At 54.3% G+C, this 229,560-nt stretch carries 213 protein-coding genes, 4 tRNA genes and 1 pseudogene (2 of these 218 running past the window's edge); 134 read left to right on the forward strand and 84 right to left on the reverse strand.

Annotation, left to right across the window (positions count from 1 at the left end; translation table 11 throughout):
- Positions 1-687, forward strand: partial view of a thiamine pyrophosphate-dependent enzyme gene (locus ACSC94_RS01720; RefSeq protein WP_435641349.1) — the 3' end only. 966 nt of this gene lie to the left of the window's left edge; the window shows 687 of its 1,653 coding nt (coding positions 967-1,653); its start codon lies off the left edge, out of view; the stop codon is at positions 685-687.
- Positions 688-779: 92 nt separating this feature from the next.
- Here ACSC94_RS01720 and ACSC94_RS01725 read toward each other — a convergent pair whose 3' ends face one another.
- Entirely contained in the window at positions 780-1,085 is a 306-nt protein-coding gene (locus ACSC94_RS01725) for a 4a-hydroxytetrahydrobiopterin dehydratase (RefSeq protein WP_435641350.1), read from the reverse strand.
- 71 nt (positions 1,086-1,156) lie between these two features.
- On the opposite strand from ACSC94_RS01725, the gene ACSC94_RS01730 reads away from it, so the two are divergent.
- The gene (locus tag ACSC94_RS01730) at positions 1,157-1,588 is read left to right on the forward strand and encodes a metallopeptidase family protein (RefSeq protein WP_435641351.1); all 432 of its coding nucleotides are present in this window, start codon (positions 1,157-1,159) and stop codon (positions 1,586-1,588) included.
- A gap of 166 nt (positions 1,589-1,754) precedes the next feature.
- Here the strand turns inward: ACSC94_RS01730 and htpG are convergent, their stop codons facing one another.
- Positions 1,755-3,668 (reverse strand): molecular chaperone HtpG, encoded by a 1,914-nt coding sequence (gene htpG / locus ACSC94_RS01735; RefSeq protein ID WP_435641352.1) that lies wholly within the window; start codon positions 3,666-3,668, stop codon positions 1,755-1,757.
- Between the two features lie 105 nt (positions 3,669-3,773).
- Entirely contained in the window at positions 3,774-4,403 is a 630-nt protein-coding gene (gene pdxH / locus ACSC94_RS01740) for a pyridoxamine 5'-phosphate oxidase (RefSeq protein ID WP_435641353.1), read from the reverse strand.
- A 117-nt stretch (positions 4,404-4,520) separates the two neighbouring features.
- Here pdxH and ACSC94_RS01745 point away from each other — a divergent pair, with 117 nt between their 5' ends.
- Entirely contained in the window at positions 4,521-4,991 is a 471-nt protein-coding gene (locus tag ACSC94_RS01745) for an RT0821/Lpp0805 family surface protein (protein WP_435641354.1), read from the forward strand.
- A gap of 47 nt (positions 4,992-5,038) precedes the next feature.
- On the opposite strand, the gene ACSC94_RS01750 is transcribed toward ACSC94_RS01745, so the two are convergent.
- Entirely contained in the window at positions 5,039-6,598 is a 1,560-nt protein-coding gene (locus tag ACSC94_RS01750; RefSeq protein ID WP_435641355.1) for a hypothetical protein, read from the reverse strand.
- A 225-nt stretch (positions 6,599-6,823) separates the two neighbouring features.
- On the opposite strand from ACSC94_RS01750, the gene fabI reads away from it, so the two are divergent.
- The 3 genes from fabI (at position 6,824) to sppA (ending at position 10,758) form a co-directional block, all read left to right on the forward strand.
- Positions 6,824-7,669, forward strand: a complete 846-nt coding sequence (gene fabI, locus ACSC94_RS01755) for an enoyl-ACP reductase FabI (RefSeq protein ID WP_435641356.1) — start codon at positions 6,824-6,826, stop codon at positions 7,667-7,669.
- 88 nt (positions 7,670-7,757) lie between these two features.
- Positions 7,758-8,828, forward strand: a complete 1,071-nt coding sequence (aroC, locus tag ACSC94_RS01760) for a chorismate synthase (RefSeq protein ID WP_435641357.1) — start codon at positions 7,758-7,760, stop codon at positions 8,826-8,828.
- A 28-nt stretch (positions 8,829-8,856) separates the two neighbouring features.
- Positions 8,857-10,758, forward strand: coding sequence for a signal peptide peptidase SppA (gene sppA / locus ACSC94_RS01765; protein ID WP_435641358.1), 1,902 nt, complete (start codon positions 8,857-8,859; stop codon positions 10,756-10,758).
- Here the strand turns inward: sppA and ACSC94_RS01770 are convergent, their stop codons facing one another.
- From ACSC94_RS01770 to ACSC94_RS01785, 4 genes are all read right to left on the reverse strand, one after another.
- Positions 10,759-11,448 carry an HAD family hydrolase gene (locus ACSC94_RS01770; protein ID WP_435641359.1) on the reverse strand — a complete coding sequence of 230 codons (690 nt, stop codon included), beginning with the start codon at positions 11,446-11,448 and terminating at the stop codon, positions 10,759-10,761.
- Entirely contained in the window at positions 11,448-13,373 is a 1,926-nt protein-coding gene (gene dxs, locus ACSC94_RS01775) for a 1-deoxy-D-xylulose-5-phosphate synthase (protein ID WP_435642137.1), read from the reverse strand. Before dxs ends, ACSC94_RS01770 begins: the two co-directional genes overlap by 1 nt.
- A 149-nt stretch (positions 13,374-13,522) precedes the next feature.
- The gene (locus ACSC94_RS01780) at positions 13,523-14,437 is read right to left on the reverse strand and encodes a polyprenyl synthetase family protein (RefSeq protein WP_435641360.1); all 915 of its coding nucleotides are present in this window, start codon (positions 14,435-14,437) and stop codon (positions 13,523-13,525) included.
- 41 nt (positions 14,438-14,478) lie between these two features.
- Positions 14,479-14,709, reverse strand: a complete 231-nt coding sequence (locus tag ACSC94_RS01785) for an exodeoxyribonuclease VII small subunit (protein ID WP_435641361.1) — start codon at positions 14,707-14,709, stop codon at positions 14,479-14,481.
- Positions 14,710-14,899: 190 nt separating this feature from the next.
- On the opposite strand from ACSC94_RS01785, the gene ACSC94_RS01790 reads away from it, so the two are divergent.
- The gene (locus ACSC94_RS01790; RefSeq protein ID WP_435641362.1) at positions 14,900-15,070 is read left to right on the forward strand and encodes a hypothetical protein; all 171 of its coding nucleotides are present in this window, start codon (positions 14,900-14,902) and stop codon (positions 15,068-15,070) included.
- 108 nt (positions 15,071-15,178) lie between these two features.
- Here the strand turns inward: ACSC94_RS01790 and ACSC94_RS01795 are convergent, their stop codons facing one another.
- Complete coding sequence (locus tag ACSC94_RS01795) at positions 15,179-16,108, reverse strand: histone deacetylase family protein (RefSeq protein WP_435641363.1); 930 nt, start codon at positions 16,106-16,108, stop codon at positions 15,179-15,181.
- 64 nt (positions 16,109-16,172) lie between these two features.
- On the opposite strand from ACSC94_RS01795, the gene ACSC94_RS01800 reads away from it, so the two are divergent.
- A complete protein-coding gene (locus tag ACSC94_RS01800; RefSeq protein WP_435641364.1) occupies positions 16,173-17,447 on the forward strand; it encodes an AGE family epimerase/isomerase in 1,275 nt (424 codons plus the stop codon).
- Positions 17,448-17,481: 34 nt separating this feature from the next.
- Here the strand turns inward: ACSC94_RS01800 and ACSC94_RS01805 are convergent, their stop codons facing one another.
- On the reverse strand, positions 17,482-18,357 hold the full coding sequence (locus ACSC94_RS01805) for a hypothetical protein (RefSeq protein WP_435641365.1): 876 nt from the start codon (positions 18,355-18,357) through the stop codon (positions 17,482-17,484).
- Between the two features lie 165 nt (positions 18,358-18,522).
- Between ACSC94_RS01805 and ispH the strand changes: the two genes are divergently transcribed.
- Positions 18,523-19,494 carry a 4-hydroxy-3-methylbut-2-enyl diphosphate reductase gene (gene ispH, locus ACSC94_RS01810; protein WP_435641366.1) on the forward strand — a complete coding sequence of 324 codons (972 nt, stop codon included), beginning with the start codon at positions 18,523-18,525 and terminating at the stop codon, positions 19,492-19,494.
- On the opposite strand, the gene ACSC94_RS01815 is transcribed toward ispH, so the two are convergent.
- Positions 19,463-20,554: a hypothetical protein gene (locus ACSC94_RS01815; RefSeq protein WP_435641367.1), complete on the reverse strand. Its 1,092-nt coding sequence runs from the start codon at positions 20,552-20,554 to the stop codon at positions 19,463-19,465. The two genes, ispH and ACSC94_RS01815, sit on opposite strands and share 32 nt — an antisense overlap.
- A 203-nt stretch (positions 20,555-20,757) precedes the next feature.
- On the opposite strand from ACSC94_RS01815, the gene ACSC94_RS01820 reads away from it, so the two are divergent.
- The 3 genes from ACSC94_RS01820 to ACSC94_RS01830 all read left to right on the forward strand — a co-directional run bounded on the left by ACSC94_RS01820 (position 20,758) and on the right by ACSC94_RS01830 (position 22,878).
- The gene (locus tag ACSC94_RS01820; protein ID WP_435641368.1) at positions 20,758-21,720 is read left to right on the forward strand and encodes a homoserine kinase; all 963 of its coding nucleotides are present in this window, start codon (positions 20,758-20,760) and stop codon (positions 21,718-21,720) included.
- Positions 21,717-22,154, forward strand: coding sequence for a ribonuclease HI (rnhA, locus tag ACSC94_RS01825; RefSeq protein ID WP_015467103.1), 438 nt, complete (start codon positions 21,717-21,719; stop codon positions 22,152-22,154). Before ACSC94_RS01820 ends, rnhA begins: the two co-directional genes overlap by 4 nt.
- Before the next feature lie 223 nt (positions 22,155-22,377).
- On the forward strand, positions 22,378-22,878 hold the full coding sequence (locus tag ACSC94_RS01830; RefSeq protein ID WP_435641369.1) for a hypothetical protein: 501 nt from the start codon (positions 22,378-22,380) through the stop codon (positions 22,876-22,878).
- An 89-nt stretch (positions 22,879-22,967) separates the two neighbouring features.
- On the opposite strand, the gene ACSC94_RS01835 is transcribed toward ACSC94_RS01830, so the two are convergent.
- From ACSC94_RS01835 to ACSC94_RS01850, 4 genes are all read right to left on the reverse strand, one after another.
- Entirely contained in the window at positions 22,968-25,025 is a 2,058-nt protein-coding gene (locus ACSC94_RS01835) for a transglycosylase domain-containing protein (RefSeq protein ID WP_435641370.1), read from the reverse strand.
- Positions 25,026-25,113: 88 nt separating this feature from the next.
- Entirely contained in the window at positions 25,114-25,647 is a 534-nt protein-coding gene (locus ACSC94_RS01840; protein WP_435641371.1) for a GNAT family N-acetyltransferase, read from the reverse strand.
- Positions 25,648-25,651: 4 nt separating this feature from the next.
- On the reverse strand, positions 25,652-27,085 hold the full coding sequence (mgtE, locus tag ACSC94_RS01845; RefSeq protein ID WP_435641372.1) for a magnesium transporter: 1,434 nt from the start codon (positions 27,083-27,085) through the stop codon (positions 25,652-25,654).
- 31 nt (positions 27,086-27,116) lie between these two features.
- Positions 27,117-29,429 carry an NADP-dependent malic enzyme gene (locus ACSC94_RS01850; protein ID WP_435642138.1) on the reverse strand — a complete coding sequence of 771 codons (2,313 nt, stop codon included), beginning with the start codon at positions 29,427-29,429 and terminating at the stop codon, positions 27,117-27,119.
- A 273-nt stretch (positions 29,430-29,702) separates the two neighbouring features.
- Here ACSC94_RS01850 and ACSC94_RS01855 point away from each other — a divergent pair, with 273 nt between their 5' ends.
- Both ACSC94_RS01855 and ACSC94_RS01860 read left to right on the forward strand, forming a co-directional pair.
- Positions 29,703-30,071, forward strand: a complete 369-nt coding sequence (locus ACSC94_RS01855) for a hypothetical protein (protein ID WP_435641373.1) — start codon at positions 29,703-29,705, stop codon at positions 30,069-30,071.
- 81 nt (positions 30,072-30,152) lie between these two features.
- A complete protein-coding gene (locus ACSC94_RS01860) occupies positions 30,153-30,605 on the forward strand; it encodes a hypothetical protein (protein ID WP_435641374.1) in 453 nt (150 codons plus the stop codon).
- Positions 30,606-30,608: 3 nt separating this feature from the next.
- Here the strand turns inward: ACSC94_RS01860 and ACSC94_RS01865 are convergent, their stop codons facing one another.
- Together ACSC94_RS01865 and ACSC94_RS01870 are read right to left on the reverse strand one after the other, a co-directional pair.
- Positions 30,609-31,082 carry a hypothetical protein gene (locus ACSC94_RS01865; protein ID WP_435641375.1) on the reverse strand — a complete coding sequence of 158 codons (474 nt, stop codon included), beginning with the start codon at positions 31,080-31,082 and terminating at the stop codon, positions 30,609-30,611.
- A gap of 29 nt (positions 31,083-31,111) precedes the next feature.
- Positions 31,112-31,198 (reverse strand) — tRNA-Leu (locus ACSC94_RS01870).
- A 149-nt stretch (positions 31,199-31,347) separates the two neighbouring features.
- Between ACSC94_RS01870 and lipB the strand changes: the two genes are divergently transcribed.
- Positions 31,348-32,001, forward strand: coding sequence for a lipoyl(octanoyl) transferase LipB (gene lipB / locus ACSC94_RS01875; protein WP_435641376.1), 654 nt, complete (start codon positions 31,348-31,350; stop codon positions 31,999-32,001).
- Positions 32,002-32,108: 107 nt separating this feature from the next.
- On the opposite strand, the pseudogene ACSC94_RS01880 reads toward lipB, so the two are convergent.
- The 3 genes and pseudogenes from ACSC94_RS01880 to ACSC94_RS01890 form a co-directional block, all read right to left on the reverse strand.
- Positions 32,109-32,858, reverse strand: a pseudogene (locus tag ACSC94_RS01880) (N-formylglutamate amidohydrolase); the annotation flags it as partial.
- A gap of 31 nt (positions 32,859-32,889) precedes the next feature.
- Positions 32,890-33,819 carry an N-formylglutamate amidohydrolase gene (locus ACSC94_RS01885; protein WP_435641377.1) on the reverse strand — a complete coding sequence of 310 codons (930 nt, stop codon included), beginning with the start codon at positions 33,817-33,819 and terminating at the stop codon, positions 32,890-32,892.
- Positions 33,816-34,391, reverse strand: coding sequence for a hypothetical protein (locus ACSC94_RS01890; RefSeq protein ID WP_435641378.1), 576 nt, complete (start codon positions 34,389-34,391; stop codon positions 33,816-33,818). The genes ACSC94_RS01885 and ACSC94_RS01890 overlap by 4 nt, the downstream gene beginning before the upstream one ends.
- Positions 34,392-34,620: 229 nt before the next feature.
- Here ACSC94_RS01890 and serS point away from each other — a divergent pair, with 229 nt between their 5' ends.
- From serS to ACSC94_RS01925, 7 genes are all read left to right on the forward strand, one after another.
- Positions 34,621-35,928: a serine--tRNA ligase gene (serS, locus tag ACSC94_RS01895; protein ID WP_435641379.1), complete on the forward strand. Its 1,308-nt coding sequence runs from the start codon at positions 34,621-34,623 to the stop codon at positions 35,926-35,928.
- Positions 35,929-36,099: 171 nt separating this feature from the next.
- A complete protein-coding gene (locus ACSC94_RS01900; RefSeq protein WP_435641380.1) occupies positions 36,100-36,786 on the forward strand; it encodes a protein-L-isoaspartate(D-aspartate) O-methyltransferase in 687 nt (228 codons plus the stop codon).
- Entirely contained in the window at positions 36,755-37,861 is a 1,107-nt protein-coding gene (locus tag ACSC94_RS01905) for a peptidoglycan DD-metalloendopeptidase family protein (protein ID WP_435641381.1), read from the forward strand. Before ACSC94_RS01900 ends, ACSC94_RS01905 begins: the two co-directional genes overlap by 32 nt.
- The gene (locus tag ACSC94_RS01910; RefSeq protein WP_435641382.1) at positions 37,861-38,916 is read left to right on the forward strand and encodes a DUF3592 domain-containing protein; all 1,056 of its coding nucleotides are present in this window, start codon (positions 37,861-37,863) and stop codon (positions 38,914-38,916) included. The genes ACSC94_RS01905 and ACSC94_RS01910 overlap by 1 nt, the downstream gene beginning before the upstream one ends.
- 110 nt (positions 38,917-39,026) lie before the next feature.
- A complete protein-coding gene (locus ACSC94_RS01915) occupies positions 39,027-40,331 on the forward strand; it encodes a hypothetical protein (RefSeq protein ID WP_435641383.1) in 1,305 nt (434 codons plus the stop codon).
- Between the two features lie 42 nt (positions 40,332-40,373).
- The gene (locus ACSC94_RS01920; protein ID WP_435641384.1) at positions 40,374-41,585 is read left to right on the forward strand and encodes a hypothetical protein; all 1,212 of its coding nucleotides are present in this window, start codon (positions 40,374-40,376) and stop codon (positions 41,583-41,585) included.
- A gap of 2 nt (positions 41,586-41,587) precedes the next feature.
- Positions 41,588-42,880, forward strand: coding sequence for a hypothetical protein (locus ACSC94_RS01925; protein WP_435641385.1), 1,293 nt, complete (start codon positions 41,588-41,590; stop codon positions 42,878-42,880).
- A 93-nt stretch (positions 42,881-42,973) separates the two neighbouring features.
- Here the strand turns inward: ACSC94_RS01925 and ACSC94_RS01930 are convergent, their stop codons facing one another.
- Positions 42,974-43,621 (reverse strand): hypothetical protein, encoded by a 648-nt coding sequence (locus ACSC94_RS01930; protein WP_435641386.1) that lies wholly within the window; start codon positions 43,619-43,621, stop codon positions 42,974-42,976.
- 181 nt (positions 43,622-43,802) lie between these two features.
- Here ACSC94_RS01930 and ACSC94_RS01935 point away from each other — a divergent pair, with 181 nt between their 5' ends.
- The 6 genes from ACSC94_RS01935 (at position 43,803) to ACSC94_RS01960 (ending at position 49,521) form a co-directional block, all read left to right on the forward strand.
- Positions 43,803-45,257 carry a hypothetical protein gene (locus ACSC94_RS01935; RefSeq protein ID WP_435641387.1) on the forward strand — a complete coding sequence of 485 codons (1,455 nt, stop codon included), beginning with the start codon at positions 43,803-43,805 and terminating at the stop codon, positions 45,255-45,257.
- 144 nt (positions 45,258-45,401) lie between these two features.
- Positions 45,402-45,755, forward strand: coding sequence for a preprotein translocase subunit YajC (yajC, locus tag ACSC94_RS01940; RefSeq protein WP_435641388.1), 354 nt, complete (start codon positions 45,402-45,404; stop codon positions 45,753-45,755).
- A 28-nt stretch (positions 45,756-45,783) separates the two neighbouring features.
- Positions 45,784-47,358 (forward strand): protein translocase subunit SecD, encoded by a 1,575-nt coding sequence (secD, locus tag ACSC94_RS01945; RefSeq protein WP_435641389.1) that lies wholly within the window; start codon positions 45,784-45,786, stop codon positions 47,356-47,358.
- A 25-nt stretch (positions 47,359-47,383) separates the two neighbouring features.
- Positions 47,384-48,340 carry a protein translocase subunit SecF gene (secF, locus tag ACSC94_RS01950; protein ID WP_435641390.1) on the forward strand — a complete coding sequence of 319 codons (957 nt, stop codon included), beginning with the start codon at positions 47,384-47,386 and terminating at the stop codon, positions 48,338-48,340.
- Positions 48,341-48,346: 6 nt separating this feature from the next.
- Complete coding sequence (locus ACSC94_RS01955; protein WP_435641391.1) at positions 48,347-48,715, forward strand: Mth938-like domain-containing protein; 369 nt, start codon at positions 48,347-48,349, stop codon at positions 48,713-48,715.
- Between the two features lie 26 nt (positions 48,716-48,741).
- A complete protein-coding gene (locus ACSC94_RS01960; RefSeq protein WP_435641392.1) occupies positions 48,742-49,521 on the forward strand; it encodes a TerC family protein in 780 nt (259 codons plus the stop codon).
- Positions 49,522-49,588: 67 nt separating this feature from the next.
- On the opposite strand, the gene ACSC94_RS01965 is transcribed toward ACSC94_RS01960, so the two are convergent.
- Positions 49,589-50,470: a metallophosphoesterase family protein gene (locus tag ACSC94_RS01965; protein WP_435641393.1), complete on the reverse strand. Its 882-nt coding sequence runs from the start codon at positions 50,468-50,470 to the stop codon at positions 49,589-49,591.
- Positions 50,471-50,544: 74 nt separating this feature from the next.
- A complete protein-coding gene (locus ACSC94_RS01970) occupies positions 50,545-51,171 on the reverse strand; it encodes a superoxide dismutase (protein WP_435641394.1) in 627 nt (208 codons plus the stop codon).
- 87 nt (positions 51,172-51,258) lie between these two features.
- Here ACSC94_RS01970 and ACSC94_RS01975 point away from each other — a divergent pair, with 87 nt between their 5' ends.
- Both ACSC94_RS01975 and ACSC94_RS01980 read left to right on the forward strand, forming a co-directional pair.
- Complete coding sequence (locus ACSC94_RS01975) at positions 51,259-52,077, forward strand: phytoene/squalene synthase family protein (protein ID WP_435641395.1); 819 nt, start codon at positions 51,259-51,261, stop codon at positions 52,075-52,077.
- A 57-nt stretch (positions 52,078-52,134) separates the two neighbouring features.
- Positions 52,135-52,419: a hypothetical protein gene (locus ACSC94_RS01980; RefSeq protein ID WP_435641396.1), complete on the forward strand. Its 285-nt coding sequence runs from the start codon at positions 52,135-52,137 to the stop codon at positions 52,417-52,419.
- 10 nt (positions 52,420-52,429) lie between these two features.
- Here ACSC94_RS01980 and ACSC94_RS01985 read toward each other — a convergent pair whose 3' ends face one another.
- The 7 genes from ACSC94_RS01985 to ACSC94_RS02015 form a co-directional block, all read right to left on the reverse strand.
- The gene (locus tag ACSC94_RS01985; protein ID WP_435641397.1) at positions 52,430-54,013 is read right to left on the reverse strand and encodes a hypothetical protein; all 1,584 of its coding nucleotides are present in this window, start codon (positions 54,011-54,013) and stop codon (positions 52,430-52,432) included.
- A gap of 140 nt (positions 54,014-54,153) precedes the next feature.
- Positions 54,154-54,816 carry an esterase/lipase family protein gene (locus tag ACSC94_RS01990; protein ID WP_435641398.1) on the reverse strand — a complete coding sequence of 221 codons (663 nt, stop codon included), beginning with the start codon at positions 54,814-54,816 and terminating at the stop codon, positions 54,154-54,156.
- A complete protein-coding gene (locus tag ACSC94_RS01995) occupies positions 54,813-56,300 on the reverse strand; it encodes a thioredoxin-like domain-containing protein (protein WP_435641399.1) in 1,488 nt (495 codons plus the stop codon). Before ACSC94_RS01995 ends, ACSC94_RS01990 begins: the two co-directional genes overlap by 4 nt.
- 122 nt (positions 56,301-56,422) lie before the next feature.
- Positions 56,423-57,793 carry a methylenetetrahydrofolate--tRNA-(uracil(54)-C(5))-methyltransferase (FADH(2)-oxidizing) TrmFO gene (gene trmFO, locus ACSC94_RS02000; protein ID WP_435641400.1) on the reverse strand — a complete coding sequence of 457 codons (1,371 nt, stop codon included), beginning with the start codon at positions 57,791-57,793 and terminating at the stop codon, positions 56,423-56,425.
- 8 nt (positions 57,794-57,801) lie between these two features.
- Positions 57,802-58,455 carry a GNAT family N-acetyltransferase gene (locus ACSC94_RS02005; protein ID WP_435641401.1) on the reverse strand — a complete coding sequence of 218 codons (654 nt, stop codon included), beginning with the start codon at positions 58,453-58,455 and terminating at the stop codon, positions 57,802-57,804.
- A gap of 108 nt (positions 58,456-58,563) precedes the next feature.
- Positions 58,564-59,382, reverse strand: coding sequence for a BPL-N domain-containing protein (locus tag ACSC94_RS02010; RefSeq protein WP_435641402.1), 819 nt, complete (start codon positions 59,380-59,382; stop codon positions 58,564-58,566).
- A 156-nt stretch (positions 59,383-59,538) separates the two neighbouring features.
- On the reverse strand, positions 59,539-60,831 hold the full coding sequence (locus ACSC94_RS02015) for a Y-family DNA polymerase (protein ID WP_435641403.1): 1,293 nt from the start codon (positions 60,829-60,831) through the stop codon (positions 59,539-59,541).
- Positions 60,832-60,943: 112 nt separating this feature from the next.
- Here ACSC94_RS02015 and ACSC94_RS02020 point away from each other — a divergent pair, with 112 nt between their 5' ends.
- Both ACSC94_RS02020 and ACSC94_RS02025 read left to right on the forward strand, forming a co-directional pair.
- Entirely contained in the window at positions 60,944-61,789 is an 846-nt protein-coding gene (locus tag ACSC94_RS02020; protein WP_435641404.1) for a 23S rRNA (adenine(2030)-N(6))-methyltransferase RlmJ, read from the forward strand.
- Entirely contained in the window at positions 61,786-62,271 is a 486-nt protein-coding gene (locus ACSC94_RS02025; protein ID WP_435641405.1) for a DUF533 domain-containing protein, read from the forward strand. Before ACSC94_RS02020 ends, ACSC94_RS02025 begins: the two co-directional genes overlap by 4 nt.
- Before the next feature lie 44 nt (positions 62,272-62,315).
- Here ACSC94_RS02025 and ACSC94_RS02030 read toward each other — a convergent pair whose 3' ends face one another.
- The 3 genes from ACSC94_RS02030 to ACSC94_RS02040 form a co-directional block, all read right to left on the reverse strand.
- Positions 62,316-62,879 (reverse strand): hypothetical protein, encoded by a 564-nt coding sequence (locus ACSC94_RS02030; RefSeq protein WP_435641406.1) that lies wholly within the window; start codon positions 62,877-62,879, stop codon positions 62,316-62,318.
- Between the two features lie 165 nt (positions 62,880-63,044).
- Complete coding sequence (locus ACSC94_RS02035; RefSeq protein ID WP_435641407.1) at positions 63,045-64,829, reverse strand: AMP-binding protein; 1,785 nt, start codon at positions 64,827-64,829, stop codon at positions 63,045-63,047.
- A 127-nt stretch (positions 64,830-64,956) separates the two neighbouring features.
- A complete protein-coding gene (locus tag ACSC94_RS02040) occupies positions 64,957-67,146 on the reverse strand; it encodes an ATP-binding protein (RefSeq protein WP_435641408.1) in 2,190 nt (729 codons plus the stop codon).
- Between the two features lie 168 nt (positions 67,147-67,314).
- Here ACSC94_RS02040 and ACSC94_RS02045 point away from each other — a divergent pair, with 168 nt between their 5' ends.
- The 4 genes from ACSC94_RS02045 (at position 67,315) to ACSC94_RS02060 (ending at position 70,717) form a co-directional block, all read left to right on the forward strand.
- The gene (locus ACSC94_RS02045; RefSeq protein WP_435641409.1) at positions 67,315-68,487 is read left to right on the forward strand and encodes an acetyl-CoA C-acyltransferase; all 1,173 of its coding nucleotides are present in this window, start codon (positions 67,315-67,317) and stop codon (positions 68,485-68,487) included.
- An 88-nt stretch (positions 68,488-68,575) separates the two neighbouring features.
- Positions 68,576-68,746, forward strand: coding sequence for a DUF1328 domain-containing protein (locus ACSC94_RS02050; RefSeq protein WP_014102415.1), 171 nt, complete (start codon positions 68,576-68,578; stop codon positions 68,744-68,746).
- Positions 68,747-68,825: 79 nt separating this feature from the next.
- Positions 68,826-69,965 carry an acyl-CoA dehydrogenase family protein gene (locus ACSC94_RS02055; RefSeq protein WP_435641410.1) on the forward strand — a complete coding sequence of 380 codons (1,140 nt, stop codon included), beginning with the start codon at positions 68,826-68,828 and terminating at the stop codon, positions 69,963-69,965.
- Positions 69,965-70,717 carry an SDR family NAD(P)-dependent oxidoreductase gene (locus tag ACSC94_RS02060; protein WP_435641411.1) on the forward strand — a complete coding sequence of 251 codons (753 nt, stop codon included), beginning with the start codon at positions 69,965-69,967 and terminating at the stop codon, positions 70,715-70,717. The genes ACSC94_RS02055 and ACSC94_RS02060 overlap by 1 nt, the downstream gene beginning before the upstream one ends.
- Positions 70,718-70,771: 54 nt before the next feature.
- On the opposite strand, the gene ACSC94_RS02065 is transcribed toward ACSC94_RS02060, so the two are convergent.
- From ACSC94_RS02065 to ACSC94_RS02075, 3 genes are read right to left on the reverse strand one after another with little or no spacing between them, the layout of a single operon-like run.
- Positions 70,772-71,239, reverse strand: a complete 468-nt coding sequence (locus tag ACSC94_RS02065) for a hypothetical protein (protein WP_435641412.1) — start codon at positions 71,237-71,239, stop codon at positions 70,772-70,774.
- Between the two features lie 20 nt (positions 71,240-71,259).
- Positions 71,260-71,694 (reverse strand): hypothetical protein, encoded by a 435-nt coding sequence (locus ACSC94_RS02070; RefSeq protein WP_435641413.1) that lies wholly within the window; start codon positions 71,692-71,694, stop codon positions 71,260-71,262.
- 39 nt (positions 71,695-71,733) lie between these two features.
- Complete coding sequence (locus tag ACSC94_RS02075; protein WP_435641414.1) at positions 71,734-72,192, reverse strand: hypothetical protein; 459 nt, start codon at positions 72,190-72,192, stop codon at positions 71,734-71,736.
- Between the two features lie 151 nt (positions 72,193-72,343).
- On the opposite strand from ACSC94_RS02075, the gene prpB reads away from it, so the two are divergent.
- A complete protein-coding gene (gene prpB / locus ACSC94_RS02080) occupies positions 72,344-73,207 on the forward strand; it encodes a methylisocitrate lyase (RefSeq protein WP_435641415.1) in 864 nt (287 codons plus the stop codon).
- Positions 73,208-73,588: a hypothetical protein gene (locus ACSC94_RS02085; protein WP_435641416.1), complete on the forward strand. Its 381-nt coding sequence runs from the start codon at positions 73,208-73,210 to the stop codon at positions 73,586-73,588.
- Positions 73,589-73,621: 33 nt separating this feature from the next.
- Here the strand turns inward: ACSC94_RS02085 and ACSC94_RS02090 are convergent, their stop codons facing one another.
- On the reverse strand, positions 73,622-74,128 hold the full coding sequence (locus ACSC94_RS02090; protein ID WP_435641417.1) for a hypothetical protein: 507 nt from the start codon (positions 74,126-74,128) through the stop codon (positions 73,622-73,624).
- A gap of 172 nt (positions 74,129-74,300) precedes the next feature.
- Between ACSC94_RS02090 and prpC the strand changes: the two genes are divergently transcribed.
- From prpC to ACSC94_RS02110, 4 genes are read left to right on the forward strand one after another with little or no spacing between them, the layout of a single operon-like run.
- On the forward strand, positions 74,301-75,437 hold the full coding sequence (gene prpC, locus ACSC94_RS02095; protein WP_435641418.1) for a bifunctional 2-methylcitrate synthase/citrate synthase: 1,137 nt from the start codon (positions 74,301-74,303) through the stop codon (positions 75,435-75,437).
- A gap of 22 nt (positions 75,438-75,459) precedes the next feature.
- Positions 75,460-76,083, forward strand: coding sequence for a MarC family protein (locus tag ACSC94_RS02100; RefSeq protein ID WP_435641419.1), 624 nt, complete (start codon positions 75,460-75,462; stop codon positions 76,081-76,083).
- 23 nt (positions 76,084-76,106) lie between these two features.
- The gene (locus tag ACSC94_RS02105) at positions 76,107-77,525 is read left to right on the forward strand and encodes a bifunctional 2-methylcitrate dehydratase/aconitate hydratase (protein WP_435641420.1); all 1,419 of its coding nucleotides are present in this window, start codon (positions 76,107-76,109) and stop codon (positions 77,523-77,525) included.
- Positions 77,525-78,289 carry a hypothetical protein gene (locus ACSC94_RS02110; RefSeq protein WP_435641421.1) on the forward strand — a complete coding sequence of 255 codons (765 nt, stop codon included), beginning with the start codon at positions 77,525-77,527 and terminating at the stop codon, positions 78,287-78,289. The genes ACSC94_RS02105 and ACSC94_RS02110 overlap by 1 nt, the downstream gene beginning before the upstream one ends.
- Before the next feature lie 10 nt (positions 78,290-78,299).
- Here the strand turns inward: ACSC94_RS02110 and ACSC94_RS02115 are convergent, their stop codons facing one another.
- Positions 78,300-79,007, reverse strand: coding sequence for an MBL fold metallo-hydrolase (locus tag ACSC94_RS02115; protein ID WP_435641422.1), 708 nt, complete (start codon positions 79,005-79,007; stop codon positions 78,300-78,302).
- 247 nt (positions 79,008-79,254) lie between these two features.
- Here ACSC94_RS02115 and ACSC94_RS02120 point away from each other — a divergent pair, with 247 nt between their 5' ends.
- Positions 79,255-80,178 carry a glycerophosphodiester phosphodiesterase gene (locus tag ACSC94_RS02120; RefSeq protein WP_435641423.1) on the forward strand — a complete coding sequence of 308 codons (924 nt, stop codon included), beginning with the start codon at positions 79,255-79,257 and terminating at the stop codon, positions 80,176-80,178.
- Between the two features lie 3 nt (positions 80,179-80,181).
- Here ACSC94_RS02120 and ACSC94_RS02125 read toward each other — a convergent pair whose 3' ends face one another.
- Positions 80,182-80,838: a CPBP family intramembrane glutamic endopeptidase gene (locus ACSC94_RS02125; protein ID WP_435641424.1), complete on the reverse strand. Its 657-nt coding sequence runs from the start codon at positions 80,836-80,838 to the stop codon at positions 80,182-80,184.
- Positions 80,838-81,401, reverse strand: a complete 564-nt coding sequence (locus tag ACSC94_RS02130) for a DUF4402 domain-containing protein (protein WP_435641425.1) — start codon at positions 81,399-81,401, stop codon at positions 80,838-80,840. Before ACSC94_RS02130 ends, ACSC94_RS02125 begins: the two co-directional genes overlap by 1 nt.
- Positions 81,402-81,596: 195 nt before the next feature.
- On the opposite strand from ACSC94_RS02130, the gene ACSC94_RS02135 reads away from it, so the two are divergent.
- Positions 81,597-81,881 (forward strand): hypothetical protein, encoded by a 285-nt coding sequence (locus ACSC94_RS02135; protein WP_014102434.1) that lies wholly within the window; start codon positions 81,597-81,599, stop codon positions 81,879-81,881.
- Positions 81,882-81,919: 38 nt separating this feature from the next.
- Here ACSC94_RS02135 and ACSC94_RS02140 read toward each other — a convergent pair whose 3' ends face one another.
- The 5 genes from ACSC94_RS02140 to ACSC94_RS02160 all read right to left on the reverse strand — a co-directional run bounded on the left by ACSC94_RS02140 (position 81,920) and on the right by ACSC94_RS02160 (position 88,002).
- On the reverse strand, positions 81,920-83,041 hold the full coding sequence (locus ACSC94_RS02140; RefSeq protein WP_435641426.1) for a beta-ketoacyl-ACP synthase III: 1,122 nt from the start codon (positions 83,039-83,041) through the stop codon (positions 81,920-81,922).
- An 89-nt stretch (positions 83,042-83,130) separates the two neighbouring features.
- Positions 83,131-83,592 (reverse strand): EndoU domain-containing protein, encoded by a 462-nt coding sequence (locus tag ACSC94_RS02145; protein WP_435641427.1) that lies wholly within the window; start codon positions 83,590-83,592, stop codon positions 83,131-83,133.
- Positions 83,593-83,599: 7 nt separating this feature from the next.
- A complete protein-coding gene (locus tag ACSC94_RS02150; protein ID WP_435641428.1) occupies positions 83,600-85,855 on the reverse strand; it encodes an acyl-CoA dehydrogenase in 2,256 nt (751 codons plus the stop codon).
- A gap of 183 nt (positions 85,856-86,038) precedes the next feature.
- Positions 86,039-87,016: a hypothetical protein gene (locus ACSC94_RS02155; RefSeq protein ID WP_435641429.1), complete on the reverse strand. Its 978-nt coding sequence runs from the start codon at positions 87,014-87,016 to the stop codon at positions 86,039-86,041.
- A gap of 5 nt (positions 87,017-87,021) precedes the next feature.
- Complete coding sequence (locus ACSC94_RS02160) at positions 87,022-88,002, reverse strand: DUF6782 family putative metallopeptidase (RefSeq protein WP_435641430.1); 981 nt, start codon at positions 88,000-88,002, stop codon at positions 87,022-87,024.
- Positions 88,003-88,192: 190 nt separating this feature from the next.
- Between ACSC94_RS02160 and ACSC94_RS02165 the strand changes: the two genes are divergently transcribed.
- The 6 genes from ACSC94_RS02165 to ACSC94_RS02190 all read left to right on the forward strand — a co-directional run bounded on the left by ACSC94_RS02165 (position 88,193) and on the right by ACSC94_RS02190 (position 95,957).
- Complete coding sequence (locus ACSC94_RS02165) at positions 88,193-89,800, forward strand: carboxyl transferase domain-containing protein (RefSeq protein WP_435641431.1); 1,608 nt, start codon at positions 88,193-88,195, stop codon at positions 89,798-89,800.
- 131 nt (positions 89,801-89,931) lie between these two features.
- Complete coding sequence (locus tag ACSC94_RS02170; protein WP_435641432.1) at positions 89,932-90,738, forward strand: enoyl-CoA hydratase/isomerase family protein; 807 nt, start codon at positions 89,932-89,934, stop codon at positions 90,736-90,738.
- A gap of 23 nt (positions 90,739-90,761) precedes the next feature.
- On the forward strand, positions 90,762-91,619 hold the full coding sequence (locus ACSC94_RS02175) for a hypothetical protein (RefSeq protein ID WP_435641433.1): 858 nt from the start codon (positions 90,762-90,764) through the stop codon (positions 91,617-91,619).
- A gap of 104 nt (positions 91,620-91,723) precedes the next feature.
- Complete coding sequence (locus ACSC94_RS02180) at positions 91,724-93,661, forward strand: acetyl-CoA carboxylase biotin carboxylase subunit (protein ID WP_435641434.1); 1,938 nt, start codon at positions 91,724-91,726, stop codon at positions 93,659-93,661.
- A gap of 109 nt (positions 93,662-93,770) precedes the next feature.
- Positions 93,771-94,670, forward strand: a complete 900-nt coding sequence (locus ACSC94_RS02185; RefSeq protein WP_435641435.1) for a hydroxymethylglutaryl-CoA lyase — start codon at positions 93,771-93,773, stop codon at positions 94,668-94,670.
- A 105-nt stretch (positions 94,671-94,775) separates the two neighbouring features.
- A complete protein-coding gene (locus ACSC94_RS02190) occupies positions 94,776-95,957 on the forward strand; it encodes an isovaleryl-CoA dehydrogenase (protein WP_435641436.1) in 1,182 nt (393 codons plus the stop codon).
- 38 nt (positions 95,958-95,995) lie between these two features.
- Here ACSC94_RS02190 and ACSC94_RS02195 read toward each other — a convergent pair whose 3' ends face one another.
- Together ACSC94_RS02195 and ACSC94_RS02200 are read right to left on the reverse strand one after the other, a co-directional pair.
- Positions 95,996-96,346, reverse strand: a complete 351-nt coding sequence (locus ACSC94_RS02195; RefSeq protein ID WP_435641437.1) for an ArsC family reductase — start codon at positions 96,344-96,346, stop codon at positions 95,996-95,998.
- 7 nt (positions 96,347-96,353) lie between these two features.
- Positions 96,354-96,602, reverse strand: coding sequence for a hypothetical protein (locus ACSC94_RS02200; protein WP_435641438.1), 249 nt, complete (start codon positions 96,600-96,602; stop codon positions 96,354-96,356).
- 185 nt (positions 96,603-96,787) lie between these two features.
- Between ACSC94_RS02200 and ACSC94_RS02205 the strand changes: the two genes are divergently transcribed.
- From ACSC94_RS02205 to ACSC94_RS02215, 3 genes are all read left to right on the forward strand, one after another.
- The gene (locus ACSC94_RS02205) at positions 96,788-100,255 is read left to right on the forward strand and encodes an indolepyruvate ferredoxin oxidoreductase family protein (protein ID WP_435641439.1); all 3,468 of its coding nucleotides are present in this window, start codon (positions 96,788-96,790) and stop codon (positions 100,253-100,255) included.
- Positions 100,256-100,389: 134 nt separating this feature from the next.
- Entirely contained in the window at positions 100,390-102,123 is a 1,734-nt protein-coding gene (locus tag ACSC94_RS02210) for an SbmA/BacA-like family transporter (protein WP_435641440.1), read from the forward strand.
- Position 102,124: 1 nt separating this feature from the next.
- The gene (locus ACSC94_RS02215) at positions 102,125-103,534 is read left to right on the forward strand and encodes an ATP-binding cassette domain-containing protein (RefSeq protein WP_435641441.1); all 1,410 of its coding nucleotides are present in this window, start codon (positions 102,125-102,127) and stop codon (positions 103,532-103,534) included.
- Here ACSC94_RS02215 and ACSC94_RS02220 read toward each other — a convergent pair.
- Positions 103,512-103,943, reverse strand: a complete 432-nt coding sequence (locus ACSC94_RS02220) for a PaaI family thioesterase (RefSeq protein ID WP_435641442.1) — start codon at positions 103,941-103,943, stop codon at positions 103,512-103,514. The genes ACSC94_RS02215 and ACSC94_RS02220 overlap by 23 nt on opposite strands.
- A gap of 66 nt (positions 103,944-104,009) precedes the next feature.
- Here ACSC94_RS02220 and ACSC94_RS02225 point away from each other — a divergent pair, with 66 nt between their 5' ends.
- The 4 genes from ACSC94_RS02225 to ACSC94_RS02240 all read left to right on the forward strand — a co-directional run bounded on the left by ACSC94_RS02225 (position 104,010) and on the right by ACSC94_RS02240 (position 111,695).
- Complete coding sequence (locus tag ACSC94_RS02225) at positions 104,010-104,825, forward strand: SAM-dependent methyltransferase (RefSeq protein WP_435641443.1); 816 nt, start codon at positions 104,010-104,012, stop codon at positions 104,823-104,825.
- Between the two features lie 30 nt (positions 104,826-104,855).
- Entirely contained in the window at positions 104,856-106,718 is a 1,863-nt protein-coding gene (locus ACSC94_RS02230; RefSeq protein ID WP_435641444.1) for an ABC-F family ATP-binding cassette domain-containing protein, read from the forward strand.
- Positions 106,719-107,012: 294 nt separating this feature from the next.
- Positions 107,013-107,426: an HU family DNA-binding protein gene (locus tag ACSC94_RS02235; protein WP_435641445.1), complete on the forward strand. Its 414-nt coding sequence runs from the start codon at positions 107,013-107,015 to the stop codon at positions 107,424-107,426.
- Positions 107,427-107,630: 204 nt separating this feature from the next.
- Positions 107,631-111,695, forward strand: coding sequence for a CHASE domain-containing protein (locus tag ACSC94_RS02240; RefSeq protein ID WP_435641446.1), 4,065 nt, complete (start codon positions 107,631-107,633; stop codon positions 111,693-111,695).
- A gap of 55 nt (positions 111,696-111,750) precedes the next feature.
- Here the strand turns inward: ACSC94_RS02240 and ACSC94_RS02245 are convergent, their stop codons facing one another.
- The 14 genes from ACSC94_RS02245 to ACSC94_RS02310 form a co-directional block, all read right to left on the reverse strand.
- Positions 111,751-113,871 (reverse strand): hypothetical protein, encoded by a 2,121-nt coding sequence (locus ACSC94_RS02245; protein WP_435641447.1) that lies wholly within the window; start codon positions 113,869-113,871, stop codon positions 111,751-111,753.
- Positions 113,872-113,986: 115 nt separating this feature from the next.
- Positions 113,987-114,940: a type II secretion system protein gene (locus tag ACSC94_RS02250; RefSeq protein WP_435641448.1), complete on the reverse strand. Its 954-nt coding sequence runs from the start codon at positions 114,938-114,940 to the stop codon at positions 113,987-113,989.
- 12 nt (positions 114,941-114,952) lie between these two features.
- Complete coding sequence (locus ACSC94_RS02255) at positions 114,953-115,966, reverse strand: type II secretion system protein (protein WP_435641449.1); 1,014 nt, start codon at positions 115,964-115,966, stop codon at positions 114,953-114,955.
- A gap of 37 nt (positions 115,967-116,003) precedes the next feature.
- A complete protein-coding gene (locus tag ACSC94_RS02260; RefSeq protein ID WP_435641450.1) occupies positions 116,004-117,338 on the reverse strand; it encodes a type II secretion system protein in 1,335 nt (444 codons plus the stop codon).
- 129 nt (positions 117,339-117,467) lie between these two features.
- Positions 117,468-118,157 (reverse strand): hypothetical protein, encoded by a 690-nt coding sequence (locus tag ACSC94_RS02265; RefSeq protein WP_435641451.1) that lies wholly within the window; start codon positions 118,155-118,157, stop codon positions 117,468-117,470.
- A gap of 103 nt (positions 118,158-118,260) precedes the next feature.
- Positions 118,261-120,087 (reverse strand): DNA helicase RecQ, encoded by a 1,827-nt coding sequence (gene recQ, locus ACSC94_RS02270; RefSeq protein WP_435641452.1) that lies wholly within the window; start codon positions 120,085-120,087, stop codon positions 118,261-118,263.
- 80 nt (positions 120,088-120,167) lie between these two features.
- Positions 120,168-120,258, reverse strand: a tRNA-Ser gene (locus ACSC94_RS02275).
- A 205-nt stretch (positions 120,259-120,463) separates the two neighbouring features.
- Positions 120,464-120,667: a hypothetical protein gene (locus ACSC94_RS02280; protein ID WP_435641453.1), complete on the reverse strand. Its 204-nt coding sequence runs from the start codon at positions 120,665-120,667 to the stop codon at positions 120,464-120,466.
- A 207-nt stretch (positions 120,668-120,874) separates the two neighbouring features.
- Positions 120,875-121,810: a PLP-dependent cysteine synthase family protein gene (locus ACSC94_RS02285; protein WP_435642139.1), complete on the reverse strand. Its 936-nt coding sequence runs from the start codon at positions 121,808-121,810 to the stop codon at positions 120,875-120,877.
- A gap of 7 nt (positions 121,811-121,817) precedes the next feature.
- On the reverse strand, positions 121,818-124,574 hold the full coding sequence (mutS, locus tag ACSC94_RS02290) for a DNA mismatch repair protein MutS (RefSeq protein WP_435641454.1): 2,757 nt from the start codon (positions 124,572-124,574) through the stop codon (positions 121,818-121,820).
- Between the two features lie 4 nt (positions 124,575-124,578).
- The gene (gene dut, locus ACSC94_RS02295; protein ID WP_435641455.1) at positions 124,579-125,076 is read right to left on the reverse strand and encodes a dUTP diphosphatase; all 498 of its coding nucleotides are present in this window, start codon (positions 125,074-125,076) and stop codon (positions 124,579-124,581) included.
- A gap of 358 nt (positions 125,077-125,434) precedes the next feature.
- On the reverse strand, positions 125,435-125,926 hold the full coding sequence (locus ACSC94_RS02300; RefSeq protein WP_435641456.1) for a colicin transporter: 492 nt from the start codon (positions 125,924-125,926) through the stop codon (positions 125,435-125,437).
- Positions 125,927-126,113: 187 nt separating this feature from the next.
- Positions 126,114-126,893 (reverse strand): bifunctional demethylmenaquinone methyltransferase/2-methoxy-6-polyprenyl-1,4-benzoquinol methylase UbiE, encoded by a 780-nt coding sequence (gene ubiE / locus ACSC94_RS02305; RefSeq protein ID WP_435641457.1) that lies wholly within the window; start codon positions 126,891-126,893, stop codon positions 126,114-126,116.
- Positions 126,894-126,899: 6 nt separating this feature from the next.
- Entirely contained in the window at positions 126,900-127,439 is a 540-nt protein-coding gene (locus ACSC94_RS02310) for a hypothetical protein (RefSeq protein ID WP_435641458.1), read from the reverse strand.
- 157 nt (positions 127,440-127,596) lie between these two features.
- Between ACSC94_RS02310 and murJ the strand changes: the two genes are divergently transcribed.
- From murJ to ACSC94_RS02355, 9 genes are all read left to right on the forward strand, one after another.
- On the forward strand, positions 127,597-129,192 hold the full coding sequence (gene murJ, locus ACSC94_RS02315; protein ID WP_435641459.1) for a murein biosynthesis integral membrane protein MurJ: 1,596 nt from the start codon (positions 127,597-127,599) through the stop codon (positions 129,190-129,192).
- Positions 129,189-130,196, forward strand: coding sequence for a tryptophan--tRNA ligase (gene trpS, locus ACSC94_RS02320; RefSeq protein ID WP_435641460.1), 1,008 nt, complete (start codon positions 129,189-129,191; stop codon positions 130,194-130,196). Before murJ ends, trpS begins: the two co-directional genes overlap by 4 nt.
- 84 nt (positions 130,197-130,280) lie before the next feature.
- Entirely contained in the window at positions 130,281-131,114 is an 834-nt protein-coding gene (locus tag ACSC94_RS02325; RefSeq protein ID WP_435641461.1) for a hypothetical protein, read from the forward strand.
- Positions 131,111-131,473 (forward strand): hypothetical protein, encoded by a 363-nt coding sequence (locus ACSC94_RS02330; RefSeq protein ID WP_435641462.1) that lies wholly within the window; start codon positions 131,111-131,113, stop codon positions 131,471-131,473. Before ACSC94_RS02325 ends, ACSC94_RS02330 begins: the two co-directional genes overlap by 4 nt.
- Before the next feature lie 121 nt (positions 131,474-131,594).
- Positions 131,595-132,251: a hypothetical protein gene (locus tag ACSC94_RS02335; protein WP_435641463.1), complete on the forward strand. Its 657-nt coding sequence runs from the start codon at positions 131,595-131,597 to the stop codon at positions 132,249-132,251.
- 92 nt (positions 132,252-132,343) lie between these two features.
- Positions 132,344-133,255 (forward strand): sulfite exporter TauE/SafE family protein, encoded by a 912-nt coding sequence (locus ACSC94_RS02340; RefSeq protein WP_435641464.1) that lies wholly within the window; start codon positions 132,344-132,346, stop codon positions 133,253-133,255.
- Positions 133,252-134,007: a TIGR02186 family protein gene (locus tag ACSC94_RS02345; RefSeq protein WP_435641465.1), complete on the forward strand. Its 756-nt coding sequence runs from the start codon at positions 133,252-133,254 to the stop codon at positions 134,005-134,007. The genes ACSC94_RS02340 and ACSC94_RS02345 overlap by 4 nt, the downstream gene beginning before the upstream one ends.
- 63 nt (positions 134,008-134,070) lie before the next feature.
- Positions 134,071-134,637, forward strand: coding sequence for a universal stress protein (locus tag ACSC94_RS02350; protein ID WP_435641466.1), 567 nt, complete (start codon positions 134,071-134,073; stop codon positions 134,635-134,637).
- 23 nt (positions 134,638-134,660) lie between these two features.
- The gene (locus ACSC94_RS02355) at positions 134,661-135,230 is read left to right on the forward strand and encodes a NifU family protein (RefSeq protein ID WP_435641467.1); all 570 of its coding nucleotides are present in this window, start codon (positions 134,661-134,663) and stop codon (positions 135,228-135,230) included.
- 3 nt (positions 135,231-135,233) lie between these two features.
- Here ACSC94_RS02355 and ACSC94_RS02360 read toward each other — a convergent pair whose 3' ends face one another.
- Positions 135,234-136,415 (reverse strand): polysaccharide deacetylase family protein, encoded by a 1,182-nt coding sequence (locus ACSC94_RS02360; protein WP_435641468.1) that lies wholly within the window; start codon positions 136,413-136,415, stop codon positions 135,234-135,236.
- 218 nt (positions 136,416-136,633) lie between these two features.
- Here ACSC94_RS02360 and ACSC94_RS02365 point away from each other — a divergent pair, with 218 nt between their 5' ends.
- The 3 genes from ACSC94_RS02365 to ACSC94_RS02375 all read left to right on the forward strand — a co-directional run bounded on the left by ACSC94_RS02365 (position 136,634) and on the right by ACSC94_RS02375 (position 138,472).
- Positions 136,634-137,236, forward strand: a complete 603-nt coding sequence (locus tag ACSC94_RS02365) for a malonic semialdehyde reductase (protein ID WP_435641469.1) — start codon at positions 136,634-136,636, stop codon at positions 137,234-137,236.
- Entirely contained in the window at positions 137,229-137,945 is a 717-nt protein-coding gene (gene tsaB, locus ACSC94_RS02370) for a tRNA (adenosine(37)-N6)-threonylcarbamoyltransferase complex dimerization subunit type 1 TsaB (RefSeq protein ID WP_435641470.1), read from the forward strand. Before ACSC94_RS02365 ends, tsaB begins: the two co-directional genes overlap by 8 nt.
- Before the next feature lie 116 nt (positions 137,946-138,061).
- Positions 138,062-138,472 carry a MucR family transcriptional regulator gene (locus ACSC94_RS02375; protein ID WP_015467262.1) on the forward strand — a complete coding sequence of 137 codons (411 nt, stop codon included), beginning with the start codon at positions 138,062-138,064 and terminating at the stop codon, positions 138,470-138,472.
- Positions 138,473-138,578: 106 nt separating this feature from the next.
- On the opposite strand, the gene proC is transcribed toward ACSC94_RS02375, so the two are convergent.
- The 3 genes from proC to ACSC94_RS02390 are packed head-to-tail and all read right to left on the reverse strand — an operon-like array spanning position 138,579 to position 140,268.
- Entirely contained in the window at positions 138,579-139,418 is an 840-nt protein-coding gene (gene proC / locus ACSC94_RS02380; protein WP_435641471.1) for a pyrroline-5-carboxylate reductase, read from the reverse strand.
- A 20-nt stretch (positions 139,419-139,438) separates the two neighbouring features.
- Positions 139,439-139,939, reverse strand: a complete 501-nt coding sequence (locus tag ACSC94_RS02385) for a YbjN domain-containing protein (RefSeq protein ID WP_435641472.1) — start codon at positions 139,937-139,939, stop codon at positions 139,439-139,441.
- A gap of 11 nt (positions 139,940-139,950) precedes the next feature.
- A complete protein-coding gene (locus tag ACSC94_RS02390; protein WP_435641473.1) occupies positions 139,951-140,268 on the reverse strand; it encodes an accessory factor UbiK family protein in 318 nt (105 codons plus the stop codon).
- A 234-nt stretch (positions 140,269-140,502) separates the two neighbouring features.
- Here ACSC94_RS02390 and rfaD point away from each other — a divergent pair, with 234 nt between their 5' ends.
- The 9 genes from rfaD to add all read left to right on the forward strand — a co-directional run bounded on the left by rfaD (position 140,503) and on the right by add (position 149,053).
- Positions 140,503-141,492, forward strand: a complete 990-nt coding sequence (gene rfaD / locus ACSC94_RS02395) for an ADP-glyceromanno-heptose 6-epimerase (RefSeq protein WP_435641474.1) — start codon at positions 140,503-140,505, stop codon at positions 141,490-141,492.
- Between the two features lie 15 nt (positions 141,493-141,507).
- A complete protein-coding gene (lgt, locus tag ACSC94_RS02400; protein WP_435641475.1) occupies positions 141,508-142,311 on the forward strand; it encodes a prolipoprotein diacylglyceryl transferase in 804 nt (267 codons plus the stop codon).
- Positions 142,304-143,407, forward strand: a complete 1,104-nt coding sequence (locus ACSC94_RS02405; RefSeq protein WP_435641476.1) for a class I SAM-dependent methyltransferase — start codon at positions 142,304-142,306, stop codon at positions 143,405-143,407. Before lgt ends, ACSC94_RS02405 begins: the two co-directional genes overlap by 8 nt.
- Positions 143,404-144,207, forward strand: coding sequence for a peptidoglycan editing factor PgeF (gene pgeF, locus ACSC94_RS02410; RefSeq protein ID WP_435641477.1), 804 nt, complete (start codon positions 143,404-143,406; stop codon positions 144,205-144,207). The genes ACSC94_RS02405 and pgeF overlap by 4 nt, the downstream gene beginning before the upstream one ends.
- 82 nt (positions 144,208-144,289) lie before the next feature.
- The gene (locus tag ACSC94_RS02415; RefSeq protein ID WP_435641478.1) at positions 144,290-145,228 is read left to right on the forward strand and encodes a ribose-phosphate pyrophosphokinase; all 939 of its coding nucleotides are present in this window, start codon (positions 144,290-144,292) and stop codon (positions 145,226-145,228) included.
- A 278-nt stretch (positions 145,229-145,506) separates the two neighbouring features.
- Positions 145,507-146,145, forward strand: a complete 639-nt coding sequence (locus tag ACSC94_RS02420) for a 50S ribosomal protein L25/general stress protein Ctc (RefSeq protein WP_435641479.1) — start codon at positions 145,507-145,509, stop codon at positions 146,143-146,145.
- Positions 146,146-146,266: 121 nt separating this feature from the next.
- Positions 146,267-146,857, forward strand: coding sequence for an aminoacyl-tRNA hydrolase (pth, locus tag ACSC94_RS02425; protein WP_435641480.1), 591 nt, complete (start codon positions 146,267-146,269; stop codon positions 146,855-146,857).
- Between the two features lie 12 nt (positions 146,858-146,869).
- On the forward strand, positions 146,870-147,976 hold the full coding sequence (gene ychF / locus ACSC94_RS02430) for a redox-regulated ATPase YchF (protein WP_435641481.1): 1,107 nt from the start codon (positions 146,870-146,872) through the stop codon (positions 147,974-147,976).
- A gap of 21 nt (positions 147,977-147,997) precedes the next feature.
- Positions 147,998-149,053, forward strand: a complete 1,056-nt coding sequence (add, locus tag ACSC94_RS02435) for an adenosine deaminase (RefSeq protein ID WP_435641482.1) — start codon at positions 147,998-148,000, stop codon at positions 149,051-149,053.
- A 63-nt stretch (positions 149,054-149,116) separates the two neighbouring features.
- On the opposite strand, the gene ACSC94_RS02440 is transcribed toward add, so the two are convergent.
- Positions 149,117-150,022, reverse strand: coding sequence for a branched-chain amino acid aminotransferase (locus tag ACSC94_RS02440; protein WP_435641483.1), 906 nt, complete (start codon positions 150,020-150,022; stop codon positions 149,117-149,119).
- A 115-nt stretch (positions 150,023-150,137) separates the two neighbouring features.
- Here ACSC94_RS02440 and ACSC94_RS02445 point away from each other — a divergent pair, with 115 nt between their 5' ends.
- Together ACSC94_RS02445 and ACSC94_RS02450 are read left to right on the forward strand one after the other, a co-directional pair.
- A complete protein-coding gene (locus ACSC94_RS02445; protein ID WP_435641484.1) occupies positions 150,138-150,854 on the forward strand; it encodes a response regulator in 717 nt (238 codons plus the stop codon).
- The gene (locus ACSC94_RS02450) at positions 150,851-152,176 is read left to right on the forward strand and encodes an ATP-binding protein (protein ID WP_435641485.1); all 1,326 of its coding nucleotides are present in this window, start codon (positions 150,851-150,853) and stop codon (positions 152,174-152,176) included. Before ACSC94_RS02445 ends, ACSC94_RS02450 begins: the two co-directional genes overlap by 4 nt.
- 96 nt (positions 152,177-152,272) lie before the next feature.
- Here ACSC94_RS02450 and ACSC94_RS02455 read toward each other — a convergent pair whose 3' ends face one another.
- The gene (locus ACSC94_RS02455) at positions 152,273-152,632 is read right to left on the reverse strand and encodes a tRNA-binding protein (RefSeq protein WP_435641486.1); all 360 of its coding nucleotides are present in this window, start codon (positions 152,630-152,632) and stop codon (positions 152,273-152,275) included.
- 72 nt (positions 152,633-152,704) lie between these two features.
- A complete protein-coding gene (locus ACSC94_RS02460; RefSeq protein WP_435641487.1) occupies positions 152,705-153,166 on the reverse strand; it encodes a phasin family protein in 462 nt (153 codons plus the stop codon).
- A gap of 239 nt (positions 153,167-153,405) precedes the next feature.
- Here ACSC94_RS02460 and ACSC94_RS02465 point away from each other — a divergent pair, with 239 nt between their 5' ends.
- Entirely contained in the window at positions 153,406-155,982 is a 2,577-nt protein-coding gene (locus tag ACSC94_RS02465) for a PAS domain S-box protein (RefSeq protein ID WP_435641488.1), read from the forward strand.
- Here ACSC94_RS02465 and ACSC94_RS02470 read toward each other — a convergent pair.
- A complete protein-coding gene (locus ACSC94_RS02470; RefSeq protein ID WP_435641489.1) occupies positions 155,968-156,624 on the reverse strand; it encodes a regulatory protein RecX in 657 nt (218 codons plus the stop codon). The two genes, ACSC94_RS02465 and ACSC94_RS02470, sit on opposite strands and share 15 nt — an antisense overlap.
- Before the next feature lie 85 nt (positions 156,625-156,709).
- On the opposite strand from ACSC94_RS02470, the gene ACSC94_RS02475 reads away from it, so the two are divergent.
- Positions 156,710-157,639: an Hsp33 family molecular chaperone HslO gene (locus ACSC94_RS02475; protein WP_435641490.1), complete on the forward strand. Its 930-nt coding sequence runs from the start codon at positions 156,710-156,712 to the stop codon at positions 157,637-157,639.
- A gap of 10 nt (positions 157,640-157,649) precedes the next feature.
- Positions 157,650-158,357, forward strand: a complete 708-nt coding sequence (locus tag ACSC94_RS02480; protein ID WP_435641491.1) for a hypothetical protein — start codon at positions 157,650-157,652, stop codon at positions 158,355-158,357.
- Positions 158,358-158,401: 44 nt separating this feature from the next.
- Here the strand turns inward: ACSC94_RS02480 and ACSC94_RS02485 are convergent, their stop codons facing one another.
- Together ACSC94_RS02485 and ACSC94_RS02490 are read right to left on the reverse strand one after the other, a co-directional pair.
- The gene (locus ACSC94_RS02485) at positions 158,402-159,856 is read right to left on the reverse strand and encodes a TrkH family potassium uptake protein (protein WP_435641492.1); all 1,455 of its coding nucleotides are present in this window, start codon (positions 159,854-159,856) and stop codon (positions 158,402-158,404) included.
- A gap of 115 nt (positions 159,857-159,971) precedes the next feature.
- Entirely contained in the window at positions 159,972-160,880 is a 909-nt protein-coding gene (locus ACSC94_RS02490) for an OmpA family protein (protein ID WP_435641493.1), read from the reverse strand.
- A gap of 210 nt (positions 160,881-161,090) precedes the next feature.
- Here ACSC94_RS02490 and ACSC94_RS02495 point away from each other — a divergent pair.
- From ACSC94_RS02495 to ACSC94_RS02520, 6 genes are all read left to right on the forward strand, one after another.
- A tRNA-Gly gene (locus tag ACSC94_RS02495) sits at positions 161,091-161,166 on the forward strand.
- A 285-nt stretch (positions 161,167-161,451) separates the two neighbouring features.
- Positions 161,452-162,021, forward strand: a complete 570-nt coding sequence (locus ACSC94_RS02500; RefSeq protein ID WP_435641494.1) for a DJ-1/PfpI family protein — start codon at positions 161,452-161,454, stop codon at positions 162,019-162,021.
- A gap of 85 nt (positions 162,022-162,106) precedes the next feature.
- Positions 162,107-163,232 (forward strand): peptide chain release factor 2 gene (prfB, locus tag ACSC94_RS02505; RefSeq protein ID WP_435641495.1). Its coding sequence is split into 2 segments (ribosomal slippage): positions 162,107-162,172 and positions 162,174-163,232, totalling 1,125 coding nucleotides; the frame shifts between segments, so codons are not numbered across the junction.
- Complete coding sequence (locus tag ACSC94_RS02510) at positions 163,153-164,586, forward strand: TcpQ domain-containing protein (protein WP_435641496.1); 1,434 nt, start codon at positions 163,153-163,155, stop codon at positions 164,584-164,586. The genes prfB and ACSC94_RS02510 overlap by 80 nt, the downstream gene beginning before the upstream one ends.
- Positions 164,587-164,763: 177 nt before the next feature.
- Positions 164,764-167,892 (forward strand): ATP-binding protein, encoded by a 3,129-nt coding sequence (locus tag ACSC94_RS02515; RefSeq protein WP_435641497.1) that lies wholly within the window; start codon positions 164,764-164,766, stop codon positions 167,890-167,892.
- Between the two features lie 251 nt (positions 167,893-168,143).
- Positions 168,144-169,949: an EAL domain-containing protein gene (locus tag ACSC94_RS02520; protein WP_435641498.1), complete on the forward strand. Its 1,806-nt coding sequence runs from the start codon at positions 168,144-168,146 to the stop codon at positions 169,947-169,949.
- 54 nt (positions 169,950-170,003) lie between these two features.
- Here the strand turns inward: ACSC94_RS02520 and phaR are convergent, their stop codons facing one another.
- Positions 170,004-170,558 carry a polyhydroxyalkanoate synthesis repressor PhaR gene (gene phaR / locus ACSC94_RS02525; protein ID WP_435641499.1) on the reverse strand — a complete coding sequence of 185 codons (555 nt, stop codon included), beginning with the start codon at positions 170,556-170,558 and terminating at the stop codon, positions 170,004-170,006.
- Between the two features lie 114 nt (positions 170,559-170,672).
- On the opposite strand from phaR, the gene ACSC94_RS02530 reads away from it, so the two are divergent.
- From ACSC94_RS02530 to ACSC94_RS02550, 5 genes are all read left to right on the forward strand, one after another.
- Positions 170,673-171,818, forward strand: coding sequence for an alpha/beta fold hydrolase (locus ACSC94_RS02530; protein WP_435641500.1), 1,146 nt, complete (start codon positions 170,673-170,675; stop codon positions 171,816-171,818).
- A gap of 121 nt (positions 171,819-171,939) precedes the next feature.
- Positions 171,940-173,151, forward strand: coding sequence for an acetyl-CoA C-acetyltransferase (locus tag ACSC94_RS02535; protein WP_435642140.1), 1,212 nt, complete (start codon positions 171,940-171,942; stop codon positions 173,149-173,151).
- 15 nt (positions 173,152-173,166) lie between these two features.
- Positions 173,167-173,892, forward strand: a complete 726-nt coding sequence (gene phbB, locus ACSC94_RS02540; protein WP_435641501.1) for an acetoacetyl-CoA reductase — start codon at positions 173,167-173,169, stop codon at positions 173,890-173,892.
- A 23-nt stretch (positions 173,893-173,915) separates the two neighbouring features.
- Positions 173,916-174,458 carry a Crp/Fnr family transcriptional regulator gene (locus tag ACSC94_RS02545; protein WP_435641502.1) on the forward strand — a complete coding sequence of 181 codons (543 nt, stop codon included), beginning with the start codon at positions 173,916-173,918 and terminating at the stop codon, positions 174,456-174,458.
- 121 nt (positions 174,459-174,579) lie between these two features.
- Positions 174,580-178,194, forward strand: a complete 3,615-nt coding sequence (locus tag ACSC94_RS02550; RefSeq protein WP_435641503.1) for an AsmA family protein — start codon at positions 174,580-174,582, stop codon at positions 178,192-178,194.
- Between the two features lie 97 nt (positions 178,195-178,291).
- Here the strand turns inward: ACSC94_RS02550 and ACSC94_RS02555 are convergent, their stop codons facing one another.
- The 3 genes from ACSC94_RS02555 to ACSC94_RS02565 form a co-directional block, all read right to left on the reverse strand.
- Complete coding sequence (locus ACSC94_RS02555; protein WP_435641504.1) at positions 178,292-178,501, reverse strand: ribbon-helix-helix domain-containing protein; 210 nt, start codon at positions 178,499-178,501, stop codon at positions 178,292-178,294.
- Positions 178,502-178,511: 10 nt separating this feature from the next.
- Positions 178,512-179,912 (reverse strand): class II fumarate hydratase, encoded by a 1,401-nt coding sequence (fumC, locus tag ACSC94_RS02560; protein ID WP_435641505.1) that lies wholly within the window; start codon positions 179,910-179,912, stop codon positions 178,512-178,514.
- Positions 179,913-180,058: 146 nt separating this feature from the next.
- Entirely contained in the window at positions 180,059-180,259 is a 201-nt protein-coding gene (locus tag ACSC94_RS02565; RefSeq protein ID WP_435641506.1) for a YdcH family protein, read from the reverse strand.
- A 181-nt stretch (positions 180,260-180,440) separates the two neighbouring features.
- On the opposite strand from ACSC94_RS02565, the gene ACSC94_RS02570 reads away from it, so the two are divergent.
- The 6 genes from ACSC94_RS02570 to parC all read left to right on the forward strand — a co-directional run bounded on the left by ACSC94_RS02570 (position 180,441) and on the right by parC (position 187,986).
- Positions 180,441-181,520 (forward strand): ATP-dependent 6-phosphofructokinase, encoded by a 1,080-nt coding sequence (locus ACSC94_RS02570; protein ID WP_435641507.1) that lies wholly within the window; start codon positions 180,441-180,443, stop codon positions 181,518-181,520.
- A 6-nt stretch (positions 181,521-181,526) separates the two neighbouring features.
- Entirely contained in the window at positions 181,527-182,057 is a 531-nt protein-coding gene (locus tag ACSC94_RS02575) for a PH domain-containing protein (protein ID WP_435641508.1), read from the forward strand.
- 197 nt (positions 182,058-182,254) lie between these two features.
- Positions 182,255-184,024 (forward strand): L,D-transpeptidase family protein, encoded by a 1,770-nt coding sequence (locus ACSC94_RS02580; RefSeq protein ID WP_435641509.1) that lies wholly within the window; start codon positions 182,255-182,257, stop codon positions 184,022-184,024.
- Between the two features lie 148 nt (positions 184,025-184,172).
- The gene (locus tag ACSC94_RS02585) at positions 184,173-184,760 is read left to right on the forward strand and encodes a YcbK family protein (RefSeq protein WP_435641510.1); all 588 of its coding nucleotides are present in this window, start codon (positions 184,173-184,175) and stop codon (positions 184,758-184,760) included.
- A 62-nt stretch (positions 184,761-184,822) separates the two neighbouring features.
- Positions 184,823-185,572, forward strand: a complete 750-nt coding sequence (recO, locus tag ACSC94_RS02590) for a DNA repair protein RecO (RefSeq protein ID WP_435641511.1) — start codon at positions 184,823-184,825, stop codon at positions 185,570-185,572.
- Between the two features lie 146 nt (positions 185,573-185,718).
- The gene (gene parC, locus ACSC94_RS02595) at positions 185,719-187,986 is read left to right on the forward strand and encodes a DNA topoisomerase IV subunit A (RefSeq protein WP_435641512.1); all 2,268 of its coding nucleotides are present in this window, start codon (positions 185,719-185,721) and stop codon (positions 187,984-187,986) included.
- 153 nt (positions 187,987-188,139) lie between these two features.
- Here the strand turns inward: parC and motB are convergent, their stop codons facing one another.
- From motB to ACSC94_RS02610, 3 genes are read right to left on the reverse strand one after another with little or no spacing between them, the layout of a single operon-like run.
- Positions 188,140-189,186, reverse strand: coding sequence for a flagellar motor protein MotB (gene motB, locus ACSC94_RS02600; protein ID WP_435641513.1), 1,047 nt, complete (start codon positions 189,184-189,186; stop codon positions 188,140-188,142).
- 23 nt (positions 189,187-189,209) lie between these two features.
- Positions 189,210-190,076: a flagellar motor stator protein MotA gene (gene motA, locus ACSC94_RS02605; RefSeq protein WP_435641514.1), complete on the reverse strand. Its 867-nt coding sequence runs from the start codon at positions 190,074-190,076 to the stop codon at positions 189,210-189,212.
- A gap of 56 nt (positions 190,077-190,132) precedes the next feature.
- Positions 190,133-191,779, reverse strand: a complete 1,647-nt coding sequence (locus tag ACSC94_RS02610; protein ID WP_435641515.1) for an EAL domain-containing protein — start codon at positions 191,777-191,779, stop codon at positions 190,133-190,135.
- A gap of 242 nt (positions 191,780-192,021) precedes the next feature.
- Here ACSC94_RS02610 and ACSC94_RS02615 point away from each other — a divergent pair, with 242 nt between their 5' ends.
- The 5 genes from ACSC94_RS02615 to ACSC94_RS02635 all read left to right on the forward strand — a co-directional run bounded on the left by ACSC94_RS02615 (position 192,022) and on the right by ACSC94_RS02635 (position 197,092).
- Positions 192,022-193,128 (forward strand): enoyl-CoA hydratase/isomerase family protein, encoded by a 1,107-nt coding sequence (locus ACSC94_RS02615; protein ID WP_435641516.1) that lies wholly within the window; start codon positions 192,022-192,024, stop codon positions 193,126-193,128.
- Between the two features lie 224 nt (positions 193,129-193,352).
- Complete coding sequence (locus tag ACSC94_RS02620) at positions 193,353-193,829, forward strand: MarR family winged helix-turn-helix transcriptional regulator (RefSeq protein WP_435641517.1); 477 nt, start codon at positions 193,353-193,355, stop codon at positions 193,827-193,829.
- A 29-nt stretch (positions 193,830-193,858) separates the two neighbouring features.
- Entirely contained in the window at positions 193,859-194,389 is a 531-nt protein-coding gene (locus ACSC94_RS02625; protein WP_435641518.1) for a hypothetical protein, read from the forward strand.
- A gap of 13 nt (positions 194,390-194,402) precedes the next feature.
- Positions 194,403-196,427: a hypothetical protein gene (locus ACSC94_RS02630; RefSeq protein ID WP_435641519.1), complete on the forward strand. Its 2,025-nt coding sequence runs from the start codon at positions 194,403-194,405 to the stop codon at positions 196,425-196,427.
- The gene (locus ACSC94_RS02635) at positions 196,427-197,092 is read left to right on the forward strand and encodes a DNA methyltransferase (protein ID WP_435641520.1); all 666 of its coding nucleotides are present in this window, start codon (positions 196,427-196,429) and stop codon (positions 197,090-197,092) included. Before ACSC94_RS02630 ends, ACSC94_RS02635 begins: the two co-directional genes overlap by 1 nt.
- A 6-nt stretch (positions 197,093-197,098) precedes the next feature.
- Here the strand turns inward: ACSC94_RS02635 and ACSC94_RS02640 are convergent, their stop codons facing one another.
- Both ACSC94_RS02640 and ACSC94_RS02645 read right to left on the reverse strand, forming a co-directional pair.
- Entirely contained in the window at positions 197,099-197,917 is an 819-nt protein-coding gene (locus ACSC94_RS02640) for an enhanced serine sensitivity protein SseB C-terminal domain-containing protein (protein WP_435641521.1), read from the reverse strand.
- A gap of 12 nt (positions 197,918-197,929) precedes the next feature.
- The gene (locus tag ACSC94_RS02645; RefSeq protein WP_435641522.1) at positions 197,930-199,135 is read right to left on the reverse strand and encodes an acyl-CoA dehydrogenase; all 1,206 of its coding nucleotides are present in this window, start codon (positions 199,133-199,135) and stop codon (positions 197,930-197,932) included.
- Between the two features lie 69 nt (positions 199,136-199,204).
- Between ACSC94_RS02645 and ACSC94_RS02650 the strand changes: the two genes are divergently transcribed.
- The 5 genes from ACSC94_RS02650 (at position 199,205) to ACSC94_RS02670 (ending at position 202,330) form a co-directional block, all read left to right on the forward strand.
- Positions 199,205-199,411, forward strand: a complete 207-nt coding sequence (locus ACSC94_RS02650; RefSeq protein WP_014102539.1) for a DUF6898 family protein — start codon at positions 199,205-199,207, stop codon at positions 199,409-199,411.
- Between the two features lie 69 nt (positions 199,412-199,480).
- A complete protein-coding gene (gene rpiB / locus ACSC94_RS02655) occupies positions 199,481-199,921 on the forward strand; it encodes a ribose 5-phosphate isomerase B (protein ID WP_435641523.1) in 441 nt (146 codons plus the stop codon).
- Between the two features lie 98 nt (positions 199,922-200,019).
- A complete protein-coding gene (gene glyA / locus ACSC94_RS02660) occupies positions 200,020-201,312 on the forward strand; it encodes a serine hydroxymethyltransferase (RefSeq protein WP_435641524.1) in 1,293 nt (430 codons plus the stop codon).
- A 20-nt stretch (positions 201,313-201,332) separates the two neighbouring features.
- Positions 201,333-201,812, forward strand: coding sequence for a transcriptional regulator NrdR (nrdR, locus tag ACSC94_RS02665; RefSeq protein ID WP_435641525.1), 480 nt, complete (start codon positions 201,333-201,335; stop codon positions 201,810-201,812).
- A 44-nt stretch (positions 201,813-201,856) separates the two neighbouring features.
- Entirely contained in the window at positions 201,857-202,330 is a 474-nt protein-coding gene (locus ACSC94_RS02670) for a transcription antitermination protein NusB (protein WP_435641526.1), read from the forward strand.
- On the opposite strand, the gene ACSC94_RS02675 is transcribed toward ACSC94_RS02670, so the two are convergent.
- The gene (locus ACSC94_RS02675) at positions 202,314-203,366 is read right to left on the reverse strand and encodes a dTDP-glucose 4,6-dehydratase (protein WP_435641527.1); all 1,053 of its coding nucleotides are present in this window, start codon (positions 203,364-203,366) and stop codon (positions 202,314-202,316) included. The genes ACSC94_RS02670 and ACSC94_RS02675 overlap by 17 nt on opposite strands.
- Before the next feature lie 333 nt (positions 203,367-203,699).
- Here ACSC94_RS02675 and ACSC94_RS02680 point away from each other — a divergent pair, with 333 nt between their 5' ends.
- The 3 genes from ACSC94_RS02680 (at position 203,700) to ACSC94_RS02690 (ending at position 208,123) form a co-directional block, all read left to right on the forward strand.
- The gene (locus ACSC94_RS02680) at positions 203,700-204,185 is read left to right on the forward strand and encodes a flagellar basal body-associated FliL family protein (protein ID WP_435641528.1); all 486 of its coding nucleotides are present in this window, start codon (positions 203,700-203,702) and stop codon (positions 204,183-204,185) included.
- A 231-nt stretch (positions 204,186-204,416) separates the two neighbouring features.
- Positions 204,417-206,519, forward strand: coding sequence for a sodium-translocating pyrophosphatase (locus ACSC94_RS02685; RefSeq protein ID WP_435641529.1), 2,103 nt, complete (start codon positions 204,417-204,419; stop codon positions 206,517-206,519).
- Positions 206,520-206,719: 200 nt separating this feature from the next.
- Entirely contained in the window at positions 206,720-208,123 is a 1,404-nt protein-coding gene (locus ACSC94_RS02690) for a class I SAM-dependent RNA methyltransferase (protein ID WP_435641530.1), read from the forward strand.
- Between the two features lie 112 nt (positions 208,124-208,235).
- Here the strand turns inward: ACSC94_RS02690 and ACSC94_RS02695 are convergent, their stop codons facing one another.
- A complete protein-coding gene (locus tag ACSC94_RS02695; RefSeq protein WP_435641531.1) occupies positions 208,236-208,721 on the reverse strand; it encodes an outer membrane protein assembly factor BamE in 486 nt (161 codons plus the stop codon).
- A 74-nt stretch (positions 208,722-208,795) separates the two neighbouring features.
- Here ACSC94_RS02695 and ACSC94_RS02700 point away from each other — a divergent pair, with 74 nt between their 5' ends.
- From ACSC94_RS02700 to ACSC94_RS02735, 8 genes are all read left to right on the forward strand, one after another.
- Complete coding sequence (locus tag ACSC94_RS02700; RefSeq protein WP_435641532.1) at positions 208,796-209,392, forward strand: ubiquinol-cytochrome C chaperone family protein; 597 nt, start codon at positions 208,796-208,798, stop codon at positions 209,390-209,392.
- A gap of 26 nt (positions 209,393-209,418) precedes the next feature.
- On the forward strand, positions 209,419-210,048 hold the full coding sequence (locus tag ACSC94_RS02705; RefSeq protein WP_435641533.1) for a YceD family protein: 630 nt from the start codon (positions 209,419-209,421) through the stop codon (positions 210,046-210,048).
- 188 nt (positions 210,049-210,236) lie between these two features.
- Complete coding sequence (gene rpmF / locus ACSC94_RS02710) at positions 210,237-210,416, forward strand: 50S ribosomal protein L32 (protein ID WP_435641534.1); 180 nt, start codon at positions 210,237-210,239, stop codon at positions 210,414-210,416.
- A gap of 128 nt (positions 210,417-210,544) precedes the next feature.
- On the forward strand, positions 210,545-211,603 hold the full coding sequence (plsX, locus tag ACSC94_RS02715) for a phosphate acyltransferase PlsX (protein WP_435641535.1): 1,059 nt from the start codon (positions 210,545-210,547) through the stop codon (positions 211,601-211,603).
- A gap of 14 nt (positions 211,604-211,617) precedes the next feature.
- Entirely contained in the window at positions 211,618-212,595 is a 978-nt protein-coding gene (locus ACSC94_RS02720; RefSeq protein ID WP_435641536.1) for a beta-ketoacyl-ACP synthase III, read from the forward strand.
- Positions 212,596-212,809: 214 nt separating this feature from the next.
- Positions 212,810-213,106 (forward strand): integration host factor subunit alpha, encoded by a 297-nt coding sequence (locus ACSC94_RS02725; RefSeq protein ID WP_435641537.1) that lies wholly within the window; start codon positions 212,810-212,812, stop codon positions 213,104-213,106.
- Positions 213,107-213,161: 55 nt separating this feature from the next.
- Positions 213,162-213,809, forward strand: coding sequence for a MerR family transcriptional regulator (locus tag ACSC94_RS02730; protein ID WP_435641538.1), 648 nt, complete (start codon positions 213,162-213,164; stop codon positions 213,807-213,809).
- Positions 213,810-213,892: 83 nt separating this feature from the next.
- Positions 213,893-213,969 (forward strand) — tRNA-Pro (locus ACSC94_RS02735).
- A gap of 152 nt (positions 213,970-214,121) precedes the next feature.
- Here the strand turns inward: ACSC94_RS02735 and ACSC94_RS02740 are convergent.
- A complete protein-coding gene (locus ACSC94_RS02740) occupies positions 214,122-215,231 on the reverse strand; it encodes an NAD(P)/FAD-dependent oxidoreductase (protein ID WP_435641539.1) in 1,110 nt (369 codons plus the stop codon).
- A 208-nt stretch (positions 215,232-215,439) separates the two neighbouring features.
- Between ACSC94_RS02740 and ACSC94_RS02745 the strand changes: the two genes are divergently transcribed.
- From ACSC94_RS02745 to ACSC94_RS02805, 13 genes are all read left to right on the forward strand, one after another.
- Positions 215,440-216,081: a MarR family transcriptional regulator gene (locus ACSC94_RS02745; RefSeq protein ID WP_435641540.1), complete on the forward strand. Its 642-nt coding sequence runs from the start codon at positions 215,440-215,442 to the stop codon at positions 216,079-216,081.
- Positions 216,078-216,581, forward strand: a complete 504-nt coding sequence (gene nusG / locus ACSC94_RS02750) for a transcription termination/antitermination protein NusG (RefSeq protein ID WP_435641541.1) — start codon at positions 216,078-216,080, stop codon at positions 216,579-216,581. Before ACSC94_RS02745 ends, nusG begins: the two co-directional genes overlap by 4 nt.
- A gap of 95 nt (positions 216,582-216,676) precedes the next feature.
- On the forward strand, positions 216,677-217,651 hold the full coding sequence (locus ACSC94_RS02755) for an NAD-dependent epimerase/dehydratase family protein (RefSeq protein WP_435641542.1): 975 nt from the start codon (positions 216,677-216,679) through the stop codon (positions 217,649-217,651).
- A gap of 5 nt (positions 217,652-217,656) precedes the next feature.
- The gene (locus tag ACSC94_RS02760) at positions 217,657-218,808 is read left to right on the forward strand and encodes a DegT/DnrJ/EryC1/StrS family aminotransferase (protein ID WP_435641543.1); all 1,152 of its coding nucleotides are present in this window, start codon (positions 217,657-217,659) and stop codon (positions 218,806-218,808) included.
- Position 218,809: 1 nt separating this feature from the next.
- Positions 218,810-220,696: an asparagine synthase (glutamine-hydrolyzing) gene (asnB, locus tag ACSC94_RS02765; RefSeq protein WP_435641544.1), complete on the forward strand. Its 1,887-nt coding sequence runs from the start codon at positions 218,810-218,812 to the stop codon at positions 220,694-220,696.
- Entirely contained in the window at positions 220,693-221,673 is a 981-nt protein-coding gene (locus ACSC94_RS02770; RefSeq protein WP_435641545.1) for a class I SAM-dependent methyltransferase, read from the forward strand. Before asnB ends, ACSC94_RS02770 begins: the two co-directional genes overlap by 4 nt.
- Positions 221,674-221,675: 2 nt before the next feature.
- Positions 221,676-222,629: a methionyl-tRNA formyltransferase gene (locus tag ACSC94_RS02775; RefSeq protein ID WP_435641546.1), complete on the forward strand. Its 954-nt coding sequence runs from the start codon at positions 221,676-221,678 to the stop codon at positions 222,627-222,629.
- A gap of 20 nt (positions 222,630-222,649) precedes the next feature.
- Positions 222,650-223,912 (forward strand): glycosyltransferase, encoded by a 1,263-nt coding sequence (locus ACSC94_RS02780; RefSeq protein WP_435641547.1) that lies wholly within the window; start codon positions 222,650-222,652, stop codon positions 223,910-223,912.
- A gap of 105 nt (positions 223,913-224,017) precedes the next feature.
- Positions 224,018-225,151: a hypothetical protein gene (locus tag ACSC94_RS02785; RefSeq protein ID WP_435641548.1), complete on the forward strand. Its 1,134-nt coding sequence runs from the start codon at positions 224,018-224,020 to the stop codon at positions 225,149-225,151.
- A 13-nt stretch (positions 225,152-225,164) separates the two neighbouring features.
- Positions 225,165-225,962 (forward strand): class I SAM-dependent methyltransferase, encoded by a 798-nt coding sequence (locus tag ACSC94_RS02790; RefSeq protein WP_435641549.1) that lies wholly within the window; start codon positions 225,165-225,167, stop codon positions 225,960-225,962.
- Position 225,963: 1 nt separating this feature from the next.
- Complete coding sequence (locus ACSC94_RS02795; RefSeq protein WP_435641550.1) at positions 225,964-227,439, forward strand: lipopolysaccharide biosynthesis protein; 1,476 nt, start codon at positions 225,964-225,966, stop codon at positions 227,437-227,439.
- On the forward strand, positions 227,436-228,383 hold the full coding sequence (locus ACSC94_RS02800; protein ID WP_435641551.1) for a transglutaminase domain-containing protein: 948 nt from the start codon (positions 227,436-227,438) through the stop codon (positions 228,381-228,383). The genes ACSC94_RS02795 and ACSC94_RS02800 overlap by 4 nt, the downstream gene beginning before the upstream one ends.
- On the forward strand, positions 228,373-229,560 hold the 5' portion of the coding sequence (locus tag ACSC94_RS02805; protein ID WP_435641552.1) for a hypothetical protein. Its footprint extends 24 nt past the window's final position; the window shows 1,188 of its 1,212 coding nt (coding positions 1-1,188); the start codon lies at positions 228,373-228,375; its stop codon lies off the right edge, out of view. The genes ACSC94_RS02800 and ACSC94_RS02805 overlap by 11 nt, the downstream gene beginning before the upstream one ends.

A 229,560-nucleotide genomic window follows, 5' to 3' on the forward strand; every position in this document is an offset into this window, starting at 1 on the left:
ATGATTCCGGCGGCCAGTGCCTTGGCCGGTATTGCGTTTAATCTGGGTGGACGTGAACGGGCCGGGTGGAAAGATGACGCCCGCGCCGATTTCACGGCGTGGACGGATATTGATCTGGCCAATCGTCCCACGTTCGACGGGCCGGATATGACGGCGATTTTTTCGTACCTGCGTGATGTGTTGCCCGATGATGCGGTGGTGACAACGGACGCCGGGAATTTTAGCGGCTGGGCGCAACGCTATTTGCGCTATCGTCGCCCGGGTCGTTTGCTGGCACCGCTGAGTGGTGCGATGGGGTATGCCGTGCCATCTGCGGTTGGTGCATCTATTCATCATCCGGACCGCGTGGTTCTGGGGCTGTGCGGGGATGGTGGGTTTATGATGACGGGGCAGGAACTGGCCACCGCTATTCATCATGGGGCCCATCCGGTGATTATGATTTGTAATAACGGCATGTATGGCACCATTCGCATGCACCAGGAACGCAAATACCCAGGCCGTGTCAGCGCCACAACATTGACCAACCCGGATTTCGTTGCGCTGGCGCAGGCCTATGGTGCGTTCACCGCACGGGTCAGCAACACGGAAGAGTTTGCGGGCGTATGGGAACAAGCCGTGAATGCGGGCCGCGTGGCGGTTATTGAAATCGCCATGGACCCGCGGCAATTAACGACGAATGCGGTTTAGAAAAATTTGCGTCACCCCGGCGAAAGCCGGGGTCTTCGTCCATTATGGCTGGAAGATCCCGGCTTTCGCCGGGATGACGGTGGTTGGTGGATTTAGGTATTCAGCGTTTTCGCATAACCATTCATGGCCGTCGCCATTTTGATGTCCAGCGCGGTGACACCGCCTGCATCATGGGTGTTTAACGTCACATCCACGCGGTTCCACACGTTGAACCATTCGGGGTGGTGATTCATTTTTTCGGCCAGAAGTGCGCAGCGGGCCATAAACCCCCATGCTTCGTTGAAATCGGCAAAGCGGAAGGATTTGTGCAGGGCATCCTTGTCCGTTGCCAGAACCCAGCCGTCCAACCCCTGTAATTCGGCTGAAACAGCGTCGCGTGTCATTTTCGTTTGGGCCATTGTTCTTTTCCCCGGAATGGTTAAACTAGCGTTCGTCAAAGTCATCACGGTTTTTCAATGGGGTCAAGGTCATGGACCGGAAGCAGATTATTATGAGTTTTTCCGTTCCGCCCTCCACGGATGATCTGGGGGTCATGGCACGCGAAGTGCTGGACACCGTTCCGGAGGAGCTGGTCGGGTTCTGTGAGGACATGGGAATCGTGGTTGAAGAGTTCCCGGATTCTGTGGTGGAGCAGGAACTGGAACTGGAAGACCCGTATGAACTTCTGGTCCTGTATCGCAGCGGTGCGGAAATTTCGCCCGGCGTGACGAAGAAAAGCACAGACGAAGAAGACACCATGATCGTCTATCGCCGCGCCCTGTTGGATCTGTGGTGCGAAACGGGCGACGATCTGGCCGCGTTGCTGCGTCAGGCGATCATCGAAGAGATTGGCCAGAACTTCGATTTCTCGGAAGAGGAAGTGGAAGACATGGTGGGGCGCCATTATCAGGGTATGCTGTAGGGTTTTTAAAAACTACAGATGGACACGGATAAACACGGATCATTGCGGTCCGTGTTTTTTGTTGTTATCCCCCGTCACATTCTTCGTCACCCCGGCGCAGGCCGGGGTCTTCATCCCTTAAGGCTGGAAGATCCCGGCCTGCGCCGGGATGACGGATGAGGGGCGATTACGCCGCCAACCCGCGCTCCATAAACCGCGCCATGCGGCGGGCGAAGTTGGCGGGGTCGGGGATGGGTTCGCCTTGGATAATGCGGGCCTGATCCAGCAATAAATGGGCCGCATCGTGCAAATCCGGGCTGTCGGTTCCGGCGTTCTGGGCCAATGTGCTGAGGCGTTGGATCAGCGGGTGATCTTCGTTCACTTCCAGAATGCGTTTGGATTGCGCGTCATATTTCTGGTGAATTTTCAGGACGCGTTCCATGTGCATGTCCACATCGCCTTCGGCTGCGACCAGACAGACGGGGGAATCCGTCAGGCGTGATGAAATCCGCACATCACCCACTTCGTCTTTCAGCAGGTCTTTGAGCGAGGCGAGCAGCGGTGTCGTGTCCCGATGTTCGGATTCCGGTTTTTTATCGTCCGCGGTGTTCTGTTTTTCGAATTTTGATAGGTCGATAGACCCCTTGGTCACCGATTTAAACGGCTTGCCATCAAAATCATGGATTTGCTGCAGCCAGAAATCGTCGATCGTATCGGTCATCAACAACACTTCGATGCCGCGGGCCTTGAAGCCCTCGATCTGCGGGCTGTTTTTGAGCATCTCCAGATTTTCTCCGGTGATGTAATAGATGGAATCCTGTCCATCCTTCATCCGCGATACATAATCGGACAGGGAGGTCAGCGTATCCTCCTGATGGGTGGAGAAGAACCGCGCGATTTTGAACAAGCCTTCGCGGTGTTCAACGGCGTCATAGAGCCCTTCCTTCAAAACCGGGCCGAATTGACCCCAGAAGGTTTTGAACGCCGCCGGATCATCTTCGGACAATTTGTTCAAGTCTGACAAAACACGCTTGGCCACGCCGCTGCGGATCTTGGCGATGACCGGGTTCATTTGCAGCATTTCACGGCTGATGTTCAGCGGCAAATCTTCGCTGTCGATCACGCCGCGCACGAACCGCATCCACGGATACATCAACCCATCCATCGTGTCGCTGATAAAGACGCGTTTGACGTACAGGCGCACGGCTGTTTTACGGCCCGGGTCATACATATCCCACGGACGCAGTGTAGGAATGTAAAGCAGGGCGGTATATTCAATTTTCCCTTCCGCGCGCCAGTGGCTGGTCAGGACGGGTTCATCCAGCCCGTGGCTGATATGGCGGTAAAATTCTTCGTATTGTTCGGTGGTGATGTCCTGCTTCGACCGCATCCACAGGGCGGAGCCCGCATTGACGGGTTTTTCGTCAATTTCCGTTTTAGCCGGATCGGACAGGTAAACGGGCACGCTGATATGATCGGACCAGATTTGAATAACCTGTTTCAATTTTTCATCGATCAGGAAATCGCTGGCATCGTCATTGACGTGCAGGATGATCAATGTGCCGCGCCCGCTGGATAATTTTTTGGCTTCGTCTGCCGTCGCTTCGCGAACGGTGAAGCCCGTGCGGCCATCGGATTCCCAATGGTGGGTTTCGGATGTTCCGGCGCGGCGGCTGATCACCTCGACCTTATGCGCGACCATGAAGCTGGCGTAGAAGCCAACGCCAAACTGGCCGATTAAGGACAGGCGGTCCTGCTCTTCGCCTGCGCTGGATTTAATTTGTTCCATCATGGCGCGGGTGCCGGATTTTGCGATGGTGCCCAGATTGTCGATCATGTCCTGCCGCGACATACCGATGCCGTTATCTTGGACATGCAGGCAGCGATACCCCGTATCCTTGAACACGTTGATCTTGAAAACCGTATCGCCGCTGGCCAATGACGGGTCGCGAATGGATTCATACCGCAGGCGATCACACGCATCCGCTGCGTTGGACACCAGTTCGCGCAGGAACACATCGCGGTTGGAATACAGCGCATGGGCCACGATATCCAGCAAGCGGGATACATCGGCGCCAAAATTCATTGTTTCGTTTGTCATCTTTTACTTTGCCTCTTTGTCTATCGTCATCCCGGCGTAGGCCGGGATCTTTTTCCGTTATGGCCAGAAGATCCCGGCCTACGCCGGGATGACGGCTTGATGGGGTTACGGATACAGCATGGACCGGGTCCAGCCCCAGTTCCCATTGGCACAATCGCGCGTATAAACCACGCGGTGATGCATGCGGTGGGGGCCGTCCTGCCAAAATTCAATGCGGGTCGGAATGATCCGGTATCCGCCCCAATGTGCGGGGCGCGGAATATCCGTTGTTCCGTCATACAATTCTTCCAGCGTTTTCACCCGCGTTTCCAGCGCGCTGTAATGATCCAGCGGGCGCGATTGGTCGGATGCGGCGGCGGCCAATTGGCTTTCGCGCGATCGGCTGCGGAAATAATCGTCGGATTCGGCATCGCTGACGCGCTCCACCCGGCCTTCGGCCCGGATCTGGCGGCGCAGTGATTTCCAGTGAATGCAAAATCCCGCAACCGGGTGAGCGGTCAGGGCGTCGCCCTTGCGGCTCTGTCCATTGGTATAGAACACGAAGCCGTGTTCGTCGTAATCTTTCAACAACACCATCCGCACCGAAGGCATACCATCACCGTCCACGGTGGCCAGCGCCATCGCGTTCGGGTCGTTTGGTTCGCTCGCTTCGGCCTGTGCCATCCAGTTGGAAAACAGGACAAATGGATCGGCGGGGGCCTGATTGGCGTTTTCCAGATTATCAAATGTGTCCATATTTTGTGCAACCACCCCAAACAGGGTCTTTTTTTTGCTTCATTTAACACATAGAGTCACATCATAAATAGGGGGCTGTGGCTCCAAGTTCAATCAGGAAAAGGACTTGAGAACGATATGAAGAACATGATTTTGACACTGATGGCGGTTGCGGCTCTCGGTTTGGCCGGTTGCCAGACCACGGGCGGTCAGAAACAAACCTGGGGCACGGGCCTCGGCGCGTTGGCTGGCGGTCTGGCTGGTTCTCAAGTGGGCAGCGGTTCCGGCCGTTTGTGGGCCACGGGGGCTGGCGTTTTGCTCGGCGGTCTGCTGGGCAGCGAAATCGGTGCATCGCTGGACAAGGCCGACATGGCCTATGCCCAACAGGCACAAAACAGCGCAATGACCTCCAAGGTTGGTGAAACGATCAACTGGAACAACCCGCAATCGGGCAATTCCGGTACGTACACCGCAACCCGCGATGGTTACAGCGACAGCAACCGTTACTGCCGCGAATACCAACAAACCATCAATGTTGGTGGCCGCAAGGAAACCGGTTATGGCACGGCGTGCCAAAAACCGAACGGCGATTGGGAAATCATCAACTAATTTCTCCGCATGGAATTTTAAAAGGCCGCTCGGAAGGGCGGCCTTTTTTATTGGGTGGTCGTCGTGTCGTCATCCGGCCATTGCGCGGGCGGTGGTGTTTGCGGCGGGCGGGCGGAGGATGATCCACCACCAAGACCGGGCGCGCGCGGTGTCACGGCTGGTGTTGTCGGCGTGCGCGGTGCCATGGATGGGGTCGGGCGAGCCTCGGCCGGGATGATATTCAAATCATTGGCGGCCTGAAGTTTTCGAACATAGGCGGGGTCTTTCATCGTCATGGCAACCGCGCTGGAAACGCTGGCCAGAGCTGGGGTGTCTTCGCAAAAATCCAGAATATCGCTGAAGGTGACGATTTGTCCCTGACGATATTTTTCCATGATGTTTTCGCCAATGGTGCGTAATGATTCCCATGTTGTTTTATGGCGGGTGCCTTCGAATTCGCGGCGGGCGGCCTCGTCCGGTGTTTTGCTGCCATTGGCCAAGGCGGCCTCAAACGCGCGGCCTGCGGCTTGCAGGGCGGCGGCGCACCACCCGGCGATGTGACCGTCAATCAATCCTTCATTCTGGCGGTTGGCGGCTTCGCGGAACGCTGTGCTGTTGCGTGATCCCATGCCAATCTCGATGACGTCGTGGATGACCCGGTCGACCATGCGTTCGTGCAAACGCTGGCTGTATTTATCCTCGGCAAACGGGCTGTGAATATCGTGAATGGCGTGGATGGACGCGGGCTGAATATGCGTCAATTCCGACACCAGAAAGCCTGTGGCGCGAATGAACGTATCGTAGCTGGTGTTCACAGCGGCGGACAGGATGATGTCGCGGGGTTCACCGCGCCAGGCCATATCCTGCGCGGGTTGGCAGAAATAAATCCATTGGTTCAGCGACACGCCGTCATAGGTCAGGCCGATTTGTTCGGCAATTTTCATGGCCGTGTCGATTTGTTTTTTACGCGCCGGGGGGCGGCGCATCATTTCGGCATAGGCGTATTCGGTCGCTTCCATCGCCAGCGGGAAGGGATATTGTTCTGGCGTGGCACCGGGGCGGCGTTGCAAGGCGGCCATGGCGCGGTCATGCGCCAGTTGTTCAATGGCGTCTTTATCGCCATTGATGCGTCCCATGATGCCGCTGAACACATCGGCGCGCATACATGTGGCGGGATTGTTTGTATCATTCGCATCGGGCAGCAAAATGCCGCCACGGAAATCCGTTTCATAATCGGGGTTGTTGCGCAAATCCGTCATGCGCAGCGCAAACCAGGCCAGATGCCAGGCCAGCGCCCGCGCGGCGTGGGCGTTATCGACTTCATCCATATTAAAGGTGACCAACGCCAGAATATTGTCCTGACTGGCCAGCCCGCCGAACAGATTTTCACGCCATACGCCCAGACCAAGGAAGGACGAGCGTTCATCGTCCTGTCCGGTTTTCAGCATGCGGATCGCGGCCTCCCCGGCGGGGTGGGTCAGCAGTTCCTGCGATGCGCTGCTCAGCGCCTCCAGCCTTTGGCCGTTACGGTGGGCCAGAAAAGTCAGGTGAATCGTACGGTCGTGGTCACGCACCTGGCGCGCCACGCTATGGCAGATTTGTTCGACGAGGTCACTCGGGATGGCCATGGTTAAATTCCGTAATCCCCTCAAAAGACTGGCAAATTACAGCCTTAACCTATCATTCCGGGGTTAATGAAACCTCAAGGGCGGGGAACAGGGGCCTAAAAAGGGCAGAAACCGACGCTATACGGGTGGGTGAAGGGGGCTTAAACCACTGGACGAGGCTACATATTTGTGTAGGATGCGGAGGAACCCAATTAGCAATTTACGTAATATAATCAGGCGGATCAGATGTCCAATTTTATGCAAGGCAAACGCGGACTGATCATGGGTGTGGCCAATGACCGGTCCATCGCATGGGGCATTGCACAAGAAGTCGCGCGTCAGGGTGCGGAACTCGCATTCACCTATCAAGGGGACGCGTTGGAAAAGCGCGTGCGCCCGCTGGCTGACTCTGTCGGGTCCAAACTGGTTTTGCCGTGCGATGTAACGGATGATGCGGCGCTGGATGCCACGTTCGATGCGCTGAAACAAGAATGGGGCAGCATTGATTTCGTCGTTCACGCCGTTGCGTTTTCTGACAAAAATGAACTGGACGGTTTATATATGAACACCACGCGCGCGAATTTCCAGCGCACGATGGATATTTCCGTTTACTCCTTTACCGCTGTGGCACAACGCGCCGCCGCCATGATGAACGCAGGCGGCAGCCTGCTGACCCTGTCTTATTACGGGGCGGAACGTGTGATGCCGCATTATAACGTGATGGGTGTGGCCAAGGCCGCGCTGGAATCATCCGTCCGGTATCTGGCCGCTGATCTGGGCCCGCGTGACATTCGTGTGAATGCCATTTCCGCCGGACCGATCAAGACACTGGCCGCTAGCGGCATCGGTGATTTCCGTTTCATCCTGAAATGGAATGAGCTGAACGCGCCGTTGCGCCGGAACGTAACGATCGAAGATGTGGGCCGTTCGGGCCTGTTCCTGCTGTCCGATCTGGGCAGCGGTGTGACCGGGGAAATCATGTATGTCGATTCCGGTTACAACATTATCGGTATGGCCGGGGTGGATAACGCCGCCGGAACCGCCGAATTACTGCAATCCATCGCCCAGAAGGGTGAAGAAAAGGCCGCATAATCGTCTTTTTGACCTGTTGATTCAAAACGCCGCGTGGATGACAATAGACGTCGTCCCGCGGCGTTAATTTTTTGTGGTTTAAGCAGGCATGTCAGGCAATCGGTTCGGAACATTATTCCAATATCAAAGCTGGGGTGAAAGCCACGGGCCGGCCATCGGGTGCGTTGTGGACGGCGTACCGCCGCGCATTGAATTGAGCGAAGCGGACATTCAACCCTTCCTCGATCGCCGCAAGCCGGGCCAATCAAAATTCACCACGCAGCGTCAGGAAGCGGACGAAGTTAAAATCCTCTCCGGCGTGTTCGAGGGGCAGACAACCGGAACGCCGCTTTCCCTGATCATCGAAAACAATGATGCCAAGTCGAAAGATTATACGGACATCAAAGACAAATTCCGCCCCGGCCATGCCGATTTCACATACCAGAAAAAATACGGCATTCGCGATTATCGTGGCGGTGGTCGGTCATCGGCGCGTGAAACGGCGATGCGTGTTGCGGCGGGGGCGATCGCCCGCAAAATTTTACCGGGCGTGACCATTCGCGCCGCCGTGGTGCAGGTGGGGCCGCATAAAATCAATCGCGACAATTGGAATTGGGACATTCTGCACGACAATCCGTTTTTTACAGTGGATGCGGATATCGTTCCGGTGTGGGAAGAGTTTCTGGATGTCCGCCGCAAGGCCGGGTCCAGCGTTGGGGCCATTGTTGAAGTGGTCGCCAGTGGCGTTCCCGCCGGTCTGGGCGCGCCCGTGTATGACAAGCTGGACGCCGATCTGGCCAAGGCATTGATGTCGATCAACGCGGTGAAGGGCGTTGAAATTGGCGCTGGGTTCGATTGCGTCACATTGGGCGGCGAAGAAAATGCCGACGACATTCGCATTGGTGCAGACGGCAACCCAATCTTCCTGTCCAATCATGCGGGCGGCATTCTGGGTGGTATATCGACCGGGCAGGATGTTGTGGCTCGCGTTGCGTTTAAGCCGACCAGCTCGATTTTAACGCCAAAACAAACCATCGACGTGCATGGGAACGAAACCGATATCGTCACCAAGGGGCGGCATGATCCATGTGTGGGTCTGCGCGGTGCGCCGGTGGTCGAGGCCATGGTGGCCTGCGTTCTGGCCGATCATTGGCTGCGCCACAAGGCCCAAAACCTATAAGCCTTCTTTTTAAATCAGGAACAAAACCATGATCCGCAAACAACCGTTATTTTCCCGCGCCGTACCACAGGCAACAGTCACGCCCAAACGGCGGTCTTTTCTGGGGCGCGTCTGGGGTGGCATGGGCCGTGCGTTGCGCAAGACCTGCACCGTTATTGGTGCGTTGATCCTGTTTTCGGCCTTTGTGAATATTCTGGTGTTTTCCTTTGCGCACGAGGAAAAGAAAATCGTTCTGCCGGAACAATTTATCCTCAGCCTGACGTTGGATGAAGGTTTGAGTGAAGATGAAAACCCGACCGGCGGTTTAATTCCGCGCAGCCTGTTGCCGGAGCCGATGGATACCTACGCCATGATTGACGCCATTGAGCGTTCGGTCAATGACAAGCGGGTCAAGGCGCTGGCGGTATCGATTGATGGCGGCGGGTTCCCGATGCCAGCGGTGCAGGAATTGCGCGGTGCGATTGCAAAATTCCGGGCCAGCGGTCGCCCGACCATCGTGTTCAGTCCGTCTTTCGCGGATGCTTCGGCGAATTTTACGGCCTATTATCTGGCCTCTGCTTTTGATGAAATCTGGATGCAGCCGGTCGGGATGATTTTTCTGACAGGCATTGATACAGAATCCCCCTACATCCGCAGTGCCTTGGAAAAAATTGGCGTGAAGGGGGCGTATTTCCAGCGCAAGGAATATAAAAACGCGTTCGAAGGTGTGACATCGGATTCGATGAGCGAGGCGAGTGCGGAAATGAATGCCTCGATGCTGGCCGATATTATGGACCAGTTGCTGGACGATGTGGCCGCCGACCGCAAGATGACACGTGATGATGTTATGGCCGCCATTGATCTGGGCGTGTTGACGGATGAAGAATCCGTGTCCAAAGGGTTTGTGGATCATCTCGGTTTCGGGGACGAGGCCATGAAGGCCTTGCGTAAAAAACTCAACACCGAAGACGAAAAATCCATGCCCTCCGTCGTTTTGGAAGATTACCGCGATGCGCGCGGGCATGAATATTTACAGGCCTTGATGGCTAAAAAACCGGGTGAGAAGGACAAGAAACACCCGTCCGTGGCCTTGGTCAATGTATCCGACATGATTGTGCCGGGAACGGGTGAATCCGGTGGGTTGTTCAGCGACAAAATCGCTGGGGCCGAAGATATTTCCGCCGCCATCCGTAAGGCGGCGAAGGATGAGAACATCGCGGCCATCGTTCTGCGCATCAACAGCCCCGGCGGTTCACCGTCCGCATCCGAAACCATTCGTCATGCAACATCATATGCCCGTGAAAAGGGCAAGCCCGTGATCGTGTCGATGGGCAGTGTTGCCGGGTCCGGTGGATATTGGATAGCAACCGATGCCAGCCATATCTTCGCCATGCCCACCACTATGACCGGGTCCATCGGTGTCATTGCTGGGAAATTTGACTTAAGCGGTTTGTGGACGAAGCTGGGCGTGAATTGGGACGGCGTATCGGTTGGCGAAAATGCCGATATGTGGTCGTTTAATAAGGGCTTCGATGAATCTGGAACCGAACGCATGAACGCCATGACCGATCGGATCTATGCCACGTTTATCAAACGTGTGGCCGAGGGACGCAACATGACGCCGGAACAGGTGGAGGACGTGGCCCGTGGCCGCGTCTGGACCGGACGCCAAGCCCATAAAATCGGGTTGGTGGATTCGCTGGGCGGTCTGAATGATGCGCTGGATTACGCGGCCAAGGATATTGGCGCGGGGACACGCCACGATGTGCGGATTGTCCGGCTGCCGGAAAATTCTGGCCCATTATATGACCTGATGAAGCAATTGGGGATTGAGGCCCGCATGCCGGATTCCATCAATGCCATGATGAAAACATGGAATGATTTGACTGCGACATCAACGATGCCGGGTGGCGTGGCCGTGTATGATGCGGGATTAAATCGCTGGAAATGATTATTTGAACATCTGTTCCAGCCGGACATGCAAATCCGGCCAGGCCATGATGATGTGATCGACGCCGATATTATGTTCCAGAATGGACATGGCGGCGTTCAGGTTATAGGCAAAGGGCAAAATGGGGCAGGGTAGATAATCACGTGCGGCCAGTGCGGCCAGAACATCTTTACGCCGATCACCGAAATACCAGATCACGTCATTGGCATCCGGTTTGCGGGGCAATTGCTCAATCGCCTGCAAAATCGGGTCCGGGTATGGTTTGGACCGGCGGATATCTTCGCGGAACACGGTCACGTCGTAATAATGTTCCAGATCGAACGTCTTTAAAATGTCGTGGCCGTATCCCTTGCCCAACCCGTTGCTGATCAAACCGATCGGGATGTGATTGGATTTCAGCAGGTTGAGAATGTCGTAAATGCCGGGGCATGGTTCGACGATTTCGTCCACTTCCTTGCGGCGGATTTTGTGGATGGCGCGGTGGACCAGTAATTTTTTCCGCTTCCCATCCTGAAACCCGACCAGCGGAGGCGCATTGATTTTACGTTTGGCCACGCGCGAAAAGAACGCCGCAATTTTATGCGCACCATCGTCCATCCGCTCCAGCACGCCGAGCAGGGCCGGGTTCAAATGGCGCACCGTGGTGCCATCCATATCAAACAGGACAATGGTGGGTTTTTTTAAGCTCATTATTTTAACGCTTCAATCGTACGGATGATCTGCTGCGCATTCAAACCGGCTTCGTCATATTGCTTTTCGGGGCTGTCCTGATCCTGGAACAAATCCGGCAAATGCATGGTTTTCACGCGGCAGCGCCCATCCAGCAATCCGGCATCATTCATGTATTCCAGCGTGTAGGACCCAAACCCGCCAATCGATCCTTCTTCAATCGTGATCAACTTACCGTGATGGTTGGCCAGTTGCGTGATCAAATCGGTGTCCAGCGGTTTGGCGAACCGAGCGTCAGCCACCGTGACGCTGATGCCTTTTGCGGCCAGCATGTCCGCGGCCTTCAAGGATTCGGCCAGACGTGTGCCGTATGACAGGATGGCGACATCGGTTCCTTCACGCACAATGCGGCCCTTGCCGATTTCAAGAACGGTGCCACGGGCGGGCAGGTCGAGGCCCATGCCTTCACCGCGCGGATAACGCAGGCCAATCGGCCCCACATCATATGCGGCCATGGTGGCCACCATATGCATCAATTCCACTTCATCACCAGCGGCCATCAACACCATATTGGGCAGGCAGCCGAGATACGCCACATCAAACGCGCCCGCATGGGTGGACCCATCGGCACCGACAAGGCCCGCACGGTCCATGGCAAAGCGCACGGGCAGATTTTGAATGCACACATCATGCACAACCTGATCGTATGCGCGTTGCAGGAAGGTGGAATAAATGGTGCAGAATGGTTTTAATCCTTCCGTCGCCATACCGGCGGCGAAGGTGACGGCGTGTTGTTCGGCAATGCCAACATCAAACATGCGATCCGGGAATTCACGTTCGAATAAATCCAATCCCGTTCCAGATGGCATCGCGCCCGTAATGGCTACGATACGGGAATCGTTGCGGGCCTCTTCGATCAGGCTCTGGGCGAAGACTTTGGTATAAGCAGGGGCGGATGGTTTTGATTTATGCTGCGTTCCCGTGACAACATCGAATTTCACAACGCCGTGCATTTTGTCGGCGGAGGACTCGGCGGGGGCATAGCCCTTGCCCTTTTTCGTGATGGCGTGGATCAACACCGGGCCATCATGCGCGCCATCGCGCAGATTGCGCAGGATGGGCAGCAATTGGTCGAGATTATGGCCGTCGACCGGGCCGATATAGTAAAAGCCCATTTCTTCAAACAACGATCCGGTGCCCATGGCGGTGCGCGCGGATTCTTCGGCGCGTTTGACGGCGTGGCGAAGAGGCGGCGGAAGTATTTCGGTGACCTTCTTACCCGTTTCACGCGCCTGCATATAACGCTTGGATGATACAAGACGGGTCAAATGTTTGCTCAGGGCGCCAACGGGCGGGGCAATCGACATGTCGTTGTCGTTCAGGATGACGATTAAACGGCTTTTCGCATCACCCGCGTTGTTCATGGCTTCATACGCCATGCCTGCGGTCATGGACCCATCACCAATCACGCAAATCACATGATTGTCTTTGCCCAGTTGGTCCCGCGCCACGGCCATGCCAAGGCCAGCGGAGATCGAGGTCGAGCTGTGCGCCGCGCCGAACGGATCATATTCGGATTCGGACCGTTTGGTGAAACCAGACAGCCCACCGCCCTGACGCAGCGTGCGAATACGGTCGCGCCGCCCGGTCAGGATTTTATGCGGATAGCATTGGTGCCCAACGTCCCAGATCAAACGGTCATCTGGCGTGTTGAATACTGCGTGGATGGCCACGGTTAATTCCACAACGCCCAATCCCGCACCCAGATGGCCGCCCGTGTGGGATACGGCATCAATCATCTCGCCGCGCACTTCCTCGGCCAGTTGTTTCAACTGGTCGTCGGTGAAATCGCGTAGATCATCGGGCACGACAACGTTGTTCAGCAATGTATTGCTGGAATTATCCCCGAGCCCCCGCGTGTCATTCCCGCGAAGGTGGGAATCCATAGGATCCTGCGGTGCGTGCGTGTTGTTAGAGTGTGTCATACAAGTTGGTCCATATCAGTTATATATAAAACCGCGTCATACCGGCGCAGGCCGGTATCCATGGGGTGGACCGTATGGACCCCGGCCTGCGCCGGGGTGACGGGGTACAATTACGCCCGGCGTTGCAGGACGTAGTCAGCCAGTTCTTTCAGCGTATCGGCACGGCCATTTTCGAAAATGTGCAAATGGCGTTTGGATTGTTCCACCAGCATCTGGGCGCGGGCGCGGGCTTGGTCTTTACCCATCGTGGAAACGAAGGTCGATTTACCGGCTTGTGCGTCCTTGCCCGTATCCTTGCCCATGGCTTCCGGGCTGGATTCAACGTCCAGAATATCGTCCGTCACTTGGAAGGCGAGGCCGAGGTCATAGGCGTAGTTGCACAGCGCTTTACGCATCGGTTCGCTGGCTTTACCCAGAACGGCACCGGCTTCGCAGGCAAATGCCATCAGCTTGCCAGTTTTCATCCGTTGCAGGCGGCTGATCGTGCCCAGGTCGAATTCCTGTTTCTCACCAATCAAGTCCAGCATCTGGCCGCCGCACAGACCGTGCGGGCCAGAGGCCTTGGCCAGCAGATTGACCAGCTCAACACGAACGCGCGGATCTTCGTGCGTTTCAACATCGCTCAAAACTTCAAACGCCAGCGTCAGCAAAGCATCACCAGCCAGAATGGCGGTGGCTTCGTCATAAGCCTTGTGCGTCGATGGTTTGCCACGGCGCAAATCGGCGTTGTCCATGGCTGGCAAATCGTCATGCACCAGAGAGTAGGCGTGAACGAATTCAACGGCGGCGGCGGCGCGGCGGGCGCGGGCCATATCAACACCGAACAATTTCGCCGATTGCATCAGCATGAACGGGCGCAAACGTTTACCGCCGTTCAACGTGCCGTAACGCATGGCTTCGAACAGCGGGGCTTCCGGCAGGTCGGATTCAGGCAGCAGCCGCAGAACCGTTTTGTTTACGGCTTCGGATACTTCATTCATCTGTTCCTGAAGTCCGGGGGCGGCGTCGCGTGGTGATGGGGCCATCTGAATTTACTCCTGTGTCAAAGCTTTGAGCGGTGTTGGGCTTACAGTTCGTGCGCGCTGGCGGCGGGTTTGCCGTCGGCGCCCAGTGTGATTTTTTCGATCTTCGATTGCGCTTCGCGCAGCTTCTTTTCGCAATGCTGCTTCAGGGCGACGCCACGTTCATAGGCGGTGATGGAATCTTCCAGCGGGGCCTTGCCCGTTTCCAGATCACGGACAATGCCTTCCAGCGCGCTCAAGGCTTCTTCGAAGCTCAGACTTTCAACCGAAGTCATGGTTACCCTTTTGTTTTCGTATGGATTTTGCGCGTGGAGTGTAGGCCAGAGCCCCCGATTCCTCAAGGCTTAAGCATGAAAACGGCGCGTTTGAGGGTTGATATCTTTGCAGGGCTGAATGGGGTCATCCTATGGCACAATAAAGATAGACATAATAACGAATAATCGACGCATTAGGGAGGCTAAGTCCATGGAATCACAACAAAACACAACAGATCGCAACCGCCGTGATCCGCTGAAAGAGCTGGATTTTCTGGCCCTGAGCGTACGCAACGGGCGCAAGAGCCAGCATGTTCATGATGTGAACCTGATCATGGCGCAACGCCCCCGGACCCGGTCCCAGAACCATAAAACGATTTAAATCAATATCTTAACCATCCCAAACACGTCATCCCGGCGAAAGCCGGGATCTTTTTCCGTTATGGCGGGAAGACCCCGGCCTTCGCCGGGGTGACGCAGGCGGATAGACTTAAAGATCGGCCAGGGCCAGCAGATGGGCTCTGGCCGCTGTTTTCAGGGCGTCGAGGTTATATCCGCCCTCCATCACCGCAATAACCCGTCCATTGCAAAGCCGGTCCGCCGCATCGCACAGATCGCGGGTGATCCAGCCATAGTCCGAATCCAGCAACATCATCCCACCCAACGGGTCGTCGCGGTGGGCATCAAACCCGGCGGAGATCAGGATGAGGTCGGGCTTGTAGGATTCCAGCGCGGGAATCACCGTGCCCGTCATGGCCGTGCGATATTCATGCGTTCCGGACCCGGCCTGTAACGGCACATTGATAACGCGGTCGGGCGTCTGGTCGGCGGCATCGCCGCGTCCATCGGGGAACAGGCTGTCCTGATGCATTGAAATAAACAAAACATTGTCATGCTTGCGCGCCATCACTTCGCTGCCGTTGCCGTGATGCACGTCGAAATCAATAATGGCAACGCGTTTCGCGCCGTGTTGTTGGGCTTCCAGCGCGGCGAGAAAGATGTTGTTGAACAGACAGAACCCCATCGCATGCGTGGGTTCCGCGTGGTGCCCCGGTGGGCGGGCGGCACAGAATGCACGGCGCGTGGTGCCATTCATCACATCGCGCGCGGCGGTGCAGGCCGCACCCGCCGCTTCAAACGCGGCATCGATGGACGCGGGGGAGATGACGGTATCGGCATCCAGATGCACCAGCCCACGATCAGGAATCGCATCCTCAACCCGCATGACATAGGATTCGGGGTGGGCGCGGGTGATTTGTTTAAAACTGGCCGGATCGGCGTTGATCTGCGGCATGGCATCAAACGGGGATTCTGTCAGCAGATCGAAAATCGCCTGTAACCGTTCAATCCGTTCCGGGTGGTCGGGGCCGGTGTTATGGCGCAATCCGGCTTGGGCTTTGTATATGGTCAAATTGTGCATTTTCGGTCTATCATCCCCATCAGTGATGGGAATTGTACAGAACCCGGAGCAGGGGACAAGAGCCATGAATTACAGCACACACACGACCGTGGATTTTCTGGCGCAAACCTTGCTGCAACGCTGGGTGCCGAAATGGTACGGCGCCTTTTGCGATCCCAACAATGGCGGGTTTTATGAACGGCTGGGTGATCAATTTGTACCGCGCATGGGGCAACCGCGCCGTCTGCTGACCCATTGCCGTCAACTGGCCATGTATGCGCATGCGTCGGCCCACACGCGCGGGGCGTTTAAACCCGATTTGAAAAAACATTTCGATCATATGCTGGCGACGTTCTATGTCCCGGAAACGGGCGGGTGGCGGTTCAGCGTTGATGATGATGGCCACCCGGTTGATGGGACGTATGATCTGTATGCGTTGTCATTCGTTATATTTTCCATGGCGCATTATTACGCGGCCACGCATGATGATCGTGCGCATACCCACGCGCTTGATCTGCTGAAATTTATCGAAACGCATTTCGTCATGCCCGGGTTGCCCGGCTATGTCGAAGCGATTGATGAACAGTTAAAACCCATTCCGCGCCAGCGCCGCCAAAACCCGCATATGCATTTGTTGGAGGCGTGCTTATTTGCTGAAGACACATGGGGCGACCGCGGTTTTGCCGTGATGGCGGATCGCATGGTCGATTTGTTCCATCATTATTTTTACATTCGCGATTTTGGGCAATTGTGTGAATTTTTCACCGACACGTTGAAGCCTGATCCTCAAGATGGAAACAAGGTTGAACCCGGCCATTATTGTGAATGGGTGTGGTTGTTGAAAAAACACGCCTATCTGCGCGGTTATGATTCCATGCACGATGATCTGTGTGCCGAACTGCTCAGTTGGGCCAACGCCCATGGGTGGGATTACGTGCATGGCGGCATTTATGATGTGTTATCGCCCGATGGCGAAGTGCTGACCGACAGCAAACGGCTGTGGCCGTTTACCGAGGCGCTGAAGGCCAATGCCCTGATGCTGGATGTCGTGCCGGAGATTGATAAAACACCGTTGAAAAACCGTATGGCCAAGATGGTCAGCGTTTTCCGCGAACATTATATGAGCGAGCGTGGGTTCTGGGTTGAATGGCTGCACCGCGATTTGAGCGCGGCGGTGGATTATATGCCGGGCACAACGCCGTATCATGTGTATTTCGGCATCATGGAAACATACGCCGTTATGCATGCGCGTGGGCGCAGCGTGTCGTGGCGGGCGGGCATCCTGCTGGGGCTGTATACGATTCGGCGGCAATTATCCGGTGCGGTGCGCGGTGTGAAGGCAAAAATAAAGGCCGGGTAAAACCCGGCCTTTTTATTCGTTCTGAATTCAACGCTTACTCCGCGTATTCCTTCGGCGTCAATGTCACCGGGGCATCGCTGTTGTCATTCGCGGCCGGGCCGGAGGTTTTGTAGCTCATGAATGTCGGCGGTTCGATCGCAGCCGGAGCGGTTTCACCAGCAGCCGGTTCCACGTTCGCAACGGCATCAGCCGACGGCGGCAAGGTGCGGTTATAGGACAATTCCTGCGGGCTCAGTTGGAAGCCAACCAGAACGCGGTACGATCCGGTATCGGCCCCAACGGGCATCACCTGACGAATGGATTCGCTTTGGCTGATTTTGTCCGTGGTTTTGTCATACGACAAAGTGGCAGCAAAGATTTCCTTGGCCAGAATGGAGCCTTGTGCGTTTGTCACCGCAACGAAGTAGGGATAGGAGAAGCTCGGCTTTTCACTGTTCGTGCCACGGCCCTTTGCGCCCAGTGACCCGTTAAAGCCCACTTCCATATCCATCACCATGCCTTTTTCATCGGTGGTGCAGCTATGGCTGACGATGTTCATGGCAACGGAGGATACGTCCTGACCAGCTTTCGGCATGTCCGGGTTTGTAAACTGGTGCAGTTGTTTCAGGTCGGTGACCAGTTGAACGTGCGGGCATCCACCAATCGTTCCGGCAACCGGAACGGATGCATCACCACCGGCGGCGGGCATGATGGCGGCGGCGTTCGCGGCATCGGCCACGGCCGGGTCGGTCGCGAACGGGTTCAGATCGTCCAGATCAATGCTGGCGATTTTGGTCGACAGGTCGGACACGCCGGTCACGACGGTATCGCTGACCGTATTGGCGGCGGTTTCCATGGTTTCGCAAGCGCTTAAACCCAGGGCGGCGGTGGTGGCCAGCAGAAGGACAAATGTCCGGGCATTGAATGTCATGGTGGGATCTCCCCGATCTATTTTTGATAACCTGTCCCTTGTACGAAATTGGGGGCCATTCGGGCAAGAAATGAATGGGGCTTTCCCGGGATTATTCAGGGTTTTCCCCGGGAATGACCATAGAATGAATGGACAAAATCGGCCCCATTTCCTATATAAACCCTTATGACCCAGACAGAATCCGCAGAAAAGCGCCCCCTTACCATCCTTTTGGCCGCCCCCCGGGGGTTTTGTGCCGGGGTGGACCGGGCCATCCAGATCGTTGAACGCGCGCTGACCAAATACGGCGCGCCGGTCTATGTCCGCCATGAAATCGTCCATAACAAATTCGTGGTCGATAATCTGCGGGCCAAGGGCGCGGTGTTTGTCGAAGAGCTGGACGAAATCCCCGATGACGGACAGCCGGTCATCTTCTCCGCCCACGGCGTGCCGAAACAGGTTCCGGCGGATGCCGCCGCGCGTGAAATGTTTTATATCGACGCGACATGCCCGCTGGTCAGCAAGGTTCACCGCGAAGCCGAACGTCATTTCAAAAACGGCCGCCAGTTGATTTTGATTGGCCACCGCGGCCACCCGGAAGTGATCGGCACGATGGGGCAATTGCCGTGCGGCGCGGTCGTTCTGGTGGAAACGCTGGATGATGTGACGACGTTGCAGGTGCGCGATGAAAATAATCTGGCGTACTGCACGCAAACGACATTGTCGGTGGACGATACGGCGGACATCGTTGCCGCGTTGAAAGAACGCTTCCCGACGATTGAAGGCCCGCACAAGGAAGATATCTGCTACGCCACCACCAACCGTCAGGGCGCGGTGAAGGCGATTGCCACGCGCGCCGATGCGTTGATCGTGATTGGCGCACCCAATTCATCCAATTCCAACCGTCTGGTCGAAGTTGGCGCGAATGGCGGATGCAAAAAATCCATGCTGGTCCAACGCGCCGCCGATATTGATTGGGCATGGGTGGATGATGATATTCATACGCTGGGCCTGACCGCCGGGGCCTCCGCACCGGAGGTTTTGGTTGAGGAAGTGATCGCTGCGGCCAAACAACGTTTTGACGTGACGGTCGAAGAAGTCACCATCACACAGGAAAATGTGGTGTTTAAGGTGCCGGGGATTTTGGCGGCGGAGTAATCATGCCGCGATATCCGGCAAACCCGGTATAGGTCCGCGCCAGAAATTGCTCCCGGCTCAATCCGATGGATTCCAGCGCTTCGCGCAATGTGGGCAGGCTGCGGTCATCGACGATCCCCAGATCCATATTCAAATCGCGCAAAGCCACTTTATTGTCCGAAGACAGGCGGCTGGGGCGGGCAAAATCCTGCGCGCATTGCATTTGATTTTTTCGGGCAAACGGATTGGGGCCAAAACTATGGCCGATGGCCAGAATATCATCCGCGTCCATTCGCACGAAAACGATATTGTGCCCGTCATTTTTCACGCGGGCTTCAATAATCCGTTTGTAATTATCCAAGGCCAGCGTGTGGTAATGATCGCCGAACGTGATCGCGGGTTCGCCATTGTCTGGTGTATGAACGAAGAAGTTGCGATTCATAACCGTTTTTGCCGCCTGATGCAGTGTGGCGAAGATATTCCCGTATGTCAGGCGGGTGGATGCAAACATGCTGACATTCATCGGGTCTGGCCGTGATGTGTGAAAGACGCTGGCATCATGCATGGCCAGCAGACTGTTCATCCAGGCCTGCTTCACATAGGCGTCCTGTTCACACCGTTCCTGTGCCGTCACCCAATCGCGCGGGCACAGGATGATGCGGGTCATCGGGTTATATGGGCTGGCGTGCAGGGCGGGGGCGGAGGCCTTTTGCAAAGCATGCAGGCCTTCGTGAATATGGGCGCTGAATAACAGTTGCGAATTGGTGCGGGCACTGGGGCCATAGGCGATATGGTTGTTAAACCCCGTTGTCATCGGATTTGGTGGGTAGATGAATGATTGGTAGGCTGCCATGCAGGATAAATCCTGCACCGGAATATGCGCGCATGCAGTCCGCGTCATGCGGCGCAGGAAATCCAGCCCGACCGCGCCCAGATAGGGATCGTTCAGCCGTGCAATATTGATGCGAACGGAATCGAGTGCAGTGGTCAGTGCGGCTGCTTCAGCAACTTTATCCCAAGCGGATGAAAGCGATTGTGGCGAAGGCGGCGCGGAGTTTTGGTCACGCGACGATTCTTGCATGATAGTCCCTGTATCGTTGTTTTTATATTTGCGGTGATTGTAGGGGGCCGTTTTCGCTCTGGCAAGCCCGTGGCCAGTGAATACGGGCAAGGGACTGAAACTCTTGTATATTAATTTTTATTGCGTTGAATTGTTGCGTTGAAACAATTGGAAAATGATATGCTTTCCCACGTTTATGATTCACATTTTTTGAAAAAACCATCATGGCCGTTTACACAAAAATCGACATTGCAGATGCCAGCGAATTACTCAGCCACTATGAACTGGGTGATGTAACGAAGCTGGAGGGGATTGAGCAGGGGGTGGAAAACACCAACTATCACCTGCACACAACCGCTGGGCATTACATCCTGACCCTGTTTGAAAAACGTGTTGATCCGGTCAATTTGCCGTTCTTTTTCGCATGGACGGATTATCTGGCGACCAAAGGCATTACGTGCCCGCATATCGTGCGTGATGCCGATGGCGCGATGATCCGCAATGTGCGCGGCCGCCCGGCGGCGATTATTTCATTTCTGGATGGCGAGGCCCTGCCGCACGGAAAGATCAATCCCGCTGCGTGTGGCGAGGTCGGGGCTTTGCTGGGCAAGATGCACAAGTTGGGCCAGAAGTTTGATCAAACCCGCGACAATTCAATGGGCCTGCCCGCGTGGAAAGATCTGGCGGCGCGCACGGCGGGGCGGGCGGATGATGTGGAACGGGGGCTGGCCCATTTCATCTCCACCGAAATTTTCCAGTTGGAAAAGGAATGGCCGGGCGCGGATGATCTGCCGCGCGGGACGGTCCATGCCGATTTGTTCCCGGATAATGTGTTCTTTAAACGCGGAACATTGTCGGGGGTAATTGATTTCTATTTCTCCTGCACGGATTTCTTCGTCTACGACCTGATGCTGACCGCCAATGCGTGGTGCTTTGACTCGCGCCAGCATTTACTGGCCTCGCGTTGGGATGCGTTTATTGCCGGGTATGAAAGCGCCCGCAAATTGACCAAAGCGGAAAAGGCGTATATGCAATTCTTTGGCCGGGCGGCTGCGTTGCGGATTATGCTGACGCGGCTGAACGATTTCCTGTTCCATCCGCATGATGCGATTGTGACGCCGAAAGACCCGGTTGAGTATTTAAACATCCTGCGCTGGCACCAAAACCACGATATCGCCGAAAAATGAGTACATCGCCCTCTAAAAAAGTTGAAATCTACACCGATGGCGCGTGCAGCGGGAATCCCGGGCCCGGCGGCTGGGGCGCTATTCTGCGTTGGAATGGACATGAAAAAGAAATGTCCGGGGCCGAGGCCGATACCACCAACAACCGCATGGAAATGATGGCGGCGATTGCCGCGCTGGAAACGCTGAAACGCGGCGTCGTTGTTGACCTGTATACCGACAGTGAATATTTAAAGCGCGGCGTCACTGAATGGATGGCGGGGTGGAAGGCCAAAGGCTGGCCCGCCCGCATTAAAAATCAGGATTTGTGGAAACGGCTGGATTCCGTTTTGCAAAACCATGATGTGAAGTTTCACTGGGTACGCGGCCATTCCGGCCACCCGGAAAATGAACGGTGTGATGAACTGGCGCGCAACGCGATCAAAACACTGCGATAACGAATCGATTCTCTGCTCTCAAACATCGTTTTGAATGCGCCCCTTGTGGATAACTCGGTTATCCACAACGAAGACGCCTGATTCTGGCAAGAAACCGCTCCGCTTAAGCTTCCATTAAAGTTTGCAGCCGAATGTGGAGGTAACAGCGCAGTACACGAAGCCGCACGCAACGGAAAATTTAAAAAAGCGGCACGTGATATCGATCAGAGGAAGGAGCGCACTTATGACGACAGACATCAGAATGATGACGACGAACACGCCCAACCCGTTCATGCAAAATCAGGCCCGGGCCAATGACCGGATTGCTTTGCCAATCCCGCCCGCGCCGCATATCGGTATCGCACCGGAAGACAAACCGGATACGCGCTTTGAAATGGAAATTTATGCGCGCTTCATGCGCCATCTGCGCGATGTACCGAACAGCCGGATGGATATTAAAATTCTGGCTGCGATCGGGTTCACCGCCGACATGATGGATGTGGGTGATGCCATGGTCGCCAAAACGCTGGTGGATATGGGATTGCGCGCGCCGCGCCGGGCGTTCCCGCATTCCTTCCTGGAATTTTCTGACCGGACCCAGCAACGCAGCGCGTGGGACCATACATCCAGCACACCGGACAGCATTATCGAATTGCAAACGCACTGGAACAACATCGGCGAAGACCGTTTCGCCAGCGCATCCCGCACGGATTTCGCAACGGTGAATGAATTCTTCCCGACATAAAGTTCCACGGGTTCCTCCCCAAGGAAAAATCCCCCGGTCTGTTCGGCCGGGGGATTTTCTATTCTGAATTTTCTATTCTGGGGGCGAGATTAATCGTTAAACGACCAATCGCTTTTGCGGCCTTCTTCATCGGCGCGGGTGTCCTTGTACGTGGACCCGCTGAAAATTCCGGTGCGCGGTTGGTCGTTTGTGGCCGGGGCCGACAACAGGTTGCTGATCAAATCACCAAAGGCACCATCCTGATTTTGTTCCGCATCAGGGTCGAATTCCGTGACCGGAGCGGGGGACAGCGACGACATAAATCCGCCACCGCCACGGGCGTTATAGGCCCCCATAATGGTTTCACGCCAGATCCGTGCCGGGTACGACCCACCCGTTACACGCTTCATAGAGGAATTGTCATCATTCCCAACCCAGACGCCGGCGATATAGGTGTCGGTGAAACCGATAAACCACGCATCGCGGAAATCCTGGGACGTGCCGGTTTTACCAGCCGCCGGGTATGGCACCTTTGCGCCCTGACCCGTGCCGAATTCCAGCACGCCGGTCATCATACCCGCCAGTTCCTGAGTCAGGCGCGGGTCAACAACCGAACGGCCCCGCACAATACGGTTGGAACGTTCGTAAATCAGGCGGCCATCCTTATCGCGAACGCGGCGAATGGCATAGGGCTGCACCAGCGAGCCCTGATTGCCGATGGTGGCATAGGCGGACACCATCTGAATGAGCGGAATGCCCGCGCTGCCCAGCGACAGGCTGAGGTCACGGTTCAGTGGTGCCTCGATCCCCAGACGGCGGGCCATATCAATCACCGAATCCACGCCAAAATGCTTGGTCAATTGATAGGCGATGGTGTTGAGGGAATAGGCCAAAGCCGCATAAAGCGGAATTTCACCGTAATATTCGCCCTTAAAATTGGTTGGGCGGTATTTGCCCGTGCGGATCGGTTCATCCACCACGATGGAATTGCGGTTCATGCCATTTTCCAGCGCGGTCAGATAGACGATCGGCTTAAACGACGATCCCGGCTGGCGGTATGATTGCACGGCGCGGTTAAACTGGCTCAAGCCATAATCGGTGCCACCCACCATGGCCAGAACAGCACCGGAATAATCCATCACGACGATCGCGCCTTGGGATACTTTCTTTTCCGCGGCTTCATCGTTGCGCAGGGCCTTGGTCAGGGCTTCTTCTGCGGCGCGTTGAACGCCGGAATCCAGCGTTGTGTCGACGATCAAATCGGTGTTGGGTGTACCGATCATATCGGCCAGATCGCTCATCACCCAATCGCTGTAATACCGCACGATGTCGCCGCCCGTGGGCTTGCGCAACGGGGCTGGGGCTTGTTCGGTGGCGCCTTTGCTTTCGGAATCGCTCAAATACCCGGCATCGCGCATGGCCATAATGACCGTGTCGGCGCGTTCGCGGGCCAGCGACGGATTGCTGTGCGGGGAATATTTCGACGGGGCTTTTAACAATCCGGCAATGGTTGCGCATTCACGCAAATTCATTTCACGGGCGGATTTGTTGAAATAGGTCTGGGCCGCGGCTTCAACCCCGAACGTACCGGCGCCAAGGTAAACACGGTTCAGATACGCGCTGAGGATTTCGTCCTTGGTCAGCTTCTGCTCCAGCCACACGGCCAGCATCGCTTCCTGAATTTTACGTTTGTATGTGCGTTCGCGCGACAGGAACAGGTTTTTGGCCAATTGTTGTGTGATGGTCGATCCACCCTGTACAACGCGGCCTGCTGTAATGTTGCGGGCGGTGGCGCGTAACATGCCGATCGGGTCGATACCGAAGTGGTAATAGAAGCGGCGGTCTTCGATGGCCAGAACGGCGTTGATCAAATTGGGCGGTAATTCCGCCACGGTGACGTTGACGCCCTTCAACTCGCCATAACGGGCGACCATTTCGCCACGGTCATCACGAATGGTGATGGCGGCCTTGCGTTCAAAATCCGGCTTGTCGATCAGTTTCGGCAATTCCGCGCCATACCACGCAATCACCAGCGACAGTGCAATAAAGCCCCACAGTCCCGCGACAAGGCACCAACGGAAGGCACGACGGATCAAGCCCTCCTGCGGGCGGGATTTCCGGGTGCGTTTACGCGCGGTGCTTTTCTGCGATGTCTTCTTTTTGGCCATGGCGGCGTGATACGGTCTTTTCAATGTTTCAGCAAGAAATATAGGCCCAACATGCCCAAAATAGGGCGAAAAGGGGGCTTTTGTCGGATTATGAGCAATCCATCCAGTAGCGGCGGCGGGCCGGGAACTGGTTGGTGGCGGCGGTTTCTTCCTCAAACGTGCAACCGGCCCCCTCAATAATCTCAATCGCCGCCACGTTATCGGGCGACACGGTGATCAGGGCTTTTTCCAGTCCCAGATAATTGGCATAGGGGCGCGACTTGGTCAGGATTTTCTTGCCATACCCTTTGCCCCGCATCGATGGGCGGATGGCGAAATAAATATTGCCGCCCCATTTTTCCAGATGCCAGTTCAGGCGGTGGCGAATTTTTACGGTGCCCAGATACTGGTCGTCCTTCACAAACCACAGCACCGTTTCTGGCACAGGTTCGGCCCAATCCTGCAGAGGCTGGTGTTCAACACCGCGTTCTGTGCGCAACATTTTGGTGAAGCCATCAAAATCGGCCCGCAGGCTGAGCATGTCGTAATATTTCAAACGGCCTTCCGCATGAAATTCGGACAACGCCTCAAGGTAGCTGTCTTTATATTCGATATCAGGGCGGACGAGATGAGAAGCGGTCATGGTTCTACAGTAAGAAAATCGTTGCAAGACCGAGGAAGGCGAAGAAGCCCACAATATCGGTCATGGTGGTTAAGAAAACAGCCGAAGCCACAGCCGGGTCGGCCCCCAGCTTGTTCAGTACAATCGGAATACCCGCACCAAACAATCCGGCATTGATCAGGTTGATGATCAACGCCATGCCGATCACAACGCCCAGCATCGGGTTGCTGAACGCAAATCCGGCGACGCAGCCGATCAGGATGGCAAAGATGCATCCATTGATCGCGCCGACCAGAACTTCTTTTATAACAATCCGGCGTTCGTTGATGGATGACAATTCGCGTGTGGCCAAGGCGCGCACGGCGACGGTCAAGGCCTGCGTTCCCGCATTCCCGCCCATGGATGCCACAATCGGCATCAACGCGGCCAATGCCACAAGCTGTTCAATCGTATTGCTGAACAGCGAAATAACGGCGGCGGCGGAAAAGGCCGTGAACAAATTCACAAACAACCACGGAAACCGCGCCCGCGTGGTACCGCGAATGTTGCTGTACAAATCGTCCTGGCCCACACCACCGAGTTTCAGGAAGTCTTCCTGCGCTTCTTCGTCGATAACGTCCACGATGTCGTCAACGGTGACCACACCGATCAAGCGGCCCGATTCATCAACAACCGGGGCGGAGGTCAGGTTTTCACGGCGGAACAACTGGGCCACTTCTTCCTGGTCCATCGTGGCCGGGATCGGGTGGATGTCTTCCAGTTTTAAGTCTTCCAGCTTTTCCGATCGTTTGGACCGGACAACGCGGTTCAGCGGAATAATGCCGACAACGTGATAGGCCGGATCAATGACGAACAAGTCAAAAAATTCGTCCGGTAATTCTTCGGTCGCGGCGCGCAGGTAGTCGATGGTTTTACCAATCGTCCAGAATTGCGGCACAGCCACAAATTCCCGCTGCATCAGACGGCCAGCGGATTCTTCCGGGAAGTTCAAACCCTCTTCCAGCGTGATCCGGGTTTTGGCGGACAGGAAGCGAATGACCTCGTGCTGGAAATCATCCGGCAGGTCGATGATCAAATCCAGCGCATCGTCACTGTCCATCTCGGAAATCAGGGCGGCAACCTGCCGCGCCGGCATTTCCGTCAGAACCTTGCGGCGCAGACCGCTATCCAGTTCCGAGAACACATACGGATCGAGCAAATCGCCATGGGTCTGGAGAAGGGTCTGGCGATCCTCGTCCTCAACCTTTTCGATCAGTTCGGCAATGTCCGCTTCGCTCAGGTCGGCCAGCTCGCGCGAGACGATGTCTTCTTCGCCGTTGCGCAGGGCCTCGACAATCGCCTGAATGTAACGATCGGTCAGACCGAAAACAACGTCATCCCCTTCATCCTCGGGCGCGATTTGCGCGCCGAGGCTGTCGGTGCCGTTTTTTTCGATCAAATCCCGATCGTCATTATCCATGGGCAGTCCCTTTGCGGGTTACGCGTTTTGCTTATACGGCGGCGGCCTTTTTCGGTGCGTCGGTGCTGCATTCGGTTTCATACACTTGCGCGCTGACGGTGGCCAATGCGGTCATGTTGATGATACCGCGCGGTGTCACCGACGGGGTCAGAATATGGGCCGGCATCGCCAGACCCAGCAGGATTGGACCAATCGAAATGCCTTCGCCCAGAATACGCAGCATGTTGAAGCTGATATTCGCGGAATCGATATTCGGCATCACGAACATGTTGGCCACACCGCTCAGCGTGGAGTTTGGCATGCTGACGGCGCGAATGGCTTCGGACAAAGCAGAGTCCGCATGCATCTCACCATCAATTTCCAGTTCCGGCGCACGGTTGCGAATGTCGGCCAATGCGGCGCGCATACGGCAGGCCGTGTCCGAGTTACCCGTTCCAAAATTGGAATGGGACAACATGGCGATTTTCGGTTTGATACCAAAGCGGGACACTTCTTCCGCGGCCAGAATGGTCATTTCCGACAATTGCGCCACGCTCGGGTTCGGGTTCACCTGTGTATCGCAGATGAAGAACGTCCCGCGCGGCAGGATCAGCGCGTTCAGCGCCGCCGCCGTTTCCACACCGGGGCGCAGGCCGATAATGTCGACCACGTCTTTCAGGTGGCTTTGATATTGGCCAACCGTGCCACAAATCATGGCATCGGCTTCGCCTTTGCGCACCATCAACGCACCGATAACGGTGAAATTGGTGCGCAGAACGGTCCGGGCCACCGCCGGGGTGACACCACGGCGTTCCATGATCTGGTGGTATGACGACCAGTAATCGCGGTAACGCGGATCATATTCCGGATCGATCAGCTCAAAATCCTTGCCCATTTTCATGCGCAGGCCCAGACGCTTCAGGCGGGTTTCCACCACGTCCTTACGACCGATCAGGATGGGGGATGCCAGATGTTCGTCCACAACCGTTTGCACGGCGCGCAGGACGCGTTCTTCCTCACCCTCGGCATAGACAATGCGTTTCGGGTGGGCTTTGGCGCGGCTGAACAACGGGCGCATCGCCATGCTGGTGCGATAGGTGTAGCTGTTCAGTTTTTCACTGTACGCGGCCCAATCGGTAATCGGGCGGGCGGCCACACCGCTTTCAATCGCGGCCTTGGCCACGGCAACGGGCAGGGTGGTGATCAAACGCGGATCAAACGGTTTCGGGATCAGATATTCCGGTCCAAATTCCAGATGTTCATCCGGATAGACGGCGGCCACTTCTGCCGTGACTTCTTTACGGGCCAGTTCGGCGATGGCGTTCACGCACGCCAGTTTCATTTCTTCGTTAATGGCCGTTGCGCCAACATCCAGCGCGCCACGGAACAGGAACGGGAAGCACAGAACGTTGTTCACCTGGTTGGTGTAGTCGGACCGCCCGGTGCAGATAATGGCATCCGGTTTTGCTTCGCGGGCTTCTTCCGGCATGATTTCCGGTGTCGGGTTGGCCAGCGCCATGATCAGCGGGGCCTTGCCCATTTTCTTGACCATTTCACCCGTCAACGCACCGGCGGCGGACAGGCCGAGGAAAATATCGGCCCCTTCCAGCGCTTCATCCAGCGTGCGGCTGTTGGTGTCGGACGCGAATTGTTCCTTGTACGGGTCCATCTGTTCGGCGCGGCCCTTGTACACAACGCCTTTGCGGTCGCAGACGATAATGTTCTTTTTCGGCAGGCCGGCATTGACCAGCAAATTCAGGCACGCCAGCGCCGCAGCACCCGCGCCGTTGGCCACCAGACGGATGTCTTCGAACTTGCGATCTTTCAGGTGCAGCCAGTTTTTAATGGCCGCGGTCACGATGATGGCGGTGCCGTGTTGGTCATCGTGGAAGACGGGAATGTTCATGCGTTCTTTCAAACGCTTTTCAACTTCGAAACATTCCGGCGCTTTGATGTCTTCCAGATTGATGCCGCCGAAGGACGGTTCCAGCGCGGCGATAATTTCAACCAACTTGTCCGGATCTTTTTCATCGACTTCGATATCAATGGCGTCGATGTTGGCGAATTTTTTGAACAGGACGGCTTTGCCCTCCATCACCGGCTTGGACGCCAGCGCGCCAATATCGCCCAAACCCAGAACGGCGGTGCCGTTTGAAATCACGGCGACCAGATTGCCGCGGCTGGTGTAATCCAGCGCCTTCAACGGGTCCTTTTCAATTTCCAGACACGGCACAGCCACGCCGGGCGAATAGGCCAGCGCCAAATCCCGTTGTGTCGCCAGCGGTGTGGTCGGGGTGATGGAAATTTTCCCCGGCGTCGGCAGGCGGTGATATTCAAGGGCGGCGTCGTGCAGCGTGTCTTTCATCATACTTCTCTGGCTGGTGTTTTTGGACATAACCCCGGCGGCCATCGTGTTTTTGTCTGGCGGGCGGGGGATTCTCAAAATGTGCCCCAACTGACCAGAATTTCAGGGCTTTTTCAAGGCCGCAGGCGGTGTCGGGGCGTGTTCTCCCTACGGGGCACGGGTGCGCTTTTTGCATAAGTGCGTGGATTGTGGCAAGGAATTGTTGGCATAAAAATGTTGCAGGTGCTAAACACCCCCCAAGTTCACGCCAGACCCAGCCCAGAGTGTATGGATATGACCCAAAAATCAGTGACTTTTGATTATTACGATAAGCGTCAGCTGAGCGATGTGACCGTTCTGACCCGTTTGCCGGACATCTTCCTGCTGGCGACCAGCCGCGATGACGGGGCCGTGTTTACGGCCCGCAAGGACCAGTTTTCCTTTGAAATATCCCGGGATTCGTTCCTGCGTTTGGCCGATCAGAAGGTTTTCCCACCCGTTTTGCTGCAAGCTTTTGCAAAAATTGACGAGCGGATGACTGCCTATGACGCACGCTGCTGCGAACGGTCCGAGCCTTGCCGCCCGTCTTTGGCGCGTCTGGAAGACGATGTCGAAGGGTTCGATGGCCTGAAAATCAGCATGCGGCGTTTGCGTCAGGGATAAGTTTCCCTGATTTGACAGTTCCGCCCCAATCGTTCTAGCCTTCGCCCTCAATTTATAAAAAGGGGCGGAGGCTTTTATATTATGGCCGGAAAAACAGTTTCAGTTGATTTTAAGGACGGAAATAAAAAATATGACCGCGTGCGCGATGCACGCGATATCGCCGCCGAAGAATCTTTAGCACAGACTTTTTATAAGGCGGCCAATCAGGTTCGGGGCGCAAAATTTGCGACCACAGAATCCGGTTTCACGTTCGAGGCCACACGCGAAGGGTTCGTGACTCTGATTGAACAGGGCCATATTCCTGAATCTGTGGCGGCGGCTTTTACCAAGGCGGATGCCATCATGGCCGAAGTAGACCGGGAACGGTGCGGGTTCTGGGCGCGGTTGTCCGATACGTTCCGTTATCAATCATTGATGAATGCAGGGTACCCCATCCAGCTTTGCCCGCAACATGCGCAGGGGTTGGATTTGTCCGATCAGGCCAAGGTGAATGTGACCGTGAAACGGTATGGTCTGGCCAAGGCACCGAAATAAGGGTTAGGGCTTCAGTGGCAGGTTGGTAGTTTTGGCCATGAAGGCGACAAAAGCCGCGTCTTCGCGCAACATCAACCGGGGCAGGGCGGCGCGGAAATTAGGGCGGTCGCACCAGATTTCAATGTAATCCAGCCATGAGTTCCACATGCGGCGATAGCTGGGGGTGGTTTCCCCCTGCAACAAAATGAACGCCCGTTCAAACAGGCTGACCAGCATTTCATACAGGATCAACTGGCGGCGGGCGGCCTCGGCATCGTCCAGCGGGGTGTCGTGCTGGTCCAGTTCGGGGTGTTCGAACAGTTTTTCCTGAATGTTGGAATAATGATCCATGAGCTTGTCATAAATCTCTTCCTGCTCGGATTCCCGTTCCTTATGTTCCTGAATAATAAAGATGACGATGGCCATTGGAATACCGACCACGGTTGCGACGTAGCTCAATAATTCCATGGTGGTCAGGAAAGACAGGGATTCCAGCATGCTGGCAAGGCCTAAAAAAATTTAGAAAATGGTGCGGCCGAGAAGACTCGAACTTCCACGGGGGTTAGCCCACAGCGACCTCAACGCTGCGCGTCTACCAATTCCGCCACGGCCGCACGCCGAAAAGATTTGAGGTAGAGTGGTTTGTGATTATCAGAAGCGCGGGGGCTGCGCAAGTGGGCGCTCTTTAGTCCCCTCTCCCATGGGGAGAGGGTTAGGGTGAGGGGGGATTGAAACGCGCCGCGTTTCCCCCTATTTTCCCCCTATGGAAATCAAAACCAGTGCCGATTTTGTCGCATACCCCGATGCCCTCCGTTTTATGGAGGACCGCGTCGCGGACATCCATGCGGGGACGGCGGGGGATATGGTGTGGCTGCTGGAACACCCGGCCCTGTACACGGCGGGGACCAGCGCCAAGGCGTCCGATTTGCTGGATGCGCGCTTCCCGGTTTTTGATGCCGGGCGGGGTGGGGAATACACCTATCACGGCCCCGGCCAGCGTGTCGGGTATGTGATGCTCGATTTAAAGAAGCGCCAGCAAGTGCCTGACTTGAAAAAATATATCTGGCAGCTTGAGGAATGGGTGATCCGCGCGATCGCGACGTTTGGTGTGAAGGGTGAGCGGCGCGAAGGACGTGTCGGCATCTGGGTTATCACGCCAACGGGTGAATCAAAAATCGCGGCGATCGGTGTGCGCATCCGCCACTGGATCACCTATCACGGTGTATCGATTAATGTTGATCCTGATTTATCGCACTTCACCGGCATCGTGCCGTGTGGCATTCGCGATTACGGCGTGACGTCCTTAAAGGCGCTGACCGGGGCCGATGTGCCCATGGAAGCGTTGGACAAAGCATTGCTGGACGCGTGGGACAGTGTTTTTTCCCTCAACGATTCCGGCATAAATTCCGCCGCGTGATTGAGTGCGTAATCGTGCAGGGCGGATGAGAAGCCCGTCATAACGGACTGAAGTCTTTCCATTTTTTCTGTATCAATTTCCAGCGTGACCGGGTTCATATACTGATCCCGCACCACTTCAATCTGGATGCAATGCACGCCCTCATCCGGTGTGGCAAACTGTTGCAACAGATTGGCCCCGGAGAAGGGATCGTTGCGCGATGTTTTGTATCCGGCTTGCTCAAAATAGGCGGCGGCAAAATCGATCAGGGCCGGGCTGCACGCCGCGCCGTGTAAATCACCCAGAACAATATCAACATCGTGAAGGTGGGTTTCCTCCGGCTTGAACCGGCGGCGCATGGAATGCATGTCGCAATACAGGGCAAAGCCATGTTCATCGCGGGCATGGTCCAGCATTTTTTGCAGGGTTTCGTAATATGGGCGGTAATACGAAACGATGCGGTTTTGAACTTCCGCGCTGTCGGGGCGCAGATTTTCGTTGAAAATATTCACCATGCCCTTGTGTGGGTGGCGGACATATTCGGCAAACAGCCCGAACCCTTCTTGAACATAGGGGGTCAATTTATAGGGCAGGGTCCAGGAATCCCGTAAAACAGCGGGATTCAGCTCGTCCTCCGACCGGTTGAGGTCGATGCAGGCGCGGTGGATCAACATTTCCAGAACGGGACTGCCCGTGGCTGGAATGCCCGCCAGGAATTGTTCAACGTGAAGGTCGGAAAGGTGAGGAAAATCAGATGGTTCGCAGATGTAATCGAAGTGCAATGGGACAACCGTGCCGCTGTGCGGTGTATCGAACACAATGGGCGAGCGGCGGGTGCCGTTCGGAACATCGTGGATGATAAGAGGTTGATTCACCATTGAAAAAATACCCGTTTACAGAAACATCATACTAATCTGCGGCCAGGTTGACAAGGTGGTGTTCCGCATAATTCGTGGAAAATGTAACCAGCTTGTCGATATCGTCCTTTAACGCATTGTAATTCTTGTTTCTTTTGTTTTTGACCTCGTCCCAGTACAGGGCCTTGTTAATCTCAATCTGGATGGAGTGGCGGCCACGGGCCGGGTCGGCATAACGGCGGACCAGTTCCACACCCTTGTACGGGTTGTTCACACTGACTTTGTAGCCCAGATCTCTTAAGAAATCCCTTAAGGCGTGGGTGAAGCCAATATCGCAACTGGTCCCGTCACGGTCGCCCAGAACGAAATCCGGTTGGGCCGGAAACACTGGCGGCACGGTCGGGGCGGCGGGGAACGGCCCCCGCGCGGGCAAAGTCATCGCCGCAGCCGAGGGCATGGAGTGGCAGTTAATATGCCAAACCTGCCCATAGCGATAATGCGCATCGTCGATCAGATGTTTCAGGCACGCATGATAGGGCTGGTAATAATGATGGATGCGATGCTGGATCGCGCGGACCGACAGCTGCTTGTCATAGACCGGCATGCCCGGGCGCACCAGCCGCCGGATCAGCCCGATCCCGGCATAAGACCGCATGCTGGGCCGCAGCGGCCCCGGCCATTTTTCCGAGAGCAAGTCGACATCAATATCATCCTCCGCCCGGTTGGTGTCGATATAGCACCGGGGGAACAGGGCGCATAATAATGTGCCGCCAGCATCCGGAACGGAGTCGAACAGATGATCGACGTCGTTATCTTCCGCCCGTTGCAGCATGTCGAAGTCACAGGCGTAACCGAAATCATCCGGGTAATCCCGCCCGCTGTGCGGTGAATCGAAAATCACCGGAACTTCGCCCGCGCGCGGTTGGGTCACGTGGTACAGGCGGTCGCGGTGCAGGGGTGGGGGCAAGTGATCTATCGTCATTTTGGTGCGCGCCCGATACGTTGGCGGATGGACTTCATCCATGATGTGAGGCCGTTGGCCGGGCCATCACGGTGAATGGCGTGGGCAGATTTCACAACGCCAGCGGCGAAGGCGGCCTGTGCCGCGCGAAACCGTTCTCCGATTTCGGCGGGGGATTGGGCGCTGGGGTCAATGGCGCGGATATGGCCATCAAACGCCATCGCGGTTTCAAAAATGGTCGATCCGGCGGAATCATAGGCGGCGGCAACATCGTTTTGCGCCATGCGGTCTTCCGCCGTGACCCGGGGGATGAGCGAGCTGTGATTCATCTTCACGGCATCCCAATCCACGGTTCTGTCTGCGAGCGCCAGTTTCAAGGCCGTCCATTGCAGGTCGAGCGGGGAGCCCAGCATCTCAACCCGGCAGGTGGCGACGGTCTGCTCGCCCTTCATAAATTCCACCGGGATCTGGATGGTGGTGCCCTTGCCGGACGATATGTTCCTGTAAAAATTCCAGAATCCTTCATCCACATTGGGGATCGTGTGACCCAACTGGCTGGCGGCAGTGCTGAATTTCTTGTTCAGAGTGGGCATAGGGTTTGTATAAATCCGTGTTGGCTCTCAATTCTCGTCATACCGGCGAAGGCCGGTATCCATACAATCCATCCGATGGACCCCGGCCTTCGCCGGGGTGACGGGTGGGGTGGTGGGGGTATTTTCGTGTATCCCATCCCCCCTTTACCATTCGGGGGCAAGTTATTATAAGTATTACAGATTTTATCTTAAACCATGCCGCTTGCAAAAGCCTTAACCGGAGCCGGATATGCACGATCTTCGCGCCATCAGGGAAAACCCTGAAATATTTGACAAAAACTGGGCCCGTCGGGGTCTGGCGCCGCAAACCTCCGCCATTTTGGCTCTGGATGAACAGCGCCGCGCCCTGCAAACCCAGATGCAGGAGCTGCAAAACCGTCGCAATGTGGCATCCAAGGAAATCGGCCAGATTAAAGCCAAGGGCGGCGACGCCAGCGCCCTGATGGACGAAGTGGCCGCGATTAAAGAAAAAGCCCCGGCGTTGGAAGCTGAAGAAGCCGCGTTGGCTGAAAAGCTGAACGGCATTCTCTCCAGCCTGCCCAACATTCTGGACGCCGACGTTCCGGTGGGGCCGGATGAAAACTTCAACAAGGAAGTGCGCATCGAAGGCACGCCGAAAACCCAAAGCGGCCCCGACCATGTCGCCATTGGCGAAGGTTTGGGGATGATGGATTTTGAAACGGCGGCCAAAATGTCGGGCGCGCGTTTCGTGTTGATGCATTCCGGTCTGGCCCAGATGGAACGGGCGCTGGCGCAATTCATGTTGGACACCCACACCCGCGAACATGGCTACACCGAAGTATCGCCGCCGTTGCTGGTGCGTGATAATGCCGTGTATGGCACCAACCAGTTGCCGAAATTTGCCGAAGATCTGTTCCGCACCACCACGGATCACTGGCTGATCCCGACGGCGGAAGTGTCGCTGACCAACATGGCGGCGGACATGATTATGGATGCGGAATCCCTGCCGTTGCGCGTGACCGCCTTTACCCCATGTTTCCGGTCCGAAGCCGGGGCGGCGGGTAAAGACACCAAGGGCATGATCCGCCAGCACCAGTTCTATAAAGTGGAAATGGTCACCATCACCACGCCGGATCAATCGGCGGCGGAACATGAACGCATGACCAATTGCGCGGAAAATATCCTGCGCAAACTGGAATTGCCGTTCCGCACGATTATCCTGTGCGAAGGGGACACCGGGTTTGGTGCGCGCCGCACCTATGACCTCGAAGTCTGGCTGCCGGGGCAGGGGAAATACCGCGAAATTTCCAGTTGCTCGAACTGTGGTGACTTCCAGGCCCGCCGGATGAAGGCCCGTATGCGCCGTCGTGGGGGCAAGGATGTCGAATTCGTCCACACCCTGAACGGGTCGGGTCTGGCCGTGGGCCGGGCGCTGATCGCCGTTTTGGAAAATTACTACGATCCGGCCGATGGTGGCGTGTTTGTCCCGACCGTTTTGAAACCCTATATGGGCGGTTTGGACAAGATTATGCCGCTGGATGCCAACGCCCGCGTGTTACAGGCCGCGGCGGGGTAGGGTTTCCCGTCTTCTTTATATCCAATGATTGTCATCCCGGCGAAAGCCGGGATCTTTTTCCATTATGGCTGGAAGACCCCGGCTTTCGCCGGGGTGACGTCTTATTAAGGGTGATGGTCGCCATATTCCCCGTTGTCCCCCGGCCCATGTGTGTTTAGAATCGCCGGTGTTATGAACACACCCGCCCCGAAGATCATCCGCCTGATTATGGCCCTGCGCAGTGCAGGCATCACCGACACGGCCGTCCTGAGCGCCATGGAGCGGATTCCGCGCGAGATTTTTATTCCGCGCGCGATGCAGGATCAGGCCTATGAAGACATCGCCCTGCCCATCGGGCGCGGCCAGACGATCAGCCAGCCTTTCATCGTCGCCTATATGACGCAGGCGCTGGAGCTGAACGACCGGATGAAGGTGCTGGAAATTGGCACCGGGTCGGGGTATCAGGCGTGCATCCTCTCCAAACTCGTCCGCCGGGTTTACACAATTGAGCGGCACAAGCCCTTGCTGGAACATGCCGAGAAAATTTTCGAACATTTGAAAATCCGCAATATCACGGCGATTGCCGGGGACGGGATGAAGGGCTGGCCGCAACAAGCCCCGTTCGACCGCATCATTGTCACCGCCGCCGCACAGGATTCCCCGCCGCAGGCGTTGCTGGAACAGCTCTCCATCGGCGGTATCATGATTGTGCCCGTCGGGCGCACGGGCAATCAGGTTTTGAAACGGTATAAGCGCGAAGGCGATGATACATTCGCCATCAAGGATTTGTTGCCTGTTCGCTTCGTTCCGCTTCTGCCCGATCTGGCCCGCTACAGCGAAAACGCCGATGACCCGGTTGAAAACGATGACGGCGCGTAAATGGGTTTGCATTATTGCGGGGCTGTTGATGGTGTCGGGATGTGGGTCGGCACCGTACGATGTTCACACCTATAAATTCGGTCAACATGGCGGTGCGGGCAGTTCCGGCGCGCATGTGGTGGCCGCAGGCGATAGTGTCTATGCGTTGGCCGAGCGTTACCGGTTGGATATGCGCGATATTATCACCGTTAATAATCTGAATGCGCCGTATAATCTGGAACCGGGGCAGCATTTGCTGTTGCCGCCGCCGCGCGAATATAAAGTGCGCGCTGGGGATAGTCTTTATACCGTGTCACGTTTGTTCGGGGTCAGCATTACCGACATTGCGCGCTTGAACAATTTGAATGCGCCTTACAATGTGACGGCGGGATCGACATTGCGCGTTCCGGTGACCGCGGTGAAGGAAACCGTGGCACGCCAGCATGTGGCGATGCAGGGTACGGCCAGCGCCGATACAATCGAGCGCGAAACATTGGCCCCGCCACCGATCAGCCACCCGACGCGCCCCGGCGCGGTCACCGCCGAAGTGTTGGCCCCCCCGCCATCGTCATCGCCCCCGTCATCAACGGTGTCATCGAAACCTGTGGCAACGGCTTCGGCCTCCATTCCTGCGCCGGATGTGCGTCCGGCGAACCAGGCTTCGCCAAAATTGGCCGCGAAAATCCCGGAAACCGTGCCGCCGCGCGCATCGTCCAAATTCCTGCGCCCGGTGGAGGGCAAGGTTATTTCGTCTTACGGGGCGAAGGCGGGCGGCCTGCATAATGATGGCATCAACATTAAGGCCGCCAAGGGCACGCCCGTAAAAGCCGCCGAAAATGGTGTGGTTGTGTATGCCAGCAATGAGATGAAGGGCTATGGCAACATGGTTTTGATCCGCCACGCGGATCGGTGGATGAGCGCCTATTCCCACATGGATGCCATTTCCATCAAACGCGGTGATACGGTTAAACGCGGACAGGCGATTGGCACGGTGGGCATGACGGGATCGGTGGATTCACCGCAGCTGCATTTTGAAATTCGCCGCGGGGTTCAGGCGTTGAACCCGGAAGCCTATCTGGACGGACGGAAATCATAATGAACGGTATGATCGGCCTGATGGCGGCGGTCCAGCAAGTGGGATGGTTGGTCGCGGGGCTGTTTTTCTGGTTTATCGCGTTTGTGATGATCCTCAGCCATATCCATGATCGCCGGACCAAAACCACCTATGCCGGGAATATCGCCGCCTTGCGCGTGCGTGGTGACATGGCGAAAGGCAAAGCGGTTTATTACCCCATTGTGTCATACACCAACGATGCGGGCGAAGTGGTCGAAGCGGAAACGCGCCATGGGTCGTCGGGACTGGCTGGAAAACTGCCGGGGCGGCCCGTGCGTGTGATGCCGGATGCGCATGATCCGCGCGTGGCCACGATCCGCGATGGATCGGGGGTTTTTCTGGCCTTGGTTTTATGGATGATTGGGGCGCTGCCGATTGCGATTGGTGTTTCGCAACATCCGGTGACACCCTATACAATCACAGTGTTTGTTGCATTTGGCGCGTGGGCCGTGTGGCGGGTTACGCGCATGATCCGCCCGCGCCACGAATGGCAAAGCCGTGATGAATTTCGCCGCCGCAAGGCCGGCGAATTACTGGCCAAACGCGCGCAATGCGCACGGATCAATCGTGATGAGGCGATGGCGCAGTTAAAGGCTACGGATGATCTGGCTTTTCGTTTCGTTCCGCTCAGCCTTTTTGTGGCCTTGATTTTTATCGGTGTGGCCGGATGGGTTGGCTATGACACGGGCGCGTTGTTGCGCAATCGTGCCTATGCCGAGGGACGCATCGTCGCGCTCGACCGCCCAACGGGATCGGATTCATATTATCCGGTGGTGGAATATCGCACCCATGATGATGTGCAGGTGCGGTTTACGGACAAGGCGGGCAGCAACGCGCCGGGCGTGTCGATCGGACAGCGTGTCGATGTCATCTACGATGCGCGCGCGCCTGAACACGCCATGATGGGGGCCGGTTTTTCTGCGGCCTGGATCGTTGTGCTGGCCTCTGGCCTTGTCGGGCTGGCGGTGCTGGCGGCGGCGGTGCGGACCTTTTTCGGGGTTCTGGGGCGCCGCCGTGGTGGGCATGAAATAACATAAGCAATTGATTTAATTTATTTTTTATTGATTTGCGGGCCCTATAAATATCTTGTCACATTCCATAATATTGCGCTACTGTGTCCCTCTTCATAAAGGGACGCGCGGGACGCATGAAAATACTGGGCATCAGCTTCGGGTTTAACAAACGCAACAAGGCGGCAGACGCCTTGCCTGCGCCCGAGTCTAATAATGCATCGACAGATTTGATCGCGCGTTTTCAGCATGCCGTTTATGGCGTGACGTGCCGCACGGTGGCGTATCCCGGTCTTGTCGCTGGGGAATTGTTTTATTATCGCGCGCTGGCTGTCACAACGACGCTGGATCAATGGCAGATTCAAAAAATTACCGAACGTGCGGTACAGGTTGAATCAGATGCAAAGCCCGTCGCGACGCCGAACAGAAAAATTGAAGTTGTAAAGGAAGGGCTGGGGTTTTTCGACGCGCTGACCTATTTCGCGCGCATTGAAAAAACCGCGGACAAAGACCCCATTGGCCCAACGCGTAAAGAATTGGGCAATGATCATTACGAAGCCTTTGGTCTTCTGCACGATATCATTCCCGATATTCACGGCATGCCGCACCCCACCATTGGCGGGCATCCGGTTTTGGGTGGTGTATATGCGGATTGCGCGACAGCGGCGTTGGATGATGCACGGGGGCAGGTGGAATTGAAGGCCGTTCTGGCCCCCAAAACGCGCATGGATGTTCGCGGCAATATGCTCAATATGGGGCTGAAATTAAGCGAATTTCTGGTTCAATCCAAAAAGGAATCGGATTTGCGCCGCGCGGCCCAGCTTATGAAGATGTGGGTCGAATTATGCGAAGATATTTGGAGCACAGATGATTTTCGCATGAACGAAAAGAAAGGTGGGAATTCCTCTCACTACGTATACGAACATAAAGCCTATCTGCATGGCGTTGACGTTAAATGTTACAGCTATACCAGCGGGTATGAATATCGCGCCAGAAGCATTTTCAATAGTTGTGAAAAAGCATGGCAAGATATGAAGACGTTGAGCGCCGCGGAAAGTGCCGCCGTTATAGATTACCTGCGTGAAGCGGCCTACATCGCCATGGTACAGGATGCGGCCTATATCCTGCTTTCCATCAGAGATCCAAAGGATGATTCCGAACGCGGGGCAAAGATTATTCGTTCAATTCGGGATGATGCCATGCGGCTTCAGGCGGAAGCGAAGGGCGAACATCTGTCCACGGGCAGTAAGGCCGCTCAGGATTATAAGCTGCATTTTATGAGCGATGTTGAAAATTGGACCATGCTGAAGGCCTTGCCGGATCATCTGGTCTCGACGGCGGACACCATGCAAAGACTGGCGGATCAGGCGGCGGAGATGAGCCATAAGGTTCTGGTCGAAGCGAAGGCGCAGTATGTCAGAAAGTTCGATGTGGACCGGTAAAAATGTGCGCGTTCGTATTGTGATATTTGAGGTTTTAAATTGATGAAATGGTTATCAAAGCAGGGCGATAATTCCAACGCCAAGGGTGAAAAGACCTTGCGTGAACAGCTATTGGAAAATTTCAATCGTGCGAAATTTGGCGCGACGTTCCGCACGTTGGCCTTCCCGACCCAGATTGAATGTGAAAGCCAATATTACCGCGCAACGGCAACGACCCAGATGCTGGATCGGTGGATGGTGCAGCGTGTGGTGGACAGTCCGATTTTGCTGGATCCATCCCATCTTCCCGTGGCAACGGCAAATATCAAGCCGACAATCGTGAAAGAAGGACTGAACTTTTTCGAGGCGATTGAATATCTGGCGCGGTTCGAGGTTGCAAGTGGTGCTGATCCCGTTGGCGCATCACGGGATGATCTGGGCGCGGAACATTATGAAACATTTGCGATGCGGCATGACATTTTATTCGATGCATCGGGCATGCCCCAGCCGACGGTGAATGGGCAAATTGTAACCGATAATGCCTATACCAAACAGGCGCTTGAAAAATTCAAATCCGTTCAGGATCAAAAGGGGATTTTACCGGATCAGGGCAGTGTCTGGCTGTGCGAAATGTTCAAGCAGAAAAGCCGTATTGAACCGCTGCTTATGGTTTATTTGCGCAACAATAAAATTATGCTGGATGGTCCTGCGATTATCAGCGCCATACGGCCGGTCACAGACCTTTTTGATGATATGTGGCGTAAGAAGTCCGCCCATGTATGGATCGACCCGGAGTGCCGGGATAAGCCGCTTCTGAGGCTGGCGCAACATTTTGAAGGTCTGGTCACGCGTGAGCATATGGCCGACCGGGTCAAAACATTGTTTTCCAAAATACGAAAAGATGTGAAGTATCCAACTCTGTCGCAAGCAGCAAAAGAGTTTGTTGATGGTTTCTTGGATGAATTAGAGGCAATCGCCCTGACACAGGACGCTGTCTATCTGACGCACAGAACGGGGTTGCGTGATAACGAAAAAAATAACTGGATTTTGAAATCCATCCGGAACCGGTATCTGCAATTGCAGGGCGGTGGTCTTTCGGCGCGGTTCAATCCGCTTTCATCGGCACGTAAAGAATTTGACGATATTGTTCGGAACGCCATTTTCCTGGACCACGTTCCGCCGCACATAACACGCTATGTACGTGGGATTGAAAATGGACGTAAATTGGCGATGGAAACCATAGCGCGCATACAGAACATAAGCGGCAGGTATTAAGGATGAAATGGGATTTTTTAAAAGGTTCACGGTGGCCCCGATTACTTCGTTCTGATCCGCAGGAAGGGCAGAAAGCATTGCCGGCACCGCGGTTCGATACATCAACGTTGCGCAATGTTTTTACCGGCGCGGCGTATGGGCGTAAATTTCGTTCGGCGCTTTATACCAATACCAATATGCCCGAGGGGAATACCGAATTTTTGCGGGCCGTGGCCGATGCGCCGGATGTGTGGCGTATTGTACGGGAAGTAACAAATTCAAATGGCGTCGAATCGCGAATTGTTGCGGAAAATGTTTCGTTTAATGAGGCTGTCGAAAAAGTGACCGCCTATGAAATGACAGCGCTGAATATGAGTTTGCTGCCACTGGAGGACGAATCCTATGATGCGGATCGAGACGGCGTTGAGTTTTTCTGCCGCCGTGAGGGATATGTCATTGATAAAGACGGGTATGTCCATAAAACAGATGATGGTGATTTGATTACGCCGGGGCGCTTCGATCCGGAAACAATGCGTAAAATGAAATCCTTTGTCGGGGATGTGCGTGAAGGGCGTGTGGTTCTGCGCAATATCTGGAGAGATGGTGCGTTGTCTGATTTTCTGCGCCGTGACAAAGATGGTCGGGATTGGGCGCGGGCGCAAGTGCAGGTCAACGTTCTTAAATATTTGGCCCGGTGTTTGTTTAACGCACGTACAGCGCTGTATCTGGAGCGTATGACTTTAAACAAGGGTGAGCGCGAAAGCATTGGCAGTGTCAAATTGTTTAAACGCGCCACGGCGTTTATGAGCTTTACATGGAAGGACGATTTCATCGAGCAGGGCGTAAAGAAGAGTAAGGATAAAAAATTGTCGGTATGTGGTCACTTTATGAGTGATGGCGTAGAAATCGTCGACGGAATTCGCAGCGATCATCCACTTGTCAAGCGGGCGGCGAAATTGACCCGTGACATTTATATTTTTGATCTGGTACGTCGGTGCAAGGATAGGGTTCGTGCGAACGGCAACAATGTGCACAATGTCGATCTGTCGGCGTGGATGGGGCGTATTCGAGATATGATGCATTCGAATGGTCAGAGCAGTGAGGATATTAAGCGTGTGCAGGGGTGTGCGCTTGATCCGGCGCCGATCACGAAGCTGCCTTATGAATTTGAACATGAGTTCAATGAACTTGTGGCGTTGCATGCGGCGCTTTCAAATAATGCGGAAAAAAATTTGGGGATGGATATTGAAGATCTGGGGCCGTACCAGACAAACAGGATGATGCCACCGAGAAAGCCCAGAACGCCATCGTTTTGACGAACCATCGCGGTTAAAATGGTCATTATCCCATCGGACATACAAAAAACGGCGACCCATTGCTGGATCGCCGTTTTTTGTATGCGGATTGAATTAAGCCGGTTGCGCCGTCGGTGCGCCCGGGCCTTTTTTCAGCGAGGCCAGATTGGTCAGCGGTTTGGCGTTGTCCGGGTTGGCCAGCCATGTGGCGTGAACCATGTGGGTGCCATCCTGAATGACGACGCCTTCGGCATTGTTGCCGCTGATGCGATCGCGCAGGGATTTTACGGCGGCTTCGCCGGTGGCTTTCAATTCACCCAATTGCGGTTGGACTTTGGCGAATGTGTTGGCCAAGGTGGCGGCCATTTGAGCCTTGCCAAGCAGGCCGCCTTTAACGGCGCCCAGGAAGCTGATCGCCAGGGCCGGGGCTTCGTCCTTCAGGGTCTTGCCCACGGTTTTCAGGCTTTCAACGGCGGCACTCTTATTAATGGTGAGGCCGTTGATGCCATCCCGTTTCAGGGCGGTGAGCATTTCAACAAGGGAGACGGACTCCTTGGCCGGGGTCCATTCCGGTTGGTTCAGCATGCGATACAGGCACAAAGACTGATCCAGTTTACGAATTTTGGTTTGGTCCAGATTGGTGGAGGTGAGCAGGGCGCTATAGACCTTGCGCAGGTCAGTCAGAGATCCCGCAACATGGTAATCCTGCCCCCCTTCGCTACCGCCGACAGCCAGAACATGGGTTGGTTTTGTGGTCATCATATTCTCCAAAATTTCGTTTAAATTCAATGTGTTGTTATTTTGTAGCCTGAGTGTAGCCAAAAGGCTGGAAAAAAGAAAGTAATTTTTCATAAAAAAGCTTGCGCCTATCTTTGCTGTGAGGCTATAAGTTTCCGTAACATTTATATGGCATAAGCCAAAAACCATAAGAGGGACCAAAAAGATGGCACCGAATAAAACAACGACGGGTATTCAAGTTGAAGTTCTGCAAGGTGAAGACGGGACGCGCTTCTATAAAGACATTCCCGATTACCGGACAGCCGATGAAGACACGCGTGCCCTTATGGATGCCATGATTGACGGTGTGGATTGGCGCGATTTGAATACCATCATTGGTTTCGGCAAAGAAGCCAAAGAAGGCGTGTTGCAGGTTTCCCGATCGATCAACGAACGCGTAATGGCCGATAACAGCTTTATCGCCGAAATGCGCGAATGCGCCGATGCTGTTTCCGGATTGGATATGGGTTCGCTGACCCAACGTCTGGACGATCTGGCCAAGGGCGGTTTTGATATCGTAAAAAATAACAAAGCCGAAGTTGGTACCGGTTTGGCGCTTGCCATGTTCGTGAATCCGATTGTTGGTCTGCTGGCCGGGTTGGGCATGAAAGGTGCGCGCGTTGGCAAAGAAAAATATGATCAAGTGAAAGGCAAAGTGCGCGGCGAAATGGATCATTCCAAAGAAGCCGAAGCCGCCCGTGATGATCTGCGCAAGGCGATCCTGACCACGCGTGCGCTGGTGGACAAGCTGGAAACAGCGAAGGACAAAATTCCGAGTTATATTAACGAAGTGAACGCCATGGGTGGTGCGCGGACCAAGGCTTATGGTGCGCTGACACTGGCCATTGGTGCGGGCCAAGAACTTCAACGCCGCTTCTACGAAGAAATTCTGCCGGAACAGCAAGAAGGCGGCGCGATTAGCATGGAGGAATTGCAACAGCTACAGATGGCGGGCGATGTTATGGCCCGTACCGTTGAAGGTTTGCTGGGATCCCGTGCAAACAGCTTGCAAAACATCGTAACGCTGTCGGAATCTTTGAAAATGTACACGCAAATGTACGTGAAGATTGAAGAACACCTGACATCATCTGTTGGTGAGTGGGAAGGTCAAATTGCCCACGGGAACCTGATGGTTGATCGTATCGAGCTTCAGGCTGTCATTACCGCAGCGGATAAGAAGAGCGCCGATCTGGCAGACAAGAGCGAAAAACTGCACGAAACATCCCGCATCATGCACCAGAAGAGCATGGAGCAGGGCACATTCCACATGGCCCAGATTGCGGCATCGACGGAACGTCTGGCATTGCGTCTGTCCACGGACATGAAAGCACTGACGGACAACAGCCGGAACCAGATCGCCGCACAACAGCGTCTGGAACAGGCAACGCAGAAATTGGCAACGACCTTCCAGGCCAATGCCGAAAAACGCGCTCAATTGCTGCAAGGGCCTTCGGTCAGCGACAAATTGTCCCTGCAATTCGAAGGCAGCGCCGGAAACGACAATACGCCGCACGTTGCAGAAGAGGCCCAAGTTATTGAGCCAGTTGCGACCACGGGTACTGGCACCAAGAAACCCCGTGCTGCACGCGCCGCAAAACCGGCCGGTGATCAGCCGAAATAAGGCCCGAAATCTGGCTTAACGGCCTTATTTCACAGGAAAATTATGAACAAGCCCGCCAATCGCTTGCGTTTGGCGGGCTTGTGGCTATAGTCCGGGGACGATTCCACACATCTTTGTTACGAAAAATACGAGGGTTTTTGCGCCATGTTTATCTCTATCGCACACGCATCGGCTGATGCCGCCGCCGCAACCGGTTCCACGGGCGGGATGCTGACATCCAACCTGCTGATGATCTTGTTGATGGTTGTCATGTTCTATCTGTTGCTGATCCGTCCGCAACAGCGCCGTTTTAAAGAACACCGCGACATGCTGGACGCGCTGAAAAAGGGCGACAAGGTTCTGACCGCTGGTGGCTTGATTGGTGCGGTTGATTCCATCGACACCACGAATGGTGAAGTGGTTGTCGATCTGGGCAATGGTTTGAAGGTGACGGCTCTGCGCTCCACCATTCAAACCCGTATCGACCCGAAAGCGGCCAACGATACCGTTAAGAAGTAATATCTAAGGTCCAAAGAAGGGCGACCCCATGATTTATATTGAGACCTGGAAAAAGGTTCTGATCGTTCTGGTCTGTGTTCTGTCGCTGATCTACAGCGCGCCGAACCTACTGGATCAGGCCACGCGCGAAAAGATGGCCCAGACGATGCCGGGCTTCGTTCCGCACAAGGCGGTCAATCTGGGGCTTGATCTGCAAGGCGGGTCGCACCTTCTGCTCAAAGTTGAGTTGGGCGATGTTCTGACACAACGGGCCGATACGCTGGCCCAATCCCTGCGCCCGGAATTGCGGGAACAGAAAATTGGCTATACCCGGATTGCGCCGGTTCCAAACGGTGTGCGGGTTTCCCTGCGCGCCGATGCCGATGTGGACAAAGTGAAGTCCATTATGCGCAAACTGGATTCCGACCTGACCGTTCTGGTCAGTGAAGATGGCAAGACGGTTGAGGGGACGTTGAGCGAAGACGCGATGAAAAAAATCGCCGATGCAACGCTGGGCCAATCTATCGAAATCGTACGCCGCCGGGTGGATGAATCCGGGACCCGCGAACCGGTGATCGCGCGTCAGGGCGATGACCGTATCGTCCTGCAATTGCCGGGTGTGGATGACCCGCAACGGATTAAAGAAATTTTGGGTAAAACCGCCAAGCTGTCCTTCCACATGGTGGATACGGGTTCGTCCGGGACATCGTTGGCCGAAGGGGGCGGAACACGCACTCTGCCGTCCGCCGACATGCCGGGCGTTGATATCACGATTTTCCGTCAGCCGATCTTGACGGGCGATATGCTGACCAACGCACAGCCGTCGTTCCAGCAACAAGGCCCGGCGGTCAGCTTTAACCTCAACTCCGTTGGCGCGCGCCGTTTCTGCGACGTGACCAGCAAACAGGAAAATATTGGCCAGCCTTTCGCCATCGTTCTGGATGACGTGGTTATTTCCGCCCCGTCCATTCGTGAACCGATTTGCGGTGGTGCGGCCCAGATTTCGGGCAGCTTTACCGTAGAAGAAACGAACGATCTGGCCTTGCTGCTCCGTGCCGGTGCCTTGCCCGCGCCGCTGAGCGTGATGGAAGAGCGCACCGTTGGACCGTCTTTGGGCGCGGATTCGGTTGAGGCCGGTAAAACGGCGTGCCTGATGGCGTTGCTGTTCGTAATTATTCTGTCCATGACCGTGTATGGGTTGTTTGGCGTGTTTGCGTCGGTGGCTTTGCTGCTGAACATGGTCATGATCATGGCGATCATGTCGGTGTTGCAGGCGACGCTGACGTTGCCCGGTATTGCCGGTATCGTCCTGACCATCGGTCTGGCGGTGGATGCCAACGTGCTGGTGTTCGAACGGATGAAGGAAGAATTGCGATCCGGGCGCAGCATTAACTCCGCGCTGGATACGGCCTATCGCCGCGCCTTGACGACGATTACCGACTCCAACCTGACATCGTTGATTGCGGCTTTGGTTCTGTTCTCCTTTGGCACCGGGCCGATCAAGGGCTTTGCTGTGACCATGACCATCGGCATTATCACGTCGTATTTCTGTTCGCTGGCGTTGACGCGGGCGATGATTGTGACGTGGTTGCACCGCGTTAAACCCAAATCCATCCCGGTTTAAGATAGGCCGGAGAGGGCAGGACATTATGATTATCAAGCTGATCCAGCTGGTTCCCGACAACCTGAAGATCGATTTCTTCGGTCACCGTTTCTACGCCTTTATGATGAGTTTGATCATCATCGGCGGATCGATCCTGTGTCTGGCGACCAAGGGGCTGAATTTCGGTATCGATTTTACCGGCGGTACGGTCCTTGAAATTCAGGTCCAGACGGACCCGGACCTGGCCGCGATGCGTGAAGATCTGAACGCTCTGGGCTTGGGTGATATTTCCATTCAGGAATTTGGTGATGCCAAATCCCTGATGATCCGCCTGCCACAACAAGAAGGTGGTTCGGCAGAACAACAAGGCGCCATTCAAAAGGTGCAGGACACGCTGAACGCCGAATTTGGCGAAGGGCAGGTTGATTTCCGCCGCACCGAATTTGTGGGGCCGCAGGTTGGTAAAGAACTGAAACGGGATGGTTTGATCGCCATGATCGTCGCCATTCTGGGCATCATGGGCTACATCTGGGTCCGGTTTGAATGGCAATACGGGGTTGGCTCTTTGCTGGCCTTGATCCACGACGTCATGGGTATTCTGGGGTTGTTCTCGCTGACGCAGATGCATTTTGACCTGTCGACGTTGGCGGCCATTCTGCTGGTGGCGGGGTATTCGATTAACGAAACCGTGATCATTTTTGACCGTATCCGCGAAACGATGCGGAAATTCAAAAAGATGCCGATGCCGGACATTATCAACTACTCCATTAACTCCACATTGCCGCGGACGGTGATGACCTCCGGTTCGACCATTCTGGCGATTTCGGCGTTGTGGTTGTTTGGTGGCGAAGTGATCCGCAGCTTTACGTCCGCCTTGTTCTTCGGGATTTTGATTGGTACGCACTCGTCCTACTTCGTGTCGGCGCAATCTTTGTTCTATCTGAAACTGCGCCCGAATCCGAATGATGCGGGCAACGGCAACAGCGAAGAAGTGGCCGCATAATCCATCATGGATGTCACACCGCTCGTTCCCTCTGGGGCCCAGATTATCCAAGCCTATGCGGATGGAACATTCCGCATATCGGGCATGGCGCATGACGGCGCGGTGATCGTATTTCCAGACCAGACGGTGAACTGGACCGTAACGGCAGAGATGGGCGTGGATGATTTCGCGCCCCTTCTGGCCCGGGCGGGGGATTTGGATGTCGTGCTGCTGGGGCTGGGCGCGACGGTCGCAAACCCGCCGTTTGAATTGCGCCGCGCGTTAAAAGACCGTGGTCTGGCGATTGATTTTATGGATACGGGTGCGGCATGCCGCACATATAATGTTCTGATGGCGGAGGGGCGGCGCGTGGCTGCTGCCCTTTTGCCGGTTTAACTCCTAGCCAATTTGAGGGATAAAAAATGGCTGATCCGACTATGATGGCAAGCTTGGCAACCGACATGACCATTGTTGACATGTTGATGAGTCCGGCCGTGTGGCTGAGCTTTGCAACGCTGGCGTTGCTGGAAGTTGTTCTGGGCATCGACAATATTATCTTCCTGTCGATTATCACCGATAAATTGCCAAAACATCAGCAACCCTTGGCCCGAAAGATCGGGCTGGGGCTGGCCTTGCTCATGCGTATTGTTCTGTTGTCCATGGTGGCGTGGATTGCGACGTTGACGACTCCGGTGTTCAGCGTGGGCGATCATACGGTGTCGTGGCGCGATCTGATCATGCTGGGTGGTGGTTTGTTCCTGCTGTGGAAAGGCACGGGCGAAATTCACCATTCCATGGAAGGCCATGATGAAGGCACAAGCGGCAAGAAATCCGCCGTATTTGGCTGGGTTATTGTTCAGATTGCTATTCTCGATCTGGTCTTCTCGCTGGACTCTGTTATTACCGCCGTTGGTATGGCCGAACATTTGCCAGTGATGATTGCCGCCGTTGTGTTCGCGATTGCTGTTATGCTGTTCGCCGCCGAGCCGGTCAGCAAATTCGTGCATGATCACCCGACGATCAAAATGCTGGCCCTCAGCTTCATTCTGCTGGTGGGTGTTGTGCTGATTGCCGATGGTCTGCACCTGCATATTCCGAAGGGGTATCTGTACTTCGCCATCGCGTTCTCGTTGGGTGTTGAAACGCTCAACCTGCTGTCGGCCAAACGCCGGGCGCGCAAGAATGCGGAAGCTGCACACTAAGGCGCAGGATCATGAAAAGAAAAATGCCCGGTTATGCCGGGCATTTTTTATTGTTCGTTCTCTGACCTTATGGCCCGGGCGGGGTGTTTGTATTGGTCGCCCGTGACAACAGGAAGCTGGGCTGGCGGATGCCATATCCGGTGATGCGGATGGATGTATCGTCAACGGTGACCAGCGAAAACGCCCCGATCGCGCGGCCCAGAATCGGATGGCGCTGCACCAGCGATTGCTGGGTAATATAATGGATACCGTTGATTTCGTGGTGCTGGTTGCGGTGGCGGTGCCCGGCCATGCAAAGGATGACCTTGCCACTGTCTTCCATCAATTTACGAATATCTTTGCCCTCGCGATAAAATGCGGGGAAGTAGTTGGTTAGGTTATTTGCAATATACTCATCATCCGCGGCAGAGTTATCCAGCGGGACGTGGGAAAAGACGATGCAGGGTTTGGTCGCGCGGGCGAGGGCATCACGGAACCAGTCAACATGGCTGGCCCAGGCGGATAAATACCCGTCGCCATCGCGCCCGTTCACATTCGGGCTCCACAAAATCAAATTATAATCGCCCACATCAGCCAGTTGCGATTCCGGGGAATAGCCCAGAATGGCGGCGTTATCCGCGCGCGACAGGTTTTTCAAATCGTGGTTGCCGTTAATGGAATAATGCGTGCCCGCGCGTTGGTTGAAATGCTGGGTCAGTTGAGTCAGGTAGCGAGCATCATCTGCCGGGGTCTTGAGAATGACCCGGTCCCCCATATCAACAGAAAAATCGACCCCGTTCCCGTTCGCGACTTTGACAAACCGGTCCATGAGCTTCGGGGCTCTGGAGCCTTTCTTATTATTAATGTCAAAGCCGTAATGAATATCGGTCACGACTGCAAAACGTAACGCCATGAAGGGGTTATAGCAGATTCGCCGGGAGGCCTCCCACAAAAATCGGAAGCGGGCCATCCCGTTGAATTGTCATGGAAAAAGGGCCGTTCGCATTGGCAAACGGCCCCTTAAATCCTTTTGTGCGCTGCGAATTATGCGGCGATTTTCAGCGGGCCTTTTTCAAACAACTGGCCGACATAGTCCCAGTTGATCAGGCTGTCGACAAACGCTTCCAGATATTTCTGGCGGGCGTTGCGATAGTCGATGTAATAGGAATGTTCCCACACATCGCAACCCAAAATCGGCGTCTTGCCAAAGACCAGCGGGTTTTCACCGTTGGCGGTTTTGGTGATTTCCAGTTTGCCCGTCGCATTGTCAACGGCCAGCCAGCACCAGCCGGACCCGAATTGCGTCATGCCCGCCTGAATGAAGTTGCCACGGAATGTGTCAAAACCACCCAGATCGGATGTGATTTGTGCATCCAGTTTCCCGGGGATGGATTTTCCGCCACCGTTCTTTTTCATCCAGTTCCAGAAATGGATGTGGTTGTAATGCTGGCCCAGTTGGTTGAACAACCCGGCTTTGGATTTGTCTTTGAACGCGGCGACCATCGCTTCTTCCAGCGACAGATTTTCTAGACCGGATCCGGCCAGCAGCTCATTGCCCTTGTCCACATAGGCTTTGTGGTGTTTATCGTGGTGGAACTCCAGCGTTTCACTCGACATAAAGGGTTGGAGTGAATCATACGCATAGGGAAGTTCGGGAAGGATGAGAGCCATGCTATTCTCCTGATCGCAATTATGGTTATAATCTCTTGCGGTATTAGACCGCTGACCAAGATACATCGCTGACGGGTTTTGACAACAGTGAAAACAAGTAAAGATTCATTAGGGTATGCAGGCGATCTGGTGCGGGATCAGGACCCGGACCGCTTTATGATAACCCTGTTTTTTGACGGGGATGTCCGCGCCGATTTGTGGACGCTGTATGCCTTTCACCATGAAATCGCCAAAACGCGCGAAGTGGTTACCGACACGCATATCGGTCTGATCCGTCTGCAATGGTGGCGTGATGCGATTGCGGCGATCTATGACGGCGGGGCCGTGCCGCATCACCCGATTACAGAACCACTGGCCGATTTGATCAAGCGTCGTGGGTTGAACCGCGAATGGTTTGATGCGGTCATCTATGCCCGTGAATTTGATTTGGAAGATGTTCTGCCCGGTAATTTACCCGGCTTGATCAATTACGCCGATTTCACACAAACACCGTTGATGCGTCTGGCGTTGCAAATTACGGGTGATGATGTTGATGCGCCCGATGTTGCGCCTGTGGCGATTGGCTGGGCGTTGTCCGGTTTGATCCGTGCCGTGCCATTTCATGCGGGGCAATCGCGGTGTTTTGTGCCGGGGGATTTGCTGAACCGGGCGGGGCTGTCGACCGACGCGTTGTATGCCGGGCGCGATCTGGACAAACTGTCCGGCGTTATTGCCACCGTGCGGGATCAGGCCCAAAGCATGATCCAAAATCTGTCAGGCCGTAGCCGTCTGGTGCGCCTGTATCATGCCATGGCATTGTCCGATCTGGCCCGTGTGGCCAAGGCGCAGGATAATGTTTTCAGGGAAAAATTGGCCCATCGCGGTCCTTTTTTCCCGCTTTTGCTGTGGCGCACGGCCCGAAAGTAACCGTTTGGAAAGACCCCAACCCGTATAATAAAGACGGGTAGAGAAAAGGGGTTTCTTATGGCGTTACCGCCGATTATTTCCAACTTGCCGATCTTCAAGTTCTTCCGCGCGGAAGGGCCAGCGCAACCACAGCAACAATCCCAAACCACAAAGACGGGCGGCGCTCCATTGCCGCGTGATGTGGTCGAAGTGTCGGATGCCGCGCTGGACAAGCTCAATCAGTCGCAAGATAAAATCCGCAACGAAGCGCAGGCGCGTGACACGGCTGAAAATGTGCGCGACGATCTGGCCGAGAACGAGGACGTGGCCCTCGGTCTGGATGAAGAGCGTCTGAGCGCTTAAATCTTAAATCTTATAACGGATTGTTCGTGGTGCTCGGCGCGGTCGGGCCCAGAATGTGCATCTGTTCGATGGCTTCCTGACGCAATGCCGGATCGCTTGGCAGTGTATCCGACATTGTGGGCATGGGCGCGGGCATCGGTGCGGGGGTTGGCATCGGGGCCGATGGTATCGCGCTCTTTGCGTTATCTTCGATTTTTTCCATCGCATCCGCATCCGGTTTCAACACGATCGGCGGTGGGTTGTGCGGGTCGGCCGGGCGCACGGGTTCCGGCACGACGGGCGCATCCGCAACGGGGGCGGGGCCTTCCGTCGGTGCGGCGGTTGGTGCCGGAGCTGCCGTTGCATTTTGGGCCGGCGTTTCAGTTGATGTCGGTGCAGGCGTTGCGTCGGTGGCCTGTTCCGTTTGTTCTTTAACGGGCTCTTCCGCCTGACCCAATGTCGGGTCGGCGATGGTTTCCGCTTTTTCTTCTACTGCGTCCTCTGTGGGGGCCGCCACGTTCGTTGCGGGCGCATTCAGGGCGTCTTCCGCACTGACCTCGGCGGGAGCTGCCGCGGATGGGGCCGCAGAGGATTCTACGGGCACAGCGTCCTGTGCGGGCGCTGTAGGTGTTTGCGCAATTGCGCCAACGCTCAATTCTGCGGCCGGGGCTCCGGCTGCGGTTTTGCGTGAAACGGCGGCGTCTTTGCGTTCTTGTTGAATCGCGTGCTGGTCCACCATCTGGTTGCGGTGTTCGGCTTGAATGCGTTTCATGGCGTTGCGTTTGCCATACGGGCCGGTTTGTTCCAGCTCAACAAAAATGCCCGGATTGGCGATGAAGAAATCGCGATAATCGGCGCGTTGCGTTTCAATGCGCGGGCGCCATGCGGCGACCAGATCCTCGGCATTGCCGTTCATCCGCGTGCGTGTTTGCGCCATGGTCAGGGCTTCCGTTGTCCACGGGCGGCCACGTTCGGGGATGGAGTTGGCGTTGCGGATGAATGTGCCTTCGCCTTCGCGCAGGATGATGCGGCCGCGATGGGTTTCAATCGTCAATTCGCCCTTGGGCACGTAAATGCCGTACAAATCATCAACCATGCCGGCCCAGACATCGGTGCCACGGACGCTAACTTTGCCGTACCCGGTCACCAATGTGACATCCGGGCGTTCGGCATCGGCCACTTGTCCCGGCTGGAAATGGAACGGGCCAATGGGGAAGCGGAACCGTGCGAAGCTTTGTTTGGAATCCAGATCGTTGAAATTGAAATTATCAATGCTCATTTCCGCTTCGGCACCGATGGCGGTGCGGCTGCCATCGATGAAGGCGATCATGGCGCGGCTGTCTTTGCCGGTTGCAATCACATCGTGAATGGAAATGGGCGCGCCGACGGTCAATTGTTCCGCCTTTGCATTGGCACCGCCGCGCATGATCATCGCGGACCCGTCAATCGCAACAACCGTGCCGATAGAGGGCAGGGTGTGCGCACTTTCCTCGCTCGCCGCAGAGGCGGGGGCGGATGATGGTCCATCTTGTGCCATGGCGGGCAGGGCGAGAACCGTCAAGGCCATGGCCGAGGTAACAACGCTGCTCAACAAAATGTGACGATAGTGGGTCATTTCAAAACTCTTTGTCTGGGCGTAAAGCGCCCTGTTTCCGGGTCTGGCGTAGTATCGGTTTGGATTTTGGCGGATTTACGGCCCGATCTCAATGGAAACGGGCCGTTTTTACAAGGTTTTCCGCAGTATTGGCGGGTTTATCAGTGTAATTTGGGGAAATGACCGTCCTGCAGGAAGGACAGGATGCCCCGGCGGGCCGCCGGATTGTTCATGATAAAGGCGTGGGCGGCGGGCACGGTCATGTGATCGGCCATGCCGGGCATCTTGGTGCTTTCCACCGTGACCAGCCCGTCATTGGGACCGACGGAGGCCGGGCCGAACATCGACATCACGGCGCTGGTCCCCGCGATGATGCCCAATTCAAAATCAACCGGGTGATCGCCATAAGGCGCGCGGGAGTCCGTTGTCAATTCCTGTCCGGCGGGGCCGAAGAACGATTTATAGAACCAGATGTCTTTCAACAGATCGGCGACTTCGCTGCCTTTGTTCGGTGGGCCCATCATCACAACGCGGCCCAGATTGGGCGGGCGGTGCCGTTCGATATAGGCACGCGCCACCAACCCACCCATGGAATGCGTGACAAAATGAATTTTATCAAACGCATTGAACGCATCGTGGTGGACCAGTTTTTTATGAATCTCCGCCGTCAGCCGATCAATCGTTTTGTCGGTGGACGGATAAGACAGGTTCAGGACCGGGTATCCCGCTTCTTCAATAAACTCGGCCAATCCGGACATGATGATCCGGGGTTGGGCGATGCCGTGCATCAGGACGACGAGTTGTTTTTCAGTATGGGCGATCATTTTTTCTGCGGTTCGGTTATGTCCAAAACGCGATGGTCGCCCGTTGCGGGGTCAAATACAACAATGCGATGGTTGTTCGTATCGGCAATCCACAATTTCCCGTCAATTGCGGCCACATCACCCGGTTCGTTCAGGGTGATGCCTTTCAAATCCACGGTAGCAAGCTGGCCCCCTTGCAGGTCATAGGTGCGCAGGGCGTTGTTATAGGTGTCGGCCAGAACGATCTGGTTGTTCAGCACCGTCAAACCCTGTGCATGTTGCAGGCGGGCATCCGGATACAGCCCATCGACCAAGCCAAAATCAAACAACCCCGTACCGACCAATGTTTGAACAAGGTTGTTTTCCACGCGGCGCAGGGCGGAACTTTCGGCATCGACGAAGTACAGCGCGGTACCCGTATTTTTCAAACCGCTGGGTTGGGCCAATGTGGCATTCAGGGCGGGGCCATCATCCACCGCTTCGGCACCGCTGCCGACCATCACTTGAATCGTGTGGGCGGCGGGGTCATAACGCCAAAGCTGATGCACGCCCGCCATGGCCATGGCAACCGACCCATCGGGCAACGCTTCGACATCCCATGGGGAGGCCAATTCTGTGGTCATCGCCTTTTTGGCTTTAAAGGGCGGTGCAAATGTGCGCTTCCCGTTTCCGGCCAGTGTTAGAACGGCGCCGCTATCCAGATTTGCAACGCGCAGCATGTGGTTATCGGTATCCGCGATATACAAATTGCGCCCGATCAGAGTCATGCCGCGCGGGTGATTGAATTTCGCCATGACGAATGACCCGTCACGGTGTCCGGATTCACCCGACCCGATGGTCATTTTAACGGCCCCCGTGCGGTCCAGAACCAGAATGCGGTTATGACCGGAATCGGCCACGAAAATCATATCGCCTGCCTCTTCAATCCGTGCGGGGAAAGACAGTGTGGATGTTTTGACACGCGCCGGAACCAGCGTGGATATGTCGGTGAAGGGCGGCGTGATATTGGCCGTCGCCGTGGACACCGCGGCATCAATAGCGGCGCGATGGCCTTCGCCGGACCAGCGCGCCACTTCGCGCCCATCCGGGCCAATCAGAACTTGCGTCGGCCAGGCGCGGACGCCAAAGCTTTTCCAGATGGCGTAATCGGAATCATTGATGACCGGGTGGTTTAAGCCAAAGCGTTGCGCGGCGGCCAGAATGCGTTCATTGCCTTTTTCGCCTTCGAACTTTGCCGAATGCACACCGATGACCAGAAGCTTTTCACCGTGTTTGCGTTCCAGAAAATCCAGATCGGGAACAATTTGTATGCAGTTGATGCAGCCATAGGTCCAGAAATCGAGGAGGATGGCGCGGCCCTGTAAATCCTGCATCGTGATGGGGCGTGTAATGTTCAACCAACCACCCGCACCACCGGGCAGCAGGCGATCATAGGCGGTATCCTGTGCCTGAGCGGGCAGGATAAAGAGGATCGACAAAAACAAGGCAAACAGGATCGTGCGCATTATTCGCTCCGTTGTATCATTAAAAAAATAAAACCTTATTCGTCATACCGGCGCAGGCCGGTATCCACGGGATGGCTGGCATGGACCCCGGCCTTCGCCGGGGTGACGGGATGTTTACGCAGTTACGCAGCCTGACGCTGTTGCTGGACCAGCCATTGATCCAGATCGCGCAACGCACGGGATGTCAGGGCCCGTTTTTTATCCCCGCCACGGACCGGACGGCCACGGCCATCGGTTTCATCCGCCGGGGGGAACAGGCCGAAATTCACGTTCATCGGCTGAAATGTTTCGGCATTCGCGCCGCCGGTGATGTGGCTGAGGATTGCGCCCATGGCCGTTGTTTGTGGCGGAGCGATCAGAGATTGGCCCAGCCGTTCGGCGGCGGCAAACCGCCCGGCCATAATGCCGACCGATGCGCTTTCAACGTATCCTTCGCATCCCGTAATCTGCCCGGCGAAGCGTAAACGCGGCATGGCCTTCATGCGCAATTGGCCGTCCAGCAATTTGGGGGAATTGATGAATGTGTTCCGGTGTAAGCCGCCAAGGCGGGCAAACACGGCATCTTCCAGCCCCGGGATCATTTTCAACACGCGCGTTTGTTCGGCGTATTTCATTTTGGTCTGGAACCCGACCATATTGTACAGCGTGCCGAGCGCGTTATCCTGCCGCAACTGAACAACGGCGTAGGGACGTTCGCTGGTGTGCGGGCTGGTCAGGCCGACGGGTTTCATCGGGCCGAAACGCAATGTTTCCGGGCCGCGCGATGCCATCACTTCGATGGGCATGCACCCTTCGAAATACGGCGTGTTGGCTTCCCATTCCTTGAATTCGGTTTTTTCGGATTCCAGCAACGCGTCAATGAAAGCGTAATACTGATCCTTGTTCATGGCGCAGTTGATATAGTCTTTTCCCGTACCCGCCGGGCCTTCTTTATCATAGCGGGACTGGAACCACGCGGCATCCATGTTGATGCTGTCTTTATAGACGATCGGTGCAATGGCGTCGAAGAACGCCAATTCGTTTTCACCGCCCAGCTTTTTAATCGCATCGGCCAGCGCCGGGGATGTCAGGGGCCCGGTGGCAATAATAACGCTGTCCCATTCTTCCGGGGGCAGGCCGGCCACTTCGCCACGTTCAATCGTGACCAGCGGATGGTCGTGCAGGGCCTTGGTCACGGAATCCGAAAACGCATCGCGGTCAACGGCCAGCGCACCGCCCGCAGGCACGGCGTGTTTGTCGCCCATTTGCATGATCAGTGAATTGCATTTGCGCATTTCCGCATGCAGCAAGCCGACGGCGTTTTGTTCCGCATCATCCGACCGGAAGGAATTGGAGCAGACAAGCTCCGCCAGCCCTTCGGTCTTGTGTGCATCGGTGGGACGCACCGGGCGCATTTCGTGGAGAATAACGGGCACGCCAGCCTGCGCGATTTGCCATGTGGCTTCGCTTCCGGCCAGACCGCCGCCAATAACATGAATGGGTTTTACGGTCATTGGTTTGATTACGAATCTTTGTACAGGTCGATGTTTTTGGAATAGTAGCTGCCCGAACGGTAGAAACCGTTGCGCTGGTACAGGCGTTCGGCATCTTCGGCGCCGATATCGGTGTCCAGTTCCAGCAATTTGCAACCTTCTTCCATCGCGCGGCTTTCGGCGAATTTGATCAGTTGCGCGCCGTAACCCTGACCGCGGTGGCTTTCCTCGACCACGACGTGTTCGATATAGGTGACAAAGCCGTCATGGATATTGTGGTTCGGCATAATGCCGATCACGCCAACAACTTCGCCGCCAATCTGCGCCACGAACATCCGGTATCCGGTCGCACGGGCCACGAACACGCGGCGGGCATAGGTTTGCATGTCCAGATGCGGGAACAGTTGATGAATAATCGGATAGGCGCGGTGGTAATCGGCATCCGAACGGGCTTCGCGCACAACCATGCGCGGGTTTTTGCCGGTGGCTTTTTTCTTCGCGGCCTTCGCCGCCGCGTTGCGTTGGGCGGATGTCGTTTTTTTCGCAGGGGCCAAAGGCTGTTTGCCCTTGCGGGTCAGCGTTGACGTCTTTGCCTTTTTCGGCGCGGCTTTCTTGGCGGCGGCCTTTGGGGCTGCGGTTTTTTTAGCGGGAGCGGCTTTGCGTTTTGTCGGAGTTTTCGACATGAGACACCGTTTCTTTTCTGGCTTCATCAGTGATGTGAATGATGGCCGCAACTTTAGCACAACAGTGCTATTGCGGCAATATTGTCATAATAACATAGTTTCAAGCCTTCACGCGGCAATGCTGGTTTTCTGCGGGGTTAACGCCCGCTTCATCATGCTATCCCACACCATTTTGCGCGACAATTCGCCCTTGATCAGCGTGTCGATAATTTTCCACCGGCGGTTAAAGGACGGGTTGGCGTGGTTGTACAAGGCGCGGCTGAGTGTCGTGGCCCCATGCTCCAGATGCGGACTGCATAAAATCGCATGTCCTTTGCCCACGCTGCATTCAATAATCGCGGCGGGGCTTCCGGGCAGGGAAGTGTAGCGCGCCAGAATTTTTGTGCCCGGTGCATCCTCGGCCCCGACGAAAACCGGGCCGCCATTGTAATGCACGGTCGCGGGCATATTCCCCATATCGTCCAGCCATTCAATTTGTGCGGCATGGTTCCATGATTTGGTGATGTCGCGGTCTTCGATAAAATCCATCACCGGGCCGACGGCAGTGCCGAGGAAGAAATTGAGTTCGCGTGGGCCCATGATGGCGTGGCCTTCGATTCCTTCGGCCCATTTGATGTCGCGGCTGGCGTAATACGCACCAGCGCACAGGCCGAGATAGGCTCCGCCTTCCTCCACATAATGGCGCAAGATTTTATTGCCCGCGCCGTTCAGCTTTTCACAATTATAAAGGTCGGCCCCGCCCGGCATGATGAACAGATTGACGGACTTGTTCAAAATGCCCGTCTGCAAATCCCCGGCATCGCACGTTGTTACCGCGAACGGGCCATAGGCGTCACGCAAGGCGCGGTGCAATTGCGCATTGTTGTGAACGTAATCTTCGTACACCAGAATACGGGGTGTTGTGGTCATGGTTTGTCTTTCGATCATCTTTATTTTCCGTCACCCCGGCGCAAGCCGGGGTCTTCGTTCCTTATGGCTGGAAGATCCCGGCCTGCGCCGGGATGACGAATTATGTTTTAGAATATGGGGATTTTTGCAGGATTTATCGTGTGTGGGCAAATGAAAAGGCACGATTCCTTGCCCTTATTCGCTGAATTCCGCCAGATCCGGCACACGAGAGAAGGCGATTTTTGTGCCGACAAATCCGGCCTGCGTTTTTGGGGACACACCCAGCCGCAGCGATTCCGCGCCGTATTTCGTGTTGATCTTGTCCATCACGGTGGACAAGGCGTCATCCTTTGCCGTTTGTTTGCGTACAGTCGCGGATGCGGAATCAAAAAGATCGTCGGTGATTTCCCCGTCACGGCACAGTTTATAAAGGGACACCGAAACCTTACGCATCTGTGTCGCCTTCGTTTCATCCATCATCGCGTCCCACATATCATCAAACGCGCGCAGGAAGGAAAAATTATCCTGCGCTGGCGGCAATCGCGCCTCGGCGGCCCAGCGTGTTTCCATGCGCGTGGCGGGATCAATGATACGGGTGGAAAAATTTAATCGCGCGGCGAAAAATCCCTCTCGCCGCAACCGGGTGGCGGCTTTGATCAGCAATCGGCGGGCCACTTCGCGCGCGGCATCGGGGCGGCGCAGGGCGGGGTCCAGAATACGGCTGTGGCCAAAGACGGATCGATCCGTTTCCGTATCGGGCACATCGTAACCGCGCAAATTATACCAGAACCGTTCACCCGCAACGCTGCCCCAGATGCGGCGGGCGTGTTTCGGCGAGGTGTTCCACAGGCTTTCAACACTTGTAACACCGGCCTTTTTCAACCGTTCATTCATGGCCACATTAATACCGGGCAGATCGGTCAGTTTCAGCGCAAACAGGTTTTCCGCCATCGTTTCGGGTTCCAGAATGACAAGGCCGTCCGGTTTTTTCATGTCGGTGGCAACCTTGGCCAGAAAACTGTTCGGGGCCACGCCAACGGAACATTTGATCTGTGTGCCGACATTGTCGCGCAATCCAGTTTTTATCCGTTGTGCCAGTGCGGTGACGGATTCCACATTGCGCTTGTTCGGGGGCAGGCGGCTGGACAATTCATCAATCGACCAGATTTTATTGATCGGCGTATGGCGAATAACTTCGTCCAGAATTTTGTTGTGGTAAATCACATATTGATCATGCCGCGCGGGAACGCAGACCAATTTGGGGCACAGGCGTTTGGCGTCACGAATAATGGTCCCGGTTTTGACGCCGTACAGTTTCGCCTCGTACGAGGCGGCGATGGCACAGGTGTGATCGGTCATCATCGGCACCACGGCCACGGGCCGTCCGCGCAGGGCGGGGTTCAGCTCTTGCTCGACGCTGGCAAAGTAACTGTTCAGATCGAGGAACAGCCATTGCAAACCGGATTGTTCGGGCGGGGTGAAGTTCATGATGGTACACGCATGCTTTAGGATTATATGCCTGCATTATAGGGGTAAATAAGAACAATTCAAGAACAAATATTCCCCGCTGTAAAATGCTGAATATGCTAAACAAAGAATCATGAATTACCGTCATATCTACCACGCCGGAAACTTCGCAGACGTCATCAAGCACATCGTGCTGATGCGCGTGCTGGATTATCTGAAACAAAAAGACAAAGCGTTTTTCGTTCTGGATACCCATGCGGGAATTGGCATTTACGATCTGGACGCCGATCAGGCCCGCCGCACGGCCGAGGCCGATGACGGCATTGTGCGTGTCATGGCGCATGCCGATACCGCACCGGATGCGGTGCGCGCCTATGTCGATCTGGTGCGCGGGTTTAACCGGGGGGATGAATGGCGGACCTATCCGGGGTCGCCCGCGATTACGCACAGCCTGATCCGCGACCAAGACCGCATGGTGGTCAACGAACTGCATCCCGATGATGTCGTGACGTTGGAACATCATATGGGGCGTGACGACCGGGTGCGGGTGGAGCATATGGACGCGTATCAGGTGATGAAGGCCATGTTGCCGCCGCCGGAACGCCGCGGCATGGTTCTGGTCGATCCGCCGTTTGAAGTCACCGATGAATTTTCCCGTATGACCAAGGCTCTGATCGATGCCCATAAACGCTGGGCCACCGGGGTGTATGCATTCTGGTACCCGATTAAGGACCCGCGCGTGATTGCGCGGTGGCACAATGACCTGGCCGATACGGGCATTCCCAAGATTATGGCCGTGGATTTCATGACCCGCCCGGCCAGCGACGCCACCCGCCTGAACGGCAGTGGGCTGGTTCTGATGAATGCGCCATGGACGTTGGAATCGGAATTGAATACAATCTTGCCGTGGCTGGTTTCCACCCTGACCAAGGGCGCGGGATCGTTCACCATCAAACATCTGACGGGGGAATCATCATGACGGACCAAACGCAGCAGGAAATGTCGGACAGCCTGTTCCACATGTGGCGCGCCATTTTCGCCATGGCCCACGCCGATTCCGTCGTGACGAACGAAGAACGCGCATTCATGTATAAAATTTTGACGGAAGAACCGCTCTCCGCCATGCAGCGCGCGCAGTTGGAACGCGATATTTCCGCGCCGCAATCCATTCCGGATATGTTTGCAAGAATTACCGACCCCGATGACCGCAGCCAGTTTTTCTATTTCGCGCGTATGCTGGTCTGGACCGATGGTGATTTCGGCGCGCAGGAACAAAAAATCCTGCTGGAACTGAACAAGGCCCACGTCAAAATGACGAACATGGATTCCTTCACGGGTGATATGGCGTTTGAACTGGATGAAGAAGATAAAATGAACATCCTGTTCGACCACACATCCGTGGAAGAGGGAGCGCAGGGCGGATTGCTCGGCGCGTTCTATCGTCGGTTCAGGAAGAAATGACACCTATGTGGGTGTCATCCCCGCACAAGGCGGGGGTGACATTATCAGGGGAACGCCCGCACGCCGTCATGCCGTGTATAGGCAATGGTGGCCGGTGGTTCGTTCAGCGGGTTGCCGGGATAGGCGGACCCATCAAATTTCAACGCCACTTGTCGTGCCGGTTCCCATGATTGTCCGCGCACCTCAATCACAATATCGCGCCAGCCATTATTCTGTGTTTCCGCGACCAGAACGGGGCCGCGAATGGGCATGATATTGCTGACCGGCGTGAAGGATTCATTGTCGGCCTTCATCACGATCATGCTGCATCCGGAAATGCTGCACCAATAATTGTGCGGGCCCTTCATCATCACCAGCGCATCACGGCGGCCATCATGGTCCAGATCGACGCGCAGGAAATCATATTGGCTGAAAGCCGGGCCGCGGCCGGATTTGATCATGCTGGCGATGGATTGTTCCAACGCTTTGTCACTGGGGTCTTTGGGGGCCGAAAAATCTGGCATCGGCGTCAGCGGCCCATCCGGGAGGGCGGCCATCTCGGGTGATGACGAACATCCCGCCAGAGACAGGGCCAACGCCGTAACGATAATGGGAATGAATGCGCGCAAATGAAGAGACCTTGCGAAAAGAGCGGCGGGACGCAGTATCCCCGCTGCCCCGAATCTGATCACCGGGGACGAGCGGGGTTTGATGCGCAATTGTCTAAGGCTACGCCCGGTTTGGCAAGGATTCGGCCCCAAATTCCATGATTGGGGTGTGGACAAAATGGGGAGTTAGGCCGGGCTTGGCGGGGATGGGGGCTGCGTGGCTGTCTTTTTCGCCTCTTCATCCTCCAGCTTTTTCCAATCCGGCTTGCCAACGACGGTTTTGGGCAATTCTTCGGTGCGGGTTTCGAAATGCCGCGGAATTTCCAAGGCGTGCAATTTGTCGGCCAGGAAGGTGCGCCATTGTTCGGCGGTGGGGGTGTCGGTGGCGTCGTCCTTGTAACGGACAAAAGCTTTGACGGATTCTTTCACCGTGCCCTTGTTCACGCCGATCACAACACATTCCGCAACGGATGGATGGGTGTACATCGCCTGTTCCACCATGTTCGGATAAACCTTGAACCCGTTGATGGCCAGCATGCGTTTCAGGCGGTCGGTGATAAACATATAACCATGATCATCGATATGGCCGATATCACCGGTGCGGAAGAACCCATCCCGCGTCATCGTCTTGCGTGTTTCGTCCGGTTTGTTCCAATAGCCATGCATAACCTGCGGGCCGCGAATGCAAATCTCCCCCGTGGCTCCGGTGGGCAATGATACATCCGGGTTTTCTGGATCAACGATTTTGATTTCCGTGCGTGGCATCGCTTGGCCGACGCTGGCCGGTTGATCTTCGCCACAGGGCGGATGGCTGGTGGCCACGGGGCTGGTTTCCGACAACCCATATCCCTGATACACGCCGCAGCCAGTGGCCTTTTCAAAAGCGGCCTTCACATCGGGTGGCAGGGCGGCCCCGCCGGAAATAACGGCCCGGATGCTTTTGAGATTGTAGTGCGCCAGATCCTTGTGCGCGACGATGCCCTGTAACATACGGGGCACGGCGGGGAACACGGTGGGGCGGTGTTTGTGAATGGCCTCCAACGTGGCGGTCATGTCACGCGGGTTGGGCAGGATGATAATTTCCGACCCCGTTGCCATGGCATTGATCAAGCCAACAGTCAGCCCAAAGATATGGAAGAACGGAATGCTGACCAAGAACTTTTCGCGACCCATTTGGATCAGGGCCGGGTCATGGGCCCGGTCCGGGCGCGCGCCAAACATTTCTTCGATCTGTTTCACGTTGGCGGCAATATTGAAGTGAGAGAGCATCGCACCTTTGGGCGTGCCGGTGGTCCCGCCCGTATATTGCAGCAAGGCGATATCGTTTGGATGAATGTTCACCGGGAACGGTTTGACGCCGTATAACCCCAAATCGCTGAATGTGCGTGTGTCTGTGCTGCTGCGGTCGGGGTGAAAGACGTCTTTGCGTTTAAACAGGCGGAACAAGATGGATTTAAATGTCGGCAGCATATCCGCCATGGGGCAGACGATCAGCTTTTTCAATGATCCGTCTTTGATCAAATCCGGCGCGCTGTTCTTTGCATCGCCATATTGTTTTAAATCCAGCGCCACCATAACCTCGGTGCAACTGTCCGCGATTTGTTTGCGCAATTCATCGGCGGTGTAAAGCGGGCTGAAATTCACGATCGTGGCGCCCAGTTTCAGCGCCGCAAACATCATCACCGGGTAAAAAGGTGTGTTCGGCATATACAATCCGACACGGGTGCATTTGCTGACGCCTTGGCGCTGCAATCCCGCTGCCGTGCGGTCAACCATCTGGCCGAACTCACGATAGGTGATATGCTTGCCCATAAAATTGATAAAGGGGCGGTCCGGATAGCGGTGCAGGGCCCGGTCCAGCGCGTCCACCAGTGTGATGCGGGGAATGGCCATGTCCCATTCGACGCCCGGCGCATAATGTTCAGATGGCGGAGCAAGGCTCCGCTTGGTGCGAGAATTCTTCTCTGTCATAACGATCCCTGTATGTTCAATCCGCTCTTTTAAGGCCAGGCGGTGTGGAATCTGCATAACAGTCTGATTTTATGCTGTAAACCCGTGTGCGATGTTGCAGGTGCACAGCGCGACGGGCGGTTCCGCCCTAGTAACCTGCGGCATGCGGGCGCGTCATATAGGCCTGGAAGGCGGAAATGCTTTCATTGAACAGAGTCAGCAGCCTGTGGATAACGTCGATGGGGGGCTGAATGCCGCGGTCCGGATCGGATTGTTCGTCCAAGAGCTGGCGGCAATATTGGGCCAGACGGCTTAATCCAAAATTCCCCGCCACGCCAGTCATGGAATGCAGGTCACCGCGCGGAATGGACCCGTACTCCTCCAGCGTTGTTAAAATACGTTCGGCATCCATGATGAAATCGTGGAACAGTTTTAAAAGTTGGTCTTCGCCGATATAGCTTGAAAATTGTTCAACCTGATCCGCGTTGAGCAGGGGGATGGGAACCAGATCGTTGGCGATAACGGAAGGGGTAACAAACGGATCGTTCACCCCCAGCCCCAATACAGAATCAATCGTGTTGTAAAGTTTCAGGGCATCAACGGGCTTGACCAGACATTCATCCATTCCGGCCTCAAGGCAGGCCTTTATTTCGTCGGGCAAAGCGTGTGCGGTTAAAGCAACGATGGGCAGGTCAAGGGCAGAAATTCCCAAATCTTCGCGAATGACGGTGGTTGCTTCAATACCGCTCATGCCCGGCATTTGAATGTCCATCAGGATCATATCGTATTGTTTGGACTTCACGGCCTCAACGGCGGCATATCCATTATCGACGATATCAAAGCTGTATCCGCCTTTCCGGAGCTGGGCGGACACCAGAGCCTGATTCATCGGAATATCCTCAGCGATAAGGATATGGGCTTTTTCAACGTTCTGGGCGAGTAAGGAATCCATTTCGTGGTCGTTGCTGGCCGGGATAATGCCATCGGCGACCAGTGTAGGCAGCGTGACTGTAAATGTCGTGCCCCTGCCATCTTCGCTGCTCACTGCGATTTTCCCATCCATCTGGGTCATCAGGTTGAGTGCGATACTCAACCCCAGACCGGTCCCGCCGAAATTGCGCGTGATGGATGTGTCGGCTTGTTCGAAGGCTTCGAAAATAATTTTTAATTTATCTTCGGCAATGCCAATCCCGGTGTCTGTCACCGAAATGGTCAGCATTTCGTTTTGCTCGTTGATCGGGCTGGAATGCAAAGCCAAACGGACGGAGCCAGATTGCGTGAATTTCAAGGCGTTGGACAAAAGGTTCATAACGACCTGACGCAAACGCAATTCATCGTTGATGATATATTCCGGAACGTTCGGTCCAATGACCATTTGCAGTTCCAAATTTTTGCGGTCTGCATCCGGCTGGACCAGATCGATGCAACTTTCCATCAGGCTGCGGATATTGAATGTGTGTTTAACAATCTTCATTTTCCCAGCCTCGATCTTTGAAAAATCGAGGATGTCATCAACCAGAAGGATCATGGAGGACACGGCGGAATGAATTTGTTTCAGGTAGTAATCCTGAGTGTCGTCCAGCTTGGTTTTGCGTAATAGCTCGCTGAACCCAAACACGCCGTTGATCGGGGTGCGGATTTCGTGGCTCATCTTCGCCAGAAACAGGGATTTGGCTTTGGTCGCTTCTTCCGCGCGCTTTTCGCTGGCGGCCAGATCGTCCACCAGTTCATGGCGACGCAGATCCTGCAACATGATCAGGCCAAAGACGAAGGTCCAGAACGCCGTGGTCATATACAGGGCCTGAATGACACCAGAGCCGATGATTTCCGTGGCCGAAAAGGGCATCAGGAAAAAGACAGACAGCGTGATAACCGGCGATAATATAGAGAAAAATAGAATGTTCAAAACACCGATGCGCTGATTATTTTGATCCAGCCACGCGCGATAGGCCAGCCCGCACCCAACGGAAATCCACATCCCCATAATGGCCGTCGGAACGCCCAGCCCGCCGAAATAGGCGCGGGTGGCCGAGGTGATCAGTGCGGCAATTGCCGCTGGAATAGGGCCAACAAAAAAGGCGCATATAGCCAGAATGGCGTTGCGCGCATCCAGAACCACTTCACTTGAATAACGAACCGCCATGGCAATCATCAATGATGCCAAACACCCAAAAACGATGCCCACAATAATTTTGCGGCGTGCTGTGTTCTGTGAACGTGACCAATCCTCGGCCAAGCCAAACAAAGCAAAAATCCCGACCGTAATCAGGAAATGCTCAGCAATCGTTTGGAGCGAGGTCACGCTGTCCGTTGGGAAAAGAATGGTTTTATGGTGCATCTGAATACGCTTGATTTATGTCTTGGGCTGAAAATCAGGGCATATTACCCCCCTTTGGGGGCGGGGCGAGTCTTTATTTTCCATTTTCCCGGCTTTTTTCCAATGGCTGGACAGGCGTGCTTTCTGGCACTAAAGAATCTAAAGTCTATAAAAACAGGGAGTTATATTATGTCCTCTCACACACATGACCCGATTGTTATCGTTGGCATGGCCCGCACCCCGATGGGTGGGTTTCAGGGTGATTTTGCCAATCTGACCGCCCCGGAATTGGGCGCGGCCGCCATTCGTGCGGCATTGCAACGATCCGGCGTGGCGGGTGTGGATGAGGTTATCATGGGCAATGTCCTGTCCGCCGGACAGGGGCAGGCCCCGGCGCGGCAGGCATCGATCGGTGCCGGCATTCCCAATTCTGTGGGCTGTACCACCATCAATAAAATGTGTGGATCGGGGTTGAAGGCCGTCATGCTGGCGCATGATTTGATCACCGCCGGAGCCAATGATGTGATGATTGCGGGTGGTATGGAAAGCATGACCAATGCGCCATACCTGTTGCCAAAGGCACGCGGTGGGTATCGCATGGGGCATGGTCAGGTGATAGACCATATGTTTTTGGACGGTCTGGAAGATGCGTATGACCGCGGTAAGTTGATGGGTGTATTCGCGGAGCTGTGTGCCGGTGAATATAAATTCACACGCGAAGCACAGGATGCCTTCGCCATTGAATCACTGGCCCGTGCGCAGAAAGCCGATTTCGTGGCGGAGATTGTTCCCGTAACGGTCAAGGCTGGCAAAGAAGAAAAAATTATCTCCATCGACGAACAGCCGGGCAAAGCCCGCCCGGATAAAATTCCGGGGCTGAAACCTGCGTTCAAACCGGATGGCACCGTAACGGCGGCGAATGCCAGCTCTATTTCCGATGGTGCGGCGGCGCTTGTGTTGATGCGCCGAAGCGCAGCGGAGAAAGGCGGTCATAAAATTCTGGCCACCATCACGGGGCATTCGACCTTCGCCCATGAACCGTCATGGTTCACCACGGCGCCAGTGGGGGCGTTGAAAAAACTGTCCGACAAAACCGGATGGGCGATGAAGGATGTCGATCTGTTCGAAATCAATGAAGCCTTCGCCGTTGTGACCATGGCCGCGATGAAGGATCTGGATCTGCAGCATGACAAGGTCAATGTCCATGGCGGGGCGTGTGCCCTTGGCCACCCGATTGGTGCATCCGGTGCGCGCGTGCTGGTCACGTTGATCGCGGCGCTGGAAAAATACGACCTGAAACGCGGTATGGCGACCTTGTGCATCGGTGGCGGTGAAGCCGTGGCTGTCGCCGTAGAGCGTTGAACGACAAGAGAGAAATCTAAGGGTGTTTTGGCGGAGCATTCGCCTTATCTTTAGTATGGACGCTGAAAACAAGCGAAGGAGGATCTCCATGCTTCAATATGCTGTCCTTTTTCTCATTCTGGCGCTGATCGCGGGCTTTTTTGGGTTTAGTGGTGTTGCGACCGTGTCGGTGGGGTTTGCAAAAATCCTGTTTCTCCTCTTTGTCGTGCTGTTTATTGCTTCGGCTGTGTTCGGCTTTATTCGTCGTCCACATGCCTGAGGTGGATAACCACAATTTTTTGCACGACAGCATGGGATGACGCTTTCGTACCGGGCTGACAGCCTGTACGATTGCGCCCATGTTGACCGAAGAGCAAAAATCTATCCGTGATATGGTGCGGGATCTGGCCCGGGACAAAATTGCCCCGAGCGCGCGCATGCGTGACCAGTTTGCCATGTTTCCCCGTGAACAATTAGACGCCATGGCCGAACTTGGCTTGCTGGGCATGCTGATCCCCGACGAATGGGGTGGGGCCGATGCGGGCGTTCTGAATTTCTGTCTGGCGATTGAGGAAATCGCCGCCGCCGATGGGGCATTGTCCACCATTATGTCGGTGCATTCGTCACCGTCTTCGACCTGTATCCTGAAATACGGCAATGATGCGCAGAAGGAACGGTTTTTAAAACCGTTGGCGCAAGGGAAATGGATTGGCGGATTTGCCCTGACCGAACCCGGTGCGGGGTCGGATGCCTCCGCCATGACCACGCGCGCGTACCGTGATGGTGATGATTATATTATCAACGGCGCAAAACAGTTTATTACATCGGGTAAAAATGGCGATGTGATTATCGTCTTTGCCGTGACGGACCCCGATGCCGGGAAAAAGGGCATGTCCGCCTTTATCGTGCCCACCGATACACCGGGGTATAACGTCACGCGGATCGAAGAAAAAATGGGGCAGCATGCGTCTGATACCTGCGCCCTGAATTTCGATGATATGCGCATTTCCGCCGCCAACCGTCTGGGTGAAGAGGGGCAGGGCTACGCGATTGCGCTGGCCAATCTGGAAGGCGGACGTCTGGGCATTGCCTCTCAATCTCTCGGCATGGCACGGGCGGCGTATGAATCGGCATTGTTCTATGCGAAGGACCGCAAAAGCTTTGGTAAATCCCTGATGGATCATCAGGCGGTGGCGTTCAAACTGGCCGATATGGCGACGCAGATCGAGGCCGCGCGATTGATGATTCATAACGCCGCGCGGATGAAGGATGCGGGATTGCCCTGCACGCGGGAAGCCTGCATGGCGAAATTGTTCGCCTCGGAAATGGCGGAGAAGGTTGTGCATGACGCCATTCAAATTCATGGTGGCTATGGATATCTGGCCGATTTTCCGGTGGAACGTATTTACCGCGATGTTCGCGTGACCACAATTTACGAAGGAACCAGCGATATTCAACGCATGGTGATCGCCCGCGAAATCGCGAAGGAGAGTGCATAATGGATATTCAAAATCAAACCGTCATCATCACCGGCGGCGGGTCCGGCATGGGCGCCGAAACGGCGCGTGTCTTTGCCAAGGCCGGAGCCAAAGTGGTGTTGTGGGACATGAATCTGCCCGCCGCAGAGGCTGTGGCGAAAGACATTGGCGGCGTGGCCGTGCAATGCGATGTAACCAATGAAGACAGCGTGAAGGCCGCGATTGAAAAATCGGGAAGTCCCCGTGTTCTCATCAACTGCGCGGGCATCTTGCTGGGCAAACGGATCGTCGGGCGTGATGGCCCGGCGGATCTGGATCATTTTATGAAGGTGGTCAACGTCAATCTGGTCGGCACCTATAACACCATGCGATTGGTTGCCGGGGTGATGACGGGGCTGGAGCCTGTGAATGATGATGGCGAGCGCGGCGTGATTATCAACGCCGCCTCCATCGCCGCATTCGAAGGCCAGATGGGGCAGGTGGCGTATAGCGCGTCCAAGGGCGGCATCGTTGGCATGACACTGCCCGCCGCACGCGATCTGGGCAAACTGGGCGTGCGCGTTATGGCGATTGCGCCGGGCGCGGTGCAAACCCCGATGATCGGCACCATATCGCAGGAGTTACAGGATTCCATCGCAGCGAATATTCCGTTCCCATCCCGTATGGCGAAACCGGATGAATTTGCCAAGCTGGCACTGCATATCGTGGATAACGCTTACCTGAACGGATCGGTGATCCGGCTGGACGGGGCATCGCGGTTGGCGGCGAAATAGGATAATAAAAACCCGGCGCACTGGCCGGGTTTTTTATTTTATTATCTGGTGTGTTTATTGCGGGCCATTCATGTCGTTGTGCGCGGTTTCGCGCTTTTTCTTATAGCTTGTGTAAGCAAGGCTTCCGGCCCCGGTAAGAGCGAAGAGGGCGACCAGGCCGCATAGGCGGGTAATAATTAAAGCCTTTCCGCTCATTTCAACCTGGCTTGTCCACGCTTTCTCGGCGCATTGCGCAATTGATGGGTCTTGTGGATCTACCAAAATACGAACGGGGTCCGCTACTGTTTCTTTGCCATCGTAATACCACTCCAACTGCCTGTCGGTCTCACGGCTTACGCAATGTTTCTGATAGTGGGTGTGCACTTCGTCCTTCGACATGGCGTTCATGCGCGCGTCGTCGACTGAAAGCGTGTTGTGAACGCTGATAAATCCAGTGCCGGCCACGCCAACGGCTGCCGTCATAAGAAGGCCGGTTACAATATTGAAGGCCATTTTTGTTTTTTTGTTATTTGTATCGGTCATCTGATTTATCCATTTAACGATTACGTTGGTTTCGGCTCATTCTTTTTGCGGTTGCCCAGAGCCAAATAACCAAATCCTGCGCCCAAGACAAGGCTGGCGAGGCCAACGGATATGTTGGAGTGGTGAGCAGCTTTTGCGATGTGAAGGCTGACACTGTGCATTTTTTGTGGGCAGGATTTGACGGATTCTGAATCCGGATTTGCTGTGATGGTTACCGTGTGTGGGCCATCTGCGCCCATGGTTTTTACAACTGTTTCGAATATCTTTTTGGCTTCGCGCTGTATGCACATGTCCGCATAACGTGTTTTGATATCGTTATCGGGGAGGGCGCCCAAATCGTCTAGATTTTTTCTGCTGTCTGAAATAATCGAAGGCGTTGCGGCGGCCATAAACAGGAAGCTGATGCTAATCACGCCCATGAGAATGCGGCTTTTGTTATCAAGATCGTCGGTCATTTTTCTATTTCCCCTTGGGGATTAAATAGTTTCAAAAAATTACGGCTTCGGTGCGTCCAGTCGGCGGGAGCGCCAAACCAATCCGCCAACGGCATAAAGCCCAACCATGCCCCCAAACAAGACCATAGATTTGTTGATGCTCATGGCTGTTGCAGCGGATTTTATGGATTTCGCATGCTCGGATTCAGTGCAATTTTTAACCGCAGTGGAATGTGGGTGGATGGGAACGGTGAAATTTTCGTCACGGTTCTGATCGCCTGCTTTTAATGTATAGGCTTGTTCCCACACGATGTTAAAGGCATGGCGGCGAACGCACAGGTCTTTATGCGCGGTGTGCGCTTGTTCGGGCGTCATGGATTTCAAGGCGGTGTGGGTTGCATCCCGCTCGCCGATCATCGCGCCGTTATAGGCGGCAACAGCCGCGCCAAAAACCAGGGCCAGACCGAGGGCTTTATTGCTGCGCAAATACCAAGGGAGTTTGGGTGTTTTGCTTGTCATTGTGAACCGTCCCATTTTTGATAATTTTGCGGAGAATAGGCCTCCTTTCATAATCTGTCAAAAAGTGAGGGGCGGGGGCATTTTGGGCTGGTGTTTACTTTCAAAACACCTATTCTTTCAATGAATTAGCCGTATGTGTAGGAGCATTGCCATGACCCCATCCCACGCCTTTAAATCCGCCATTGCTGCCGAAAAGCCGCTGCAGATCGTTGGTGCGATCAATGCCTATGCGGCCCTGCTGGCGCGGGAGGCGGGGTTTAAGGCGCTCTATCTGTCCGGTGCGGGCGTGGCGAATGCGTCGTTCGGCCTGCCCGATCTGGCGGTCACGACATTGAATGATGTGGTGGAAGATGCGCGTCGCATTACGGGGCGTGTTGATCTGCCGTTGCTGGTCGATATTGATACCGGGTGGGGCGGGGCGTTTAATATCGCGCGCACCGTGCGTGAATTTGAACGCGCTGGCGTTGCCTGTGTGCATATTGAGGATCAAGTCGCGCAAAAACGCTGCGGCCACCGTCCGGGCAAGGAGTTGGTTGATAAGTTCGAGATGGGCGACCGGGTGAAGGCCGCCGTGGATGCGCGGTCTGACCTGTTGATCATGGCGCGCACCGATGCGCTGGCGGGTGAGGGGCTGGACGGCGTCATTGAACGTTGCGTTCATTACGTTGAATGCGGGGCCGACATGATTTTTGCCGAGGCGATGACCGATCTGTCACATTATAAGAAAATCAAAGACGCGGTGAAGGTTCCTGTGCTGGCCAACCTGACCGAATTTGGCAAAACAGAATATTACACCACGGCCCAAATGGCCGACGCGGGTGTGGATATGACGCTGTATCCGCTCAGCGCCTTCCGTGCCATGTCGCGCGCGGCGGAAATGGTTTATGCCACCATTCGCCAGGACGGCACACAGAAAGACGCTGTTCCATCCATGCAAACGCGTGAGGAATTGTACAAGGTTCTTGATTACTACGCGTATGAACAGAAACTGGATGCATTATTCGGGAAGAAATAAATGAAGAAAATTATTTTTGCGGCGTTGTTGAGTGTTGGTTTTTCGGGTGCGGCCCATGCCGCGACCTGCATGACGGGCGATCCGTTCCCGTTTAAAACCCAATACGCGCTGGATGAATGCCCGGCGGATATTCAGGCCTTGCTCAACCGCATGAATGCCTGCGCCCATTTCGCGGGGGAAGAGGCATATGATGCCAACCGCAAGGCGCAGATTGACGCGGCGATGACCGAAAACCAATGTGAAAAATTGGGATGTGATTTCCAAAAAGTTTTTGAAACACATGAAGGTGACATTGTTTATACGGGCGTCATGTTCGAATATGCCCGCGTGGTGTATGGCAGTGATGAGGCCGTTCCGGAATGTACGGACGAAATAAAGTAAAGAGAAACCCCGGTTTGACCGGGGTTTTGTTTATTACGGCTGCGGAGCATTCTGCTGCTGAGCTTTCACACGGATCTTGGCAACATTCAAGGCCATGCGGGCATCGACCAAAGCGTCGTGAATGGTTGCCTGTACATCATGCGGTGCCGGGCGGGCGGATGCGTTACAGGCCGCGTTCGTGTCCTCAAACATTTTGATATACGCCTCGGCCTGTTTCAGCAGGTGCATGTTTTTTGGGGTCAGGTCAAACGGTTCGTTCAGCCAGTTGATAATCCCTTCGGTCATGCGAATGGTTGTGTATTTTTCGCACGGGTAAACAACAATCGTCGGCGGTTCATTCGGCGTTGCCGATGGTTCGGTATATTCAACCATGCCGCTGTCTTTATAGATGGCCAACGTGCCCGGGCGGCCCACATCGGCCATGTTGAAAACGCGCGGTGCTTGTGGGGTGGGGGCGATTTCAATCTGTGGCGCGCTCGATTGAATGGCGCAGCCGGAAAAAATCAGGGATAGGGTCAGAAGGGCGGCTTTGTTTTTCATGGTTTCTAGGAACTCTCACACTGTTCGGATGCGGGGACCATAGTTGACATAAGCGTTAAGCGCAACCCGTCCCGAAAACCCGTTGAAAAGCCTGAAGTTTTTGTGCGGTGAACAAAGACTTTCCCCGGCCCACCTGCTACAGAATCGGGGTGCTAACAGTGAGGATAAAAAGATGACAAACGCAGCCGTAAAACCCGTTGTAAAAAAGACCGGCGGTCTGGCCGGGGTCGTGGCCGGGGAAACGAAAATTTCTGCCGCTGGTGGGGCGCATACGCTCGAATATCGCGGCTATTCCATTTATGAACTGGCCGAACATGCAGAGTTTGAAGAGGTTGCGTATCTTCTGGTTTACGGTGAATTGCCGAACGCCAAACAATTGGCGGATTACAAGGTCCGTTTGAAATCCTTCCGCGATGTGCCGCAAGCGTTGAAAAACGTTTTGGAACATATTCCGGCCAACGCGCACCCGATGGATGTGATGCGCACGGCGACGTCTTTCCTCGGCAATATCGAGATGGAAGATGCCAGCCGCGATCAATACCATGTCACCGACCGTCTGCTGGGTATTTACCCGGCGGTGCTGTGCTACTGGTGGCACTTTGCCCAGAATGGCAAGCGCATTGAGTGCAACAGTGCGGGCGAGGGCATTGCCGACCATTTCCTGATGTTGCTGCATGGCCGGGCACCATCCGCCCTGCATCACAAGGCGATGAACGTATCGTTGATCCTGTATGCGGAACATGAATTTAACGCGTCCACCTTCACCGCGCGCATTATCACATCGACCAAGTCGGACATTTATTCGGCGGTCACCGGGGCCATCGGGGCCTTGCGCGGCCCGTTGCATGGTGGCGCGAACGAAGCGGCCATGGAATTGATCGAAAAATTCGACAGCGCCGAGGCCGCTACCGCAGGCGTCAAACAAATGATGGCGAACAAAGACCTGATCATGGGCTTTGGCCACCGTGTCTATACCGAAGCCGACCCGCGCAACGTTGTCATTAAATCATGGGCGAAGAAACTGGCCGATGATGCGGGCAACACAACTTTGTACCCGGTCTCCGAAGCCATCGAAAAATTGATGTGGGATGAAAAACATCTGTTCCCGAACCTCGATTTCTATTCGGCATCGTCCTATCACTTTATGGGTGTGCCAACCCCGATGTTCACGCCGATTTTCGTGATGTCCCGCGTGTCCGGTTGGGCCGCGCATATCATGGAACAACGCGCCAATAACAAACTGATCCGCCCGTCCGCCGATTACACCGGTCCGACGACGCGGAATTTTGTTCCCGTGAACCAGCGTTAACCCGGAAAGAAACCGCGTCATCATGTCACCCGATCTTTTCCTGTCGGCCTTTGTCAGTATGTTCGTTGTGGTCGACCCGTTCGGCACGGCGGCGGTGTTTGCCGCGTTGACGAACAAGCTGGACAAGGCGATGCAGAAAAAGATCGCGGTGAAGGCGGTGGTGATCGCGGCCATTATCCTGACCACGTTCAGTGTGGTGGGGGAACCGCTCTTGCGGCACATGTCCATTTCGCTGCCCGCGTTCCGGGTGGCGGGGGGGATTTTGCTGTTCGTCACGGCGTTCCGCATGATCATGGGCTTCCACGACCCGGACCAATTAAATTCCGAAAAATCCGCGTATAAGGACCGCAGCGATATCGCCGTCTTCCCGCTGGCCATTCCGTTATTGTCGGGGCCGGGGTGCATCACCGCCATCGTCATGTTCGCGACATCGTCCAAAAACATGGTCGATTACGCCACGGTGATGACGGCCACGGCGTGCGTGATGCTGATTGCGCTGGCGTGTTTGTTCTTCGCCGGGTTTTTGGGGCGCATGTTCGGCCCCACGGGCTATGGCATCGTCACCCGTGTCATGGGCATTTTGCTGGCCGCCATGTCGATCCAGTTCCTGTCTGATGGGTTCCATCAGCTTTTTAATATTCAATAAAAACCTTACCGGGAGTAACCACAATGTCCGCCAACGTCGATTTGAACAACCGCCCCGCACCGGATACCGTCCTGACCGATATCGCCGATTATGTGACGGGGTATCAGGTAAACAGTGACGAAGCGTATCAAACCGCGCGCTACTGCCTGATGGACACGTTGGCGTGCGGTATTTTGGCGCTGAAATTCCCGGCCTGCACGAAAATGCTGGGCCCGGTTGTGCCGGGTACGGTTGTGCCGAACGCCGTGCGCGTGCCGGGCACGCCTCATGCGCTGGACCCGGTGAAGGCCGCGTTTGACATTGGGTGCATGGTGCGGTGGTTGGATTTCAACGACACGTGGCTGGCGGCGGAATGGGGCCACCCGTCTGACAACCTCGGCGCCATCCTGTCTATCGCGCAATATATGCCGAACATGAAAATGCGCGATGTTTTAACCGCAATGATCAAGGCGCATGAAATTCAGGGCTGCCTCGCGCTCGAAAACTCTTTCAACCGCGTTGGGCTGGATCACGTCGTGCTAGTCAAGGTCGCGTCAACGGCGGTCGCCACGCAAATGCTGGGTGGGTCGTATGACCAGATTGTCGATGCGCTGTCCCATGCTTGGGTTGATGGGCAAGCCTTGCGTACCTATCGTCACGCGCCGAACGCCGGCCCGCGTAAAAGCTGGGCCGCCGGCGATGCCACATCCCGCGCCGTGCGTCTGGCCATGATCGTCGTGCAACAGGGGCAAATTGGCTACCCCGGCGTGCTGACCGCATCGAAATGGGGTTTCTATGACGTGCTGTTCAAGGGCAATGAATTCAAATTCCAACGCCCCTACGGCTCATACGTGATGGAACAGATTTTGTTCAAAATCTCCTTCCCCGCCGAATTCCACAGCCAGACCGCGGTCGAAGCCGCCGTTCAATTGCATGCCGAAGTGAAAGACCGCCTGAACGATATCGAAAAAATCGTCCTGACCACGCACGAAGCCGCCATCCGCATCATTTCCAAAACCGGCCCGCTGCACAACCCGGCGGACCGCGACCATTGCCTGCAATATATGGTCGCCGTGCCGCTGATCAAAGGCAATCTGGTCGCCGAGGATTACGAGGACGACGTCGCCGCCGACCCCCGCATTCAAATGCTGCGCGATAAAATGGAAGTGGTCGAAGATAAGCGCTACAGCGTCGATTACCACGATCCGGATAAACGCAGCATCGCCAACGCGGTCCAAATCTTCTTCAAGGACGGCACATCCACCGCCAAAATCGAAATCGAATACCCCATCGGCCACCGCCGCCGCAGGGCCGAGGGCATGCCGGTTCTGGAAGCCAAGTTCGAAGCGGCGATTAAGGCGCATTACAGTGCCGATCAAGCCGCGAAGGTGATTGGGTTGTTCAAGGATTCCAAGGCGCTGGATGAGATGAGTGTGAAGGAATTTGTGGAGGCTTGGGTTTAATGGTTGTTTTTTCGGAAGCGTATACTCTTGTCGGAAATAAAGTTTCTGAGTGCTTTCCTGATGTGCTAATGCAGCTAGTTTTAAACTTTCCCGCTTGGTTATCATCTCTCTCTTCTTCGTTCACTTGGCCAATTGTCGCCTTTGTAGGCTTGTTAATTCTGAAGAGTCCATTGTCATCTTTTATTGGGCGACTAAGCGCGGAGTATGAACCTGCAACAGGAAAAATTATTATTACGCAGCGCGCGCCAGGGAATATCAGTGGAAATTTTACTGTCTTAGATGGTGTGCTTTCGCAGCCATCTGGTGGTGCCATATCTATTGAAACGCTATTGTCTGAGCATGCATATCTGAATGCAAAATATCAAAAACTTTCCCCTGATTTGGATAGATTGTTTCAAGAAAGTAATGTCTTAGTCGCTGATAAAGAGAAATGGCTTAAGGCTTGGGCTATAGAGCGTTTCATTATGTGGCAGATGGAGATTGTTTATAAGGAGGTATATGGGAGTCAGATAAAATTTTTACTTGCTGTGTCAAATGTGCCAGATGGATATTCGAGGGAATATATTGAAAAAAGCTATTACTCCTTGGCCAAAAAAGAGTTCACGAAGTTTTATGATAATGTTTCCTTTGAGCAGTGGTTGTCTTATCTATTTAGGCTTGGACTTGTGCGTCCAGACGGTGATCGCGTCTCTATAACGGATGATGGGAAAGAGTTTGTGAATTATCTAGTAAGAAATGGCTATTACTTAGACAAAGTACTTTAAGTAATATAAATCATAGATTTATAGATGTTTCGTCTATGCCAACAACGATCCTCGGTCCATGTTTTGCGGTGACGTCCTGCTCAAACTTTTTATTTTGTGCCGCACCCAACATCGGCAAATGCACCAGATAAACAGTTACATTCGGCAATGACGGCAACAGCGCTTCAATCTGCGCCCATGTTGTGTGTTCGCGGTTGATCTCCACATCAATCTTGTTGCAATCGTGGATCAAGATGTCGCCATCGCGCAGATGGTCGTAAATCGCCTGCACCGGTTCGGTGTCGGCGGAGTAGACGAGGCGGCGGTTGGGGCCGTCGGTGGTCAGGCCGAAGCACGGGGTGGGGCCGTGATTGACCGGGAAATAGGTCAGGGTGATCGACCCGGCGGTGAGGGTGCCGCCCGCATCGTTTAATTCATGAAATTCAAACGGGAACATGTGCGGGTGTTGGGGCAGTTTCACGGCGTTCAATAATGCGCGCACGGCGCGGATGGTGGGCGCGTTGCCGTAGAAATGCAGGGGGTGGGTGCGGCGGTTGTCGGCCCGGTACAGGCACCCCTTGACCCAGCTTTGATGGATGAAATTGGGCAGGGCGGCGATATGGTCGATATGTTCATGGGTCAGGAAGACGTGGCCGAGGTCTTCAAAGGCGAGGCCGGCGGCGGTTAAGCGCTGGACGCACACGCCGTTACAGTCGATGAGCAGGCCATCGCGCGCCATATCCATTGTTTCTGGGGGGCCGTTTTCCAAAAAAAGTGAGGTATTATGGCGGGTTAACGTGTTGACGGACCCCCCGGTTCCCAGCAAATGACACTTCATATATGGCCCCCTGATTTGACCTTGGTCTGGCTTTTTACGGGTTATAGCAGAAGAATCTTGCGGACTGGGTCAAAAACAGCTAAAAAAACGCACCTCAAATTAACATAATAATTCAGCTCCACGAAGGGGCCTCTGGGTAGAGTTTGGGATGACGATCAAAATCATTGGTCACCGTGGGAATGGTCGCACGACCGAAACCCCGTTTGCCGAGGGCAAAGCCCCACAACAGACTCTGCTGTCCTTTGTTCAGGCCATTGAAAATGGTGCCGACGGGGTGGAATTTGACGTGTTCCTGACCCGTGACCAGATCCCCGTTGTGATTGATAAGGACATGGTGTTCGGCCACGTTATTTCCGAAATGGATTGTGCCGATGTGCAGCGCATTCCTCTGCCCATGGGGCAATATATTCCGACATTGGAAGAAACCTTGATCCTGCTCTCCGGGATGAACGCAACCCGGGCCGAAACCGATGATCTTTTCATCAATATCGAATTGAAGGGCCCGAACGTCGTCAGGCCGACGATGAGTGTTGTTGAGAGTGTCGCCAATCATTACGGTTTAAAGAAAAACACAATTTATTACAGCGCAACCGATCGCCAGAAACTGAGCGATGTGCGGATGCGCGATGCGTATGCCAATATTCAGCCCACCATCCTGACCATGGAATTGTTCGCACCGGAAAAAGTACATCAGCCCGGATATTACGTCAGCCCGCGCACGGCGTATAACAAGGCGGCGTTGGGGGATTTAAGCCAATATATTCGCGATATGGATTGTTGTGCCATCGATGTGCCCACCACGGATATTCGCCCGCAATTGATCGATGTGGCGAATGATCTGGGTGTTGGGTTTTGCACACACCCGTCCGGCCCACGGCGTTATGTGGATCATGGAAAAACGTATAATGCGTTGACCATGTTGTATAATTATGCGGAAAGAAGCGGGTGGTCCGTCGCGTTTAAGGTTGATGATATTGCGGCGGGGCGGATTGTTGTCAATGCGGCGTCCAGCCAGAGCAAAGCCCCGGTTCCGATGTTGGAACGTGCCATGGGCACGGCGTTTTATAAATAATCCTTACGGCGTTCCCCACGCGGCACCGCTGTAGAAGAAAATTCCCAATCCCACGGTAAAAATCAAACATCCATACAACGCATGTTCAATGCAGGCGAGCCACAGCGATTGGTGTTTCGCGTAATCGCGCGCGAATAAATATCCGCCAATCATCGTCATGGCCAATGCGACCCAATTCAGGAACAGGACGTGCATAAAGCCAAAGGCCAAGGCACTGGCCGCGATAAACATACGGCCCCGGCCAAACAATGGCGCATAACGATTATACAGGAAGGTGCGGTAAATCATTTCCTGGGGCCAGACGGAGAGCAGGGGGTAAAACACCATGATCTTGACCCACAATGATGAGCGTTCCAGTGGCAGGGACAAAAATTGATCCGGCATAAACGCCCATGTCATCCCCGCAATGATCGGTGCGAACAGGGCGAAACGCATCAGCACCGGGCGCAAGCCGGCACGCAGCCCGGAATCGTTGCGGTCCATGCCGTGATGTTCGCGCACATAAAGATAGGTGAGAATGGAGCCAACCCACAGCAGGGTCAACATCAGCCCCCGGTCCTTGATCGCCAGAACCAAAAGCGGCATACCGCCGAACAGGGCGGCAAATTCAAAGGCCAGATAATATTTGGAAGATAAAAGCGAACGCAGCCGGGCCATCATTACAGATAAATGACGGACACCGTAAACGTGCCGGAATAAGACCCCGCCGCTTGCCCGGCATTCACATTCAACGTGGCCCCAATGGGGACCAGCAATGTGGCGTTGGTCATGTTTACGGTTTCAATGGCACCGCCGGCATTGGTGTTGATTTGAAAATTATCAACCTGCATCGTGTTGGCGCCGCTGAACACGGTCACGGTCGGGTCGGTCACGGAAATCACAACGCTGGACCCGACATCGCCGAAAATGCGGATGTTGGCCTCGGACGGGGCAGGTGTGGCCACTTGTGTTACGCCGGTATAGGTTCCGGTGCCCGCGGTGTTAATCGCAACACTGCCCGCGCCACCGGACACGGCGAACGCACCGAAGTTCAAATTCTGCGGCGAGGTCAGGGCCAATGTGCTGGGCATAATCATCGCTTGCGCCTGCAACACGCCCGTGGCGGCATGGGCCGGAACGGGGCCGACGGACCCACCGCCACCCAAAACCATCAACGCCGCACCCATCGCAGTAATGCGGGCGGCGTTTGTTGTTGTGGTTGTTGTTTTCGTGCGGTGGTTCATTGTGGTGTCTGGCTCCTGCATCCGATTGTAACACGCGACTGGGTTGTGGCAACAAACCCTATTGTAAAACAGGGGGCTGAATGAAGTGTTGTGGCGTTCTGTAAACTGCGCCTGCAAGGCTTTGTTTTTATTTGAAATGCTGTAGAATCGACGCGGGTTTTCAAAATTTCTTCATCCACAACCAAGGGGATAACAATGGACGACAATCAAAAAGGGGCCAATTGCCCGATGGGGTTTTGCGCCAATTTGCCGCTGCACCAGAAAATGATGGTGATTACGGGCGGTCTGTTTTTGCTGTTTATGTTGCTGGCGGAACTGATCTGGGATGGGTTGGCCATTCTGAACGTCGTTCTGGCCGCGGGCATGATTTTTGGCGGTCTGACCGGGAATTGCCCGTTGACGCGCATGGTTGAAAAACATTGCTGTGCCAAAAGCTGTTCAACCGGCACGTCATGCAGCACTGAGAAAAAAGAAGACTAAATAAAAAACCCGGCGAAATGGCCGGGTTTTTTTTATGCTTAGACTTTGCGCAGGATGACGGAGCCCATCGAATATCCGGCCCCGAAGGAGCAGAGGATGCCCTGATCGCCGGACTTCATGTCTTCGTGGTGTTTGTGGAAGGCAATGACCGATCCGGCGGAGCTGGTGTTGGCGTATTCATCCAGAATAACCGGCGCTTCGCCCGCAACCGGATCACGGCCCAGTACTTTTTTGCCGATCAATTCGTTCATGTGCAAATTCGCCTGGTGCAGCCACAGACGTTTCAAATCATCGGCGCGGATCTGGTGTTCCTGCATGTGGTCCAAAATCATGTCGGCCACCATGGGGATGACTTCTTTGAAAACCTTGCGGCCTTCCTGCACGAACAATTTGTCCTTCGCGCCGATCCCGTCCGGGGCGGCCCGGTTCAGGAAGCCAAAGTTGTTGCGGATGTTGTTGGAAAATTTCGTGCGCAGGCGTGTGCCGACGATTTCGAACGCGTGGGGGCTGTTCGCGGCGTCTTTGCGTTCCAGCAACGTCGCGGTGGCAACATCACCGAAAATGAAATGGCTGTCGCGGTCGCGGAAGTTCAAATGGCCGGAGCAAATTTCCGGGTTCACCACCAGAATGGCGCGGGCGTTTCCGGCGCGGATCATATCGGCGGCGGCCTGAATACCAAACGTGGCGGAGGAACAGGCGACGTTCATATCAAACCCAAACCCGTCAATGCCCAGAGCGTCCTGTACCTCAATCGCCATGGCGGGGTATGGGCGTTGCATGTTGGAACAGGCGACCAGAACGGCATCGACATCTTTCGGTTCACGGCCCGCGCGTTGCAATGCTTCGCGTGCGGCGGTCACGGCCATTTCGGCCAGAACGGAAATTTGTTCATTCGGGCGTTCCGGAATATTCGGCGTCATGCGCTTCGGGTCCAGAATGCCGGCCTTGTCCATCACGTGGCGGGTTTGAATGCCCGATGCCTTCACAATAAATTCCGTGCCGGAATATTGCATCGCCGGGATCGCGCCGGATTCGATGTCGGCGGCGTGTTCGGCGTTGAACAAATCAACCCATGCGTTGAACGCGGTGACCAGTTCATCGTTGCTGATGGTCTGGGGCGGGGTGAACAATCCGGTTCCGCTGATGACGATGGCGGTCATAATCTTTTATCTCTCAAACTGTTTTGGAACGCGGCAGTCTAGCCAAAGAACGGCCCGGATCAAGGAAAAAACACCGTTTTTGGCCGTTATTACGGGCTGTTATCGTTGGCGGAACGGCGCGGGCACGGGTTTCTGCGGGTGTTCAGGGGGTAGGCGGTAATCACGTCATCCCCGTCCCGGTCCAGAACGACCCGAACCTTTACCCCGCGGACGGTGTTTTCCCCGACATGGTAGCCGTTATCCTCTTTCCGCCAGTATTGGTTGTCATTGGCGGCCATGGTGCGGACGGTGCCGATCACATCATCGGCGGACCAGTCGGATGGAAATTCCGATTTGCATGGAACGTTGGCACCGTGCAAATGCCCGCCGCCATAATCGTCGCCGTACAGAATATGTTGAATGGCGGGTTCGCTGATGCGGATGTCATCACGCATCAAACGTTGATTGGCCACGTGCGGCGGGTCGAACGCCGTGTTGACGATGCCGACGACAAACCACGCCATCGCGACCAAGGTCGGAATCACGGCCATGATTGCGGTCTTGCGTTTCATGCGCGGCTTATCCGTTACGAATGTCCGGTGATTTCACACGGTGCATGGCGGGACCGGTCAGGGTTTTGTCGAAATAATCGACCTGAACGATATCATCGCGCGCGTCCTTCATCCGGCGGAGCAGGGCGGCGGTGCTGGCGTCAATCACGCCTTTTTCCAGACCTTCATCCACCATCTTGGCGTAATCTTCGGTCTGGGACACGATGCCTTTCTTCGCGGCTTTGAACAAGGTTACTTCGTGCGGATGGGCTTGATGCGCCAGTTTGAACGTGTATTCCAGACGGGCGATATAATCGCTGCCCGTCGTCGGAACATAGGTGTTCCACGTTAAATTATCGCGGGCCTCGCCCGGTCTGGACAGAGCCTCGGCAATTTTCGCATCCAGCTCGTGGCTCGGTTTACGGGTCAATCGGCCAAACGGGAAGACCAGCGGTTTCAGCAACAGGCCGACCAGTTTATTCGGGTGGTTTTCAATGACTTCGTGCAAAGCATTTTCCGCCTTGTGAATGCAATGCGCGGCGGCCCATTGCATAAAGGCTTTGTCGCTGTCCTTGCGTCCTTCCAACGTCCAACGGCGCAGGACGTTCGAGGCCAGATACAAATTGCTGAGCGCATCACCCAGCAGGGCCGATGTGCGTTCCTTGCGCATCAACGCCGCTTGCAATGTCAGCATGGTGATGTTGGCGGTGAAAGAAAATGCCGCGGCTAGCCGGTTAATCTGGCGATAGAATTTTGCATCCGGTCCGGATTGCGGAGCGTGGGACAAAGCCCCGCCCGTCAATCCCATAAAGAACGACCGCGCCGCATTGTTGAAAATATTACCCAGATGTTTGAACAACAATTTCCCGGCTGCATCGGCATCATCATTCTGGGCGGCACGAATTTCATCCAGCGTGTAGGGATGGGCCAAAAACGCGCCCTGACCAAAGATCATCAGGGACCGGGTCATGATATTGGCCCCTTCGACCGTAATGCCGACGGGCACGCCTTGGTACAATCCGCCCACCGGGTTGTTTGGTCCTTCGACCACGCCCTTGCCGCCGTGAATGTCCATGGCGTCAATCGCCACCCGACGTCCGGCTTCGGTGGCGTGGTATTTCAAAATGGCGGAAGCCACGGCGGGGCGGGCCTGCGTTCCGGCTGCGTGGGCCAGATCCAGATCCTGCAACGGCAATGTGCGCGCCGCATCAATCATATAGGTCAGGCCGCCAATGCGCCCCAACGCTTCCTGCACGCCTTCCATGCCGGACAGCGGTGTGCCGAATTGCTGGCGAATAAAGCTGTACGCCCCCGTTGCGCGCGCGGCGAAGCGGGACATGCCGCCAGCGGATGCCGGGAGGGAGATAGAACGACCAATCGACAAACAATCGACCAGCATGTTCCAACCCTTGCCCGCGTATTCCGGGCCGCCGATAATGGATTCAACCGGAACCACCACATCTTCACCCCAATGCGGGCCGTTCTGGAACGGCGAACCCATCGGGCGGTGGCGATTGCCACGGGTCAGGCCCTTGGCATCGGCGGGGATGAGGGCGAGGGTAATGCCGATATCCTCCTGATCACCCAGCAGGTGATCAGGATCGCGCAGGCGGAAGGCCAGACCGAACAAGGTCGCCACCGGGGCCAGCGTGATATAGCGTTTTTCCCAATTCAGGCGGATGTACAGTTTATCATCTTCACCTTTGAATACGACGCCTTCATCCTTCAAATTGGTGGCGTCTGATCCGGCTTGCGGGCTGGTCAGGGCGAAACACGGCACTTCGCGGCCATCGGCCAGACGCGGCAGATATTGATCCTTCTGCGCCTTCGTCCCGTATTGCATCAGCAATTCACCGGGGCCGAGAGAGTTCGGAACCATCGCGGTCGCCGCCACGGTCGCGCTGCGCGATGCGATTTTGGATACGATGGTGGCATGCGCGTAAGCCGAGAAGCCCAGCCCGCCATATTCCTTCGGAATAATCATGCCGAAGAATTTTTTGCCCTTCAGGTAATCCCACACTTCGGGGGAGAGGTCTTTCAGCTCATCCCGGATTTTCCAGTCATCAATCAGGCGGCAAAGCTCTTCGGTTTCGTTGTCGAGGAAAGATTGTTCCTCCGCCGTCAAGGTCGGGGCGGGCGTGTTCAGTAAACCGGTCCAATCGGGGCGTCCGGCGAAAATGGATTGTTCAAACCCAACCGTGCCGGATTCCAGCGCCGCACGTTGCGTGGGCGAGATGCTGCCGTTGACTTTTTTGAACTGCGCGAGGGCGAATTTGCCGAACATGAATCCCGAACTCCTGCCTGTGTTTTTTATGGTTGGAAGTGAGTTTAGGGTGCGGTGCAGGGGCGTCAATCACAACACACTGTTTTTATGGCAAAATGGGGATTGTTTTGGCGGGCGCGTGCCGAATTTTATATTGCAATGCAATATAAATGAGCATTTTACGAGGCGGTGTGAATTTCGTCCTCAGGCACCGGGTTTCGGGCTTTTGGCTGGCAAATATTCTTTGGCGATGTCCTGGTACTTGCGAAAAATTTGTTCGTAGCTCTGCACGTCTTTGTTGGTTCGGGCTTCGGTGCGTTTCATGATCCAGTTATCAAACGACGCTGCGTCCATCTTTGCTATGCTTGGGTGAACTTTTCCGCTTTGAATATCCGTGGTGAAAAACTGTTGGAACAGGGCATGGCGTTGCGGAACGGGCATCGTTGCGAAATATTGCTTATAAACTTTCACAGGATCGGCTTTGCCGGTCAGGACTTCCTTTGTGGCAACCAAGGAAGGGCGCAGGTAAATCCCCGCAATGTTCGCATTGCGTTTGAAATAATCCGAATAGCGTGCCGGGATTTCGGCAAAGCATCCCTCATAAGCCTGTTTAAAAACATTGCGTTGATGGAGCGGGGTGGCGGCGTATTCATAGGCCGTTTTATCGCCATAACCAACATAGGATTCTTGCTTTTCAATCAAGTTTTGTCCCGTTAAATCTGTGTAACTGGCATTAAAAATCGCTGTTTTCGCGCAGGCATCCACTTCGGATAGATGCAGCGCGTTATAGCGATATATTGGTGATAAAACGCGTTTGTCCAACTGCAATTGCGTTTCCTGAAAGTGGTGAACCAGTTCATGGACAGTGACCAGCAGCACCGCGCTGTTTTTCTGCGCAGATTTTACACTTAATATGCCGTCATCATAGAGGCCGCTTTTTCCATCGCCGCCTTCTGTGATCCAGCGAAATTTTGCGCCTGTTCTGGCCGCGTTTTGGTAAAGCGCTTCACCATCCGGTGTTTTGCGCATGGCTTCAATGGTGGCTTTTGCTCGGGCATCGCCGTGTGTCGGAATGTCGGCAAAGCTGATTTCCGGGCTGTATTGAATATCATCGGCATGGGCTGCGCCCATAAAGACGCTGCACAAAAACGGAATGGCAAAGGTGCGGAGTTTCTTGTTCATTTTTATCATCCTTGCGGGGTCGGTTGCGGTTGTTTGTTGCGCGCTTCTTCATAACGGCGCTGGACGGATTTGATGGCTTTGGCGATGTTTGTTTTTGGTAAATCTGTGGCCCAATCACGCAGGGCTTGGTCGCTCAATGTTGCTGCCCCGCGAACACTTGGGGCGTCATCGGCGACGGATGTTTTGAAATAAGCGCGATAAATCGGGCCGGTTTCGTGGTGGGGAATGCGGCCTTCGGCGGTGCCGGCAAATTCTGCTTTGAACACAGTTTTGGCGTGGCTTGTATTATATTTCTTACTGCTGTTGATGGATTCCATACACGGTGCATAGGCATCACGCATCGCATCGCGTGTGGCCGGATCTTTCTGTGCGTAATTCATCGCAATCGACCCGCCATACAGCCCCAAAACCGCAGACGGGGTTTTCATGGTGTGACCCGTGGCATCTTTAAAATCGGCGGAGAAATGTGCGGCATAGGCACAGGCATCAACTTCACGCAGACGCTTGACGGCGTATTGGTCCAGCGGTTCCAGCCGCGCGATATCGGCATTCATGGTGGTGTGTTGCCAATGGTGGCGCGTTTCATGCGCGATGGTCAGCAATGTGATATCGTCGGAAAAACCGGGCTTCGCGCTCATCAGGCTCTTGCTATACGACCCCATGGCTGTTCCCGGCCCACCCCAGATGAATTGCAATTTCGTGCGGGCGGCAAATTGAAACAGGCGCTCGCCTTCCGGCGATGTGCGCAATTTGGCGATCAGGTATTTGATCCGTCCATCCCCCTTGGTGGGCAGGTCGGCAAAGGCGAGGGCTGTACCGCGATTTTCTTCGCCGCGATGGGGTTGGGAAAAATGGTGATAAGCCATGGCCGCCGTCAGCACGGCGGGAACCCCGGCAACACACACCAAGACCGCAGCCCAGCCCGCCGCGCCATTTTGGGCCCGGTTTTTGGTGTCTGGGTGCTTTTTCGTGTGTTTTTTGCTCATTTTTTATTTTTATTTCAGTGCATTAGGTTCGCATCTCTGGCGAATGGCAAGAGTGTACACCCAGTCTCGTGATTATGTCAAACAATGCTGTTCTCCAATCTTCTGGCCCCAATCTTCTAGCCCTTGTCTGGGGCGGGGGATGCCCTTAATCTGACGGCAAAATTTAAGGATACAAGGGAAGGATTAAACGATGACCCGCCTGAACAGCGCCATCAGCGCCGAAAGCCCGGACTACATCAAAAACCGCGACGCCATGCTGGCTCTGGTCGCCGATCTGCGCGCGAAAATCGCCGTGATCGAACAGGGCGGCGGGGACAAGGCGCGTGACCGCCATACCTCCCGCGGCAAACTCCTCCCCCGTGACCGGATCAGCCGTTTGCTGGACCCGGGTTCCCCGTTCCTCGAACTCTCGCAAATGGCCGCCTATAAAGTGTATGCGGATGACGTTCCCGCCGCCGGGATCATCACCGGCATTGGCCGTGTGGCCGGGCAGGAATGCGTGATCGTTTGTAACGATGCGACGGTGAAGGGCGGAACCTATTACCCCCTGACCGTGAAAAAACACATTCGCGCGCAGGAAGTGGCGGAACAGAACAATCTGCCCTGCATCTATCTGGTGGATAGCGGCGGCGCGAACCTGCCCAATCAAGACGAAGTCTTCCCCGACCGCGACCATTTTGGCCGCATCTTCTATAACCAGGCCAACATGTCAGCCAAGGGCATTCCGCAAATTGCCGTGGTCATGGGTTCCTGCACCGCTGGCGGCGCGTATGTGCCCGCCATGTCGGATGAAAGCGTGATCGTGAAGGAGCAGGGGACAATTTTCCTCGCCGGTCCGCCATTGGTGAAGGCCGCAACGGGCGAAGATGTCACCGCCGAAGATTTGGGTGGCGGCGATGTTCACACCCGCGTGTCCGGCGTGGCCGACCATCTGGCCGACAGTGATGACCACGCGCTGGATATCGCGCGCAAGATCGTCAGCCACTTGAACCGCCGCAAAGGCGGCGCGGTGCGGATGCAGGAGCCGAAGGAACCATTATTCCCGGCGGACGATATTTACGGCGTCATCCCGCCCGATTTGAAAACGCCATACGATGTACGCGAAGTCATTGCCCGCATCGTGGACAACAGCGAATTTGATGAATTCAAAAAACGCTATGGCACCACGCTGGTCACGGGCTTTGCCCATATTTACGGCATGCCGGTCGGCATTGTCGCGAATAACGGCGTGTTGTTTTCCGAATCCGCATTAAAGGGCGCGCATTTTATCGAACTGTGCAACCAACGCGGCATTCCGCTCGTCTTCCTGCAAAACATCACCGGATTTATGGTGGGGCAGAAATATGAAAGCGGTGGCATTGCCAAGGATGGCGCGAAAATGGTGACCGCCGTGTCCTGCGCCCGCGTACCGAAATTCACCGTCATTATCGGTGGATCGTTCGGGGCGGGGAACTATGGCATGTGCGGCCGCGCGTTTAACCCGCGTTTCATGTGGATGTGGCCCAACGCCCGCATTTCCGTGATGGGCGGGGAGCAAGCGGCGGGCGTTTTGGCCACCGTCAAACGCGCCGCGATGGAACGTGACGGCAATACGTGGAGCGCCGAAGACGAAGCCGCCTTTAAAAAACCCGTCATCGAACAATACGAAACCGAAGGCCACCCCTATTACGCCAGCGCGCGTTTGTGGGATGACGGCGTCATCGACCCGGCGGACACCCGCCGCATTCTGGGTCTGGCCATTTCAGCCAGTTTGAATGCCCCGATTGAGGAAACGAAATACGGCGTATTCCGGATGTAATCTCTCACTCTCCATTGTCATTCCCGCGAAAGCGGGAATCCAGAAGACCGGGACAGATCGCGCCCCATGACTCTGGATCCCGGGTCAAGCCCGGGATGACAATGAAAAAGTATTTGAATAAAGGACCAAACATGCTGAACGAAAACCAACCCGGAATTGACAATGTGTTGCTGGACATCCGCGACGGTGTGGCGACCATTACGCTGAACCGCCCGGATGTGCATAACGCATTCGACGAACACGTGATTGCCGCCTTGCATGGCAAGCTGGATGCGCTGGCGTTGGAGCGGGATTTACGGGTGATCGTTCTGCGCGGCGCGGGCAAGAATTTTTCCGCCGGGGCCGACCTCGTCTGGATGATGAAGGCCGCAAATTATACGCAGGAACAAAATAAATCCGATGCCCTCGCACTGGCTGGCATGCTGAACAAACTTTATTCCATGCCGCAAACCACCATCGCCTGCGTCCATGGTGCGGCCATGGGTGGCGGGTTTGGGCTGGTCGCATGTTGCGACATCGTTCTGGCCACCGAACGCGCCAGCTTTGCGCTCTCGGAAGTCAAAATCGGCCTGATCCCCGCCACCATTGGCCCCTATGTGATGAAGGCGATTGGCGAACGCCACATGCGCCGCTTCGCCCAAACGGGCGAACGCTTCGGCGCAGGTCTAGCGCACCAAATCGGTCTGGTGCATGAAGTTCTGCACGATGATGCCGCTCTGGCCGATCGCCTGAACGAAATTCTCGACGGCCTCGCCACCAACGGCCCCGACGCCGTGCGCGAAGCCAAAGCCCTGTGCAACGAACTCTCCGGCCGCCCCATCGACTTCGCCCTGCAAGACCATACCGCCACCCGCATCGCCGAAATTCGTGCAGGTGGGGAGGCAAAGGAGGGGTTGAGTGCGTTTTTGGAAAAGCGGAAGCCGGGGTGGGTGAAGTAGGTATAAATTTTTAGGGATTCGCTATGGAAGATTATTCTTTTACAATTAAGTACGATGATGGAAAGAAAGATAAGCATGAGATTGATGCTTATGTTCTCGCCGATGCAATTAAAGGATTTGCTGATTTTTCAGTTTCGCTGATGCAGTCTAGTGGTTCTGCGTCATCCACAAGAAGTGTTGTAACGGAAATACGACCAGGCTGTGTGGAGGTCGAGTTTCTTATTAGATCTGCATTTGCCATCGGTGAGATGGGTTTTTCTGCTTTAGGATATATGAGCACATTTCAGTCAGTGATAGAGCTGTTTAGAGGGCTTGCAGGGAGGCCGCCTAAAAGTGTTGAGAGCACAGGCGATGGCAATGTTGTTGTGCAGACGAATAACGGAAATATTACGATAAATCAAAATACTTATAATCTTGTGATGGCTTCCCCGAATATGGGAGAAGCCTGCAATAAGTTTATAAGGCAGCCTTTAAAGGCTGGATTGGAGCAAGTAAGTATCGCTTCTGGTGAAAACAAAATATCCTCAATTGAAAAAGCTGAAGCAGATAGTTTTCAAAAGCTCGACCTTAAAGATCACCTGCACGAGTACGATTCTACGGTATGGCTAAGAATTGTTAGGCCCGTGCTCGATGGATCTTCTAAGTGGACATTTGATAATGGTAGCGGAGCTCCTCTTCCTGCAGACATTAAAGATGCCGCCTTTTTGACGGACGTAAAGAATGGGGTTCATAGATTTGGGAATGGTGATTATCTTTATGTTGAGATGAAGTCCGTTCAGAGGCGTGTAGGTAGAAAATTATCTTCTGAAAATAGTATTCAGAAAGTTATTAAAATTGAACAAGGGGCAGGGGATCAGTTAACGTTGTCTAATAGCGTGTGATCGTCTTATGAAAACACGCACCGCAACATTTCCCTCCCTTTGCCCATACCCCTGAATTTGCTACTGTCCCTGACCGCATTTTACTCAAAAAGGCTGGGGCGTAGATGTTTAAGAAAATCCTGATTGCGAACCGGGGCGAAATTGCCTGTCGCGTGATTGAAACGGCACGGCGGATGGGGATTGCCACGGTCGCGGTCTATTCCGATGCTGATGCCCGCGCGCGCCATGTGCGTATGGCGGATGAAGCGGTGCGGATCGGTCCGGCGGCCAGCCGGGAATCTTACCTGCGCGGTGACATTATTATACAGGCGGCGCTGGATACCGGGGCGCAGGCCATTCACCCGGGCTACGGGTTCCTGTCCGAAAATACCGATTTTGCCGATGCGTGCGCGAAAGCGGGCATCGTGTTCATTGGCCCGTCCGCCACGGCCATCACCGCCATGGGGTTAAAGGACCGGGCGAAGGAAATCATGTCCAAGGCCGGTGTGCCCATCGTGCCCGGTTACATGGGGGCGAAGCAGGATTCTGCGACCCTGAAAGCCGAAGCGGCGAAGGTTGGCTACCCTGTGTTGATCAAGGCCGTCGCCGGGGGCGGGGGCAAGGGCATGCGTCTGGTCGAAGACGCAAAGGATTTTGACGAACATTTAAACGCCTGCAAACGCGAGGCCGCCGCATCGTTCAACAACGATCATGTGATGATTGAAAAATACATCACCCGCCCACGCCATGTGGAGGTGCAGGTGTTTGGTGATAGCCACGGCAATGCCGTGTATCTGTTCGAACGCGATTGTTCCCTGCAGCGCCGCCACCAGAAAGTGGTGGAGGAAGCTCCGGCTCCGGGATTGAGCCAAGCCGTGCGTGAAAAATTGGGTGATGCCGCGGTGAAGGCCGTGAAAGCCTTGGGCTACACCAACGCAGGCACCATTGAGTTTATCATGGATTCCAAAACCCATGAATTTTTCTTCATGGAAATGAACACGCGCCTGCAAGTGGAACACCCGGTCACGGAAATGATCACGGGCCTCGATCTGGTCGAATGGCAATTGCGCGTGGCGCATGGTGAGGCTTTGCCGCTGCGTCAGGATCAATTGTCCATCAATGGGCATGCGTTTGAAGTGCGGATTTATGCCGAAGATCCGGCGGAAAATTTTCTGCCGCAAATTGGGCGTTTAACCGCTCTGTCCGCGCCGTTTGGCGTGCGGATGGATACGGGGGTTGAGGCGGGTGATGCCGTGTCCATCCATTATGACCCGATGGTGTCGAAATTGATCGTGCATGGGGCCAACCGTACGGAAGCCTTGCAAAAACTCTCCTCCGCTCTGGCCGGAACGGTTATTGCCGGGCTGGTCACGAACCAGGAATTTTTGGGCAATATCGCCCGCCACCCGGCCTTTATCGCGGGCGATGTGGATACGGGCTTTATCGCCCGGTTTAATGATGATTTGTTGCCCGAAAATTACGGTGTGGCCGATCTGCACGATCTGGCGATTGCATCCGTGTATATCCTGTCCGGTGCCATGAATGTTATTCAAGGGGATGATATTTGGGATGTGGCTGATAGCTGGCGCATGAATGGCGTGCTGACCCGGACGTTGGATTTCGTGAATCGTGGTGGCCATAAAAAAGTGTCCGTCACCTGCGCGGGCCGTGATTTTGATGTCAGCGTGGATGGGAAATCCGTGCGCGTGTCACGCGATGCGCTGAACCATGCGAAAATTGCCGTTGATGGCAACGATCTGACATTGCTCCGCGATGGCCGCGTTATCCGCCTGCATCTGTATACACCGGGTGCGGATGGTGAAGGCGAAGCGGGCGAAGGCCGCATCATCGCGCCGATGCCGGGTAAGATTATCGACGTCATGGTGAAAAAGGGCGCATCGGTGGACAAGGATCAACCATTGTTGATCATGGAAGCGATGAAAATGCAAATGACCATCCGCGCGGCGTTTGCCGGAACGGTTGAGGAATTACCCGTGATTGCCGGACAGCAGGTGAGCGACGGAGCCTTGCTGATCGCCATTGAGCAGAAGGAAGCGGCATAATGCTCATCCTCTCAACCGTCATACCGGCGCCAAGAATCAATGGGGCCGGTATCCATGGGGTGGATCGTATGGACCCCGGCCTTCGCCGGGGTGACGGGGAGGGTGTGCTGTGAATTTTCCTTCCCGCGTAAAAATTGTCGAAGTCGGCCCCCGCGATGGTTTGCAGAATGAAAAGCAAACTGTGCCGACGGATGTAAAAATAGAACTGATCCGCCGTCTGGGTGGTGCGGGTTTAAGTGTGATTGAATCTGGTGCGTTCGTGTCCCCGAAATGGGTGCCGCAAATGGCTGACACTGCCGCTGTCATGGCGGGCATTGATCGCCGTGCGGGCGTGACTTACCCGGTTCTGGTTCCCAATGAAAAGGGGATGGAGGGGGCGATTGCCGCAGGTGTGGATGAAATCGCCGTTTTCGCCGCCGCGTCCGAATCCTTCAGTCAGAAAAATATCAATTGTTCGATTGCCGAAAGCTTTGAACGTTTCGCCCCCGTCATTGCGATGGCGCAGGCGAAAAATATCCGCGTGCGCGGCTATGTGTCCTGCGTTGCCGGATGCCCGTATGAAGGCGCTATTGCGCCGCATGCGGTGGCGGATGTGTCCGCTAAATTACTGGATATGGGTGCTTACGAAATTTCGTTGGGTGATACGATTGGCGTGGGTACGCCCATTGTGACCGCCACCATGTTGCGTGCCGTGGTGGAACGGGTGCCGGTTGAAAAACTGGCCCTGCATTGCCACAACACCTATGGCCAAGCGCTGGCGAATATTTATACCGGCCTTGAAATGGGTGTGGCCGTGTTTGATTCATCGGTGGGCGGTCTGGGTGGTTGCCCCTATGCCAAGGGCGCATCCGGCAACGTTGCCACCGAAGATGTTTTGTATATGTTGAACGGAATGGGCATTGAAGCCGGGGTTGATATAAACGCGGTCGTGGACACGGCGTGGTTTATTTCCAACCATCTGGGTCGCAAGCCGGATTCCAAAGTTGCCAATGCCATGCGGCCATCCTAACCGCCGTCATTCCGGCGAAAGCCGGAATCTTCTAGCCATAAGGGGCGAAGATCCCGGCCTGCGCCGGGATGACGATGTAAGTGAACGATTGTAAAGGAGAGTGAAATGATCCCGTACCCGACACTGAAATTCGGTCATGCCGAAGAAATCGAAATGCTGCGCGAGGAAGTGTATAAATTCGCGCAGAAGGAACTGGCCCCGCGTGCCGCCGAAATCGACCATAAAAACGAATTTCCCAATGATATGTGGAAAAAATTTGGTGATCTCGGGGTACTTGGCATTACCGCGTCGGAAGAATTTGGTGGGGCCGATATGGGCTATCTGGCCCACGTGATTGCGATGGAGGAAATTTCCCGCGCATCGGCGTCTGTGGCGTTGTCCTACGGCGCACACTCAAACCTGTGTGTGAACCAGATCAACCGCAATGGGAATAAAGCCCAGCGTGAAAAATACCTGCCGAAACTGATTTCCGGCGATCATGTTGGGGCGCTGGCCATGTCCGAACCGGGGGCTGGGTCGGATGTTGTGTCCATGAAACTGCGCGCGGATAAAAAGGGCGATCGTTACGTTCTGAACGGCAACAAAATGTGGATCACCAACGGACCCGACGCGGACACGCTGGTTGTCTACGCCAAAACTGACATGGATGCGGGATCACGCGGCATTACCGCTTTTATCATTGAAAAGGGTATGAAGGGCTTCACCACGGCGCAGAAGCTGGACAAGCTGGGCATGCGCGGGTCCAACACCTGTGAATTGGTGTTTCAGGACTGCGAAGTGCCGGAAGAAAATGTTCTGGGCGAGGTGGGTAAGGGCGTAAAGGTCCTGATGTCCGGTCTGGATTACGAACGCGTTGTTCTGTCCGGTGGTCCGCTGGGCATTATGCAGGCCTGCATGGATGTGGTTGTGCCGTATCTGCACGAACGCAAACAATTCGGCCAATCCATTGGTGAGTTTCAGTTGATGCAGGGCAAAGTGGCCGATATGTACACGACCTTGTCGGCGCAACGGGCCTATGTTTACGCCGTTGCCGCCGCGTGTGACCGGGGCGAAACCACGCGCAAGGACGCCGCCGGATGCATTCTGGCCAGTGCCGAAGCCGCAACGCAAATGGCGTTGCAGGCGATTCAATGTCTGGGTGGTAACGGGTACATCAACGAATATCCGACGGGCCGTTTGCTGCGCGATGCGAAATTGTATGAAATCGGCGCGGGCACATCGGAAATTCGCCGCATGTTAATCGGCCGCGAATTGTTCGAAGAAACCGGCAACCGCCGCGCCGCGTAAATCATAAAAAAACCCCGCCAGTTCGGCGGGGTTTTTTCTTATTTGAAAAGTTTCTGGTAATCGTCGGGGGTGAACCCCAGTTGGATTGTTTTTCCCTTTACCAACAGAGGGCGTTTGATCAGGCTGGGGTTATCAAGAGCGGCTTTAATGGCGGATTTCTCGTTCATGCCGTCCTTCACATCATCCGGCAAAGCGCGCCATGACGTGCCCTTGCGGTTGATGACATTATCCCACCCATGTTCGGCGATGGCGGATTTCAGGATGTCGGAATCCGCGCCTTCTTTCTTATAATCGTGGAAGTCATAGGCGATTTTATGCGCGTCCAGCCACACAAACGCTTTCTTCATCGTGTCGCAATTTTTAATGCCATAGATTTTAACGGCGGCCATTGTGCGCTTAACCGATCTGGAAATCCGGGGTGATGCGGATTTTGCCATCGGCGCCGGTTTCAACATTCACATTCACACGGTTCGGGTTGTGCATCTGGTCGTGCATGCGGCCTTCCCATTTCACGCGCAGGGTCAGGCCGTTTTGTGCGGCCACATCCTGCATGTTGGTCAGAACGTCATCCATATCGCATGTCATGCGTTGCGGATTTTTCAGGGTTTGGCCTGCGAATTGTCCAAAAATTTTGCTTAAATCCATAATCTTGCTCCTGTCAAAGAATAGGGGTGCAGGTTACATGAGGGAAACAGCGCATCACAAGCGCAATTCACCCTTCATGCACCGCACCAATTCGACGGTGTTGCCCTAGAAAACCAAGGCTGTCTGCTGTAGTTTATGGGCCATCAAGCAAGAATCTTCTGAATAACCATAATGCCGGGGACGATATGGCACAGGCACTGCGCAAGGTTTCACTGAAAGATAAATACGAGCTGCATGAAGGTGTGGCGTACATGTCCGGGCTGCAGGCCTTGGCGCGTATTCCGCTGATCCAGCGGCAACGTGATATCGCGGCGGGCTTGAATACGGCGGGGTTCATCTCTGGCTATCGCGGATCGCCGCTGGGTGGGTATGACCGTGAACTGGTGCGGGCGCAAAAATATCTCGATCCGCTGAACGTGAAATTCGTTCCGGGCGTGAACGAAGATCTGGCCGCCACCGCCGTGTGGGGCACACAACAAGTCAATTTGATGCCGGGCGCGAAGGTCGACGGTGTCTTTGGTATCTGGTACGGCAAGGCCCCGGGTGTAGACCGCAGTGGCGACGTGATGCGTCACGCCAGCGCCAACGGCACTGCGCCCAAGGGCGGCGTTCTGGCCATCTTCGGCGACGACCACGCATGTAAATCATCCACACTGGCGTGCCAGTCGGATCATGCGCTGTACGCCATGCAAATTCCGCAACTGTATCCGGCGAATATTCAGGAATTTGTTGAATATGGCCTGCTGGGCATTGCCATGTCGCGCTATTCCGGGTGCTGGACGGCGATGAAGGTGACATCGGAAACGGTGGAAACATCGGGCACGGTGGATCTGGCGGGTGAAAACCGCGAAATTCTCTATCCGGATGAAACGGAATTCCAAATGCCAGCGGGCGGGGTGCATATCCGCCTGAACGACACGCCGCGCGAAATTGATTTCCGCCTGCAAAACTACAAACTGTTTGCGTGCCACGCCTTTGCGCGCAAGAACAAGATCGACCGCGTGATCTGGGATAGCCCGAAACCGCGTTTCGGCATCATCACCTCCGGCAAATCCTATGCCGATGTGCGTCAGGCGTTGCAGGATCTGGGCATTACCGAAGAGATCGCGCAACAAATTGGCCTGCGCGTGTACAAGGTCGGCATGACCTGGCCGCTGGAGCCAATCGGGATTCAAAATTTCGTCGAAGGGTTGGAAGAAATCCTGATCGTCGAAGAAAAACGCGAATTTATCGAATATCAGTTGAAGCAGCAGGTTTACAACTGGGAAGCAGGCCGCCGCCCGCCGGTGATCGTTGGGAAATATGATGAAAAGGGCGAGCGTTTGCTGCCCCTGCATAACGATCAATCGGTTGGTCTGGTCGCGCGCGTGATTGCGCAGCGGATCGAGCGGTTTTACCGCACCGACCGGATTAACGACGCCCTGAAATTCTACGAAGGGTACGAGGCGAAAGAGCAGGGCTATGTGCCGCCATCGCTGCGCCGTCCGTGGTATTGCTCGGGCTGCCCGCACAACACATCGACGAAAGTGCCGGATGGTTCGTTCGCCATGGTGGGCATCGGTTGCCACTACATGGTGCAATGGATGGACCGCAATTCCGCCCTGTGCACGCAAATGGGTGGTGAAGGGGTGCCATGGATTGGGTCATCACCGTTCAGTGAAACCAAACACATCTTTGCCAACCTTGGCGATGGAACATATTTCCATTCCGGGTCGCTGGCCATTCGTGCGTCGGTCGCGGCGAAGGTGAATATTACGTACAAAATTTTGTACAACGATGCGGTCGCCATGACCGGTGGACAACATGTGGACGGCGATCTGCCCGTCTGGCGCGTCGCGCAACAGGTGATGTCCGAAGGTGTGGTCAAGGCCTGGATTTTGACCGAGGATATGGGGCGGTATAAAGACCGTTCGCAAATTCCGGCGGGCGTTCCGGTGATGGGCCGTGAATGGTTGCCGAAAATCATGCAGGAATGCCGCGAAACACCCGGCACCACCATTATTATTTACGATCAAACCTGCGCCGCCGAAAAACGTCGCCGCCGCAAACGCGGCCAATACCCGGACCCGGCGAAGCGCGTGGTGATTAACCAATCCGTGTGCGAAGGCTGTGGTGATTGTTCTGTTCAATCCAACTGCATTGCCGTGCAACCGTTGGAAACCGAATATGGCCGCAAACGCCAGATCAACCAGTCCATGTGCAACAAGGACTTTTCCTGTCTGAAAGGCTTCTGCCCGTCCTTCGTAACGATTGAGGGCGGAGAGCTGCGTAAAAATGCCCCGGCCAAGGCGGATGATGTGTTTTCATCCATCCCGATGCCGAACGTTCCGCAAATGACGAGCGCCTATAACATCCTTGTCCCCGGTGTTGGTGGCACGGGCGTTCTGACCGTTGGGGCCTTGCTGGGCATGGCCGCACATTTGGAAGGCAAATGCAGCGCCATTCTGGATTCCACCGGGCTGGCACAAAAGGGCGGCGAGGTGTTGAGCCACGTTCGTCTGGCGCCGGAGCAAGACATGCTCCATAACGGCCACATTATCGCGGGCGGCACCGATTTGTTGCTGGCGTGCGATATTGTTTCCGCCGTGGGCAAGGCCGCGCACGAAACATTGAACGCCGATAAAACCATTGCCGTTGCCAACATCGACAACACTCCGGTTGCGGCCTTCGTTCTTGATAACCAGATGGATTTCAAAAACGACGATATCCGTGCGGAATTGGTTGCCGCAACGAAAACCCAATATTTCGTTGATGCGACATTGACCACGGGTGTTTTGTTGGGCGACGAAATGGGCACCAACGTGTTTATGATGGGCTATGCCTGGCAGAAGGGCTTGATCCCGGTCAGCTTCGAGGCCATCGATCGCGCCATCGAACTGAACGGCGTGTCGATTGACGATAACCGCAAGGCGTTCGCCTTCGGCCGTCTGGCCGCCCATAACCCCGCCTTGATGGATGAAATGGTGGCCGCCGCGCGTGGCCCGCTGGGTGAGGAGGGGATTTCCACCGCACTTGATGAGATCATCACCAAACGCGTGGGCTACCTGACCGATTATCAGGATGCCGCCTATGCCAACCGTTACCTGAATGCGGTGAAGCGTTTCGATGCGTGGCCGGATTTGAAAGAAGCGGTGGCAAAGAATTACCACAAGCTGCTGGCATACAAAGACGAGTATGAAGTGGCTCGCCTGTACACCAATGGTGACTTCATCAAGTCGGTGCAGGCGCAGTTTACCGGCAACTATAAACTGACCTTCAACCTCGCTCCGCCGATCATGGAACAAACCGACCCGGCGACGGGCCGTCCGAAAAAACGTACCTTTGGTCCGTGGATGATGGGGGCCTTGCGCCTGCTGGCGAAGTTCAAGGGCCTGCGCGGCACGGCCTTCGATCCGTTTGGCCGCTTGAAGGACCGCAAGGAAGAACGTGCGCTGATCGCCGAATATGAAGCGATGATGGATGCTGTTCTGACCGCCGTGAACTCCAACAATGCCGCCCTGTGCCGCGATATTCTGGCCCTGCCGGATATGGTGCGTGGCTATGGCCCGGTGAAGGATGGCAACATCAAGACTTTCCGCGGTCAAAAGGCCGTTCTGCTGACCCGCCTGCGCGGTGGGGCCGGGGCAAAGCCGGAAACCCGCGCGGCAGCGTAGTATTGTTTACATAATCAAAACCCCTTCCCATGTTGTTGTGCAATATGGGAAGGGTTTTTTATTGACAGAAAACGGCCTGGGTCCTCTTATACCTCCCTTAATCATAAAAAGAATTGAACAGGGAATTTATAGGTATGTCTGGCCGCCTTCGCCGTCTGCGCGATCTATTCAAACTTGAATCTGCCAACACCGGATGGGATTGCCCCGTCATTACGCCGGAAATTTCGGCCCAGAAGCGCAAAGAGCTTCTGGAGGCCACAATGCTGGAAACACCGCGCAGTGCTACGCGGACCATTCTGGGTGTTTTGTCACCGTATTGGGTTAAGGCAGGCAAGATTGAACGCGGTATTGCGACAGGTCTGCTGGCGACATCGCTGTTTATGACATGGTATTCCGTCCAGATGACCGTGGAATTCGGTGAATGGAGTGGCGGTCTGACCAACACAGTCCAGCATTTGTCGCAGTCGGTAAAAACCGCGCGCCCTGAATTGATTGCCAAATCGCTTGATCAATATCCGGCCCTGAAAACGGCAATGAATGAACATCCAATCCTGAACGAAGCCATTCACGTTTATCCCGACCTGACCGCTTTTCTGAATAATAAAAAATTCGCCGACGTCATAAAACACGACGCCGCCCTGCAAGAAGTTTTGAACAAGAACTCTTCGCTGGAGGAGTTGGTGACGGCATTGCCCGGCGTTGAAAAAGCCATCACACAAAGCCCCGAATTGATGGGGCAGGTCAGTGCGATGAAAACGCATTTGACCAAAAATTTAATGGAGCTGCCGGAAACGCAAGAGCATTTGAATACGCTCAAAAGCCTGAGCGGGAGCGGATTTATTGATGCGTGGGGAAAAGCCGCGAAAGCCACCTATACCGGGACCACCCATGTCCTGAAAAACGGGTGGAGCGACAGCGATGCCCAGTTGAAGGACATGAAGGGTTCGCTGCGCGATGCGTGGTACAACAAGGATCTGGCGACCATTGCGCTGAAATTCACGGCCATGGCCATTATTTCGTACAAGGCCGCGCAATATTTCGCCCTGCGCTGGCGGCTGTGGTCCACGGGGTACTACACCAACCGCTGGACAACATCATCGGCCTATATGCGCATGAAAAACCTGTTCAATAACATTGATAACCCGGCGCAGCGGATTGAGCAGGACCCGGCAAAATTCACGGCGGGTGCGGTGTCATTGATGACGGGCGTGACCAGCGCGGGGATTACGCTTGGCGCATTTTCCAGCCAGTTATTGGCGATGGGGCCATTGTTTGGTGTGACGGGCGGTTTCTTCTGGCTTGGCGCGGTCTATGCTGCGGCTTTGACGGCGCTGACGATGAAGGCTGGGTACAGACTGCCATCCATTCAACGGGCGCAACAACGCCGTGATGCGGATTTGCGCGCCGTTCTGGATAAAATTCACAGCAATGCCGATGTCGTCGCACAGAACAAAACAGAATCGGTTGAGCGTGAATTGGTCAATCGCCGCCTGACCCCGGTGATGAAGAACTCGGTGCGTGAAATCGGGACACAGGTCAAACTGATTTTGGTGGATGCCACGGCCGGGAACCTGTCGATTCCCATTCCATGGATTGTTGGGGCCTTTGGTGTGGCGGCGGGCACGGCGTCCATGGGAACCGTATCGATGATCAACTATGCCTTTAACCGCGTGACATCGGCGATGAGCTTCGTTGTCAATCGCTTCGAACAATTATCGCAGATGAAAGCCACGGCGGATCGTATCTATATGTTCGATCGCGCGGTGCAGGCGGCGCATTACATCGATGCGGAAAAGAAAGCGGCGGCCAAGCGTGTCATTGTGCCAAAAGATATGCCCGCCATGAAAATTTCCGGACCGGAGGCATAAAATGGCCAAAGCATTTGATGAATTTTACAAAAGCACCGGACCGATTGCGCACAATGATGTGCCCTTCATCGTCGTGACCGAAAGTCAGGATGATTGCCCGGATATTCGGGCGTATGATCTGACCGTCCGCACACCGGGCGATAACCCGCGCGTTTTGTTACAGGGCGTAAACCTGCATTTCAAACCCGGCGACCGCGTTATTTTCACCGGCGAATCGGGCAGCGGCAAAACCACCGCCGTCAAAGCCCTGATGAACAGTTGGGATTACGGGCAGGGGTTGGTGGTGATGCCGCGCAACGTGAAAACCATGTTGTTTTCCCAAGCGGCCTATGCACCCAATGCCAATCTTCGCACCATCCTGAACATGGCGACCGAGGGCAATGAAAAATTCACGGACCGCGAACTGCGCCATGCTTTGCAAACAGTTGGTTTGAACAAGCTGGTTGAACAGATTCCCGGTCAACAGATTGAAATCCTGATTGATGAGATGACGGATCATCTCAAAAACACGTCCTATCTAAAAAAGGATGTCGGTCAAGTTGCTGTTGATTTTGTTCAGCGTCGTATTCCTGAATTATTTTCATCAGTACAATCTGTTCCGGATAAACAGCGGAATTATTTGTGTCAATCTCTGCGGGCTCTTGTGCCTGAAGGCGACTTTGACAATGTATTCCATCGCGTGGTTGATGCGATGGATAACGCATTGATGGCGCCGCTGCAAAAACGTCTGGCCTTGTTTGCGGCGGATATTGCCACCCGGAAGCGCGGAAAGATTTATGCCTATACGCCCGCAAAAATTAAATATTTTGCGTGGTCGTTGCGCCGTTCCCTGAATAAAGCAGTCAAATCCTATATGGCGAATGATGATACGGATGATGCGTTCCGTGAAATTCGCCTGAATGAATATCAGGCCCGGCGTGTTGTTGACACAATCGTCAATCACACCCGCGATGAAATGATGCGACAGGCTTCATCCGGCCCGATGCATCAAGTATTTAACGCCGCCAGCTGGCCCCTCAGTCTGGCCGCGGTGCGTATGAAAGCGCGCAGTGCGGTAAATGAGATTGTACAAGCTGTTACCTTCTTCATGGAAAAGCAGGTGATGACGGGGGATACCATGTCCCTGTCCGGTGGTGAACGGCAAAAGTTGATGATCGCTATTGCCACCCTGCACCAGCCGGACATTCTGTTTCTGGATGAAATTACGGCGGCACTCGACAAGGAAACGGGGGCGGCCTTGTACAAAGATATGCTGGATCATTTGCCCAAACACACAATTGTGCTGAGCATCGCGCATAACACGCATATTATGCCGTATCACAATCTGCATGCGCATCTGGAAAATCAGGGCATTACCGTGCGGCGTATTGCGCAACAGGCCCCGGGCGTTACGCCGACCCCTTCGGTGTAACGGCGCAGGTCAATTCGCTTTTCGCAATCAACTTGTCGGCATCCGAGCGGATTTCGATATCCCAGACATGTTTGGTGCGGCCCAGATGCACGGGGCGGCACGTGGCGGTGACGAAACCGTCCTTCACCGGGCGCAAATGGTTGCAGGTGATGGCGGAACCGACCGCATAATGCGTATCCGCATCAATGCACATCAATGACGCAATGCTGCCCGCCGTTTCGGCCAGAACGCACGACGCACCACCATGCAGGATTCCATGGATCTGGTGCGTGCGATGATCGACCGGCATACGCAACTTGATAAAATCCGTCCCAACCTCGCCAATTTCAATGCCCAAACGATCGAGAATATTATCGTGTGTATTGAAATTGCGAATATCTTCAATGGAATAGGGTTTGAACCAGATCATTGCTGTACGTCTCCTCGGTTGTGTGTAGAATCGTACAGGGTATGCGTAAAGTCAACGGGGACATCCATGACATCTGAATCTGCGATTAAAGCGTATTACGAACGGGCCGACCTTCTGGATTTGATTGACGCAGGTTTAAAAGAGGCGGGTGTGGACCCGTTACGCCCCGGGCCCGATGATTTATCCCCCTTCGATGAATTTCATATTGGCGGTAAACGTGCCACGGCGGATTTTATCAACCGGCTGGGTTTTCACGCCGGCATGACCGTTCTGGATATCGGCAGTGGTCTGGGTGGTCCGGCGCGGTATGTCGCGCATGAAACCGGGGCCAACGTGGTTGGGATTGATCTGTCCCCCGAATATTGCGCGGTGGCCACCGAATTATCCCGCCGCATGGGGATGGGGTCGCGGACGCAATTTCGCGTCGGCAATGCCGAAGCGCTGGACTTTGCCGATGCCAGCTTCAACGGGGCCTATACCATCCATACCGGTATGAACATTCTGGACAAGACGGAATTGTACAAGGCCGTTCACGACCTGCTGAAGCCGGGGGCCATGTTTGGTGTTTATGATGTGCTGGCCGGGCCGGCGGGTAAACCTCCGGCGTTTCCGATGCCATGGGCGGGGACGGGCGAAACCAGCCATCTGGTCACGCCGCCGGATATGGAGATGATGCTGACCTTCTGTGGCTTCGAACTTGTGGCCAAGGTGGACCAGTCGGCACAGGCTCTGGCCTCATTCGAGGCGGCAGCCAAAATCGGTGATCGGCCCAGCCTGGCGCGGGTGATGGGCCCCGAATTCGCACAATCTTTGCAAAATCTGGCCGCATCCGTGAAAAACGGAGCCCTTGCCCCGTGGATTTTTGTCGCCCGCCGTGTATAAAGACCCCTGTTAATAACAGGGTACGGTATTGTGGTTGCACGACTTCTCTTAAGCGTTCAGGACGCCTGCGTCAGCTTTGGTGACAAAAAGCTGTTCGAAAATCTGTCCTTTAATATTACCGAGGGCGATAAAATCTGCCTGGTCGGGAAGAACGGTGCGGGCAAGACCACCCTGATGAATATCATCACGGGCACGCGTGATCTGGATGACGGCACGCGGTGGCAGTTGCAGGGCATGACCATCGGTTATCTGCAACAAGACATTACCCCGACCAAGGGGCAGAGCGTTTACGACTTCGTCTTCTCTCAATTTTCGACCGAAGAACAAATCGAAGCAAATGCGTACAAGGTCGATATGGTTCTGCACCCGCTGGGCCTCGATCCGCTGGCGAAGATGGATAAATTATCCGGCGGTCAATTGCGCCGTGCCGCCATGGCCCGTGCGTTGGTCGAGGAACCGGATATTCTGCTGCTGGACGAACCCACCAACCACCTTGATCTGGATGTGATCGAATGGCTGGAGGGGATGGTGCGGGGCTATCACGGAGCGGTCGTGTGTATCAGCCACGACAAAGCCTTTCTGAATACCATTTCCGATAAAGTGTTCTGGCTGGATCGCGGGGCGCTAAAGGTCTGCCCCTTTGGCTTCAGCCGTTTTGATGAATGGTCCACCATGATCTTGGATCAGGAAGCCCGCACCCTGCACAACCGTGAAAAAGCGTTGTTACAGGAATTGGAATGGGCCAGCCGCGGTGTGAAGGCGCGGCGTAAGCGAAACCAACGGCGATTGGAGTTGGTCAAGAGCGAGCGCGATAAGTTCTTTCAGGATAAAGGTGAATTTTTGCGCATGATGGCGAAAATCGAAATTTCGCCGATTGAAACGGAAGTTTCATCAAAAATCGTTGCGGAGTTCTTTAAGGTCAAAAAAGGTTTCAATGATGATGGGCGCGAAGTTCCCATTCTCGATCAATTTTCCCTGCGGATCATGCGTGGCGACCGGATTGGTATTTTGGGGCGTAACGGATCGGGGAAAACGACGTTCCTGCGGCTGTTGACCGGGGAACTGGAGCCCGATGCGGGCAAGGTCAAGATGTCGCGCGAAATTGAATTTTCTTATTTCGACCAAACGCGCCGTGATCTGGTGCCGGAATGGTCGTTGTGGAAAACGTTGGCGCCGGATGGTGGTGATCATGTGAATGTGCGCGGCAAGGCGCGCCACGTTTGCGGTTATCTGAAAGATTTCATGTTCGACCCGTCCATGGCATTGCAGCCCGTATCAACATTGTCGGGCGGGCAGAAAAACCGCCTGATGCTGGCCCGCGTTCTGGCTGACCCGAAAAGCTTCCTGATCCTCGACGAACCCACCAACGATCTGGATATGGATACGTTGGATATGTTGGAAGAAACGCTGGCGGAATATCAGGGTACATTGATTATCGTCAGCCACGACCGCGATTTTCTCGACCAAACCGTCACCAAAATTCTGGCGTTCGAGGGCGATGGGAAGATCGAAGGCTATATTGGTGGTTATTCCGATTATCTGGTCGCGCGCGCCGAGCGCAAGGCCCGTATGGGTGAGGGGGCGGAGGCCGCCAAGCGCGCGGATAAAAAAGAGAGTGGGACACCGCAAGCTGTAGAGGCGGAAGCCACAGCCGCAAAAGCGCGCATGTCTTATAAGTTGCAATATGAACTCGACAACCTGCCCAAAAAAATCGCGGCGCTGGAGACGGAAATTGATGAGTTGCAGGATCGCTTGGCGGACCCTGACCTCTATCAACGCGATCCCGGTGCATTTGAAAACATGTCGCGGCGATTGCCCTTGGCACAGGCGGATTTGGACCATGCGGAAACGCGCTGGCTCGAGCTGGAGGCTATGAGAGCCGAATCGGTCTGATTCTCCCGAATCGCGCGAAAGCCTGATTCTACGGGGTTTGGAGCGCTTCGGTGGGGTGTGCATCTGGCGCGGGCCTTTAAAAACAAGGTGTTTTTGCCTGTTTTTGAGGGAAAAATGTGCAAAACAGCGTAAAGACAGGGTTTTCGTGCATTTTTTCTATCGACAAAAACCCCCAATCTGGCATTTATCAATGAAAGGTTTTCTGGTGTGATTCTGTTTTACGGGGCCGCGAACGGTCACGGGACAGGATGTGTCAGAAGCATATTTCAACAACGATGGAAGAGAGTCCGACAAATGGCTGCTAAAACCGCTGCTAAAACCGCCGCTAAAGCTCCTGCTAAAGCCGCTGCCAAAGCTCCTGCTAAAGCCGCTGCAAAAGCACCTGCTGCTGCTGCCGCTAAAACCGCTACGGCGAAAACCACTGCTCCGACCGTAACGCTGAAACAAATCGGCGCTGAACTGGCCGAAAAGCATGAAATGACCAAGAAGCAAGTTAACTTGCTGATGGACGATCTGGTGGCCCTGCTGGTTAAAAACCTGAAAAAAGGCAACCGCGTTCGTATGGCTGGTCTGGGCATTCTGCAAGTTCGCAAACGCGCAGCTCGCATGGGTCGTAACCCGGCCACCGGCGAAACCATCAAAATCCCGGCGAAAAAGAAAATTGCTTTCCGCGCTGCTAAAGAACTGAAAGAAGCCGTAGGCAAATAATTTTTGAACTGGCTTTAAAGCTGGTTTGAATAGCAAAGCCCGTTCCGGACATGTTCGGAACGGGCTTTTGTATGCGTGGATAAAGCGCTGAAAATAAACATTTTTATTTGTTTCTTTGGGCGTTTAAGGCTTTTATGGCCTACAGGCTTATAATTCTTATAGTGCATAACGTTTCATATTTTTGGTGTTTCCGTGCAGGGCCTTTTGAACACAGACATGTTGACGATTGGGCGCATATGCCTGCTGGCGCTGACCTATTATGTGGTCGGGCGCTTGGGTTTGTTGTTGGCCATTCCACCGGGTTACGCGACCGTGTTCTGGCCTGCATCCGGCATCGCATTGGCCGTGGTGTATCGTTACGGTTTTGCGATGGCGCCGGGGGTTTTTCTGGGCGCGGCCATTCTCAATCTCTCCATCTGGATTTCCCAAACACCGGATGAACAATTTGCCCGCTTGTTGACCAACTCATTGTCCATTGGATTCGGATCAATGTTGCAGGCGGCGGTTGGGGCGTTCATTCTTTACCGTGTTATTGGTGAACGCAGTCGCTTGGAGCAACTCAACCACATTGTAAAATTTGTTGCTTATGCCGGTGTTGTTGTTTGCTTGGTATCATCGACATGGTGCGTAGGGACGTTCTATCTTACGGGGACGGTGGCTCTCGAAAACATCCCGTTCGTATGGTGGACGTGGTATGCGGGCGACCTTCTGGGCATGGTTGTTTTTGCGCCTATTGTAACCTTGATGCTGGCACCGAACACGGAAATGCGACGCAAGGTTTTTGTGGCGGTGCCCATGGTGCTGCTCTTCACCATGGTGATGGTTTTCTTCGTGGGTGTTCGCAATTGGGACGATAGGCGTATCCAGGCGGAATTCAAGCATGATGCGCAACTCATGAAAACCGATCTGGAAACACAGATCCATGATTACATGCAAGAGCTTCAGGGGCTGCAAAGTCTGTTTGATGCATCCGATGCGGTGGATCGCCGGGAGTTCGAGGTTTTTACCCGCAATGCCTTTAAGCGAAACCCCGGCATTCTGGCCATGGATTGGATGCCGCGGGTTCTTGATTCCGAGCGGGATGCGTTTGAAACATTACACCAACGGGAATATCCGGGATTCTTTATCAAAGCTCCGGTTGATTCCGGCGCGTGGGAGCGATCCCCTCGACGGGACGAATACTACCCCATTGAATTTATCGAGCCGGATTCATTCAACAGCTATATTGGCTACGACTTAAGCTCGAATGAAGGGCGTTATGCGGCATTCGTTCGCGCCAGAGATAGCGGCGAGGCCGTTATCACGTCGCGCATTAAATTATTGCCGGATGAGGAGGCGGATCAGTATGGCTTCCTTTTGGTTCTTCCTGTTTATAAGCAAGGCGCGCTGACTTCAAACGTTGAACAAAGGCGGGATGCGCTTTTGGGCTTTGTTGCGGGTGGGTACAGATTTTCTGACACTGTTGTGCCCGTATTTAATCCATGGAAAGCGCAAGGCATGGAAATCCATCTGGTTACAAAGGAATCAGATATTGAAGAAAGCCTCTACATTTCTTATGACTCGCGCGATTACGGCCCAACGGGACAAGATCGAATAGCTTATACAGAAGAAATGCAGCTTGATGTCTTTGGGAAACGTTGGGTTTTAAAGGTTTATAAGTCGCAGAATTACATTATGGCTCACGTGAATTGGGCCATCTGGATTGCATTGGCTGTGGGGGTTTTCTTTTCAGCGTTGTGCGGCATATTCCTGTTGTTCATCACCGGCTATGCGTCGGGTATTGAAAAAATTGTGACCCGGCGCACCGAGGAATTGCGTATGCAGCGCCAGTTCCTTGAGCTGGCCATGGCCGCAACACAGGATGGCGTATGGGATTGGGATGAAAACCAACGGACTTTGTGGTTATCCCCCCGATGGAAAGCGATGCTTGGTTATCGCGACGATGAAATTGAAAATTCAATGAAGGGGGCCGAAAGCGTAATTCATCCGGAAGATTTGTATGAATGGCGCAAGCGTATGGCCGATTATATTACGGGCCGGACATCCGAATTCGTGGGCATCTTCCGCTTCTTCCACAAAAGCGGCCATATTCAGTATGTTCTGAGCCGTGCCATCGCTGAACGGGACCCGACAGGGCGTGTGATCCGCATTGTGGGGGCGCACACGGACGTAACAGAGATTGAACAGGCCAACCGCAACCTGAAAAAAGCGCGAGACGAAGCGGATAGCGCCAACCGTGCAAAAAGCGATTTCCTGGCAAACATGAGCCACGAAATCCGTACGCCAATGAACGGTATCATTGGTATGACGCATTTGCTGCTGGAAACGAAGCTGGATTCACGCCAACGTCATTATGCGCAAACGGTGGGGCAATCGGCCGAGTCCTTGCTGCAGATCATCAACGACATTCTGGACTTCTCAAAAATCGAAGCGGGGAAAATGGAATTGGAAAATATTCCGTTCGATTTCCAGCTTCTGTGCGAAGACGTATCCGAAATGATGTTTGTGCGGACGCAGGAGAAGGGGATCGAGTTCCTGTTGTCATGGGACCCGGATTGCCCGCAATTCATGTTCGGCGATCCGGTGCGTATACGCCAGATTTTGTTCAATCTGTGTGGCAATGCCATCAAATTCACGGACGAAGGGTACGTGCTTGTGAAGGTTAAGCACCTGGGGACGCGCGATGGCCACACCGACCTGCGAATTTCCGTGGTTGATACCGGCATCGGTATTGCCAAGGAAAAGCAGGCTCTCGTCTTCAATAAATTTGACCAGGCCGATGGGTCAACAACGCGTCGTTATGGCGGTACAGGGCTTGGGCTGACGATCAGCAAGCAATTGGCCGAATTGATGGGCGGGCATATTTCCCTGACCAGTGAACCGGGTGTGGGGTCGACTTTCTCGGTTCATCTGACCATGTCCGTTGCGCCACGTCCGAAATCCTATGCCCGCGCGCCCGAATTGGAAGATTTTGACGGAACGGGTATTCGTGCTCTGATTATTGATGACAACATAATGTCGTGCGAAATTTTCGACACATATTTGTCATCTATCGGTATGGATGTGGAAACCGAAAACAACCCCTACAACGTTCTCGGTAAAATGGAGAAGGCGGTTGATGAGGGGCGGCCATATAGTTTCCTGATCGTCGATTACGCAATGCCCGGTATGGATGGCATTTCCCTGTGTTCGCTCATAGCCCAAAACAAGAAAATTCAGGGCGCCGTTGCGATTATGGCGACCTCACAACCAGGCCGAACCGATGTTGAGCGGATGCAGCGGGCGGGGATTAAGGGGTATTTGAGCAAACCTGTTCGCCCGTCGGAACTCATATCCGTAATCGCAACATTGTGGAAAGCCCAAAAGGCCGGCGAAGATATGGGGCTGGTGACCCGGTTCACATTGGATGAACAATGGGCGGGCCGTGTTCATGGGGCAGGGGACCTGTATTTCAAAGACACCCGCATTCTGGTTGTTGAGGACAATCAGGTGAACCAGGAAGTCATGGTGGCGATGCTGGATCACTACGGCATTCGTTCCGCCGTTGTCGATAATGGGCGTGACGCCGTGCGGGTTATCCGCGAAGAAAGCTTTGATCTCGTCTTCATGGATTGCCAAATGCCAATTATGGACGGGTACGAAGCAACCCGGACCGTGCGCAAAGAAAAAGGCGGGCAGGATATCAAAATCATCGCCATGACCGCCAATGCGATGAAAGGCGATCGTGAAAAATGCATTGCCGCCGGTATGGATGATTATTTGTCCAAGCCCGTGGTGGAAAAAGACCTTGATACCATTCTGGCGACATGGATTGCCGTTGAGAAAAGAATTCCACGTCAGGATGATGGGGATACGCATGGCGATGACGCTTCTGCGGTGTTGTCGGGTGCAGATGTCGGGGGTGGTATTCTGGATATGGAAGCCATCCGTAAATTGCAATTCATCAGCCGGGAAAAATTCCCGCAAATCGTGACCATGTTCCTGAACAATGCTGACCGCATTATCGGGGAAATTAAAACGGAAGTTGATGCCGCGATGGCGCATGCCGGGGGTGGGAATGGCCATTTTGATACCATCGCCCATCTGGCCCACTCCCTGAAATCCAGTGTCGGGCAGTTGGGGGCCATGGGTCTGTATGATCAAGTGGTCGAGATTGAGACGCTGGCCAAAGCCCGTAAGCGTGATGATCTGTTGGAACGCATGCCATCCGTCCAGAGCGGGTTTGGCGAAGTGCGCCAGGCTTTGGAAGAGTTGCTGGATAAAGCTTGATTGAACGCATAAAAAAAGCCCGGCTCATTGCCGGGCTTTTTGTAATTATGATCTCTTACAGCGTATCTTCACGATAGAAGAACAGGGCTTGCTCTCGGCATTGGTAGACCGTCCGTTTACCGCCGCCTACGCTGTACGTAAAGCTGCCTTGCGGGACAATGGTCTGGCCAGATTTACAGGTCGAGCCTAAGCTGCTGTCACTGCATGAGATACCATCCAACGGACCGCATCCTTTCAAGTTCGCAGGGTCAGAGCAATAGGAGTTGGTCAAACCAGCTTTCAGCGCTGTTTTAAAGTTGCTCGAGTCCGACGCCAAGTTAACAACCACGCCCTTCACTCCATACGAACGAATGAAATTCGAATAGAAGGCACTGGGTGATGGCACACCTGGGAAGTAGAACTCCGTCGCCAGAACGATCAGATTTGCATTTGCCGCTTTCAATTGCGCAGCCAGTGTTGCCGGAGCAACGTGATGGTGCGAGATCGCGTCCGTGGCCAGCACGATATTCAACGGTCGGCTGGTTTGGCCCGTAAAGTCGGTCAGTGTCCGGGAAATGGCGTAGTATTGAGATTCCTCCCAGTCACCACCGTTCCACGCACTCCATGAACCAATTTCGTTCAGGATCGCGGCTTTGGATGTCGAAACATCATGCAGATTCAGCTCTCGTCTATACGACCAGTCTCCTGGCGTACAACCCATACAGGACGGGAAGTCCGTGTAGCTGGTCAAGCCAACCTGCCATCCTCTGAAGTCAGGATCGTTCAGAACAGCCGTCATGTTGTTTTTCAGGTTCGGAAGGTCGTCCCAGTACGAACCGGACAAATCCTGTACCAATACCATGGCCCCCTCGGTCGACATGGCGTTACATGTCTCCATGGTTGCCTTCGCACTGGCCATACAGTTCGGGGATTTCCCGCCTTCGCCCGTTGCTTTACAGGTCCAGGACCAGGAGCCCGCGCCAGACGCACTTCTGGATGCTGTGCCGAATTTGCACAGACCAGCGGTATTCACTTGGCTTGCATCTGTAAAGGTTCTGCCGTTGGCCGGACCGCACTGGCCGTCAATGACCATGTTGGCGGAACACATCGTATCCGGGGCGGCGCCAATCGGATCACTTTGGCAACGCCAGTTAAAGGTCTTTTTGTCTGCCGACAATGTAACTGCGGTCGGTGTACCAACATAGCAACGGCCATAGCTGAGCGCGTTGATGGTGGCGACATCAGGGTAGTACCCATTTTGAGCCGCGCCGCAATAACCGGGAGCCGGGGGCATTTTTGCCGGGCGCGGTTGACAGAACGACAAGTTGACGGGGTAACAAGCACTTTCAACAGTTGAAAGGACCGTCGGTTTATTCTGGATAAACCCATCCCAGTCAGCAAAGCTTTCCGGCGGGCCTGCCGGCATCATCAGGTCACGGCTGTCCCCTTTATCGCGAGAGATGTATTTCAAGCGATTAGAGTCCGTGATTGCGCCACGATCAACATATTCAAGAAATGCTGACGTATCGCTTTTAATGCGGAACATATCGTCGTTCGGGCCGGACGGATCCGGATTAACGCCGATAATGCCAGACGTTGTTGAATTATCGAACACGCAATGCTGCTTAACAGCCTTTCCAGATGTTCCGGTCAGGCCCTTAATCGCCGTGCCCGTACATTTCGTGTAAATTTGCGGATTAACCAGATCAGCCGTCAGGGGCTGTGCCGGAATTGGGTAGGTTACTTTGTAAATGGCTTGCCCACCACGCGTATCAATCTGCGTATAGCTTGGTGTATAACCAGCGCTGCGGACGCGGGCCAAGAGGGCGCTCAGGTCTGTGGCGTGAACTTCGGGATACGTATATTCATACGCGTCATAGCAATTACCGACCATTGAGCTTGGAATAACATTCCATTGCCCATCACCGCGGCATTCGACCTTGGCGCGAACCGTTCCTTTGCGCTCCTCATTCGGGGGCGCGGTCAAATCGATTGACGATCCAAGACGGGAGTAAACATCGACAGTCACTGTCGCGCTTTCTTCCGCTTTTGGTGTGAAGACATAGCTCTTTTTGTCTTCAGTATATGTTTTGACTGGCGACTGGTCCGCAAATGCGGGAGCGGACAAACCAAAGCCTGTCAGAAAACACCCGGCAACCAGAAAAGAAAACGCGATATTTTTTTGTATAGTACCCATCACACAACGTCTCCCGCTGACGTTAAAAACACTTGATTTGGTGAAAAATTGCGCCAAATCACCTCTATATTAGCATTGAAATATTTACTATTTTGTTAAGGAATGCAGGGGTGGGTTAGTCTTCTGGATAGAAGAAAACTGAGGCCCGGACACGGTTTCCGGTGATCTCTTCCTCGGCTTTAACCACGTTCTTGCTGTTAATATTGTCGGCTTTGACCTGGTTTGAAGCGTTAATTTCGACGGCCTTATCGGTGGCATCGACCAAAATTTCCCCCGCAACGTGCAGTTTTTCTTCGGGTCGGGTGATGCCAATGCCAACATTGGCGTCATTTTTATTGGCAATCGCCATACCGGCCCCCGTCGGGGCGGCAACCCAGACGCTGGTTTCTTTCGCATACAGGCTATAGACGACTTTATCGTCATAATGATTGGCCGTCGTCGCGTCGGTCATCGTGGCATAGGGAACGTCCCGGAACAGGTCATCGCCATCACAATTTTCAACATCGGCTGCCGCGCCTGTGCAGGCACTGGAAAATGCTGCGGACAGCAGCATGCGCGCCCCTTTTCCATCTGGCCCATGATTGACCAGCACGAAGGGGGCCGTTCTTTCTTGCCCATTCGGGCCAACGATACGTATGGCCGCGGCATTGGTCATGCCGCCTGTTTGGGTCAAAGAGGCGGTGACGGCATAGGTCATTTTACGGTCGAAATAATCCGCCGCCAGATGGAAGGGTAAATCCAAGGCGAATACAGGGACCATGCCTTGCACAATCCCGGCCGCTGCCGGACATCCCGCCAGGTTTTCTTTGCCAAAATCATTGTCGGTTGGTGTTAATAACGGGTTCGCCGGGCATGGCATACGATTGTTTTTCTCGGCAAACAGGGCCAGCGCAGAAACAATGCGTTCCCGTGTTTTCTGCTCTTCTCGAACGGCCAGATCATTTTTATAACTTTGATAGACATGCAGGCTGCCGCTGATCAAAAGGCCAATAATCATCATCGAGATGGCCATCTCGATCAGGGTAAATCCAGACTGCGCTGAATGACATTTTTTGTGCTGTCGATTCATTGTTGTCATGTCCTAATTACAATCCGCGATGTCGATATTGTAACAAAATCGCGTGGCTTTAATGGCTGTTCCTGCGCTCATTTCGGATTCGGCATTGATGTCTTGTGTGACATCGATGCTTTGGGCGTTCAACTTTGCGTTTTTCTCAATATCAATCGTTCCGGTTGTTGTGATATTTCCGGATGCGCCGGCACCGGCGGCTTCGACGTTGAAGTCGCCGCCATGAACGGATAATTTTGCCGCGGGGTTGTCGGTGCCAATTCCAATATTTCCTGTGTTACGGCTGATGATGTTAATGCCGCTGGCGCCGCCATCTGCTGGGGCGATGGCCCACAATGTCGTTTCCTTCTGGACCAGGCTGTAAATCAGCATGTCGTCAAAATGGTTGGCATTGTTCACATTGGCCATGGGGCTGTATGGGCGCGCGTTGAAGGTTGCGTCGCCATCACAATTTTCTGAATCTGCGGCGGACCCGCATGCGACGTTAACGGCTGTGCCGGATGTGCGGTATGAACCCTTCATATCTGGTCCATGGCCAACAATGATAAAAGGTAGATTTTTCGTGGTCAGTGTGGTTGTAACCTTGCCATCGTTGTCCAGCGCAAAGCCTTGCAGGGCGATGGCGGGCATTGTGCTGTTGAACGTTGTGCGGTCCGTCATTCCGGCCGTTACAACATAGGTCAGTTTGTTGCCGTATTCATCTTCAACCATGTCGAACGGGAGGTTGAGGTCCACAACGGGCAGGGCTCCGGTGACGAATGTACCCGTATTGCATGTGGCCGGCGCCCGTCCAAATCCCGTTGTATTGGGGGTTTGTGTCAGGCTGGCCGGGCAGGGGTAGCGGTTATTCTGTTGCAAATATGTGGCCAGTGCCGTGGTTATCTTTTCCTGAACAATGCGCTCTTGCGTTCTTTCATGTTCAACGCGGTATATTTTATACGCCTGTATCAACGCGCTGGCGATCAGGCCGATAACGGCCATGCCAATCGCAATCTCGATCAGTGAAAATCCAGACTGGTTCGACATTTGTCTTTGTGGTTTGTGTATCATTGTCCGCATTTCATTAATTTCCACAACCCGCAACAAGCGATGGTGAGTAGCAATAGGCCGGGGCCGTTGCAATGCCATCCTTGCTGACATCATCTTCAACGATAATGTCTTTCCCTGCATTGATGCTCAGTGTTGCATTGACTTCTGCTGGTTCCGATAATGTTGTGGCGCCTTCGGCTTTGATGTTGCCATCAACGGCGACACTTCCGGCAAAAACGCTGAGCTTTGCATCTGTGCTGGCGACCCATGCGCCCGGCGTTCCAATAACCATGGATTGATCATCATCCGCATCCAAAACGACGTTACGTTGCGTTCCCGTTCCGGAAGACCAGCGCCACGAATCTTTTTCACGTTGATAGCCATTGAGGGAAAATTCAATGCGATCGTCAAAATGGTTGGCGTCTGTACCGTTGCCCATACCCGCGAAAGGCATTGCACGAAAGGTTGCGTTGTTGTTGCAATTTTCAACGTCCAGAGCGCCTCCGCTACAGGCCGTGCCAATCGCACCGCTTTGATCCATATAGGCTCCCTTCATATCCGGGCCGTGGCTGACCAAAACGAAGTGAACAGGGGCGGACGTGGCGTCATTTCCGTTCCGGTTGATAACCCGGATATTCCCCGCTGGTTCCGTTGGGTTCAAGCGCGTTGCATCCCGTGTAACGGCATAGGTCAGCTTTGTCGTGTAAATATCCTTGGCAAAATTCTCGGTCACGCACTTGCGGCTGGTTTCCGTTGCGTTTTGCATGTTCATGGTGTTGGCGGTTCCATCGCTTGTATCTTGGTCAAAATCGCTGTAATCGGCGTATTTTCCAACCTGATCAAAGAAAATCTGTTGCACGCTGTTCAGTTTGTTTTGGAAGACCTGTTTCAAATTGTCGTCCATATCATCAACGTTCATTCGTTGCGTTGAATCAACGCACCCCATGGCGAGGTTGAGGGCGCGGACCGGGACGGCGCCGATCATGACAGTGCCGCCACCATAACCACTGGCGGCGACAATCCCACCAGAAGCATTGCAGTTGCCGGCGGCATCAATATTGGGTTCGCCATAATTGACATTGCCCGGGCGTAATGTGGGGTCCGCCGGACAGGGGTAAAAGCCGTAAATCCGTTGATATTCTGCGATGCCGAGCAGGACGGTGTCGAAAATGCCGTTCATGCGGGCGCTTTTGATCTGCCCATCCTGATTCATGAGATTGAAGATCGCGCCCATGATCAGGCTGGTGATCAGTGTGACGATCACCATTTCCAGCAATGTAAAGCCGCTTTCAGGGTGCGTTGAAACGCGCTCCCGGGTGCGGGGGCGGTCTAAAGACGGCAGAAAATGGAAAAAATTCTTTATTCTCATCACACTAAACCCTACGCAGACACCTGAATTTTAGCGGACGAGGGTTAATTTTATATAAAGGATTGCGGGCAGGCATAGGAAACGGGGCCGTTTGCGCGGCCCCGTTTGGTTATTCACATCATCGTGTGTCTATTTCTGAATATATGGGGCGGCTGTGGTTAAGACGCGGCGAACCTTGGACAAATCGAAATGGTCGTCGGTGCGAACCCCGGTTTCCATGTCGATCCATGTGGTGTGGCCGTTGGCAACTTTCTGAATCATATCAATATTGTTTTGGACGTTGTCCGGGTTCATGCCCCCGGCGTAACCACAGAAATGACCCGCCAAAGGCGCATCCCAGCTATCAGGGCTGATCCCGCGTCCGGCGGATTCATCAAACAAAACGGCGTGGTTCGGCACATCCGCCAAAAGGGGTAAGAGGCCAGCCTTGTCCTTAGTATATTGAATGATGAATTGGTGTTGTGGGTTTTCGCGCACACGGGCCACCAATTGGGCCGGGTCGTATTTTCCCTCAACATCGCCAAATTTCAAATTGAGCTGGATGCGCTTAAATCCAGACATCAGGTCTAGAATGTCCCGCTCACCATTGATGAACCCCAAAAATCCGCCATCGCATAAATGCATAGCCGTATTTTTTGCATGATTTTGTTTCGAGAAGCTGTGAATCCAATTGGTGGTTGGGAACCGCAATTGCCCTGCGCGTGCCGGCAACAACAAAATGGCCCATTCAACGAATGGAAATTCTGCGGCCAGTGTGTTCATATCCTGAACATCGACTTCGTCATCCGCGCCTGTAATAGAACAATATTGAAGCTTCATTAAATGGGGCCTTTCCGGCGATTGTATATTCAGGCGCTCAGCCTAGAGTGTTGAGGCAGTGTATGACAAGGGGGCTTGCGCCGTTGTCATAATTTATTGAGGGTTAGCTAGCCTGCCGGATCACATCCAGAAAAGCCGGGGCGTATTTATCCAACTTGGATTGCCCCACACCCGGAATCTGCGCCATGGAGTCCATGTAAATCGGGCGGCGCGTGGCCATGGCGATCAGGGTTTTATCGTGGAAGATGACATAGGGCGGCAAATTAGCCTCTCGCGCGATGGACAGGCGCAGGGCCTTCAACGATTCAAACAACGCCCGGTCCGCATCGTTTTCCAACTCCGCCAACGCACTTCCGGCCTCGCGGCTTTTGCTCTGGCGGTTTTCCTTCTCGCGCGGCAGGCGCAGTTGCAGTGTGGCCTTGTCTTTCAGGAACTGCATTCCATCCGTGGTCATTTTCAACCCGCCATGGCCCTCCAAATCGACGAAGATCAGATTGGCGGCCACCATCTGGCGGATAAAGCTTTCCCATGTGCGGCGATCAAGGTCGGTGCCGATGCCCCATGTGCTGAGCTGATCATGGCTGTGCTTGTCGGTCTGCGGCGTTGGCGTGGCGGTCAGCACGTCAATAATATGCTTGCCACCAAACATATTCCCCGTGCGGTGAACGCAGGACAAAATTTTCTGCGCCGGAATGGTGCCGTCAATGCTTTGCTGCGGCGACAGGCAGGAATCGCAATTGCCGCACGGCGTGCCTTCATCCCCAAAATATTGCAGCAGGATCTGGCGACGGCAATGCGCGGCTTCACAATAGCCGAGCAGGGCGGTCAATTTGTGATGTTCAACACGCTTTTGTTCGTCGGGTGCGTCGGAATTGGTAATCATCTGGCGGCGCAGGGCGACATCCTGCAACCCGTACAGCATCATAGCCGTGGCGGGCAGCCCATCGCGTCCGGCGCGGCCCGTTTCCTGATAATAGGCCTCAATATTCGCGGGCAAGTCCAGATGCGCCACAAACCGCACGTCGGGTTTGTTGATCCCCATGCCGAACGCGATGGTGGCGACAATAATAACGCCTTCTTCTTTCAAAAACCGATTTTGGTGGTTGGAACGTGTTCGCGCATCCAACCCGGCGTGATAGGGCAGGGCCGTGTATCCCTGATCCAGCAACCATTGCGCCGTTTCATCCACCTTGCGGCGGGACAGGCAATAAATAATGCCACTTTCCCCGCGTGGCCGATTTTGCAGGAAGGCCAGCAATTGTTTTTTGGGCGTATCTTTCACCGCCACATCATACCGGATGTTCGGGCGGTCAAACCCGGCCACAAAAATTTCATCCAGTTTCAGTTGCGCCATAATATCGCGGCGCGTCGGCGCATCCGCTGTAGCGGTCACGGCAATGCACGGCACATGCGGGTATCGGTCGCGCAAGGCGGACAACATGCGATATTCGGGCCGGAAATCATGCCCCCACTGCGACACGCAATGCGCCTCATCAATCGCGATCAGGGCAATGTCGATATGGTCCAGAATGTTCAGGATCGCATCCGTCACCAACCGTTCCGGCGCGATGTAAACCAGATCCAGTTGCCCATTCTGCATGGCGGACAACGCCTCCTGCATCTCCTGCCAGCTCAACGACGAATTCAACGCCGCCGCCCGAATACCCAATTCGCGCAACGCGCTCACCTGATCCTGCATCAACGCGATCAATGGCGATACCACAATGCCCACACCGGGGCGGCACAGGGCCGGGATCTGATAACACAGTGATTTCCCCGCACCCGTCGGCATCAAGGTGCAACAACTCCCCCCCGCCATCACATGCTCAATCACCGCCTGCTGATGCCCGCGGAATGAATCATAACCAAACACGGTTTTGAGGACTGTGTCGGGAGAGGGGCAATGTGACTGATGCGCAGGATTTGACATGGCTCTTTTGTAGCACGATGGGCGCGCTAAGTGACAGGCGCGCACCAGATTCCTGAGCAGAAAAAGGGGGATTGTTTCAATGGCGGAGAGGGGGGGATTCGAACCCCCGATAGGTTATGCACCTATAACGGTTTTCGAGACCGCCGCATTCAACCACTCTGCCACCTCTCCGTGTCTTAAGATGTGTGGTTTTTACGGACGGGGATTTATAGGCGATTGGGGCGGGTTTGGCAACAGGGGATCGGGGGGCAAAGGGGCTTTAAAAGCAAGGTGTTAGAGCGCGGTGGACCACGTGCGGGTGGGGCGGGGGCTTAGAAAAAGGCCCCGGTGTGCGTCCGGGGCCTTGTTTCGGGAATGATATGTCTTGATTTTGCCCTTAGCGGGTCGGTTCTTTGCAAACCGTATTGGACGACATTTCATTCGCTTTTGGATATTTCTTTTCACAAGTCTTGTTGGCTGTGTCATGGGCCGTTTCATAGTAATTGGTCCATGTGTTCTGTGGACGGGCACTGCCGCACGCGGCAAGGCCGAAGGCACACAGAACGGTCATACACAGAATAGCGCTCGTACGAACTGACATAACAGGAGCTCCTTTGTCTGAAGTGGTATGAGTACTCTTAGGTACTGAAGAAACACGTATCTTTAGTATAAGCAGAGTCCACCCCTGGAATGGTTAACGCACGGGAGGTCCTAGGGTTTCTGCGGTTTTTACAAATGAAAATGGGTGCGCCTGTGTTCAGGAAGCGCACCCAAATCGCTATTCAGGATTTTTCTAAAATTGTAGGGGTTAGGCCCCGGTGTCTTGATACATCAGGGACAGATATTTTTCCCCGCGATCACACAGGAATGTCAGGACGGTTTTTATGGATGGGTCACGGCGTTTGATTTCACGTGCGGCCCAATAATTGGCACCGCTGCTGGGGCCGACGAACTGGCCCATTTCACGGGCCATTTTGTGGGCTTCGTCAATTGCGATGTGGCTGTCGACGTTGATCACATCGGTGATTTCGTGACGATGGCGATCATAAATGGTGGGAACAAATCCATCGGAAATGCCCTCAATCTTGTGATCACCAACGATGCAGCAGCCGAGTGTCTGGCTCTCCGTCGGTTCCATCGCGAACACTTTGATGTCCGGGTTGTGCCATTGGCGCAAAGCCTGTGCCACGCCGATCAACGTGCCGCCCGTTCCCACGCCCTGAACGACGGCATCAATTTTGACGCCCGCCGGAATTTGCGCGATCACTTCGCGGCCCAGCCATTCGCGGTTTTCTTCGACGTTCCATTCATTGTCGAATTGCGCCGGGCAATAGAAACCCGGCTGCTTGCCGATACGAATGGCTTCATCCCGCGCTTCGTTTACCTGAAAATGGCCGACCAGTTTGATGTCTGCGCCGAAACCGCGCGAAATCTGCACGCGTTCGTTGCTGTATCCGTCGGGCATGACGACAATCATTTTGTAGCCCTTGGCGGCCGCAATCATGGATAATGCGTTTCCGGTGTTGCCGCTGGTGGCTTCCACAATCGTGTCGCCGGGTTTCAGCAATCCTTCGGCCTCAGCCTTTTCAATCATGAACTTGGCCATGCGGGCTTTGATCGAACCGGACGGATTGAAATATTCGGCCTTGGCATAAATGCCATCGCCCAGATCCAGCAACGGCGTATTGCCGACGCAATCCAAAACGGATTTCGCCGGACACGGAATGGTGAAATGGTCGGACATGGTTGGGTTACTTTTCGCTTGTGCCTGTTGCATCATCAATCTCCGCCTTCAAACTGTACAGAAGGTCCAAAGCCTCCCGCGGGGTCAGGACGTCAGGATTGATGGCTTTCAGTCGTTCTTCAAGCACTGAATGTGCTGCGTTTGCGAAAGGCTGGGCCTTTTGCGGCAGGGCGGCACTGAACAACGGCAATTCGTCGGCCAGTTTGTGCAGATTGCCGGATTGTTCGCCGCTTTCCAGCTTGTCCAACACCGCTTGCGCCCGGGCAATCACCGCCGGGGGCAGGCCCGCCAGACGGGCCACATGGATACCGTATGACCGGTCCGCCGCACCCGCGCCAACGGAATGCAGGAAGATAATGTCACTCTTCCATTCCTTGACCTGCATCGAATGACAGGACAGGGACGGCAAGCGTGATTGCAAGGATGTGAGTTCGTGATAGTGCGTGGCGAACAAAGAGCGGCACTGGCTGACCTCATGCAAATGCTCAACGCACGCCCAGGCGATGGACAAGCCGTCAAACGTCGCCGTACCGCGCCCGATTTCATCGAGGATGACCAGCGATTTGTTCGTCGCCTGATTCAAAATGGCGGCGGTTTCAACCATTTCCACCATGAAGGTGGAGCGGCCACGCGCCAGATCATCTGACGCGCCCACACGGCTGAATAACCGATCAACCAAACCGATATGCGCGGATTTCGCCGGAACGAACGATCCCATCTGCGCCATAATGGTGATCAGCGCGTTTTGACGCAGGAATGTCGATTTACCCGCCATGTTCGGACCGGTCAGCAGCCACAGGCGTTGCGCATCCGACAAATCGCAATCATTGGGCACGAAATCCCCGCCACCATCACGGCGCAGGACGGATTCCACAACCGGGTGCCGCCCGCCGGAGATAACGAAGGCGGTGGTGCCATCAATCATCGGGCGGGTGTAATTTTGTTCCAGCGCCAAATGCGCCAGCGCCGTCGTCACATCAATGGCGGCCAGTGCGCGGGCCATGGTGCCAATGGTCTGCGACGTGGCGGCCACGTCATCCACCATCTGGCGGAACAATTCCAGTTCGATGCCGAGGGCTTTGTCGGCGGCGGAGGAAATGTCCCGTTCCAGTTCGGCCAGTTCCGGCGTGGTAAACCGCACGGCATTTGCCATGGTCTGGCGGTGGATATACGGGTTGGCTTCGCTGTTCTGCTCCCCCTTGTGGATCAGCATGGGGTCGGCGCGTTTCGCGGGCACTTCGATAAAATAGCCCAGCACGTTGTTATAGGTGATTTTCAGCGCATCAATGCCTGTATGCGCCTGATATTTCGCCTGCAACTGCGCCATGACCTTCTTGGCGTCATCGCGCATGGTGCGCAGATGGTCCAGCTTGTCGCTGTATCCCGCGCGGATAAATCCGCCATCTCGCTCCAACGCGGGCAGGTCATCTTTCAACGCCGCGCTCAAACGGTCGAGCAAGGCTTGCGTCGCCGGGGCCGATTGCAAATCCGCCGTGATGGGGGACAGGGGCGCAATATTGGCGGCCAGCAAAACGCCGCGCATATCTTCGCCCGCGCGCAACCCGTCGCGGATCATGCCCAGATCGCGCGGCCCGCCACGCCCGACGGTCAGGCGGGACAGTGCCCGTTCCATATCCGGCGTTGATTTCAACCGGGCGCGGATATCGTTGCGCAAATGTGTTGCGGAAACCAGCGCATCCACCTGATCCAGACGTTGGGCAACGCCCGCCACATCGCGTAACGGTGCGGACAGGCGCGCCTGTAGTGCACGCGCGCCGGGCCCGGTGATGGTGCGGTCGATAGTGGCCAGCAATGATCCCTTGCGGTCGCCGTTCATCGTGCGGGTGATTTCCAGCGAACGGCGCGTGGCGGCATCAATTTCCATCACCGCGCCGGACGCCAATTGCCGGGGCGGGTTCAAATGGGGGATTTTGCCCTTCTGCGTGCGGTCGATGTAATCAATCAATGCACCCGCCGCGGCAATTTCCGCGCGGGAAAAGGCGCCAAAGGATTCCAGCGTGCCGACGCCAAACATGGATTCCATGCGGCGCTGCGCGTTCTGGCTGTCGAACAGGCTGGCGGATTGGATGGTCAGGGCCGGGCGCACCCCGGCGAAGGTTTCGAACAATGCTTCTTTCTGGGTCAGCTTGTCGCTGGTCAGGATTTCGCTGGCCCCCACGCGTTCAAACGCGGCGGCGATGTCGGCTTCGGCCACGGGCTGGACCCAGAAATCCCCGGTGGAAATTTCCAGCCACGCAAACCCGTATTGTCCGCCAGCCTCGGCCAGTGCGGACAGGTAATTGCTTTCCCGGGAATCCAGCAAATGGTCCTCGGTAATGGTTCCTTGTGTGACCACGCGGATGACGTCGCGGTTGACCAGCGCCTTGGACCCGGCGCGGCGCTTGGCTTCTTCCGGAGTTTCGGTCTGCTCACAAATCGCAACCTTGTACCCGGCGCGGATCAGGCGGGCCATGTAGGCTTCGTATGAATGGTACGGCACCCCGCACATGGGGATTTCCGCGCCATTGGTTTTGCCGCGCTTGGTCAGGGTGATGTCCAGCGTTTCCGATGCCTTGATCGCATCGTCAAAGAACATTTCGTAAAAATCGCCCATCCGGTAAAACAGCAGACAATCCGGGTATTGCGCCTTTAGCCCCAGATACTGGGTCATCATTGGTGTGTGGCCTTCGGCCACGGGCGTGTGCCCTTCGGCCGAGAAGGTGTCGGTCGTTTGATCGTCTGTCTTTTGGGCGGCGTTTTGCATGGGTCTATTTCGTTCCAGTTGATCCGAACCCGCCCGCGCCGCGGGTGGTTTCGTCCAGGCTGGCCACTTCCGCCCATGTCACGGTGGCGTGACGGGCGATGACCATCTGGGCGATGCGCATGCCGCGTTCGATCACGAACGGGGTCTGGCTATGGTTAATCAGGATGGCTTTAATCTCGCCGCGATAGTCGGCATCAATGGTGCCCGGGCTGTTCAAAACGGTGACGCCGTTTTTGGCGGCCAGTCCGGAGCGGGGGCGCACCTGCGCCTCGAACCCGGCGGGCAGGGCGATGGCCAGTCCGGTGGCAACCATGGCGGTCTGGCCCGGGGCCAGAGTCAGCGGCGCATCAATCGCGGCACACAGATCCATGCCCGCGGATTGTTCGGTGGCGTAAGACGGCAAAGGCAGGTCCGCCGCATGGGGCAGGCGGGTGATGGATACGCCGACGCGATCCAGTTGGTTGCCAATGGTGTCTGCGCGCAATTCTGCCTGTGCGGTCATGGTCTTAAATCCTGATCTTCATCATGTGGGTTGATGTGGATTTTATAGCAGAAAAGGGCAAAAAACCCGACCCGCGCGACAGGGTTTTGCCGGAGTCATGCACAGCTTTTCCCTCCCCCTGTCATCCCCGCGAAAGCGGGGATCCAGAGCCATTGAGGGGGAGCCTATCCCGGTCTTCTGGATTCCCGCTTTCGCGGGAATGACAACAAAGGGTGGGTGGGTTGAATATTCATTCTGTATCAATGTCTTGCGCGACTGCGCTGTGGTGGCGGCTAAAACAATAAACCCCGCCATTTCTGACGGGGTTTATTTGAATTCGAGCTTCAACAATCAATCACATCATATTGATGCAAAAGGATTAGTGAGCGTGACCTTCCGTCACTGCTTCTTTCGCGGCATCCGTTGCTTCTTCTTTTACAGCTTCGGTGGCTTCGGTTGCAGCTTTGTCGGCTTCAGCAGCAGCTTTCGCAGCTTCGTCAGCGGCGGCTTCAGCTTTGTCAGCAGCGTCCGTCGCAACGTCGGCAGCTTCTTCGGTTTTCGCAGCAGCGTCGGTGGCTACAGCGGCAGCCCCTTCGGTCTGAGCAGCGGCTTCGGTTGCAACGTCAGCAGCAACAGCGGCATCAGCAGCCGTGGACGCAGCAGCGTCCGCAGCGGTTTCAGCAACAGCAGCTTCAGCAGCAGCCTCAACAGCGTGGTCAACAGCAGCCGCAGCGGCGTCTTCACCAGCAGCCGGTTCGATCGCAACAACGCCGGAAGCGTCGCCCATGTAGTTGTTGTAAACGAATTGAATGCCGAACAGGCCAGCAACCAGAACAACAACAGCAGGCAGAATGTTTTTAATGATTTTCATTGGGTGACTCCTCACAAGGAACGTTTTGTTGTGTTTTAAATTTCAGGACAGGGCGCTACCGCCATATCCATAATTTCGGTAACCCGCAGAAAATACTGCAAATTGAGTGGAAAATGCAATATTTATGAACGGGTTATCCCCGGATCCGACGCGGCAAAATGCAAAAATGGCGGAAGACCGCCGTTTTTTAGTATTTCCAGCCCTCATGAATGGCGGCAATGCCAAAGCTGAGGTTGGTATGGCGGGCGCGGTCAAACCCGGCGGCGCGCATCCGGGCCTCTAACTCCCGTTGCGGCGGGAATTTGCGGATGGATTCGACCAGATATTGGTAACTGTCCCGGTCCTTGGCCACGATTTCCCCGATTTTGGGAATGACGCTGTAGGAATAAGCGTCATACATCCGGCGCAACATCGGCTCGGTCACGCGGCTGAATTCCATGCAGTAAAACCGCCCACCGGGTTTCAAAACGCGGTACGCATCGGCCAGAGCGCGGTCAATATGCGTCACGTTGCGCAGGCCAAAGGCGATCGTATAGACATCGACGCTTTCATCGGGCAAGGGCAGGCATTCGGCGTTGCCCGTGACCCAATCAAAATCATCCATCCATCCGCGATTGATGGCGCGGTCGCGACCGACGCGCAGCATTTCCGGGTTAATATCGCAAACGGTGATGGCGGTATCCGGTCCGGCCTTGGCGCGAATGCGGAACGCGATATCGCCCGTGCCGCCCGCAACATCCAGAAACACCTGATCGGACCGGGGGCGGATCATGCGGACCAGACGGTCTTTCCACAAACGGTGAACGCCCGCCGACATAAAATCATTCATCACGTCGTAACTGTCCGCCACCGATGCAAAAACATCATGGACCAGCCCGGTTTTTTCCTCCGGGCTGACATGGCGTTCGCCGAACCATTCGCGTTCCGGGTTTTTCTCGTTCTGCGGTTTTGGTTTGGCTTTGGTCATTCCGGGTTACTTTACAATTTTCAGATGGTTGGGCCGTGCGACTTTGACCTCGTCCGGCATATACTGGAACAAGTTGTGCCAGTGCGTGCCAGCTTTTTCCAGCAATTTGATAAAATCCGTTGCCGTTGGGCCGGTGTAGCAAGAGTGCGGGTTGGCCCAGTCTTCGCGGTTGAAGTTAAAGTCAAAGCAGAGTTCAGACGTTTTATACGATTCAAAAAACCGCATACGAAGCATATGCACGGCAAAATGCAGTCTGGTTTTCGGCTCATACGTAATGCCATCCACCCGGAATGTGATGGGGGACGGCAGGACGGATTGGTCCGTGAGTTGCATTTCCTTGCGCTGGAACATCGGCTCACGCGTGTTCAGCAGATAGCGCATATAAGATGCGGCTTGCTCCGGCGTGCGGGGCGAAATTTTAATTTCAGCATGTGTTTCCGTGTCGATGGTCAGGGACGCGGTGCTGGTGTTCAGGGTGCGGTTCTGTGCCACGTGTTGGAACAGCGCGCGCAAATGGTTGTCCGGTGTCGTAAAGCCATCAATCATGGCGGTTGTTTCCTGCTCAAGTTCTTATAATTTATGCAAAATCTCTAACCTCCGGCTTTCCCAAAGGCAAGGGGTATATCTATATAACGGTGTGCAGGCGCGTAAAGCCTTTGTTTTTCCCTTTCTTTTCCTTAAAACCCGCGCCATTCTGCGGCCCATGAAACTGATTAAGGCCATGGCGACGGTTGGGGGGCTGACGGGATTATCCCGTCTGGTCGGGTTTGTACGCGACCTGATGACGGCGTTCTTCCTCGGGGCCGGGCCGCTGGCTGATGCGTTTTTTGTGGCCCTGAAACTGCCAAACTTCTTCCGCCATGTGACGGCGGAGGGGGCATTCAGTGTCTCTTTCGTCCCGCTTTATTCCGAGGCGCTGGAAAAAGATGGCGAAGACGCCGCCAACCGTTTCGCGGGTCAGGCCTTTTCCTTCATGCTGGCGGCGCTGTCGGTTTTCACTGTTTTGATCATGGCGGCGATGCCGTGGGTCATTTATCTGATCGCCCCCGGGTTCACGGCTGGGTCGGAACAATATGATCTGGCGGTTGAACTCTCCCGCATTACGTTCCCGTATCTGTTGCTGATGTCTTTGGCGGCTTTGGTTGGCGGTATGCTGAACGCGCACCATAAATTCGGTCCGTTTGCCGCCGCATCCATCTTCTTCAATTTGTGCCAGATCGTGGCGATGCTGCTGGCCGATCGGTTTTTCCAGACCGTTGGTCATGCCTTGTCATGGGGTGTTTGCATATCGGGTGTCGTTCAACTGGTGTGGATGTGGTATTTCCTGCGCCGGAATAAGATCCGCCTGCATATCCAGCGCCCGCGCATGACGCCAGAATTGAAACAGCTTTTCCGTCTGATGGGCCCGGGGGTTCTGGGGGCGGGGATTGTGCATATCAATCTGTTCGCGGACATTATCATCGCGTCGTTTCTGGCCACGGGGGCGATTTCGGCATTGTATTATGCCGATCGATTGTTCCAGTTGCCGCTGGGCATTGTCGGGATTGCCGTGGGCACGGCGTTGTTGCCGATGTTGACCCGGGCGCTGACCGCGAACAATACGACCGAAGCCAAAGACTTGTTCAATCGGTCTTTGGAATATTGCCTGTTCTTTACCTTGCCGGCGGCGGTGGCGTTGATCGTTATTACGGATGACATTATCCGCGTCCTGTTCGAACGCGGAGCGTTCGGGCCGGAGGACACCGCCCGGACCGCCCCGGCGCTGGCGTGCCTGTCCATCGGGTTGCCGGCTTATGTCGTTGTGAAAATCCTGTCCTCGGCCTATTGGTCACGCAAGGACACCAAAACCCCGGTGAAAATCGCCGCGTCGATGGCGATTGTGAATATTGTGGTCGCCCTGATCCTGACCCAGTTTCTGGATGTGGCGGGCATTGCGCTGGCCACGGGGCTGGCCGGGTGGGTGCAATGTTATTTCCTGTGGCGGATGCAGCGGGATAATGTGGCCACGCAATTTGATGATCGTCTGAAACGAGCCGTGCCGCGTATTGCGCTGGCCGCCGGGTTGATGGGCGTTGCGCTGGCGGGCATGGCCTATGGCCTGAAGCCATGGCTGCATGACGGCACGATCCATCAGATCTGGGCGCTGGGGGTTCTGGTGTGCGGGGGCGGGATTGTGTATTTTGTGGCCGCGCATTTTACCGGCGTATTCCGCCTTTCCGACATGATGAAATATTTCCGTCGCCGTAACGGGAAGAAGAAGCAAATAGACGAAATGGCAATTGAGGACACGGACCAATGACGAACAAGCGTATCTTTTCCGGCATGCAGCCGACCAACCGTTTGCACCTTGGAAACTATCTCGGGGCGTTGCGCAATTGGGTGAAGTTGCAGGATGACGGATACGAAAATATTTTCTGTGTCGTCGATCTGCACGCCATTACCATGCCGTATGAGGTCGATCGTCTGGCCCCGGCCACGCGGGAAATTGCCGCGGCCTATATCGCCGCCGGGATTGATCCGGATAAATGCATTATCTATCCGCAATCGGCCGTGGCGGCGCATTCGCAATTGATGTGGTTGCTGTCCACCATGACCCAGATGGGCAAGCTGGAACGCATGACCCAGTTCAAGGATAAGGCGGGCAAGAATGCCGAACGCGCGGGTCTGGGCCTGTTCGCCTATCCGGTTTTGATGGCCGCGGATATTCTGGCGTACAAAGCGACCCACGTTCCGGTGGGTGAGGATCAGAAGCAGCATTTGGAACTGGCGCGCGATGTGGCGGCGACATTCAACACACGCTACGGCGTTGAATTTTTCCCGCAACCTGAACCGATGATCTTGGGCGAAGCCACGCGCATCATGTCGTTCCGTGATGGGACGAAGAAGATGAGCAAGTCGGATGAATCCGATTATTCGCGCATCAACCTGACCGATGATGCCGATGCGATTGCGACGAAAGTGAAGAAGGCGAAGACCGACCCAGAACCGTTGCCGGAAACGGTCGATGGCTTAAAGGGGCGGGCCGAAGCCGATAACCTTGTCACTATATATGCCGCGCTGGCCGATACGACCAAGGCGGCGGTGTTGGCCGAATTTGGCGGGAAACAATTCTCGGCGTTCAAGCCGGCTCTGTCCGATCTGGCCGTGGCCAAGCTGACCCCCATCACCAGCCGGATGAACGATTTGCTGGCCCATCCGGACGAAATTGACCGGATTTTGAAACGCGGTGCGGATAAAGCGAACACAATCGCAACCCCGATTTTAAAAGAAACCGCAGAAATCATGGGGTTCTGGCGTGCATAAAACGGGCGGGCGCAAAAAGCTTGCTCTGTTTCCATAATTCATAATATAACCTTCGGGCTATTACTTTTCATGGGATGGATCACGATGAAACATTTGAAAAAATTGACCGGTTGCGCCGGGTTGGCTTTGGCTCTGGCATTTTCCTCGGCGCATGCGGCGCCGTTGGAAAGTTATCTGGAATCCCAGACTGAAGACGTTAAACAGGCCGTCGCGAAGTATAAAAATTGCATGGGCGCAAAAGCGCTCGAGGTCAAGATCGCGCAGGACTATGGTGTCAACGACAACACCTATTTAGAAAATCTGGATGGCGAATTTGATATGGCGGAAGCCTATAGCGACCCGAAAACGGGCGTGTGGGTTGTTATCGCCCAGCCGAATGATAGCAAGGGCGAGAACATGTCGGTCAAAATCGACGGGCCGTCGGAATATCCGATGGATTCCCTTGCGTGCGTTATTGGTAAGGGAACAGATTTTCCGCGCGGGTTGTTCCGTAACCCGAAGTTTCGTGAGATGTTTAATACTTACTATGATAACTATACCGCAGAGGAGCTTTCCTCGCGTAAATACCAATGTGTTTCACTGAGCCAGGCGGAATCCTTCGCGCAAAAAATCTATGCCGCCGCCGCCGTCAATATTCCCGGCAAGGAAACGCAAGATTTCAAAACCATGATGTTGTACGCCAACGAAACGGGCACCGGCACCGATGGCCGCAAGGGCTGGTTGGTGGTGGGCGAGCCGAAAAACCCGGCGGCCATGGGGTATTCTGTACAGCCGGGCGATCGTCTGGTTTGCCTTGTTGAGTATTTCAAGGATGGATACCCGGAAGATGTGACCGGCGCACACTGGTACAATGATTATTTCGACAAAAAATCGGGCAACATTCCGGCGCCCAGCCTGTCGAAGATGCAACCGCAATGATGCGGTTGATGACGGGATTGGCCTTGTCGGTGGCCTTTGCCGCACACGCGGCAAACGGGCCGCAGATTCAAATCGTCACCGGACAGAATGAATGCATTCACGCCCCCGAAGCGATGGCGTTCCACCGCGACGTGTTCAAGGAAGCGCCGACGGGTAAAAAGGGTGAAAGCACCCTGTACCACGTCGAAATCTGGGCCAATACGACGAAGGGGAGCTGGACATTGCTGGGCACCCCGAAAAACGATGCCATGGTGGACCCGGCCATTAAACGTCCGGTTTTGTGCGCCCTGGATGCGGGGACCAGCGGATATCCGGATGATGTGTATATGAAGTATCGGGATTATTTCCCCAAGCCCTAGGCTTTAGGAAAATGACATAATCGCAAACGGCTTGTTTCGGGAAACCTTAACAAGCCGTTTGCCTTTTTATGGTTATGATTGCACAATAGGGCATCAAAATTGGACCGACCGGGAATTTTCCATGAAACATTTACTTTCCGCCTGTATGGCTGTGGCTTTGATGATCGGCGCATCCGCGTCCGCGCGTGCCGATTATTTCGTGTGGGAGGATGCAAAGACCGGCCTGTCCGTCACGTTCCCCGATACATGGAAAGCGGTCAGCCCGAACCAGCCCGATGAAATTCTCACCCTGATGGCTCCGGCCCCGGGCGATTTCGCGGTGTGCCGTATCCGCACCAACGAGGATCGCCGCTTCGTTGTCTTCCCGCCGCGCATGGCATCGGATGTGCAGAAAATTTCGTACAGCACAGGATTCTGGGATACGTATCTGGCCGATTACGACGATGTTGAACTCTATGGCGTTCTGGACAATACCGGTCTGGGCCGCGGGTTCGGCAGCTTCGCCGTCGCCGATTTCAAATCTGATTTCGTGGGGCCGTATATGGGCCGCCGCGCCATTGCCTCCGCCGCGCTGTATAATGACCGTGCCTATGTCATGGATTGTTCCACACGCGAAGGTGTGTTCGAACAATGGCAGCCTTTGTTCATGAGCGTGATGGGATCGGTTGATTTCAAAAAGACCCATGACGAAGTCATCACAGGCAATTACCGCAATTTCCTGAAAGACCCGCAAATGCAATTCAAATTGCCGGGGTCCGAGGCCACCAATCGTTACTAATTCCGGTTTTTTGGTTATCACGCGGGGGTGGTCGTGTTTAAATGGAACATGGCCGCCCCCGTTTAGTCTTTGTCCGTAAGCGTTAGCCCGTCATGCAAATTTACCTGCCGATCGCAGAAATGGCCGTCTCCGCAGAAATGATTCTTCTGCTGGGGGCGCTTGTCGGGTTTTTGTCGGGCATTTTTGGTGTCGGCGGCGGGTTTATGACGACGCCATTTCTGATTTTTCTGGGCATCCCCCCGGCGATTGCGGTGGGCACACAATCGAACCAATTGGCGGCCTCCAGCCTGTCGGGCGTTTTGGCCCATATGCGCAAGGGCAATGTCGATTTCCGCATGGGTGGCGTCATGTTGGGCGGCTCGCTGGCTGGGTCTGTGGTGGGCATTATGCTCTTCCGCCTGCTGCAATATGTGGGGCAGATTGATCTGGCCATTCCTGTTCTCTACGTCCTGTTGCTGGGCAGTATGGGCAGCCTAATGCTGGTCGAAAGTCTTTTGGCCTTCGTGCGCAAAACGGCGCATGAAGATGGTGGCAAGGGGCTGGCGCATCATCCGTTTTTTGAAAAGCTGCCCTATAAGATGCGGTTTCCCCATTCACGTTTGTATGTCAGCGCGCTTCTGCCGGCATCAATCGGCTTTGTGGGTGGGTTGCTGGTGTCCATCATGGGGGTTGGCGGCGGGTTCCTGCTGGTCCCGGCCATGATTTATATTCTGGGTATGCCCACCTTGCTGGTCGCTGGAACGTCGTTGTTCCAGATTTTGATTACCAGTATTTTCACAACCATCCTGCACGCGCTGACCAACCAGACGGTGGATGTCGTTCTGGCGTTCCTGTTGATTGCGGGCGGGGTTGTTGGAACACAAATTGGCGTGCGCGTGGCGCGGCGGATCAAGGGCGCGTATTCGCGGATTGCGCTGGCGGTGTTGTTGTTGATCGTTTGCGTCCAATTGGCCAGTGAATTGTTTGTTCGCCCCGAAGATTTATATTCAACGGTGATCCGATGATGCGGGGCGCTGTTTTATCATTGCTGGGTGTTGTGTGCGCGCTGGGCCTGTCCGGTCCAGTACAGGCGCAGCCGCCATCGGCGCTGGCCATTGATCTGTCGCAGGATCATGTGGACATTACCATGGGGTTTGCCGGAGCGCGGTTTGTCGTGTACGGCACCAAAAACCAACCCGGCGATATTGCCATCATTGTCCGCGGCCCGGACCAGCAAATGATGGTCCGGCGCAAGGATGATGTCGGCGGCATCTGGATGAACCGTGACAGTGTCGTGTTCGATAACGTGCCCGCTTATTATGACGTAGCGCTCAGCCGCCCGGCCCGTGAAATCGCATCCCAGGATGTGCTGGAAGATTACGATATCGGGCTGGATGCCATGCAATTCCTTGTCCGCGATAATGTCGATGAAACAACCCAGCATAATTTCCGCGAGGCCTTAATTCGCAATCGTCAGGCGCACGGATATCTGCCGCTGGAACCTGCACCCATTCTGTTTGTCACCAATGATTTTTTCCGGGCGGTGTTTGATGTGCCACCGGACGTGCCACCTGGATCATATCGGGTTTTGGCCTATCTTATCCGTGACGGGCAGGTGGTGGGCTCGCAAACCCGTGAATTACGTGTGGCACAACAAGGGTTTAGCGCCCGGATCTATTCCTTTGCCCACGGCCATGCGCTGGCCTATGGTTTGGTCGCCGTCATGCTGGCCGCTTTGGCCGGGTGGGGCGCGTGGGCCGTGATGCGCCGGGAATAACAACGGGAATAAAGTTTTTAACACTGCGTTTGTGAACACCAACCCATAAAACGGACCATGGATATGGACATGCAAAACGCCGAAACAAAAGATCTGTCCGCGCGCGAGGAAGAAGTGATCGACGCGGAAATGTCTGTGGCCGAACGTGTCGGGCGTCGCGGCGATGGCGGGGTCTACCTCGTCGTTGCCGATGAATCCGACGAATTTAATCTGGCCCTGCGCTATGCCGCACGCATGGCACAGATCAATCGGGGCCATGTTGGTATTCTGCATGTCATATCGCTGGATGATGTCCAGCAATGGAGCGGTGTTGAAAACCGCATGAAACGCGAATTGCGCGAACAATCGGAAAAATTCATCTGGGCCATGGCCAAGCGCGTCAATGAATTGAATGGCATGATCCCGGCGATTTATGTTCGCGAAGGTGATGCCAAGCATGACGTTATGATCGACCTGATTAACGAGGATATGACGATTAAAATGCTGGTTCTGGGCGCCAGCCCGTCATCATCCGGCCCGGGCCCGACGGTTTCGTATTTTACCGGCAAGGGCCTTGCCAAAATGCGGGTGCCTGTGGTTGTTGTACCGGGGCATCTGGAATCCCAGAAGATTGATGCGATTACAAGCTAAACCGAAGAAAGCGAAGCGTACCCATGTTTATCCAAACCGAACGCACCCCCAACCCGGACACATTAAAATTCATTCCCGGTGAAACCATCATGCCATCGGGCACGGCGGATTTTGGGTCGGTGGGTGAGGCCGGGGCGTCACAACTGGCGCAGCGCCTGTTCAAGATTGAGGGTGTAACGCGCGTGTTTCTGGGGCCGGATTTTATATCGGTGACCAAGGATGCGGGTGAGGATTGGGATTTTCTGAAAGCCCGTATTCTGGCCGCGATCATGGAACATCTGTCCATCGGCATGCCGATTATTGATCCGGATTACACGGTGTCGAAAAAAACTTCCGGCGGTCTCACTGATCTGGATAACGCGATTATCGCGCAGATTGAAGAATTGCTGGAAACCCGTGTGCGCCCAGCGGTGCAATCCGATGGTGGCGATATCGTATTTGATCGATTTGAAGATGGCATCGTGTTCCTGCGCATGCGCGGGGCCTGTGCCGGATGCCCCAGCTCAACCGCGACGCTGAAGGTTGGTATTGAAAACATGCTGCGTCATTATGTTCCAGAAGTTCTGGAAGTGCGTCAGGCGGATGACCTGTAAGCCTTAAGGTTCAACCGCGCCGCGTGTTGCGCGGGGGTCGATTTCGCTGGGTGGGTAACGGTATCCTTCGCCGTGACCGATCTCGGTATCATCTGACGCGCTTGGGCTGGGCAGCGCCACGCTCAACAACATGCCAAACCACCGCCAGCGTTGGTCTTCACCCGCTGCGGGCTTGGGGCCCGGCGCGGTGCAGTTAATGCGGATACGTTCATCCGAAAACGCATCATCCATTCGCAATTCAATGCGGTTTTTATTGGTTCCCACGCGTTTCATCTCCGGCTTGTCTTCGCCCGAGATAAAGCATGAAATATCATCGGCGCGCGCCATCATGATGGGGTCAATGGTGAAGCCGATCATTGGCATGTCTTTGGCCGCAACATACGGATCAATCGGGGTCAGCTCGCTGACCGGGAAGGGCAGGGCCATGGCGGCCATGCGGAAACGATCAAGGTCGCCGTAACTTTCCGTCATGGGAAAACGGGGCAGGGTAAACATATCCGATCCGGCATAGGCCACACCCGATTGTTGTCCGAAGGCCGCCGTAAAGCCCGATGCCGCGACGATGTCGCGATAGGCTTGTGTATATTCCCCGAACGGATAGGCGAAAAACTCTGGGTCCGTTTTAAACACGGCGCGGTAACGGACAATGGCGTTATTCACCTGCCGTCTGATCTCCGTTTCATCCGCATCGGTCAGGCGCGTGTAAATGGCCGGGTGCAGGCCAAAGCTGACCAGCCCGCTGCGGCGCAGTTTTTTTACATCATCCCATGACAGATGCAGCGGTGATTTTGCATCCAGATGGTCGGTGGACAGAAAGACGGTAAAGGGAATGTCTTTCTTCAACAGTAAGGGCATGGCGTTTTCATACGCCGATTTATGCCCGCCATTGAATGTGATGGCGACCGTTCGGTCGGGCAGGCGCGTGCCCGTTTTTAACGCATCGACAATCGTATCCAGCTTTACAATATTGTAATCGCCGTCGATCAATTCCCGCACATGTTCGGCGAATTGTTCGTCACGGATGCTGGTGTCCGGGTATAAATCTTCGTTGACGCGCTGGTACGAGAAAATAACCGCCGATGTCGGCTCGATCGCCGGGCGATGGGCGGGTTGTTTCGGTGTGGCGGCAAAGGCCGATCCGGCGAAATGTCCCAATAATACGGTGCTCAGAGCAAGCGTTTTCACGGCGGAGCGCAAAAGGGAGCGCACCCCACCGGAGAGTGTCGGGATTATGAAATATAACGCCGTTTGATTCATGGACTGACTATAGCGCGGCCTTGGCCGGAAACCAGAAAAATCGCCTAAAATTCCGGCCAGACGGTGGGATGCCCGCGCGTTTTGGTCTAAACTGCGCCAGATTTCAGCCGTCCTGTGGTATGGGGCGGCACATTATGGAGAAAACGATGACGCATGCTGATTCCCGCATTCTGGATGACCGGGCTCTGGATATTCTGTTCCGTGACGCGCGGTCTTATAACGGGTGGACGGATGAACCGGTTTCCGATGTGTTGCTGCACGCGCTTTTCGACTTGTTGAAAATGGGCCCGACCAGCGCGAACTCATCACCCGCGCGTTTCGTGTTTGTAAAAACGCCGGAGGCGAAGGAGCGTTTGAAGCCTTGCCTCGATGCCGGCAACGTGAACAAAACCATGTCGGCGCCAGTGACGGTTTTAATCGCGCATGACCGGAAATTTTATGACCATCTGCCGCGCCTGTTCCCGCATACAGATGCGCGAAGCTGGTTCGCCGGAAATGATGCAAAGATTGAAAGCACAGCCCGCCGCAACGGCACCCTGCAAGGGGCCTATTTGATGATGGCGGCGCGTGCGTTGGGGCTGGATTGTGGGCCGATGTCCGGCTTTAACACCGATAAGGTGAAGGCAGAATTTTTTGCGGATCAGGACGTCGAAGTGAACTTCATCTGCGCCCTTGGCTATGGTGATCCGGCCAGCATTTTCGGGCGTTCCCCGCGTTTTGACTTTGACGATGTGTGCAAGATTGTCTGATTTGTCCAAGCCCTGCATTCTGGCGATTGATACATCCATGGCGGCCTGCAATGTCGCCGTGTTTGATACGGCATCCATGGCGGGTACGTCCCGCGCGGAACCGATGGCGCGCGGACAGTCCGAAGATCTGGTCCCCATGGTCAATGATGTCCTGTCGATGGCGGAGCGGTCCTATGATGATGTTGGCTTGGTTGTCGTGACGGTGGGGCCGGGGGCCTTTACCGGGGTGCGTATTGCGTTATCTGCGGCGCGGGCGTTTGGTTTGACGCTCAATTGTCCGGTTGTCGGTGTGCTGAGCACGGATGCGCTCGCGCAAACTTTGATCGCGCGCGGCGATGTGCGCGACGGCGAAACCATTATGATTTTGATGGATACGAAACGCGGCGATTACTACACGCAACTTTTTACGGCAGAGGGTGCGGCATTGACCGAACCGCTGGTGATGAAGCGCGATGAATTGCCGGATTTGATCGCCGGGCACTCCGTTGTGATCGTTGGTGATTGCCCGCACATTGCGGCAACATTGAACGGCGCACGCGTGGCGACGGAGATTGTTTTCCCGGATATGGACCGCATGGCGCGGGTTGCGGCCACCCGTTGGGCGCGGGGTGGGGCGGACGCCTTTTTACCCCCGGAACCTGTCTATTTGCGCGGGGCCGAGGTCAGCCAGCCGAAGAAAAAAGGCCGGACAATCGCGGAAAATCAGTAATTTGGTTAATAATTACTGTTAAAATGGCGATGAATACTTTGTATTCCGGCTTTCCTGTGTGGTTTTAACCACCTATACTTTGCCTAACGACTGTTATTCTCGAAAGGGCGTCATCCATGACCACCAATAAAGACCAGCATCAGGACCTGTTGGCCCTGACCACCGAAATCGTGGCGGCGCATTTGTCCAACAATCAGGTGGGCACCGATGAAATTCCGATGCTGATTCAAAAGGTGTACAAAACGTTGTCGAACGTCAACGGCGATGCCCCGGTGATGAGCGAACGCCCGCAACCGGCAGTGCCGATTAAACGGTCCGTTACACCGGAATATATCGTCTGTCTGGAAGACGGTAAAAAATTGAAAATGCTGAAACGGCATTTGAAAACGGCGTACAACATGTCACCGGAAGAATACCGCGAACGCTGGGGCCTGCCCGCCGATTACCCGATGGTGGCCCCCAGCTACGCCCGTCAGCGCAGCAAGCTGGCCAAGGATATTGGTCTGGGCACACGCGGCCGGAAATAAATTCCCTTATCACCCCATTCGTCATTCCGGCGCAGGCCGGAATCCATTGGATGGATCGCATGGACACCGGCCTGCGCCGGTGTGACGGGTGTTGATGTTTGTGAAATTATTTAGACAGTTCAATACTGCGCGCCGTTGCCGCGGCGAGGGCATCGTCGAATGCGGATTGCATACGGTTATCCTTCAGCAAAACGTCCATCGCCGCCGCGGTTGTTCCGCCGGGGCTGGTGACGTTTTTACGCAACATGGCTGCGGGCGTGCCTGAATCTGCTGCGGCCAGAGCGGCGGAGCCGATCATTGTCTGGCGCGCCAATCGCATGGCGAAATTCTTGTCCAATCCGGCTTTCGTTCCGGCTTCGGCCAGAACTTCGATCAGATAAAACAGATAGGCCGGACCACTGCCCGACAGGGCGGTGACGGGGTCCAGCAATTTTTCATCGTCGACCCATTCCACCTGACCAATGGCGCGCAGCAGCGTGTTGGCAATCTGGCGCTGCTCTGCGCTTACGCCTGCGTTGGAGACGGCCACGGTAATACCTTCGCCAATGGCGGCGGGGGTGTTGGGCATGGAGCGAACAATGGCGCGGTCCATGCCGAAGTAATTTTCAAACCCGCCAATCGTCTGCCCCGCCGCGATGGACAGAATAACGGCATTGGTGGGCACGATGTCTTTCAAATCCGGGCAAACCTGCGTCATGATTTGTGGTTTAACGGCCAGAACGACGACATCAATTTCCGATGCAATTTCACGCAAGGCGGCGGCGCTGTCGTACCCGCTGATGTTATCTTCATCCTGAAATTCATCCGGCAATCCGGCGGGTTCCAGAACGAATACGTCACCAACAATGCGGGCGGAAATCCATCCGCGCAAAAGCGCAGACCCCATCTTGCCGCACCCGATCAGGGCGACAGACGGTTTCAAATTGCGCAATGGGCTGGATGGCATGGGAATGGGATTTGCTTCGCTTATGCTTCTCCGGCGGTGTCTTGCGCCGCCAGTTTCAGCAGGGAATGGTCCATCGTGCCCGTGTCCGACATCATCTGGAACAACGGGTAATAGCGTTCGCATTCGGCCACGGCAATTTCCATCAGATCGCCAACGAAATCGGCACCGGATGTTTGCGTTTGCCCGCGGAACAGGCTGGTGTGGCGGAAGCACGGCGTGCCGTTGGTGGGCAGGTCAAAATGGCCCAGCCAGACATCGGCGTTCACATCCATCAATGCATTGGCCATCAGGCCGCGATGCTCCGTCGGGATGGACAGGTTATATTGGCAGGAAAACTGCATCGCACTGAATTGTTCCTGCCACACGAAAACCATGCGGTACGTGCCGTGGCGGGCGGCGACCGTAACGGTCAGCTCGTCATCATTCATGCGGTTGAAGGACCAGTCCTGACCGGACAAAATGTCTTCCACGCTGTCCAGCGGGTTGCTGATTTCATCCAAAAAATCGATATGGTCGGTCATGGCTTCTGCCCTTACTTCTTTTTCTTTGTGGTTTTTGTTGCTTTGGGTGCGGCTTTCTTTGTGGCCGTTTTTTTCGGCGCTGCCTTTTTACCCTCGGCAACGCTCAACGCCGCTTCCAGCTCGTCCACGCGCTTGCGCAATTTATCAACGGCCCCGGCCAGACGGTCGAAATCGTCACGGGGGACCAGATCCAACTTCGCGGCCATATCTTCGATCCGGGCGCGGATATCATCATGGATCTGCTGGTGCAGTCCGCTGAAAATATTGACGGCACCGCCTGCAACGCGGGCGAGATCGTCCAAAATCCGTGGATCGGGTTTCATGGTCATGCTTGGCACCTGTGCTTGAATAGAGAAAGGGATAACAGGCCGGGGCGGGGGGCTTCAACGGTTTCAGCGTGCGGTTTCAAACATATCCACCTCGTTTTTACGGCGTTTTCCGGAGTCTGTGAACAAAACCCGAAAAAGCCCTGTATATCCGGGGATTTAACCTTTTTTCGCGGGCGGGGCGGTGCTATTTCTGGTGGGGCAAAACTGCGCCATTTTCCGGAAGGGGTATCAGATATGATTATTGTCACGGGCGGAGCCGGGTTTATCGGGTCCAATCTTGTCGCCGCACTGGAAGATCGCGGCATCACCAATCTGGTCGTCTGCGACACGTTAGGCAGTGATGATAAATGGCGTAATATTTCCAAACGGGAATTGCGCGATGTCGTTCACCCCGACCATCTGATGGATTATATGAACGCCCACGCGGGCGAAGTGCAGGCCGTTTTCCACATGGGCGCGATTTCCGCAACCACGGAACGCGATGCCGATGCCATTACCCAAAACAATTTCACCGCCACGCGCCTGCTGTGGAAATGGTGTGCGGCGCATAATGTGCGTTTGATTTATGCGTCATCCGCCGCGACATATGGCGATGGCGATGCCGGGTTCGTGGACAATGACGCACCGGAATTTTTGGCGAAATTGCGCCCGCTCAACCCCTATGGCTGGTCGAAACATCTGTTTGACCGCCGCACTGCCCGTATCGTGCGTGACGGCAGCGAACCGACCCCGCCGCAATGGGCCGGGTTAAAATTCTTCAACGTCTATGGCCCGAACGAATATCATAAAAGCGAGCAGATGAGCGTGGTTTGCAAGCTGTATCCGCAAGTGATGGCGGGCGCATCGGCGCGTTTGTTCAAATCCGCCAATCCGAATTACGGTGATGGCGGCCAGATCCGCGATTTTATCTATGTTGATGATTGCGTGTCGGTGATGATGTGGCTGTACGACAATCCGGGCATCAACGGATTGTTCAACGTGGGCACGGGCAAGGCCCGCAGTTTCAAGGATCTGGCCGAGGCCGTCTTTGCCGCCGCCGATAAGAAGCCGAAAATCCAGTATATCGACATGCCGCAGGAATTGCAGGCGAAGTACCAATATTACACGCAGGCCGACATGACCAAATTGCGTGCCGCCGGATACGACAAGCCCTTTACCGATCTGGAAGAGGGCGTGCGCCGGTACGTGCAGGATTTCATGTCTCAATCTGACCAGTATCGTTAAGGGTAACACTTCATCATGGCCATTCCATTTCCAGATATTGACCCGATCGCGTTTTCCGTCGGCCCGCTGGTGGTGCGGTGGTATGCGCTGGCCTATATCGCCGGGTTTGTTCTGGGGTGGCGTTATGCGCTGTATTTGTGCGGCCTGACCAAGGATGCGCGCCCGAACGCGCTGGACATCGATGATTTCCTGCCCTGGGGCATTCTGGGTGTTATTCTGGGCGGGCGTGTCGGCTATGTGTTGTTCTACCAATTGCCGATGTATATGGCCGAACCGTTGGAGATTTTGAAAGTCTGGAACGGCGGCATGTCGTTCCATGGCGGGGCGGCTGGCGCGATTATCGCCATGATGATTTACGCATGGGTGAAGAAAATCTCCTTCCTGCGTCTGGCCGATATTTTCTGCTGTGGCGTGCCCATCGGCTTGTTTTTTGGTCGTCTGGCCAATTTCGTCAACGGCGAATTGTTTGGCCGCACGACGGATGTGGCGTGGGGCGTTGTGTTCCCGCATGGTGGGCCAATGCCGCGCCACCCCAGCCAGATTTACGAAGCCCTGCTGGAAGGGGCGTTGCTGTTTATCGTCCTGTATCTGTTCGCCCGCCGCGATGCCATTCGTAACCGTCCGGGCATTATCGCCGGGACGTTCTTGATCGGTTACGGTATATCGCGTGTTATCATCGAATTCTTCCGCGAACCGGATGTGCAGATTGGCTATATCATGGACATCTTCACGATGGGACAGGTGTTGTGCGTGCCGATGATTTTGGTGGGTGCGTATGTCGTCTGGTACGCCATGCGCCGGGGTTTGCGCAATGCCTGAAACCCTGACCGATATTCTGATCCGTCATATCCGTGATAACGGTCCGATCAGCGTATCGCATTTCATGGGTTTGGCGTTGGGGCATCCGCAATACGGTTATTACATGAATCGCGACCCGTTCGGGCGGCTGGGTGATTTTGTTACCGCGCCGGAAATTTCCCAATTGTTTGGTGAAATGGTCGGGGTGTGGATGGCGGATTTATGGCTGCGCATGGGCGCGCCCGCGCCGTTCCTGCTGGCCGAAGCCGGGCCGGGACGTGGGACGTTGATGGCCGATATTTTGCGCGCCACGCGCAAGGTGGATGGGTTCCACGCCGCCATGCAAATCCACCTGATTGAAACCAGCCCAGCCTTGCGCACCCTTCAAACCCATGCCTTGGCCGGGTTTACCCCCCATTGGCACGATTCAATCGATACATTGCCCGATGATGCGCCGATCCTGTTTGTGGCGAATGAATTTCTGGATGCGTTGCCGATCATACAATTGATGCATGGTGACAAGGGGTGGGCGGAACGCGTTATCGGCCTGTCCGATGATGGGCAATTGATGTTTGGTTTAGTGCCTGCCGATCCGTCTCTGGTCGCGGCCATTCCCGATAATCTGGACCCAAAAGATGGGCAGGGTGTTTATGAAGTGTCACCCGCACGGTCCGGGTTTACAGCCTTGCTCAGCGAGCGGATCGAACGTCAGGGTGGTGCGGCCTTGTTCATCGATTACGGCCATGGGCATCACGGCATGGGCGATACGTTACAGGCGATGCGGGCGCATAAATTCGTAGGCGTGTTCGAAGATGTTGGAACGGCCGACATCACCAGTCACGTCGATTTCGAAGCGGTCGCGGAAACCGCCATTCATCACGGGGCCAGTGTTTATGGCCCGGTTGAACAATGGCAATTTCTGGAAGACATGGGCATTCGTATGCGGGCTGCGCATTTAATTAACAATGCGACCGATGAAAAACTGGCCGATGCTGTACGCGATGGGCTGGAGCGGCTTATTTCACCCGATCAAATGGGATCGTTATTCAAGGTTCTGGCCATTTGTCACGATGCGGCACCGATGCCGTCCGGGTTTGGAGAGGATATCACGCCATGACCACAATCGATGTTCCATGCTACAGCGATGGAAATTTCATTTCACCGATGATCACCAACATCGCGCACGGTTTCTTTGGTCGCCGTGGCGGCGTGAGCAAGGGGCTCTATACCGCACTCAATTGCGGTTTGGGCACGCAGGATGATGCCGATGCTGTTGTCGAAAACCGCAAACGTGTGGCCGATGTTCTTGGCGCGGCCCCCGATCATTTGATCAGCATGAAACAAGTGCACAGCGCGACATGCGTCTATGTCGATAAACCATGGACCGTGGAAACGCGCCCCGATGCGGATGGATTTGTGACGGATGTGCCGGGGCTGGCCCTTGGTGTTCTGACGGCGGATTGCGGTCCGATCTTGTTTTACGGTGAAAAATCCAGCGGCGCGCCCGTTATCGGCGCGGCCCATGCCGGGTGGGGTGGGGCGTTGAACGGTGTTCTGGAATCCACCGTGCGTGAAATGGCCCGCCATGGCGCGGCGCTGGACGGCATTCATGCCAGCATCGGTCCCTGCATTGGTCCGGCGTCTTATGAAGTGAAGATGGATTTTATCGGTAATTTCCTGAATCAAGACCCGGAGAATGAGCGGTTCTTCAAACCCGGCCGAGCAGATGACAGCTATTACTTCGATTTGCCGGGCTATATCGCATGGCGGCTGGCCGTGGCCGGGGTGCGGCATGTATCGATCGGCGGGCAGGATACGTATAGTGCCGACCATGATTGGTTCAGCTATCGCCGTGCAACGCACCGGAAAGAGGCCGATTATGGAAGGCAGATTTCTGCGATTATGATCCGCAATTAACCCTTAATCGGTTGATTTTCGTGGGGGATTTTTTATAGTTGCCCCATTCCAATGCATTCAAAACAGCAGGGACCGCGCCGTCATGAAAATCATCGCAGGGAATTCCAACCTTCCGCTGGCGCAGGCCATTTCCGAGTATCTTGAAATTCCGCTGGCCAAGGCGACGATCCGCCGCTTCTCCGACATGGAAGCCTTCGTGGAAATTCAGGAAAATGTCCGGGGCGAAGATGTGTTCGTGGTGCAATCCACATGCTATCCCGCCAACGACAATTTGATGGAATTGCTGATCACCATTGATGCGTTGCGCCGTGGATCGGCCCGCCGCATTACCGCGGTTATCCCGTATTTCGGTTACGCGCGTCAGGATCGCAAAACGGGTGGCCGCACGCCGATTTCGGCGAAGCTGGTCGCCAATCTGATTACCGCCGCCGGTGTGGACCGGGTTCTGACGTTGGAACTGCATGCCGGGCAGATTCAGGGCTTCTTTGACATCCCTCTGGACAATTTGATCGTCGGCCCGGTGTTCGTGCCGGAAATTGAAAAACGGTTCGCGGGCAAGGAAAGCCAGTTGGTCATCGTGTCCCCGGACGTGGGCGGCGTGGTTCGCGCGCGGGCGCTGGCCAAGCGCCTGAATGCCGATCTGGCGATTATTGATAAACGCCGGGAGCAAGCGGGCGTGTCCGAGGTCATGAACGTGATCGGGCATGTTGAGGGGAAAATCTGCCTGATGGTGGATGATATTGTGGATTCCGGCGGAACATTGTGCAACGCGGCTGACGCCTTGATTGATCAGGGGGCCACGGCGGTTCAGGCCTATGTCGTCCATGGCGTCCTGTCCGGCGCCGCGGTGGACCGGATTTCCAAGTCCAAAATCGAACGGATGGTCATTACGGACTCGATTCCGGCCACGGATGCGGTCAAAAATGCCAGCAATATCGAGCAGTTAACGGTTTCCCGCCTGATGGGCGAGGCAATCCGCCGGATCAGCAACGAAGAGTCGATTTCGGCCCTGTTTATCTAACTTTTCTGAACATTGAATTGTCATCCCCGCCTTGTGCGGGGATCCGGGGCCACGGGCCCCCAATTATCCCGGTCATTCCGGATCCCCGCACAAGGCGGGGATGACGGGCGGGCGGGGCGGAGACGGTGTGAAAAGGTTAAGTTTTCGCCCGGTTTCCTTGCTTTACCCCCTGTTTTCGCTTGCCTTTCCCCTCTGTTTTGTGGTTTTTAGGCCCTGTTCGGGCCAAACCCCCCTGGAGGCGGCCCTGTTTTAAATGCCAGACATAAAGGAATGACACCATGTCGAAGAAATTTTCGCTGACGGCGGAAAAACGTGACGGGGCAGGTAAGGGGATCGCCCGCGCACTGCGCCGTGAACACAAAATCCCTGCGGTTGTATACGGCGATAGCAAAGAGCCTATCTCCATTACCCTGCCGCTGAAAGAAATCACGCTGGAATACCACAAGGGTTACATGTTCACACATCTGTGTGAAATCACCGTTGGTGGTCAGACACACCTGACCCTGGCCCGTGATGTTCAATTGCACCCGGTAACCGACAAAATCATTCACGTTGATTTCCTGCGCGTGACGCCGAAAACCCGTATTAAGGTTGACGTGCCGGTTCACTTCATCAACGACGAAGAATGCAAAGGCCTGAAAGCCGGTGGCGTTCTGAACGTTGTTCACCATGAAGTTGTTCTGGAATGCGCTGCTACGGACATTCCGGAATTCGTTGAAGTCGACCTGACCAACTATGATCTGGGCGATGTCATTCACATGGACGTTGTGACGTTGCCGAAGGGCGCGACCTCCGTTCTGGAAGGTGACGAAACCATTGCAACGATCGCCGTTCCGCGCGCTGTTGTTGAAGTGGAAGACGCTCCGGTTGCGGCTGACGCTGTACCGGCATCGACCGAGAAAAAAGAAGCCGAATAAGCTTTTTCGGACCGGCGCCGTGGTTTCGCGCATTGCCCGTTTTTTGGGTGTTTGTTCGCGGGACATACGGCGCCGGTTTTCTATTCAATCACCGCGTAATGAAGACGACCGGACGAATTCCATGTGGCTTTTGGTTGGTCTGGGCAATCCCGGCCAGAAATATGCCGATAACCGGCACAATATCGGGTTTATGGCGGTTGATGCCATTGCCCGTGCCCACGGTTTTCCCGATTTCCGGACGAAGTTTCAAGGGTTGCTGACCGAAGGCCGCATTGGCGGTGAAAAGGTCGCCCTGTTCAAGCCGCAAACCTATATGAATGAATCGGGATTAGCCGTTGGGGCCGCGGCCAAGTTTTTTAAGGTGACGCCGAACCGCATTCTCGTGTTCCACGATGAACTGGATCTGGCGGCATCGAAATTGCGGATCAAGTTGGGTGGCGGTCACGCCGGGCACAATGGTCTGCGGTCGATTGATTCCCATCTGGGGCGCGCCGATTATATGCGCGTGCGGTTGGGCATTGGTCACCCGGGGGATAAAGATCGCGTTCACGGCCATGTGCTGGGCGATTTTTCCAAGGACGAACAGAAATGGGTCGATGCGATGATGAAATCCATCCCCGATCATGTGGGCCTGATCCTGTCGGGCAAAGAGAATGATTTTATGAGCAAGGTCGCAAGCGATCTTCAACCGCCTAAAGAGCAAAGCGTGTAAAGGACGAAGAAAATGGGTTTTAATTGCGGGATTGTCGGTCTGCCGAACGTTGGGAAATCAACATTGTTTAACGCCCTGACGGCAACGGCGGCGGCGCAGGCGGCAAACTTTCCGTTCTGCACGATTGAACCGAACGTGGGCCGCGTGGCTGTGCCGGATGCACGCCTCGATAAAATCGCCACCATCGGCAAATCGGCGCAGATCGTGCCGACACAATTGGAATTTGTTGATATTGCCGGTCTGGTAAAGGGCGCGAGCAAGGGCGAAGGTCTGGGAAACCAATTTCTGGCCAACATCCGTGAAACCGATGCCATCGTGCATGTGTTGCGTTGCTTTGATGATGAAAATGTCATCCACGTTGAAGGATCTGTTGATCCGATCCGTGATGCCGAAGTGATCGAAACGGAATTGATGCTAGCCGATCTGGAATCGGTTGAACGCCAGATCGTCAGCACGACGAAAAAAGCAAAATCCGGCGACAAGGATATTAAAGTCCAGTTGGCCGTGATGGAGAAGGTTAAGGTTGCATTGGATGCGGGCCAACCCGCCCGTGTCGTCGTGCCGAATCTGGCCGAAGATGAGAAGAAGCCGTTTGCCATGCTGCAACTGTTGACCTCAAAACCGATCCTGTATGTCTGCAACGTATCCGAGGCCGATGCGGCCACGGGCAATGAGTGGACGAAGAAAGTCGCCGACATGGCGAAGGCGCAAGGCGCGCAGCATGTTGTGATCAGCGCCGCGATTGAATCCGAAATCGCCCAATTGGGTTCGGAGGAGGAGAAAGAAGAATTCCTCTCCACCCTCAATCTGGAAGAAGCGGGCCTGAACAAAATTATCCGTGCGGGTTATACCCTGTTGGGTCTGCAAACCTATTTCACTGTGGGCCCGAAAGAAGCCCGTGCGTGGACGGTTTTGAAGGGAGCACGCGCGCCGCAGGCCGCGGGCGAAATCCACTCCGATATCGAACGCGGTTTTATCCGTGCCGAAGTAATTGCCTATAGCGACTTCATCGCCTTGAATGGCGAGCAAGGCGCAAAAGACGCCGGTAAAATGCGCGTCGAAGGCAAAGAATATGTCGTTCAAGACGGCGACATCATGTTGTTCCGCCACAGCGGTTGATTGAAAAAGGGAGCCAATGTCATGCAACAAGACAGTACGCGTAATATTCCAAAAGCCGAATTACACGTCCACGTCGAGGGGACCGTGCGTCCCGACATTGCGCGGCAGTTGGCAAAGAAAAACGGCGTAACCTTGCCGTATGATATCTTCACGCCGGACGGGCAGGGCTATCAATGGTCCGGCTTTATCGATCTGGTCACCCGCGTATATCAGGCGATGGCCCAATGCGTTCGCACCCGTGACGATTTCAAAACAATCACCGAAGATTATCTGGATCGCTGCGCGAAAGAAGGCGCGGTCTATGTCGAAATCATCGCCTGCTGCGGCCAGACGCATCTGTCCGGTATTTCGTACAAGGATATGATTGACGGTATTGCCGATGGCATCGATGCCGCCCGTGCAAAGCACGGGATTGAAGCCCGCATCAATATGACATTCGAACGTCACCGCCCGGGGGTTGAGGCGCAGAATGACGCCGATATGATCCTGTCTTACAAACACCCTTATATCGTTGGGTTGGATATTGCCGGCGGCGAAATGGCCGGGGACATTCCGCAATTCATGAACGATTATAACCGCGTGGTGCAGAATTTTGGCCGCCCGCTGGGCATTCGCCTGCATGCCGCGGAAAATGTGGGCCCGCAAAACGGATGGGATGCGCTGGCGCTGAACCCGTCGCGTCTGGGCCATGGTGTGCGGATTGTTGAAGATGCCACGCTGGTTGATGAAATCGTCAAACGCGGCATTGCGCTGGAAGTGTGCCCGACCAGCAATATTCTGGCCGGGGTTTATCCGGATTTTGCCGCACATCCGTTGAAAAAACTGGTGGATCGTGGTGTGCGGATTTCTCTGAACTCTGATGATCCGGGTTTGTTTGGTAATTCCATCGGCGAAGAATACCGGGTCGCCCACGATGAATTCGGTTTAACGCGTGATCAGTTGGTTCAAGTCACCCGCGATGCAATCAACGATTCCTACGCTGATGCGGCATTGAAGAAAACATTGCTGAATCGTGTGGACGCTATGGTGGCCGCAAATTTTAATCCGCGCCGTCCGGGGCCTGCACCAACACCATAATGGTCCCTGACGGCGTGATGCCTTGAATTTAAAACCCCGGCTTTTGGCCGGGGTTTTTCTTATTTATGCGGCTTTGGCCTTCTGGTGAACCAGATCGGAATAGGCATCTTTCAACCGCGTCGTGACCGGACCGATCGTGTAGGTGATGTCGGTATCAATTTTTGACACCGGAGCAATCTCCGCCGCTGTGCCGGTCAGGAAGACCTCTTCAAACGTCTTCATCTCCTCCGGCATGATCGCGGTTTCTTCAACCGTGTAGCCCATGTCGCGGGCCAGTTTCATCACGGTTTGGCGTGTAATGCCGTTCAGGAAGCAATCCGCAATTGGCGTATAAATCACACCATCACGAATGGCAAACAGGTTCGCGCCCGATGATTCCGCCACACGACCACGGAAATCCAGCATCAGGGCGTCATCATACCCATTGCTTTCGGCCTCATGCTTGGCCAGCGTGCCAATCATGTACACGCCGCAGGCCTTGGCCTGTGTTGGCATGGTGCGCGGGTCCGGGCGGCGCCAGGACGCGGTGCGCAGGGCGAGGCCCGCGGCATCACCCGCCTTGGGGAAGAAATATTTCGGCCACTTCCAGCAGGCAATGGCCACATGGACCTTGGTGCCCTTGGCCGATACACCCATCTGTTCCGCCCCGCGATAGGCCAGCGGGCGTACATAGCCATTGGTGATATTGTTGGCCTTGATCACTTCATAAGACGCATCGTTCAATGCCTTGGCGCTGAACGGCACATCCATATCCAGACATTTGCCGGAGAAAATCAGGCGTTCGGAATGTTCGGTCAGTTTAAAAATCTGGCCGTCATACACACGCTCGCCCTCAAACACGCTGCCGCCGTAATGCAAGCCATGGGTCAGGACGTGGGTTTTGGCGTCGCGCCACGGGATCATTTTCCCGTTCATCCAGATAAAGCCATCACGATCATCATAAGGCAGGGCGGAGGGGGAGGCGCACATCGTTGTAATTCCATGGTTTTTAAGGGTTTTGCCGCGCGGCCGCAGGGGTTTCACCAACCCGCGCAGTGTGTTAAAAATTACCAGAAATAACAAACGCCGCAAAGGGCGGTTTTCTATGAGCGCGGATATGCAAATTGCGGACAAGCTGGCGACACGCCCGCATATTCTGGTCGTCGATGACGATGACCGGATCCGCCAGCTTGTCACCAGGTTCCTGCACGAAAATGGTTTCGTGGTGGCCTCCGCCGAAAGCGCCGCCGCCGCCCGCGAATTGCTGGCGCATCTGGATTTCGATGCCATGGTGGTGGACATCATGATGCCGGGGGAAACGGGCTTGGAATTGACCAAATCCATCCGCACCCATAACGATATTCCGGTTTTGATGCTGACCGCATTGGGCGAGGCCGATGACCGTATTGCGGGTCTTGAAACCGGGGCGGATGATTATTTGCCCAAACCGTTTGAACCGCGTGAATTGGTTTTACGCCTGAACGCCATTTTGCGCCGCCGGCCGAAAGCCGCGGCCGATATGCGCGTGCGATTGGGGCGGTGGGTGTATGACCCGGCTGTGAATATCCTGCAACATGATGGTGATATCCAAGCCCTGACCACCGTTGAAACCACTTTGCTGAAAGCCTTAATCAGTCGGGCGGGCGAAGCCATAAGCCGCGAAGATTTGGCCCGAATGTGCAATCTGGACGACAGTGGCGAACGCACCATTGACGTGCAGGTTACGCGCCTGCGCCGCAAGATCGAGCAGGACACGCGCACGCCGCTGGTCCTGCAAACCGTGCGGGGCAAGGGCTATATGCTGCGGGTGGACCCGGTATGAAAATAAGGTCGCTGTTCCGCAATATTCTGCCGCGTACATTGCTGGCCCGGTCGCTGATGATTTTGATCATCCCGGTTTTGCTGACCCAGATGATTACGGTCTATATTTTCTTTGATCGTCACTGGGGCAAAATGACGGATCGTCTGGCCTATGCCGTGGCCGGGGAAATGGCCATTGTTGCCGAACAGATTGAAAATGATCCTTCGCCTGAACGGATCAGCCGCATTTCCGGCCATATGGCCAAGCATCTGGATTTGTTGATCAGCTATCAGCCCGGTGCGGTGTTGGAGAATATCCCCGAGGATATTGACCGCTCCATCGTCTCGGACATTCTGGGCCGTGCGCTGGATCAACAGGTGCGCCGCCCGTACCGTATCAATGTCGATCTGTCCGAAAAATGGGTGGAAATTGCCATCGCGCTGAATGACGGGGTGTTATTTGTTTCATCGCCGCAACGGCGGCTGTTTTCATCGTCGGGCTATATCTTCCTGCTCTGGATGATTTTTACGTCCATTGTATTGCTGGCGGTTTCGATCCTGTTTATGCGCAATCAAATTCGCCCCATCCGTCGTCTGGCGGTGGCGGCGGAACGAATTGGCAAGGGCCGCGATATGCCCGCAACGCTAAAGGTTGAAGGCGCGCGCGAAGTGCGGCAGGCAGCGCAAGCCTTCCTTGATATGAATGACCGTATCAAACGCCAGATTTCCCAACGCACCGCCATGCTGGCCGGGGTATCGCATGATTTGCGCACACCGTTGACGCGCTTGAAACTGCAGGTCGCTATGCTGGGTAACCACCCGGATGCCGAAGGCATGATGCAGGACATTCAGGACATGGAAAAAATGCTGAATGGCTACCTCGATTTCGTGCGCGGTGAGGGCGGGGAGCAGGCGGTTGCCGGGGATATGAATGATATTCTGAACCGCATCGTATCCGGCGCACGCCGCGCCGGCGGCGACGTTATTCTGGATTCCCAAGGTGATCTGGCCCTGACGCTGCGCCCGATGGCGATGGAACGGGCGCTGTCCAACCTGATTACCAATGCCCGTAAATACGCATCCCACGTGTGGATGAGCGCGCGGCGCGTGAATGATGATGTTGAAATCGTGATTGACGATGATGGTCCGGGTATTCCGCCGGATCAGTATGACGATGTGTTCCGCCCCTTCTACCGTGTCGATACATCACGCAACACGGCGACGGGTGGGGTCGGGCTTGGTTTGCCCATCGCGCAGGACGTGATCCACAGCCATGGCGGGCAGATTACGCTGGACCAAAGCCCGCGCGGTGGCTTGCGCGTGATTATCCTGATTCCAGTTTAAACTCTTAGCGTCATACCGGCGCCAAGAAACAATGGGGCCGGTATCCATGCGATCTATCCTATGGACCCCGGCCTTCGCCGGGGTGACGGGAAGGGTTTAATACAGGCGGCCACCGTTTGGCACAGTTTTGTCCGGCCGAACCAACGTAACGTTCCCGTTTTCATCCGGAAACCCCAGAACCAGAATTTCCGACATAAACTTCCCAACCTGCTTCGGTGGAAAATTGACCACGGCGGCAACCTGCCGTCCGATCAATTCTTCGCGGGTGTAGTTTTGCGTCACTTGCGCCGATGTTTTGCGCTGGCCAATCTCCGGTCCAAAATCAACGAACAGCTTATAGGCCGGGCGGCGCGCCTCGGGAAATTCCTGCACGTCCACAATGGTGCCGACACGCACCTCAACCTTCATAAAATCGCTGAATTCAATGGGTTCTTCGCGGGTGTTGTGGGTGGTCATCGTGCCGTCTCCGAATAAAAATAAGGGCGCCGTTATCGGGCGCCCTTATTAAATCATAGATCGCTGAAAAAATCAGGCGGCTTTGCGCGCTGTTTTTTCTGTTTTTGCGACCTTCGCCGGAACGGTGCCCAGTGTTTCCAGGCTGTCCGTGATGCGGGCGTTCAGGATTTCACCGGCTTCGGTGCCTGTCTTGCTGACAACATCGGAAATTTCACGCAGGCTGGTTACGGAACGCTCATACGCCGTCTTGATCAAATCGGCCTGACGGGCGACTTTCTCTTCCGGTGTACCTTCGCCCAGCAATTGCTGAGTCAATGCCGTGTTTTGCTGAACCAGTTCGTTCATCAATGTGCTTTGGCATTGCGCAACGTTTTGCAGGCCTTCAACAGTGACCTGTTGCAGTTCGGTAAAGGCTTCAACATTTTTACGATAGAGTTCCAGAACCGCGCTCATATCAAACGCGTAGCGGTTCGGCATCAGATTTTGCAGATATTGTGTATCGAAGAAGGACGCGGTGTTTTTGGACTGTGTCATTTTTGACCTCCACACTCTTGTGATTATGAAATTTAGGCTTCAGTAAGCCCTCATTCTTGGGCCCGGGGCAGGGGGGAGTCAAGCGAATTTGTGCAGCGCACAGGTTCTGGAAATGCCCGTTTTATAAGTATTTCCGTGAATTTTACAGCCGCCATAACGCGTTAGCGAAACGTTAACCCAAAACCCCCAAAGTGCATGGTGGGGACGACTCTATCTTTAACACCGCAAAGACCTGATTCATGCTGATTATCGGCGCCGATCAAAGAGAGAAAGCAGAAGACGAAACGCAAGCGCGCAGCTTGCGTGGTTCGACTGCGCAGGTGATGGTGCTGGTCAACGGCATGATCCTGGCTGTGGTCGCGTATCTGGCGCTGTCATACTTCATCGGCGATATGTTGAAGGCCGAGCAGAAGCGCACGGTTGTTGAAACCGAGCGCACGATCAATGACAATTTGCACGCGCTGGAAAGCGCGATCAAAGCGGCCTCGACCATTCTGGTTTTGGAAGAGGATATTCCGTCTGAAATTTTGCAAAAAACAATTTCCTATGCCACCCCGAATATCGACCAGTTCGATTACCTGATCTGGTTGCGCGATCATGGGAATGGAGCATGGAGCATCACACATTTTATGAAGCCGTCATCGCCCGCGGCCTTGGAAAATGATGCCTATAATGTTCAAAGCCGGGAAGATCAGGCTGCTTTGGTGCGCTTTATCACAGAGAACAAGGTTCGCATTTACGAAGATGTTTTAATCCGCACCGATATTCCCGGCACAAACTATGTGCAGGAAGGGGCGGAGCCACTGATCAAAAATCGCCCCTTTGCCATGATCAAAAAAATCATGACCCCGGACGGGCCAGACAGCTTTCTGGTGGGGCTCAGCCGCGTATCGGCTGTGATTGATCGGGAGTGGCTGAACGAACGGACAGAGTTGAACGGTCTGGTTTTGCGTGAAGGCGCCGCAGGAAACCCCATTTTTTACATGAACCGTCAGGGACAAGCAGGCGGCGCAGAGGGTAAAAACCTGCGGAATGATTACGCCTTTACCATTGGCAACGCCAAATGGACGATGCAGGTGGATGTCGGGCAAACGCGCCACACTGTTTTCCTGGAAAAAACGCCGCTGCTCGTCCTGTTCTTTGGTACGATGTTTACAATCGTTGGCATGTTGTATGTGCGCAATAATCAACGCCAATCAGGCCGCCTGGCCGTCATGAACAAAACGCTGGCCCATAAGAACTTTGAACTGAACAGCGAGATTTCAGAACGTGAACGTTTGAACAACAGCCTGCGCAAGGCGGAACGTGAAAACCGCGCCATTATCAACGCGGTAACCGATATTATTTTTGAAGCCACTGCGGAAGGGGATATTCTGTTCCTCAATGATGCGTGGGGTCGCGTGACCGGGCACGATATTGGTGTATCCATTGGCAAAAACCTGTTTGACATGCTGCATCCGCAGGATCAGGCCGAGCAACGCGACCAATTCCAGCAAATGATCCGGGGGCAGCGACCCGCTTATCGCAGTTTTGCGCGTGTGCGCACACGCGAGGGCACATTCCGTTCGGTTGAATTGGCCATGTCCATGATGCGGCAGGACGAAAACCGCAATACCCGCGTGGTTGGCACCATGACCGACGTGGAAGAACGCCGCCGCGCGGAAAAAGCATTGGGCGAAGCGGAAAAGAAATTCCGCACGATCGTTGAAAACGCCGCAGGCGGTATTTATCAGGTTACACAGGATGGAAAATATCTGAGCGCCAACCCTGCTATGGCCCGTATTCTGGGCTATGAAACGGCGGATGATATTGTCGGGTCGATCCGCAATGCCAACAGCGAAATTTATGAATCCGTTCGCGACCGGAAACAATTTCTGGCCCAGATTGACGAAAAGGGCACGGTGAAAAATTTTGAGATCACCGTCCGTCGCAAAGATGGGAACATTATCTGGGTCAACGAAAACGCCCGTGCCGTCCGCGATGACGAGGGCAATATCCTGTATTACGAAGGCAGTATCGAGGATATTACCCAGCGGAAAGAAGCCGAGATCAAATTACAGGAAGCCAAGGTTCATTCCGATATGGCCAGCCGCGCAAAATCCGAATTTCTGGCGAATATGAGCCATGAATTACGTACGCCCTTGAATGCCATTATTGGTTTTTCTGAAATCATCAAAAATGAAGTGTTCGGCAAACTGGAACAACGCCAATATTGGGATTACGCCAACGACATTTATGACAGCGGCAAGCAATTGCTGAAAATCATCAATGAAATTCTGGATGTTTCCCGCATTGATGCGGGCGAGCGGCAGTTGAATGAAAGTCTGGTTCGGTTGGATAAGATTGTTCAATCTTCGCTGGATTTGATGGGGCCGAAAATTGAAAGCGGGAAGCTCACCGTGACCAACATGCTGGATGCCGCCATGCCCGATGTGATTGGTGAAGAGCTGGCCTTGAAGCAGATTATTATGAATTTGTTGTCCAACGCGGTGAAATTCACGCCGGAAGGCGGGCGGATTACCCTGTCCTATGAACTGGATGCCGATGGTCAATTGCGCCTGTCCATCACCGATACCGGTGTGGGGATGGATGATAATGAAATTCAAAAAGCCCTGTCACCGTTTGGTCAGGTGGATACATCCCTGCAACGCTCAACATCGGGCGCTGGTTTGGGGTTGACGCTGGTGGATGCGCTGACGCGCCTGCACGAAGGGTCGTTTGAATTGTTCTCGCAAAAGGGGCTGGGCACAACGGCCACGATTATTCTGCCTGCGCGCCGTGTGTCCGCGCATGATGCGGCGTCAAACGCGTCGTAAATCCTGCTCGTCCAGATCCTCTACCGTCATCTCCACAACACGCCGCGCGATGTCATAGCTGAATCCCGCCCGTCCGATAGAGGCAATGGCTTTATCCCGGTCAATATCCTTGTCCGGTGCGGCATAGGGGCCGATGCGTTTGCGCCGGGCCAGTTTCAGGGCCGCGTGCAAATCTCCTGTATCATGGTCCTGCGCGCCTTGTTCGGTGTCATGGGTGGCCAGCAAGGCACCCACCGTTTCACTATCCAGTCCCTTGACCTGCAACCGGTTCATAATCGCCCGGCGGGACAGACCGCGACGGCGCAGGGAATTTACGGCCCCTTCGGCATACATGCGATCATTCAGCAATCCTTGACGAATGAAATCCTCGATCATGGCGTCCAGCCATTGCAGGCATTCATCGCGGTTCTGGTCCACGTGCGCGTGACAGGACCGGTCAATTTTCCGGGCCATGACGGACCGGAAATGGGCGGTGCTGGTGGCGAAGCGTTGCAGGTAATACAGACCAGAATTGCGCAGGTATTCAGGCGTGACCTTTTTCGGGGGGCGGGGGCCTTGTTTTGCCTGTGTTGGACGGCGCTTTCCCCGGTTGGATTCCGGGGCTGAAGACTTGATATTTTCGTGATCAGCGTTACTCTTCATCCGTGCCGCGCCCTTGAATTATGGCTTATGATGGCAGAGGCTGGGGCGCGGACACAAGGCAATAAAAACAGAAAGATTCGATATTATGACTACCCATGATGTGGATATGGTGGAAACCTTCTTTCTGGAGGATAGCAACCTGCGTGGCCGTATCGTCCGGCTGGGGCGGGTCGTGAATGATATTCTGCACACCCACGGTTATCCGGCTCCGGTGGCGACATTGACGGGGCAGGCCGCCGTGATGGCTTTGCTGTTGTCGTCCATGTTGAAAGACGATGGGATTTTTACGTTACAGGCACAAGGCGATGGCCCGTTGGGGACATTGGTGGCCGATATTACCGGACATGGCAACGTGCGTGCCTGCGCCCGCTTTGATCAGGAGCGTCTGGATCGCTGGGAAGCCGATGAAGTGCCCGAAACGGCCTATATGGGCTTGATTGGCCGTGGCCATATGGTGTTCACGATCGATCAGGGCGGCGAAAATACCGAACGCTATCAAGGCGTGGTGGAATTGAAGGGCGGCACGCTGGTTGAATGTGTGCAGCATTATTTCACGCAATCCGAACAAATTGCTACAGGCCTGCGCCTTGCATTGAAACGCGATGATGACGGCCATTGGCATGCGGGGGCGATTTTGTTGCAAAAAATGCCCGACGCGTCCAAGCCGGGCGGTGACGTCGACCCCGATGCGTGGAACCGGGCGATGGTCCTGTTGCAAAGCTGCACGGATGATGAATTGCTGGATGCGGCTTTGCCGGTCAATGATCTGCTCTATCGTCTGTTCCATCAGGAAGGTGTGCGGGCACAGGAACCGCAACCCGTGCGCCATCAATGCCGGTGTTCCGCCGACCGTGTTGAAAATGTCTTGATGGCGATGTCCAGCGAAGATCGTTTGGATCTGGCCGAAGAAGACGGTAAAATCAGCGTGAAATGCGAATTCTGCAGCCGCGAATATAAATTCGACGCGGCTGAACTCGAACATAAACTCAACAACCCCAGCGGTGTCGTACAGTAAGGACATGACAATGATGAAGAACAAACGCCTTGGCTTTCTGGTTTGCGTTTCGGTTCTGGCCCTTGGTGGGGCGGGATTGGTCGCGGGTTGCACAACGGTTGGTCCGGCACTGAAATCGCCATCCGCCCAGTTTACCCAACAGGTTGGGGTCAGCGCCTCCCGCATTGAAGTGGTGAGCGCGAGCAATGCGGCCGCCTATGGCAACGATGTTTCCAGCACCTTCCCGACGCCTTTGGATGTCGCCCTGCGTGGCTATGTCGACAAGCGTCTGGTGGCAGCCGGGGGGGAAGGCACCTTCATCTTCTCGATCGAGGAAGCCCGCGTCACCCGCGAAGATTTGCAGTCGGATAACAAATATGTGCGCAAGCTGAACATGGATAATCGCGATCGTTACAGCGCGGTGATCCGCCTGAAACTGATGCGTGAAAACCCGACGGCACCGGGTGCGGCCCATACCGATCTGCGCGTCCAGCGGACATGGACCATTGCGGACAATCTGTCGATTGCCGAACGTGAACGTGAACAAAATGCGTTTGTTGAACAATTGCTGCGCGATGTGGACACAGCCGTGGTGAATGGTGTGAACAATACGCTGCAAATCGGTGCGGATGCGGGCAATGCCGTTGGTGGCGGCGCATCGTATAGCGGCGGTGGGTATGAACAGGCCCCAAGCGTGGGCGCACAGCCCGTGCCGCAGGTGGAAGAATCGCCGTTCTAGTTTTTTGTGAATTTAAAAAGCCCCGCGATTTTGCGGGGCTTTTTTTATTTGCGCCAGAAGCTGGGCATAACCAGAACCAGCAGGGTGAAAAGTTCCAGACGCCCCAGCATCATGCCAAGGGAAATAAGCCATTTGGCAGCATCAGGCAGGGTTGAAAAATTTCCGGCCGGGCCAATAATGGGCCCCAATCCGGGGCCAACGTTGGTCAGGGCCGTGGCCGCGCCGCTGATGCTGGTGATAAAATCCAGCCCGCACATGGACAGAGCCAAAGCCAGAACAATAAACGCGCCCAGAAAGCCAAAGATAAAAACCATCACCGAATACGGCACGTCATCTGGTAAGGTTCGCCCATCATAATGCAGGGCGATGATGGCGTTGGGGTGTTGCAGTTTTTGGAAGTGGCGGCCCAGGATCAACGCCATCACCTGATATCGCATGATTTTAACACCGCCCGATGTCGAACCCGTGCATCCGCCAAAGAAGGTGAGGATAAAGAAGAAGACGACGAAAAACGGTCCCCATTGCATGTAATCCGCCGACGCATAGCCCGTGGTTGTCACGACGGATACAATGTTGAAGGCGCTTTGTAATACGGCGTCACCAAAGGGTAGAATGCCTTTGAGGGATAGCCACAAGGTGGAAATCAAAATAGCCCCCCCCAATATTGCCAGAAATGTACGCACCTGGGTGTTGCGGATCAGGGCGCTGAAATTGCCTCCCAGAACTTTGATGTACAAAACGAAGGGGAGCCCGCCCAAAATCATAAAAACCATGGCAATCCAAAGAATGTGCGGGCGATCCAGAAAAGCGCCAAACGAGCTGTCGTAATTGGCGAATCCGCCCGTCGCGACCGAGCTCATCGCATGGGTGATAGCATCGAAACCTGACATCCCCGCCATCCAGTAACACAGGGCACAAATTGCAATCAGTCCCGCATAGATGTAACCGATGGCCGTGGCCACCTTCTGCATCCGGGGCAAAACCTTGTCGGATTTGTCGGAGGATTCCGTGCGGTATAGCTGCATTCCGCCAACGCGCAGGAAGGGCAGGACCGCCATGGCCGCAACGATAAACCCGATGCCGCCCAACGCATTCAACATGCATCGCCACATCAAAATACCCGGCGGCATGGTGTCAAGGCCGCTCAGAACAGTTGCGCCTGTTGTTGTAATGCCCGATACGGATTCAAAAAACGCGTCGGTAAAACCAATATCCGTTTCGCTGGCCAGCCAGAAGGGCAGGGCCCCAAACCCAGCCAGTGCGAACCAGCTCACGGCGGTCAGCAGGAATGTTTGTTTGATGGTCAATTGAAACGGCTTGTCGCTGGCGTTGGCCAGTAATGTCGTGCCGCCAAAGAACGCGGTGATAGACATGCACAGCAGGAAAACTTTCCAGTCCGGATGATTGTGTACCATGTCGACAAACATCGGCACGCTCATGCTGATGGCCAGAATGCAGAGCAGGGCGCCGACAACGTAGAAAATGGGTCTCAGGTCCATGGGAGGGAACCAATCGCTTTGTGTTTATTTTTTGTTTTTAAGAAAATGGCCGGGACGCTTGTTCAACATCCCGGCCACCGATTTTTTTTATCCCTGAAGATTCAGGGGCGATCGCTTACTGGAAGCTGATCTGACCACGACGGTTGGCAGGCTCGCGCACACCGTCAGCGGTTTTGACCAGCAGTTCACGCTCGCCACGGCCTTCAACGTTGATCTTCGCCGGGTCGATACCGCGTTTGATCAGAGCGTCACGCACAGCGTTACCGCGGCGCATAGCCAGTTTGTCGTTGTAAGCGTCGGAGCCCGAGCTGTCGGTGTGGCCAACAACGCTGACCATGTTGACGCTGCGTTTGCTGATTTCGGCTGCAACGGCATCCAGAACGCTGTTACCACCAGCGTTTACAGAGGATGAGTCGAAGTCGAAGAAGACCAGATACATGGAGTCCGCAGCCGCCATCGGATCGGATGCTCCCATATCCAATGCGGATACCGGGGCCATCACGTCTTCAGCAGGCATTGGTGCCGGTGCCGGCAGCAAGGCTTCCAACTGGTCCATGGCTTCAGCGAATTGCGTTTTGCATGCGCTGATGTCGTCTTCCTGCCAGTTTTCTTCTTGCTGTTCGATCCAGCAGTCAAAGCGGGCTTGTGCCACGGCGGACAGTTGCGGGGCAATGTCACGTGCGCCACGATCAAATGCATTGATCAGACGGCCACGGCCGGTGCTCAGCTCTTCCATATGACGGGGCAACAGGTTCCAATCGCTGATCGGTTCCGGCATCACGGCGTCACCGCCTGCTGCTGCCAGACCTTTACGGGCGAAGTGGATTGCATCCGGGTAATCGAACATGTCGTTCATTTCGCGATTGGCGAAATCACGATATTCGGCCGCCAGAGATTGCGTGAACGGGCTGCCTACCGGCTGCACCTCGTTCAGGGCTTCAACTTCACTGTGGCTCGAAACACCGGAACATGCCGCCAGGGACAAGGCCAGTCCTGCTAAAACAACGCCGCGCAGCTTAATCATGTGTTGCTCCTTGAAATAGATACGTTTTTTGTGCGCTTGAATAATAAATCTTACCGCTTGGCCTTTATAAACGAGTCCCGGACTTTGTAAAGTCGCTGCAACTTAAATCACTTAAAATCCCCAATTGTTTTTTCGGGGGAGCTGTGCCATATCAAGGCCCTACAGGTGCCGGGGGCCAGTATTTGGCGGTTTTCCGGCTGTTTTCGGGGTGCGGGCGTAGCTCAGTTGGTAGAGCGACAGCTTCCCAAGCTGTAGGTCGCGAGTTCGAGACTCGTCGCCCGCTCCAAAAACATTCGCCTCTGCACAAATCTCCACAATTCAATTGTCTGAAATAAAATAGAAAATCCCTTTTTGGACAAAGGGATAGAGTTTATTTCTTGACTTTGAACCCGGGAATCATCATGGTGCGGCAATCTGTAAAACACAGGTGTGTACATCCCCTGAACCCCGGCCAAAGCGCAAACGCCACCAAACGCCATTCGAACCGTTTTTTCAAAGGGTTCATCGCACGGCTTTGAAGCGGTTATGGGGATCAATAAACAGTATATGTAAAGAAGAGGACTGTGACTTCATGAGTAAAATGCTCTCCGGACAAAACGTAGCCATCCTGACCGCCAACGGTTTCAACCAACATGATTTGATCGAAGCACAGAAGGCCCTGTTGGCCGCTGGTGCAAAAGTTAAGCTGATCAGCCCGGATCAAGGTTTGATCAGTGGCTGGGACGGGCAGGGCTGGGGCCACAATTTTCCGGTGGATCAGGCACTGGCGACCGCACTGGGCGCCGATTACGACATGCTGGTCATCCCGGGCGGCAGCCGCGCGCTGGATAAACTGCAAACCACGGCGCATACCCGCCGTTTCATCAACAATTTCATGACGATGGCCAAACCGGTTGCGTTGTTCGGGGATGCGGCGTCCGTGCTGGTCTTCGCGGAACAAGCCAAGGGCCGTGTTGTGGCCGTTGCCGAAAGCGCAAAAGCTGTGCTGGAAGCAGCAGGCGCGACGGTCGTGGACGATGTCATGGCCATGGACGGCAACCTGATGTCCTCCCCGGTTGTTGACGGTGAACAACGTCAGGGCCTGATCGTACAAATGCTGGACTTTTTCGCTGGAAACGCCAAACTGGCGCAAGCAGCATAAGGGCTGGCTGAAGAATTTTCCTAACGCCCCTGCGGATCACTCCGGGGGGCGTTGGTTTTTGTAGAAGAATTTAAGGATCATTGCCATGCGTGCAGATATTCAAGCGCTGGTCAACGACATCAATGAGTCGCTGGCCTTGCTGAGGAGGCATCTTTGACTGGGATACAGCAATCGACCGTCTGGCCGAACTGACATCCCTGAGCGAAGATCCGGATCTTTGGTCCAACGCGGACAAAGCCCAAACCATCATGAAAGAACGCAACCGTCTGGATCAAAAGGTTCAGTCGGTGCGCGCCGTTGAAAACAGCATGAATGATTGCCTCGGCCTGATTGAAATGGGCGAGGAAGAGGGCGATCAATCCATCGTGACCGAAGCGGAAGCGTCGCTGAAAAAATTGCGCGACGATGCACAACGCATGCAGATCACCAGCCTGCTGTCCGGCGAAGCCGATGCCAATGATGCGTTTTTGGAAGTGCATGCCGGGTCCGGCGGCACCGAGGCGCAGGACTGGGGTGAAATCCTTCTGCGCATGTATACGCGATGGGCGGAACAACATGGCTACCGCGTGACCCTGCTTCAGCGCAGTGATGGTGAAGAGGCGGGTATCAAGGCCGCAACCATTAAAGTTGAAGGCGAAAACGCCTATGGCTGGCTGAAGGCCGAAACCGGCGTGCATCGTCTGGTGCGTATTTCACCGTTTGATTCCAATGCGCGCCGCCACACCAGTTTCTCGTCTGTGGCTGTTTCTCCGGTGGTGGACGATACGATCGACATTGAAGTTCTGGACAAGGATTTGAAGGTCGATACGTTCCGGTCCAGCGGCGCGGGCGGTCAGCACGTGAACACGACCGATTCCGCCATTCGTATCACGCACATTCCATCCGGCATTATCGTCGCGTGCCAGGCCGAACGGTCCCAGCACAAAAACCGCGATACGGCGATGAGCATGTTGCGCGCGCGTTTGTATGAAGTTGAGTTGAAAAAACGCGAAGATGCCACGCAAGCATCCTATGGTGAAAAAACAGAAATCGGCTGGGGACACCAGATCCGGTCCTATGTTTTGCAGCCCTATCAAATGGTCAAAGATCTGCGTACCGAAGTGGAAAACACCGATGCGTTCGGCGTTCTGGATGGCGACCTCGATCGCTTTCTGGAAGCGTCACTGGCGCACGGGTTGGAAGAAAAATCCGGTAACAAACAAACCGCATAATAAACGGGTGGGCGAGGGCATGATGATCCGCAAAATTTTACTGATGAGCAGTGTGTGTCTTGCCTTGGGTATGGGGGCCGCGCACGCCGAAAGCGGTGCCGTGCCCAGCAGCGCATGGCTGGTCGGTCCGGCGTCCATGTCGGCGGCGGGGGCTGGCGGTGTTGCGGGTATTCCCTGTATCGTCACCAATCAATTCAATAACGGCTACAGCTTCCGCTTCTCTGGCGGGGGCAATCGTTTGCTGGCCGTGGCCATTGATATTGGCCAACCGACGTTGACGCGCGGGCAGGATTACGATGTTGAAATCGATGTTCCGGGTGAATTTTTCCAGCTTGTTTCGGCGTCCGCGCATGATGATCACACGCTGTTGCTCAGCCTGAAAAACATGCCCGATGTTTACGATGCGTTGAAAAAAGCGCGCAACGTTGCCATTCGTGTGCAGGATGGCCCGTCTGCTGAATTTGTTATGGTGGGCTTGTCCGAAGGCTTCAAGCGGATGGAATCTTGCTACAACGGCGGGGGCGATGATGCGCCATCCGCACCGACGCAACGCGATGCCAAGGCCCCGCTGCCCCCAGGCGTGTTTGAAATCAAAAGCACCAGCGGCGACAAAATTGTAATGCCCGAAGCGCCCGTTCCGGCGGTGGATGCCCCGGCTCCGGCCCTGCCTCCGGTCACGGCTGGCGCGGCGGTTCCGCCGATGGCGCCGATGGGTGAAATGGGCGCATTAACGCCTATGCCGGGCGACCCTGCGGGGGGTGTATCCGGTGATGTTGTGTCCATTGAAAATTTGCTGGACCGCGCGGCGGATGACAATGCCCGCGCCTATGCCGAAGCCGCTGGCATTCTGGCCAAGGCCAAACAGGGTGCGGATACAGGCAAGGCGCTGGCCGCCAAGGGCATCGCGCCGGTACCTGCTGCTCCGGTTCAGGAAGAAACGGTCAAAGAAATTTCCAGCGGACATGCGCTGGCGGCAAGCTGGGCGGACCCCACGGTCAAACGCGCAAACCCGTCCGATATTGTTCGTGGCGATGTGGCAACACGCACGGCTGTGGGCGCACCATCCGGCACACCATCGGACCAACGCTGGGCGGCGATGAAGGGGCAGGATCTGCGCTCCACCATCGAATCCTGGGGCGCACAACAGGGGTTGCAGGTGATCTGGATGGCGGATTCGCCCTACACCGTGCAACGTTCGGTCAGTTTTCAGGGGCCGTTGACGGGGGCGCTGTCGCGTCTGCTGGAACAGTTTGGCGGCGAGGCCGAACGCCCCGTTGGGCGGATTTACAACGATCCGACTCTGAATGGTCAGGTTTTGGTGGTTGAATCTGATCGCGCCTGGAAAGGGCAATGATCTAATTTATTGATTTTACAGGGCTTTCGTTCCGGGGATAGTCGAACATTCCGGTCCGAAAGCCCTTTTCACATGCGAATCCTGCCTGTATGCTTGCAAAACCTTTATTTCTGCGACGTTTTCGGGGAAACCATGCGCTCTCGCTCTCTTTTGCTTTCAACAGTTTTGATTGGTCACATGGCGTTCGGCGCCGCGGCATTTGCGGCCGGGGAACGGGAATGGACCGTAATGCGCGTGGCCTCCAACGCTGCTGCCGGGGCGGATGCCCATTGCGCGCTGGTGCGGCAGTTTGACAGCGGTGTGAAACTGACCATCGCGCGGAACGCGGCGGATGAAACGACGGTTGATCTGGATTTTGGCAAGGACAAAGCCGTTGATAAAGGGATCTCGGTCGATGTGCGGATGAAAACGGCACAGGGTCAGGATCGCAAATTTGAAATCGTCCCGACATCCGATCGCGGCATCACCGTGAATATGGGGCGCGATGACGCGTTTATGAACGCACTGGAATCCAGCGGCCAGATGGCCATTGCCTTTGCCGACAAAAAACTGGTCTTTGCCGAATCCAACATGAAATCCGGTATTGCGGATTTGTACGCCTGTGTGGGCGGTGGTGTTGAACCGGCTGCGGGCGGAAACGACAGCGGGTCGCTGGACGATGTTCCGGCCATGCCGAAAATGGCCGTGACCCCGGTACAGGTTGAGGCCGATGCGGCGGATATTCTCTCCGCCCCGGAAAAACCGGTGATGCGCGATCTGACCGAAGCACCCGTGAAATCATCCAGCGGCGATGCCCTGATGCGCAAGATGCAGGTTGATGAAGTCGTGCGCGAAGCGCCGGCCAAGGCGGTTGAGAAGGTAAAAGAAACGGCAAAAGCGGCCACCCCCAAACCGGCTCCTGCGCCAGCGCCCGCTCCGGCCCCTGCGGCGTTGATGGCGTCATCGTCCGCGAACACCGATCTGGACAATCTGCGCGAGGAGAATATGCGCCTGCGCAACGCGCTGGAACGCGAACGCCGCGAATTTGAAAATCGTTACCAGCAACAATCCTCCGGCAGCGCCACCGCGTCGGAGATGAGCGAGAAACTGCGTCTGCTGGAAATGGAAAACAGCGACCTGCAATCCCGCGTGTCCCAATTGGGGCAGCAGGCAAAGGCCGCCCCGGCTGTGTGCGAAACATCCAAGGATGATGCCGCCGCATTGGGCGCGATGAGCGTCGAAGTTGAAAATCTGCGCGCCGAAAATGCGAAGATTAAATCGGACATGACCATGTTGAGCCAAGCCAAAACGGCGGGCGATGTGGCCAGTGCCGAGCTGGAAAAACTGCGCGTTGAAAACACGCAGATCAAGGCCGAGATGGCGACATTGGCACAGGTGAAAACCACCGCTGAGGCGGCCAATGCCGAATTGACGAAACTGCGCACGGAAAATACCCAGATCAAGGCGGAAATGGCCACGCTGGCACAAGCCAAGACAGCGGGCGAGGCCGCCAATGCGGAACTCACACGCCTGAAGGCCGAGAACATGCAGATCAAAGCCGAAATGGTGACGTTGTCACAGGCGAAAACAGCAGGCGAAGCGGCCAGTGCCGAACTGACCCGCCTGCGCACCGAAAATACGCAGATGAAGGCTGAACTGACCGCGCTGCAAAGTGCCAAGGTTGAAACCGGCAATGCCGTGGCCGCCGCACAAAGCAAAGCGGGCGATCTGACGACGCAGTTGAAGGCGGTTGAGGCCGAACGCGATACGTTGAAACAACAGGTCGTTGCGCTGGAGGCCAAAGTGGCCGAATCCGCAACCGCGTCGAAAACCGAAAGCACCAGTCAGTTGCAAGCGCTGGAAACCCGCCTGAAAGACATGGCAGCGGAGCGCGATCATCTGGTTGCCGAACTGCAAACGGCGAAGACCGCAAAAGTCCAAGACAATGCGGCCCCGGCCGAATTGACGCAGATGCAAGATTTGCTGAAAAAAGCAAACGAGGAAAACGTAGCCTTGCGTCAGCAAGTGGCGGCGCTGGAGGCGAAAACCACCGCACCGAGCGAAGAGCTGAAAACCAATATGGCCACCGTGACGCAATTGCGCGCGGCTGAGGCCGAATTGGCTGTGATCCGGTCGGAGCGGGATCGTCTGTCCGAACAATTGCGCGTGGCCAAGAGCGCGGGCGGCAAGGAAACCGTTATTGCCTCTGCCAACTGGGATCTGGAACAGGCCACGAGCCGTTTCAACGAAGCCGAACGCGAAACACGCCGTCTTGGCTCTTTGCTGGATGAAGAACGTGCGAAATGCGGACGCGAGAAGAAAGAGCTGGAATACATGCTCTTTGATCCGAAAATTGCCGAGAAAGAACAAACCGCCCGTCTGGTCCGTCTGGAAGAAGAATTGGCCCTGACCAAACAAAAACTGGCTGGCGGTGGCGATGATGGCAAAGACCAGCGCATCGCCCAGTTGGAACAACAACTGGCGACCGAACGCGCCCGCGTGGATCAGGAAGTGCAAAAACGCGTGGCCGATCTGGAACGTTCCTATGCGCAACGTGAATCGGTTCAGGCCGGTACTGAAAAGGATGATGGCGGGATTGTTGATGCGCTGAAAGCCGAAGTGGCCAGCCTGAATACGCAACTGTCCAATCTGCACAGCGAAAAATCAACCATGGCGAGCCAGTTGGCGCAGGCCAATTCCAACCTGAGCAACCGCACAGCGGAAACGGTCAGCAAGGCACCGGTCGAGGTGTCGTATGATCGCTTCGCGGCGGTTGAGCCGAAGCCGCGAGTTGAACCTGTATCCTATCAGGCCCCAGCCCCGGTTCAGAAAAGTGAAATTGCCCCTGTAACATCATCGGGCACGCTGGTCTCTGGCAACCGTCTGGAACAAGTGCTGCGCGGATCCGGCCTTACACTGAGCCAGAATGTGCAGCCGATTGCTGCGGCAACCAGTGCCGGACAAGTGGCTTATCGTTGGGAAGCGGGCACGGGTGTGTTTGGTTCGGCGGAGCAGAAAATCCTGCGCTCCCCCGCGGACTTTGACACGAATGTTCAGGAATATCTGAAACGCACGGAAAGCCGTTGCAAGGGACAGTTCGCCGCTGTTCCGGCTGCGGAAGGCACCGTTCAGGGGGGCAGCGTGTCCACCTATGAAATCGCCTGCGTGGACGAAAGCGGGGCAGGGGCTTCGGCATCGCTGCTCTTCGCTATTCAGGACAGCATGTTCACCGCCATTGCCCACGAAGCCGCCCCGGAATCGATGGATCTGGCCATGGATGCCCGCGACCGTCTGGTCAGCGGCTTGAAGACTCAATCGCTGAAGTAAACTTCGCGATTTAAAACAATGGGTTATTTGGATAAGGCGGCCCCATCACCGGGCCGCCTTATCCCGTTTATGGGGTGCAAAGGCCGCGGTTTCCTTCGATTTTTGCGAAAATTTATTTCAAATTTTATTAAAATTCTAAAGCTCTTGGTAACCATTTGACGTCTAAGCTTAAATTATGGGGCGTACTGGGTTTGTACGGCATGATTCTCTTGTCCTCCAACGGGGGACCGCAGTGAGCGGGGCGTAACATCTTGGCGGATTTCTGGCGCATTCATCTCCAGAAGACTTTAGCGGATCAGGGCCTGGCGGCCTATGTCTGGGATATCGACACCGACCATATTGAATGGCAGGGCGATATTCATACGCTATTGGGCGTCGATGATCCTGCTCAACCGATTACCAGCGCCGATTTCGCCCGCGTGATCAACCCACAGGATATTCCCGCCCGTCTGGCGGCCATGCATGATGCACTGGCCTTGCAAGTCGATCCAATGACGCCCCCGGCAATGAAGGCCAATTTCCGCATTCGGCGGGGCAATGGATTGCAGGTTGATGTGCATGAACATGCCACCCTGCAACTCGACCCCGATACAGGGCATCGCATCCTGTGCGGCACGGTGCGGATCGTGGATGAAAAACAATTTTCGAATGCTGTGAAACCTGCGGTCAATCTGGTCAGCAGTTCATTCTCCATGGTGTCCTATGACACCAGCATGACGCATTACGGGCGCTTGTTGATCTGTCAGAAGATTGTGGAATGGACAGAGGCACAAAATTCATCACGCCTGAACAATGTCGGTTATTTGCTGGTGATCGGCATTGATCGCCTGTCGATGCTGAACGAAGCCTTTGGCGCGCAATATACGGACGAGGTGATTGACCGCACCGGTAAACGCCTGCGCGATCTGGTTGGCGATTCCGCAACGGTGGCGCGGATTGATGGCGATGTGTTTGGCGTGTTTTTCGCCCATGCGCCGCATGCGGAAATGGCGGCGGTCGCGCACCACATGCTGCATAATTTTTATGAATCCCCGATCCAGACGCAACGTGGCCCGGTCGGGATCAGTATTTCGATTGGTGGTGTCCATATCAACCGGCAGTGCAAAGACCCGGCGGATATGCTGACACGGGCCGAAATGGCCATGCAAACGGCGAAGGAACGCGGGCGCGGGCGTTTTGTCTCCTATGGTGAGGCCGCAACCGAGGCGCAGAACACGCGCATGTTGCTCTCCTCCGGCGATGCCTTCCTGCGCGCGTTAAAAGACAACCGTGTGAAATTGGCCTTCCAGCCGGTGATCAACAGCAAATCGAGCCATGTGTCGTTCCACGAATGCCTGATCCGCTTTGTGGATGAAGGTGGAAAATTGCATTCCGCCGGAAATTTCATGCCCGCCATTGAACGTCTGGGCCTCAGCCGTCTGGTGGATCGCTACGCCATGCATCTGGCCATTCAGGAATTGGCGGCGTTTTCGGATTTAACGTTGTCGGTCAACGTATCGAACCTGACCCTGACCGATCCGGATTGGTTGCGCGGTCTGGTGTCGGCCTTGCGTGAACGGCCCGATGTGGCGGGGCGCTTGATCGTGGAAATCACGGAATCCGTGGCCATGTACGATATTGAAAAAACCATGCGTATCGTGCGCACCTTGCGCGATATGGGGTGCCGTGTGGCGCTGGATGATTTTGGTGCGGGCTATACGGCGTTTGCGCAATTGAAACGGCTGGATGTCGATATGGTGAAAATCGATAAATCCTTTATCCGCAAAATTGATGAAAGCGAAAACCGCCTGTTCGTCAAAACACTGAACACGCTGGCGAAGGGCGTGAATATCCAAACGGTGGGCGAGGGCGCGGAAACGATGTCCGAAGCCAAAATGCTGGCCGGGGATGGCGTTGATCATATTCAGGGTTATGTCTTCGGTTTCCCGTCGGTGGAGCGGGTGTGGCTGCCGCGTGAACACAGCTTGCGCAAAATCCTGCAACACCATGATGAACCGCGCCCCAATAACGATATGACGGCGGAACAGATCATGGAATTGATGAAAAATCAGCCCTGAAAAACCCAATAAAAAACCCGGCCAATGGCCGGGTTTTAAATCAATCAGATCCCCTTATTTGGACAGGCGATCAATTTCTTTTTGCAATTCTGCAATCGTTTCTTTCATGTCCTGAACCTTATCGGCATCCGTTCCGGTGGATTTGCCACCCGTCAACGGGTTCGGGAAGGCGGATGTCCACGGGTTCATCTTCAACGCGTTTTCGAACACCGACATATTCTGGCGGCTCAATTCTTCGAAAGCGGAGACAGAGAACATCTCGCGGAATTTTTCCTGGTTCTTGGAGAAGCTGTCCAGCGCATGTTCCAGATAGTTGGGAACGATGGATTGAATGCTGTCGCCGTAATAACCAATCAATTGACGCAGGAACGAAATCGGCAGCAGGTTCTGACCGCCTTTGCCTTCCTGATCAACAATGATCTGGGTCAATACGGAACGGGTCAGGTCTTCGCCGGTTTTCGCGTCATAAACTACGAAATCGCGCTCTTCCTTTACCATTGTGCAAAGGTCATCCAGCGTGACGTATGAACTGCGCCCTGTGTCGTACAAACGACGGTTCGCATATTTCTTGATCACGGTGGGCTTGTCGGAACGGGTCTTGGTCGCCATAGTGTTTACCATCCTCTCCTGTTTGGTCATGCCATAAGGAAATTATGGTTATGACCCCGGAAAACTGATTGCTATTATGCACAAAATTCATAGCCCGAAAAGCTTTTTGCCCCAATGGTGACGACACCCATGAATGCAACGCAGCAAAATTCACCCGACGGTTTTGAACGCCGTCCGGCGGCGCTGAGCATTTATCTGGGCGCGGCGGCGCTGATGCTGGGGCCGGATGCCGATGATGCGGCGCGGCAAAAACATGGGAAGGCGATGGCCTCCATGCTGTCCGGAATACGGAAATATCAAGATCATGGCTATCGCCGCCCATCGCCCACCGTCGAATCGCGGTGGCAGGCGGGCACGGTGCGGCTGTTGTTTTATCCATCCGCAACACCGAACCCGCAACCGCTTCTGATCATTCCATCCATGATCAACGGATCGGAAATTCTCGACATTCTTCCCGATCGTTCCTTCACCCGCTGGATGGCGGCACAGGGTTTTGATGTCTATCTGCTCGATTGGGGGCGGATGGTGGATGACCCCGCGCTTCACACGATGTCCGGTGTGATTGATGACCGCGTGATGGGCGCGGTGAATTTCCTGCACGATACATATGGTCACGCGCCGCACACAATCGGCTATTGCATGGGCGGCACGTTGCTGGCGATTGCGGCGGCGTTATACCCGGATAAGTTCAATAAAATGGCGTTTTTATCGGCCCCATGGGATTTTCATGCCGGCAATCCGCGCATGGCGGCGCAGGTGGTTGCGGGCGCGGCCAGTGCGTTGCAGATGATTGAAACGGGACCAACCCTGCCCATGGATTGGGTGCAGAAAGTTTTCGCCGCCGTCAATCCGCAACAGGCCCTGACCAAATTTGCATCATTTTTGGAAATGGCGGCGGACACACCGCAGGAACAGATGTTCATTGCGGTGGAAGATTGGTTGAATGGCGGGCACGATCTGCCGTCCGGCGTCGCGCGCGTGTGCATCATGGATTGGTACGGCCACAACCGCCCGGTGAACGGGGTGTGGCAGGTGGGGGACCGCACGGTCGGACTGGATCATCTGGATGCGACGAAAATGATGGTGGTGGCGGCCATGCGGGATTTATTGGTTCCGCCGGAATCGGCGTTGTCGTTATGCAAAGACCACCCGGATGCGGCCATTTTGCGCCCCGATTGCGGGCATATCAGCCTGATGGCAGGGCGAAACGCTATGGAAACTGTCTGGGCGCCGTTGGCGGACTGGCTGAAAACCGGGTAAAGCCCGCATAAAATCGGCCCATACCCTTGCATATTCCCGGTTAAACGCAATAATGACGGGCATCTTTCAAATGAACCCGGTTTTTGCATGTTTGCAAGGGGAGTGACCTATGACTGTCGCCATGAACAACAATGATCCCATCGTTATCGTCGCCGCCAAACGCACACCCGTTGGTAATTTCAATGGCGGTCTCAGCACATTGCCCGCCCATGATCTGGGCGCGGTTGCGATCCGCGCGGTGATGGACGAAGCCAAAGTCGGCGGCGCCGATATTGACGAAGTGATTATGGGGCAGGTCCTTACCGCCGCCGCCGGACAAAACCCGGCACGTCAGGCCGCAATGGCCGCGGGCATCCCGCATGAAAAAACCGCACTGACCGTGAATCAGGTGTGTGGGTCTGGCCTGCGCACTGTGGCGCTTGGCATGCAATCCATTCTGAACGGTGACGCGAACGTTATCGTCGCCGGTGGGCAAGAGAATATGAGCCTGTCCCCGCACGCCATGCACATGCGCAACGGCACGAAGATGGGCAACGCCACGATGGTCGATACGATGATCGTCGATGGTTTGTGGGATGCGTTCAATGGCTACCACATGGGCATGACCGCCGAAAACATTGCCGAGAAATGGCAGATCACGCGCGCGGATCAGGATAATTTTGCAGCCGCATCCCAGCAAAAAACCGAAGCCGCACAAAAGGCCGGTAAATTCACCGCTGAAATCACCCCAGTGAAAATCAAGGTGAAGAAGGATGAGGTGATCATTGATAAAGACGAATTCCCGCGCGCAGGCGTGACGGCTGAATCTCTGGCGGGCTTGCGTCCGGCCTTCAAACCGGACGGCACCGTGACGGCGGCCAGCGCATCCGGCATCAATGACGGCGCCGCCGCCGTTGTTCTGATGCGCGCCAGCGAAGCAAAAAAACGCGGCCTGCCGGTTTATGCGACCATCCGGTCCTGGGCCACGGCGGGTGTTGATCCGGCGGTGATGGGCTCTGGCCCGATCCCGGCATCGCGCAAGGCGTTGGAGAAAGCGGGTTGGTCCGTATCCGATCTGGATCTGGTTGAAGCGAACGAAGCCTTCGCCGCGCAATCTTTGTGCGTGTTGAAAGATCTGGCGTTGGACCCGGCGAAGGTCAACGTGAATGGTGGAGCGATTGCCATCGGCCACCCGATCGGTGCATCGGGCACACGCGTTCTGGTTACGTTGCTGCATGAAATGGCGCGCCGTGATGCGAAACGTGGCTTGGTCACATTGTGCATCGGCGGCGGCATGGGTATTGCCATGTGCGTTGAGCGCGATGCATCCGAAAATCTGAAAAAAGTTGCTTAAGGGATTTTGTGAACAATGACGAATAAAGTAGCGATTGTAACAGGCGGTACACGCGGGATTGGCCGTTCGATTTCCGAAGCTCTGGTCAAGGCCGGGTACAAGGTAGCCGCGTTCTATCACGGTAACGAAGAAGCCGCGAAGCAGTGTGAAACCGAACTGGGCTTAAAAGCGTACAAGGTTGACGTGACGGATTACGATGCGTGCGCGGCGGCCTGTGCGGCGGTTGAGGCCGATTTGGGTCCGGTGGCTATTCTGGTCAACAACGCGGGCATCACCCGCGACGCCGTCCTGCACAAAATGACGGCCCAGCAATGGCACGAAGTGGTCAACACCAACATGACATCGTTGTTCAACACGTGCCGTGCCGTGGTGTCCGGTATGCGTGATCGCGGTTTTGGCCGCATCGTGAATATCAGTTCAATCAACGGGCAGAAGGGTCAGTTCGGTCAAACCAACTATTCCGCCGCCAAGGCCGGAATGATCGGGTTTACCAAGGCGCTGGCGCTTGAAAACGCGGCCAAGGGCATTACTGTTAATGCCATCGCGCCGGGGTATATCGAAACCGACATGACCGCATCCATGCGTCAGGATGTTCTGGACTCCATCGTCCGGCAAATCCCCGCCGGGCGTATGGGGCGGTGTGATGAAATTGCGGGGCTGGTTGCTTATCTGGCATCGGATTCCGCTGGGTTCATCAACGGTGCCACCATTGCCGCCAATGGCGGTCAGTACATGTCCTAAGCGGACAAAGGATTATTGCGAGTATGGCTATCATCAACCCCGAAAATCAGGTTCTCGAACGCCGTGCGGTTCCAAAGGGATCGTTCATTATCCGTGAAGGGGACAGCGGCAACTGCGCGTTCCTTGTTCAGTCGGGTAAGGTGCGCGTCTATGTCCAGCATGATGACAAGGATGTCGAGCTGGCCAAATTGGGCCCGGGGCAGATTTTTGGTGAAATGGCGCTGGTCTTCGATGAGAAGCGCAGTGCGACGGTGCAGGCGATTGAGGATTCCGTTCTGGTGGTCATTACGCGCCAGACATTGGACGACAAACTGCGCAAAAGCGATCCGACCGTGCGGGCCATCGTGCCGATGCTGATGAAGCGGATTATTCAAACGAACAGCGCGTTGATCAACCGCCATGGCGATATTAAAATTCTGGTGGAAACGGTCCAGAATATTTATGAAACCATCATCGTAACTTTGCCGCGCGTACAGCAGCAAAGTTTTGAAAATGCCGTGCAGCCGAAATTGAACCAGTTTCTGGCCGCCGTTCAATCGTTTCAGGAAAAATATTCCGACGATTAAAATGGTGGTTTTATGCGGGGTTTCGGGCGATGCCTTGAACTTGCCACCTTTGCATCCCATTCTTAAGAGTAGGGACGCACCAACCGCCTTAAAAAATACATAAAATACCGGAGAAGTTGACGTGAAAAAAATCGGTCTTGTTGCTGGTGGCATTGTTGTCGTTTTGTTGGGGGGCGCTGTTATTGCGCCCAGTTTTGTTGATTGGGAAAAATATAAACCCCTGATCCAATCCAAAGTCGAAGACGCAACGGGATATGAAGTCACGTTTGGCGGCAAGCTGGATCTGGCCGTTCTGCCGTTCCCGCATCTGGTCATTGAAAATCTGGGCGTATCCGTTCCGGCCACAGCAGGCCGTGACGCGGTGGAGCTTCTGACACTGAAACAAGCCGAAGTCAGCGTGGCGTTGCTGCCGCTTCTGTCCAAACGCGTGGAAGTGAATACGGTCAATCTGGTTGAGCCCGTTATTCGTCTGGAAGTGGCGAAGGATGGCACCCAGACATGGATGACCGAAAAACTCTCCGCCGGGAAAAAAGATGATGCGGGCGCGGGTCAATCCGCAGATGCCGGAAAAGAGCAAGCCGTCACGCTCGATAATTTGAAAATTGAAAAGGGCACATTTATTTATGCTGATCGCCGCACCGCCAAGGAAACGAAGCTGGACGGCATTGATGCCGTAATCAATGCCGGCAGCCTGTCTGGCCCGTTCAAGGTGAAGGGTGATTTTGATTGGAACAAACAAACCATCGAAATTGATGCCCAAACCGGACGCATGGAAAAGGGTGCAAAGACCCTGTCCTTGCAAACCACCGTTGGATTGCCCGCGTCCAAAAGCAAAGTGAATTTCAGTGGTGTTGTGGCCCTTGATGGCACACCGGAAGTACAGGGTGAAACCAGCGTGGAAACGCCGGACCTCTCCGCCATGATCGCGGGATTTACGGGCACGGAAAATCCGGCGTTGGCCAAGGCGGTGAATATTCGCGGCATGCTGACCGCATCGGCGGATAAAGCCGACATGAAAACGGCAACCTTTGCCTTTGGTGATATCAAGGCCAGTGGTTCCATTGCTGTGGCCAACCTTGGTGGAAAAAACAATGCGCCGATGGATGTACAGATCGTTGTGGCCAGCGATACGCCGGTGAATTTGGATTCCTTTATGAAATCCGCTGCTGGTTCTGGTGCGAAGGGCGCGGCGAAGGGTGATGCCGCGACGAAGAAGCCTTTTATTCCTGAAACATTGGCGGTGCCGATGGCGATTGATGCGCGGGTCGATGCCACGCTGGCCGCTTTGTCGGCCAAGGGCGCCACGTTCAACAATGTTAAATTCGTGGTTGAGAAAAAGGGCGGTCAAATCCGTCTGGCCGAACAATCGGGCGACATGCCGGGTGGTGGTTCGCTGAAATCTTCTGCAACGCTGGCCTATGCGTCGTCAACCGCGGCGAAAACGGGCGGCGTGGTTTATTCCAACCCGACCCTGAATTTTGAAACGGCGGCCACGGCGCAAAAACCTGTGACCATTTTGTCGGCCTTTGTGCCGGATGCCACGATAAAATCCATGGGCAATTTGCTGATGGACAGCATGGCCGTCACCGCCAAGGGAACGGTTACACCGACCAAGGCTGAGGTGAGCAGCGGTTCGCTGAATTTGGGTAAAACCAAGGTTGATGTGGCCGGGTCCTATGCGCTGGATAAATCGGGCAAGGATGATGCCGCGATTATGCTGCGCGGATCGGGTATCAATATCGACAATTTCATCGCCCGCGATGTGAAAGCGGAAAATAACGCCGTCGCCCCGGCTCCGGCTACGGGTGCGGCGAAACCGATGGAAACGGTGATCCGTGAAACGGTGGCGAAATTGAACCTGCCGGTGGATCTGAGTGTTGATGCCGTTCTGGATAACGTCACCATGCGCGGTGTGACCTATAACGCCATCCGTGTGAATGGTGCGTTGAAGGACAATGCGCTGGATGTGAAGTCCGCCGCATTGGAAGACAGCGATGGTAACGCGATGAGCATGAAGGGCACCGTGCGTGACCTGAAAAACCTCGGCGGTCTGGATATTGTTCTGGGCGGTAAGACCAGCGATACCGAAGCGATGCTGAAATCTTTCGGGATTAAAACTGACAAGTTGCCGAAAAACTTTGGTCCGCTGGATTTAAGCGTGGCGCTGGCCGGTGAAAAACCGGAAAGCCTGAACTTCACGGCGAATGCCAAGGCGATGGAGGGTGAGTTACAGGCCTCCGGTAATGTGGTCAACGCATTGACCAAACCGGATGTCGATAAAATCGCCGCCCGTGTCATGCACCCGAATTTTGAAAAGCTGGTTCAGCGTTTCTCCCCGACCTATCGCGCGGGTGTGGGCATGAAGAAAGAATTGGATGCCTATGCCAATATCAATCTGGCCGATGGCGCCTATGATGTGACGGGCATTAAAATCAATCTGGGGTCCATGGCGCTGGCGGGTGATGTGCGCGCCGATATGAAGGCGGCGAAGCCGAGCATTACCGGTAAGATTCAGGCGGGCACCGTGCCGCTGGATCAATTGGTGGGCAAGGACCCGGCATCCAGCGGTTCAAAATCCGCTGGGGGTGGGGCGTCGAAATCCGGCGATCTGCGCTGGTCCCGCAATGCCATCAACACGGCGTGGATGCAGGCGTATAATGTGGATCTGGCCGTCACCGCCAAAACCATCACCTATGGCAACTGGATTTTGGACAATGCCGATCTGGGCGTGACGTTGAAAGACGGCACACTGAATATCGCGAAAATGAACGCGGGTGTTCAGGGCGGCACGATGGCGCTGGCCGGTACGGTGAAATCATCGGCGCAGGAACGCCAACCGATTACGATGGATGTGAAGGCCGATTTTACCAACGTTGCATTGGAACAACTGGCCAGTGGGTTCAGCGGGTCCAAGCCGATCAAGGCAAAAGGCAAGGCGTCGCTGAACATGGCGGTCAAGGCCTCGGGCCTGTCGCCTGCGGCAATCATCTCCGACCTGAACGGGCAGGGGAAATTGACTGGTGAAAATGTCGTGATCGAAGGCTTCGATCTGGCGGCGCTGTCCCGCTCGCTGGTGTCCACCACGAAAGTGTTCGACAATATCTCCGGTCTGGTCGGTGGTGCGTTGAAAGGGGGGCAGACATCGTTCGATACGATTGATGGTCCGTTCACCATTGCCGAAGGGATCGTGCGTTACGATAACTTCGTGATGAAAGGTCCGGCGGCCACAATCACCAACAAGGGGCAGGTGAACCTGCCGCTGTGGACGATTGATATGACCAGCACGATCGATCTGGCCGAACCGGAAGACGCACCGAATTTGTCGGTACGTTTCCAAGGTCCGTTGGATAAACCGGGCAACACCTTCGCCAACAGCGCGCTGGAATCCTATGTCGGTGCCCGCATCAACCAGAAACTCCAGAAAGAGCTGGGCGAAAAACTCGGCGACAAATTGGGTGGCAATGAAGCCTTGAGCGGCGTGATTGGTGGATTGTTGGGTGGTTCGACCACGAAGGGCACAGCGACAAAGACAGCCCCCGTACAACAGCCGACGCAACAAGCGGCACCAGTGACGGAGCCAGAAGTGGCCCCGTCCGCAGGTGATGCCCAACCCGTTCAAGAGGCCCCAGTTCAGGAACCAGTTGTTCAAGAACAACCTGCGCAACAACAACCGGAAATGACTCCAGAGGAAGAATTGATCCGTGGCGTTCTGGGGGGTGTGTTGGGAGGCGGCTAACCAAGTTTTGCGTCACCCCGGTGCCAATGATTACTGGGGCCGGGGTCCATTGGATAGGTTGTATGGATTCCGGCCTGCGCCGGAATGACGGATAGGGTTAAACGGAGCTATTCTTATAATAATCCAAAATAAAAACACGAAGGGCGCTGGAGAGGTTATGCTCCCCGCGCCCTTCATCTATTTCAGTGACCAGATCGTTGATCGTCTGCCCGCGCGTTTTGGCGATGGATTGCAGGGCGGTCCAAAATTCATCTTCCAGCGTAATGCTGGTTGGATGTCCTGCAATCTTCACCGAATGTTTGCGCATGGTGGCCGGATCAGTCCTTTGGGTGGACCATGTCTTCCGGCTTGATCCACTGGCGGAACTGCTCTTCGGTCAACAGGCCGAGGTCAATACCGGCCTGCATCAACGTGGTGCCTTCCTTGTGGGCCTTCTTCGCGATCTTGGCGGCATTGTCGTACCCGATATGCGGGTTCAATGCCGTGACCAGCATCAGGCTTTCATGCAGCAGCTTGCTGATCCGGTCCGTGTTGGCTTCGATCCCGACGACGCAATTGTCGGTAAAGCTGTTGCACGCATCGGCGATCAGGCGGATGGATTGCAGGACGTTGTAAATAATGACCGGCTTGAACACGTTCAATTCAAAATGCCCGTTGCTGCCCGCGACCGTCACGGTGACATGGTTGCCCATGACTTGCGCGCACACCATGGTCATGGCTTCGGACTGGGTCGGGTTGACCTTGCCCGGCATAATCGATGAACCCGGCTCGTTTTCCGGCAGGGAGATTTCGCCAATGCCGCAGCGCGGGCCAGAACCCAGCAAGCGCACATCGTTCGCAATCTTCATCAACGATACGGACAGGACGTTCAGAATACCGGACAATTCAACCATGGCATCGTGGGCGGCCAGTGCTTCGAATTTGTTTTCGGCGCTGACGAATTCCAGACCCGTAATGGTGGCGACGTGCTCGGCAAATTTATCGGCAAAGCCAACTTTGCAGTTGATGCCCGTGCCAACGGCGGTGCCGCCTTGGGCCAGTTGCATCAAACGCGGGGCCGCGGTGTGAACGCGGGCAATGCCCAGTTCAATTTGCTTGGCGTAACCGGAAAATTCCTGGCCCAGCGTCATCGGCGTTGCATCCTGCAAATGGGTGCGGCCGATTTTGACGATGTTTTCAAATTCGCGGGCTTTGATATCCAGCGCGGAATGCAGTTTTTCCAAAGCGGGCAGCAGTTCATGGTGAACTTCTTCCACGGCGGCAATGTGCATCACGGTCGGGAATGTGTCGTTGGACGATTGGCCCATATTGACATGGTCGTTCGGGTGAACGGGCTTCTTGCTGCCCATCACGCCGCCCAGAATTTCAATCGCGCGGTTCGAAATCACTTCGTTCGCGTTCATGTTGGTTTGCGTGCCCGATCCCGTTTGCCATACGACCAGCGGGAAATTGTCGGCCAGCGTGCCATCAATCACTTCTTCGGCGGCCTGCACAATCGCGGTGCCGATCTTGGCGTCCAGAATGCCCAGATCCATGTTCGCCATGGCCGATGCTTTCTTCTGCACACCCAAGGCGCGGACCAGCGGTTTCGGCATGGTTTCGGTACCGATCTTGAAGTTCTGCAGAGAGCGCTGCGTCTGCGCGCCCCAGTAATGATCGGACGGAACGGCGATTTCACCGAACGAGTCGGTTTCAATGCGGGGGGCGGCGGTACTCATGGCTGGTTTGCTCATCGGACTGGCTTTTGCGTTCATGGTTGTTTCAACAGATGTTACAAGTGAAAGACGATGAACGGTTTAGCATTCCCGGCACCCCCTCACAAGCAGAAGGGGCGGGAAAAAGCCTGTATTTTTACATAATGATATTAGGCGATGATGTCCGGCAGAAGCTGGCTTTCGATCTTCTGGATCGTGTCTTTCAGCGTCAGCTTGCGTTTCTTCAACCGTTGCAGTTGCAGAAAGTCCACGGGCTGGCGTTCCAACAACCGTTCAATCACTTCATCCAGATCACGGTGTTCGTGTTTCAGCTCGATAAGCTTTTCACGCAATGATTCTTCGTCTTCCATGGGAATGCAAGCAACTCAACAGGTTGTCGTTTAAACAAGGGAATAATATTACCAGATAATCCATTGGGATGTAAGAAGGAATTGAACTTCCGCCCGCGCGGGCGTAATCTGCGCTGGATCAAGGGGCGAAGTTCCCGTATAACAATCTGAATATAAACGACAAATTTGAGATGAGGGTGGTATGGCGGCGAAACGCATCGGTATTCTGACCAGCGGTGGTGATTGTGCGGGCCTGAACGCGATTATTCGCGGGGCGGTTCATGCGGCGCATAAAAAGGGCTGGGAAACCGTTGGTATTTTGAACGGAACGGCGGGTTTGTTTAAAACGCCCCCGGCTGTGCGCACGCTGACCCCGCTGGAAATTGACGGGCAGATTATGCGCCAAGGCGGCACGATTCTGGGCACCACGAACAAGGGCAACCCGTTCGCGTTCCCGATGGCCGATGGATCGTTGAAAGATCGTTCCGGCGAAATCGTCGACGGGTTCAAGGCTTTGGGGCTGGATGCCATTATTGGTATCGGCGGCGACGGCAGCTTCGCGATTTTGAGCAAGCTGGCGAAGCAGGGCGGTATCAACATGGTGGGTATTCCGAAAACCATCGATAACGATATCGGCATGACCGAATTTTCCGTGGGCTTTGATACGGCGGTTGCGGTTGCGACCGAGGCGCTGGATCGCCTGCAACCAACAGCGGCCAGCCATGACCGTGTGATGATTTTGGAAGTGATGGGCCGCGATGCGGGCCATATCGCACTGGCCGCCGGTATCGCGGGCGGGGCAGATGTCATCCTGATCCCTGAAATTCCATATAGCATCGAAAGCGTTTCGAAGAAGATCAAGGCCGTGAAGGATTCCGGGCGGAACTTCGCGCTGGTCGTTGTGTCCGAAGCCGTAAAAACGACCGATGGCGGCAAGGTGCAAACCGAATACACCGACGGCGAAAAACGCTATGGCGGCATTGGCCAGTATATCGGCGCGCAAATTGCCGAGGCCACAGGGTCCGAAACCCGCGTCACGGTGCTGGGCCACGTCCAGCGCGGATGCCCGCCAAGCTATAATGACCGTTTGCTGGGCACCGCCTTTGCCGTAAAGGCCGTTGATTTGATCGAAGAGGGTAAATTCGGGCGTATGGTGGCCTGGCAAAACCGTCAGGTGATTGACGTCGCGATCGAGGACGCCATCGCCGCCTATCAGCAGGTGGATATTGACAGCACTTTGGTGCATACTTGTCGGGCACTGGGGATTTCTTTAGGGGACTAATCCAACATGCTGTATGTCCAGCAATCACTGAACAAGGATGAAGAGCTCGTCTATGTCGGGCATTTCCACTGGATGTATAACGTCCAGGCGGTGATGGCGATTGTCTGGGGCGTTGTTGGGTGCATTGCTGTGATCGTCGGCGGTGTGTATGTCTGGGACAATTATATGGGCGGGCTGGATGCGGAAACGTATCTTGGCAAAATTCGCGAATTGCATCCGGCTGTGCGTCTGGGCGCGTTTCTGGTGTTTGTCCTCAGCCTGCTGCGCTTTGCGCAGATGATGGTGGTCAAGGCGACAACCGAAATCGCGGTCACAACATCCCGTCTGATTTTCAAACGCGGTCTGGTCGCCCGGTATGTCGGTGAAATGAGCATCGACCGGATTGAGGGCGTAAACGTCCTGCAAACCATCCTCGGTCGTATCTTCAACTATGGCCGCGTCATGGTGCGCGGCATGGGCGTGGGTGAGGTGATCCTGCCCCCCATCGCGGACCCGATTGCCTTCCGCAAGGCCATCGATCGGGCGAAGAGTCTCTGATTCGCATTTTGCTGATCTAATTCTTAACAATGTAGTGAGCCAACCCTGCGCCAAAAGGCGTGCAGGGGTATGGTCTTTCGTTGTAACGGATTGAAATATAATATTTTTGCTTTCCGACCCTTATCCCATTGTATGGTAAAGCTCTGTTAACCAATTGGCGCGACAATGGAAGAGTGTGCAAAGGAGCCCCTCTTATTATGTCCGCGCGTTTTTCTCACCGTCTTTTTAAATCGCTGATGATTGCCGGGGCCAGTGTCGCCATCGGCATCGGTGCGGCGCAATATGCGCGCGCGGAAACCGTGGACGGCCCGACCAGCCCGTCCTTGAAAATGGCGGCCTTGCCCTTTGCCAATATTGGTGAGAACCGGATCATCCGGTCCGAGATCGCCACGAATTTAATGTCCGGATCTGTCGATGGCCGGACCTTCCGCAATCCCGATGCGATGCAGGCGGCCTATGCCAGCCGGAGCAGTGAACCGCTCTGGGTTGGGCGCGATGGTGCGGAAACGGACATTGCTGATTTCATCGCTGTGCTGGAACAATCATGGACCCATGGTTTGAATCCGGAGCAATATCATCTGACACAAATCAAAACACTGGCGGGTTCCGAAAGCCCGCAGGACAAAGCGCATCTGGACCTGCTGATCAGTGATGCCGTTATGCGCTATGGTCAGGATGTCAGCGGCATGCGCGTGGCCCCGGACCGCATCAGACAAAAGGCCGAATATTGGCGCCAGCCAATGGCCGCCAGCGATGTCTTGACGCAGGTATCATCATCGGATGATCCGGCAGAGACATTGGAAGAGCTTGCGCCGCAGGGGTCGCTCTATGATCGTCTGCGCGATGAACTGGTTACTCTCAGCCGTTCGCCAGAACGCGCGGCGGAGGAAGCGGGCCCCGTGAATTTTGGTGGCGGATTGTTACGCCCGGGTGAGTATCACAAAAATGTTCCAAAATTGCGCGCGCGTATGGGGCAATCCCATGACCCGGCATACGGACCAGAAAATTTATATGATGATGAATTGGCCGCCGCCGTCATGAAGTTTCAGGCGCAGCATGGTCTGTCCGCAGACGGCGTTCTGGGGCCGAAAACACTGGCCTTTATGAATCAATCCGTGCGCGAAAAGATGGAACAGATCATTGTGAATCTGGAACGTCTGCGCTGGTTGGAGCAGGAAAAACCGCGTCGCTATATTCTGGTGAATATTCCGTCCGCAACCTTGTGGGCGGTGGAGGGCAATGATGTTGCCGCCCAGATGCCGGTGATCGTTGGGCGCAAAGATCGCCCAACAAAAAGCTTCACCACGGAAATCACGGGGATCCGTTTCAATCCGAAATGGAACGTACCCACCACGATCAAGACCAAAGATTATCTGCCGCGCTTGCAGGAAGACCCATACTATCTGCAGGATAAAGGCATCGAAGTTTACCGCGTGATCGAAGGTCGCCGCGAAACGGTGGACCCGGCATCCGTCGATTGGGCCAACATGACCCGGTCCGATCTGGCCCGCCTGAACATGCAGCAAGGGTCGGGCGACAATAACGCGCTGGGTCGTATCCGCGTGTTGATGCCGAACCAGTACGATATTTACCTGCACGACACCAATTCACCGGGCCTGTTCGCCAACAATGACCGGACGCTCAGCTCCGGCTGTGTTCGTATGGCGGATCCGGAGAAGGTGGCTCGTTTTATCCTCGGCCCGAACCCGGGATGGAGTGATGACCGGATGCACAGCCTGATCGCCCGGGGCTCGACCTCCGAGGTGAGGGCGGAACAGAAGCTGCCCGTGTACTTCCTGTACCAGACCGTCTGGCTGGATAACCGGGGCCAATTGGTCTACGGGCCGGACATATACAGGGAAGATCAGCGTCTTTTGGCCGTCCTAAAGGATATGAAAGCCTATGCGATTCCGGATAGGGATGGGGTGAAATTTGCGGCCATTTCCCAGAATCCTGCAATTCAGTAGAAAATAATCTTTGTATTTCAGCGCACTAATCTGCGCCCTTGTTGATGTGGACCCGAAGCCATAAAATTGGCTTCGGGTCTTTACATAGGGACTCTCAGAGGCAATACTCCAGCCTCGCATCTCTGAAACAACAAAGGTTAAAAGAGAAATGCTTTTCGACAATGAAAATGGCGCATCGCCATTGATCGGTCGTCGTGATGTTTTGAAGTTCGGCATGATGGCTGCGGTCACCGGGGCTGGTGGATGTTTAATGTCCGCGCCCGCACTGGCTGCTCTGAAGATGCCCAAGGCGGACTCTTATCGCGTTACCATTCACAATGCCCATACGAACGAAAGCTTCAATGGGGTTTACCGGATCGGCAATCGTTATCTGCCCGATGCGTTTGAACGTCTGAACGTCGTTCTGCGTGATTTCCGCACCAATGAAATCTTCCCGATCGACCCGCGCGCCATTGATATCCTGTTCGTTCTGCAACAGAAAATCGGCAAAAACCAGCCGCTGGAAATTCTGTCGGGCTATCGCTCGCCGAAAACCAACACCATGTTGCGCAAGGCCAGCGGCGGGGTTGCCAAAAATTCCCTGCACATGGTGGGGCAGGCAATCGACATCCGGGCGCCGGGCTATTCCACGCGTCGCTTGCGCGATCAGGCCATCAGCCTGAAAGCGGGCGGGGTCGGCTATTATTCCCGCAGCGACTTCGTCCATGTCGATACGGGCAAGGTTCGTAGCTGGTAATAAGTTTTAAGAAACGGCCATTTGGGCCGTTTTTTTATGGCTGCATCATATAAAGTAAAATCATGGAAAACTGGCGCGATCATGGAATTGTTCTGGCCGTCCGCGCGCATGGCGAGGGCGGGGCGGTGGTTTCGGTTTTAACCGAAACCTATGGCCGCCACGCCGGGTATGTGCGCGGGGCGGGGTCATCACGCCTGCGCGGTATTCTGGAACCGGGCAATCTGGTGCAGGTGGAATGGCGGTCCCGTGTCGCGGAGCAGCTGGGCAGCTTTGCCATTGAACCCGAACGGGCCATTACCGGACCATTATTAAGTGATCCGCTGAAACTCGCGGCGCTGACATCGGCGTGCGCGCTGTGTGATTTTGCTCTGCCGGAGCGTGAGGCCCATCCGGGATTGTTCCACGGCTTGCTGGCCTTGCTGGATACGATGGGCAATGACGATATCTGGGGCGCGGCCTATGTGATGTGGGAAATTGCCTTTATGCGCGAATTGGGGTTCGGGCTGGATTTCTCGCGCTGTGTCGCGGGGGGGGATTCCAACCGTCTGGCCTATATCAGCCCCAAATCCGGCCGCGCGGTCAGTGTGGATGCCGCCGCGCCTTATAAGGAAAAACTTCTGCCCCTGCCGGGCTTCCTGAAATCGCCGGGATTGGATGGCGCGGGGCAGGCCGGGGTGGACGATGTCCTGACAGGCCTGAAAATGAACGCCCATTTCCTGGAACATTGGGTGTTTGTCCACCACACGCGGGGCCTGCCCGAACCGCGCCTGATTTTACAGGACCGGTTTGACCGGGTGGGGCGGGCGGCCTGAAATAGGGGCGTCATCCCGGCGAAAGCCGGGATCTTCCAGCCATAATGGACGAAGACCCCGGCTTTCGCCGGGGTGACGGGCCTCAAGCGGGGGAAAACTGCGCAAATCCGCTGGTTTTTTGGCTTGGGGGGCGTTAAATTCCGGCCATGGCACCACGTAAAAAAACCACGAATCAGACCCCTCCGTCCCCCCCGACCGCAGTGATTGACCAATCGCTGGGCGATATTCTGTCGGAACGGTATCTCTCTTACGCTTTGTCGACCATCATGTCCCGGTCGCTGCCCGATGTGCGCGATGGGTTGAAGCCGGTTCACCGCCGCCTGTTGTTTGCGATGGACCAACTGAAACTGACCCCGGACCAAGGCCCGAAAAAATCGGCGCGTGTGGTCGGTGACGTCATCGGTAAATTCCACCCGCACGGGGACCAGTCGGTGTACGACGCGCTGGTTCGTCTGGCGCAGGATTTCGCGGTGCGCTATCCGCTGGTGAATGGTCAGGGGAACTTCGGTAACATTGACGGCGATAACGCGGCCGCCATGCGTTACACCGAAGCCAAAATGACTGAAGTCGCGCGATTGATGTTGGAAGACATCGATCAGGACGCGGTTGATTTCCGCCCGACCTATGACGGATCGGGGGAGGAGCCGCTGGTTATGCCGGGCGCGTTCCCGAACCTGCTGGCCAACGGGTCATCCGGTATTGCCGTGGGTATGGCCACCAACATTCCGCCGCATAACGTCGCCGAACTGTGCGATGCCATGAGCATGATGCTGGATGATGGCGACGTCACGGTGAAAGACCTGCTGAAACACGTCAAGGGGCCGGACTTCCCGACGGGCGGCATTCTGGTCGAGCCAAAGGAAAACATTCAGACCGCGTATGAAACCGGTCGCGGTTCTTTCCGCCTGCGCGCGCGCTGGGAGAAGGAAGAGCTGAAAGGCGGTGGATACCAGATCATCGTCACCGAAATTCCGTATCAGGTTCAAAAATCCAAACTGGTTGAACGTCTGGCCGAATTGATCGTCACCAAAAAGGTTCCGATGCTGGACGACGTGCGGGATGAAAGCGCGGAAGATATCCGCCTCGTCCTCGTGCCGAAAACCAAACTGATCGAACCCGAATTGCTGATGGAAGCGTTGTTCCGCAATTCCGATCTGGAAACGCGATTCTCGCTGAACATGAACGTTCTGGATAACGGCGTTACCCCGCGCGTGATGAACCTGAAAGAGGTTTTGTCCGCATGGCTGAAACACCGTCAGGAAGTTCTGGTCCGCGTATCAAATCATCGTCTGGGCAAGGTTCTGCACCGGATCGAGGTTTTGGACGGTTATATGATCGTCTATCTGAACATCGATGAGGTCATCAAGATCATCCGCGAAAGCGATGAACCAAAACCGAAATTGATGAAGAAGTTCGGTTTGTCCGATGTTCAGGCCGAAGCGATCCTGAATATGCGTTTGCGCTCCTTGCGCAAACTGGAAGAAATCGAGATCAAGAAAGAACACACGGGCCTGTCGAAAGAACGCGACCAGTTGCAAGCCTTGATCAAATCCGAAGCCAAACAATGGGCGGCCATCCGTAAACAGGTGGAGGGGCTGAAAGAAATGTTCGGTCCAAAAACCGCACTGGGCAAACGCCGCAGCGTGATCGGAAAAACACCGGCCCCGGCCGCAGTTGAAAACCTGGAAGAGGCGCTGGCCGCGATTGATAAAGAACCCGTCACCGTGATTTTGTCCGCCAAGGGCTGGATCCGCGCGATGAAGGGGCATGGCCACGATCCGAAGGAATTCAAGTTCAAGGACGGCGACAAAGGCCGCTTTGAAGTTGAATGCCAGACGACGGATAAAATTGCCTTGTTCGCCACCAATGGTCGTTTTTACACGATCGGGGCGGATAAATTGCCCTCGGGCCGTGGGTTCGGTGAACCTGTGCGATTGATGATCGATCTGCCGAACGATGCCGATATTCTGGTCGCGATGATTTACAACCCGGACCAAAAATTCCTGGTCGCCAGCGATGATGGCCGTGGCTTTATCGTCGCGACCAAGGATGTTCTGGCCCAGACCAAAAATGGCAGGCAGGTTCTGAACGTCGATACGGGCAGCGAAGCCAAAATCTGCGTCGAAATTCTGCCCGGCCACGACCATCTGGCCGTGATTGGCACTAACCGCAAAATGCTGGTCTTCCCATTGGATCAAATTCCGGAAATGGCCAAGGGCAAGGGCGTCGCCCTGCAGAAAATCAAGGACGGCACATTGGCCGATGCCAAGCCGTTCAACATGAAGCAGGGCCTGACCTTCCGCTCTGGTTCCAGCGAGAAGAAAGTGGACGGAGTCAAAGGCTGGCTGGGCGAACGGGCCCAGGTCGGAAAACTCCCGCCCAACGGCTTCCCCCGCACACCGAAATTCGACTAATAAAAAATCCCCGCGATGTGCGGGGATTTTTTATTGCGATCACCCCCATATGTTGTCATTCCCGCGAAAGCGGGAATCCATACAGAAGATGGGTAGTCTCAATGGATTCCCGCTTTCGCGGGAATGACAACTCAGGGGATGGGAGAAGGGCGCTTAAGGGAAGTAAACCTCACCCGGTGTCCGTTTGAACGTGCCAACCGGTTTCTGGTTGATGTCCTTGGTTGGATCGGAGGCGGGGGCTTGGTCCATCTTCACGCCGCGTTTTTCCAGTTCCTGCGTCGCAATTTTATCCAGATCATCGCGTAACAAGATAATGCTGATGCGGCGGTTGCGGGCATCTTGCGGGTTATCCTTGAACATATGGTCGGTATCGGCCTTGCCCACAACGTCGGACAGGCGTGGTTCCGGGATGCCGTCATCCATCAAAACGCGGCGCGTTGCGTTGGCACGGTCGGCGGACAGTTCCCAGTTGGTGTATGTCGCGCCAGCGCGGTATTTGAAACTGTCGGTATGGCCGCGAACCGATACGTTGTTCGGCATGGCCTTCACGACTTCGGATACGGCGTTCATCAATTTCTTGGTTTTGTCGAACATCTGGGCGCTGCCCTTCGGGAACATCGGGTCGCCTTCCTGATCGACGACCTGAATGCGCAGGCCTTCCGGTGTAATATCAATCATCAGGTTTTTGGCCAATTCGGCCAGTTCCGGATTCTCCCCGATTTTTTTCTCCAGCTCCTGCTTGGCCTCTTCGAAGCGTTTTTCTTCTTCTTGGGCCAATTCGGCTTTCAGTTGCTCCAGTTGTTTTTCTGTCGCCGTATCTTCGGGTTTTTCTTCACCGCTTTCGCCGCGCTGGAAACTTTTGGTCGTCGTGCCGCTGGTCTGGGGCAGGGAGATGTTTTGCATGGTCGATGTCATCGCCCCTTCGGTCGACATCGCGGTGCCGCCCATAATGCCGCCAGCGCCACTGGTGCTCTCGGATATTTTCGGGTGGGTGGGGTCGAAATAGTTGGAAATGGCGTTGCGTTGCTCTTCGGTCGTGACGTTCAGCAACCAGAGCAACAGGAAAAATGCCATCATCGCGGTCACGAAGTCGGCATAGGCCACTTTCCACGCGCCACCATGGTGGCCGCCCGCGACTTTCTTCACACGTTTTATAATAATGGGGGCCTTGTCGTCCTTCGACCCTTTGCCTTTACTCATGGCGGATTATCCTTCGCGAGGCCTTAACCCGGGCTCGGCAGTTCGTTCAGTTTTTCTTCCAGTTCCAGGAAGCTTGGCTGAATATGATGGGGCAGGAATTTACGGGCAAATTCAACGGCCACCTGTGGCGCGGCGCCGTTCAGGAAGGCGATCACGGCAACCTTCATGCAACGATAATACATGACTTTTGATTCAGCTTTGGTGCCCAGCGCACCGGCTGTCGGGCCGACGATACCATAGGCCACGAACACGCCCAGGAACGTACCAACCAACGCGCCACCGATCATCTTACCCAAAACTTCCGGTGGTTCGGTGATGGACCCCATCGTTTTAATAACACCCAGAACGGCGGCCACAATACCCAGCGCCGGAATACCGTCGGCCATGGTCTGTACGGCATGGGCCGGGTGCATGGCTTCGTGGTTGATGGTTTCAATTTCTTCGTCCATCAGCGCTTCGATCTGGTGCGGGTCTTCGTTGCCCAGTGAGATAATGCGCAGATAGTCGCAGAAGAACGTCGTCGCATGGTGGTTCGCGGCAAAGGCGGGGAATTGTTTGAACAATTCGCTGTCATGCGGATGTTCAATATGCTGTTCCAGCGCCAGCCAGCCTTTTGTCCGCGCCAGTTTGAATGTCATGTACAGCATGCTCAGCAATTCCATGTAATCGCTTTTGCCGTGCGCTTCCGGTTTGACCAGACAGTTCAGTTCCTTCAGGGTGTGTTTAACGACGTGCATCGAATTGGCGATCAGGAATGCGCCGATGGCAGCACCGATAATGATCAAACCTTCATACGGCAGAACGGCGAGAATGGGGCCAATATGACCACCAGCCCACAGGTAGCCGCCAAAGACCGTCGCAAAAACGAAGATAATACCGAAAATTTTCATAGTGAACGCGGAGCCGTTGCTTGTGAGTTAATGAAACTGAGCGGTTTGATTGTATCCTATGTATTCTCGGCCTGCATCCAGTTTGTGTACTCCGGTTTCGGCATGGGTTTGGAGAACAGATAGCCCTGACCGTAGCCAATCCCCAGTGATCGGACCTTGTCGGCCTGATCCTGTGTTTCGATCATTTCGGCAATGACCTTAATTTCCAGATCGCGGCACATCTGGCTCAGGTTCTTCACCATAATCGCGTCGCGTTCGGAATTCAGGATCTTCTTTGTGTACTGCCCGTCAATTTTCACATAATCAACGTGAATGCGGTGCAGATACTGGAACGAGGCGGAGCCCGCGCCAAAATCGTCCAGACAGACCTTGAACCCGTCATCCTGCAGGATCTTCACGAAATGGTTCACCATATCCAGATCCTGGATGGTGGTGGATTCCGTAATCTCGAACATCAGGCGGTCGGACAGCGTTTTGTTCATCAGCAGCTTGGCGTGCAGGGTCTTGAAAAACTGTTCATTTTGAATCGATTGGCCGGACAGGTTCACAGCAAACTTCGTCCGCCGCCCGGATGATTTATAGAGCAGGTAATTGATGGCGCGCTCGCACACGGCAATATCGAAATCGGCGGCCATGCCAATATCTTCACCGAAGATGATCCATTCCTGGGTCGGGGTGTTGTCGCGGAAACGGGACAGCATTTCAAAGTGTACGGCATCGCCCGTCTTCAAATCCACAATGGGTTGGAAGTGCAGATCGAAGGCCAGTTGTTCCACCATGGTTTTAAACTGGCTGATCTTCTGGGCGTTGACGCTGACATAGGCTTTGAAGCCGGAGTTCAGTGTTTCGATAGAGAGGGATGTTCCCTTCCGCTCGAATTCGTTGATGGTGTAAATCAGCGCTTTGGTCGTTTCGCGGTCGCTCAGGGTTGAGAGATCGGCGGAAACGGTTTTGCTTTCAACCGTAAAGCCCGTTCCGGTCGGGTCGCTTTCTTTAGCCAATCTCTCAATTTCACCGCGTAACATATCGGCATTAATGGCTTTATCGTGAATGACGCTATAACGCCCATCGGCAATTTCTGCGGCGGCTTGACCGTCAACGGATTTGGAACTGAGCAGGGATGTCATGGCATCGCGGAACTGGTTCCATTGTTCGTCGCCGATGCGGCCACGCACTTCGCCAATGTTGGCGATGTCCAGCAACGTCATATCCAGATCCTGACCCAGCGATTTTGCCAGATCGAGCGCTTCCTTCGCGGCAGCCAGGAAGCTTTCTTTATCCAGAAGCTCGCGGTCTTCGTAAAACTTCACCTCTTCCGCATGTTTGGACATCAGGACGTTAGAGAAGCCGATCGACAGATAAAACTTGTCGCTGTCCGGCATGCGGATGGCGCTGAGCAGGGCTTGGTGCCCGCCGCCAATGGTCTCTTCCAGTGTCACCAGAACCGGGCCGCAACGCTGTGCCATGCGGGCGCGTTCTTTCATGCTGGACAGGGTGGTGCGATCGTTGGGGGAAAACATGTCGAGCCAGCGAAGGCCCATCAGACTTTTGTCGTTAATGCCGACCAGAGAACGCGCGGCCCCCAGCGCATAGGCAATGGTTCCGTCCTCGGCCACCTCGATCAGGAGGTCGGACGTCGCAAACGAAAACGCGAGGAAACGGTCGCGTTGTTTTTTGATTTTATCGAGCTTGTCGTCTGCCATGCCGATTTTCGAGCCGTCACAGCTCCCTATAGAAATATACGCTGAATCCGCCGGACGAATCTGTCCGGTGCGGGTCTTTGGAGCCCCCAGTCTGGCAGGCGAGATTTACTATTTAGTTAAGGGATTTAGGGCTTATTTTCCCTATTGGTTATGGTGATGTTGCCGGGTTGCAAATGGGCGTCATTCGTTACAGGATTTAGGCCGCATGCAATCTTGTTCAAGATGGAGTTTCAGAGCGTACTATGGCACCACACATCGAAACCAACCCCCATTTGCGCGTTGAAACCCACGGATCCGTTGGGTTTTTAACGCTGGACCGCCCGCAGGCGTTGAATGCCCTGACCCTTGGGATGATCCGGGGGATCCATGCGGCATTGGATGCGTGGCGGGATGATGATGGTATTCGGGCCATTATCATTCGCGGGGCCGGGGACCGGGCCTTTTGCGCGGGTGGTGATGTAAAGGCGGTGTATGAGGCCGGGGTGAATGTTATCGATCCCGATGCAAAGACCGCTATTGCGCGTGTGTATTTTGCCGATGAATACCGCATGAACCGGGCCTTGTTCCATTACCCGAAGCCAATCGTTGCCTTCATGAACGGGATTGCGATGGGGGGTGGATATGGCGTGGCGGGGCCGTGCCGTTTCCGTATCGCGTCCGAAAAAACATTATTCGCCATGCCCGAGGTGGGCATTGGATTCTTTCCCGATGTGGGCTCGGTTTATTTTCTGACACGCACATCATCCCCCGGTGTGGGGTTGTGGCTGGCTTTGACGGGGCAGGCGGTTCCGGCATCCGATATGCTTTATGCCGGGTTGGCGGATGTGTTTGTGCCGTCCGCCGATCACGATGATTTGATGACGTCCATCATTCATGCGGTGAATGCCAGTGTTGATGCAAAGGCAGCGGAGGGGGCGATTGCGGGGTTGTTGCCGACCGGAAATGGCGGCGCTGGGGCGTCTGCACTGGCACGGAATGCGGAAGCGATTGTGGATGTTTTTAAAGTGGAATCTCACCTTGAGAATATTCTACAAGAGGCTGAAAAATCAGAGAATAATTTTATAAACGAAACGATGCGTATTGTAAAAACAAGGGCGCCGCTGAGTTTGAAAATTACCCATAATTATATACACCGGATGCAAGGTGCGTCCTTTGATGCGGTCACGGCAATGGATTACCGACTGGCCATCGCCTTCATGCGCGATCACGATTTTTACGAAGGCATTCGGGCGGCTTTGGTGGACAAGGATAAAGACCCGCATTGGAACCCAAGCGCGCTGGGCGCGGTGAGTGCCGCCATGGTTGAGGCGTATTTTTCAGATCAGTACCCGGATTTGGATGGCTTGTAACCCAATCTTTTTCGTCATACCGGCGAAGGCCGGTATCCATACGATCTGCCCACTGGATACCGGCCTTCGCCGGTATGACGAAAATCTTGAGCGGGGTGCTTAAAGGAAATTTAACTTGTCACCCGCCATATTAAGGTTATGATTCAATTAGGATTCAGGGTTTTGCGACCCGGTCGTCCTTCCACATTTTCGCGTATTCACGCTTTCAAGACGGAGCATCTACAGTGACCACACCGTATTATGACGCCATCCAGTTGATTGAACGGTTGCACCGTTACTTCCTCGACGTGCTGAAGGTCGAGCTGGACCGCCGCGGCGTGCAGGACATTAACAACGTCCAGTCGATGATCCTTTATAACATTGGCGAAGATGATTTGACGGTTGGTGAATTGACCATCCGTGGTTATTACCTCGGGTCCAACGTGTCCTATAACGTGAAGAAGATGGTCGAAAACGGCTATCTGATTCAGGAACGTTCTGTTCACGACAAACGCTCCATCCGCGTTCGCCTGTCGGACAAGGGGACGGCGCTGCGTGATGCGATTGCGCAAATGCTGAAACGCCACGAAGAAAAACTGGGCGGTACCGAACTGACCACCCAGCGTCTGAGCGACCTGAACCATACCCTCCATCTGATGGAACGGTTCTGGGCCGCGCAAACCGGATTCACAGGGGCCTTGTCCGCCGAAGATTTCGATTAAGGGTTTTGGGGGCCATCCCGGTGAAAACGATGATCGACGATCTTCCTGTATCATCGCTGGCGTCCCCTACATCCCGCGTACATTTCCCGATTGATGGGCAATCGCCTTGGGTGAATGTCCTGCGCATGATGGTTTTTGGCTCCGCCGCGACCGGGTTGGTTGTGGCGGGCTTTTTATTATCGGACCCGGATTTTCAGCACGCCGGAATTGTCCTGACCGTGTTGGCGGTCTTGCTGGTTACAGAATTCGTTGCCGTGCGCGCATTGATTATTCCCCGCACCCGCAATTATGCCCGTTTCCGCATCACGGAACGCCGCATCGAAATCTTCCCCTTAACACCATCCGGCCTCGGCGCGGCCCGCGAACCCGACGCCTTGTTCCCAACGGAATATGTCGGCGTGTCGGTTGACCTGCAAAAGGGCACGGACCTGTATTGCGTGACCCTGATCCACACCAACCGCTCCAAAAACCTCCCCGCCCGTACCTTCGCCAACGACAACGATGCGCGTGACTATGCGATCGCATTGGCTGATGCGCTGGGGTTGAAGGTGATAACCTAACGGATCGGGAATTATGGCGGGCAGGGATTATTATTCATTAAAGCTGAAGAAGTTCCAGCCCGCGACAGCGAAAAGTGGGATGGATGGTTGTTGGTGGCTAGCCCTTTTTTTTGCCATTGTGCTCTTTGTGCCATTGGCGGAGAGTGGGATAATTCCTTCCGATTTATGTGCGATCCCGGCTGATTTTCTATCGCTTCATGGCATCCTGAACGAGTATTACGGTTGGCGCGTCACTGATTGCGTGGTCAGTCATTTTGTCGGTGTATCTTTGCTGTTCATTTTGGGTTGTTCGCTCCTGTCATTTATTCTGTTGCGGATTTTCGGTTATGTCGGGCTTTGGGGACTTGTTAACGGCGTCGGCGTTGTTGATGCGGATGGAGGGCGGGTAAGTGTAAAGACCGCCCTGAAATTCATTTTTCTGCGCCCTACAATGATTGGTTTTGGTGTGATGGGGCTGATCTATGTGATGTCCGGTGGGATTATAGATCTATACATTGTGATGAAGGTTATTATTTTTTCGTCATTCTTTGGTGGGATAATTGTTCTTCACGATTTTTTCTCCCCCGTTGAGCATACGTTCATTGAACGTATTAGCGGTGCCCGATTTGCCCTGAGGCAAAAAGGTCAAGATGCTTGGCGTAAAAAAGAAACTAAAATGCGTCATGGATGGCGCAAAATCTGGCATGGGATTTGTTTCTACACACAAGGTGTTTTCTATGCAGCATGGTTCCTGTTTTTAAGTGTTCTTACATTTAATCTGATGCGTGAGCCGCTGACGTTCAATGCGTCAGAGAGGCAGGCGCTTTATGAACGCCCGGCGCCGGATTGGGATGGCAATTTGGCTATTGCTATGGCTGGGCTATCTGCGCCTGAAAATGTGGAGGATAGTTACGAATATGGCCGTGAAAAATCCGCTTTCTACATAAATTCAGTCAATAAAATGAAGGAAGCTTTGCGGATAAAGTTTTATACAGATGTGTCCGACGATCTGATTTCGCGGCATTCATTAGAGCGCGAAAAAGATGAAATATTTTTCCTTGGTGATATGCGCAAGGAAGGTGTGGAATGTCTTTATAGCATGGATCAAAGATCAGATTCTGACTGGTGTCCGAATGGCGGGAGCGGCGACGTCCAAAGCATAATTGAAAGCAATCGACGTGCATGGGCGCGTTTTCAGGAGATTCCAAGTTACAAAAAATACAATCCAGTACCAGTAAATCACAATATGGATCTTCTTATAGATCTTGCTAGTGTTGAGGCTGGGAATATTTTATCCATGCAAGGGCGTGGAGAGCAGAAAAAGGCCGTCGCTGATTGGGTTCGTTTTATGTCTGCGTATAATAAAATTATCAAAGGGGCTGATAACTCCAGGGATAAGGGGCTTGGCTTTGTTTTGTGGTGGACGAATATAAGTGCATTAGAGACCATGCTCTTTGATTCACCGGAAATTGCAATTGATCTGGACGCTGATTTGTTAAACGTTTTGCCGTTTGAAACGTTAGGTGATGTAAATATGGGTAGTATTATTGCAGATGATTGGGCTGCGTCGTCATTGGTTTCTTATGCTTTTTTTGGGGTGTCACCGGCAGAGGCAAGGCGCGTGCAATACTGTATGGTTTTGAATGCTGAGTTGGTTAAAAAAACGGCCGCCGAGTTTTTTGCCGAAAAGGAACACAATATTTGTTCCAATACGTATCTTGATAAGGGTGAAAATATTATTCTGTGGGCGTTATCTCAATCGGGATTTGTTGTAACGAGCATGGGACATCAATTGTTTTCGTCTCTTGAGAAAAGAGAGGCTTTTGTAAAATATGCGCATAATATTGTTTCAATGACAGATTTGGTACGCGCAGCGATTTTCATTCTGAATAATGATGTTCCGGAAGGGCGGATTGCTGATACGTTGAAAACGATGAAAACAGGACGCCCGATTTTATGGGATCCGGAGAAAAGGTGGCTTTATGTTGAAAATCCGCATGAAACATATGAAACACCAAGGTTAAAATTCCGTCTGAATCTGGAGCGTAAGTTTCAATAATGCCACGCCCATCCTTCCCCCTGCATCTCGATCTCCCTTACGTCCTCGACCGCGATCCGCCGCCGTTTGAGGATAATGCGATTAAGTATCCGGAGTCGTTGGTCCGGCATTTTATCAAAACCTACACCAAACGTGGCGACCGGGTGTTTGATCCGTTTGCGGGGTTGGGGACGACGTTGTTCGTGGCTGAGGAATTGGGGCGGGTGCCGTTTGGCATTGAGTATGATGCCCACCGCCATGAATGGGTGGCGGGGCAGTTGGATCATTGGACCAATATGGTCTGCGGTGATGCGGGTGCGATGGAAAAATTTGGATTTCCGAAGATGGATTTCTGCATGGCGTCGCCACCCTTCATGCGAATAACGGACAAATGGAACCCGCTTTATGCCGGAAACCCGAAACAGGCCGGATATGACCGGTATTTAAAACGCATGGGTGTGATTTATGCGCGGCTGGCAACCGTGATGAAGCGGGGGGCTGTGGTTGTCGTGCATGCGGATAATCTATCCGGTGCAACCTATACGCCGCTGGTGCATGACCTGAGTTTGGTCATCGGAAAATCCATGCGGCTGGAGGGCGAAACGATTGTTGCGTGGACCGGCCGCAAGGTGCCGGATGACTACCACCATACCCATTGTCTCGTGTTCAGGAACGTATCGCCCTAAAGCGTATTACGCGTGCCCGCCATCATGCCCATGCGGGTCGAGGCCCCAGCGGGCTTCGTAGAAGGGTTGGGTTTCCTGAATCAGGTAGGCGGAAACGCCCGTTGGTTCGTCAATCGTCTTCCGGTCAATGAACAGAATGTCGACAACTTCGTCCGGCATTACGTCGGCGGCAATGCTGCCCGCTTCGGCGGAGATGCGTTCGAAATGGTGTTCGTCCGTGACCACGCCGACCAGAATATGGGGTTGTGGTTCCGCGCCACCGGAATAGGCAATGGCGGCCAGCCATGCGCTGTGCACCGCGTGTTCGCCGGCGAAATAGGTGGTGAGAGAGTGGATCAGCGTGCTGGGGTATTCGCTCGGCTGGCCGATCACGACTTGCGTGTCCTTTTCAACCACCATGCGTTCGCCCGTGGCACCTGGCGTGCCACCATCCAGCAATGTTTCAATTTCTTCCGGCGAAAATTCTTTCGCGTGGTCGGAATAGGGGTTCAGGACCAAAGCGGTGCCTTGGGTCATTTCCAAAAAGGCCTTGGCGGGCAGGCGCAGATAGGGCACTTCATCCTGCGTCGATTTCATCAATTCGTGCAAGGATGTGAAGAACGGGATGACATTCTGTCCTTCGCGGTTGGACCAGCTTTGAATTTGTACGCTGCTACCGCCTTTCAGCGCGATATCATCGTCGTTGTCTTCGTGGCCAGCCGCAGATCCGATGACCAGAATGTCCGATATCATCAAACGCCGGTAAAATTCCGGGCGGTGGGCCGCCTCGGCACTGGCCAGCGCCAGAATTTCGTTCAACGGGTCCTGTTCATCATCAAAATGCATGCACGCAGTTCCTTAGCTAAAGGCCTGTAGTCCGGTTATAGCACGCCCCAGAATTAGCGCGTGGATATCATGGGTGCCTTCATATGTATTCACGGCCTCCAAATTCATCACGTGGCGAATGACGTGGTATTCATCGGAAATTCCGTTACCGCCCAGCATGTCGCGGGCGACGCGGGCGATGTCCAGCGCCTTGCCGCAGTTATTGCGTTTCAGCATTGAAATGGCCTCCGGTGCGGCGCGGTAATCATCGCGCAATCGGCCCAGACGCCACGCAGCGATCAAGCCGAGCGTAATTTCCGTTTGCATGTCGGCCAGTTTTTTCTGAATCAATTGTTGTGCGGCCAGTGGTTTGCCGAAAATGACGCGGTCCATCGTATATTGACGGGCCATGTGGAAACAGTATTCCGCCGCGCCCATCGAACCCCATGCAATGCCATAGCGGGCGGAGTTGAGGCAGGAGAACGGACCCGTCAGGCCCTTGATGTTCAGGATCATGTCGTTGGTGACCGGAACTTCGTCCATCGCGATGCCGCCGGTGATGGAGGCGCGCAGGGAGAATTTTCCTTCGATCTTCGGTGCGGTTAAGCCCTTCATACCTTTTTCAAGGACGACGCCAACGATATCGCCATCATCATTCTTGGCCCAGACCACGAACACATCGGCGATGGGGGAATTGGTGATCCATTGTTTGGACCCGGACAGGACGTAACCCGATCCGCTTTTCTTCAACCGGGTTTTCATGCCCGACGGGTCGGACCCGCCATCCGGTTCGGTCAGGCCGAAACAACCAATCAATTCGCCGGTGGCCAGTTTGGGGAGGTATTTCTGTTTCATTTCCTCCGACCCAAACGTGTGGATCGGATACATGACGAGGGAGGATTGCACCGACATGGCGGAGCGGTAACCGGAATCGACCCGTTCCACTTCGCGCGCGATCAGGCCGTAAGCCACCTGTGATACACCGGCGCAGCCATAACCCTCCAGCATGGCACCGAGCAGGCCCAGTTCGCCCATTTCGCGCATGATCGCGGGGTCGAATTTTTCGTGGCGGTTGGCCTCCAGCACGCGGGGCATCAATTTGTTCTGGCAGTAATCGTGCGCCGTATCGCGGATCATCCGTTCATCGTCGCTGAGCAGCTCGTCCAGCAACAGGGGGTCTTCCCATTGGAAAACGGGGCGGGCGGGTTTGGATGGTTTTGTTTGTGGTTGCGCAGACATTTTTTAGAACTTCCCAGTTTTTAAATTTTTTGACCTTGGGTACTATATGGTTGAACATGGATTCAGACAATGACCGACAACCCGCTTAAAAACCGCGAAGTAATTATCGAATTCCAGCAGATCGGCACGATTGTGCGGGTCTCGGCCATGGACGTCAAAACCCTGACCGAAGCCATTATTCAGGGCCCGGCCAACACGCCCAAGCCGATTTTGGAGCGTAACGCATTGAAAAAATTGGAATATACCCTGAAGAAAAAGGGCATTATTCCCGCCTAAGCCCCTTTCCCCGGGGCAGGGCCTACTATATATTGTGTCTCCCACAACTCAGACACAGGATATCGTGGTATGCCCAACCGTCAGACCCTGGCCATTTCCTGCGATCATGCGGGCTTCGCAATGAAAGAAGCCCTGAAATCCCATTTTGCCGACCGGGTTGATTGGATCGATCTGGGAACCAACAGTGTGGATTCGGTCAGCTATGCCGATTTCGGCAAAGCCATGGGGCAGGCCATTACCGATGGCCGGGCGGAACGGGGCATTGTGATTTGTGGGTCTGGCAACGGTATTGCGATTGCCGCCAACCGTTTTCCGGCGGTGCGGTGCGGCCTGTGCACGGATGCGACCATGGCGCGCCTGACGCGCCAGCATAATGACGCAAATGTGATGGCGCTCGGCGCCCGCATTATTGGCATTCAGGTCGCCATTGATTGCGTCGAAGAATTTTTAAACACCGCATTCGAAGGCGGCCGCCATCAGGCCCGCGTCGATGCGTTGGGGCAGTGTTAAATCAAATCACCACCCGTCACCCCGGCGAAGGCCGGGGTCCATGGGATGGATCGTATGGATACCGGCCTTCGCCGGTATGACGAAAAAAGGAGATAAGAATGGGTGTAGCGGTAAAGAAAGAATTTGAGATGCAGGAAACATTGAAAGATCAAGACCCGGAAATTTTCAATGCCATTCAGGGCGAATTGGCGCGGCAACGCGACTCCATCGAACTGATCGCCAGCGAGAACATCGTATCCCGCGCCGTGCTGGAAGCGCAGGGGTCGGTTCTGACCAACAAATATGCCGAAGGCTATCCGCATAAACGCTATTACGGCGGCTGTGAATTTGTGGATGTGGCCGAGGAACTGGCGATTGAACGCGCCAAGCAATTGTTCGGCTGTGCCTATGCCAACGTGCAGCCCCATTCCGGGTCGCAGGCGAACCAGGCCGTATATTTCGCGTTGCTGAATCCGGGTGACCGCGTTCTGGGCATGCGTCTGGACCATGGCGGGCATTTGACGCACGGCATGAAACTGAACCAATCCGGCAAATGGTTTGATTTTGCGTCCTATGGCGTATCGGGCACCGATCACCGCATTGATTTTGACGAAGTGCGCAAACTGGCCCACGAACACAAACCGAAAATGATCGTGTGTGGCGCCTCCGCCTATTCCCGCGCGATTGATTGGGCCAAATTCCGCGAAATCGCGGACGAGGTGGGCGCGTATCTGTTCGTCGATATGGCGCACTATGCCGGTCTGGTCGCCGCAGGTGTGTACCCAAGCCCGATCAAGCACGCGCATGTTGTGACAACAACGACGCACAAAACCCTGCGCGGTCCGCGCGGCGGCATGATTTTGGCGGATGACGAAGAAATTGGCACGTTGATCAACAAAGCCGTATTCCCCGGCATTCAGGGCGGGCCGTTGATGCATGTGATTGCGGCGAAGGCTGTGGCTTTTGGTGAAGCCCTGCGCCCCGAATTTAAAACCTACGCTCAGCAGATTGTGAAGAACGCGATTGTTCTGGCCGCTGCGTTACAGGATAAGGGCTTTGACATCGTATCCGGCGGCACGGACAGCCATGTGATGCTGGTTGACCTGCGTCCGAAAAAACTGACCGGGAACATTGCGGAGAAAGCATTGGACCGGGCGGGCCTGACTTGTAACAAAAACGGCATTCCGTTTGACCCGGAAAAACCGATGGTAACATCGGGCATTCGTTTAGGCACCCCGGCGGGGACGACCCGCGGGTTTACCGAAGTTGAATTTTTAATGATCGGTGAATGGATTGCCCGCGTTCTGGATGGTCTGGCCACCAATGGGGCGGATGGAAATGGTGATATTGAACGTGCCGTGCGCGCCGACGTCGAAGCCCTGTGCAAAAAATTCCCGGTTTATCCGGAGTAAAAACAGAAGGAGGGGTCATCATGCGATGCCCGTTTTGTGCCTGTGAAGAAACGCAAGTAAAAGACTCCCGCCCGACGGAGGATAATTCCGCCATCCGTCGTCGTCGCTTCTGCCCGACCTGTGATGAACGTTTTACGACGTTTGAACGGGTGCAGTTGCGCGAAATGACCGTTTTGAAATCCGGCAACCGGAAACAACCGTTTGACCGGGACAAAGTGTTCAAGTCGATGCAGATTGCCCTGCGCAAACGCCCGGTCGAGCTGGAACAGATTGAAAAGGCCGCCAACCAGATCGTGCGCCAATTGGAAAGCGCCGGCGAGGCGGAAATCCCGTCCGCAACGATTGGGGAGCATGTGATGCGGGCCTTGGTCCTGTTGGATCAGGTTGGCTATATCCGCTATGCCTCGGTATATAAGGATTTCTGCCAGCCGCAGGACTTTAACGCGTTTTTGGGCGAGTTAAAGGAACTGCCGACAACGAAAAAACGATCCGGCGTATAAAAAGCTGGAATTTTGCATTTGCTAACGATATGGTCCGCCGCATCATGAGTACAGAAGCATCACCGAAAAAATCCGAAGGTTCCCCCAAAGCCCGTGCGTCCGCCGCACGATTGGCCGCGGTGCAGGCCGTTTATCAAATCATGACCAACGATCAATCCGCCCGCGCGGTGATTGACGAGTTCCGGTTGCACCGTTTCGGGCAAACCGTGGATGGTCAGGATATGGTGATGCCCGATGGCATGATGTTCACGACCATCGTGAACGGCGTGTATGACCGCCTGAACGAAATGGAATCCTATATCGCCAATGCCAGCGGCCGCCCGGTGACGGACAAGCCGAAGGAGCCGTTGCTGCATGCCATCATGCTGTGCGGGGCCTATGAAATGGCGGACAGCCCGAATGTCGACGGCCCGGTGATCATCAGCGATTATCTGGATGTGACCCACGCGTTTTACGAGCAGGGCGAAGCCCGGCTGGTGAACGGTGTTCTGGACAAGCTGTTTAAAGCGCTTCGTTAAGGTCCAGCCATTCGCGGCGGTCCAGCGACCAGTTGATCGTCTTCTTCAATGAATCCGCAAACATCAGCGGCGGGGCCCAGCCGAGGTCCCGCATCTTTGATCCATCCAGCGCATAGCGCAAATCATGGCCCGGGCGGCTGGAATGGAAATCAACCATTTCGTGGTTAAGCGCACCCGCGCCAGTCAATGCCACAACGTTATCGGCAATCATGTGGGCGAGGGTCAGGTTATCGACTTCTTGTTCACCAACGATGTGATACGCCTCTACATCACGCGGGTTGGTTCCCGTCCACGGTTTTTTATTCAGCAGGAACATATGCGCATCGGCGACGTTGCGCGCGTGAATATAATGCCGTTTGCCCGCGCGTGTTTTATCGGGCGTGGCGTGAATGGGCACGATACTGCCATCCATCACGGACCGCACAACTTTCGGAATGAATTTTTCCGGGTGCTGGCGTTCGCCAAAAATATTCATCTGGCGCGTAATGATACAGGGCAGGCCATAGGTGTTGGCAAACGACACAACCATCTGTTCGCCCGCGCTCTTGCTGGCGGCGTAGGGGTTTTTCGGATTGTGGCGGTCCAGCTCGCTGTGGCCGTGCATATCGCCATCCAGCGGCACCGGGCCGAACACTTCATCTGTTGAGAAATAGACAAACAGTTCGAGATTGGGCAGGCCGCGCGCAAGGTTCAGAATATTGGTCGTGCCCAATACATTCGATTCAACAAAGCGCAGCGGATCGGAAATGGAATGATCGACATGCGATTCCGCACCCAGATGCAGAACGTGCGTGACATCGCGCAATTCACGCACCAGATTTTGTCCGGCCGGTTGGCGGAAATCATATCCCAGATAACGGAAACGCGGATGGTTGAACGGATCAATCTGAATATCGCGCAGACGCTCCAGCGATCCGGCATAGGTCAGGGCATCAACACCGATGATCGTGTCATCGGTGGTTTTCAGGATGTGTTCAACAAAATGGTGGCCGACAAACCCGGCCGCCCCGGTCAGGAGAATAATACGGTTGCTCATGGGGCGGACTTATATAGAAGCCGCCGTGCAGGCGGTAGGGAATTTGTCCAAAATCAGTCTTTCCTGAGAAAAATGTTAAATTCTTTAGGGCAACGGGGATGGGTTAGGGTTGTCATTTTGCGAGGCAAGTTGAAAAAATACTGCTTTATCAGTATGTTCGTAGGGATAGGGAGTCGCGGAAACCCATAAAAATTACATAAAATGTAATATGACTCTAACCTAATGTTAGCGAATAGGGGGTACTCTTAACCATGGGGTCGACGTGGCATACGGGGTTGTGTGCCGGGTTGATGCATTCGAGTTCTGGGGACTATCTACTGGGTTTGGGGAATAATGAAGCCTCTTCTGATTATCATCTTTGCTCTTGTTTTGTTAGGCGGCGGCGGTGCTGGTGCCTACTTCTACTTTGCAAAACCGGCGCAAGCGGCGGTGGATGCATCGGGCGAGATTGCGCATGCGCCGAAGGCAGCGAAGAAAAAGGGGCATGCCAAAGATGCTGAGAGCAAGTTCGTTGAGCTTGATCCGCTGATCCTGCCGGTGGTCACGAAAAACGGTGTGTCCCAAGTGTTGAGCATGGTCATCGTTCTGGAAGTTCCGAACGAAGAGGCAATGAAAAATGCTGAACATCTGGCCCCGCGTTTGAAAGACGCATTCATTCAAGACATGTATGGTGTGTTGAGCCACGAAGCCGTGATGAACAGCGGTGTGTTGCAAGTGGGCCCGTTGAAAAATCGCCTGACCCGCGTCAGCCACAAGGTGCTGGGTGAAGACGGCGTGAACGATGTTCTGATCCAGGTGATTCAACAACGCAGTATGTAAGCGTTTATTGAGCATCCGCAGCATAGAATTATTGGAATATGCAAAGGCCCGGTTTCCGGGCCTTTTTTCATGTTGCACTGCGATTGCACACATCTATTTACGGCACTGCATCGGCGCACCCCTTGCGCCTGTGTTGTGAATTGTGCAATTTTCTCGCGCTTTTAAGCAATTAAGAGCAGGTCACTTAATAAGTAAAAACACTAAAGAACCTGAACCATAAGGGGATCTGGAATGGTCAATATCTATCTCGCGATTGCGTGTTGCGGCGCGTTGGCACTGATTTACGGTGCCTATGCCACACGCAAAGTTATGGCGATGAGTGCCGGGAACGAACGGATGCAACAAATTGCATCCGCGATTCAGGAAGGTGCTGCTGCCTATTTGAACCGTCAATATACGACGATTGGTATCGTCGGTGTTGTCGTTGCTGTCTTGCTGACCTTCTTGTTGGGTATGCATGTCGGTATCGGCTTTGTTATCGGTGCGGTCCTGTCGGGCGTTGCTGGTTACATCGGTATGAACATTTCCGTTCGTGCCAACGTTCGTACGGCACAAGCCGCGACAGTTGGTTTGAACGAAGCACTGGGCGTTTCGTTCCGTGCAGGTGCGATTACGGGTATGCTGGTTGTTGGTCTGGGTCTGCTGGGTGTGACATTGTACACCTGGTATCTGGATCATAACGGTATCGCTCTGCGTCCGATGCTGGAGGCCCTGGTGGGTCTGGGCTTCGGTGCGTCGCTGATCTCGATCTTCGCGCGTTTGGGCGGTGGTATCTTTACCAAGGGTGCGGACGTTGGTGCCGACCTGGTTGGTAAAGTTGAAGCCGGCATCCCCGAGGATGACCCGCGGAACCCGGCCGTTATCGCTGACAACGTTGGTGACAACGTAGGCGATTGCGCTGGTATGGCCGCCGACTTGTTCGAAACCTATGCCGTGACCGTTGTGGCCACCATGCTGATCGCGTCCAGCGTCTTCGCCGAAGATGTTGCCCGTCAGATGATGATGCTGCCGCTGATGATCGGTGGGTTGTGTATTGTTGCTTCTATCGTTGGAACGTTCTTCGTTCGCTTGAAGAACGGCAGCACGAACATCATGGGCGCACTGTATCGTGGTCTGGTTTGGACGGGTGTTCTCTCGGTCATTATGATCGCGGCCCTGTTCTTCAAATCCGGTCTGGTTCAGGACGTTGCAATGGCCAACGGTGAAACCATGACGGTTATGAGCCTGTTCTGGTGCGTTCTGACTGGTCTGGCTGTAACGGGCTTGCTGGTGTGGGTGACTGAATACTACACCTCCACCGCGTTCCGTCCGGTGCGTTCGGTTGCCAAGGCTTCCGAAACGGGCCACGGCACGAACGTGATCCAAGGTCTGGCCGTATCGATGGAAGCCACCGCATTGCCGGTGATCATCATCTGTATCGGTATCTGGGTTGCATTCTACTTTGCTGGTTTGTTTGGTATCGCCATTGCGGCGACCACCATGCTGTCACTGGCTGGTATGATCGTTGCTCTGGATGCCTATGGTCCGGTCACGGATAACGCCGGTGGTATCGCCGAAATGTCCAAACTGCCGGATAGCGTTCGCGTGACGACGGATGCGTTGGATGCCGTTGGTAACACGACGAAAGCCGTGACCAAGGGTTATGCCATCGGTTCCGCTGGTCTGGCTGCTCTGGTGCTGTTCGCTGCCTATACGGAAGAGATCAAGCACTACCTGCCGGATCTGGCTGGCATCACCTTCCCGTTGCAAGACCCGTACGTTGTGATTGGTCTGTTTATCGGTGGTTTGTTGCCGTACCTGTTCGGTGCCATGTCGATGACTGCTGTTGGCCGTGCGGCTGGTAGCGTTGTTGTCGAAGTGCGTCGTCAGTTCCGCGAAATCCCGGGCATCATGGAAGGCACAGGCAAGCCGGAATATGGCCGCGCCGTTGACCTGCTGACCAAAGCCGCGATCAAGGAAATGATGGTTCCGTCACTGCTGCCGATCTTGGCTCCGGTTGTTCTGTTCCTCGTTGTGTACTTCATCAGCGGCGATCTGACCCCGGCCTTCCAGGCTCTGGGTGCGATGCTGATGGGCACGATCGTGACTGGCCTGTTCGTTGCTATCTCGATGACATCGGGTGGCGGCGCATGGGACAACGCGAAGAAGTTCATCGAAGAAGGCAACTACGGTGGCAAAGGTTCCGAGGCTCACAAAGCCGCTGTAACCGGCGACACCGTTGGCGATCCGTACAAGGATACAGCCGGCCCGGCGGTTAACCCGCTGATCAAAATCGCGAACATCGTGGCCATTCTGCTGGTCGCTATCGTTGCGAAATTCGTGGCTGGCGTTTAATAAGCCGCAGAAATCCAAGAAAAAGCCCCCGGAAACGGGGGCTTTTTTATTGGTTTTGTTGCCGTCTTTCCTTTCCGTCATACCGGCGAAGGCCGGTATCCATACGGTCTATCCCATGGATACCGGCCTTCGCCGGTATGACGCGTGTTTGTGGGAGGAAAGTTTCCGCTTTTTTGGTTTTTCCTGTATAACCCCCGGCCATGAGCACAAACACACAGACATACGACATCAAAATTGACTCCCTTGGCGCGCAAGGCGACGGGGTGGGAACGCTGCCGGACGGGCGGCGGGCGTTTGTATCCGGGGTTCTGGCCGGGGAAACCGTGCGTGCACGGGTTCAGGAAGAAAAGCCCGATGGCGTATTCTGTGCCGTTGACGCGGTTTTAGAGGCCGCGCCCAACCGCATTGCCGCGCCATGCCCGCATTATGATCGGTGTGGCGGGTGCGCAATCCAGCATATGGATGGCGCCAGCTATTCCAATTTTAAAATGGATACCGTGCGCCGGGCGCTGGCGCAGCATGGGCTGGAACCGGAATCGATGGACGGTCCGTTTATCAGCGCGCCGGGCACACGCCGCCGCGCGACCATGGCCATGTATCGGTCCGGTCCGCGCGTGTTGATTGGGTTCAATGAACGGCGCAGCCGGTCGATTGTGGATCTGCAAACCTGTCTGGTTTTAAAACCGCGCCTTGTCGCGCTGGTCCCGGCCTTGCGGGCGTTGGGGCTGACCTTGCTGGAATCTGGCCATGGCATGGACATCACCATGATGACAGGGGATGGCGACGCCGTTGATCTGGTTTTCCGCCCATGGAAGAAAACACAGAACAAGCACGCACAGAAAAACCGTCAGGCCCGGAACAAAAAAGAACCCAAGCTGAAACAAAAGCAGATGGATGGGCCGAGCCTCGCCATTCTGGAGGCGCTGTACGATTTCGCCAACGAACACGATATTGCCCGCATTCATTGGCAGGACGGCTTTGACAAGCCGGAAGAATTAACCCCCGTGGCCGACCGCGCGCCCTTTACTGTGACATTGGGCGATCACATGGTCCGTCCATCACCTGGCGCGTTTTTACAAGCCACCGATGATGGTCAGGCCGCGTTGACCGAAATTGTTTTATCCGGCGTTGATGATGCGAAAAACATTGTCGATCTGTATGCCGGGTGTGGAACATTCGCGCTGGCCTTGCTGCGCGATAAACGCCACGTCACTGCGGTCGAAGGGTGGCGTCCGGCGGTGGATGCATTGTCGCGCGTGGCATCCACACTGGGCGGCGTGCTGGATACAGACTACCGGGATTTGGCGGATGATCCGTTGACGGCCAAGGAATTGAAAGATTTTGATTCCGTTGTGATCGACCCGCCGCGCGTGGGGGCCAAGGATCAGATGCGTGAAATCGCAAACGCCAACGTGCGTACGGTGGTGAGTGTATCGTGCAATCCGGCGACCTTTGCGCGGGATGGGGCAATTTTAAAAGACGCTGGATTTAAGCTGACGCATCTGCGTGTGGTAGACCAGTTTTTGTGGTCCACGCATGTGGAGCTGGTGGGTGTGTTCGTGAATCAGAACTACGTCACGCCGCCGCGGTTGAACCGGGGCTGAAGCAGAAAACATTTTGTCATCCCGACAGAGCGAAGCGACGAGGGATCTCATCTTGGGCAAAGGTGAGATCCCTCACGTTCGTTCGGGATGACAAGGAGCGGACGAGCAGGGGTTAATTGCCGGGGCTGCCGACGCCGGCCTGCGATCCGGCGCTGTTAAACCGGCCAAGGTTGCCCATCATCTGTTGCAGGGCGGTCATTTCGTTACCCGATGTTTCGGTTTTTTCGCGAACATACGGGATGTCCTGACGGTTCGGGTCGACATTGTTGACCGTCTGAACCACGCCGGTATCGTCAAATTGAACGACAACGATCTTTTCCTCGATCACATCGGGGTCCAGAATGCCGCGTTTTTCGGTTTTCTGGCCCAGATAGTACCAGGTGTTCGGGTCAAACGTGCCTTCCGTGGTCGGGGAACCGAGCAAACGCATCACATCGCTGCGGGTATGGACGCCGGGTTGAACCTCGGCCAGGCGGTAATCCTCAACAATATTGCCGCGCACCGCCACGGTGGGGGTGCAGCCAGCCGCCAGAATCCCTGTAAAAACAAGGGCCAGCGACATGATGGCGAGAGTGCGGAACGACGGTGTTTTTTTCATGGTCTTCATCCCAACGGATGTTATATAAATATGTGAACGGATTTGATTTATAAAGGTTAAAAGGGTCGGATACAATGTTCTCATGGTTCAGAAAACAACCCAGTCCACAGCGCCAAACGGCGGAACGCCTCTATACCGGGGTGGTTGTGCGGTCGCGGAATCCCTTTTTCTATGAACGCTTTGGCGTGCCGGACACGGTCGATGGCCGGTTTGACATGATCCTTTTGCATAGTTTTTGCGTTATCAATGCCCTGAACAAACAGGGGCAGGGGGGCCGTGAACTGGCCCAGGCCCTGTATGATGTCATGTTCGTGGATATGGACCGTTCGGTCCGTGAAATGGGCGTGGGCGATCTGAGCGTGGGCAAACATGTCCGCCGTATGATGAAGGCGTTCAGCGGTCGCATGCAGGCCTATCAGGACGGTATTGATAAGGCGTCTTTGGATGACGCGTTGACACGCAACCTGTATGGCACGGTGATGGGAACGGTTGATCCGACCCATCTGGCCATTATGGGTGATTATCTCCGCAATCAGGTTGCGGCCCTGAACACCATGAACCCTGACCGTCTGATGCAGGGCGATATTGAATGGGCACCGGTACCGGGCGCAGGCATTAAACAACGCGCGCCGATTGTCGAGCCGCAAAAAGCAGATCAGGCCGTGGCCTGATTTCCCCCAATACGGAGTTTGAGTAAATGAAAAAACGCAGTACGGCGCAAGCCGAACAGCCGGGCTGGACCTTTGTTGTTGATACGGACGCCATTGGTCTGGGCACTGTCCATTATTCGATCGAAGCGAATGAAAAGGACCGGGCGGCTCTGGCCGCGCGCATGGGTATCACGGATGTCGGTGCGCTCAGCGCTGAAATCGATATCACACGTTCCAGCCACAACAAGGCCGTGGTTCATGTTCAGGGCACGTTGAAAGCCGACGTGACGCAGGAATGCGTTGTATCGCACGCCCCGATCCATTCCCACATTCTTGAGGATTTCGAGGCGTGGTACGCCGACCGGGAAAAATACATCTCCCTCGACAAGGCCCGCCATGAACGGCAGGGGCGTGGCGTGGACGCGGAAATTCAGGTGATGGAAGAACGCGAAGATCCGGAGCCGATGGTGAATGGCAAGATCGATCTGGGTGATCTGGTCGGGCAATATCTGTCCCTCGGGCTGGACCCGTACCCGCAGATTGAGGGCGCCGTGCCCGACAAAATCCCCGGCGTGACCATTGTGCCGGAGGGCGTTGTCGTCGAATCGCCTTTGCGCCGCAACCCGTTCGAGGCCCTGAAGAAGCTGAAGGGCCGGGACGGCGGCGAGGGCGAGTAGTTCAATCTATCCCTTTCATTCCCCCCTCTTCCTTGAGGGGAGGGAAGGGGTTGAGATTATGGTAATAATATTTATCCGGAATATCCGCGTTCCCGATTGTTTTTGCTTGCAGGAGCCCGGATTTTCCAGTATTCAACGGACCTCGAATAACCGAGATCTCAGAATTTACCCAAGTTGAGGGGTTTAAAATGGCCGTTCCTAAGAAAAAAACCAGCCCGTCCAAGCGCGGCATGCGTCGTTCTCACGATGCGCTGACCACCACCAACTGGGTGGAAGATGCGACGTCGGGTGAACCGAAGCGCCGTCACCACATTGACCTGAAGTCCGGTACGTACAAGGGCAAACAGGTTATCGACCCGCGCGGTTAATCCGCCTGGTTTCGGTGGCGAAACAATCCTTTATATCAAAGGGATGAAGATAACGGGGGGCTTTTACTCCCCGTTTTTCGCGTTTATGATCTGCGCTGATTAGAGTTTCCAACAAAAGGATGAATGGCGTGTCCACCAGACAAACCATTGCTCTCGATGCCATGGGCGGGGATTTCGGTCCCGACGTTGTCATTCCGGCGGCCGAACTGGCCCGCGCGGATTTGCCCGGCGTACATTTCGCCATCTTCGGTGATGAACGCCGCATCAATCCGGTTTTAAGCCGGTATCCCGAACTGTGCCGCGTCTGCACGGTGCATCACACTGAAAAAATGATCGCGAACGATGAAAAGCCATCCGCCGCCGTGCGGTCCGGTAAAGATTCCAGCATGCGTCTGGCGATCGAAGCGGTGAAGAACGGTGACGCGGGCAGTGTTGTTTCCGCTGGTAACACCGGCGCGTTGATGGCGATGTCGAAACTGATTTTAAAAAGCCTGCCGGGTATTTCGCGTCCCGCGATTGCCAGCATCTTTCCCACCATGCGCGGCAAAACGCTGGTTCTGGATCTGGGCGCGAATATTTCGTGCGATGCCGAAATTCTGGTGCAGTTTGCGGTTCTGGGGTCTGTATACGCCCGTGTGGTGATGGGCATTGAATCGCCGACCGTTGGTATCCTGAATGTCGGGTCCGAAGATATGAAGGGCCACGAACAAGTGCGTGGCGCCGCCGCCATTCTGGCCAATGTACAATTCCCGGGCCGTTATTACGGTTTTGTTGAGGGCAATGACATTGGCTATGGCACCGTTGATGTTGTTGTGACCGATGGGTTTACCGGCAACGTCGCATTGAAGGTGGCCGAGGGCGTTGCGAAAATGTCCAGCGATTACACCAAGCGCGCACTGACATCTTCGCCCATGGCAAAACTGGGTGCGTTGCTGGCCATGCCGGCATTGAAGCGTTTGAAAAAATCCCTCGATCCGCGTTTTTACAATGGCGGCATGTTCCTGGGTCTGGATGGCGTGTGCATCAAAAGTCATGGCGGCATGGATGAAATTGGTTTTGCCAATGCCATTCGCGTGGCGGCGGGTCTGGTCGAAAACGGATTTAACCGCCGCGTCGCCTACGAAATTGAACAGCTTATGAATCAGGAAGCGTTCATTTCATCGGTCAGCGCGCAGGCCATTTCCTGAAAGTTGGATTTCCCATGACAACACGCACCGTTATTCGTAGCTGTGGCGCCTATCTGCCGGAACGGGTGATGACCAACGCCGATCTGGAAAAAATCGTCGATACGTCCGATGAATGGATTGTCCAGCGCAGCGGTATCCGTGAACGCCATATTGCGGCTGACGGCGAAACCTCCGCCGATCTGGCCATCAAGGCCGCACGCGAAGCCCTGATCAATGCGGACCTGAGCGGCGCGGATATTGACGGTGTTATCGTTGCCACCTCCACACCGGATACGACATTCCCCTCCGTCGCGGTAAAGGTGCAGGCGGCATTGGGTTGCAAACACGGCCCGACATTCGATGTGCAGGCGGTGTGTTCTGGTTTCCTCTATGCTCTCAGCGTGGCCGACAGCATGATGCGCACGGGCCATGCCCGCCGTATGCTGGTCATTGGGGCGGAAAAAATGTCCTCCATCCTGAATTGGGAAGACCGCACGACCTGCGTCCTGTTCGGGGACGGGGCGGGGGCCGTGGTGTTGGAAGCGCATGATGGCGGTACCGGCACGGCGGCGGATCGCGGTATCCTGTCCACGCATTTGTACGCCGATGGCAACCATTGCGATATTTTGAAAACATCGGGCGGCGTATCCTCGACGGGGGATGCGGGCTTTATCGTCATGGAAGGGCGCGAAGTGTTCCGCCATGCCGTCGATAAAATGGCCGGGGCCGTCCGTGATGTTTTGGACAGCAACAAAATTTCGGCGGATCAAATCGACTGGCTGGTCCCGCACCAGGCCAATGTCCGCATTCTGGAAGGCGCGGCCAAGAAGCTGGGTGTCGGCATGGATCAGGTCATCGTGACCGTGGATCGTCACGGCAACACCTCTGCCGCCTCTATCCCGCTGGCGCTGGCCGAGGGGATGGAAGATGGCCGAATCAAGCCGGGGCAATTGGTGATGCTGGAAGCCCTCGGGGCGGGCCTGACCTGGGGCGCGGCCCTGATCCGGATGTAAGATATCCACAGGCACCTGTGCCGCCTTGCCGGACCCGTTTTTGGGGGTGGGCAGGGGGTAATTCTGGCGGGAATCGGGCCTTTTATGACCGTAACCTCGATTTAACAAAATCCTGTTACCCTTTGAATTGAATCAGTTTTTCGCCCCAAACCCGGTTGACGGGGATTGGGCGGGGCTGTATCGTTGTCTTACTCCAAAAGCAAAAGAGGTTGCGATGACCGGTCGTACAATTACGCGCGCAGATCTGGCGGAAGCCGTCTATGAACAAGTGGGTTTGTCCCGCAATGAATCGGCCGATCTGGTCGAGGCCGTGCTGGAAGAAATCTCCAAAAATCTCGTCGATGGCGGAAACGTGAAACTGTCCTCCTTCGGCAGCTTCTCCCTCCGGGAGAAGGGCGAGCGGATTGGCCGCAACCCGAAAACGGGTGTTGAGGTTCCAATCCTGCCGCGCAAGGTGCTGGTCTTCCGCGCTTCGCACGTGCTGAAAGATCGGATTAACAAGGGGGCATGAAGCCCGCCTTGATTGGGATAACCAAGCGTATTCTTAAAACACAGGAATGATGGACATGACTGGAACCGCGCCGCAGAAAGCAGCCGATTTTAACGCCACCGTAACCGAGGCCACCACACCGATGGCCCCGGCACAGGCGCAAACGGCAAAGGCGACCCTTGGCGGCGATGCAAAAGCATCCGCCAGCAAGGCCGCGGGCGCGTTCCGAACCATCAGCGAAGTGGCGGACGAGCTGGGCGTGCAACAACACGTCCTGCGCTTCTGGGAAACCAAGTTTACGCAAGTAAAACCGCTGAAACGCGGTGGTGGCCGTCGCTACTACCGTCCGGAAGATGTCGTGTTGCTGAAACACATTCACAATCTTCTCTATACCGAAGGCTACACGATCAAGGGCGTTCAGAAATTGCTGAAAGGTCAGGGGCGTGCGCAGATTGCGGCCGAACTGACGGGCGCAGCCGAAAAGGTTGCCCCGACGGCGAAAGTGTCCGCTCCGGCGAACGAAGCCGTTCGCCCGGCGTCCGCGCCGCAAGCCGTTGCCCAATCCGCCGTTTCGGCTTCTCCTGTGGCCCAACCCACTGTTGGCCGCCCGGTTCCGCCGATGACGGACAAGCAACGCGCGATTCTGGAAGCCATGTTGGGCGATTTGCGCGATCTGCGTGATCTGATCCGTCCGGAAGGAAAATCAGAAGGCAAAGGCGAATAATCCGCCAAACCCCAAGGCAAGCCCGCATTCGGATTTGCCTTTCCCGTTCATTCGGGCTATAGAAATCACCTGTTTTTAAATGTCGGGGCGTGGCGCAGCTCGGTAGCGCACTTGCATGGGGTGCAAGGGGTCGCAAGTTCAAATCTTGTCGCCCCGACCATTTAAAACACAGCGCTTTCCGAAGATTTGAACTTGCGACAAACAAAGACGCAAAGTTCAGCCCGGAGCGATAGCGCAGGGCCGCGGGCACGCAAATCTTGTCGCCCCGGCCATTTGAAAATGAGGTATTGAGGGAGCCGAAAGGCTCCTTTTTTATTGGCTTAAAAGCTTGGCCACGTCTTCTGCAATCGCCATGGATGATGTCAGGCCGGGACTTTCAATGCCGTACAGATTAACCAGCCCGGCGATTCCATGCACTTCCGGCCCCTGAATGACAAAGTCGCCATCGGGTTGGCCGGGGCCAACCAGTTTGGGGCGAATACCCGCATAAGAGGGGATCAGTTCTCTATTCATCACGCCCGGCCAATAACGGCTGACAGACTCTCTGAAATTGGGTTCGCGGGCGGGATCAACCGTGTAATTGAAATGGTTGGTGTCTGCGTCCAGCCATTCGACATCGGGACCAAACTGGCTCTCGCCTGCAATATTCATGGTGAAGTGCGCGCCAAGCCCGCCGGGGACGGGCACAGGATAAACCAATCGTGAGAATGGCGCGGGACCGGAAACGGAAAAATAATTTCCCTTTGCCACATGGCGTGGCGGGATTGTATTTTGATTCAGCCCGGCAATCATGCGTGCGACAGATTGTGCCGACAGGCCCGCGGCATTGATGATTGTTTTTGCCAGAACGGGCTCGGCGCCCTGCAGCTCGATTATAATTCCATCTGCTGTGACATGCCCGCCTGTGATGCCGTTGCGTAGAGCGACGAAGCCGCCATTATTCTCAATATCGGCCTGAAATTCCTGCATCAGAATATGAATGTCGATGATGCCAGTTGATGGCGACATGACCCCGCCCAGGCAGGCCAGCTCTGGTTCCATCGCCAATGCCTCATCGCGTGTGATCGGTGTTAAATCATGAACACCATTGGCCTTGGCCCGTTCGCAGATATTTTCGATTTTGGCAAAATCTTCTGGGACGCAGGCAACAATCATCTTGCCGCAATTTTTATACGGAACATGCCTGTCGCGGGCATAGGCATAGAGCAGGTCTTTCCCCCGCACGCAGAGGCGGGCTTTGTTTGAGCCGGTGGGGTAATAGATCCCGGCATGGATCACACCCGAATTCCGGGCACTGGTGACCGACCCGATCATGGCCTCGGATTCGGCCACAACGACCTCTCGTCCGGCAAGGCTCAGCGCCCGGCCCACGGCCAGCCCAACCACGCCGGCACCGATAATCAGAACATCGATTTTTTCCATTCCGTCTCTAATCCTTTTGAGCGGGCCTTAAGTCTCAGATAAAGCCTTGAAATTCCGCCAACGTCAATATTTCCATAATTTATAGTGATGGGGTGGGGATGGTCTAAATTCACGGTGTGAATATTGTTGAACCCACCCCTCCCTGGGGCGTAGTATGCCCACCGATTTAACCCCCGGTTTTGTTCAGTGAAAAGGCGATGGCGTAGCCATGTCCGAGCATATGAAATTGAAAGCCGAGTTGGACTTCCTGACCGCTATTGAGCGGGGGGAGGTTGTGACCCAGATGACCCTGAAACAGCGTATAGGTGTTTCGGTTGGGTTGATCAATGCCTTGTTGAAGCGGGCCGTGAACAAGGGATATGTGAAGGTGCGTCGTGCGCCGTACAAACGCTATGCCTATTATCTGACGCCCCAGGGATTTACCGAGAAAAGCCGACTGGTCGCTGCGTATCTGGAATCCTCAATTGATTTTCTGCGTCAGGCGCGCGCGCAATATGTGGACGTTTTTGAAAGCGCTCTGCGCCAAGGCAGAAGTCGCTTTGCTCTGGTCGGTGCGGGCGAATTGGCGGAAATTGCCATTTTGTCGACGCTGGGCCAGGATATAAAAAGCCTGGTTATCCTTGATGCTATAACAGATCGCAATGAGGTCTCTGGTGTTCGCGTCGTCCGCGATCTGGCTGGGCACGATGTTGATGCGATCATAATAACGGACGCAGCCAATCCGCAAGATACGTTTGAACATTTACGTCAAACATATCCTGGCACTGTCATTCTGTGGCCGGCGCTACTGCGCATTACGCCGGATCGTGATGAATTGATCCGTGCCCATGATGAAGGATGCGTGGCATGACCAATTGGTTCGTTATCCAGACGCAGCCTAATCAGGAATTTCGTGCGCAATCGCATCTGCGCCGCCAGGGGTATGATGTGTGGTTGCCGTGTATCCAGAAAATTCGCCGTCATGCACGTCGGGTTGAAAATGTGCAGCGTCCATTGTTCCCGGGCTATATGTTCGTGCGGATGGATATTGAAGAGCAGCCGTGGCGCGCCATTAACGGCACGTTCGGTGTGCGAAATCTTCTGTGTCAAAACAATAAGCCGCAAACGATCGCGCATGGATTCATTGACGCACTCCGTAGTCGTGCAGCAGAGGATGGGTGCACTATTCCTGTGGATGATGGAATGCGTGAAGGTGATAATGTACGTATTGCGCAAGGGCCTTTCGAGGATTGCATCGGGACGATTTTGAAGATTGCAGATCGGGATCGCATCATGTTGATGTTGCAGATTCTGGGGCGCGAAGTGCGTGCGATTGTGTCGCGGCATGAAGTTGTATCGGCCAACACGTAAAAGCGTGGCGGCGAACTAAGAAATGCGAGCCTTTGGGTGAATTCGATTCACCCAAACGGCGGTAGCGTGTCAAAATTCATACAAAGGAGCTGAAAATGGACATTAAAGGGAAGAAAATTTTGGTGATTGGTGGGGCCGGTTTTATCGGTTCGCACGTTGTTGCTGAATTGCTGAAAACCGATGTGGCCGAAGTGGTGATTTACGACAACTTCGCCCGTGGGAAGCTGAGCAATATCGAGGAGTACTTACAAGACCCACGCTGCACGTTGTATCCGAATGGTGGCGATATTCGTGATGTGGACGTTCTGGACCACGCCATGCAAGGTGTTCACGGTGTCGTTCATACGGCGGCCATGTGGTTGCTTCACTGCAAAGATTTCCCGCGCACGGCCTTTACCGTCAATATCGAAGGAACATTCAATGTTCTTGAGGCATGCGTGAAGCATAAAGTCGAGCGCCTGGTTTACTCCTCGTCCGCTTCTGTCTACGGTGATGCACTGCAAGTGCCGATGACCGAAGAACACCCATTTAACAACCGTAACTTCTACGGCGCAACAAAAATCTCTGGCGAGGCTATGTGCCACGCTTTCCATGATCGCTATGGCCTGAGCTTCGTTGGCTTGCGTTACATGAACGTGTATGGCCCGCACCAGGATCAAACGGCGGCGTATACAGGTGTCATCCCAATCCTGCTGAACAAGATCGCTGCGAATGAACAGCCGACGATCAACGGTGACGGAACGCAGGCTTATGATTTTGTGTCGGTCTACGATGTCGCCCGCTGCAATGTTCTGGCTCTGCAATCCGAGGCAACCGACCAATTCTATAATGTCGGAACCGGTATTCAAACCACGATTGGTGATCTGTGCGGCCTGATTTTGGAGATGAAAGACTCTCCGTTGAAAATCAAATACAACCCGTATAGTGCCGATGACGCCCGCCGTATGGTGCAAAACCGTATCGGTTGCCCGAAAAAAGCGGCAAACGATCTCGGGTTTAATTACAACATTGAACTGCGTGAAGGTATTCAACGTCTGATCGATTGGCGCAAAGCCAACGGGGTGGATTAATTATTATGACCCAGCAAAAACGGAATATTGCCATCTCTCTTCCTCTGACCGGGGAAGAAGAGTGGCAGGCTGCCCGCGAGCCATTGATGACAGGTTGGTTGACGCAAGGGCCAAAAGTTGCGGCCTTTGAAAAAGCTTTTGCGGAACGCCATCAGGTTCAACACGCTCTGGCCGTAACGTCCTGCACAACAGGTCTACATCTGGCATTGGCTGGTTTGGGGATTGGCCCGGGGGACGAGGTGATTGTTCCGGCTTTTACTTGGGTCGCAACGGCCAACGTGGTTTTGTATTGCAATGCGACGCCCGTTTTTGTTGATGTTGATCCACAAACTTACAATCTGGATATTGTCCAGATTGCATCAAAAGTAACCGATAAAACAAAGGCCGTTATTGCCGTTCATTTGTTTGGTCGGTGTGTTGACATCGACGCTCTGCGTGCGGCGTTGCCGGGCCATGTAAAAATCATCGAAGATGCGGCCTGTGCAGCTGGTTCCGATTGGAAAGGCCGCCCGGCAGGCAGTTTGGGCGATGTTGCCGTTTTTTCTTTCCACCCACGAAAATCGGTTACAACCGGCGAAGGTGGAATGGTTACAACCAATGACTCTGTTCTGGCTGAAGTCATGGATCAAATGCGCAATCATGGGGCATCTGTTTCTGAAGAACAACGCCATCGCGGTCCGCGCCCGTATTTGTTGCCCGATTTCAATCTGCTGGGCTTCAATTACCGCATGACGGATTTGCAAGGTGCTGTCGGACTTGTCCAGCTGTCAAAGCTGGACAAGTTTATCGATGAACGATCCCGATGGGCCGATTATTACAATAACGCCTTGCGCGATATTCCATGGTTGCGTACGCCAAAGACGGACAACGCATGCCGACACGGCTGGCAGGCGTATGTGACTTATGTCGATGCGACAAAGGCCCCGCGTCCGCGTAACGACATCATGCAACATTTGATGGATATGGGGATTGCAACGCGTCCGGGAACGCATGCGGTGCACATGTTGGGATATTATCGTGATCGTTTCGATTTGAAACCAACGGATTTCCCGGGGGCACAGGATTGCAATGATAATACGATGGCTATTCCATTGCACAACCGGATGACAGAAGAAGATTATCACTACGTCGTCGAAACATTGAAAGCGGTGGCATAAGATGTGCGGTGTAGCGGGGCTTCTCTATCTAGACAAAACACCGGTTTCACCGGTGACCATAAAACGTATGACGGATATTATTTCGCATCGTGGTCCGGATGGAGAAGGGCAGTGGGTAGAAGAGAATATTGGTCTTGGCCACCGACGTCTGGCTATTATCGATCTTTCCCCGGCTGGGCACCAACCAATGGTGTCTGCTGATCACCGCTATGTGATTTCTTTTAACGGCGAAATTTATAACTTTATGGAGTTACGTGCCGAGCTGGAATCCAAGGGCTATTGGTTCCGCTCGAAAACCGATACCGAAGTGTTGCTTTATGCCTATGCAGAATGGGGTGTGAAAGCGCTGGAGCGTTTGAATGGTATGTTCGCCTTTGCGCTATGGGATCGCAAAGAAAAAACCTTACTGCTGGCCCGGGATCGTTTTGGTGTGAAGCCAATTTATTACGCGCGTCAGGGCAATATGTTGGCTTTTGGTTCTGAACAAAAAGCCATTACAGCGAATAAAGAATTCCAGCGTCATCTGAATAAGCCCGCATTGCTGGAATATTTCACATTTCAGAATATCTTTACGGATCAGACTTTGCTGCAGGATGTTAAAATCCTTCCGGCCGGGCATTACGCTATCGTTGATATGAAGAAAAAAAATCCAGAGTTGCAATTGACGCAATATTGGGATTTTCACTTCTCCGAACCTGAAAATCCCGCTAGCGATGGAGAATACCGCGAAGAGCTAGATCGTCTGTTCCAGCAGGCTGTGAAACGTCAGTTGATGACAGACGTTGAGCTGGGATGCTACCTCAGTGGTGGCATGGATTCCGGTTCAATTACTGCAATTGCAGCGAAAGAATATCCATACATTAAAACATTCACGTGTGGTTTTGATCTGAATTCAGCATCCGGTATAGAGCTCGCATACGATGAACGTGTCCGCGCGGAGTTTATGTCGTATAAATTCAAAACCGAACATTACGAGATGGTTTTGAAAGCCGGGGACATGGAACGGTGTATGTCCAAACTGGCCTGGCACCTAGAAGAGCCTCGTGTGGGGCAGAGCTACCCGAACTATTACGCCGCACAGCTGGCGTCTAAATTCGTGAAAGTCGTTTTAAGCGGTGCTGGTGGTGATGAGATGTTCGGTGGGTATCCGTGGCGATATTATCGTGCTGTGGTGAACGATAATTTTATGGATTATACCGATAAATATTACATGTTTTGGCAGCGGTTGATTCCTAACAGTCAACTGAAGCAAGTATTCGCACCGGTCTGGAAAGATGTTGAGCATGTCTGGACCCGCGATATTTTTCGTGATGTTTTCAAAAACCATAAAAATGAATTAAAAACTCCTGAAGATTACATCAACCATTCTTTATATTTTGAAGCCAAAACTTTCCTGCATGGGTTGCTGGTAGTGGAGGATAAATTGTCTATGGCGCATTCTCTGGAAAGTCGTGTTCCATTCTTGGACAATGACCTTGTCGATTTTGCAATGCGATGCCCTGTGCATTTGAAGTTAAACAATTTGGCTGATGTCGTGCGAATTAACGAAAATGATCCCGGAAATAAAACCAAGAAATATTTCGAGAAAACAAAAGACGGAAAGCAGATCGTTCGGGATGTTATGAAGAAGTACATTCCTGATGATATCACCGCTGCAGAGAAGCAAGGATTTTCAGCTCCAGACGCTAGCTGGTTTAAGGGTGAAAGTATTGAGTTTGTAAAAAGAAAACTTCTGGATGGAAGAGCGCGTATTTATGATCTTTTAGATGAGCCTACCATACGTATGCAGGTTAATGATCATTTAGAGGGGGTGCAAAATAAACGACTTCTTATTTGGTCACTGCTAAATTTTGAAACTTGGTTAGAAATTCAAGAGGGCGCACTATGAGTAAAAAAAAATTCACGCAAGATGTATTAGCGATTCTTGAAAGTCCAGAGAGGTTTGTGAAAGATCAGAACTTCTCTAGTTTCTCGAGCCAATCAGAATTTGTGAATCAAAATAGCACGAACGAAGCATTTTCAAAAAAATGGCTTGGATACAACGATAGCGGTGAGAAAGAAAAATGGTTCTCTATGCAGAAGAAATGGTATTTGGATCTTTATGGATTTTCTTCTGAGTGGGAGTTTGCAGATTTCTTAAGTACAAAAAAGTATATCTATGATGCTGGTTGCGGCATGGGTTACAAAGCTGCTTGGTTTGCTGAATTGTCTCCAAACTCTATCGTGGTCGGAATCGATTTTTCTGAAACGGCAAAGCTGGCAGCAGAAACATATAAGGGTATAGATAATCTATTTTTCTTGCAGGCAGACATTGCTGAAAGAATCTTTAAAGAGGGAAGTATTGACTATGTGAGCTGTGATCAGGTCATTATGCATACAGAAAACCCGGAAAAAACATTCGCTGAGTTGTCGCGTGTTACAAAGCCTGACGGTCAATTCTCTTGCTATTTTTACGCAAAGAAAGCATTGCCAAGAGAGCTGGTAGATGATTTTTTTAGAAATCATTGCGCGAATATGACGCATGATTCCCTAATGGAAATGTCTGAACAATTGACGGAGCTTGGGAAGAGATTGTCGGCCTTGAATGTATCCTTTGATGCACCTGCCATACCGGCTTTAGGGATCAAAGGTGGGGAAATTGATATACAACGGTTTGTGTATTGGAATTTTTTAAAGTGCTATTGGAATGAAGACATGGGGCAGGATACTTCGGTTATTACCAATTACGATTGGTATAGTCCTAGTAATGCCCGACGTTTTAGTAAGGAAGAGGTTCAAAACCTTGTCTCGACTAACAAGCTGCATACCTTATCTTTCCATGAGGAAGAAGCTTGCTATAGCGGACGCTTTTCGAAAGTAGCATAGATATGAACGTTGTTTTTATTGGTGCAAGTAAATTTGGACAAAGGTGCCTAGAAACAATATTGCAGATTAGTGCTGTCAATGTAGTCGGTGTTGTTACAGCACCACAAAAATTTTCTATTTCTTATAATAAGGACGGTGTTACAAATGTTCTTTATGCAAACGTCGCCGATCTGTGTAAGAAAAATAACTTGCCTTTAGAAACTATCTCGGCGGGCATGAAAGATGAAAATTTATTTTCATGCGTGCAACAATGGGCACCGGATATTTTTATTGTAAGCGGTTGGTATCATATATTGCCACGAAAGTGGCGTGATCTTGCTCCAGCATATGGCCTTCATGCATCTTTGTTGCCCTCTTATAGTGGCGGTGCGCCATTAGTATGGGCAATGATTAATGGTGAAAAGGAAACAGGAATAACCCTATTTCAATTTGATGATGGTGTAGACAGCGGCCCAATTTTGGGCCAGGGAAGAACAGATATTTATAAAGATGATACTATTGCAACGTTATATGATCGGATAGAAAGTATCGGAATTGAATTGCTCCAAAAAGCTCTGCCAGAACTAGCGGGCGGTACGGCTAATTTTATAGTGCAAGACGATACGAATAGAACAACTTTCCCACAACGGTCGCCATCTGATGGTCTGATTAATTGGGATCAGGATGTCAATGCAATACATAATTTTGTGCGCGCTCAAACGAAACCTTACCCTGGAGCGTTTACGTTTAATCGCGGAAAAAAAATTACTATTTGGGCAGGTGCTCCATCTGAAAAAAACTGTTTTGACGATTCCGTTCCAGGTAAAATTTTTTCAAAAGATAATGAGATTTTTGTAAATTGTGGCCACGGCAGCGTATATCAAATGCTATCAATTTCTGTCGACGGCAGTGATATGGACATAGAATGTTTTATAAGTAATTTTAATAATGAAGAATGCCTGGAGTACGGAGCGTGAAAATAGGTCTGTATGGGGGCATGGCGAACGCCTCTTATGTAATGGCGCGAGCTCTAACGAATCAAGGCTATGACGCCGTTTATATAAGAGATCAGTACGATACATTCCCGTTCAGTCAGCCTGTGTGGGAAGACGTTGAGTTTCTTATGCCGTATGACCATGTTCACAAAGTGTGGGGCTATGATGAATGGTTGTCGCTTGAGAATAAATTGGGATGGACTAAACCGGATTGGGTTGTAATGCCTAAGGCGCCATCCGTTAAAGACTCTCAGAATAGAACGTCATTGCGTCGCATGGTTCTCGGAAAAATATTGGAAAGTATCTATATATCTAGGGTAGGTCACAGATCTTCTGTTATAGCGGAGATGAGGAAGTGTGATGCATTGTATGTCTGTGGTGTTGAGGCTGAGGTGCTTGCTTGGGCATCTGGTATTCCATACGTAATTTGGCCGCACGGTGGCGACATACGGCTGGCGTCAGGGCTTTCACCTTCGAAAGCCAACTCTCTACGCGGAAAAATGTCTAATTTTATTATGCGTTTTTATCTAAAAACAGCTTTCGACGATTGTTTGTGGATTGGTACGCATGATCCTAAAGGTGTGGGTGGAAATCAAGGTGTAGTTCCTTATGCGTTGGAGCATCTTCCTCTGCCACTGCTTGACCGTCCTCCTCGCTTATCAAAGACAGAAAGGCATAAAAATCTTATAGAGTATATGGCGCAGTACGGAATCTCTATTCCGAGTGCGGATTATTATGTTTTTATTCCATCTCGTATAGATTTTTTTTGGAAGGGTACAGATCTTCTGCTCGATGCAATATCTAAAATTGAAAAAAATGATATTCAGAAAATTCATTTTATTTTTTCAGGTTGGGGGCAGAATTACAACGACGTCAAAAAATCCGCGCCAAACAATATATGTACCTTTCTTCCATTTTCTGTATCAAAGCCGATTCTTTTCAAGCTGTTTATGTATGTTGATATTGTTGTGGATCAATTTTTATTTGGTAGTTATGGCGCGGTCGCTATCGAAGCAATGAGTTGTGCGACGCCTGTTATGATGTCCATTGATGTTGACGCTTTCAATAATAAGAAATGGGAAGCCCCACCTGTCATCAACGTTGATTCTGTTGAAGGCATTCAAATGGCATTAGAAGAAATCCTTGATGGGCGTGTGGATTTAGAAAAATCAGGTTTAGAAATGTTGCACTGGTATAATAGGAACCATGCAGAGAAGGTGGTTGTATCAAATTTTATCGATAAGCTTCGCAAGAGAATAGGTTAGGTTTTGGCTCACGCATTCTATAAAATTAACCTGAAGTCCCAGCGATTACGGGCTTGGCCGTATCCGTTTAAATCTGGACTTGCCATATCAAACGACGCTGAATTCATGAGTTTTGATTTTTTTAAAACTCTTATGGCGTTTTTAAATGGCAGCGAAATGACCCCTCTTGGAATGGGATTGGGGATTCCTGTTACATCGAGTTTGTTCTTTTATTCAGCAAACCATTATAATTTCTCTTATTTTGATGGAGAAAAATTTGATTCCTCCCCATCGGACCACGCTACAGAAATTATAGAATATATTCGATGTGGATATATTGATACGATTCATGCGTATGGTGATTTTGATAATAGTGGTGGTTTTTCTCGTGAACATGCGGTGCGGTGTTTCAACATTTTAAAAGACAACGGATTGGTTATTCCAATCTTCACTAATCATGGCGGTTCGGAGAATATTCAGAATATTGGCATTGATGCTGATTATCACCAGGGAGATCGACAAGAATCTATTGCATACCATGCCGATTTGATGGCCGATCATGGGATAAAGTATGTATGGACAGATTCTATGACAACGCAACTGAATCTACCTTTGCAAAGAAATAAATGGTCCATTGATGGCATTCGCGCGGCTATAAAAGAAAAAATAAAAATTTTTCTAAAAATTTACCAAGTTACACCACGTAGTCTCGTTCATAATATTAGCCTACGCGATGGGCGCTCCTTCAAAGGATTTATGCGCTTCCGATCGACAGGGCAGAATGCGCCCAATTTCTCTTCTTTGAAGCACCAAGTTGAACAGATCAATTGGGATCATTTTTATAATGAAAAATTTGGTGTTGTTCTTTATCAGCATCTTGGTGTCTTGCATCGTTTGTCTGGAAAATGTGTAGCAGCGACAACTGATTCTATCACGCAGCGTAAAGAACTTTTTTTGTCTCCATTTTATAAAATCAAAGATGAATTTAATGCTGGTCGCCTCTGGGTAGCAAGGCTGATCGATTTTTTGAACTATGTTTCCATGATTGAAACAGTGGATATTGTTTACAATAATGACGGTATATACAAAATTATTACAAAGGATAATGTGAGCAATCCATCTTCCTATTTTAATCACCTCACACTTTATATTGATCCAACTGTTTCGGCTGTTGTTCGCTATAAAGAAACCGATCTGCCGTACGTTGTAAATGGGCCGGATGAAACTGGCCGCTACTCCATAACCGTTACAGAAAAATAAAAGGAACTGCCCCGTGTCAAACGTTGTGCCTTACATGATAAAAGATGATGTAAAAGCAAGAGCAGAAAGTGCTGGATGGAATATTAAATGGGACACTTGGGATGCATTGTCACCATATGAAAAGAGTTTCTTTGAAATAGAATTTACCGGTATCAAGACGGTTAAATATTATGAGGATCGATTGCGAGCCATCGGATTTTCCGGAATGGATTCTGTTTTAGATGTAGCCTGCGGAATGGGGCAGTGGTCAGTTGCATTGGCTGCATTAAATAAGCAAGCTACCGGCATCGACATGAATGTGGGGCGGTTATTGTTTGCAAACGATTTGTCTTCTTCCATGGGGCACCCACAAACGCGCTTTGTTTATGCTTCAATGGAGAAAATGGACTTCCCGTCAGAAGCATTTGATGGTGTGTTTTGCTATGGGTCTTTTATGTTTGGCCGCATGGATAAAACATTGGATGAATTTTATCGTCTTTTAAAGAAGGGTGGGCGTGCTTACATTAACGCAAATATGGTGGGATGGTATGCTCATCTTTTGATTGATCGTGGTCTAAAGAAACGTAACTTAAGCATGATCCGTTCCGTTCTATCTATGGCGGCGAGAACATTGCTTGGAAAGACTGATAAGATAATTGTGCGCCGCCGTTGGTTGGAGACTCTTATAAAAGAGCGAGGCTTTGATATTATAGCGTCGGGAGGAGAGGGGGCGATTAATCTTAATTCTGAAGTAACATTACCTCAGCCAGCTTACCCAGAATATTATTATGGTTTACCTAGCATTCTTGAGTTTGTGATCGAGAAACGCTGATATGTCTAAGCTTGGCCGAGATATTGTATCATACGGTCTGATAGATCTCCTTGGGCGTACAATTGGGTTAATTACATCGCCGATTACAACGCGATTGCTGACGCTGTCACAATATGGTGCGAGTCCACTATTGTCTGCAGTATGGGCACCGTTAGCGCTTTTGCAGTACGGAGGAATGGACTGTTCCTATCCATACTTTAAATCGCGAAGTAATAATCCCGACGATGAATACGTCATGTTAACTACTGCAACATGTTTAAGTAATTTCTTTACATTTATATTGTGGGCGATTTTTGCCGTAGTTGGATTGTGTGGTGCGTGGCTTGCGCAGTATGCTGCTGTTTCTAAACTTGAGTTGACATTGTTTGTTGCGTCCATTCTGCCGTCGGGCCTTTTGTATTGGTTTTTGTATTTGCTTCGATTTATGAGAAATACAAAGCTATTTATTCAAATTACATTGTTGTCACGCATTTTACCGGCGTTGCTATGTTTGCCTCTTTTGCTGAGTGTAGATCAGCCTAACAGACTCTTGGCTTCGTTGGGATTGGGGTGTTTTATGCAGTATATGGCACTCTTATATGCTGTTTATGTTATGAATAAGGCTCATCTTTGGCCATACTTTAAGAAAAATTTTTCTGTGCCGTTGGCTAAAAAAATGTTGCGCTACGGTTTGTTTCTTGCTCCTGCAGCAATGATTTATTCTTTAACTACTGTTACGGATAGAATTCTTGTCGGATTTTTCCTGGGTGTTGATGACGTAGCGATTTTGCAGCTGGCTTTATCGGTGGGTGGGGTTGGTATGATGCTGTCCGCTTGGTTTGGTATGGCGTTTGACCCCCATTTACTTGAATGGATTGCATCTAAGAATATGAGTTTTTACCTGGAGAAGCTACAATCCATTCTGTATGTCTTGGCGGGCACTTTTTTTGGAATGGTTTGTGGGGCAGCTATATGGAGTGATTGGTTTTTTCATATAGCGTATCCTGCCGTATATGAAGATTCGGCAAAACTAGTTCCTATCCTTCTGCTTGCAGGAGCGTTTCCGGTTATATCGCGCATAGCTATTGCCTCTATTCTCATTGCTGATCGTCCGAAAGTTCAAATGATCGTGTACATATTTGGATTTCTGATAAATCTGTGCATTGGTTTAATTATGATACCTAAGATTGGCGTCGTTGGTGCTGTTATTGGCACCGTTGCCTCAGAGGCATTCATTCTAACCTCTTGGATATTGGCTGGCCGCGTGGTTTTTAAAAACCTTCCTCTTTCATGGGGCGTTACTATCGGTATAGCTGTGGCAACAATTGCCTTCTTGTTTTTGTATGCGCCAGGAGAAGTTGGAACTCTATCTGCTTTCTATCAAGCGTGCTGGTCTACTGTTTTTCTGGCAGGAGTTTATCTTACTTATCTTAGGTTTACTCTTGGGAAAGAAGTTTTCATGCGTGCCGTTAAATCACCCTTCGTGTTGATTAGATGATTACAGCATATCTACGTCACTTTATTAGGTTTTTATGGCGATTACGCTGGAGATATTTCCCACTTAAAAACCCGTATGTGAATAAAGAGCACAATAAACTTTATGCATACCGTTGTTATGATGGGAAAGTACAAGCCATCTCGCCCGTTCAGGGAGGGGGAGCAAAAGGACTCTCGGAAAATTTAATTCAGGAACCTAGCTTCATCTCACTTGAAGGCAATACATTTGACCTACGCCAAGATGGTGTATACCGCTTTTACAAGTTAGGTGAGATTTTAGAGCAGAGGTTAGTCTGTTCTGGTGGTGTGACGTCGTTCTTTAAAATGGCGGGATATATTTGGTGCTATGGGAATGCTGATGTTGGGCAAACTGAAATATCTCTTTATAAAAAGGCAAGGAATCGGACTGTTTCATGTACCTGTGGCGAACTTTCAAAGTTCGCGTTATTTGTTCTTTCTGAATTAGGGCATAAAGCGCGTCTGGTTGCTTCTGTTTCGCAAGATGGGTGGGGAGGGCAGGATGATGGGCACACATTACTCGAAGTGTATTTAGGTATGGAATGGATTGCCTACGATCCCAGCTTTAATATGCTTTATAAAAAAGGTAATGATTTTCTTTCTCTTTACGATTTGATCAGCCTTGGTGTCGCTGATGTTACTTTGTATGAACTTCCTGGGCATGCGGGATGTAAAGATTTCATAACCAAGGATTATAATTACGGTTTTTGGGTTGAGGCTCGTCTTCTGTCCAAGGAGTTTCTTCGTGAATGGTATGCGCATGTCATTGACGTACCTCTGATATCTGAAAGAAAAAAATTCTATTTCCCAATAGGAAAAGTCACAGAAGAAAATATGGCACGTTTTCAGTGGCAATATTTTCCAATGAAAGATGATGACTTTATAAACTTATTCTATTCTGCAGAAGGTGCCGATTATGCCGCGTAGTTTTGTGAAGTTTGTCACTTTTTTGTCCGAACCATTTGTCATTCTGATTTTGGTTGTTTTGGCAATTGCTGCTAGATTCAAAGCCAAGAAGGTTGATGTGGGGCTCGGGCCACTGCCCCTTGTTAACAACATCTATCATAAAAAAGTTTTTCAAAATTGCGGGTACACTGCAGAAACATTTGTAAATCAAGTGTGGCATATCACGAGTAATTTTGATGTTAGGGCTGATATCCATCCATTAGTAAAGATACCTAAAATAGGTAGGCGTTTAAATGCTCTGCGTTTTGCGGCTTTTGTTCTGTTTAGGTATCGGTGTGTGGTCATTTATTTTAATGGCTGTGTTCTAGGGGTATCTAATACATTTTTGCTTTGGCGTGTAGAGCCCTTTATCCTTTCGTTGGCTAAGGTGAAGACTCTTGTTCTTGCTTATGGCGCGGATGTGCAGGACATGTCCAGATCTCAAAATCTTTTGTTCAAAGATGCGATGTCAAAAGATTATCCTCTGCACAAAAGAACTAGGAAGAGAATTGCGGATAAAATTGATTTATGGACATCCTATGGTGACCATGTTGTAGGGGGCTGTGAGTGGGTCGATTATATGCACCATTGGGATACTTTGATGATTTCTCACTTCTCAATTGATGAAAGTGAATGGAAAATAAATCCAGATCTATCTGCGAGATCGCTCGTTCCCAGAAAAACATTTTCTGTTCTTCATGCTCCGAATCACCGCGCCATTAAAGGTACGGCTCATGTAATACAGGCTGTCGAGGAGCTTAAGAAGGAGGGGTGTGATATTGAACTGATCTTGGTTGAGAAGCGTCCTAATCATGAGATCCGCGAACTTATACGTTCCTGTGATGTGGTGGTGGATCAGCTGATTGTTGGATGGTATGCAATGTTCGCAATTGAGGCTATGGCATTAGAAAAGCCGGTTGTTTGCTATCATCGTCAAGATTTGGAAGATTTATATAGGGCGAGCAATCTTTATATGCCAGATGAAAAAATCCCGCTTATTCAAGCAACGCCACTAACAATCAAAAAAACATTGAGAACGCTGTATCAAGATAGAGATGAAATAGTAAATATTGGGATGCGGGGCCGTAACTACGTGCTAAGGCATCATTCAATCGGGGCGATAGCCAATGTTTTTGGCCCTATTGCTAAGGGATTGATT

The organism is Micavibrio aeruginosavorus, assembly GCF_051245535.1.
Taxonomy (GTDB): Bacteria; Pseudomonadota; Alphaproteobacteria; order Micavibrionales; family Micavibrionaceae; genus Micavibrio; species Micavibrio aeruginosavorus_D.

Bases quoted from the DNA above. Each gene is read 5' to 3' on its own strand.
- parC (WP_435641512.1), top strand. From the start codon at position 185,719: ATGGCACCACGTAAAAAAACCACGAATCAGACCCCTCCGTCCCCCCCG.
- ACSC94_RS02070 (WP_435641413.1), bottom strand. From the start codon at position 71,694: ATGACCGACGATCTTGATAACAAAAGCCGCATTCTCATGGGCGTGATT.
- rpmF (WP_435641534.1), top strand. From the start codon at position 210,237: ATGGCCGTTCCTAAGAAAAAAACCAGCCCGTCCAAGCGCGGCATGCGT.
- ACSC94_RS01790 (WP_435641362.1), top strand. From the start codon at position 14,900: ATGGAATCACAACAAAACACAACAGATCGCAACCGCCGTGATCCGCTG.
- prpC (WP_435641418.1), top strand. From the start codon at position 74,301: ATGACAAACGCAGCCGTAAAACCCGTTGTAAAAAAGACCGGCGGTCTG.
- ACSC94_RS01830 (WP_435641369.1), top strand. From the start codon at position 22,378: ATGACGACAGACATCAGAATGATGACGACGAACACGCCCAACCCGTTC.
- ACSC94_RS02405 (WP_435641476.1), top strand. From the start codon at position 142,304: ATGCCTGAAACCCTGACCGATATTCTGATCCGTCATATCCGTGATAAC.
- lgt (WP_435641475.1), top strand. From the start codon at position 141,508: ATGGCCATTCCATTTCCAGATATTGACCCGATCGCGTTTTCCGTCGGC.
- ACSC94_RS02130 (WP_435641425.1), bottom strand. From the start codon at position 81,401: ATGAACCACCGCACGAAAACAACAACCACAACAACAAACGCCGCCCGC.
- ACSC94_RS02415 (WP_435641478.1), top strand. From the start codon at position 144,290: ATGAAAATCATCGCAGGGAATTCCAACCTTCCGCTGGCGCAGGCCATT.
- ACSC94_RS02420 (WP_435641479.1), top strand. From the start codon at position 145,507: ATGTCGAAGAAATTTTCGCTGACGGCGGAAAAACGTGACGGGGCAGGT.
- ACSC94_RS01805 (WP_435641365.1), bottom strand. From the start codon at position 18,357: ATGACATTCAATGCCCGGACATTTGTCCTTCTGCTGGCCACCACCGCC.
- ACSC94_RS02045 (WP_435641409.1), top strand. From the start codon at position 67,315: ATGTCCTCTCACACACATGACCCGATTGTTATCGTTGGCATGGCCCGC.
- rnhA (WP_015467103.1), top strand. From the start codon at position 21,717: ATGAGTACATCGCCCTCTAAAAAAGTTGAAATCTACACCGATGGCGCG.
- ACSC94_RS02090 (WP_435641417.1), bottom strand. From the start codon at position 74,128: ATGAAAAACAAAGCCGCCCTTCTGACCCTATCCCTGATTTTTTCCGGC.
- ACSC94_RS01910 (WP_435641382.1), top strand. From the start codon at position 37,861: ATGAACGGTATGATCGGCCTGATGGCGGCGGTCCAGCAAGTGGGATGG.
- asnB (WP_435641544.1), top strand. From the start codon at position 218,810: ATGTGCGGTGTAGCGGGGCTTCTCTATCTAGACAAAACACCGGTTTCA.
- ACSC94_RS02700 (WP_435641532.1), top strand. From the start codon at position 208,796: ATGTTCTCATGGTTCAGAAAACAACCCAGTCCACAGCGCCAAACGGCG.
- ACSC94_RS02545 (WP_435641502.1), top strand. From the start codon at position 173,916: ATGGCTATCATCAACCCCGAAAATCAGGTTCTCGAACGCCGTGCGGTT.
- ACSC94_RS02375 (WP_015467262.1), top strand. From the start codon at position 138,062: ATGACCACCAATAAAGACCAGCATCAGGACCTGTTGGCCCTGACCACC.
- ACSC94_RS02625 (WP_435641518.1), top strand. From the start codon at position 193,859: ATGATCGACGATCTTCCTGTATCATCGCTGGCGTCCCCTACATCCCGC.
- ACSC94_RS02195 (WP_435641437.1), bottom strand. From the start codon at position 96,346: ATGGCCGCCGTTAAAATCTATGGCATTAAAAATTGCGACACGATGAAG.
- sppA (WP_435641358.1), top strand. From the start codon at position 8,857: ATGATCCGCAAACAACCGTTATTTTCCCGCGCCGTACCACAGGCAACA.
- ACSC94_RS02725 (WP_435641537.1), top strand. From the start codon at position 212,810: ATGACCGGTCGTACAATTACGCGCGCAGATCTGGCGGAAGCCGTCTAT.
- ACSC94_RS02285 (WP_435642139.1), bottom strand. From the start codon at position 121,810: ATGTCCGACCATTTCACCATTCCGTGTCCGGCGAAATCCGTTTTGGAT.
- ACSC94_RS02330 (WP_435641462.1), top strand. From the start codon at position 131,111: ATGATGCGGTTGATGACGGGATTGGCCTTGTCGGTGGCCTTTGCCGCA.
- ACSC94_RS02085 (WP_435641416.1), top strand. From the start codon at position 73,208: ATGAAGAAAATTATTTTTGCGGCGTTGTTGAGTGTTGGTTTTTCGGGT.
- recO (WP_435641511.1), top strand. From the start codon at position 184,823: ATGGAAAACTGGCGCGATCATGGAATTGTTCTGGCCGTCCGCGCGCAT.
- ACSC94_RS02015 (WP_435641403.1), bottom strand. From the start codon at position 60,831: ATGAACTTCACCCCGCCCGAACAATCCGGTTTGCAATGGCTGTTCCTC.
- ACSC94_RS02585 (WP_435641510.1), top strand. From the start codon at position 184,173: ATGCTTTTCGACAATGAAAATGGCGCATCGCCATTGATCGGTCGTCGT.
- ACSC94_RS02325 (WP_435641461.1), top strand. From the start codon at position 130,281: ATGAAACATTTGAAAAAATTGACCGGTTGCGCCGGGTTGGCTTTGGCT.
- ACSC94_RS02800 (WP_435641551.1), top strand. From the start codon at position 227,436: ATGATTACAGCATATCTACGTCACTTTATTAGGTTTTTATGGCGATTA.
- ACSC94_RS01835 (WP_435641370.1), bottom strand. From the start codon at position 25,025: ATGGCCAAAAAGAAGACATCGCAGAAAAGCACCGCGCGTAAACGCACC.
- mutS (WP_435641454.1), bottom strand. From the start codon at position 124,574: ATGCAAAACGCCGCCCAAAAGACAGACGATCAAACGACCGACACCTTC.
- ACSC94_RS02065 (WP_435641412.1), bottom strand. From the start codon at position 71,239: ATGACCGATACAAATAACAAAAAAACAAAAATGGCCTTCAATATTGTA.
- ACSC94_RS02350 (WP_435641466.1), top strand. From the start codon at position 134,071: ATGGACATGCAAAACGCCGAAACAAAAGATCTGTCCGCGCGCGAGGAA.
- ACSC94_RS02225 (WP_435641443.1), top strand. From the start codon at position 104,010: ATGACATCTGAATCTGCGATTAAAGCGTATTACGAACGGGCCGACCTT.
- mgtE (WP_435641372.1), bottom strand. From the start codon at position 27,085: ATGGATAATGACGATCGGGATTTGATCGAAAAAAACGGCACCGACAGC.
- ACSC94_RS02455 (WP_435641486.1), bottom strand. From the start codon at position 152,632: ATGACCACCCACAACACCCGCGAAGAACCCATTGAATTCAGCGATTTT.
- serS (WP_435641379.1), top strand. From the start codon at position 34,621: ATGCACGATCTTCGCGCCATCAGGGAAAACCCTGAAATATTTGACAAA.
- ACSC94_RS02010 (WP_435641402.1), bottom strand. From the start codon at position 59,382: ATGATCGAAAGACAAACCATGACCACAACACCCCGTATTCTGGTGTAC.
- add (WP_435641482.1), top strand. From the start codon at position 147,998: ATGCAACAAGACAGTACGCGTAATATTCCAAAAGCCGAATTACACGTC.
- ACSC94_RS02040 (WP_435641408.1), bottom strand. From the start codon at position 67,146: ATGCACCATAAAACCATTCTTTTCCCAACGGACAGCGTGACCTCGCTC.
- ACSC94_RS02695 (WP_435641531.1), bottom strand. From the start codon at position 208,721: ATGAAAAAAACACCGTCGTTCCGCACTCTCGCCATCATGTCGCTGGCC.
- ACSC94_RS02205 (WP_435641439.1), top strand. From the start codon at position 96,788: ATGGCACAGGCACTGCGCAAGGTTTCACTGAAAGATAAATACGAGCTG.
- lipB (WP_435641376.1), top strand. From the start codon at position 31,348: ATGGAAATCAAAACCAGTGCCGATTTTGTCGCATACCCCGATGCCCTC.
- ACSC94_RS02645 (WP_435641522.1), bottom strand. From the start codon at position 199,135: ATGTCTGCGCAACCACAAACAAAACCATCCAAACCCGCCCGCCCCGTT.
- ACSC94_RS01795 (WP_435641363.1), bottom strand. From the start codon at position 16,108: ATGCACAATTTGACCATATACAAAGCCCAAGCCGGATTGCGCCATAAC.
- ACSC94_RS02575 (WP_435641508.1), top strand. From the start codon at position 181,527: ATGCTGTATGTCCAGCAATCACTGAACAAGGATGAAGAGCTCGTCTAT.
- prpB (WP_435641415.1), top strand. From the start codon at position 72,344: ATGACCCCATCCCACGCCTTTAAATCCGCCATTGCTGCCGAAAAGCCG.
- ACSC94_RS01855 (WP_435641373.1), top strand. From the start codon at position 29,703: ATGACCCAAAAATCAGTGACTTTTGATTATTACGATAAGCGTCAGCTG.
- ACSC94_RS02235 (WP_435641445.1), top strand. From the start codon at position 107,013: ATGGCTGCTAAAACCGCTGCTAAAACCGCCGCTAAAGCTCCTGCTAAA.
- phbB (WP_435641501.1), top strand. From the start codon at position 173,167: ATGACGAATAAAGTAGCGATTGTAACAGGCGGTACACGCGGGATTGGC.
- ACSC94_RS01990 (WP_435641398.1), bottom strand. From the start codon at position 54,816: ATGATCGCCCATACTGAAAAACAACTCGTCGTCCTGATGCACGGCATC.
- ACSC94_RS02175 (WP_435641433.1), top strand. From the start codon at position 90,762: ATGGAAGATTATTCTTTTACAATTAAGTACGATGATGGAAAGAAAGAT.
- ACSC94_RS02770 (WP_435641545.1), top strand. From the start codon at position 220,693: ATGAGTAAAAAAAAATTCACGCAAGATGTATTAGCGATTCTTGAAAGT.
- ACSC94_RS02730 (WP_435641538.1), top strand. From the start codon at position 213,162: ATGACTGGAACCGCGCCGCAGAAAGCAGCCGATTTTAACGCCACCGTA.
- ACSC94_RS02530 (WP_435641500.1), top strand. From the start codon at position 170,673: ATGGTGACGACACCCATGAATGCAACGCAGCAAAATTCACCCGACGGT.
- dut (WP_435641455.1), bottom strand. From the start codon at position 125,076: ATGACCGCACAGGCAGAATTGCGCGCAGACACCATTGGCAACCAACTG.
- ACSC94_RS02300 (WP_435641456.1), bottom strand. From the start codon at position 125,926: ATGAAAATCATTAAAAACATTCTGCCTGCTGTTGTTGTTCTGGTTGCT.
- ACSC94_RS01920 (WP_435641384.1), top strand. From the start codon at position 40,374: ATGAAATGGTTATCAAAGCAGGGCGATAATTCCAACGCCAAGGGTGAA.
- ACSC94_RS02050 (WP_014102415.1), top strand. From the start codon at position 68,576: ATGCTTCAATATGCTGTCCTTTTTCTCATTCTGGCGCTGATCGCGGGC.
- ACSC94_RS02565 (WP_435641506.1), bottom strand. From the start codon at position 180,259: ATGGAAGACGAAGAATCATTGCGTGAAAAGCTTATCGAGCTGAAACAC.
- rfaD (WP_435641474.1), top strand. From the start codon at position 140,503: ATGATTATTGTCACGGGCGGAGCCGGGTTTATCGGGTCCAATCTTGTC.
- ACSC94_RS02165 (WP_435641431.1), top strand. From the start codon at position 88,193: ATGACCCGCCTGAACAGCGCCATCAGCGCCGAAAGCCCGGACTACATC.
- ACSC94_RS02690 (WP_435641530.1), top strand. From the start codon at position 206,720: ATGAGCACAAACACACAGACATACGACATCAAAATTGACTCCCTTGGC.
- secD (WP_435641389.1), top strand. From the start codon at position 45,784: ATGATTTATATTGAGACCTGGAAAAAGGTTCTGATCGTTCTGGTCTGT.
- secF (WP_435641390.1), top strand. From the start codon at position 47,384: ATGATTATCAAGCTGATCCAGCTGGTTCCCGACAACCTGAAGATCGAT.
- ACSC94_RS02115 (WP_435641422.1), bottom strand. From the start codon at position 79,007: ATGGCGCGCGATGGCCTGCTCATCGACTGTAACGGCGTGTGCGTCCAG.
- fabI (WP_435641356.1), top strand. From the start codon at position 6,824: ATGTCCAATTTTATGCAAGGCAAACGCGGACTGATCATGGGTGTGGCC.
- ACSC94_RS02760 (WP_435641543.1), top strand. From the start codon at position 217,657: ATGACCCAGCAAAAACGGAATATTGCCATCTCTCTTCCTCTGACCGGG.
- ACSC94_RS01960 (WP_435641392.1), top strand. From the start codon at position 48,742: ATGGCTGATCCGACTATGATGGCAAGCTTGGCAACCGACATGACCATT.
- pdxH (WP_435641353.1), bottom strand. From the start codon at position 4,403: ATGGACACATTTGATAATCTGGAAAACGCCAATCAGGCCCCCGCCGAT.
- ACSC94_RS02335 (WP_435641463.1), top strand. From the start codon at position 131,595: ATGAAACATTTACTTTCCGCCTGTATGGCTGTGGCTTTGATGATCGGC.
- ACSC94_RS02055 (WP_435641410.1), top strand. From the start codon at position 68,826: ATGTTGACCGAAGAGCAAAAATCTATCCGTGATATGGTGCGGGATCTG.
- ACSC94_RS02280 (WP_435641453.1), bottom strand. From the start codon at position 120,667: ATGTCAGTTCGTACGAGCGCTATTCTGTGTATGACCGTTCTGTGTGCC.
- ACSC94_RS02630 (WP_435641519.1), top strand. From the start codon at position 194,403: ATGGCGGGCAGGGATTATTATTCATTAAAGCTGAAGAAGTTCCAGCCC.
- ACSC94_RS01980 (WP_435641396.1), top strand. From the start codon at position 52,135: ATGGCGTTACCGCCGATTATTTCCAACTTGCCGATCTTCAAGTTCTTC.
- ACSC94_RS02245 (WP_435641447.1), bottom strand. From the start codon at position 113,871: ATGGGTACTATACAAAAAAATATCGCGTTTTCTTTTCTGGTTGCCGGG.
- ACSC94_RS01970 (WP_435641394.1), bottom strand. From the start codon at position 51,171: ATGGCTCTCATCCTTCCCGAACTTCCCTATGCGTATGATTCACTCCAA.
- ACSC94_RS01770 (WP_435641359.1), bottom strand. From the start codon at position 11,448: ATGAGCTTAAAAAAACCCACCATTGTCCTGTTTGATATGGATGGCACC.
- ACSC94_RS02210 (WP_435641440.1), top strand. From the start codon at position 100,390: ATGTCTGGCCGCCTTCGCCGTCTGCGCGATCTATTCAAACTTGAATCT.
- ACSC94_RS02670 (WP_435641526.1), top strand. From the start codon at position 201,857: ATGAGTACAGAAGCATCACCGAAAAAATCCGAAGGTTCCCCCAAAGCC.
- pth (WP_435641480.1), top strand. From the start codon at position 146,267: ATGTGGCTTTTGGTTGGTCTGGGCAATCCCGGCCAGAAATATGCCGAT.
- ACSC94_RS01965 (WP_435641393.1), bottom strand. From the start codon at position 50,470: ATGGCCCGCTTCCGATTTTTGTGGGAGGCCTCCCGGCGAATCTGCTAT.
- fumC (WP_435641505.1), bottom strand. From the start codon at position 179,912: ATGAGTACCGCCGCCCCCCGCATTGAAACCGACTCGTTCGGTGAAATC.
- ACSC94_RS01985 (WP_435641397.1), bottom strand. From the start codon at position 54,013: ATGACCCACTATCGTCACATTTTGTTGAGCAGCGTTGTTACCTCGGCC.
- ACSC94_RS02485 (WP_435641492.1), bottom strand. From the start codon at position 159,856: ATGGACCTGAGACCCATTTTCTACGTTGTCGGCGCCCTGCTCTGCATT.
- ACSC94_RS01745 (WP_435641354.1), top strand. From the start codon at position 4,521: ATGAAGAACATGATTTTGACACTGATGGCGGTTGCGGCTCTCGGTTTG.
- ACSC94_RS01815 (WP_435641367.1), bottom strand. From the start codon at position 20,554: ATGCAAGAATCGTCGCGTGACCAAAACTCCGCGCCGCCTTCGCCACAA.
- ACSC94_RS02635 (WP_435641520.1), top strand. From the start codon at position 196,427: ATGCCACGCCCATCCTTCCCCCTGCATCTCGATCTCCCTTACGTCCTC.
- ACSC94_RS01955 (WP_435641391.1), top strand. From the start codon at position 48,347: ATGGATGTCACACCGCTCGTTCCCTCTGGGGCCCAGATTATCCAAGCC.
- trmFO (WP_435641400.1), bottom strand. From the start codon at position 57,793: ATGACCGTAAAACCCATTCATGTTATTGGCGGCGGTCTGGCCGGAAGC.
- ACSC94_RS02470 (WP_435641489.1), bottom strand. From the start codon at position 156,624: ATGAAGAGTAACGCTGATCACGAAAATATCAAGTCTTCAGCCCCGGAA.
- ACSC94_RS02780 (WP_435641547.1), top strand. From the start codon at position 222,650: ATGGCGAACGCCTCTTATGTAATGGCGCGAGCTCTAACGAATCAAGGC.
- ACSC94_RS01730 (WP_435641351.1), top strand. From the start codon at position 1,157: ATGGACCGGAAGCAGATTATTATGAGTTTTTCCGTTCCGCCCTCCACG.
- ychF (WP_435641481.1), top strand. From the start codon at position 146,870: ATGGGTTTTAATTGCGGGATTGTCGGTCTGCCGAACGTTGGGAAATCA.
- pgeF (WP_435641477.1), top strand. From the start codon at position 143,404: ATGACCACAATCGATGTTCCATGCTACAGCGATGGAAATTTCATTTCA.
- motB (WP_435641513.1), bottom strand. From the start codon at position 189,186: ATGAGTAAAGGCAAAGGGTCGAAGGACGACAAGGCCCCCATTATTATA.
- ACSC94_RS02440 (WP_435641483.1), bottom strand. From the start codon at position 150,022: ATGTGCGCCTCCCCCTCCGCCCTGCCTTATGATGATCGTGATGGCTTT.
- ACSC94_RS02190 (WP_435641436.1), top strand. From the start codon at position 94,776: ATGATCCCGTACCCGACACTGAAATTCGGTCATGCCGAAGAAATCGAA.
- ACSC94_RS02145 (WP_435641427.1), bottom strand. From the start codon at position 83,592: ATGAAACGCAAGACCGCAATCATGGCCGTGATTCCGACCTTGGTCGCG.
- ACSC94_RS02075 (WP_435641414.1), bottom strand. From the start codon at position 72,192: ATGACAAGCAAAACACCCAAACTCCCTTGGTATTTGCGCAGCAATAAA.
- ACSC94_RS02355 (WP_435641467.1), top strand. From the start codon at position 134,661: ATGTTTATCCAAACCGAACGCACCCCCAACCCGGACACATTAAAATTC.
- ACSC94_RS02675 (WP_435641527.1), bottom strand. From the start codon at position 203,366: ATGAGCAACCGTATTATTCTCCTGACCGGGGCGGCCGGGTTTGTCGGC.
- ACSC94_RS02795 (WP_435641550.1), top strand. From the start codon at position 225,964: ATGTCTAAGCTTGGCCGAGATATTGTATCATACGGTCTGATAGATCTC.
- ACSC94_RS02570 (WP_435641507.1), top strand. From the start codon at position 180,441: ATGGCGGCGAAACGCATCGGTATTCTGACCAGCGGTGGTGATTGTGCG.
- ACSC94_RS02180 (WP_435641434.1), top strand. From the start codon at position 91,724: ATGTTTAAGAAAATCCTGATTGCGAACCGGGGCGAAATTGCCTGTCGC.
- ACSC94_RS01935 (WP_435641387.1), top strand. From the start codon at position 43,803: ATGGCACCGAATAAAACAACGACGGGTATTCAAGTTGAAGTTCTGCAA.
- ACSC94_RS01850 (WP_435642138.1), bottom strand. From the start codon at position 29,429: ATGAAAGACACGCTGCACGACGCCGCCCTTGAATATCACCGCCTGCCG.
- ACSC94_RS01995 (WP_435641399.1), bottom strand. From the start codon at position 56,300: ATGCGCACGATCCTGTTTGCCTTGTTTTTGTCGATCCTCTTTATCCTG.
- ACSC94_RS01930 (WP_435641386.1), bottom strand. From the start codon at position 43,621: ATGATGACCACAAAACCAACCCATGTTCTGGCTGTCGGCGGTAGCGAA.
- ACSC94_RS01780 (WP_435641360.1), bottom strand. From the start codon at position 14,437: ATGGCCCCATCACCACGCGACGCCGCCCCCGGACTTCAGGAACAGATG.
- nrdR (WP_435641525.1), top strand. From the start codon at position 201,333: ATGCGATGCCCGTTTTGTGCCTGTGAAGAAACGCAAGTAAAAGACTCC.
- ACSC94_RS02785 (WP_435641548.1), top strand. From the start codon at position 224,018: ATGAGTTTTGATTTTTTTAAAACTCTTATGGCGTTTTTAAATGGCAGC.
- ACSC94_RS02250 (WP_435641448.1), bottom strand. From the start codon at position 114,940: ATGAATCGACAGCACAAAAAATGTCATTCAGCGCAGTCTGGATTTACC.
- htpG (WP_435641352.1), bottom strand. From the start codon at position 3,668: ATGACAAACGAAACAATGAATTTTGGCGCCGATGTATCCCGCTTGCTG.
- ACSC94_RS01800 (WP_435641364.1), top strand. From the start codon at position 16,173: ATGAATTACAGCACACACACGACCGTGGATTTTCTGGCGCAAACCTTG.
- ACSC94_RS02500 (WP_435641494.1), top strand. From the start codon at position 161,452: ATGAGTAAAATGCTCTCCGGACAAAACGTAGCCATCCTGACCGCCAAC.
- ACSC94_RS02775 (WP_435641546.1), top strand. From the start codon at position 221,676: ATGAACGTTGTTTTTATTGGTGCAAGTAAATTTGGACAAAGGTGCCTA.
- ACSC94_RS01785 (WP_435641361.1), bottom strand. From the start codon at position 14,709: ATGACTTCGGTTGAAAGTCTGAGCTTCGAAGAAGCCTTGAGCGCGCTG.
- murJ (WP_435641459.1), top strand. From the start codon at position 127,597: ATGAAACTGATTAAGGCCATGGCGACGGTTGGGGGGCTGACGGGATTA.
- ACSC94_RS02110 (WP_435641421.1), top strand. From the start codon at position 77,525: ATGGTTGTTTTTTCGGAAGCGTATACTCTTGTCGGAAATAAAGTTTCT.
- ACSC94_RS01925 (WP_435641385.1), top strand. From the start codon at position 41,588: ATGAAATGGGATTTTTTAAAAGGTTCACGGTGGCCCCGATTACTTCGT.
- ACSC94_RS02215 (WP_435641441.1), top strand. From the start codon at position 102,125: ATGGCCAAAGCATTTGATGAATTTTACAAAAGCACCGGACCGATTGCG.
- ACSC94_RS02125 (WP_435641424.1), bottom strand. From the start codon at position 80,838: ATGATGGCCCGGCTGCGTTCGCTTTTATCTTCCAAATATTATCTGGCC.
- ACSC94_RS01840 (WP_435641371.1), bottom strand. From the start codon at position 25,647: ATGACCGCTTCTCATCTCGTCCGCCCTGATATCGAATATAAAGACAGC.
- ACSC94_RS02535 (WP_435642140.1), top strand. From the start codon at position 171,940: ATGAACAACAATGATCCCATCGTTATCGTCGCCGCCAAACGCACACCC.
- recQ (WP_435641452.1), bottom strand. From the start codon at position 120,087: ATGTCAAATCCTGCGCATCAGTCACATTGCCCCTCTCCCGACACAGTC.
- ACSC94_RS01725 (WP_435641350.1), bottom strand. From the start codon at position 1,085: ATGGCCCAAACGAAAATGACACGCGACGCTGTTTCAGCCGAATTACAG.
- ACSC94_RS02160 (WP_435641430.1), bottom strand. From the start codon at position 88,002: ATGAGCAAAAAACACACGAAAAAGCACCCAGACACCAAAAACCGGGCC.
- ACSC94_RS02340 (WP_435641464.1), top strand. From the start codon at position 132,344: ATGCAAATTTACCTGCCGATCGCAGAAATGGCCGTCTCCGCAGAAATG.
- ACSC94_RS02170 (WP_435641432.1), top strand. From the start codon at position 89,932: ATGCTGAACGAAAACCAACCCGGAATTGACAATGTGTTGCTGGACATC.
- ACSC94_RS02515 (WP_435641497.1), top strand. From the start codon at position 164,764: ATGGCGTTCGGCGCCGCGGCATTTGCGGCCGGGGAACGGGAATGGACC.
- ACSC94_RS02020 (WP_435641404.1), top strand. From the start codon at position 60,944: ATGAATTACCGTCATATCTACCACGCCGGAAACTTCGCAGACGTCATC.
- ACSC94_RS01860 (WP_435641374.1), top strand. From the start codon at position 30,153: ATGGCCGGAAAAACAGTTTCAGTTGATTTTAAGGACGGAAATAAAAAA.
- ACSC94_RS02615 (WP_435641516.1), top strand. From the start codon at position 192,022: ATGGCACCACACATCGAAACCAACCCCCATTTGCGCGTTGAAACCCAC.
- ACSC94_RS02650 (WP_014102539.1), top strand. From the start codon at position 199,205: ATGACCGACAACCCGCTTAAAAACCGCGAAGTAATTATCGAATTCCAG.
- ACSC94_RS02200 (WP_435641438.1), bottom strand. From the start codon at position 96,602: ATGGATTTAAGCAAAATTTTTGGACAATTCGCAGGCCAAACCCTGAAA.
- ACSC94_RS01915 (WP_435641383.1), top strand. From the start codon at position 39,027: ATGAAAATACTGGGCATCAGCTTCGGGTTTAACAAACGCAACAAGGCG.
- ACSC94_RS02475 (WP_435641490.1), top strand. From the start codon at position 156,710: ATGACTACCCATGATGTGGATATGGTGGAAACCTTCTTTCTGGAGGAT.
- aroC (WP_435641357.1), top strand. From the start codon at position 7,758: ATGTCAGGCAATCGGTTCGGAACATTATTCCAATATCAAAGCTGGGGT.
- ACSC94_RS02005 (WP_435641401.1), bottom strand. From the start codon at position 58,455: ATGTCGAAAACTCCGACAAAACGCAAAGCCGCTCCCGCTAAAAAAACC.
- ACSC94_RS02445 (WP_435641484.1), top strand. From the start codon at position 150,138: ATGAGCGCGGATATGCAAATTGCGGACAAGCTGGCGACACGCCCGCAT.
- ACSC94_RS02310 (WP_435641458.1), bottom strand. From the start codon at position 127,439: ATGATTGATGGCTTTACGACACCGGACAACCATTTGCGCGCGCTGTTC.
- phaR (WP_435641499.1), bottom strand. From the start codon at position 170,558: ATGGCGACCAAGACCCGTTCCGACAAGCCCACCGTGATCAAGAAATAT.
- ACSC94_RS02450 (WP_435641485.1), top strand. From the start codon at position 150,851: ATGAAAATAAGGTCGCTGTTCCGCAATATTCTGCCGCGTACATTGCTG.
- ACSC94_RS02490 (WP_435641493.1), bottom strand. From the start codon at position 160,880: ATGATTAAGCTGCGCGGCGTTGTTTTAGCAGGACTGGCCTTGTCCCTG.
- ACSC94_RS02740 (WP_435641539.1), bottom strand. From the start codon at position 215,231: ATGGAAAAAATCGATGTTCTGATTATCGGTGCCGGCGTGGTTGGGCTG.
- motA (WP_435641514.1), bottom strand. From the start codon at position 190,076: ATGAAAATTTTCGGTATTATCTTCGTTTTTGCGACGGTCTTTGGCGGC.
- ACSC94_RS02390 (WP_435641473.1), bottom strand. From the start codon at position 140,268: ATGACCATGAAACCCGATCCACGGATTTTGGACGATCTCGCCCGCGTT.
- ACSC94_RS02220 (WP_435641442.1), bottom strand. From the start codon at position 103,943: ATGATCTGGTTCAAACCCTATTCCATTGAAGATATTCGCAATTTCAAT.
- ACSC94_RS02745 (WP_435641540.1), top strand. From the start codon at position 215,440: ATGTCCGAGCATATGAAATTGAAAGCCGAGTTGGACTTCCTGACCGCT.
- ACSC94_RS02685 (WP_435641529.1), top strand. From the start codon at position 204,417: ATGGTCAATATCTATCTCGCGATTGCGTGTTGCGGCGCGTTGGCACTG.
- ACSC94_RS02720 (WP_435641536.1), top strand. From the start codon at position 211,618: ATGACAACACGCACCGTTATTCGTAGCTGTGGCGCCTATCTGCCGGAA.
- ACSC94_RS02135 (WP_014102434.1), top strand. From the start codon at position 81,597: ATGGACGACAATCAAAAAGGGGCCAATTGCCCGATGGGGTTTTGCGCC.
- ACSC94_RS02610 (WP_435641515.1), bottom strand. From the start codon at position 191,779: ATGGCAGACGACAAGCTCGATAAAATCAAAAAACAACGCGACCGTTTC.
- ACSC94_RS02260 (WP_435641450.1), bottom strand. From the start codon at position 117,338: ATGAGAATAAAGAATTTTTTCCATTTTCTGCCGTCTTTAGACCGCCCC.
- ACSC94_RS02255 (WP_435641449.1), bottom strand. From the start codon at position 115,966: ATGTCGAACCAGTCTGGATTTTCACTGATCGAGATTGCGATTGGCATG.
- ACSC94_RS02580 (WP_435641509.1), top strand. From the start codon at position 182,255: ATGTCCGCGCGTTTTTCTCACCGTCTTTTTAAATCGCTGATGATTGCC.
- ACSC94_RS02465 (WP_435641488.1), top strand. From the start codon at position 153,406: ATGCTGATTATCGGCGCCGATCAAAGAGAGAAAGCAGAAGACGAAACG.
- ACSC94_RS02265 (WP_435641451.1), bottom strand. From the start codon at position 118,157: ATGAAGCTTCAATATTGTTCTATTACAGGCGCGGATGACGAAGTCGAT.
- ACSC94_RS01885 (WP_435641377.1), bottom strand. From the start codon at position 33,819: ATGACGATAGATCACTTGCCCCCACCCCTGCACCGCGACCGCCTGTAC.
- ACSC94_RS02345 (WP_435641465.1), top strand. From the start codon at position 133,252: ATGATGCGGGGCGCTGTTTTATCATTGCTGGGTGTTGTGTGCGCGCTG.
- ACSC94_RS02035 (WP_435641407.1), bottom strand. From the start codon at position 64,829: ATGACAGAGAAGAATTCTCGCACCAAGCGGAGCCTTGCTCCGCCATCT.
- proC (WP_435641471.1), bottom strand. From the start codon at position 139,418: ATGCCATCCAGCCCATTGCGCAATTTGAAACCGTCTGTCGCCCTGATC.
- ACSC94_RS02025 (WP_435641405.1), top strand. From the start codon at position 61,786: ATGACGGACCAAACGCAGCAGGAAATGTCGGACAGCCTGTTCCACATG.
- glyA (WP_435641524.1), top strand. From the start codon at position 200,020: ATGGGTGTAGCGGTAAAGAAAGAATTTGAGATGCAGGAAACATTGAAA.
- ACSC94_RS02120 (WP_435641423.1), top strand. From the start codon at position 79,255: ATGACGATCAAAATCATTGGTCACCGTGGGAATGGTCGCACGACCGAA.
- trpS (WP_435641460.1), top strand. From the start codon at position 129,189: ATGACGAACAAGCGTATCTTTTCCGGCATGCAGCCGACCAACCGTTTG.
- ACSC94_RS01900 (WP_435641380.1), top strand. From the start codon at position 36,100: ATGAACACACCCGCCCCGAAGATCATCCGCCTGATTATGGCCCTGCGC.
- dxs (WP_435642137.1), bottom strand. From the start codon at position 13,373: ATGGATTCCCACCTTCGCGGGAATGACACGCGGGGGCTCGGGGATAAT.
- ACSC94_RS02100 (WP_435641419.1), top strand. From the start codon at position 75,460: ATGTCACCCGATCTTTTCCTGTCGGCCTTTGTCAGTATGTTCGTTGTG.
- ACSC94_RS02460 (WP_435641487.1), bottom strand. From the start codon at position 153,166: ATGACACAGTCCAAAAACACCGCGTCCTTCTTCGATACACAATATCTG.
- ACSC94_RS02365 (WP_435641469.1), top strand. From the start codon at position 136,634: ATGACGCATGCTGATTCCCGCATTCTGGATGACCGGGCTCTGGATATT.
- ACSC94_RS02105 (WP_435641420.1), top strand. From the start codon at position 76,107: ATGTCCGCCAACGTCGATTTGAACAACCGCCCCGCACCGGATACCGTC.
- ACSC94_RS02150 (WP_435641428.1), bottom strand. From the start codon at position 85,855: ATGTTCGGCAAATTCGCCCTCGCGCAGTTCAAAAAAGTCAACGGCAGC.
- ACSC94_RS01890 (WP_435641378.1), bottom strand. From the start codon at position 34,391: ATGCCCACTCTGAACAAGAAATTCAGCACTGCCGCCAGCCAGTTGGGT.
- ACSC94_RS02060 (WP_435641411.1), top strand. From the start codon at position 69,965: ATGGATATTCAAAATCAAACCGTCATCATCACCGGCGGCGGGTCCGGC.
- ispH (WP_435641366.1), top strand. From the start codon at position 18,523: ATGACCCAGACAGAATCCGCAGAAAAGCGCCCCCTTACCATCCTTTTG.
- ACSC94_RS02555 (WP_435641504.1), bottom strand. From the start codon at position 178,501: ATGCGCAAACATTCGGTGAAGATTGCAGGACATCCAACCAGCATTACG.
- ACSC94_RS02155 (WP_435641429.1), bottom strand. From the start codon at position 87,016: ATGAACAAGAAACTCCGCACCTTTGCCATTCCGTTTTTGTGCAGCGTC.
- ACSC94_RS01820 (WP_435641368.1), top strand. From the start codon at position 20,758: ATGGCCGTTTACACAAAAATCGACATTGCAGATGCCAGCGAATTACTC.
- ACSC94_RS02755 (WP_435641542.1), top strand. From the start codon at position 216,677: ATGGACATTAAAGGGAAGAAAATTTTGGTGATTGGTGGGGCCGGTTTT.
- ubiE (WP_435641457.1), bottom strand. From the start codon at position 126,893: ATGACCAAAGCCAAACCAAAACCGCAGAACGAGAAAAACCCGGAACGC.
- ACSC94_RS02680 (WP_435641528.1), top strand. From the start codon at position 203,700: ATGAAGCCTCTTCTGATTATCATCTTTGCTCTTGTTTTGTTAGGCGGC.
- ACSC94_RS02640 (WP_435641521.1), bottom strand. From the start codon at position 197,917: ATGCATTTTGATGATGAACAGGACCCGTTGAACGAAATTCTGGCGCTG.
- ACSC94_RS02705 (WP_435641533.1), top strand. From the start codon at position 209,419: ATGAAAAAACGCAGTACGGCGCAAGCCGAACAGCCGGGCTGGACCTTT.
- ACSC94_RS02480 (WP_435641491.1), top strand. From the start codon at position 157,650: ATGATGAAGAACAAACGCCTTGGCTTTCTGGTTTGCGTTTCGGTTCTG.
- yajC (WP_435641388.1), top strand. From the start codon at position 45,402: ATGTTTATCTCTATCGCACACGCATCGGCTGATGCCGCCGCCGCAACC.
- ACSC94_RS01905 (WP_435641381.1), top strand. From the start codon at position 36,755: ATGACCCGGTTGAAAACGATGACGGCGCGTAAATGGGTTTGCATTATT.
- ACSC94_RS02385 (WP_435641472.1), bottom strand. From the start codon at position 139,939: ATGACCGACCATATCGATTTTTTGGATGAAATCAGCAACCCGCTGGAC.
- rpiB (WP_435641523.1), top strand. From the start codon at position 199,481: ATGCCCAACCGTCAGACCCTGGCCATTTCCTGCGATCATGCGGGCTTC.
- ACSC94_RS01865 (WP_435641375.1), bottom strand. From the start codon at position 31,082: ATGCTGGAATCCCTGTCTTTCCTGACCACCATGGAATTATTGAGCTAC.
- nusG (WP_435641541.1), top strand. From the start codon at position 216,078: ATGACCAATTGGTTCGTTATCCAGACGCAGCCTAATCAGGAATTTCGT.
- ACSC94_RS02140 (WP_435641426.1), bottom strand. From the start codon at position 83,041: ATGACCGCCATCGTCATCAGCGGAACCGGATTGTTCACCCCGCCCCAG.
- ACSC94_RS01750 (WP_435641355.1), bottom strand. From the start codon at position 6,598: ATGGCCATCCCGAGTGACCTCGTCGAACAAATCTGCCATAGCGTGGCG.
- ACSC94_RS02510 (WP_435641496.1), top strand. From the start codon at position 163,153: ATGGCGACCTCGATCGCTTTCTGGAAGCGTCACTGGCGCACGGGTTGG.